The sequence below is a fragment of the Lentzea alba genome (genome assembly GCF_011067745.1).
Classification (GTDB): domain Bacteria; phylum Actinomycetota; class Actinomycetes; order Mycobacteriales; family Pseudonocardiaceae; genus Lentzea; species Lentzea alba.
On the sequence record NZ_JAAMPJ010000001.1, the window covers coordinates 482829 to 713514 of the forward strand.

General features: G+C 68.4%; 225 protein-coding genes, 2 tRNA genes, 1 pseudogene and 1 riboswitch (1 of these 229 running past the window's edge). Of the genes and pseudogenes, 92 read left to right on the plus strand and 136 right to left on the minus strand.

The window, feature by feature from the left end:
• The first annotated feature begins 153 nt into the window (after window positions 1-153).
• The 3 genes from cofC to G7043_RS02340 all read left to right on the plus strand — a co-directional run bounded on the left by cofC (window position 154) and on the right by G7043_RS02340 (window position 3149).
• Window positions 154-777 carry a 2-phospho-L-lactate guanylyltransferase gene (cofC, locus tag G7043_RS02330; RefSeq protein ID WP_313887669.1) on the plus strand — a complete coding sequence of 208 codons (624 nt, stop codon included), beginning with the start codon at window positions 154-156 and terminating at the stop codon, window positions 775-777.
• A 53-nt stretch (window positions 778-830) separates the two neighbouring features.
• Window positions 831-1805, plus strand: a complete 975-nt coding sequence (locus tag G7043_RS02335; protein ID WP_166043353.1) for a hypothetical protein — start codon at window positions 831-833, stop codon at window positions 1803-1805.
• 162 nt (window positions 1806-1967) lie between these two features.
• Window positions 1968-3149 carry an acyltransferase family protein gene (locus G7043_RS02340; protein ID WP_166043356.1) on the plus strand — a complete coding sequence of 394 codons (1182 nt, stop codon included), beginning with the start codon at window positions 1968-1970 and terminating at the stop codon, window positions 3147-3149.
• Here G7043_RS02340 and G7043_RS02345 read toward each other — a convergent pair.
• Window positions 3071-4603: a hypothetical protein gene (locus G7043_RS02345; protein WP_166043360.1), complete on the minus strand. Its 1533-nt coding sequence runs from the start codon at window positions 4601-4603 to the stop codon at window positions 3071-3073. The genes G7043_RS02340 and G7043_RS02345 overlap by 79 nt on opposite strands.
• A gap of 313 nt (window positions 4604-4916) precedes the next feature.
• Between G7043_RS02345 and G7043_RS02355 the strand changes: the two genes are divergently transcribed.
• Complete coding sequence (locus tag G7043_RS02355) at window positions 4917-7196, plus strand: RNA degradosome polyphosphate kinase (RefSeq protein ID WP_166043365.1); 2280 nt, start codon at window positions 4917-4919, stop codon at window positions 7194-7196.
• A complete protein-coding gene (locus G7043_RS02360; protein ID WP_313887752.1) occupies window positions 7196-8113 on the plus strand; it encodes an NUDIX hydrolase in 918 nt (305 codons plus the stop codon). Before G7043_RS02355 ends, G7043_RS02360 begins: the two co-directional genes overlap by 1 nt.
• 894 nt (window positions 8114-9007) lie before the next feature.
• On the opposite strand, the gene G7043_RS02365 is transcribed toward G7043_RS02360, so the two are convergent.
• The 3 genes from G7043_RS02365 to leuC form a co-directional block, all read right to left on the minus strand.
• Entirely contained in the window at window positions 9008-9658 is a 651-nt protein-coding gene (locus G7043_RS02365; protein WP_166043369.1) for an HU family DNA-binding protein, read from the minus strand.
• 186 nt (window positions 9659-9844) lie between these two features.
• Window positions 9845-10447: a 3-isopropylmalate dehydratase small subunit gene (gene leuD, locus G7043_RS02370; RefSeq protein ID WP_166043371.1), complete on the minus strand. Its 603-nt coding sequence runs from the start codon at window positions 10445-10447 to the stop codon at window positions 9845-9847.
• Window positions 10448-10449: 2 nt separating this feature from the next.
• Entirely contained in the window at window positions 10450-11856 is a 1407-nt protein-coding gene (gene leuC / locus G7043_RS02375) for a 3-isopropylmalate dehydratase large subunit (RefSeq protein ID WP_166043373.1), read from the minus strand.
• Between the two features lie 73 nt (window positions 11857-11929).
• Here leuC and G7043_RS02380 point away from each other — a divergent pair, with 73 nt between their 5' ends.
• On the plus strand, window positions 11930-12631 hold the full coding sequence (locus G7043_RS02380) for an IclR family transcriptional regulator (RefSeq protein WP_166043375.1): 702 nt from the start codon (window positions 11930-11932) through the stop codon (window positions 12629-12631).
• Window positions 12632-13045: 414 nt separating this feature from the next.
• On the opposite strand, the gene G7043_RS02385 is transcribed toward G7043_RS02380, so the two are convergent.
• The 3 genes from G7043_RS02385 to G7043_RS02395 form a co-directional block, all read right to left on the minus strand.
• Window positions 13046-13118 (minus strand) — tRNA-Glu (locus G7043_RS02385).
• A 136-nt stretch (window positions 13119-13254) separates the two neighbouring features.
• Window positions 13255-13326 (minus strand) — tRNA-Gln (locus tag G7043_RS02390).
• A 150-nt stretch (window positions 13327-13476) separates the two neighbouring features.
• Window positions 13477-14214: an HAD family hydrolase gene (locus G7043_RS02395; protein WP_313887670.1), complete on the minus strand. Its 738-nt coding sequence runs from the start codon at window positions 14212-14214 to the stop codon at window positions 13477-13479.
• A gap of 381 nt (window positions 14215-14595) precedes the next feature.
• On the opposite strand from G7043_RS02395, the gene G7043_RS02400 reads away from it, so the two are divergent.
• On the plus strand, window positions 14596-15852 hold the full coding sequence (locus G7043_RS02400; RefSeq protein WP_166043377.1) for an FAD-dependent oxidoreductase: 1257 nt from the start codon (window positions 14596-14598) through the stop codon (window positions 15850-15852).
• Window positions 15853-15858: 6 nt separating this feature from the next.
• Here G7043_RS02400 and G7043_RS02405 read toward each other — a convergent pair whose 3' ends face one another.
• The 10 genes from G7043_RS02405 to G7043_RS02450 form a co-directional block, all read right to left on the minus strand.
• Window positions 15859-16518 carry a response regulator transcription factor gene (locus G7043_RS02405; RefSeq protein WP_166043379.1) on the minus strand — a complete coding sequence of 220 codons (660 nt, stop codon included), beginning with the start codon at window positions 16516-16518 and terminating at the stop codon, window positions 15859-15861.
• Window positions 16519-16585: 67 nt separating this feature from the next.
• Window positions 16586-17344 carry a fumarylacetoacetate hydrolase family protein gene (locus tag G7043_RS02410; protein WP_166043381.1) on the minus strand — a complete coding sequence of 253 codons (759 nt, stop codon included), beginning with the start codon at window positions 17342-17344 and terminating at the stop codon, window positions 16586-16588.
• A gap of 81 nt (window positions 17345-17425) precedes the next feature.
• Window positions 17426-19015 (minus strand): citramalate synthase, encoded by a 1590-nt coding sequence (cimA, locus tag G7043_RS02415; RefSeq protein WP_242641824.1) that lies wholly within the window; start codon window positions 19013-19015, stop codon window positions 17426-17428.
• A 217-nt stretch (window positions 19016-19232) separates the two neighbouring features.
• Window positions 19233-20216, minus strand: coding sequence for an ABC transporter substrate-binding protein (locus tag G7043_RS02420; RefSeq protein WP_166043385.1), 984 nt, complete (start codon window positions 20214-20216; stop codon window positions 19233-19235).
• The gene (locus tag G7043_RS02425) at window positions 20213-20953 is read right to left on the minus strand and encodes an ABC transporter ATP-binding protein (protein WP_166043388.1); all 741 of its coding nucleotides are present in this window, start codon (window positions 20951-20953) and stop codon (window positions 20213-20215) included. Before G7043_RS02425 ends, G7043_RS02420 begins: the two co-directional genes overlap by 4 nt.
• The gene (locus G7043_RS02430; protein WP_313887671.1) at window positions 20953-21975 is read right to left on the minus strand and encodes a FecCD family ABC transporter permease; all 1023 of its coding nucleotides are present in this window, start codon (window positions 21973-21975) and stop codon (window positions 20953-20955) included. Before G7043_RS02430 ends, G7043_RS02425 begins: the two co-directional genes overlap by 1 nt.
• Window positions 21976-22013: 38 nt before the next feature.
• Window positions 22014-22142, minus strand: a riboswitch (cobalamin riboswitch).
• A complete protein-coding gene (locus G7043_RS02435) occupies window positions 22139-22645 on the minus strand; it encodes a hypothetical protein (RefSeq protein WP_166043390.1) in 507 nt (168 codons plus the stop codon). (Overlaps the previous riboswitch by 4 nt.)
• Before the next feature lie 170 nt (window positions 22646-22815).
• Window positions 22816-24219, minus strand: a complete 1404-nt coding sequence (locus G7043_RS02440; protein WP_166043392.1) for a putative T7SS-secreted protein — start codon at window positions 24217-24219, stop codon at window positions 22816-22818.
• Entirely contained in the window at window positions 24216-24731 is a 516-nt protein-coding gene (locus tag G7043_RS02445; protein ID WP_166043394.1) for a hypothetical protein, read from the minus strand. The genes G7043_RS02440 and G7043_RS02445 overlap by 4 nt, the downstream gene beginning before the upstream one ends.
• The gene (locus G7043_RS02450; RefSeq protein WP_166043396.1) at window positions 24728-25111 is read right to left on the minus strand and encodes an SseB family protein; all 384 of its coding nucleotides are present in this window, start codon (window positions 25109-25111) and stop codon (window positions 24728-24730) included. The genes G7043_RS02445 and G7043_RS02450 overlap by 4 nt, the downstream gene beginning before the upstream one ends.
• A 225-nt stretch (window positions 25112-25336) precedes the next feature.
• Here G7043_RS02450 and G7043_RS02455 point away from each other — a divergent pair, with 225 nt between their 5' ends.
• Window positions 25337-25756: a YciI family protein gene (locus G7043_RS02455; RefSeq protein ID WP_166043398.1), complete on the plus strand. Its 420-nt coding sequence runs from the start codon at window positions 25337-25339 to the stop codon at window positions 25754-25756.
• 65 nt (window positions 25757-25821) lie between these two features.
• Here the strand turns inward: G7043_RS02455 and G7043_RS02460 are convergent, their stop codons facing one another.
• From G7043_RS02460 to serA, 3 genes are all read right to left on the minus strand, one after another.
• Entirely contained in the window at window positions 25822-26859 is a 1038-nt protein-coding gene (locus tag G7043_RS02460) for a 3-isopropylmalate dehydrogenase (protein WP_166043400.1), read from the minus strand.
• Between the two features lie 288 nt (window positions 26860-27147).
• A complete protein-coding gene (locus tag G7043_RS02465) occupies window positions 27148-30417 on the minus strand; it encodes a S8 family serine peptidase (RefSeq protein ID WP_207310700.1) in 3270 nt (1089 codons plus the stop codon).
• Between the two features lie 242 nt (window positions 30418-30659).
• Window positions 30660-32249, minus strand: a complete 1590-nt coding sequence (gene serA / locus G7043_RS02470) for a phosphoglycerate dehydrogenase (protein ID WP_166043404.1) — start codon at window positions 32247-32249, stop codon at window positions 30660-30662.
• Window positions 32250-32774: 525 nt separating this feature from the next.
• On the opposite strand from serA, the gene G7043_RS02475 reads away from it, so the two are divergent.
• On the plus strand, window positions 32775-33974 hold the full coding sequence (locus G7043_RS02475) for an HNH endonuclease signature motif containing protein (protein WP_166043406.1): 1200 nt from the start codon (window positions 32775-32777) through the stop codon (window positions 33972-33974).
• 602 nt (window positions 33975-34576) lie between these two features.
• Here the strand turns inward: G7043_RS02475 and G7043_RS02480 are convergent.
• The 4 genes from G7043_RS02480 to G7043_RS02495 form a co-directional block, all read right to left on the minus strand.
• Entirely contained in the window at window positions 34577-34840 is a 264-nt protein-coding gene (locus tag G7043_RS02480; RefSeq protein ID WP_166043408.1) for a DUF397 domain-containing protein, read from the minus strand.
• An 83-nt stretch (window positions 34841-34923) separates the two neighbouring features.
• Window positions 34924-35937, minus strand: a complete 1014-nt coding sequence (gene ilvC, locus G7043_RS02485) for a ketol-acid reductoisomerase (protein WP_166043410.1) — start codon at window positions 35935-35937, stop codon at window positions 34924-34926.
• A gap of 22 nt (window positions 35938-35959) precedes the next feature.
• The gene (gene ilvN / locus G7043_RS02490) at window positions 35960-36466 is read right to left on the minus strand and encodes an acetolactate synthase small subunit (protein ID WP_030467896.1); all 507 of its coding nucleotides are present in this window, start codon (window positions 36464-36466) and stop codon (window positions 35960-35962) included.
• Window positions 36466-38298: an acetolactate synthase large subunit gene (locus G7043_RS02495; protein ID WP_166043412.1), complete on the minus strand. Its 1833-nt coding sequence runs from the start codon at window positions 38296-38298 to the stop codon at window positions 36466-36468. The genes ilvN and G7043_RS02495 overlap by 1 nt, the downstream gene beginning before the upstream one ends.
• 230 nt (window positions 38299-38528) lie before the next feature.
• Between G7043_RS02495 and G7043_RS02500 the strand changes: the two genes are divergently transcribed.
• The 3 genes from G7043_RS02500 (at window position 38529) to ilvD (ending at window position 41294) form a co-directional block, all read left to right on the plus strand.
• Window positions 38529-38951, plus strand: a complete 423-nt coding sequence (locus G7043_RS02500; protein WP_166043414.1) for a PH domain-containing protein — start codon at window positions 38529-38531, stop codon at window positions 38949-38951.
• Window positions 38948-39373, plus strand: a complete 426-nt coding sequence (locus G7043_RS02505; protein ID WP_166043416.1) for a vitamin K epoxide reductase family protein — start codon at window positions 38948-38950, stop codon at window positions 39371-39373. Before G7043_RS02500 ends, G7043_RS02505 begins: the two co-directional genes overlap by 4 nt.
• Before the next feature lie 76 nt (window positions 39374-39449).
• A complete protein-coding gene (ilvD, locus tag G7043_RS02510) occupies window positions 39450-41294 on the plus strand; it encodes a dihydroxy-acid dehydratase (RefSeq protein WP_166043417.1) in 1845 nt (614 codons plus the stop codon).
• On the opposite strand, the gene G7043_RS02515 is transcribed toward ilvD, so the two are convergent.
• The 3 genes from G7043_RS02515 to G7043_RS02525 form a co-directional block, all read right to left on the minus strand.
• Window positions 41291-41533: a hypothetical protein gene (locus G7043_RS02515; RefSeq protein WP_166043419.1), complete on the minus strand. Its 243-nt coding sequence runs from the start codon at window positions 41531-41533 to the stop codon at window positions 41291-41293. The genes ilvD and G7043_RS02515 overlap by 4 nt on opposite strands.
• Window positions 41534-41542: 9 nt before the next feature.
• Complete coding sequence (locus G7043_RS49750; RefSeq protein WP_166043421.1) at window positions 41543-42280, minus strand: DoxX family protein; 738 nt, start codon at window positions 42278-42280, stop codon at window positions 41543-41545.
• Between the two features lie 69 nt (window positions 42281-42349).
• Complete coding sequence (locus tag G7043_RS02525) at window positions 42350-43264, minus strand: 2-hydroxyacid dehydrogenase (protein WP_313887672.1); 915 nt, start codon at window positions 43262-43264, stop codon at window positions 42350-42352.
• Between the two features lie 28 nt (window positions 43265-43292).
• On the opposite strand from G7043_RS02525, the gene G7043_RS02530 reads away from it, so the two are divergent.
• Window positions 43293-44195: an alpha/beta fold hydrolase gene (locus tag G7043_RS02530; protein ID WP_242641825.1), complete on the plus strand. Its 903-nt coding sequence runs from the start codon at window positions 43293-43295 to the stop codon at window positions 44193-44195.
• Between the two features lie 10 nt (window positions 44196-44205).
• On the plus strand, window positions 44206-45369 hold the full coding sequence (locus G7043_RS02535) for a PQQ-dependent sugar dehydrogenase (RefSeq protein ID WP_313887673.1): 1164 nt from the start codon (window positions 44206-44208) through the stop codon (window positions 45367-45369).
• On the opposite strand, the gene G7043_RS02540 is transcribed toward G7043_RS02535, so the two are convergent.
• Window positions 45366-46307 carry a LysR family transcriptional regulator gene (locus G7043_RS02540; protein ID WP_166043427.1) on the minus strand — a complete coding sequence of 314 codons (942 nt, stop codon included), beginning with the start codon at window positions 46305-46307 and terminating at the stop codon, window positions 45366-45368. The genes G7043_RS02535 and G7043_RS02540 overlap by 4 nt on opposite strands.
• Before the next feature lie 86 nt (window positions 46308-46393).
• Here G7043_RS02540 and G7043_RS02545 point away from each other — a divergent pair, with 86 nt between their 5' ends.
• The 3 genes from G7043_RS02545 to G7043_RS02555 are packed head-to-tail and all read left to right on the plus strand — an operon-like array spanning window position 46394 to window position 47702.
• Window positions 46394-46978: a hypothetical protein gene (locus tag G7043_RS02545; RefSeq protein WP_207310529.1), complete on the plus strand. Its 585-nt coding sequence runs from the start codon at window positions 46394-46396 to the stop codon at window positions 46976-46978.
• Complete coding sequence (locus G7043_RS02550) at window positions 46975-47343, plus strand: SgcJ/EcaC family oxidoreductase (protein ID WP_166043429.1); 369 nt, start codon at window positions 46975-46977, stop codon at window positions 47341-47343. The genes G7043_RS02545 and G7043_RS02550 overlap by 4 nt, the downstream gene beginning before the upstream one ends.
• Window positions 47340-47702: a VOC family protein gene (locus G7043_RS02555; RefSeq protein ID WP_166043431.1), complete on the plus strand. Its 363-nt coding sequence runs from the start codon at window positions 47340-47342 to the stop codon at window positions 47700-47702. The genes G7043_RS02550 and G7043_RS02555 overlap by 4 nt, the downstream gene beginning before the upstream one ends.
• 57 nt (window positions 47703-47759) lie before the next feature.
• Here G7043_RS02555 and G7043_RS02560 read toward each other — a convergent pair whose 3' ends face one another.
• From G7043_RS02560 to gatC, 7 genes are all read right to left on the minus strand, one after another.
• Window positions 47760-50102 carry a M14 family zinc carboxypeptidase gene (locus tag G7043_RS02560; protein WP_313887674.1) on the minus strand — a complete coding sequence of 781 codons (2343 nt, stop codon included), beginning with the start codon at window positions 50100-50102 and terminating at the stop codon, window positions 47760-47762.
• 366 nt (window positions 50103-50468) lie between these two features.
• Entirely contained in the window at window positions 50469-53042 is a 2574-nt protein-coding gene (locus tag G7043_RS02565; RefSeq protein WP_166043435.1) for a CHAT domain-containing protein, read from the minus strand.
• A gap of 82 nt (window positions 53043-53124) precedes the next feature.
• The gene (locus G7043_RS02570; protein ID WP_166043438.1) at window positions 53125-53355 is read right to left on the minus strand and encodes a hypothetical protein; all 231 of its coding nucleotides are present in this window, start codon (window positions 53353-53355) and stop codon (window positions 53125-53127) included.
• 184 nt (window positions 53356-53539) lie between these two features.
• Window positions 53540-55042 carry an Asp-tRNA(Asn)/Glu-tRNA(Gln) amidotransferase subunit GatB gene (gene gatB / locus G7043_RS02575; RefSeq protein ID WP_166043440.1) on the minus strand — a complete coding sequence of 501 codons (1503 nt, stop codon included), beginning with the start codon at window positions 55040-55042 and terminating at the stop codon, window positions 53540-53542.
• Window positions 55039-55236, minus strand: coding sequence for a hypothetical protein (locus G7043_RS02580; RefSeq protein WP_207310891.1), 198 nt, complete (start codon window positions 55234-55236; stop codon window positions 55039-55041). The genes gatB and G7043_RS02580 overlap by 4 nt, the downstream gene beginning before the upstream one ends.
• Window positions 55233-56717, minus strand: coding sequence for an Asp-tRNA(Asn)/Glu-tRNA(Gln) amidotransferase subunit GatA (gene gatA / locus G7043_RS02585; RefSeq protein ID WP_166043442.1), 1485 nt, complete (start codon window positions 56715-56717; stop codon window positions 55233-55235). Before gatA ends, G7043_RS02580 begins: the two co-directional genes overlap by 4 nt.
• Window positions 56714-57013, minus strand: coding sequence for an Asp-tRNA(Asn)/Glu-tRNA(Gln) amidotransferase subunit GatC (gatC, locus tag G7043_RS02590; protein WP_086660690.1), 300 nt, complete (start codon window positions 57011-57013; stop codon window positions 56714-56716). Before gatC ends, gatA begins: the two co-directional genes overlap by 4 nt.
• A gap of 218 nt (window positions 57014-57231) precedes the next feature.
• Here gatC and G7043_RS02595 point away from each other — a divergent pair, with 218 nt between their 5' ends.
• A complete protein-coding gene (locus tag G7043_RS02595) occupies window positions 57232-57885 on the plus strand; it encodes an ACT domain-containing protein (RefSeq protein ID WP_166044900.1) in 654 nt (217 codons plus the stop codon).
• Here G7043_RS02595 and G7043_RS02600 read toward each other — a convergent pair.
• A complete protein-coding gene (locus G7043_RS02600) occupies window positions 57882-58562 on the minus strand; it encodes a 3-keto-5-aminohexanoate cleavage protein (protein ID WP_166043444.1) in 681 nt (226 codons plus the stop codon). The two genes, G7043_RS02595 and G7043_RS02600, sit on opposite strands and share 4 nt — an antisense overlap.
• A gap of 60 nt (window positions 58563-58622) precedes the next feature.
• On the opposite strand from G7043_RS02600, the gene G7043_RS49220 reads away from it, so the two are divergent.
• Window positions 58623-58745 (plus strand): hypothetical protein, encoded by a 123-nt coding sequence (locus G7043_RS49220; protein ID WP_278185668.1) that lies wholly within the window; start codon window positions 58623-58625, stop codon window positions 58743-58745.
• Between the two features lie 11 nt (window positions 58746-58756).
• Here the strand turns inward: G7043_RS49220 and G7043_RS02605 are convergent, their stop codons facing one another.
• Entirely contained in the window at window positions 58757-59191 is a 435-nt protein-coding gene (locus tag G7043_RS02605) for a GNAT family N-acetyltransferase (RefSeq protein WP_166043446.1), read from the minus strand.
• A gap of 38 nt (window positions 59192-59229) precedes the next feature.
• On the opposite strand from G7043_RS02605, the gene G7043_RS02610 reads away from it, so the two are divergent.
• Entirely contained in the window at window positions 59230-59646 is a 417-nt protein-coding gene (locus G7043_RS02610) for an SWIM zinc finger family protein (protein ID WP_166043448.1), read from the plus strand.
• A gap of 16 nt (window positions 59647-59662) precedes the next feature.
• Here the strand turns inward: G7043_RS02610 and G7043_RS02615 are convergent, their stop codons facing one another.
• Genes G7043_RS02615 through G7043_RS02635 form a run of 5 tightly spaced genes read right to left on the minus strand, consistent with a single transcriptional unit; the run spans window position 59663 to window position 64035 of the window.
• A complete protein-coding gene (locus tag G7043_RS02615; protein ID WP_166043450.1) occupies window positions 59663-60166 on the minus strand; it encodes a GNAT family N-acetyltransferase in 504 nt (167 codons plus the stop codon).
• Window positions 60159-62267, minus strand: a complete 2109-nt coding sequence (gene ligA, locus G7043_RS02620) for an NAD-dependent DNA ligase LigA (protein WP_313887675.1) — start codon at window positions 62265-62267, stop codon at window positions 60159-60161. The genes G7043_RS02615 and ligA overlap by 8 nt, the downstream gene beginning before the upstream one ends.
• 33 nt (window positions 62268-62300) lie before the next feature.
• Window positions 62301-62954, minus strand: a complete 654-nt coding sequence (locus tag G7043_RS02625; protein WP_166043452.1) for a hypothetical protein — start codon at window positions 62952-62954, stop codon at window positions 62301-62303.
• 5 nt (window positions 62955-62959) lie between these two features.
• Window positions 62960-63517 carry a YdeI/OmpD-associated family protein gene (locus G7043_RS02630; RefSeq protein ID WP_242641826.1) on the minus strand — a complete coding sequence of 186 codons (558 nt, stop codon included), beginning with the start codon at window positions 63515-63517 and terminating at the stop codon, window positions 62960-62962.
• A complete protein-coding gene (locus tag G7043_RS02635; protein ID WP_166043454.1) occupies window positions 63514-64035 on the minus strand; it encodes an LppU/SCO3897 family protein in 522 nt (173 codons plus the stop codon). Before G7043_RS02635 ends, G7043_RS02630 begins: the two co-directional genes overlap by 4 nt.
• A 64-nt stretch (window positions 64036-64099) precedes the next feature.
• On the opposite strand from G7043_RS02635, the gene G7043_RS02640 reads away from it, so the two are divergent.
• On the plus strand, window positions 64100-64582 hold the full coding sequence (locus G7043_RS02640) for a GNAT family N-acetyltransferase (protein ID WP_166043455.1): 483 nt from the start codon (window positions 64100-64102) through the stop codon (window positions 64580-64582).
• Here G7043_RS02640 and G7043_RS02645 read toward each other — a convergent pair.
• The 3 genes from G7043_RS02645 to G7043_RS02655 form a co-directional block, all read right to left on the minus strand.
• Window positions 64569-65720 (minus strand): hypothetical protein, encoded by a 1152-nt coding sequence (locus G7043_RS02645; protein WP_166043457.1) that lies wholly within the window; start codon window positions 65718-65720, stop codon window positions 64569-64571. The two genes, G7043_RS02640 and G7043_RS02645, sit on opposite strands and share 14 nt — an antisense overlap.
• A 38-nt stretch (window positions 65721-65758) precedes the next feature.
• Complete coding sequence (locus tag G7043_RS02650) at window positions 65759-67612, minus strand: glycoside hydrolase family 9 protein (RefSeq protein ID WP_166043460.1); 1854 nt, start codon at window positions 67610-67612, stop codon at window positions 65759-65761.
• A 90-nt stretch (window positions 67613-67702) separates the two neighbouring features.
• Window positions 67703-68704 carry a methionine synthase gene (locus G7043_RS02655; RefSeq protein ID WP_313887676.1) on the minus strand — a complete coding sequence of 334 codons (1002 nt, stop codon included), beginning with the start codon at window positions 68702-68704 and terminating at the stop codon, window positions 67703-67705.
• Between the two features lie 280 nt (window positions 68705-68984).
• Between G7043_RS02655 and G7043_RS02660 the strand changes: the two genes are divergently transcribed.
• Window positions 68985-69344 carry a hypothetical protein gene (locus G7043_RS02660; RefSeq protein ID WP_166043464.1) on the plus strand — a complete coding sequence of 120 codons (360 nt, stop codon included), beginning with the start codon at window positions 68985-68987 and terminating at the stop codon, window positions 69342-69344.
• Between the two features lie 228 nt (window positions 69345-69572).
• Window positions 69573-69959, plus strand: coding sequence for a hydroxyphenylacetyl-CoA thioesterase PaaI (gene paaI / locus G7043_RS02665; RefSeq protein ID WP_166043466.1), 387 nt, complete (start codon window positions 69573-69575; stop codon window positions 69957-69959).
• Here paaI and G7043_RS02670 read toward each other — a convergent pair.
• Window positions 69898-70296, minus strand: a complete 399-nt coding sequence (locus G7043_RS02670; RefSeq protein WP_166043468.1) for a hypothetical protein — start codon at window positions 70294-70296, stop codon at window positions 69898-69900. The two genes, paaI and G7043_RS02670, sit on opposite strands and share 62 nt — an antisense overlap.
• A 38-nt stretch (window positions 70297-70334) precedes the next feature.
• Window positions 70335-71477, minus strand: a complete 1143-nt coding sequence (locus G7043_RS02675; protein WP_166043470.1) for a hypothetical protein — start codon at window positions 71475-71477, stop codon at window positions 70335-70337.
• Between the two features lie 36 nt (window positions 71478-71513).
• Between G7043_RS02675 and G7043_RS02680 the strand changes: the two genes are divergently transcribed.
• Complete coding sequence (locus tag G7043_RS02680; protein WP_166043471.1) at window positions 71514-72017, plus strand: DUF6584 family protein; 504 nt, start codon at window positions 71514-71516, stop codon at window positions 72015-72017.
• Window positions 72014-72865: a serine/threonine dehydratase gene (locus tag G7043_RS02685; RefSeq protein ID WP_166043473.1), complete on the plus strand. Its 852-nt coding sequence runs from the start codon at window positions 72014-72016 to the stop codon at window positions 72863-72865. The genes G7043_RS02680 and G7043_RS02685 overlap by 4 nt, the downstream gene beginning before the upstream one ends.
• Before the next feature lies 1 nt (window position 72866).
• Here the strand turns inward: G7043_RS02685 and mnmA are convergent, their stop codons facing one another.
• From mnmA to G7043_RS02720, 7 genes are all read right to left on the minus strand, one after another.
• A complete protein-coding gene (mnmA, locus tag G7043_RS02690; protein WP_166043475.1) occupies window positions 72867-73949 on the minus strand; it encodes a tRNA 2-thiouridine(34) synthase MnmA in 1083 nt (360 codons plus the stop codon).
• The gene (locus G7043_RS02695) at window positions 73946-75115 is read right to left on the minus strand and encodes a cysteine desulfurase family protein (RefSeq protein WP_166043477.1); all 1170 of its coding nucleotides are present in this window, start codon (window positions 75113-75115) and stop codon (window positions 73946-73948) included. The genes mnmA and G7043_RS02695 overlap by 4 nt, the downstream gene beginning before the upstream one ends.
• Window positions 75115-76458, minus strand: a complete 1344-nt coding sequence (locus tag G7043_RS02700; protein WP_166043479.1) for an MFS transporter — start codon at window positions 76456-76458, stop codon at window positions 75115-75117. Before G7043_RS02700 ends, G7043_RS02695 begins: the two co-directional genes overlap by 1 nt.
• Window positions 76415-77287, minus strand: a complete 873-nt coding sequence (locus G7043_RS02705; RefSeq protein WP_166043481.1) for a lysophospholipid acyltransferase family protein — start codon at window positions 77285-77287, stop codon at window positions 76415-76417. Before G7043_RS02705 ends, G7043_RS02700 begins: the two co-directional genes overlap by 44 nt.
• Window positions 77284-78057, minus strand: a complete 774-nt coding sequence (locus G7043_RS02710; protein WP_166043483.1) for a GNAT family N-acetyltransferase — start codon at window positions 78055-78057, stop codon at window positions 77284-77286. The genes G7043_RS02705 and G7043_RS02710 overlap by 4 nt, the downstream gene beginning before the upstream one ends.
• Window positions 78058-78222: 165 nt before the next feature.
• The gene (locus G7043_RS02715; protein WP_166043485.1) at window positions 78223-79176 is read right to left on the minus strand and encodes an electron transfer flavoprotein subunit alpha/FixB family protein; all 954 of its coding nucleotides are present in this window, start codon (window positions 79174-79176) and stop codon (window positions 78223-78225) included.
• 23 nt (window positions 79177-79199) lie between these two features.
• On the minus strand, window positions 79200-79982 hold the full coding sequence (locus G7043_RS02720; RefSeq protein ID WP_166043487.1) for an electron transfer flavoprotein subunit beta/FixA family protein: 783 nt from the start codon (window positions 79980-79982) through the stop codon (window positions 79200-79202).
• Between the two features lie 215 nt (window positions 79983-80197).
• Between G7043_RS02720 and G7043_RS02725 the strand changes: the two genes are divergently transcribed.
• The gene (locus G7043_RS02725) at window positions 80198-81040 is read left to right on the plus strand and encodes a DegV family protein (protein WP_166043489.1); all 843 of its coding nucleotides are present in this window, start codon (window positions 80198-80200) and stop codon (window positions 81038-81040) included.
• Between the two features lie 65 nt (window positions 81041-81105).
• Window positions 81106-81255, plus strand: a complete 150-nt coding sequence (locus G7043_RS02730) for a hypothetical protein (protein ID WP_166043491.1) — start codon at window positions 81106-81108, stop codon at window positions 81253-81255.
• On the opposite strand, the gene G7043_RS02735 is transcribed toward G7043_RS02730, so the two are convergent.
• The 4 genes from G7043_RS02735 to G7043_RS02750 all read right to left on the minus strand — a co-directional run bounded on the left by G7043_RS02735 (window position 81252) and on the right by G7043_RS02750 (window position 84619).
• Window positions 81252-82058 carry an isocitrate lyase/PEP mutase family protein gene (locus tag G7043_RS02735; protein WP_166043493.1) on the minus strand — a complete coding sequence of 269 codons (807 nt, stop codon included), beginning with the start codon at window positions 82056-82058 and terminating at the stop codon, window positions 81252-81254. The genes G7043_RS02730 and G7043_RS02735 overlap by 4 nt on opposite strands.
• A 134-nt stretch (window positions 82059-82192) precedes the next feature.
• The gene (locus G7043_RS02740; RefSeq protein ID WP_166043495.1) at window positions 82193-83104 is read right to left on the minus strand and encodes a hypothetical protein; all 912 of its coding nucleotides are present in this window, start codon (window positions 83102-83104) and stop codon (window positions 82193-82195) included.
• Window positions 83105-83114: 10 nt separating this feature from the next.
• The gene (locus G7043_RS02745; protein ID WP_166043497.1) at window positions 83115-83672 is read right to left on the minus strand and encodes a hypothetical protein; all 558 of its coding nucleotides are present in this window, start codon (window positions 83670-83672) and stop codon (window positions 83115-83117) included.
• Window positions 83669-84619: a hypothetical protein gene (locus G7043_RS02750; protein WP_166043499.1), complete on the minus strand. Its 951-nt coding sequence runs from the start codon at window positions 84617-84619 to the stop codon at window positions 83669-83671. The genes G7043_RS02745 and G7043_RS02750 overlap by 4 nt, the downstream gene beginning before the upstream one ends.
• A gap of 315 nt (window positions 84620-84934) precedes the next feature.
• On the opposite strand from G7043_RS02750, the gene G7043_RS02755 reads away from it, so the two are divergent.
• On the plus strand, window positions 84935-85780 hold the full coding sequence (locus tag G7043_RS02755) for a DegV family protein (RefSeq protein ID WP_166043501.1): 846 nt from the start codon (window positions 84935-84937) through the stop codon (window positions 85778-85780).
• 14 nt (window positions 85781-85794) lie between these two features.
• Here G7043_RS02755 and G7043_RS02760 read toward each other — a convergent pair whose 3' ends face one another.
• The gene (locus G7043_RS02760; RefSeq protein ID WP_166043503.1) at window positions 85795-86427 is read right to left on the minus strand and encodes a TetR/AcrR family transcriptional regulator; all 633 of its coding nucleotides are present in this window, start codon (window positions 86425-86427) and stop codon (window positions 85795-85797) included.
• Window positions 86428-86547: 120 nt separating this feature from the next.
• On the opposite strand from G7043_RS02760, the gene G7043_RS02765 reads away from it, so the two are divergent.
• Genes G7043_RS02765 through G7043_RS02785 form a run of 5 tightly spaced genes read left to right on the plus strand, consistent with a single transcriptional unit; the run spans window position 86548 to window position 91144 of the window.
• On the plus strand, window positions 86548-86895 hold the full coding sequence (locus tag G7043_RS02765) for a hypothetical protein (protein ID WP_166043504.1): 348 nt from the start codon (window positions 86548-86550) through the stop codon (window positions 86893-86895).
• Between the two features lie 10 nt (window positions 86896-86905).
• Window positions 86906-87634 carry a class I SAM-dependent methyltransferase gene (locus G7043_RS02770; protein WP_313887677.1) on the plus strand — a complete coding sequence of 243 codons (729 nt, stop codon included), beginning with the start codon at window positions 86906-86908 and terminating at the stop codon, window positions 87632-87634.
• Complete coding sequence (locus tag G7043_RS02775; protein WP_166043506.1) at window positions 87631-89088, plus strand: 1,4-alpha-glucan branching protein domain-containing protein; 1458 nt, start codon at window positions 87631-87633, stop codon at window positions 89086-89088. Before G7043_RS02770 ends, G7043_RS02775 begins: the two co-directional genes overlap by 4 nt.
• Before the next feature lie 4 nt (window positions 89089-89092).
• The gene (locus G7043_RS02780) at window positions 89093-90340 is read left to right on the plus strand and encodes a glycosyltransferase family 4 protein (protein ID WP_166043508.1); all 1248 of its coding nucleotides are present in this window, start codon (window positions 89093-89095) and stop codon (window positions 90338-90340) included.
• Between the two features lie 48 nt (window positions 90341-90388).
• Window positions 90389-91144 (plus strand): SGNH/GDSL hydrolase family protein, encoded by a 756-nt coding sequence (locus G7043_RS02785; RefSeq protein ID WP_166043510.1) that lies wholly within the window; start codon window positions 90389-90391, stop codon window positions 91142-91144.
• On the opposite strand, the gene G7043_RS02790 is transcribed toward G7043_RS02785, so the two are convergent.
• Window positions 91107-91868, minus strand: a complete 762-nt coding sequence (locus G7043_RS02790) for an acyltransferase (RefSeq protein WP_166043512.1) — start codon at window positions 91866-91868, stop codon at window positions 91107-91109. The genes G7043_RS02785 and G7043_RS02790 overlap by 38 nt on opposite strands.
• A 55-nt stretch (window positions 91869-91923) precedes the next feature.
• On the opposite strand from G7043_RS02790, the gene G7043_RS02795 reads away from it, so the two are divergent.
• The 7 genes from G7043_RS02795 to G7043_RS02825 all read left to right on the plus strand — a co-directional run bounded on the left by G7043_RS02795 (window position 91924) and on the right by G7043_RS02825 (window position 101585).
• Complete coding sequence (locus G7043_RS02795) at window positions 91924-92199, plus strand: hypothetical protein (RefSeq protein WP_166043514.1); 276 nt, start codon at window positions 91924-91926, stop codon at window positions 92197-92199.
• A 14-nt stretch (window positions 92200-92213) separates the two neighbouring features.
• On the plus strand, window positions 92214-93068 hold the full coding sequence (locus tag G7043_RS02800; protein ID WP_166043516.1) for a nucleoside hydrolase: 855 nt from the start codon (window positions 92214-92216) through the stop codon (window positions 93066-93068).
• A gap of 58 nt (window positions 93069-93126) precedes the next feature.
• Window positions 93127-96384: a GH92 family glycosyl hydrolase gene (locus G7043_RS02805; protein WP_166043518.1), complete on the plus strand. Its 3258-nt coding sequence runs from the start codon at window positions 93127-93129 to the stop codon at window positions 96382-96384.
• 102 nt (window positions 96385-96486) lie between these two features.
• On the plus strand, window positions 96487-97209 hold the full coding sequence (locus G7043_RS02810) for a response regulator transcription factor (RefSeq protein WP_166043520.1): 723 nt from the start codon (window positions 96487-96489) through the stop codon (window positions 97207-97209).
• Between the two features lie 26 nt (window positions 97210-97235).
• The gene (locus tag G7043_RS02815) at window positions 97236-99245 is read left to right on the plus strand and encodes a hypothetical protein (RefSeq protein WP_166043522.1); all 2010 of its coding nucleotides are present in this window, start codon (window positions 97236-97238) and stop codon (window positions 99243-99245) included.
• A gap of 87 nt (window positions 99246-99332) precedes the next feature.
• The gene (locus G7043_RS02820) at window positions 99333-100850 is read left to right on the plus strand and encodes a peroxidase family protein (RefSeq protein WP_166043524.1); all 1518 of its coding nucleotides are present in this window, start codon (window positions 99333-99335) and stop codon (window positions 100848-100850) included.
• 9 nt (window positions 100851-100859) lie between these two features.
• Entirely contained in the window at window positions 100860-101585 is a 726-nt protein-coding gene (locus G7043_RS02825; RefSeq protein ID WP_166043526.1) for a nucleotidyltransferase domain-containing protein, read from the plus strand.
• On the opposite strand, the gene G7043_RS02830 is transcribed toward G7043_RS02825, so the two are convergent.
• Window positions 101512-101910, minus strand: a complete 399-nt coding sequence (locus G7043_RS02830; protein ID WP_166043528.1) for a DUF4267 domain-containing protein — start codon at window positions 101908-101910, stop codon at window positions 101512-101514. The genes G7043_RS02825 and G7043_RS02830 overlap by 74 nt on opposite strands.
• 94 nt (window positions 101911-102004) lie before the next feature.
• Here G7043_RS02830 and G7043_RS02835 point away from each other — a divergent pair, with 94 nt between their 5' ends.
• Window positions 102005-102583, plus strand: a complete 579-nt coding sequence (locus tag G7043_RS02835) for a TetR/AcrR family transcriptional regulator (RefSeq protein WP_166043530.1) — start codon at window positions 102005-102007, stop codon at window positions 102581-102583.
• Here G7043_RS02835 and G7043_RS02840 read toward each other — a convergent pair.
• From G7043_RS02840 to G7043_RS02855, 4 genes are read right to left on the minus strand one after another with little or no spacing between them, the layout of a single operon-like run.
• The gene (locus tag G7043_RS02840; protein ID WP_166043531.1) at window positions 102552-103712 is read right to left on the minus strand and encodes a THUMP-like domain-containing protein; all 1161 of its coding nucleotides are present in this window, start codon (window positions 103710-103712) and stop codon (window positions 102552-102554) included. The genes G7043_RS02835 and G7043_RS02840 overlap by 32 nt on opposite strands.
• A gap of 1 nt (window position 103713) precedes the next feature.
• Window positions 103714-104670: a class I SAM-dependent methyltransferase gene (locus G7043_RS02845; protein WP_166043534.1), complete on the minus strand. Its 957-nt coding sequence runs from the start codon at window positions 104668-104670 to the stop codon at window positions 103714-103716.
• A complete protein-coding gene (locus G7043_RS02850; RefSeq protein WP_166043536.1) occupies window positions 104660-105439 on the minus strand; it encodes an enoyl-CoA hydratase/isomerase family protein in 780 nt (259 codons plus the stop codon). Before G7043_RS02850 ends, G7043_RS02845 begins: the two co-directional genes overlap by 11 nt.
• A 55-nt stretch (window positions 105440-105494) precedes the next feature.
• Window positions 105495-106337 carry an ABC transporter ATP-binding protein gene (locus tag G7043_RS02855; RefSeq protein WP_166043538.1) on the minus strand — a complete coding sequence of 281 codons (843 nt, stop codon included), beginning with the start codon at window positions 106335-106337 and terminating at the stop codon, window positions 105495-105497.
• Between the two features lie 89 nt (window positions 106338-106426).
• Here G7043_RS02855 and glgX point away from each other — a divergent pair, with 89 nt between their 5' ends.
• From glgX to G7043_RS02875, 4 genes are all read left to right on the plus strand, one after another.
• On the plus strand, window positions 106427-108541 hold the full coding sequence (glgX, locus tag G7043_RS02860) for a glycogen debranching protein GlgX (RefSeq protein WP_166043540.1): 2115 nt from the start codon (window positions 106427-106429) through the stop codon (window positions 108539-108541).
• 214 nt (window positions 108542-108755) lie between these two features.
• On the plus strand, window positions 108756-109355 hold the full coding sequence (locus G7043_RS02865) for a cysteine dioxygenase (protein WP_313887678.1): 600 nt from the start codon (window positions 108756-108758) through the stop codon (window positions 109353-109355).
• Entirely contained in the window at window positions 109352-109741 is a 390-nt protein-coding gene (locus tag G7043_RS02870) for a rhodanese-like domain-containing protein (protein ID WP_166043542.1), read from the plus strand. The genes G7043_RS02865 and G7043_RS02870 overlap by 4 nt, the downstream gene beginning before the upstream one ends.
• Window positions 109742-109780: 39 nt before the next feature.
• Window positions 109781-110902: a hypothetical protein gene (locus G7043_RS02875; RefSeq protein ID WP_166043543.1), complete on the plus strand. Its 1122-nt coding sequence runs from the start codon at window positions 109781-109783 to the stop codon at window positions 110900-110902.
• Window positions 110903-110983: 81 nt separating this feature from the next.
• Here the strand turns inward: G7043_RS02875 and G7043_RS02880 are convergent, their stop codons facing one another.
• From G7043_RS02880 to G7043_RS47490, 6 genes and pseudogenes are all read right to left on the minus strand, one after another.
• The gene (locus G7043_RS02880; RefSeq protein ID WP_166042683.1) at window positions 110984-111307 is read right to left on the minus strand and encodes a hypothetical protein; all 324 of its coding nucleotides are present in this window, start codon (window positions 111305-111307) and stop codon (window positions 110984-110986) included.
• A gap of 241 nt (window positions 111308-111548) precedes the next feature.
• Window positions 111549-112094: a hypothetical protein gene (locus tag G7043_RS02885; RefSeq protein ID WP_166043545.1), complete on the minus strand. Its 546-nt coding sequence runs from the start codon at window positions 112092-112094 to the stop codon at window positions 111549-111551.
• A gap of 299 nt (window positions 112095-112393) precedes the next feature.
• On the minus strand, window positions 112394-114979 hold the full coding sequence (glgP, locus tag G7043_RS02890; RefSeq protein WP_166043547.1) for an alpha-glucan family phosphorylase: 2586 nt from the start codon (window positions 114977-114979) through the stop codon (window positions 112394-112396).
• Window positions 114980-115050: 71 nt separating this feature from the next.
• On the minus strand, window positions 115051-115245 hold the full coding sequence (locus G7043_RS47995) for a hypothetical protein (protein ID WP_242642068.1): 195 nt from the start codon (window positions 115243-115245) through the stop codon (window positions 115051-115053).
• A 145-nt stretch (window positions 115246-115390) separates the two neighbouring features.
• Window positions 115391-115573, minus strand: a pseudogene (locus G7043_RS50320) (serine/threonine-protein kinase); the annotation flags it as partial.
• A 58-nt stretch (window positions 115574-115631) separates the two neighbouring features.
• Window positions 115632-117194 (minus strand): serine/threonine-protein kinase, encoded by a 1563-nt coding sequence (locus tag G7043_RS47490; RefSeq protein ID WP_313887679.1) that lies wholly within the window; start codon window positions 117192-117194, stop codon window positions 115632-115634.
• Between the two features lie 240 nt (window positions 117195-117434).
• Between G7043_RS47490 and G7043_RS02905 the strand changes: the two genes are divergently transcribed.
• The 4 genes from G7043_RS02905 (at window position 117435) to glgB (ending at window position 124801) form a co-directional block, all read left to right on the plus strand.
• Window positions 117435-119411, plus strand: coding sequence for an alpha-1,4-glucan--maltose-1-phosphate maltosyltransferase (locus G7043_RS02905; RefSeq protein WP_166043548.1), 1977 nt, complete (start codon window positions 117435-117437; stop codon window positions 119409-119411).
• Window positions 119412-119496: 85 nt separating this feature from the next.
• Complete coding sequence (gene treS, locus G7043_RS02910; protein ID WP_166043550.1) at window positions 119497-121305, plus strand: maltose alpha-D-glucosyltransferase; 1809 nt, start codon at window positions 119497-119499, stop codon at window positions 121303-121305.
• 7 nt (window positions 121306-121312) lie between these two features.
• On the plus strand, window positions 121313-122623 hold the full coding sequence (locus G7043_RS02915; protein ID WP_166043552.1) for a maltokinase N-terminal cap-like domain-containing protein: 1311 nt from the start codon (window positions 121313-121315) through the stop codon (window positions 122621-122623).
• Window positions 122624-122626: 3 nt separating this feature from the next.
• Window positions 122627-124801, plus strand: a complete 2175-nt coding sequence (gene glgB, locus G7043_RS02920; RefSeq protein WP_166043554.1) for a 1,4-alpha-glucan branching protein GlgB — start codon at window positions 122627-122629, stop codon at window positions 124799-124801.
• On the opposite strand, the gene G7043_RS02925 is transcribed toward glgB, so the two are convergent.
• Window positions 124739-125428, minus strand: coding sequence for a DUF7850 domain-containing protein (locus tag G7043_RS02925; protein WP_166043557.1), 690 nt, complete (start codon window positions 125426-125428; stop codon window positions 124739-124741). The two genes, glgB and G7043_RS02925, sit on opposite strands and share 63 nt — an antisense overlap.
• A 133-nt stretch (window positions 125429-125561) precedes the next feature.
• On the opposite strand from G7043_RS02925, the gene G7043_RS02930 reads away from it, so the two are divergent.
• The gene (locus tag G7043_RS02930; protein WP_166043560.1) at window positions 125562-126932 is read left to right on the plus strand and encodes a neutral zinc metallopeptidase; all 1371 of its coding nucleotides are present in this window, start codon (window positions 125562-125564) and stop codon (window positions 126930-126932) included.
• Between the two features lie 63 nt (window positions 126933-126995).
• On the opposite strand, the gene G7043_RS02935 is transcribed toward G7043_RS02930, so the two are convergent.
• Genes G7043_RS02935 through G7043_RS02945 form a run of 3 tightly spaced genes read right to left on the minus strand, consistent with a single transcriptional unit; the run spans window position 126996 to window position 128781 of the window.
• Window positions 126996-127730, minus strand: coding sequence for a hypothetical protein (locus tag G7043_RS02935; RefSeq protein WP_166043561.1), 735 nt, complete (start codon window positions 127728-127730; stop codon window positions 126996-126998).
• Window positions 127727-128197, minus strand: coding sequence for a DUF6114 domain-containing protein (locus G7043_RS02940; protein WP_166043564.1), 471 nt, complete (start codon window positions 128195-128197; stop codon window positions 127727-127729). Before G7043_RS02940 ends, G7043_RS02935 begins: the two co-directional genes overlap by 4 nt.
• Window positions 128188-128781, minus strand: a complete 594-nt coding sequence (locus G7043_RS02945; protein ID WP_166043566.1) for a DUF6230 family protein — start codon at window positions 128779-128781, stop codon at window positions 128188-128190. The genes G7043_RS02940 and G7043_RS02945 overlap by 10 nt, the downstream gene beginning before the upstream one ends.
• A 183-nt stretch (window positions 128782-128964) precedes the next feature.
• On the opposite strand from G7043_RS02945, the gene G7043_RS02950 reads away from it, so the two are divergent.
• The gene (locus G7043_RS02950; RefSeq protein ID WP_166043568.1) at window positions 128965-130407 is read left to right on the plus strand and encodes a neutral zinc metallopeptidase; all 1443 of its coding nucleotides are present in this window, start codon (window positions 128965-128967) and stop codon (window positions 130405-130407) included.
• A 31-nt stretch (window positions 130408-130438) separates the two neighbouring features.
• Window positions 130439-131233, plus strand: coding sequence for a helix-turn-helix domain-containing GNAT family N-acetyltransferase (locus G7043_RS02955; RefSeq protein ID WP_313887680.1), 795 nt, complete (start codon window positions 130439-130441; stop codon window positions 131231-131233).
• 13 nt (window positions 131234-131246) lie between these two features.
• On the opposite strand, the gene G7043_RS02960 is transcribed toward G7043_RS02955, so the two are convergent.
• The 3 genes from G7043_RS02960 to G7043_RS02970 are packed head-to-tail and all read right to left on the minus strand — an operon-like array spanning window position 131247 to window position 132978.
• On the minus strand, window positions 131247-131726 hold the full coding sequence (locus G7043_RS02960) for a YbaB/EbfC family nucleoid-associated protein (RefSeq protein ID WP_166043570.1): 480 nt from the start codon (window positions 131724-131726) through the stop codon (window positions 131247-131249).
• On the minus strand, window positions 131723-132661 hold the full coding sequence (locus tag G7043_RS02965) for a hypothetical protein (protein ID WP_166043572.1): 939 nt from the start codon (window positions 132659-132661) through the stop codon (window positions 131723-131725). Before G7043_RS02965 ends, G7043_RS02960 begins: the two co-directional genes overlap by 4 nt.
• Window positions 132658-132978 carry a hypothetical protein gene (locus G7043_RS02970; protein WP_166043574.1) on the minus strand — a complete coding sequence of 107 codons (321 nt, stop codon included), beginning with the start codon at window positions 132976-132978 and terminating at the stop codon, window positions 132658-132660. The genes G7043_RS02965 and G7043_RS02970 overlap by 4 nt, the downstream gene beginning before the upstream one ends.
• Before the next feature lie 128 nt (window positions 132979-133106).
• On the opposite strand from G7043_RS02970, the gene G7043_RS02975 reads away from it, so the two are divergent.
• A complete protein-coding gene (locus G7043_RS02975) occupies window positions 133107-133649 on the plus strand; it encodes a hypothetical protein (RefSeq protein ID WP_207310531.1) in 543 nt (180 codons plus the stop codon).
• Window positions 133650-133660: 11 nt separating this feature from the next.
• Window positions 133661-134260: a hypothetical protein gene (locus tag G7043_RS02980; RefSeq protein ID WP_166043576.1), complete on the plus strand. Its 600-nt coding sequence runs from the start codon at window positions 133661-133663 to the stop codon at window positions 134258-134260.
• Between the two features lie 152 nt (window positions 134261-134412).
• Here G7043_RS02980 and G7043_RS02985 read toward each other — a convergent pair whose 3' ends face one another.
• Genes G7043_RS02985 through G7043_RS03000 form a run of 4 tightly spaced genes read right to left on the minus strand, consistent with a single transcriptional unit; the run spans window position 134413 to window position 138369 of the window.
• A complete protein-coding gene (locus tag G7043_RS02985; protein WP_313887681.1) occupies window positions 134413-135381 on the minus strand; it encodes a tetratricopeptide repeat protein in 969 nt (322 codons plus the stop codon).
• Entirely contained in the window at window positions 135378-136202 is an 825-nt protein-coding gene (locus G7043_RS02990) for an SCO6745 family protein (protein ID WP_166043580.1), read from the minus strand. Before G7043_RS02990 ends, G7043_RS02985 begins: the two co-directional genes overlap by 4 nt.
• Before the next feature lie 10 nt (window positions 136203-136212).
• On the minus strand, window positions 136213-138015 hold the full coding sequence (locus G7043_RS02995) for a sialidase family protein (protein WP_166043582.1): 1803 nt from the start codon (window positions 138013-138015) through the stop codon (window positions 136213-136215).
• Window positions 138016-138063: 48 nt separating this feature from the next.
• Window positions 138064-138369 carry an MTH1187 family thiamine-binding protein gene (locus tag G7043_RS03000; protein ID WP_086663772.1) on the minus strand — a complete coding sequence of 102 codons (306 nt, stop codon included), beginning with the start codon at window positions 138367-138369 and terminating at the stop codon, window positions 138064-138066.
• A gap of 50 nt (window positions 138370-138419) precedes the next feature.
• On the opposite strand from G7043_RS03000, the gene G7043_RS03005 reads away from it, so the two are divergent.
• From G7043_RS03005 to G7043_RS03015, 3 genes are read left to right on the plus strand one after another with little or no spacing between them, the layout of a single operon-like run.
• Window positions 138420-138917 carry a MarR family winged helix-turn-helix transcriptional regulator gene (locus G7043_RS03005; protein ID WP_166043584.1) on the plus strand — a complete coding sequence of 166 codons (498 nt, stop codon included), beginning with the start codon at window positions 138420-138422 and terminating at the stop codon, window positions 138915-138917.
• Window positions 138918-138949: 32 nt separating this feature from the next.
• The gene (locus G7043_RS49755) at window positions 138950-139999 is read left to right on the plus strand and encodes a phosphotransferase family protein (RefSeq protein WP_166043585.1); all 1050 of its coding nucleotides are present in this window, start codon (window positions 138950-138952) and stop codon (window positions 139997-139999) included.
• The gene (locus G7043_RS03015) at window positions 139996-141048 is read left to right on the plus strand and encodes a phosphotransferase (RefSeq protein WP_166043587.1); all 1053 of its coding nucleotides are present in this window, start codon (window positions 139996-139998) and stop codon (window positions 141046-141048) included. The genes G7043_RS49755 and G7043_RS03015 overlap by 4 nt, the downstream gene beginning before the upstream one ends.
• Here G7043_RS03015 and G7043_RS03020 read toward each other — a convergent pair.
• The 6 genes from G7043_RS03020 to G7043_RS03045 form a co-directional block, all read right to left on the minus strand.
• Window positions 141020-141355 (minus strand): DUF3817 domain-containing protein, encoded by a 336-nt coding sequence (locus G7043_RS03020; RefSeq protein ID WP_166043589.1) that lies wholly within the window; start codon window positions 141353-141355, stop codon window positions 141020-141022. The two genes, G7043_RS03015 and G7043_RS03020, sit on opposite strands and share 29 nt — an antisense overlap.
• A 70-nt stretch (window positions 141356-141425) precedes the next feature.
• On the minus strand, window positions 141426-142469 hold the full coding sequence (locus G7043_RS03025) for an ABC transporter permease (RefSeq protein ID WP_166043591.1): 1044 nt from the start codon (window positions 142467-142469) through the stop codon (window positions 141426-141428).
• A complete protein-coding gene (locus G7043_RS03030) occupies window positions 142466-143377 on the minus strand; it encodes an ABC transporter ATP-binding protein (protein ID WP_166043593.1) in 912 nt (303 codons plus the stop codon). The genes G7043_RS03025 and G7043_RS03030 overlap by 4 nt, the downstream gene beginning before the upstream one ends.
• A 78-nt stretch (window positions 143378-143455) precedes the next feature.
• Window positions 143456-144247: a hypothetical protein gene (locus G7043_RS03035; RefSeq protein ID WP_166043596.1), complete on the minus strand. Its 792-nt coding sequence runs from the start codon at window positions 144245-144247 to the stop codon at window positions 143456-143458.
• 77 nt (window positions 144248-144324) lie between these two features.
• Entirely contained in the window at window positions 144325-146583 is a 2259-nt protein-coding gene (locus tag G7043_RS03040) for a helix-turn-helix transcriptional regulator (protein WP_166043598.1), read from the minus strand.
• Window positions 146584-146611: 28 nt separating this feature from the next.
• Entirely contained in the window at window positions 146612-148819 is a 2208-nt protein-coding gene (locus tag G7043_RS03045; protein WP_166043600.1) for a GH92 family glycosyl hydrolase, read from the minus strand.
• A gap of 117 nt (window positions 148820-148936) precedes the next feature.
• Between G7043_RS03045 and G7043_RS03050 the strand changes: the two genes are divergently transcribed.
• From G7043_RS03050 to G7043_RS03060, 3 genes are all read left to right on the plus strand, one after another.
• A complete protein-coding gene (locus tag G7043_RS03050; protein WP_166043602.1) occupies window positions 148937-149356 on the plus strand; it encodes a hypothetical protein in 420 nt (139 codons plus the stop codon).
• Window positions 149357-149392: 36 nt separating this feature from the next.
• Window positions 149393-149566 carry a hypothetical protein gene (locus G7043_RS03055; protein ID WP_166043604.1) on the plus strand — a complete coding sequence of 58 codons (174 nt, stop codon included), beginning with the start codon at window positions 149393-149395 and terminating at the stop codon, window positions 149564-149566.
• A gap of 414 nt (window positions 149567-149980) precedes the next feature.
• Window positions 149981-151180: an HNH endonuclease signature motif containing protein gene (locus G7043_RS03060; RefSeq protein ID WP_166043606.1), complete on the plus strand. Its 1200-nt coding sequence runs from the start codon at window positions 149981-149983 to the stop codon at window positions 151178-151180.
• 197 nt (window positions 151181-151377) lie between these two features.
• Here G7043_RS03060 and G7043_RS03065 read toward each other — a convergent pair whose 3' ends face one another.
• Window positions 151378-151527, minus strand: coding sequence for a hypothetical protein (locus tag G7043_RS03065; RefSeq protein ID WP_166043608.1), 150 nt, complete (start codon window positions 151525-151527; stop codon window positions 151378-151380).
• 237 nt (window positions 151528-151764) lie between these two features.
• Between G7043_RS03065 and G7043_RS03070 the strand changes: the two genes are divergently transcribed.
• The 7 genes from G7043_RS03070 to G7043_RS03100 all read left to right on the plus strand — a co-directional run bounded on the left by G7043_RS03070 (window position 151765) and on the right by G7043_RS03100 (window position 159864).
• Window positions 151765-152748, plus strand: coding sequence for a LacI family DNA-binding transcriptional regulator (locus G7043_RS03070; RefSeq protein ID WP_166043610.1), 984 nt, complete (start codon window positions 151765-151767; stop codon window positions 152746-152748).
• Window positions 152749-152777: 29 nt separating this feature from the next.
• Window positions 152778-153776 carry a class I mannose-6-phosphate isomerase gene (locus G7043_RS03075; RefSeq protein WP_207310532.1) on the plus strand — a complete coding sequence of 333 codons (999 nt, stop codon included), beginning with the start codon at window positions 152778-152780 and terminating at the stop codon, window positions 153774-153776.
• Window positions 153773-154537 (plus strand): ATP-binding cassette domain-containing protein, encoded by a 765-nt coding sequence (locus G7043_RS03080; RefSeq protein ID WP_166043612.1) that lies wholly within the window; start codon window positions 153773-153775, stop codon window positions 154535-154537. The genes G7043_RS03075 and G7043_RS03080 overlap by 4 nt, the downstream gene beginning before the upstream one ends.
• Window positions 154537-155571: an ABC transporter permease gene (locus tag G7043_RS03085; protein ID WP_166043614.1), complete on the plus strand. Its 1035-nt coding sequence runs from the start codon at window positions 154537-154539 to the stop codon at window positions 155569-155571. Before G7043_RS03080 ends, G7043_RS03085 begins: the two co-directional genes overlap by 1 nt.
• Window positions 155572-155586: 15 nt before the next feature.
• Window positions 155587-156561: an ABC transporter substrate-binding protein gene (locus G7043_RS03090; RefSeq protein ID WP_166043616.1), complete on the plus strand. Its 975-nt coding sequence runs from the start codon at window positions 155587-155589 to the stop codon at window positions 156559-156561.
• 218 nt (window positions 156562-156779) lie between these two features.
• Complete coding sequence (locus G7043_RS03095) at window positions 156780-158315, plus strand: alpha/beta hydrolase (RefSeq protein ID WP_166043618.1); 1536 nt, start codon at window positions 156780-156782, stop codon at window positions 158313-158315.
• Window positions 158316-158328: 13 nt separating this feature from the next.
• A complete protein-coding gene (locus G7043_RS03100) occupies window positions 158329-159864 on the plus strand; it encodes an alpha/beta hydrolase (protein WP_166043620.1) in 1536 nt (511 codons plus the stop codon).
• Here G7043_RS03100 and G7043_RS03105 read toward each other — a convergent pair.
• From G7043_RS03105 to wecB, 4 genes are read right to left on the minus strand one after another with little or no spacing between them, the layout of a single operon-like run.
• Entirely contained in the window at window positions 159849-160532 is a 684-nt protein-coding gene (locus G7043_RS03105) for a hypothetical protein (protein ID WP_166043622.1), read from the minus strand. The two genes, G7043_RS03100 and G7043_RS03105, sit on opposite strands and share 16 nt — an antisense overlap.
• Before the next feature lie 13 nt (window positions 160533-160545).
• On the minus strand, window positions 160546-161160 hold the full coding sequence (locus G7043_RS03110; protein WP_313887682.1) for a hypothetical protein: 615 nt from the start codon (window positions 161158-161160) through the stop codon (window positions 160546-160548).
• 11 nt (window positions 161161-161171) lie between these two features.
• On the minus strand, window positions 161172-162950 hold the full coding sequence (locus tag G7043_RS03115; protein WP_207310533.1) for a DUF2334 domain-containing protein: 1779 nt from the start codon (window positions 162948-162950) through the stop codon (window positions 161172-161174).
• Window positions 162947-164203, minus strand: coding sequence for a non-hydrolyzing UDP-N-acetylglucosamine 2-epimerase (gene wecB / locus G7043_RS03120; protein WP_166043624.1), 1257 nt, complete (start codon window positions 164201-164203; stop codon window positions 162947-162949). The genes G7043_RS03115 and wecB overlap by 4 nt, the downstream gene beginning before the upstream one ends.
• A 347-nt stretch (window positions 164204-164550) precedes the next feature.
• Here wecB and G7043_RS03125 point away from each other — a divergent pair, with 347 nt between their 5' ends.
• Window positions 164551-165873: a glycosyltransferase family 2 protein gene (locus tag G7043_RS03125; RefSeq protein WP_166043626.1), complete on the plus strand. Its 1323-nt coding sequence runs from the start codon at window positions 164551-164553 to the stop codon at window positions 165871-165873.
• Here the strand turns inward: G7043_RS03125 and G7043_RS03130 are convergent, their stop codons facing one another.
• From G7043_RS03130 to G7043_RS03150, 5 genes are all read right to left on the minus strand, one after another.
• Window positions 165874-166527, minus strand: a complete 654-nt coding sequence (locus G7043_RS03130; RefSeq protein ID WP_166043628.1) for a response regulator — start codon at window positions 166525-166527, stop codon at window positions 165874-165876. It lies immediately after the preceding gene.
• A complete protein-coding gene (locus tag G7043_RS03135; RefSeq protein ID WP_166043630.1) occupies window positions 166518-168026 on the minus strand; it encodes a GAF domain-containing sensor histidine kinase in 1509 nt (502 codons plus the stop codon). Before G7043_RS03135 ends, G7043_RS03130 begins: the two co-directional genes overlap by 10 nt.
• Before the next feature lie 196 nt (window positions 168027-168222).
• A complete protein-coding gene (locus G7043_RS03140) occupies window positions 168223-168831 on the minus strand; it encodes a hypothetical protein (protein WP_166043632.1) in 609 nt (202 codons plus the stop codon).
• A complete protein-coding gene (gene meaB / locus G7043_RS03145; RefSeq protein WP_166043633.1) occupies window positions 168828-169778 on the minus strand; it encodes a methylmalonyl Co-A mutase-associated GTPase MeaB in 951 nt (316 codons plus the stop codon). Before meaB ends, G7043_RS03140 begins: the two co-directional genes overlap by 4 nt.
• Before the next feature lie 11 nt (window positions 169779-169789).
• Window positions 169790-170980 (minus strand): acetyl-CoA C-acetyltransferase, encoded by a 1191-nt coding sequence (locus G7043_RS03150; RefSeq protein WP_166043636.1) that lies wholly within the window; start codon window positions 170978-170980, stop codon window positions 169790-169792.
• Window positions 170981-171105: 125 nt separating this feature from the next.
• On the opposite strand from G7043_RS03150, the gene mce reads away from it, so the two are divergent.
• Complete coding sequence (gene mce / locus G7043_RS03155; protein WP_166043638.1) at window positions 171106-171555, plus strand: methylmalonyl-CoA epimerase; 450 nt, start codon at window positions 171106-171108, stop codon at window positions 171553-171555.
• Here mce and G7043_RS03160 read toward each other — a convergent pair.
• Window positions 171515-172096, minus strand: a complete 582-nt coding sequence (locus tag G7043_RS03160; protein WP_166043640.1) for a TetR/AcrR family transcriptional regulator — start codon at window positions 172094-172096, stop codon at window positions 171515-171517. The two genes, mce and G7043_RS03160, sit on opposite strands and share 41 nt — an antisense overlap.
• Before the next feature lie 55 nt (window positions 172097-172151).
• Window positions 172152-172511, minus strand: a complete 360-nt coding sequence (locus tag G7043_RS03165) for an SPW repeat protein (RefSeq protein WP_166044911.1) — start codon at window positions 172509-172511, stop codon at window positions 172152-172154.
• 163 nt (window positions 172512-172674) lie between these two features.
• Here G7043_RS03165 and ccrA point away from each other — a divergent pair, with 163 nt between their 5' ends.
• Together ccrA and G7043_RS03175 are read left to right on the plus strand one after the other, a co-directional pair.
• Window positions 172675-173988: a crotonyl-CoA carboxylase/reductase gene (ccrA, locus tag G7043_RS03170; RefSeq protein WP_166043642.1), complete on the plus strand. Its 1314-nt coding sequence runs from the start codon at window positions 172675-172677 to the stop codon at window positions 173986-173988.
• A 36-nt stretch (window positions 173989-174024) separates the two neighbouring features.
• The gene (locus tag G7043_RS03175) at window positions 174025-175275 is read left to right on the plus strand and encodes a chromosome segregation protein (protein ID WP_166043644.1); all 1251 of its coding nucleotides are present in this window, start codon (window positions 174025-174027) and stop codon (window positions 175273-175275) included.
• Between the two features lie 90 nt (window positions 175276-175365).
• Here the strand turns inward: G7043_RS03175 and G7043_RS03180 are convergent, their stop codons facing one another.
• Window positions 175366-175893 carry a histidine phosphatase family protein gene (locus G7043_RS03180; RefSeq protein WP_166043648.1) on the minus strand — a complete coding sequence of 176 codons (528 nt, stop codon included), beginning with the start codon at window positions 175891-175893 and terminating at the stop codon, window positions 175366-175368.
• A gap of 19 nt (window positions 175894-175912) precedes the next feature.
• Between G7043_RS03180 and G7043_RS03185 the strand changes: the two genes are divergently transcribed.
• Both G7043_RS03185 and G7043_RS03190 read left to right on the plus strand, forming a co-directional pair.
• The gene (locus G7043_RS03185) at window positions 175913-176461 is read left to right on the plus strand and encodes a GNAT family N-acetyltransferase (RefSeq protein WP_242641828.1); all 549 of its coding nucleotides are present in this window, start codon (window positions 175913-175915) and stop codon (window positions 176459-176461) included.
• Window positions 176458-177150, plus strand: a complete 693-nt coding sequence (locus G7043_RS03190) for an alpha/beta fold hydrolase (protein WP_166043650.1) — start codon at window positions 176458-176460, stop codon at window positions 177148-177150. The genes G7043_RS03185 and G7043_RS03190 overlap by 4 nt, the downstream gene beginning before the upstream one ends.
• 1 nt (window position 177151) lies before the next feature.
• Here G7043_RS03190 and G7043_RS03195 read toward each other — a convergent pair whose 3' ends face one another.
• On the minus strand, window positions 177152-177445 hold the full coding sequence (locus G7043_RS03195; protein ID WP_166043652.1) for a hypothetical protein: 294 nt from the start codon (window positions 177443-177445) through the stop codon (window positions 177152-177154).
• Window positions 177446-177477: 32 nt separating this feature from the next.
• Here G7043_RS03195 and G7043_RS03200 point away from each other — a divergent pair, with 32 nt between their 5' ends.
• Window positions 177478-177681, plus strand: coding sequence for an FmdB family zinc ribbon protein (locus G7043_RS03200; RefSeq protein WP_166043653.1), 204 nt, complete (start codon window positions 177478-177480; stop codon window positions 177679-177681).
• Here G7043_RS03200 and G7043_RS03205 read toward each other — a convergent pair.
• Window positions 177634-178020: a hypothetical protein gene (locus tag G7043_RS03205; RefSeq protein ID WP_166043656.1), complete on the minus strand. Its 387-nt coding sequence runs from the start codon at window positions 178018-178020 to the stop codon at window positions 177634-177636. The two genes, G7043_RS03200 and G7043_RS03205, sit on opposite strands and share 48 nt — an antisense overlap.
• Between G7043_RS03205 and sigJ the strand changes: the two genes are divergently transcribed.
• Window positions 178019-178954, plus strand: coding sequence for an RNA polymerase sigma factor SigJ (gene sigJ, locus G7043_RS03210; protein WP_166043658.1), 936 nt, complete (start codon window positions 178019-178021; stop codon window positions 178952-178954). The genes G7043_RS03205 and sigJ overlap by 2 nt on opposite strands.
• 3 nt (window positions 178955-178957) lie before the next feature.
• On the opposite strand, the gene G7043_RS03215 is transcribed toward sigJ, so the two are convergent.
• The 5 genes from G7043_RS03215 to dhaK all read right to left on the minus strand — a co-directional run bounded on the left by G7043_RS03215 (window position 178958) and on the right by dhaK (window position 184455).
• On the minus strand, window positions 178958-179545 hold the full coding sequence (locus tag G7043_RS03215; RefSeq protein WP_166043660.1) for a DUF3558 domain-containing protein: 588 nt from the start codon (window positions 179543-179545) through the stop codon (window positions 178958-178960).
• Between the two features lie 43 nt (window positions 179546-179588).
• Window positions 179589-181364: a 3-hydroxyacyl-CoA dehydrogenase family protein gene (locus G7043_RS03220; RefSeq protein WP_166043662.1), complete on the minus strand. Its 1776-nt coding sequence runs from the start codon at window positions 181362-181364 to the stop codon at window positions 179589-179591.
• Between the two features lie 584 nt (window positions 181365-181948).
• Complete coding sequence (gene dhaM / locus G7043_RS03225; RefSeq protein WP_166043664.1) at window positions 181949-182656, minus strand: dihydroxyacetone kinase phosphoryl donor subunit DhaM; 708 nt, start codon at window positions 182654-182656, stop codon at window positions 181949-181951.
• Between the two features lie 178 nt (window positions 182657-182834).
• Complete coding sequence (gene dhaL / locus G7043_RS03230; RefSeq protein WP_166043666.1) at window positions 182835-183461, minus strand: dihydroxyacetone kinase subunit DhaL; 627 nt, start codon at window positions 183459-183461, stop codon at window positions 182835-182837.
• Between the two features lies 1 nt (window position 183462).
• Complete coding sequence (gene dhaK, locus G7043_RS03235; protein ID WP_166043668.1) at window positions 183463-184455, minus strand: dihydroxyacetone kinase subunit DhaK; 993 nt, start codon at window positions 184453-184455, stop codon at window positions 183463-183465.
• 144 nt (window positions 184456-184599) lie between these two features.
• Between dhaK and G7043_RS03240 the strand changes: the two genes are divergently transcribed.
• Complete coding sequence (locus G7043_RS03240; RefSeq protein ID WP_166043670.1) at window positions 184600-185592, plus strand: ABC transporter substrate-binding protein; 993 nt, start codon at window positions 184600-184602, stop codon at window positions 185590-185592.
• Between the two features lie 58 nt (window positions 185593-185650).
• Here G7043_RS03240 and G7043_RS03245 read toward each other — a convergent pair whose 3' ends face one another.
• The 4 genes from G7043_RS03245 to G7043_RS03260 all read right to left on the minus strand — a co-directional run bounded on the left by G7043_RS03245 (window position 185651) and on the right by G7043_RS03260 (window position 190407).
• Window positions 185651-187156 (minus strand): aldehyde dehydrogenase family protein, encoded by a 1506-nt coding sequence (locus tag G7043_RS03245; RefSeq protein WP_166043672.1) that lies wholly within the window; start codon window positions 187154-187156, stop codon window positions 185651-185653.
• Between the two features lie 75 nt (window positions 187157-187231).
• Window positions 187232-188239 carry a hypothetical protein gene (locus tag G7043_RS03250; protein ID WP_166043674.1) on the minus strand — a complete coding sequence of 336 codons (1008 nt, stop codon included), beginning with the start codon at window positions 188237-188239 and terminating at the stop codon, window positions 187232-187234.
• Window positions 188240-188467: 228 nt separating this feature from the next.
• Window positions 188468-188704 (minus strand): hypothetical protein, encoded by a 237-nt coding sequence (locus tag G7043_RS03255; protein ID WP_166043676.1) that lies wholly within the window; start codon window positions 188702-188704, stop codon window positions 188468-188470.
• A gap of 11 nt (window positions 188705-188715) precedes the next feature.
• Complete coding sequence (locus G7043_RS03260; protein ID WP_166044913.1) at window positions 188716-190407, minus strand: sodium:solute symporter family protein; 1692 nt, start codon at window positions 190405-190407, stop codon at window positions 188716-188718.
• Between the two features lie 272 nt (window positions 190408-190679).
• On the opposite strand from G7043_RS03260, the gene G7043_RS03265 reads away from it, so the two are divergent.
• The 3 genes from G7043_RS03265 to fxsT all read left to right on the plus strand — a co-directional run bounded on the left by G7043_RS03265 (window position 190680) and on the right by fxsT (window position 197570).
• The gene (locus tag G7043_RS03265; RefSeq protein ID WP_166043678.1) at window positions 190680-192209 is read left to right on the plus strand and encodes a VMAP-C domain-containing protein; all 1530 of its coding nucleotides are present in this window, start codon (window positions 190680-190682) and stop codon (window positions 192207-192209) included.
• Window positions 192209-193267: an AAA family ATPase gene (locus G7043_RS03270; protein WP_166043680.1), complete on the plus strand. Its 1059-nt coding sequence runs from the start codon at window positions 192209-192211 to the stop codon at window positions 193265-193267. The genes G7043_RS03265 and G7043_RS03270 overlap by 1 nt, the downstream gene beginning before the upstream one ends.
• Before the next feature lie 157 nt (window positions 193268-193424).
• The gene (gene fxsT / locus G7043_RS03275; protein ID WP_166043682.1) at window positions 193425-197570 is read left to right on the plus strand and encodes an FxSxx-COOH system tetratricopeptide repeat protein; all 4146 of its coding nucleotides are present in this window, start codon (window positions 193425-193427) and stop codon (window positions 197568-197570) included.
• Here the strand turns inward: fxsT and G7043_RS03280 are convergent.
• From G7043_RS03280 to nucS, 4 genes are all read right to left on the minus strand, one after another.
• Window positions 197567-199324 carry an HEXXH motif domain-containing protein gene (locus G7043_RS03280; RefSeq protein WP_166043684.1) on the minus strand — a complete coding sequence of 586 codons (1758 nt, stop codon included), beginning with the start codon at window positions 199322-199324 and terminating at the stop codon, window positions 197567-197569. The genes fxsT and G7043_RS03280 overlap by 4 nt on opposite strands.
• Window positions 199325-199356: 32 nt before the next feature.
• Complete coding sequence (locus tag G7043_RS03285) at window positions 199357-199521, minus strand: hypothetical protein (RefSeq protein ID WP_166043686.1); 165 nt, start codon at window positions 199519-199521, stop codon at window positions 199357-199359.
• Between the two features lie 127 nt (window positions 199522-199648).
• The gene (locus tag G7043_RS03290; RefSeq protein WP_166043688.1) at window positions 199649-200569 is read right to left on the minus strand and encodes an adenylate/guanylate cyclase domain-containing protein; all 921 of its coding nucleotides are present in this window, start codon (window positions 200567-200569) and stop codon (window positions 199649-199651) included.
• Between the two features lie 91 nt (window positions 200570-200660).
• Window positions 200661-201320 carry an endonuclease NucS gene (gene nucS, locus G7043_RS03295; RefSeq protein ID WP_166043690.1) on the minus strand — a complete coding sequence of 220 codons (660 nt, stop codon included), beginning with the start codon at window positions 201318-201320 and terminating at the stop codon, window positions 200661-200663.
• Between the two features lie 54 nt (window positions 201321-201374).
• Here nucS and G7043_RS03300 point away from each other — a divergent pair, with 54 nt between their 5' ends.
• Window positions 201375-201911, plus strand: coding sequence for an NUDIX domain-containing protein (locus G7043_RS03300; RefSeq protein WP_166043693.1), 537 nt, complete (start codon window positions 201375-201377; stop codon window positions 201909-201911).
• On the opposite strand, the gene G7043_RS03305 is transcribed toward G7043_RS03300, so the two are convergent.
• Entirely contained in the window at window positions 201908-202834 is a 927-nt protein-coding gene (locus G7043_RS03305) for a GlxA family transcriptional regulator (RefSeq protein ID WP_166043694.1), read from the minus strand. The genes G7043_RS03300 and G7043_RS03305 overlap by 4 nt on opposite strands.
• A gap of 108 nt (window positions 202835-202942) precedes the next feature.
• On the opposite strand from G7043_RS03305, the gene G7043_RS03310 reads away from it, so the two are divergent.
• Window positions 202943-203521, plus strand: a complete 579-nt coding sequence (locus G7043_RS03310) for a DJ-1/PfpI family protein (protein WP_166043696.1) — start codon at window positions 202943-202945, stop codon at window positions 203519-203521.
• Window positions 203518-203925, plus strand: a complete 408-nt coding sequence (locus tag G7043_RS03315) for a hypothetical protein (protein WP_166043698.1) — start codon at window positions 203518-203520, stop codon at window positions 203923-203925. The genes G7043_RS03310 and G7043_RS03315 overlap by 4 nt, the downstream gene beginning before the upstream one ends.
• Here G7043_RS03315 and G7043_RS03320 read toward each other — a convergent pair.
• The gene (locus G7043_RS03320) at window positions 203922-204620 is read right to left on the minus strand and encodes an SDR family oxidoreductase (protein WP_166043700.1); all 699 of its coding nucleotides are present in this window, start codon (window positions 204618-204620) and stop codon (window positions 203922-203924) included. The two genes, G7043_RS03315 and G7043_RS03320, sit on opposite strands and share 4 nt — an antisense overlap.
• Before the next feature lie 101 nt (window positions 204621-204721).
• Here G7043_RS03320 and G7043_RS03325 point away from each other — a divergent pair, with 101 nt between their 5' ends.
• Entirely contained in the window at window positions 204722-205576 is an 855-nt protein-coding gene (locus G7043_RS03325; RefSeq protein WP_166043702.1) for a helix-turn-helix transcriptional regulator, read from the plus strand.
• Here the strand turns inward: G7043_RS03325 and G7043_RS03330 are convergent.
• Window positions 205491-206249: an enoyl-CoA hydratase-related protein gene (locus tag G7043_RS03330; RefSeq protein WP_166043704.1), complete on the minus strand. Its 759-nt coding sequence runs from the start codon at window positions 206247-206249 to the stop codon at window positions 205491-205493. The genes G7043_RS03325 and G7043_RS03330 overlap by 86 nt on opposite strands.
• Window positions 206250-206269: 20 nt before the next feature.
• Window positions 206270-208261, minus strand: a complete 1992-nt coding sequence (locus G7043_RS03335; protein WP_166043706.1) for a protein meaA — start codon at window positions 208259-208261, stop codon at window positions 206270-206272.
• Window positions 208262-208363: 102 nt separating this feature from the next.
• Between G7043_RS03335 and G7043_RS03340 the strand changes: the two genes are divergently transcribed.
• Window positions 208364-208651 (plus strand): hypothetical protein, encoded by a 288-nt coding sequence (locus G7043_RS03340; protein WP_166043708.1) that lies wholly within the window; start codon window positions 208364-208366, stop codon window positions 208649-208651.
• Here the strand turns inward: G7043_RS03340 and murA are convergent.
• Window positions 208641-209906, minus strand: coding sequence for a UDP-N-acetylglucosamine 1-carboxyvinyltransferase (murA, locus tag G7043_RS03345; protein ID WP_166043710.1), 1266 nt, complete (start codon window positions 209904-209906; stop codon window positions 208641-208643). The genes G7043_RS03340 and murA overlap by 11 nt on opposite strands.
• Before the next feature lie 35 nt (window positions 209907-209941).
• Between murA and G7043_RS03350 the strand changes: the two genes are divergently transcribed.
• Window positions 209942-210514, plus strand: coding sequence for a cob(I)yrinic acid a,c-diamide adenosyltransferase (locus G7043_RS03350; protein WP_166043712.1), 573 nt, complete (start codon window positions 209942-209944; stop codon window positions 210512-210514).
• 59 nt (window positions 210515-210573) lie between these two features.
• Here the strand turns inward: G7043_RS03350 and G7043_RS03355 are convergent, their stop codons facing one another.
• Entirely contained in the window at window positions 210574-211005 is a 432-nt protein-coding gene (locus G7043_RS03355) for a DUF2550 domain-containing protein (RefSeq protein WP_166043714.1), read from the minus strand.
• A 22-nt stretch (window positions 211006-211027) separates the two neighbouring features.
• On the minus strand, window positions 211028-211393 hold the full coding sequence (locus G7043_RS03360) for a F0F1 ATP synthase subunit epsilon (protein ID WP_089921576.1): 366 nt from the start codon (window positions 211391-211393) through the stop codon (window positions 211028-211030).
• Between the two features lie 105 nt (window positions 211394-211498).
• Here G7043_RS03360 and G7043_RS03365 point away from each other — a divergent pair, with 105 nt between their 5' ends.
• On the plus strand, window positions 211499-211987 hold the full coding sequence (locus G7043_RS03365; RefSeq protein ID WP_166043716.1) for a SigE family RNA polymerase sigma factor: 489 nt from the start codon (window positions 211499-211501) through the stop codon (window positions 211985-211987).
• On the plus strand, window positions 211978-213210 hold the full coding sequence (locus tag G7043_RS03370; RefSeq protein WP_166043718.1) for a hypothetical protein: 1233 nt from the start codon (window positions 211978-211980) through the stop codon (window positions 213208-213210). The genes G7043_RS03365 and G7043_RS03370 overlap by 10 nt, the downstream gene beginning before the upstream one ends.
• Here the strand turns inward: G7043_RS03370 and G7043_RS03375 are convergent.
• From G7043_RS03375 to G7043_RS03435, 13 genes are all read right to left on the minus strand, one after another.
• Entirely contained in the window at window positions 213207-214937 is a 1731-nt protein-coding gene (locus G7043_RS03375) for an ABC transporter ATP-binding protein (RefSeq protein ID WP_166043720.1), read from the minus strand. The genes G7043_RS03370 and G7043_RS03375 overlap by 4 nt on opposite strands.
• A complete protein-coding gene (locus tag G7043_RS03380) occupies window positions 214934-216445 on the minus strand; it encodes an ABC transporter transmembrane domain-containing protein (protein ID WP_166043722.1) in 1512 nt (503 codons plus the stop codon). The genes G7043_RS03375 and G7043_RS03380 overlap by 4 nt, the downstream gene beginning before the upstream one ends.
• 18 nt (window positions 216446-216463) lie before the next feature.
• Window positions 216464-217615, minus strand: a complete 1152-nt coding sequence (locus G7043_RS03385; protein WP_166044915.1) for an MFS transporter — start codon at window positions 217613-217615, stop codon at window positions 216464-216466.
• A 304-nt stretch (window positions 217616-217919) separates the two neighbouring features.
• Window positions 217920-219356: a F0F1 ATP synthase subunit beta gene (gene atpD, locus G7043_RS03390; RefSeq protein ID WP_207310540.1), complete on the minus strand. Its 1437-nt coding sequence runs from the start codon at window positions 219354-219356 to the stop codon at window positions 217920-217922.
• The gene (locus G7043_RS03395; RefSeq protein WP_166043723.1) at window positions 219349-220263 is read right to left on the minus strand and encodes a F0F1 ATP synthase subunit gamma; all 915 of its coding nucleotides are present in this window, start codon (window positions 220261-220263) and stop codon (window positions 219349-219351) included. Before G7043_RS03395 ends, atpD begins: the two co-directional genes overlap by 8 nt.
• An 8-nt stretch (window positions 220264-220271) precedes the next feature.
• A complete protein-coding gene (gene atpA / locus G7043_RS03400) occupies window positions 220272-221918 on the minus strand; it encodes a F0F1 ATP synthase subunit alpha (RefSeq protein WP_166043725.1) in 1647 nt (548 codons plus the stop codon).
• Window positions 221919-221964: 46 nt separating this feature from the next.
• Window positions 221965-222798 carry a F0F1 ATP synthase subunit delta gene (locus G7043_RS03405; RefSeq protein ID WP_207310731.1) on the minus strand — a complete coding sequence of 278 codons (834 nt, stop codon included), beginning with the start codon at window positions 222796-222798 and terminating at the stop codon, window positions 221965-221967.
• A 3-nt stretch (window positions 222799-222801) separates the two neighbouring features.
• Window positions 222802-223338 (minus strand): F0F1 ATP synthase subunit B, encoded by a 537-nt coding sequence (locus tag G7043_RS03410; protein WP_207310732.1) that lies wholly within the window; start codon window positions 223336-223338, stop codon window positions 222802-222804.
• A gap of 47 nt (window positions 223339-223385) precedes the next feature.
• Complete coding sequence (locus tag G7043_RS48010) at window positions 223386-223643, minus strand: ATP F0F1 synthase subunit C (RefSeq protein WP_166043729.1); 258 nt, start codon at window positions 223641-223643, stop codon at window positions 223386-223388.
• A 64-nt stretch (window positions 223644-223707) separates the two neighbouring features.
• The gene (gene atpB, locus G7043_RS03420) at window positions 223708-224484 is read right to left on the minus strand and encodes a F0F1 ATP synthase subunit A (protein WP_166043731.1); all 777 of its coding nucleotides are present in this window, start codon (window positions 224482-224484) and stop codon (window positions 223708-223710) included.
• Between the two features lie 150 nt (window positions 224485-224634).
• The gene (locus tag G7043_RS03425) at window positions 224635-225081 is read right to left on the minus strand and encodes a hypothetical protein (protein ID WP_166043733.1); all 447 of its coding nucleotides are present in this window, start codon (window positions 225079-225081) and stop codon (window positions 224635-224637) included.
• 111 nt (window positions 225082-225192) lie between these two features.
• The gene (locus tag G7043_RS03430) at window positions 225193-226332 is read right to left on the minus strand and encodes a glycosyltransferase family 4 protein (RefSeq protein ID WP_166043735.1); all 1140 of its coding nucleotides are present in this window, start codon (window positions 226330-226332) and stop codon (window positions 225193-225195) included.
• Between the two features lie 84 nt (window positions 226333-226416).
• Window positions 226417-227067, minus strand: a complete 651-nt coding sequence (locus G7043_RS03435) for an L-threonylcarbamoyladenylate synthase (protein ID WP_166043737.1) — start codon at window positions 227065-227067, stop codon at window positions 226417-226419.
• Window positions 227068-227315: 248 nt separating this feature from the next.
• Between G7043_RS03435 and G7043_RS49230 the strand changes: the two genes are divergently transcribed.
• The 5 genes from G7043_RS49230 to G7043_RS03460 all read left to right on the plus strand — a co-directional run.
• Window positions 227316-227723, plus strand: a complete 408-nt coding sequence (locus G7043_RS49230) for a type VII secretion target (RefSeq protein WP_166043739.1) — start codon at window positions 227316-227318, stop codon at window positions 227721-227723.
• Window positions 227720-228259, plus strand: a complete 540-nt coding sequence (locus tag G7043_RS03445; RefSeq protein WP_166043741.1) for a DUF3558 family protein — start codon at window positions 227720-227722, stop codon at window positions 228257-228259. Before G7043_RS49230 ends, G7043_RS03445 begins: the two co-directional genes overlap by 4 nt.
• Window positions 228260-228345: 86 nt before the next feature.
• On the plus strand, window positions 228346-229494 hold the full coding sequence (locus G7043_RS03450) for a hypothetical protein (protein ID WP_166043743.1): 1149 nt from the start codon (window positions 228346-228348) through the stop codon (window positions 229492-229494).
• On the plus strand, window positions 229491-230243 hold the full coding sequence (locus G7043_RS03455) for an ESX secretion-associated protein EspG (protein ID WP_166043745.1): 753 nt from the start codon (window positions 229491-229493) through the stop codon (window positions 230241-230243). Before G7043_RS03450 ends, G7043_RS03455 begins: the two co-directional genes overlap by 4 nt.
• 401 nt (window positions 230244-230644) lie before the next feature.
• A protein-coding gene (locus G7043_RS03460; protein WP_166043747.1) for a hypothetical protein crosses the window boundary here: on the plus strand, window positions 230645-230686 show its 5' portion. The gene runs 345 nt beyond the window's last position; 42 of the gene's 387 nt are visible here — the first part of the coding sequence; its start codon is at window positions 230645-230647; the stop codon falls past the right edge of the window.

Below are 230686 nucleotides of genomic sequence, written 5' to 3' on the forward strand. Positions count from 1 at the left end.
CCGCCGCCCCCCGGCCCCGCCCCCCCCCCCCCCCCCCCCCGACCTGGGGGGGGGGGGGGGCCCCCCACGACGATGCACCCGTCTGAACGGCGAAATCGAACGATGAGGGTTAGTGGTCGACCGACTGGTCGTCAGATCGTGGACTATGGCGAGGTGCGGGATGAAGTTGACCTAGTGGTTCCGGTCAAAACGCTCGACCGGGCCAAGACCAGGCTGACCAGCGCGACAGGCGGAGATCCGGTGTCGCACGCGGCACTGGCGCTCGCGCTCGCCATGGACACGGTGAGCGCCGCTCTGGCCACTCCCGGCGTCCGCCGCGTGGTGACCATCACATCGGACCCGGCGGTGGCGTCCGAAATGGCCGCGTTGGGCGTCGATTCGCTTCCGGAGCCACCGGTGCCCGGGCTCAACGAGGCGTTGTTGCACGGCGCGCAGACTTTGCGGTCGCCCCGCATCGGCGCGCTCCAAGCCGACCTGCCGGCGCTCAAGCCCGGCGAGCTCCAGGCCGCGCTCGAAACCGCGGCCGGTCGGCGCGCGTTCGTCCCGGACCGCCAGGGCACCGGCACGACGTTGCTCCTCGCGGCACCCGGCGGAGAGCTCGACCCGAGGTTCGGCGTCGGGTCCGCCGGGCACCACCGGATCTCCGGCGCGGTCGCGCTGTTCGGACCGTGGCCGTCGCTGCGCTGTGACGTGGACACGGAAGAAGATTTGCGGCTCGCTCTCACGCTGGGCCTCGGCGTGCACACCGCGAACGCCTTGCCCGCCTGGACAACCTGAGCAGTCCCCGCGCGTCTTCCGGGTCACTGGGGTGATCACGACTTGGGAGACTGATGCGAGCGCTCATCGCGCTGGCGGCGATCACGGCCATCGCGGGCTGTGTCGCCGTTGTACCTATTGACCGGCCGTCCGACTACACCGCGCCGAGCAAGCTGACCTCGTGCCGCGTGGAGCTGCCCCAGGAGTGGAAGGACCAGCTGTCCCGCGACAGAACGGAAGCGGGCTCGCACGAGCAGGTCACCGTGGTCGGCGCCAACGAGAACGGCGACACGACACTGGTGAAGACCACACGCAACAGAACCACCGAACTGGTGCTGCGCGACAGCAAGAAACGTCAGCAGGTCATGGCGGTGCAGGACGACGCGCAGCTGTTCGACGTCGAGTTCGACGGGCGCTGGGTGACGTTCTCCACGACTCCCAGCCCGTCCGACCGCACCACGACCACCTACGCCTGGGACGCCCGCAACGACGGCGCGCCCGTGCGGATCGGCGACGCCGGTGCCGTGGTCCACAACGGCAAGGCCGCCTGGTCCGACAGCCTGGGCGTGCACGTCTACGACCTCGTGAAGAAGAAGGACAAGGTCGTCGGCCAAGGTTCGTCGCCGGCCTTCCTGGGTGACGCGGTCATCTGGCGGCAGGACGGGAGGTTCCGCGCTGTCGACGCGTTACCGGAGCAGCTGCGGAACGCCGAGCCCGACGCGAGCGTGGCGTCGGACGGCAGGACCGTGGTGTGGGCACAGGGTGACGCGTTGCGCGGCTGGCGTGCGGACTGGACCGAGCCGCGCGAGCTCGCGGAGATCAAGGCCGCGCCCAAGGCGGAAGGCATCGTGTTCCCGCGGGTCAGCGGCGACTTCGTGTCCTGGCAGTCGGAGTCCTCGTACGTGACGGACATGCGCAGCGGCGCGACCATGCACACGACCGAAGACTCCTACTGGCTGGAGGTCCACGGCGGAGCACTGACGCAGAAGGGCTGGCGCGTCGCCTCGTCCGCTCCGCTGTCTTCACTCTCGCCGTTGCCCAGGTGTTAACACCGTGACGAACAACACGAAAATGTTGGTTCGAGCAACGTGACGGGGAACCCCGGCACCTTTACGTCCGTATCCCCCGATGACATCCCCCGATGATCTCCGATGTTGACGGCGTAACCCCCAGCGCCGTTTCCCCGACGCATTGCCCTGAGGTGTTCCTGCATGAAGTTGTTGACGCACGCCGACTACCTGGCGTTGCGCCGCTTTCCCGCTCTTGACGGCCTGCGCGCCATTGCCGCCGTGCTGGTGGTGTTCTTCCACTACGGAGGCCCTGATTGGCTGCAGGGCTGGGCCGGCGTCCAGATGTTCTTCGTCCTCAGCGGATTCCTGATCACCACGCTGATGCTGCGCGAGGAGCGGCGCACCGGCGAGATTTCGCTCAAGGAGTTCTACCTGCGGCGGGCGTTCCGAATTCTGCCCGTCTACTTCGTGATCCTGCTGGTGACAGCGGTCGGCTCGGCGCTGTTCGGCACGTTCGTCAGCAACGGGATCGGCCCGGCGCTCAAGTACTTCCTGACGTTCACCAACGAGTTCGCCGGCGCCAGCCCGTACGGACAGTCCTGGTCGCTGGGCATCGAGCAGAAGTTCTACCTGGTCTGGCCGTTGGTGGCGATCGCGCTCGGCACCGTCGTGCTCAAGCGCCGCGCCGGCGCCGCCGCCCTCGGCATGCTGCTCGCGCTCGTGATCGTCAACTTCACCACGTCGCACAGCAACCCCGGCTGGCCGCTGCACTACTTCTCGATCCTGACCGGTGTTCTGCTCGCCGTCGCGCTGCACAGCCGGCGCGGATTCGCGCTGGTGCGGCCGCTCACGAATCCGGTCGCGCAGGTGATCGTCTCAATCGGATTCATCGGCGTGCACCTGAGCGTGAAGCCGATGGCCGGATTCGTCGACGGGATCAACGGAATTCCTGGTCACGTGCTGGTCATTCCGGTGTACGCCCTCGCGACGGCCGTGCTGCTCACCGCTCTGATCGCGCCCGGACCGGCCACGACTTTCCTGTCCACGAAGCCGATGCAGTTCGTCGGTGAGCGCTCGTACTCGCTTTACCTGGTGCAGACGATCGCCGCGACGGTCCTCTGGTTCTTCTGGCCCGCAATGTCGGGTCTCGGACAGTCCGTGTTGGTCACGGCACTGGGATTGGCGCTGGCGAGCGTTCTCTACGTGACCGTGGAGATCCCGATGATCAACCTCGGTCGCCGCGTGATCACCCGCCAGCGCGCTCAGGCCGCGGTCAAGGCAGCCCTCGCCCAGCAGCAGGCGACTCAGCAGGGTGCGCCGCAGGCTCCCACGCCGCAGTCCGAGTCGTCGCGGTTCGCGACCATCGGGCAGGCCCAGCCGTAGAACGGGTTCGGGGCGAGCGGCACGGGTTCCCGGTCGCTCTCCCTGGCCAGTTCCTTCGCGTGGTGCGCGGTGAGCGTCACGGGCGTGCCGCTCGCCTGGGCGTCGAAAGCGCCCTTCTCCAGCTGGAGGATCTCGACGCCGCGCGAGATGTCGGCGACGAAAACCGTGTCGCGGTGCCAGTACGGCGCCCACGAGGTCGCGGTGTCCGGTCGCCAGTACCCGATCTGGATCGGCTTGGCCGGGTTCGAGATGTCCAGGAACCGGGTGCCCTGGTTGTACCAGGAGTAGGCCACGATCCTCTTCTGCACGTCGAAGTAGTGCGCGGAGCACGTGACGTTGCCGGGGATCGTGCCCTCCTGGTCGTCCGGGCTCCAGATGCCGACCGTCTTCATCTCCTTGGGCTTCTCGCCCCAGCCCTCACCGTTGTGCGTGCCCTGCAGCGAGGAGATGACGAACCGGCCCTCGGTCTTGCAGGTGGGCGAACCGAACGCCTCCTCGGTGTGCAGCAGCAGGCTTCCGGCCGGGTTCTCCCGCGTGGGCTGCGGGCCGTCGGCGAGCGTGCGGCCGACCGGGCGGAACGAGTTGTGCGTGAACGAGGTCGGCATGTCGGCCTTCGGCACGGTGCCGCCCGCGTACGGGACCGGGTCCCACGCCTTCGCCTCGCGGTACTTGCCGCTCAACGGGTCGCGGTGCCAGCCCTGCGTGTAGTAGCCGCGGGTGCCGTCGTCGCCGGCGACCCACGCGATGCCGTGGGCGTCCACCTGGACGTCGTGCGTGATCTTCCCTTCGCCCGCCTTGCCGCGGACGTCGACCGAGACCGGAAGTTCTTTCGGGGTCTTCGGATCGCGGATGTCGGTCACGAAGATTCGCCCGGTCTTGGCGTCGGACCTGTCCAGCCCGGCCGTCCACAGGTATGAACAGTCGTTGATGCAGGTGCTGGTGTGACCGGTGTTCTGCCGGTGGAAGCTCAGGATCTTGAGGTCGGCCGGGTCCACAGCGGACACGATGTAGTTGCCGGTCGGCCGGTCACCCGGAAGCGCGCGGCCGAACGAGTTGACCTCGCGCGCCAGGAACGCGAGCTTGCGCAACGGGTCGACGTTGATGTCCTCGTTCTCCCAGAAGCGCTTCGTCGGGTCGTCGCCCGGCAGCGCCATCTCCTCCTTGGTGAGGTGGTCGAGGAGCTTGGGCTGGTCCAGATCGGTGACGTCGAACGTCTTGAGCCCGGTCTCCATGCTCACGAACGCCACGTCGCGAGGCCCGTACTGGGCGAACGCGATCGAGATGGCCCGTTCGGTACCGGGAAGAGATGCCTTCAGGCGAACGTTCTTGGCCGCCGCCTGCAGTCGTGGTTTGTCCACCTTCGGAGTCGTGGGTTCGGCACCCGCTGCCGAAGCCAGTCCTGCCGTGGTGAAGGCCAACAGGGTCGCCGCAGTGATCGTGGCTATAACCTTCATGGATCGACCCTGGCAGCGCGGTGAATGAGACGAGTACCGACGAACGGCTAGGGTTCTGCTCCGTGCAGGCAACCGTGTCTACGTTTAACAGTGACGGTTCCGCGACCGTCCTTCGAGATGACGGCGTTCTTGTCGACGTGAGTGCGGCCGCGGTCACTGAGGGTGGTTGGCGGATGCTGCGTCCGGGTCAGCGAGTGACCCTCGAACGTAGTCCTGACGGAGTGGTCACCGCCCTGCGCATGCCCGTTCTGTGACGAGGAGTTCACCAGTCAGACGTTCACGGCGGGGGCGCTCGCGGCGATAGTGCGGAACAATGCGGGGCGTGAGCACGGAGAACTCTGACGGCAAGGCGACCCCATCCCGACGCCGCGCGCGGGACGTGAAGGCGGAGGCGGCAACCCCGCGCAAGCAGCCTCGCGCGGCGACCCGGCGAGTTTCGACGACGCGAGCGAAGGTCGAGCGAGGCGCCGCGGCGGCCGCTCCGTTGCGCGGTGTGCCCTCGGCACCGCCCGCGGTGACGTCGAGCGTCCTGCCCACCGACCTCCCGGACGACCGGTACTTCAACCGTGAACTGTCCTGGTTGGACTTCAACTCCCGCGTGCTCGCGCTGGCCGAGGACTCCTCGCAGCCGCTGCTGGAGCGCGCGAAGTTCCTCGCGATCTTCGCCTCGAACCTGGACGAGTTCTACATGGTCCGGGTCGCGGGCCTGAAGCGGCGCGCGGAGACCGGTCTCACGGTGCGCAGCGCGGACGGGCTCACGCCGCTCGAGCAGCTCGTGGCGATCTCCAAGCGCTCGCAGGAACTCGTCGAGCAGCACGCCCGCGCGTTCCTCGACCACATCAGGCCCGGCCTGGAAGAGCACCGGATCAGCATCGTGACGTGGGGCGACCTCACGGACTACGACCGGTTGCGGCTCTCCAACTACTTCAGCGAGCAGGTCTTCCCGGTCCTCACGCCACTCGCGGTCGACCCGGCGCACCCGTTCCCGTACATCTCCGGTCTCTCGCTGAACCTCGCGGTGACCGTGCGCGACCCCGAGGGTGGCGGCGAGCGGTTCGCCCGCGTGAAGGTGCCGGACAACGTGCCGCGGCTGGTGCGCGTGGAGGCGGACCGTTCGTCTTCCTCGGCGACCTTCCTGCCGCTGGAGGAACTCATCGCCGCGCACCTGGGCGAGTTGTTCACCGGCATGGAGGTCATCGAGTGCCACGCGTTCCGGGTGACGCGCAACGCGGACCTCGAGGTCGAGGAGGACCGCGACGAGGACCTGTTGCAGGCGCTGGAACGAGAGCTCGCGCGGCGCCGGTTCGGCCCGCCGGTGCGTCTCGAGGTCGCCGACGACATGACCGAGCACATGCTCGAGTTGCTGCTGCGGGAGATGGACGTCGACCCGCACGACGTCGTCACGGTGCCGGGACTGCTCGATCTGTCGTGCCTGTGGCAGCTGTACGGCATCGACCGCAAGACGTTGAAGGACCCGGCGTTCGTGCCGGCCACGCACCCGGCGTTCGGTGAGCGCGAGACGCCCAAGAGCGTGTTCGCGACGCTGCGCGAGGGTGACGTGCTGGTCCACCACCCGTACGACTCGTTCTCCACGTCGGTGCAGCGCTTCATCGAACAGGCCGCCGCCGACCCGCACGTGCTCGCCATCAAGCAGACGCTGTACCGGACTTCCGGTGACTCGCCCATCGTGGACGCGCTGATCGACGCGGCCGAGGCGGGCAAGCAGGTCGTGGCGCTGGTGGAGCTGAAGGCGCGCTTCGACGAGCAGGCGAACATCAAGTGGGCGCGAGCGCTGGAAAAGGCGGGCGTGCACGTCGTCTACGGCCTGGTGGGCCTGAAGACCCACTGCAAGACCTCGTTGGTCGTGCGCCAGGAGGGTTCGACGATCCGCCGCTACTGCCACATCGGCACCGGCAACTACAACCCGAAGACCGCGCGGTTGTACGAGGACGTCGGCATCCTGACGGCCGAGCCGACGATCGGCGCGGACCTCACGGACCTCTTCAACGTGCTGACCGGCTACGCGCGTCAGGACGAGTACCGCTCGCTGCTGGTCGCGCCGTACGGCGTCCGCAAGGGCATCGTGGACCGGATCAACCTGGAGATCGAGCGTGCCCAGTCGGGCGAGGTCTCCGGCGTGCGCATCAAGGTGAACTCGCTCGTCGACGAGCAGGTGATCGACGCGCTGTACCGCGCATCACAGGCGGGCGTGCCCGTCGACGTCGTCGTGCGCGGCATCTGCGGTCTGAAGCCCGGGGTGAAGGGCATGTCGGAGAACATCCGGGTGCGGTCGATCCTGGGCCGGTTCCTGGAGCACTCGCGGATCTTCCACTTCGCCGGCTGCGACGAGTACTGGATCGGCAGCGCGGACATGATGCACCGCAACCTGGACCGCCGCGTCGAGGTGGCCGTGCGCGTCATCAACCCGCGCCTGGCCGCGCAACTCGCGGACGTCTTCACCTCCGCGCTCGACCCGCAGACGCGCTGCTGGGTGCTGCGCGCCGACGGAGAATGGGAAGCGTCGCCGTCCGACGGTTCGTCGGTCCGCGATCATCAGATGGAACTGCTGCACAGGCACGGAGCTCTTGGGTGATCAAAGCTGCTGGGGCGGTGCTCTGGCGCGAGGCCGACGGCGACGTCGAAATCGCGGTGGTGCACCGCCTGCGTTATGACGACTGGTCCCTGCCGAAGGGAAAGCTGGATCGGGGCGAGACGATCCCCGCCTGCGCGGTGCGCGAGATCCTGGAGGAAACCGGGTACTCGTGCGTGCTGGGACGGTTCCTGCGGCAGGTCTCGTACGCGGTCGGAGGGGACGCCAAGACCGTCGACTACTTCGCCGCCGAGGCCGTCTCGGGTTCGTTCGTGGCCAACGACGAGGTCGACTCGTTGCGCTGGCTGCCCGTGGACGAGGCCGCCGCTCTGCTGACCTACGCGCCGGACCGCGAGGTGCTGGCGGAGTTCGGCCGGCTGCCCGCGGACCTGTTGCTGGTGTTGCTGGTGCGGCACGCGAAGGCGGGCAAGCGGTCCGAGTGGGACGACGATGACGACCTCCGCCCCCTCTCCGGCTCCGGCTGGAAGCAGGCGGAGGCGCTGCAGTCGTTGTTGCCTCTGTGGGCACCCACGCGCGTCCACTCGGCGCCCAGGGTGCGTTGCGTGGACACCGTGCGAGGCGTGGCGGAGGACCTCTCGGTCGAGATGGTCGAGGAGGCGCGGCTGTCCGAGGAGGGCTACTGGCCCGACCCGGACGCCGGTCTGGTGCGCCTGCTGGAGATCGCCGCCCAGGAGGGCCGCGCCGTCGTGTCCTCGCAGGGCGGGGTGATCCCGTCGGTGGTGCAGACGCTGGCCGAACTGGGCGGGCTGCGGATCGACGAGGTCCCGTGCAAGAAGGGCAGTGTGTGGGTGCTGGCCTTCACCCGGCCGTTCGGCACCTGGTCCACTTCGGACTCCCCTTCGCGCTGGCCAACCCTGGTGTCGGCGCACTACCTGGCCTCGGCGCTACCGCGTCCCTGAGCCCCGCTGCAGACGTTTTCAGCCGCCGTCTCCACGGTTCGACGAAAGTTCGCCTCTGGCAACCAAGTCGATCGAGGAGGCGGCGGTTTCGCTTGCGAGGGAAGTGTTCGCAGGCGTGGAGGCGTTATTTCTATTGGCGGGCAGCGCGTTCCGCGGGCCGGTCTCGGGTGTTCGCGCGTTATACGTATTGGGTGCCTGAGACCGCCGTGCCAAACATCTCGGCCGGGGTCGGCAATTCCGGGCGCCCGGCGCGGGTGATGCGGCCGGGACGGTTCTCGGGTGGCGCCGGGTGTTTGTCCGAGCGGGTTCGCTGGTTCACATTCGTGGACGCGACTTCTGTCTCACATGCGCACCCGCGAATGGTTGCCGGCGCCTCACCTGTGCTGCTTGGACCTTCCCGGACAGTGCCGGCCACTTTCCAGAGGCACCAGGGCCTTCGTGACGACCTCGGCGCAGTGTCTTGTCTTGGCTGGTCAGAGGCCTCTCGCCGGATCTACTGCCGCTTTCCCAGGCATATCAGCGACTTCCGCCGAGCCCCTCCACGGATCATCGAACGCATCGAACGACGGCGGTCACCAGGCGTGCGACGCCTCCCCTGCGCCCCATGACCTTCCCCAGGCCGTCCCGGCCGCTTCCCAGGCGTGTCAGCGCCTTCCCAGGCCCTCTCGCGGCCTCCCGCCGGCCGCCGCGCAGCCATCCGCAGGCGCGCCGGCCGTCACCACCTGGCCGCGCCGGTCGCCTTCCCCAGGCGCACCAGCGCCTTCCCCACGACCGCGCCGCCCTCCCCAGCAGCGCGAACACCCCTTCCCCAGGCACGCGGAAGGCCCCGGTGTGCGCACACCGGGGCCTTCCGCGTGGTTCTGAAGTGACGCAGCCTCCCTCAGGAGGCCCGTCTCACTTCTTCTTGGCAGCCGTCTTGCGAGCCGCGGGTGCCTTGGCAGCCGTGGCCTTCGCGGCGGGCTTCGCCGCAGCCGTCGTCTTGGCGGCAGCGGTCTTGCGGGCCGCGGGGGCCTTCGCAGCCGGCTTGGCGGCGGCGGCCTTGGTGGCGGTCGCCTTCGCGGGCGCCTTGGCAGCAGCGGGCTTCGCAGCGGCCGTGGTGGTGCGACGGGTCGTGGGCGCCTTGGTGGCGGCCGCGGCCGTGCGGGTGCGCGTGGTGGTCGCGCGGGTCGTCGCAGCCTTGGTGGCAGGCGCCTTCGTCGCAGCTGCGGGCTTCGCAGCGGCAGCAGCCGGCTTGGCAGCAGCCTTGGCGGCAACGGCCTTCGGCAGCTTCTTCGCACCGCTGATGACGTCCTTGAACGTCGAGCCGGGGCGGAACGCGGGCACGTTGGTCTTCTTGACCTTCACGGTCTCGCCCGTGCGCGGGTTGCGCGCGGTGCGAGCCGCACGGGCGCGCTTCTCGAAGACGCCGAAGCCCGTGATGTTGACCTTCTCGCCCTTGTTGACGCTGCGGACGATCACGTCCACGAGGCCGTCAACAGCTGCGCCGGCGGTCTTCTTGTCTCCAAGGCGCTCGGCGAGCGCCTCGATGAGCTGGGCCTTATTCACCGTCAGTCCCTCCCAGGACGCTCACGGCCCTAAGAGACGGGCCGACTAGAACGCAACGGTAGGCCCAAAACGCGAGAAATACCAATCGCCACGCCAGATTTTTCGTTGTGGCGTGGCTAATTGCGCCCCTTCGAGGGACAGGAGGCGCCGGATTCGCCCCTCTGGAGGGGAGAATCCGGCCCCCTCTCAGACCGCCGGAAGCGGATCCGTTGTGGGCAACCAAGTCTGACGATCGGCCTCGAATCCGCTGATCTCGGCCTCGTGGCGGAGCGTCAAAGCGATGTCGTCGAGGCCCTCCAGAAGGCGCCAGCGGGTGTAGTCGTCGATCTCGAACGGGGCAACCAAGTCCTTGGCGCGAACGGTCTTGTCGGTGAGGTCCACGGTGACCGGCGTGCCGGGCTCGGACTCGAGCAACTTCCACAGCAGCTCGACATCGGACTGGCTGCACTGCGCCGCCACGAGCCCCTGCTTGCCCGAGTTGCCCCGGAAGATGTCGGCGAAGCGGGACGACACGACGACCCGGAAGCCGTAGTCCATCAACGCCCAGACGGCGTGTTCCCGAGAGGACCCGGTGCCGAAGTCAGGGCCCGCAACGAGGACGCTGCCCGCCTTGAACGGCTCCTGGTTGAGGATGAACTGCTCGTCGGAGCGCCAGGCGGCGAAGAGCCCGTCCTCGAACCCGCTGCGGGTCACGCGCTTGAGGTAGACGGCCGGGATGATCTGGTCGGTGTCCACGTTGGACCTGCGCAGCGGCACACCGACGCCCGTGTGGGTGGTGAAGGCATCCATGGTCAGTTCTCCAGGTCTGCGGGGGCCGAGAGGGTGCCGCGCACGGCCGTGGCGGCGGCGACGAGCGGCGAGACGAGGTGCGTCCGCCCGCCCTTGCCCTGCCTGCCCTCGAAGTTGCGGTTGGAGGTCGAGGCGCTGCGCTCACCCGGCGCGAGCTGATCCGGGTTCATGCCAAGGCACATCGAGCAGCCGGCCTGCCGCCACTCGGCGCCCGCGTCGAGGAACACCTTGTCCAGGCCCTCTTCCTCGGCCTGTTTGCGCACCCGCATCGAACCGGGCACGACCAGCATCCGTACTCCTGAAGCGACGTGCTTCCCCTTGATGACGTCCGCGGCGGCCCGCAGGTCCTCGATGCGCCCGTTCGTGCAGGAGCCGAGGAACACCGTGTCCACGTGGATGTCGCGCAGCGGCGTGCCGGGTTCCAGGCCCATGTACGCCAGCGCCTTCTCCGCGGCCACGCGCTCGTTCTCGTCCGCGATCGCCTCGGGGTCGGGAATGCTCGCGCCCAGCGGCAGACCCTGCCCCGGGTTCGTACCCCACGTGACGAACGGAGTGAGCTCGCTCGCGTCGATGTGGACCTCGGCGTCGAAAGTCGCGTCGTCGTCGGTGCGCAGCGTCTTCCAGTACGCGACGGCCGCGTCCCAGTCCGCGCCGGACGGTGCGTGCGGACGACCCGAGATGTAGTCGAAAGTCGTCTCGTCCGGTGCGATCATGCCGGCGCGCGCGCCCGCTTCGATCGACATGTTGCACACCGTCATGCGCGCTTCCATCGAGAGGTTCTCGATCGCACGGCCGCGGTACTCGAGCACATAGCCCTGTCCGCCACCGGTTCCGATCTTCGCGATGACCGCGAGGATGATGTCCTTCGCCGTGACGCCGGGACCGAGCTCGCCGTCGACGGTGATCGCCATCGTCTTGAACGGACGCAACGGCAACGTCTGCGTCGCCATCACGTGTTCGACCTCGGACGTGCCGATGCCGAACGCCAGCGCGCCGAACGCGCCGTGCGTGGACGTGTGACTGTCACCGCACACAACGGTCATGCCGGGCTGCGTGAGGCCGAGCTGCGGGCCCACCACGTGGACGATGCCCTGCTCCGCGTCCCCCATCGGATGCAGGCGCACGCCGAACTCCGCGCAGTTGCGGCGAAGCGTCTCGACCTGCGTGCGCGACACGAGGTCCGCGATCGGCTTGTCGATGTCGACGGTCGGGACGTTGTGGTCCTCGGTGGCGATCGTCAGATCGGCCCTGCGCAGCTTGCGGTTGGCAAGGCGCAGCCCGTCGAACGCCTGGGGGCTGGTGACTTCGTGGAGCAAATGGAGGTCGATGTAAAGCAGGTCCGGCTCCGCACCACTGCCGTGGCGCACAACGTGTGCCTCCCACACCTTCTCCGCGAGCGTGCGGCTCATTGCGACATCTCCCACATCATGGACGCGCCGACGGATCTGGACTTCTCACTGTCTGGGAAGTTAGTATCGGCTTGTGGGACAGCATAGCGGGATCGGCGTGCTGGACAAGGCAGTGGCCGTGTTGAACGCCGTGGCAAAAGATCCGTGTGGCTTGGCCGAGTTGTGCAATCGCACCGGCCTTCCACGAGCGACCGCGCACCGCCTGGCCGTGGGCCTGGAGGTGCACCGGTTGCTGCGCAGGGGCTCCGACGGCCGCTGGCGTCCTGGCGCGGCACTCGCCGAACTGGCGGGCGGCGCGACGGACCCGTTGCTGGACGCGGCTTCCTCGGTGCTGCCGCGCCTGCGCGACATCACCGGCGAGAGCGTGCAGTTGTACCGCCGTGACGGCATGCAGCGCGTCTGCGTCTCCTCCGCGGAGCCGCCTTCCGGCTTGCGCGACACGGTTCCCATCGGCGCCAGGCTCCCCATGACGGCCGGCTCGGGTGCCAAGGTCCTGGCCGCCTGGGCGGATCCCGGCACCCAACGCGCCGTGCTGGCTGACGCCGTCTACGGCGAACGCACGCTCCTGGAAGTCCGCCGCCGCGGCTGGGCGCAAAGCGTGGCTGAACGGGAGCCAGGCGTGGCCTCGGTCTCAGCCCCGGTGCGGGACTCCTCCGGCGCGGTGGTGGCCGCCGTGTCCGTCTCCGGCCCGATTGACCGCATGGGCCGCCGTCCGGGCGCCCGCTGGGCCGCCGACCTGCTGGCCGCAGCCGAAGCCCTCCAAAGCCGCCTCTAAAGCACCAACGCCGACTGTGGCCGTTCTCCCCTCGGGAGGGCGGCCACAGCCGTCCAGGCGCTACGACACGCCGTGGCATACCTCACGACACGCGGTTTCGACACATCTCACCCCGCACCGCCTCAGCATCCGCCAAAAGCCGCAACCAAGACCGTTCCACCCAGCCAGCCAACGAGCCCCAGACCGCCCAGAAGCCCATTCAACAAACGGCGCCAAGAATTCTCTCTATAGGCAGGCGAAGCCCTTGCCACTTTCGGCGAGCAAAGCGACGCCCCTCCCGCTCCCCGATGGGAAACCTACGGGGGGTCCGGGGGGCGAAGCCCCGCCGGCTGGGGGTCTGGGGGCTCGGCCCCCAGAGGACAATGCGAAAGAGGCCTGTCAGCGCTTTCCGCTGACAGGCCTCTCCCACCTCTGTAGCCCCGAAGGGATTCGAACCCTCGCTACCGCCTTGAGAGGGCGGCGTCCTAGGCCGCTAGACGACGGGGCCCTAGAACTTCTTGCTGGTTTGAACCTTATCAGATCAATCTGTCCGGTCCAAATCCGGCTATTCAGTTCATTTTCTTGCGGTCTTGCCTTGCTTCGAAACTCTCCCGAGCTTATCACTCGGTTTTGCTTCTCAGCAGCTGGGGTACCAGGACTCGAACCTAGACTAACTGAACCAGAATCAGTCGTGCTGCCAATTACACCATACCCCATTGGCTTTCACGATCGACTTCGGTTCTCTCCTGGAGTTCCGAGGCCCTCGTTGCTGCCGTGAGAAATACTAGACCACGCCCCCACCAGAAGTGAAATCGGCCCCCACCCGCAGGCAAACACGCAGGTAGAGGCCGGTCTCAGAGGCAATCTCAGGCGGTGGCCGCCGACAGCTCGCACACGAGGAGCTCGGGCAGTTCCGCCAGCGACGTGATCGAGGACAGCCCGGCGGGCAGCGTGCCGCCGGTCGGACCCGTCCGGTTGATCCAGACGCCGTGCATCCCGGCGTCGCGCGCACCGATCGCGTCGGCGTGCAGGCGGTCTCCCACGTGGACGATGTCGCCCGGCGGGACCCCCAGGGCGAGGCTGGCGGTGTGAAAGATCACGCGGTCCGGCTTGGCGCAGCCGACCTCGCCGGCGATCAACACGGCGTCGAAGTACGACGAGAGGCCCAGCTGGGCGATCTTCACGCGCTGGTGGCGACCGGAGGCGTTGCTGATCGCGGCGATCGGGAGGCCCGTGGCGCGCAGCCAGTCGAGCATCGGGATCACGTCGGGGAACAGGCACCAGCCGGCCGAGAGGACTTCCTGGCGGGCCAGCTCGCGACGGGTGGCCTCCTCCAGCGTCAGCTCCTCGCCCAGGGCGGCGAAGAAGGCCTGCGTGCGGATGTTGCGCATCGACTCGTACTGGAGTTCACCGGCGAGCTGGCGGGTCACGTGGTCGTCGGTGATTCGCTGCCACAACGACCAGGCGTCGGCGCTACCGACCATCGATGCCAGCGCGGCGCGCGAAGAAGTGCTGTAGTCGACAAGTGTGTCGTCGACGTCCAGGCACACAGCGCGGATCTCGCCGGTTCTCTTACGCGTGAAAGTCGGGGACGCAGTTGTCACCCCGGAAGGTTAGGTGCGAGGGGCCCTCGTCCGATTCGGCTAACGAGGTGATTCCTATAGGTCCTTGCACGATCAAGCGGACCTTGAGGCCCCGAACGAACCAGTGACGCTCGTCCGGGCGCCGATTGCAATCGCCCGGTCGAGTGTTGTTCGGCCACTTGACCGTCACTGCCCGAACGGGCGGGTTCCGCGAGCGCGACACCCTAGCTCGCGCAACGAGATCGTGCACCGGCCGCAATCGTTTTGCGGCCTGGTTTCCCAGACCGTCCACAGAGGACTTTGGTGGCGAGAGAGCCGCGCCACACGGAACTCGGCTTGACGCAAACGGCGATCAGGAGCATGCTGAGTTTATTCAACAGCGGTTGAAATGAGAGGATCGACATGGAGAGGACGACCTGCCTCGTCGTCGGAGGCGGACCTGCGGGAATGGTGCTGGGGCTGCTGCTGGCCCGCGGTGGCGTCGAGGTCACGGTGCTGGAGAAGCACGGCGACTTCCTGCGCGACTTCCGCGGCGACACGGTGCACGCGTCGACGCTGACGCTGATGGACGAGCTGGGGCTGGGGCCCGCGTTCGAGCAGGTGCCGCACCAGGACGTCGACAAGATCGAGGCGCTGCTCGACGGCGGCGCCAAGGCCACGATCGCCGACCTGAAGCGGCTTCCTGGTGCGAACAAGCGCATCGCGATGGTGCCGCAGTGGGACTTCCTGGACCTGCTGGCGGACGCGGGCAAGCTGGAGCCGACGTTCACGTTGCGGATGAACACCGAGGTCACCGGGATCACCAAGAGCGGCAGCAGGGTCACGGGCGTGCGGTACCGCGACCGCGTCGACGGGCACGAGGGCGAGATCGCCGCGGACCTCGTCGTCGCGGCGGACGGGCGCGGTTCGATCCTGCGCGACGCCGTGGAACTTCCGGTCTACCGCTTCGGCGCGCCGATGGACGTGTGGTGGTTCCGCTTGCCGCGCAACGAGAGCGACCCGGTCAAGGGCGGCGCCGGCCGGTTCAGCGCGGGCAGCGCGATGGTGCTCATTCCACGCGGCGAGTACTTCCAGTGCGCCTTCCTGATCCGGAAGGGAACGGACCAGAAGCTGCGCGCCGAGGGCGTCGAGAAGTTCCGGGAACGCGTCGTCACGCTCATCCCGTGGCTCGCGGACCGGGTGGACCACGTCAAGAGCCTCGACGACGCGAAGCTGCTCGACGTGAAGCTGGACCGGTTGCGGCGCTGGCACGTCGACGGACTGCTGTGCATCGGTGACGCGGCGCACGCGATGTCACCCGTGGGCGGCGTGGGCATCAACCTGGCCGTGCAGGACGCGGTCGCCACGGCCAGACTGCTCGCGCGGCCGTTGCGGGAGGGCAGGGTCACGAGCGCGACGCTCGCGAAGGTGCGCGGGCGCAGGCTGTTCCCGACCGTGGTGATCCAGACGTTCCAGCGGGTGATCCACCGGCTGTTCCTCGGCCGCAAGCTCAACAGCACCGAGACGGTCTCCAGCTCGGGCACGCCGGTCATGCTCAAGATCGCGCAGAAGCTGCCGTTCCTGCAGGCGGTGCCCGCCTACGTGATCGCGATCGGGCCACGCCCGGAGCACGCGCCCGACTTCGCACGCAGGGCGCCGCAGACCATCGCGAGGTCGTAACAGCCCTCACGTCGCGGCGAGAACCTCGGATGACTCGCCGAGCACCATCGCCACGGCGTGGGCGCGGTCACGAGCGCCCAGCTTGCGCAGGATCGCCTTCACGTGGGTCTTCACGGTGTCGTTGCTGATGAAGAGCCGCTGGGCGATCCGAGCGTTGTCCATCCCCTTCGCCATCTCGGCCAGCACGTCGAACTCGCGTGCCGACAGCCTGCCGAGCGAGGCGGGCGGAGGCATCCGCGCCGGTAGCCGAGCCAACGACCCCACCCGTGCGTCGATCGCGGCGGGAGCACCCCGCACGGCGGCCGCGATCAGCGGCAGCAGCTCGGCCACGGGTGAGGTTTTCAGCAGGTAGGCGACGGCGCCGGCGTCCAGCGCGGCGCGGGCCCAGCTCGGACTGTCCGCATTGGACAGCACGACGACCCGGGCGGTCGGCCGGAACTGCGCCGTGTCCCGCACGGTGCGCAGCGGACCGGCGCCCGGCACGTCGAAGTCGGTGACGACCAGGTCCACCTGGACGCCGCGCAGCACGCGCGCAGCATCGGCCACGGTGTGGGCGATGCCCACAACGCGGAAGCAATGTGTGCGATGCAGCGAGATCCGCAGCCCTTCGGTGATGAGCTGCGATCCGTCGACGAGCAACACACGGGTGGACGCCAGGTCCGTCATGACACCGGGAAGTTACTAGCGGGTACCCGAGTGCGTAACCTGCCGAGCGCCGGATTGCTCCGTACGGCTACCTATTTGCGACCGGATTGGTGAGCGTGCCGAGGCCGTCCACAGTCACGGAGACCGTCTGTCCGGCCCTCATCGGCCCCACGCCCGCCGGCGTCCCGGTGAGGATCACGTCGCCGGGAAGCAGCGTCATGACGGCCGAGACGTACTCGATGAGCGACGGAATGTCGTGCACCATCAACGAAGTACGTCCGTCTTGCTTGACTTCCCCGTCAACTTCCGTGACAACGCGGACATCCGAGGGGTCGAACTCCGTTTCGATGAACGGACCCATCGGACAGAACGTGTCAAAACCCTTGGCACGCGTGAACTGCACGTCCTTCTTCTGCAGGTCGCGCGCAGTGACATCGTTGGCGATGGTGTAACCCATGACAACGCCGGCAGCTTTCGCCTTGGGCACGTCGCGGCACGGCTGGCCGATGATGACGGCCAGTTCGCCCTCGAAGTCGACGCGCTCGGACGCCGGCGGGATCTTGATCTCGACGTTCGGGCCGATCACCGAGGTGTTGGGCTTGAGAAAGACCAACGGCTCCGCGGGGACCTCGTTGCCGAGCTCGGCGGCGTGGTCCGCGTAGTTGCGGCCGATGCCGATGATCTTGGTCGGCAGGATCGGCGCCAGCAACCTGACGTCGGCCAACGGCCACTTCCGGCCGGTGAACGTGGGCGTGCCGAAGGGGTGTTCGGCGATCTCCGCAGCCTCTTCGCCGTGAACAGCGACAAAAGCTACGCCTTGCGGGTGAGCTATCCGAGCGATTCGCACAGTGCCAGTTTACGAGTAACCGGACCAGCGGGGCCGTGCGCCTGGAGGTGAGCGCTTCGCGCGATGTGTACGTATACCTCTCTAGACGTGTCCCGCACGCATCGCCTTGTGGACCAGTGCGTCGCACAGCGCGAGCCAGGAGGCCTCGACGATGTTTCCGTGCACACCCACAGTGGTCCACTCGCGTTCGCCGTCGGTCGACTCCACCAGTACGCGCGTCACGGCGTCCGTGCCGGGGTGCTCGGTGAGGATGCGCACCTTGTAGTCGGCCAACTCCACGGTGTCCAACCAGGACAGGTGCGGCAGCAACGCCTTGCGCAGGGCCGCGTCCAGAGCGTGCACGGGACCGTTGCCCTCGGCGGTCGCGATGACTCGCTCCCCCGCCACGTGCACCTTGACCGTGGCCTCGGACACGATCTCGCCGTCCGAGCGGTGGTCCAGCACCACCCGGTAGGACTCCAGCGTGAACGGAGGAGTGTCCAGTTGGGACAGCTCGCCACGCAGGAGCAGTTCCATCGACGCGTCGGCGGCCTCGAACGACCAGCCCTTCGCCTCGAGTTCCTTCACCCGCTTGAGAGCGCTCCCGACCTCGGCTGACCGGCCGGTCAGGTCGAGCCCGAACTCACGTCCCTTGAGTTCGATGCTCGCCCGACCGGCCATCTCGGTGACCAGCACCCGCATGTCGTTGCCGACGATGTCCGGATCGATGTGGTTGTACAGCTCCGGATCCACCTTGATCGCGCTCGCGTGCAGACCCGCCTTGTGAGCGAATGCTGACGACCCGACATAAGCCTGGTGGGTGTCGGGTGCGATGTTCGCGATCTCGGCCAACGCATGGGAGACACGGGTGAGCTCGGCCAGTGCCCCGATCGGGAGCACGTCCATGCCGAACTTGGTCACGAGGTTTCCCACGACGGCGAACAGGTCCGCGTTGCCTGCTCGCTCGCCATAACCATTGGCGGTGCACTGAACGTGCGTCGCGCCCGCCTGAACGGCCGCGAGGGTGTTCGCCACGGCACAGGACGTGTCGTCCTGGCAGTGGATTCCCACGCGGAAACCGGTCTTCTCGATGACCTCCGCGACCGTCTCGGCGAGACCCAACGGCAGCTGCCCGCCGTTGGTGTCGCACAGCACAACGACGTCCGCGCCACCCTCCACAGCGGACTCCAGCACGCGCAGGCTGGTGTCCGGTGAGAACGCATACCCGTCGAAGAAGTGCTCGGCGTCGAGGAAGACGCGCCTTCCGTGATCCTTGAGGAACCTCACGGTGTCGCGCACCATCCTGAGGTTCTCGTCGGCGTCCGTCCGCAATGCGCGTTCGATGTGCCTGAGGTCCGACTTCGCCACCAGCGTGACGACCGGCGCCTGGGCGTCCAGAAGTGCCTTGACCTGCGGGTCTTCCTCGACCTTGACCCCGGCCTTGCGGGTGGCGCCGAACGCGACCAGCTTGGCGTGCTTGAGATCCAGGTCACCGGCCGCCGCCCGTGCGAAGAACTCCGTGTCCTTCGGCATCGCGCCGGGCCAGCCGCCCTCGATGAACCCGACGCCCAGCCCGTCCAGCAGGCGCGCGACCGCGAGCTTGTCCGTGACGGAGTACGAAATGCCCTCACGTTGTGCGCCATCGCGCAACGTCGTGTCGTAGACGTGGAAGTCGTCGGTCGGGCCGGCCATCGGGGTCATCTCCTCATCCGGACAAACAAAAAGACCCCCCGCGGGATGCGAGAGGTCTGCGCGTCGGGTGCCAGGGGCGGCAACTACCCGACGCGCTCGTCAATAATCGTGGCGATGTGCTGAGCCATGACCGGGATGCTGCCACAGCTCAGCACGACGTACCAAGCGACGGGAGGAAATCTCCCACTATCTGGTCACCCATTCACGCTTGTGACAGTCACGCCTGGGACAGGTACTTCGCGAACGCCTCGACCGACGCCGGGTTGCGCGGCCCCTCGACCAGTGCCGCGTACGGCAGCGCGTAGAACCGCTTGTTCTTGATCGCCGGTGAGTTGGCCAGGGGCGCGAACCCCTCCAGGAACGCCTGCTTCTGCGCGGGCGTGTTCGCCTCGCCGTCGGCGTAGTCCACGATGAGCACGACGTCCGGGCCGCGCTCCACGACCGTCTCCCAGTTGACCGTGGTCCAGCTGTCGTTGAGGTCGCCGAAGATGTTGTCCCCGCCTGCCTTGCTGATCACGTCCTGCGGCGCCGCGTTCTTGCCGGAGGTGAACGGCTGGTCCTGGCCGCTGTCGTAGAGGAACACCTTCGGCCGCGGCTTGCCGGCCATCAGCTTGCCCGCGTCCTCGATCTGCTTCTGGTAGCCGCTGATCAGCTCCTCGGCCTTGGCGTCGACGCGGAAGATCTTCCCGAGGTTGCGCAGGTCCGTGTAGAGCGCGTCCAGCGCGGGCATGATGCCGCGCTGCTTGCCGACGCCGTTGCGGCACGCCTCGGTGAGCTGGTAGGTGCCGATCCCCAGCTGTTTCAAGGCATCGGGCGTGAACCCGGTGCTCTCGCTGAACCCGTAGTTCCAGCCGGCGAACACGAGGTCGGCGTTGGCGCCCTGCACGACCTCCTTGGAGATCTTGTCGGCGAGCTTGCGCGTGCTGTCGAAGTCCGCCTTCCACGGCGAGGTCTGGAGGTCGACGGTGTTGTTGCCGTCCACCACGTACCCGGCCATGCGGTCCTCGAGGCCCAGCGCGAACATCAACTCGGTGATGCCGGTGTCGTTGGTGACCACTTTGGACGGCACCTTGTCGAACGTGACCTGCTGACCGCAGTTCGTGATGGTCACCGGGTCGGACTTCGAGGTCTCCTGCGCGACCGTGGCGCCGCAGCCGGAAACGAGGAGCGCGGCGGCGGCGCACAGAGCGGCGGTTCTCAAGGGGTGACCTCCTGGTCGAACAGGAGCTGGGGAACTCCCGTGGTGGGGTGTCGGACGACGTGCGCCGTGACGTGGAAAACCTTGGCGATCAGCTCGGGGACCAGGACCTCTTCCGGGGTGCCGGACGCGACGAGGCGGCCTTCGTCGAGCACGTACAACCTGTCGCAGTAGGACGCGGCCAGGTTCAGGTCGTGCAGGACGGTCAGCACGGTGACGCCCAGCCCGCGGGCGAGGGCCAGCACGTCGAGCTGGTGACGGATGTCGAGGTGGTTGGTCGGCTCGTCCAGCACGAGCACGCGCGGTTCCTGGGCGATGGCGCGGGCGATCAGCACGCGCTGGCGTTCGCCGCCTGACAAACTCAGGAAGCTGCGCGAGGCCAGACCCGACAGGTCCACTGTGGCCAGTGCGTCGCCAACGATCCGACGGTCGCGAGCCGAGTCGCGTTCGTGTGGCAGGCGGCCCATCTCCACGACCTCGGCCACCGTGAAGTCGAACTCGACCTGCGACTCCTGGGTGAGCGCGGCGAGGTCACGCGCCAGCTGCTGTCTCTTGTGGACGTTCACGCCGTCGATCAGCACGGCTCCGGCGTCCGGCTTCATGGCGCGGTAGACGCAGCGCAGCGTCGTCGACTTGCCGCTGCCGTTCGGGCCGACGATGCCGACGACCTCGTCGCAGGCCGCCAGCGTGATGTCGGTGATGATGCCCTGGACGGTGAGCCCGTCCGCCTCGACCCGCATCAGCGTCCTCCGAACACGTAGGCCCTGCGGCGCATGAGGAAGATGAAGCACGGCACGCCGATCGCGGCCGTGATGACGCCGAGCGGCAGCTCTTCCGGCGCCGCGAGCATGCGGGCGGCGACGTCTACCCACACCAGGAACGAAGCTCCGGCGAGGGGTGCGAGCGGCAGCACCTTGCGATGGTCCGCGCCCACGACCATGCGGGTGAGGTGCGGCAGCATCAGCCCGACGAAACCCACCGCGCCGCTGACCGCCACCAGCACACCGGTGATGCCGGCGGTGACGACGAACAGGTGCGTGCGGAACCGGTTGACCTCGACGCCGAGCGTGGTCGCGGTCTCGTCCCCCATCGCCAGCGCGTTCAACGGCCGCGCCTTGGCCAGCAGGTAGACGATCCCGAGCGCGGTCACGACGGTGGCGACGGGCAACGACTGCCAGTTCGCCCCGCCGAGACTTCCGAGCAACCAGAACATGGCCGCGCGCGCCGCGTCACCGCGCGGTGCCTGGAACACCAGCAGCATCGCCACGGCGGAGAACCCGTACGCCAGCGCGGTTCCGGTCAGCACGAGCCGCAACGGTGTGAGCCCTCGGCTCGTGCGCGCGGTGAGGTAGACCAGCGCGGTGGCGCCGAGGCCGGTGAGGAAGGCACCGACCGACAACGCGTAGACGCCCAGGCCGGACAACACCCCCAGCGTCGCGACGGCCGTGGCGCCGACGCTCGCACCGGACGAGATGCCGAGCACATAGGGGTCCGCCAGCGCGTTGCGGACCATCGCCTGGATGGCCACGCCGACCGTGCTGAGCCCGGCGCCCACCACCGCCGCGAGCAGGACGCGGGGAAGCCGGATGTCCCAGACGATGTGGTACTGACCGGCGAGGTCGGCTGGCACGGTGCCGCCGGTCAGGGCCGCCCACAGCAAGTCGAGGGTGACGCCGAACGGAACGGAGACGGGGCCGAGCGCCACGCCCGCGACGATGCTGACGGCGAGCACGCCGACGAGCGCGCTGATCTTCGCGATCACAAGGTCCCTTCCCGCAGTCCACGGCAGGAGTCGGAGAAAAATCTCTGTGGCCGTGTGCGGGTATTCGGGCTCGTCCCACCGGGATGGGACCTACCGTTGCGGGTCAGCGCCGGACTTCGACCGGACTTCCCCCGTGCACGACGTCTGCACTCTAACCCACGTTCTACAGGGCGCCTCCCGCGCCGAAGTCCGGTTCGAAGCGCCGGAAGTACTCCATGCAGTTCGCCATCTGGTGCTCGACGAGGCCGAACTTCGGGGTGTCGTGCGGTTCCAGCATCGCGAGCACGTCGACGGACTCGGTCGCCTTCTCGCCGGGCACGAGGACCTCGGCCCGGTCACCGGGGAAGATGGACACCTTGTGCCCGACGTGCCACACGTCCCGCCGGGAGCCCTTGACCAGCACCTTCCACGGCGGGTTGTGCTGCTCGGGGTCCTCGAGCTGGCCGCGGATCTTGAGCAGGGCGTCGAACACGGACTCCCCCGTGGCCATCTTGCGGCCGAACGGGCCGTAGACGGCCATTGTGATCTCTTTCATGGTCCGCGCCTGCCACACGACGCGGCCGACCCAGAGCTGCTCCTTGCCCGACGCCGGATCCTTGCCGTAAAGCGGGAGGTCGCGCGAGACAGCCGGGAACTCTCCGTCCTTCGTCCACTCCGGCAGCTCCTCCACCGGCGCGGGTCGCGAGGGTGGTGCCGGTGGGGCAGGTGGCCTCATCGCGCGCGGCGGTTGTGGCGGTGGCGGTGGCGGCAGTTGGCGGTGCGGCGGACGCGTCGGGTGTTGGGGACGCATCGGCGGTTGTTGCGGGTGCATAGGTGCAGGCTCCTGGAGATCGCCGGGCGTCAGGCGTGCTTGGCCATGATGTCGCGCATCATCTGCCGCTGTTCGTTCATCGCGCGCTGCATCGCTTGTTGTTCGTGTTGAGGCAGGCTCGGCAGCACGTCCTGCATCCGGGCGACCGAGGCCTGCAGCTGGAAGTACTCGCCGCGAGCGGGTTGCGGCAGGTCTTCGGGCTCCCTGACCTTGGGCTGTTCGTCCGGCTCGCGCTTCGGTTCCTCGGCAGGCGGGTCGGGCTCGCGCTGCTCGGGTTCCCGGTCGTGCGACGGGAGGTCGTCCGGGTCTGTCTTCTGTGGACCGAACGGCTCGTCGGGGTGCGGGTTGTCGAAGTCCGGGGTGTGCGAAGGCGGCTCGTAGTCGGCGCGGTGCCACGGCGGCAGGCCGTCGTCGACGTGCTTGCCGAGCTGGGTGGCCGCCTGCTCGGTCGCCTCGCGCGCGGTCGCTTCCATCGCCTCACGGGCGATCGCCTTCTCCGCCGTGCCGGCCAGGCCGGCGCCGTCGGTCGCGATGGCGATGGCGATGTCGCCCACCAGCTGGCCCGCCGCGCCGAACGGGTCCTTCTTCCACTCCTCGAAGTTGAGGATGCCTTTGACGGCCTCGGTGGGGTGCGTGACCATGTGCACCATGCCGGCGGCCTGCTTCATCATGTTCGCCGCGTACTCGCCGGGGTGCATCATGTTGTACGGGTCGAGCGGGTTTCCCGCCCGGACCAGCTGCACCAGGCTGGTCACAGACCTGCCCAGGCCGTCGCCGAACTTCTCCATCTGCTCGGAGGTCTTCTCGAACGTGTCCTCGAGCGTGGCGGCGAACTTGGAGAGGAAGCCCGGTTCCGCGGGCGCCTTGTCCTTCGCCTTGTCGATCACCGACGCGGCCTGTGCGCCCGCGTCCTTCAACGCCTTGCGCGCGTCGGCGAGGATCCGCTCGGCCTGTTCCCGCTTGGCCTTGCCGGGATCGCTGAACGGCGCGAGCGGGGCCGGTGCGGCGTCACCGTTGAACACGGCGTCCAGCGCGGCCTTCTCGTGCTGCGACGACGCGGCGTCGTACTGCTTTTCCGCCGCCTCCGTCTCCGCCTTCGACTCGTTGTAGAGGCGGATCGCCTCGGCGGCGTCCTGCTGGGCGCGTTCGACCGCGCCCTTGTAGGTCGTGAGCGCGTCCACCGCCGGCCCGAACGCCTCCGCGGCGTCGCGCCACTTCGGCGTCTCCTTGGAGAAGTAGCCGCCGAACTTCTCGGCCGCCTCTCCCGTCCAGTGGCCGACGTCCAGTTTGGACACTCCGGCGTACGCCTCCTGGCAGGCGACCGAGAGCTTGCGCAACCCGTTCGCCGTCTCTTCGAGGGTCGCGACGTCGCCGGGTACGAGCTCCTTGGGGTTGTCGGTGTCACCGAGCTCGCTGCGTCCGAAGAAGCTCACGACCGATCACCGGCCTTCTTGAACGAGGTCTCGGTGCCGGTGAGGTCGTTGACGGACGAGTCCCACGCGTTCTCGAAGCCTTTGGTGACGTGGTCCCACTGCTCGCCGGCCGTGCTCTGGTTCAGGCCGGACTTGCCCAGGTCCTCCCACGACTGCTTGGTCGGGTCGGTGTGGGAGTGCGGGTTTCCGAGCAGGAGCTGGAACGCCTCCTTGGCCTTGTCCTCCGCCTTCTCGTACACGCTCTTGGTGTCGGTCAGCGCGGACACCATCTCCGTGCCTTCCTTCACCAGGTGCCGCAGCCCCCACCGCCACCGTTCGAAGAACTCCTCCAACGCGTCGGCGAGCACCTCGTCACCGCACTCGTCCTGGTCCGGGCAGAGGATCCCGAACGTGGACGTGGTGGACGCGAGATGGCCACCGTCCGGCGCGATCTCCTTCAGCGCGGCGACCGTGTCGTTGATGCCCTTGATCGCCTGCCCCATGGCGCCGAGGTCGACGCCGAACCCGGTCACGCGTCCACCGCCAGCTCGTCGGAGACGATGCCGCGCACCGGCGGCAGGCTCATCATGTGCTCGGCCCCGTTGTCGAACACGACACCGGTGGGCCTCGGCAACGCGGGCAGGTAGTGGTCGAGCAACCTCTCCCCGGTGACCGCGAGGTAGTCGGCCTCCGTGCTCTCGCCTCTGGCGGCGAGATGCCGTTGCAGCAGTTCGGGACTGGAGAACGCGGCCAGCCAGTTCAGTCCCTCGATCGTGACGACCGGCAGGGACAGCGGATCGATCCGCTGCAGGTAGACCGTGCTCTCCCGGAACGCCCTCACGAACGCTTCCGGGTCTCCCCCGCCTTCGCGGTAGCGCCGTGCGTGCGCGACCGCCTCGTTTTCGTTGTGCATGCCTCTCCCGTTTCACCAATCCCCCCAGATCGGCAGCGCCGTACGTTACCGGCGGCTCACAGTCCGTGTTGGCCCAGTTGGACAACTGAGGTCGGCGTCACCATCTGAACTGGACAAACAGGAACTTTGAAAAAAGTTCGAGGCTCGTGTCGATCCGGCGCCGAGTCCGTTCGACCTGTGGATGCCAAGGCCCCGAGGGCCGACGAGACACGAGGGAGACACACCGTGAAGTTCATGATGATCTGGCGCGCCACCGACGAGGCCTTCGCGAACATGGGCGAGTTCGACTTCGACAAGATGCTGGAGACGGTCGGCCGCTTCAACGAGGAGATGATCCGCGCCGGTGTGCTGCTGGCCGCGGAGGGTCTGGCCGACCCGTCCGAGGGTGTCGTCGTCGACTACTCCACCGAGCCGCCGGTCGTGACGGACGGCCCGTACGGCGAGACCAAGGAGCTGTTCAACGGCTTCTACATCATCAACGTCGCGTCGAAGGAAGAGGCGATCGAGTGGGCCAAGCGCGCCCCGATGACCGGCCCCGGCTTCAAGACCGAGATCCGCCGGGTGCCCACGATCGACGAGTTCCCGCAGGACAACGAGTGGATCCAGAAGGAGCGCGCGTGGCGTGAGGCCAACGGCCAGCTCTGACCGAGCGGAGAACGCCGAAGCCCCGGCCGGAACATCCCGGCCGGGGCTTCAAAACGTCTGAGAACTCAGCCCGTGCGCACGTTCGACGACACGAGCGCCGCGAGCCGGTCACCGATCGCGTAGGTCGCGCCCGGCGACTGGTGGTCGCGCGTCGCCAGGTCGAACGCCACGGAGGCCTCGATCCGGCGCGCCGCCTCGTGCTCGCCCAGGTGGTCGAGCAGCAGCGCCACGGACAGCACGGCCGCGGTCGGGTCCGCGATGCCCTGGCCCGCGATGTCCGGTGCCGAGCCGTGCACCGGCTCGAACATCGACGGGTTGCGCCTCGTCACGTCCATGTTTCCCGACGCGGCCAGGCCGATGCCACCCGTGACGGCGGCGGCGAGGTCGGTCAGGATGTCACCGAACAGGTTGTCCGTCACGATCACGTCGTAGCGGCCGGGGTCGGTGACCAGGTGGATCGTCGCCGCGTCGACGTGCTGGTACGCCACGGTGACGTCCGGGTGCTGCAGCGAGACCTCCTCGACCACGCGCGACCACAACGAGCCGGCGTGCGTGAGGACGTTCGTCTTGTGCACCAGCGTCAGGTGGCGACGCGGACGGTTCGACGCGCGGGCGAAGGCGTCGCGGACGACGCGCTCCACGCCGAACGACGTGTTGAGCGAGACCTCGGTCGCGATCTCGTGCGGGGTGTCCTTGCGCAGCAGACCACCGTTGCCCGCGTACGGGCCCTCGGTGCCCTCGCGGACCACCACCATGTCGATCTCCGGCGGGTCCGCGAGCGGGCTGCGGACTCCGGGGTAGAGACGGGCGGGGCGGAGGTTCACGTGGTGGTCGAGCTCGAACCGGAGGCGCAGCAGCAAACCGCGCTCCAGGATTCCGCTCGGCACCGACGGGTCGCCCACCGCGCCGAGCAGGATCGCGTCGTGCTGGCGAAGCTCTCCCAGCACCGACTCGGGCAACAACTCTCCCGTGGCGTGCCAGCGCGCCGCGCCGAGGTCGTAGCGAGTGATCTCGGCCGCCGGAACGACCTCGTTGAGGACCTTCAGGGCCTCAGCGATGACCTCGGGCCCGATCCCGTCTCCTGGGATCACTGCGAGCCGCATCCACACACCTCCCAGGTGTTCCGTCCCCAATTAGTGGGACTACTTTCCTTCGCGAAAGGCTACCGGCATCACGGCCACTCGCCGCATGCCGGACACCCCTTCGGGGTGTTCTCTCCCGTACTGCGGGACACCCACACGGCCCATTCCGCACTTTCGGGTGTCACTCGATCGCAGGAACGGGGTCGCGTCAAGGGGTGACGGCTGCCAGTCCCACCCTGTGACCGGCCCGAAAACGGACAGAAGCCCGGTCCCCGCGAAGGGACCGGGCTTCCGGCTCGAACATCGGACCTAGTAGGACCCGCGTCCGCTCGACTTCACCAGGACGACCGACGCGCGGTCACCGTTGGCGTTGTGGTGGTTGAGCACCAGCAGGCCGTCGGACTTGTCGGCCTTCAGCGCGGCCTCGTCCTTGTTCACCACGAGCGCGGTGCCCGGCTTGGCGAGGTACGAGAGCGCCGCGTCGCCGCCGCCCTGCACCCACAGGCCCGGCTTGAGCGGGTCGTAGGACAGGTTGCGGTCGATGACGTCGATCAGCTTGTTCGCGTTGCCCGGCGCCGGGTAGTAGCCGCCGACACCCGCGACGTACGAGATCCGCGACGTGTCCTTCGTCGGGTCGATGCCCAGCGCCGTCAGCAGCACCGGCAGGACGACGACGTTGGTGTCCTGGACGTTCGAGTCGACGTCGCCGAACAGGCCGTTGACGCCCTGGATGTCGACCGTCTCGCCCGTCTTCAGGTTCGTCGTGGACGCGACCAGCACGTCGGTGTCGGTCATGCGGGTCGCGAACGTCTCGAAGTCCGCGGTGCCGTCACCGTCGACGTCGATGTCGATGAACGGGACGGTGTTGACGCCGAGGTTGTACCAGTTGCCCCACGTCGCGACACCGAACGCGAGCAGCGCCTCCTCGGGCTTGCCCTGCGCCTTGGCCAGCGGGGCCGTGGAGGCCGCACCGACGTAACGCAGGTCGCCGCCCTTGGCGGTCTCGTTGAGCGCGCACTTCTCGGTGACGTTGCGCTTGCAGTCGCGCAGCTTCGGCGACTGGGCCTGCAGCTCGAGCACGCTGATCAGCGAGCGGTAGGCCTGCGCACCGGTGCCCTGGTCGACGCCCTTGCCGGTCAGGTTCAGGATCGACTGCGTGTCCTTGCCCCGGAACTTGAGGCTGGAAGCGGTCTTGATGTCCGCCACCGGCTTCGGCGCCGAGTAGACCGACAGACGCAGCGGCACCGTGGCACCGGCGGTCGGCGTGAGCGTCACGCGCCCCGAAGCGTCCGCGAGGAACTGACGCGGCACGCCGAGCTGGTCGGCCTGGACGGTCGAGTCGACCGTCTTGCGCAGCGCCTTCGGGTCGTCGATCTTCAGGGTGACCTTGACCTTCGCGACGCCGCGCGGGCTCAGCTTCACCTTGTCCTGCGAGAGCACGTAGCTCACGCCGGGGATCGACGTGGCGGCCGTGTAGCCGAGCTTGTACTCGACGGCCTTCGTGGACTTGTTGACGATCTTGATCGTCTTGCTCTTCGAGACCGGCTTGGCGACCTCGACGACGCCGAAGTTCGCGCTCACGTAGCCGGGGTCGTCCTCGACGTAGGCCAGGACCTGGTTGTCGATCGCGGACTTGCCGTCCACGCGGCCGGTGCCGACGCGGTTGGGGGCGTAGGTCTTGCCGTCCTGCTGCACGTCCGCACCCGCGGTGTTCATGATCGCGGCCTTGACCTCTTCCAGCGTCCACTCCGGGTGCGTCTGGCGCACCAGGGCGGCGATGCCGGCGACGTGCGGGGACGCCATCGACGTACCCGAGATCACCGAGCGGTCGTTGCCGGAACCGACGGCGGTCGACGAGATCGTGTCACCGGGCGCCGCGACGTCCGGCTTGATCGACTGACCACGGGTGCCGCGGCTGGTGAACGAGCTCGGCGTGTCCGAAATGGACTGGTCGTAGGTCGGCACCGTGGTGCGCAGGACGCCCGCCATGCGGACGTTCAGCGTGCCCGCGTCCAGCAGCGGACGCACCTGGTTGGTGGCGTCGCCGGTGAACTGGAACACCGGGATGGTCGCGTTGCCCGCGATGCCCGCGTTGAAGTTGTTCAGAGTGGACGAGAGCACCACGCCCTCGGCACCCGCGGCCTGCGCGTTGTTGGTACGGCCACCGGAACCACAACGGCGCGACGCGTCGTTGTCGTCCCACTCCAGCCACACGAACTTGCCGGCGAGGTTCTCGGTGATCGGCTGGCAGCCGTCGAGGTTGCCCGCCTGGGTCAGCTTCACGACCGGCCGGGTCTTGTCGTAGCCCAGGTAGCCGGTGAAGTTCTGGCTGTACTGGCCGGGCTGCGCCTTGTCGTTGGCCACGGCACCGTCCCGCAGCACGAACGAGTCGCGCACGGACGCCACGGTCAGCGCCTCGGGCGTGTTGCCCGGCGAGCCGCCGATGTCGTAGAGGTCGCCGCCGTTGCCCGCGGAGAAGACCGGCATGACGCCGACCTTGTACAGCTTCTTGACGAAGAGGCTGTCGGGGTCGTCCGGGGCGCCGTAGTCGGAGCCGAGCGACAGGTTGACCACGTCGAGGTGGTCGGAGAAGTCGCCGTCGCCGTCGGGGTCGAGCGACCAGTCGAGCGCCTGCGAGGTGACGTTGGTCGAACCGTCGCAGCCGAAGACCTTCAGCGCGTAGATGAGGGCCTTCGGCGCGGTGCCGGGGCCGATCTTCATCGCGTTGAGCTTGTCGGCGTCGAGCTTGGTGTAGTCGCCCTTGAACGTGCTGCCGTCGGCGTTCTCACCGAAACCGGCCGTCGTGCCCGCGACGTGCGAGCCGTGGCCGTTGCAGTCGATCGGGTTCGGGTCCGGCTTCGGCGTGTTGACCGCCGGGTCGGTGCTCGCCCCGTCGTACTCCTCGCCCACGAAGTCGTAACCACCGACGACCTTCGCGGTCGGGAAGTTCGGGTCCGCCGCGCGCGGGTTGACCGCGCGGAACGCGTCGACCGTGCCCGGACCGCCGAAGTTCGCGTGGGTGTAGTCCACGCCGGTGTCGATGATGCCGACCCGGACGTCGTCACCGAGCTTGCCGTACTGCTGCCAGACGTTGAGCGTCCTGGTGAGCTGGACGGCGTTCGAGTTCTGGCGCTTCTTCGGCACGACCGGGTAGACGGCGAGAACGTCCTGGCGCTGCGCCAGTTCGCGAATCTTCTGCGCGTCCGCCTTCACGACGACACCGGGAACACCGTTGGAGGTGCGGTAGACCTCCTTGGTGGAGGTGTCCGCGGCCTTGAGCTGGCCGACGACCTGGTCGACCGTGGCCGCCACGTCGGTCTTCGCCTGCTTGGCGGCCTGCTTCGCGACCTCCTTGCCCTGGCTCTTCTTCTCGTCGAACGCGTCGACGGCCGGCTTGCGGTCCAGCGCGACGAACGCGGTGACCTTGCCGACGGAGTTCAGCCTGGGAGAAACCTTGAGCTGCAACGCTTTCGCGTCCAGCCCGTGTGCACCCTTGACCGGCTGCGCGAGCGTCTCGCCCTGCGCCTGTGCCGTGGCGGGTGCGATCAGCAGTGTGGTGATGGCAGAGAACACCACCAGACTCGATCGTCTCTTCACAACGTTGCCCCAACCGAGGTGTGTGCTTCCGACCCGAATGCAAACGTGCCGCGCCCTCTACGGCACCGGGTCAACCTCGTGGGGACGCTAATCCCTGATCGCGTGTCTGCGACTGCCCCGAAAGTATGAATATGTTCTACAGATAGTTGCCTGTTACGACTTCGTTGTGAACGACGATAGCCACGGGAAGGGGACTTTGCCGTCCCCTTCCCGGTTTGTCGTGACTATCCGAAGTCGACAGAGCGGACCGTGCGGGCGCCGACAGCGGCCCCGATCGGGTCGAGCACGGCGGTGTCCACCGGGCGGTCCACGCGCAGCACCATCACGGCGTCCGCGCCGGTCTGGCTGATCTGCGCGGCCTCGATGTTCACGCCGGCCTCGCCGAGCAGCGTGCCGACCGTGCCCATGACACCCGGACGATCCGGGTACTCCAGCAGCAGCACGGTGCCTTCGGCCCGGAGGTCGAAGTTGCGGCCGTTGATGTTCACCAGCTTCTCGACCTGCGCGATGCCGCTGACCGTGCCGGAGACGCTGAACGTGCCACCGTCCGCGTGCACGGCCTTGACCGTGACGAGGCTGCGGTGGTTCGGGCTCTCGGTCTCCTTGACCAGCTCGACGTTCACGCCCAGGTCCGCGGCGAGGCTCGGCGCGTTCACGAACGTCACCTGCGACTCGACGACCTTGGAGAACACCCCGCGCAGCGCGGCCAGCGGCAGGATCTCGACGTCCTCATTGGACAGTTCGCCGCGGACCTCGACGGTGACGCTGGTCGGGGCCTTCGGCGACAGTGCACTGAGGACGGTGCCGAGCTTCTGCACCAGCGGCAGGTAGGGACGCACCTCTTCGCCGACCGCGCCGCCCTGGACGTTCACGGCGTCCGGCACGAACTCGCCGGCGAGCGCGAGGATGGTGCTCTTCGCGACGTCCGTGCCCGCGCGGTCCTGCGCCTCGGCCGTGGACGCGCCGAGGTGCGGCGTGACGACGATGCCCGGCACGTTGAACAGCGGGCTCTCGGTGGTCGGCTCGGTGGAGAAGACGTCGATGCCGGCGCCGCCGACCTGGCCTTCCTTCACGGCCTCGGCGAGGGCTTCCTCGTCGATGAGCCCACCGCGGGCGGCGTTGACGATGATGACGCCGCGCTTGGCCTTGGCCAGCTGCTCGGCGCCGATCAGGCCCTTGGTCTCCGGCGTCTTCGGGAGGTGGATGCTGATGGCGTCCGCGCGCTCGAGAAGCTCCTCGAGGGTGACGAGCTCGATGCCGAGCTGGGCGGCGCGCTGGGCGGACACGTACGGGTCGTACGCGATGAGCTCGACGCCGAACGCGGCGATGCGCTGCGCGAACAGCTGGCCGATCTTGCCGAGGCCGACCACGCCGACCGTCTTGCCGTTGAGCTCGACGCCGTTGAACTTGCTGCGCTTCCACTCGTGGTTCTGCAGCGTCTCGTGCGCGGCCGGGATCTGCCGCGCGACGCTGAGCAGGAGGGCGACCGCGTGCTCGGCGGCACTGACGATGTTGGACGTGGGCGCGTTGACGACCATCACGCCGTTCGCCGTGGCCGCCGGGACCTCGACGTTGTCCAGGCCGACACCCGCGCGGGCGACGACCTTGAGCTTGCGGGTGGCGGCGAACACCTCGGCGTTGACCTGGGTGGCGGACCTGACGAGCAGGGCGTCCGCGTCCGCGACGGCTTCGAGGAGGGCCGGGCGGTCGGTGCCGTCTACGTGGCGCACTTCCACGCCGTCGCCGAGAGCGTCCAGAACGGACGGTGCGAGTTTCTCGGCGATGAGGACAACAGGTCGGCTCGTGTTGGTCACGGACATCGCTCCCAGAACGGTTGGATCGTGGGGCGCGGGCGTGGTCGAGGCGGCTGACCCGCGCCGACCGGGCACCGCAATGTGTCCGGACTGTTAACGAGCATAGACAGGGGGCTTGCCAGGGCCTTTGGCGGGTGGCTCAGGTCACTCGCGGTGTCTTGGGGGGTGGGACGCGGTGTGCGCTGGTTGCCGTTGGGGGCGGATTGAGCGGGTGGACACCTGGCTTGCGTCGGGTCGCCTTGCGTGGGCGGTTGCGTGCGCGGGTTGACGGCCGGGTCATTTCATCGCCGCTTCGCGACGATTGCGATTGGGGCTTGACTTCGGGGCCCTTGCGAGGCGCACATCGGCCTGTAAAAGCCGGGCTGATAGAGCGCCCGGCCGATCCGAACACGGTAGCACCTCGCACCCAAAGTCAAGCCCCAATCGCGCAGTGGTTGCGTCATGACCGCTTGGCCAGCGCGGTTCACCCTATTGTGGTCGCCTTTGGGCGTTATCTTGTCGTGATCTTGCGGTAAAGTAGAACACGTGATCGAAACCCGACTCCTCCCCACCGGCGAGCTGCTGCGCAGTCTCGTCGACGAGGTGAAGGAAATCCGGGTTCGTGAGAATGCTGTCTTGCAGATGATTGCCGAGTTGGATCGGCGTGGGGCTGCGAGCGAGATCGGGTACAAGAATTTGCCGCAGGTGTTGCGGCACGCGGTCCGCTGGGATCTCACCACGGCCAAGAAATGGGTCGCGAACGCCGGAATGCTGAGTAGCGAGATCACGCCGACCGGCAGTGAGCTCGCTCCTGAACTTCCGGTGACTGCTTCTGCTGCGGCCGAGGGTGTGCTGTCGGTCGAGCATGTCGCGGTGGTCGCCGAGGTCACGAAGGCGCTGCCTGCCGAGGCCGAAGACTCCGTGGTGGGCTTCGCTCGGGAGCATGAGCCCAGTGCGGTGCGCGCGTTCGGCAAGGAACTGGCCTACCGGCTCTACCAGGACGACCCCGAGCCTCGCGATCCTGAACCCGCGCCGCAGGTCAACCAGCATGTGATGAGCTGGAAGAACGGCATGCTGGAGATCAAGGCACTGCTGGACACGGTCACCGGTGCCAAGTACCAGGCGCTGCTCGATCCCCTGGCGAAGCCACACCCCGAGACCATCCAGGACGGCCCCAACCTGCGGCCACGGGCCGAACGCGAGGGCGATGCGCTGGCCGAGCTGGTCGATCTGATGCTGCGTGCTGACCAGCTGCCCGAACATGGTGGCGAGCCGGTCACGCTCACGGTGACCATGCGCTACGACGACCTGGCCGGGCAGGTCGGTCAGGCGACGCTGGACAACGGCGAGCGCCTCCCGGCCGAGCAGGTCCGTCAGCTGGCGTGCAGCGCGGGCATCATCCCGCTGCTGTTGGGGGCGAAGTCGCAGCCGATGGACATCGGCCGCAAGACCCGCACCTTCACCGCTGGAATCCGCCGGACCCTCGTCGCCAGAGATCGCGGCTGCGCTTTCCCTGGCTGCGGCATACCACCCAGACAATGCGACGGCCACCACGTACGTCATTGGTCGGACGGCGGCGACACGTCAGTCGACAATGCCGTCCTACTGTGCCGCCACCATCACACGCTCATCCACCAAAGTGAATGGGACGTGACAATGGAGCATGGCATCCCCACGTTCTATCCTCCCCGCTGGCTCGACGAAGATCGCAAGCCTCGGAGAAATCTTCTCCATGCCGCCGTCTGATCGCCACGGGTAATGTCGTGGCGAAGCGAAGCGAGCCGTCTTCCTCTTTGTCGCGCTGGGCAAGCGGTCATAAGGTGACCATCGCGCGATTGGGGCTTGACTTTGGGTGCGAGGTGCTACCGTGTTCGGATCGGCCGGGCTCTCTATGCCCGGCTTTTGAAGGCCGATAAGCGCCACGCGAGGGCCCCGAAGTCAGCCCCAATCACAATCGTCGCGAAGCGGCGATAAATGGATCCGGCCCGTCAACCCGCCCACGCAACCACCCACGCAAGGCGACCCGACGCAAGCCAGGCGACCCCTCCGCTGGAACCCTCGCCAGCCCACCCCGCGCGAAAACCGGCTGACCAGGCCCTCGGCGCCTTGCTAGCTTCCGCTCATGACGCGCCTGACAGAACTCAGGACCGGATTCCGCGAGGACCTCCGCGGGACGTCCGTCCGGCACTTCTCCACGGTCGAGGAGCTCCGGACCGGCGTGCTCGTGACGGCAGAAGAGTTGATCGCGGCCACCGGCGCACGTCGCCGCGCGGATCGTGTCGTCGGGAGTGACGTGCGGGCCGGTCGGGGGCCGCGGTCGCGCGATCGGTTCGCAGGGTTGGGGCTGCTCACCAGGGCTCGTCGAACTCCCCGTCTTTGGCGCCCGCTACGAAAGCGTCCCACTCGGCCATCGTGAAGACGAGGACCGGTTCCAGCTGCTTGGAGTTGCGCATGGCCACGTAGGTGGCGCCGTCGGTGTGCGGCACGAAGGCGATCTCGACGTGGCCGTCCTCCGGTTCGGGCTCCGGCGGGCGCTTCCACTCCGCGGCGCGGAGGTCGAGGTTGCCTCGCACGTGAGCCTTGTCGTCGTAGATCGGCGCACTTTCGGTCATGGGACAGAAGTTAGCGCATCCAAAAGAGCGGAAACGCCCGCGGCGCGTCACACGCGCGCCGCGGGCCTCCCATGAGGAAAGACTCAGGCGGTCTCGGTGATCGGGCGGTCGACCCACGACATCATGTCGCGGAGCTTCTTGCCGGTCGCCTCGATCGGGTGGTTCTCGCCCTCCTGCTGCAGCTTCTTGTAGTTGGCGCGGCCGTTGTCGTCCTCGCCGACCCACTCGGAGGCGAAGGTGCCGTCCTGGATCTCGCCCAGGATCTTCTTCATCTCCTCCTTGACCGAGGCGGTGATGACGCGCGGGCCGCGGGTCAGGTCGCCGTACTCGGCCGTGTCGGAGATCGAGTAGCGCATGCGGGCGATGCCGCCCTCGTACATGAGGTCGACGATCAGCTTGAGCTCGTGGAGGCACTCGAAGTAGGCGACCTCGGGGGCGTAGCCCGCCTCGGTCAGCACCTCGAAGCCGGCCTGGACGAGCGCCGAGGCACCGCCGCACAGGACGGCCTGCTCGCCGAAGAGGTCCGTCTCGGTCTCTTCCTTGAACGTCGTCTTGATGACGCCGGCGCGGGTGCCGCCGATGCCCTTGGCGTAGGACAGCGCCAGGGCCTGCGCGCCACCGGACGCGTCCTGCTCGACGGCGATGAGAGCGGGCACGCCCTTGCCGTCCACGAACTGGCGGCGGACCAGGTGGCCCGGGCCCTTCGGGGCGACCATGGCGACGTCCACACCGGACGGTGCGGTGATGAGGCCGTAGCGGATGTTGAAGCCGTGGCCGAAGAAGATCGCGTCGCCCTCCTTGAGGTTCGCGGCGATCTCGTTGGCGTAGATGTGGCGCTGGGCGGTGTCCGGCGCCAGGATCATGATCACGTCAGCCCACGCGGAGACCTCGGCCGGGGTGCCGACCTCCAGGCCCTCTTCCTCGGCCTTGGCGCGGGACTTGGAGCCCTCCTGCAGGCCGATGCGGACCTCGACGCCCGAGTCGCGCAGGGACAGCGCGTGGGCGTGGCCCTGGCTGCCGTAGCCGATCACGGCCACCTTGCGGCCCTGGATGATGCTCAGGTCGGCATCGTCGTCGTAGAAGATCTCGACGCTCACGGTATTTCCTCTCTAGAACTTCTTATCGCACCGCGGTGGCGGTGATGGAACGAGCGCCACGGCCGATGGCGACCATGCCGGACTGGACGATCTCGCGAAGCCCGTAGGGCTCCAGCATGCGCAGCAAGGCGTCGAGCTTCTCAGAAGTGCCCGTGGCCTCGATCGTGACGGCCTCGGGCGAGACGTCGACGACCTTCGCGCGGAAGAGCTGAACGGTTTCGAGGACCTGCGACCGCACCGTCGCGTCCGCACGAACCTTAATCAACACCAGTTGCCGCTGAACGGAAGCGGTGGGCTCCAGCTCGACGATCTTGATGACGTTGATGAGTTTGTTGAGCTGCTTGGTCACCTGCTCCAGCGGCAGCTCGTCGACCGACACCACGATCGTCATGCGGGAGATGTCGGGGTACTCGGTGCGGCCGACCGCGAGCGACTCGATGTTGAAGCCGCGGCGGGAGAACAGGCCGGCGACGCGTGCGAGCACACCGGGCTTGTCCTCGACCAAAACGCTCAGCGTGTGCCTGGTCATCACAGATCCTCGTCGAACAGGGGGCGGATGCCGCGGGCGGCCATGATCTCGGAGTTGCCGGTGCCCGCCGCGACCATCGGCCACACCTGGGCGTCCTTGCCGACGACGAAGTCGACCACGACCGGCCGGTCGTTGATCTCCAGCGCCTTCGCGATCACCTCGTCCACCTCCTCGCGCGACTCGGCGCGCAGACCGGCACACCCGAGTGCCTCCGCCAGGAGCTTGAAGTCTGGGATGCGGTGCTTGTGCGTCCCCAGATCCGTGTTGGAGTACCGCTCGCCGTAGAACAGCGTCTGCCACTGCCGGACCATGCCGAGGTTGCCGTTGTTGATCACGGCGATCTTCACCGGCAGGCCCTCGATGGCGCAGGTGGCGAGCTCCTGGTTGGTCATCTGGAAGCAGCCGTCACCGTCGATCGCCCACACGGTGCGCGAGGGCTCGCCCGCCTTGATGCCCATCGCGGCCGGGACGGCGAAGCCCATCGTGCCGAGGCCGCCGGAGTTGATCCACGTGCGCGGGTGCTCGTACTTCACGAACTGCGCGGCCCACATCTGGTGCTGGCCGACGCCCGCGGTGTAGATCGTGTCCGCCGGGGACAGCTGACCGATCCGCTCGATGACGTACTGCGGGGACAGCGTGCCGTCCTCCGGCCAGTCGTAGCCGAGCGGGAACGTCTCGCGCAGCGAGTTCAGCGTGTCCCACCACGGCGTGAGGTCGACGGCCTTGACCGCGTCGCGCTCGGTGCGGACCGCGTCGATCAGCTCGGTGATGATCTCCTTGCAGTCGCCCACGATCGGGACGTCCGCACGGCGGTTCTTGGAGATCTCGGCCGGGTCGATGTCGGCGTGGATGATCTGCGCGTCCGGCGCGAACGAGCCCAGCTGGCCGGTGACGCGGTCGTCGAACCGGGCGCCCAGGGCGATCAGCAGGTCCGACTTCTGCATCGCCGCGACGGCCGCGACGGTGCCGTGCATGCCGGGCATGCCGAGGTGCTGCTCGTGCGAGTCGGGGAACGCGCCGCGCGCCATCAGCGTGGTGACGACCGGGATGCCGGTGTCCTCCGCCAGGCGCAACAGCTCGGCGTGGGCGTCGGATTTGATCACACCGCCACCGACGTACAGCACCGGCTTGCGGGCGTTGACGATCAGCTTGGCGGCTTCGCGGACCTGCTTGCCGTGCGGCCGGGTCGTCGGCCGGTAACCGGGCAGGCGCAGCTCGGGCGGCCACGAGAAGCTGGTCTGCTCCTGCAGCACGTCCTTGGGGATGTCGACGAGGACCGGGCCGGGTCGGCCGGTCGCCGCGATGTGGAACGCCTCCGCGATCGCCCGCGGGATCTCCGCGGCGTCGGTCACGAGGACGTTGTGCTTGGTGATCGGCATCGTGATGCCGCAGATGTCCGCCTCCTGGAAGGCGTCCGTGCCGATCAGCGGCCGCGACTGCTGGCCGGTGATCGCGACGACGGGCACGGAGTCCATGTTCGCGTCCGCGAGCGGGGTGACGAGGTTGGTCGCACCCGGTCCCGAGGTCGCCATGCAGACCCCGACCTTGCCGGTGGCCTGCGCGTATCCGGTCGCCGCGTGTCCCGCGCCCTGCTCGTGGCGGACGAGGATGTGCCGGACCTTCGTGGAGTCCAGCAGCGGGTCGTACGCGGGAAGGATCGTCCCGCCGGGAATGCCGAAGACCACTTCGCAGCCGACCGCTTCAAGGGACCGGACGAGCGACTGAGCACCGGTTACACGAATCGGTGCGCCCGTCGGCGGGGCCGGTTTGGGCCGCGGACCTGGACGTGGCGACGTGGGCTCGGAAGCCTGTCGCGATGGTGCGCTGGTCATCATTGCCTCGTGGGTATCGGGGTCCGGACACGAAAAAACCCTCGACAACCCGAAGTTGGGTCGTGCGAGGGTCGCGCGTCGACGCAGGCTGTTCGGCTCAGGCGTCGACGCGCCTGAGAAGTACGAGAACGAGCGTGCGCTGCATGAAGCGGACGTTATCCCCTCTGGCAAGAGGGCGTCAACTCTGCGGGACGGAATTCCCGGATCGTGGACGTGGAACAATCCTTCGAGTGAAGAAGCTGGTCTTTCGCATCCCGGCGACGGCGCTGCTCGCGGCGGGTCTGATCGCCATCTGCGTGACGCCTGTGGCGTGGCTCGCTCCGGGGCTGCAAGCGCTCTACGTTCTGCCGCTCGGCTACGCGTACTGGGTCGTCCGCAACCGCACGACGGTCACGGAGGAGGAACTCGTCGCGCGAGGTGTGTTCAGCACCACGACGCTGAAGTGGTCCGAGGTGAAGTCCATCCGCCTGGTCCAGAAGGGCTGGCTCAAGGCGGTCAAGGAGGACGACACCGAGGTGACGCTGCCCGCGGTGCGGTTCATGCACCTGCCGGCGTTGTCGTTGGTCAGTGGCGGCCGCGTGCCCGACCCGACGATCGTTGAAGAAGAGGTTGCGGAGTCCGCGGAGGAAGAGTCCGTAGAGTCGGAGAAGTGATCGAACGAGTTCCGCTGCTGAGCCTGCTGCTGTCCATCGCAGGCCTGCTGACCTCGGCTTATCTGACGTACACGCACTTCGACGCGAACGCGCTGCTGTGCTCGGCGGACGCGGTGATCGACTGCGAAACCGTCACCACGAGCGACCAGTCGGAGCTCCTCGGCATCCCCGTCGCGTTCCTCGGGCTGGCGTTCTTCGCGTTCCTCACCGTGATCTGCCTCCCGTTCGCGTGGCGGATCGACGCGCTGAAGTGGGTGCGGCTGGGCGCGATCGGCGTCGGCGTGCTCATGGTCGTGTACCTGGTCGCGGCCGAGATCCTGATCATCGGCAAGATCTGTCTGTGGTGCACGGTTGTGCACGTCATCACGCTCGCGCTGGCCTGTCTGCTGGTCTCGGCGAGTCTGCGCACGAGTAACCTTTGAGGCACCGCTCCCAGACTGGTGACGCCTAACCCGGCCGTCCCGCGCGCATTCTTCTTGAACTGAATCTGGAGGAGCAGTGCCTCAGCTCCGCTCTCGCACCACCACGCACGGCCGCAACGCAGCCGGTGCTCGCGCGCTCTGGCGTGCGACCGGCATGACGGACAGCGACTTCGGCAAGCCCATCATCGCGATCGCCAACTCCTACACGCAGTTCGTGCCGGGTCACGTGCACCTGCGGGACCTCGGCGACATCGTGGCCGAGGCCGTGCGCGAGGCGGGTGGCGTGCCGCGCGAGTTCCACACCATCGCGGTCGACGACGGCATCGCCATGGGCCACAGCGGGATGCTCTACTCGCTGCCCAGCCGCGAGATCATCGCCGACTCCGTCGAGTACATGGTCAACGCGCACCAGGCCGACGCGATCGTCTGCATCTCGAACTGCGACAAGATCACCCCCGGCATGCTGAACGCGGCGATGCGGCTCAACATCCCCGTCGTGTTCGTGTCCGGCGGGCCGATGGAGGCCGGCAAGGCCGTCGTCGTCGAGGGCGTCGCCGTCGCGCCGACCGACCTGATCACCGCGATCTCCGCGTCGGCCTCTCCCGCCGTGAACGAGGAGGGGCTGAGCGAGGTCGAGCGCTCCGCGTGCCCGACGTGCGGTTCCTGCTCCGGCATGTTCACCGCGAACTCGATGAACTGCCTGACCGAGGCTCTCGGTTTGTCGTTGCCGGGCAACGGTTCGACGCTGGCCACCCACGCCGCGCGCCGCGAGCTGTTCTCCGATGCCGGTCGCGTGGTCGTGGAGCTGTGCCGGCGCTGGTACGGCGAGGACGACGAGTCGGCGCTGCCGCGGTCGATCGCGAACCGCAAGGCGTTCGAGAACGCGATGGCGCTCGACATGGCCATGGGCGGCTCGACGAACACCGTGCTGCACATCCTCGCCGCCGCGCAGGAAGGCGAGATCGACTTCACGCTGCAGGACATCGACGACCTGTCCCGCCGCGTGCCGTGCCTGTCCAAGGTGTCGCCGAACTCCGACTACCACATGGAGGACGTGCACCGGGCCGGCGGAATCCCCGCGCTGCTGGGCGAGCTCTACCGCGCCGGTCTGCTCAACGACGACGTGACGTCGGTGCACACGCCGACCCTCGCGGAGTGGCTCGGCAAGTGGGACATCAGGGCGGAGAACCCGTCGCCGGAGGCTGTCGAGCTCTTCCACGCCGCTCCCGGTGGTGTGCGCACGACTGAAGCGTTCTCGACGTCGAACCGCTGGTCCTCTTTGGACACCGACGCGGCCGGCGGTTGCATCCGCGACAACGAGCACGCCTACACGCGTGACGGCGGCCTGGCCGTGCTGCGCGGCAACCTGGCCGAGCGCGGCGCGATCATCAAGGCCGCGGGCATCGACGAGGAGCTGTGGCACTTCGAGGGCCCGGCGCGCGTCGTCGAGTCCCAGGAGCAGGCCGTGTCGGCGATCCTGAACAAGGAGATCCAGGCGGGCGAGGTGCTCGTGGTGCGCTACGAGGGCCCGTCCGGCGGCCCCGGCATGCAGGAGATGCTGCACCCGACGGCGTTCCTCAAGGGTTCCGGCCTCGGCAAGAAGTGCGCGCTGATCACGGACGGCCGGTTCTCCGGCGGTTCGTCGGGCCTGTCGATCGGCCACATCTCGCCGGAGGCGGCGGGCGGCGGCACGATCGGTCTCGTCGAGAACGGCGACCGGATCCTGATCGACGTGCACGAGCGGCGTCTCGAGCTGCTGGTGGACGACGAGGTGCTGGCCGAGCGCCGCGCCAAGATGGAGGCCTCCGAGCGGCCGTGGCAGCCGGTGGACCGGATCCGTCCGGTCACGGGTGCGCTGCGGGCGTACGCGCGGATGGCGACGGATGCGTCCACGGGCGCGGTGCGCGACCCGAGCCGCTAAAGAACAAGCGCAAGCGCCAGACAGGCGCCGAACACGAGCCAGCCCGTCAGCGGTCCGCTGACGGGCTGGCTCGTTCTTTTGACCATGATGCCGCTCACCACGAGGCCTGCGAGCAAGCCGAGCGGCGGGAGCAGGGACTTCGCGGTGAGACCGAACGGGAACGCCACCAGGTAGACGACCGGAATCCCGATCACCAGCAGAGCGAGCTGGAGCAGCGCTCCCGTCAGGTTCTTCCGCACAGGGGTTTCCTACCGGAACACGAAGTACGTCACCGCCGCACCGCCCGCTCCGAGCAGGAGTGCGATGAAACCGGCCGCCAGCGGGTGGCGGAACCAGCTGCGGTTGTAGTCCAGCGCGGCCCGGCCGGGTCCGGCGAACAGCGCCGCGAACGCCATGCCCGCGAGCGCCAGCTCCAGCTCCACGCCGTTGGGGCCGAAGAAGCCGCCCTTGTACTGCAGCGCGATGACGTTGGCCATGATCGCGAGCAGGCCCGCCGCGGCCAGGGGCGTGAAGAGGCCGAGCACGAGCAGGCTGCCGCCCGCGAGCTCGGTGATGCCGGTGACCCAGGCGAGGACGACCGACTCGCGGTAGCCCATCTTCTCCAGCGACTGCGCGAAGCCGTTGATGCCGGGACCGCCGAAGAGCCCGAAGACCTTCTGCAGGCCGTGCAGCACGAAGATGCCGCCCAGCACGGCGCGCAACCCGAGCAGGCCGATGTCCGGCCCGGCGGTCCAGCCGAACTTCTTGCGGTCGTCGTCGAACGGGTCCTCGTCCGCGAACGCGGGCTTGTCCACAGTGGACTTGTCCAGCGGCGTGTAAGCCGTCGTGTCGAACGCGCTCGTCGTCGAGTCGTAGGGCGACCCGGCGCCTTCGCCGACTCTGGTCGTGCTGTCGTCGAAGTGGTGCACTCCCCCTCCGCTGCTCGAGTAGAACGAGTCGTCGGAGAAAGCGCTCGATGTGGTCGAGCCTTTGTCGTGAGTAGCCACGCCCGCACGCTAGGGGGCCTCGCGCGGGCGCGCGAGGGCCGAACGGCAGCCCGAGTTGCCCCAGATGGACTAGTAGCTCCCACTCACGAGATTGCGCGGCCGTTCACCCGCAACATAGCGCGCGATCTCCGACGCCACGATGGCGTAGGCGCGCTGCACATGCCCCGTGCAGGATCCGGCCACGTGCGGGGTGAGGAACAACCCCGGCGCGGTCCACAGTGGATGATCGGCGGGAAGTGGTTCGGGATCGGTCACGTCGAGGGCCGCGCGCAGTCGCCCGGAATTCAGCTCCGCGAGCAGCGCACCGGTGTCGACCACGGGGCCGCGGGCGCCGTTGACCAGGATCGCGTTGTCCTTCATCGCGGCCAGGAACTCGGCGTCGACCAGGTGCCTGGTCTCCTCGGTCATCGGCGTGAAGATCACCACCACGTCGAACTCCGGCAGCAGCGCCGGCAGCTCGTCCACGCCGCGCACGCCGTCACGGGCGGTGCGGCCGACCAGCACGGCCGACGCGTCGAACGGTTCGAGGCGCCGCTGCAACTGCTCGCCGAGGTCGCCCGCGCCGACGATCAGAACCTTCTTGCCCTGCAAGGTGTCCGTGAGGTGGTAGTCCCAGCGGCCCTCGACGCGGGACTTTTCGAAAACGAGGAAGTCTCGGTATATAGCCAGCAACGCGCCGACGGCCCACTCCGCGGTGCTGCCGCCGTGAGCTCCGCGACAAGTGGAAAGCATCACACCGTCCGGCACCTTGCCGACGAAGTTCTCCGCGCCCGCGCTCAGCAGCTGCACGAGTTTGAGGTTCGGCAGCTGCGCGAACACGTCGCGCGGATCGGTCCCTGCGAGGAACTTCGGCACCAGGACCACGGCGTCCGTCCCTTCCGGCGGGAGCGGCTCCCCCGGCGTGTAGCGGACCGGCCGGGCACCGTCCACCTGAGACAGCGCCTGAACTCCGAAATCATCTGGCACGAGCACGGTGAGCGTCACGACGCCAAAGTACGTCAGAATGTCCGTCATGCGGGAGCACGACGTCATCTCGTGGGATGGCACGAAGATCCGGACGTGGCAGGCGTCGGGCGAAGGTCCGCCGGTGCTGCTGTGTCCCGGCGTGGGTTCCGGACCGGAGTCGTGGCCGTCGCTGACCGACCGCGGCGGCCTGCTCAGCTGGTACATGCGCGGCACGATGGGGTCGGACCGGCCAGTCGACGAGCGCAACATCTCGTTGGACGACCACGTTTCGGACGCGCTCGCCGTGCTGGACGACGCGGGCGTCGAACGGTGCGTCGTCATGGGCTGGTCGATGGGCGTCACGATCGCGGCCGAACTCGCGTTGCGTCATCCGGAACGGGTGGCGGGTCTGCTGCTCGTCGCGGGCGCGCCGGGCGACTCGTTCGACGCGATGCTGCCGGTGATCCCCAAGAACGTCCGCCGGCTCGTCGGCACCCTGGGCACGCGGATGCTCAAGCAGGCCGGTCCGCTGCTGGACAGCGTGCTGCACCGCGTCCCGGTGACGGACCTGACGACGTTCCTGCTGCGGCACACCGGCGTGATCAAGCCGAGCAGCGACCCGGAGGCCGTGACGCAGGCGGTCAGCCGGTTCCTGCAGCACGACTGGCGCTGGTACTTCACGCTGGCGCTCGCGCTGGGCGAGACGCGGCGCCAGGACCTCAGCCCGATCGTGTGCCCCGTCACACTGCTCGCCGGTCGCGACGACGTGCTGGCGACGACGGAGAGCATGTCCGGTCCCGTCGGCAAGCTGCCCCAGGCACGGCTGAGGGTGTTGCCGTGCAGCCACTACCTGCCGTTGGAGGCACCGGAAACCGTCTCGGCCGAGCTCGACCTGCTGCTGGACCGGGTGCGTGCCGTCGACTTCGCGACTTCGGAGGCGTTCACCCCGGGTTCACGGTCGCACACATAGCCTGGGAGTCGTGGTTCGTTCCATCGCGTTGTTGGCCGCCGCCTGTCTACTGGCAGGGGGCTGTGCGAGCTTTCCCGACGAGCCGGCACCGACGAGCTGGAGCGCGCAACCACAGCTGACCCCGCAGGCGGGCCCGAAGCCCGAGCTGCCCGGCGAGTTCCGGCCGTCGCCGGGCGAGCAGGGCCGCAACCAGCCGCAGACGAGCGTGCCGCCGCCGCAGGGGTGCAAGGACTACCACCCGCTGGTGATCGCCACCTGTCTCAACACCGTCACCGGCGTCGCCCCGATCGGCGCGGACGCCAAGGGTGGCGTCGCGGCCTACGCGACGGAACGCGGCGGGCGCCTGGTCAAGGTCACCAAGGACGTCGACCCGGTCGTGATCGCCCAGTTCGAGGTGGACGCGTCGACCGACGGTGGGCTCACCGGCCTCGCGCTGTCGGCCACGTTCGCCGAGGACCAGCTCGCGTACGTCTACGTGACGACCGCGACGGACAACCGAGTGCTGCGCATCGCGCCCGGTGACACCCCCAAGCCCATCCTCACCGGCATCCCCAAGGGACCGTCCGGCAACCGCGGCGCGCTGGCGAGCGACCGCAAGGGCGCGCTCCTCGTCGCCACCGGTGACGCGGGCAACCCGGCGCTGGCCGCCGACCCGACCTCGCTCGCGGGCAAGGTGCTGCGCATCGACGGCTCCGGCCAGCCCGCCCAGGGCAACCCGACGGCCGGCAGCGCCGTCGTCACGTCGGGACTGCGCCAGCCCGGCGGCCTGTGCGTGTCGGCGGACACCCAGAAGATCTGGGTGACGGACTGGTCGGCGAACTACGACGCCGTCTACCGGGTCAACCCGGGCAAGCTCGGTGACGCCGCGTGGACCTGGCCGGACCGGCCGGGCGTGATGGGCTGCGCGTCGTTGTCGAACGTGCTGTGGGTCGCCACGGCCAAGACGCCGAGCGTCCAGAACCTGCCGATGAACGAATCCGGTGCGTTCACCGGCAAGCCGACCCCCACCCAGGAGGACGGCACCGGGTTCGGCCGGATCGGGCCGATGGAGCAGATCAACGACTCGGCCGTGCTCGTCGGCACCGTCAACAAGGCCGGTGGCCAGCCCGTGTCGTCGGACGACAGGGTCGCGATCATCGTGCGTTCGGACAGCGAGATCCCCGGTAAAGACTAAGTGGCGAAGGCTTCGCCACCTGTGCGCCACCAGCGCGCGTAGACCTCGCTCTCGTCCACCAGCTTCAGGTACCCGGCCGCGACCTGGTCGCACAGGTCGTCGATCTCCTCCGCGACCGGTGCGTCGAGCCGCCAGGCCAGCACGACCTCGCGGACCAGCGGGTTCCCGGTGATCGGCAGCCTGGCGACGCCCGGTGGGGTGCCGCCGACCGGGTAGAGCGGGCACACCGCGCCGGACTCCCTGATCAACGTCAGCGCGACGTGCGGCTCGCTGCTGAAGTGCGCGATCCGCTGTTCGAACCCGGCCGCCGCGCACTCGCGGGCGAAGTGGGCGTTCATGCCGCTGTCGTCCGGCTCGGGCATGACCCACTTGTCGTCGGCGAGGGCTTCGAGCGGGATCTCGGGCTCGTTCGCGTACGGGTGGTGGTCGGGCACGCCGACGAACAGCGGTTCGCGGGTGAGCAGGCGATGTCCCACGTTCGGCGGTAGCGAAAGCGGAGTTCCCGGAAATCGGCGCAGCACGGCTATGTCGAGTTCGCCGGTGGTGAGCAACGCGGTGAGCGTCCCGGTCTCCTTGATGGTGCGACTCGTCACGTTGTCTTTCAACGCCCCGACGAGTAGTCCGAAGTGATAGGCGGGGATTCCGGCGAGCCTGGTAGGAGCGCCGGAACTGTGCGCGTTACGGCGCGTTACGCGTTCCAGCGTGACCAGTTGCGTGAGCATCGACCGTGCCTCCTGCACGAAATCCGCTCCGGTCGGCGTGAGTCGCACACCGTCGGCCGAGCGCACGAACAACGCGCCGCCCAGGTGGTCCTCGATGCGTTTGAGCTGCGTCGTCACCGCGGGCTGGGTGAGGTGCAGGCGTGCGGCCGCCTTGCGCAGACTGCCGCAGTCGGCGATCGCCACGACCAGTTCGAGATGCCGCACTTCGAGACGCATGCGCCTGATGTTATCGCTGAATGTAATAGCCCCAACACCCTCCGGATTCTCGCGTGAGACTCGGGCGTATCGATACGTTCGCTCACGTGATGGAATTGGCCGAGCGCCCGACGCGCACCGAGGCGGTGCTGTTTTCGGACCGCGCTGTGAAAACGTTTCTGGAGGCCGCGTCCGCCGAATACTCGTTCATCACCGAGGATGAACCGAGGCCGTGTTTCGCGGTGCTGCTCGGCCTCAACGCGGGTCCGGAGGCGGTGGTCCAGGAGGTCGCGTTCGGTCGCAACGCGCGCCTGACCGACCCTTCGGCACGCGAGGAGTTCTCGTCGACGATCGTGCCGCGGTTCGGCACGGCGTACGAGAACCCGGTGCGGGCGTGGTGGCTCGATCCCGCCGACCTGCTGACGATCACGCGCACGGCCGATGCGGCCGGTCTGGACGTTCTCGGCTCGATCCACCTGCACCCGGACTGGCACCGGCTCGGTCCCGAGTGCGAGCGCGACCGGCCGTTGAGCGACAGCCCGACGCCGATGGACGAGCACATGTTCCGCAACAGCGGATGGCCCGTGAACGTCGTCTGTTACCTCGAACGCCGCCACGGCGGCCTCTACTACTCGCTTGCCGCGTGGGACGCCGAGTGCCTGCGCCTGCCGTTGAGGATGAACCACTCATGACCGAACAGATCTACTCGCTGTGGCAACGCATGGAGCAGGGCTGGGCCCTTGGTGACGGCGAGACGTTCGCTTCAGTTTTCGCCGAGGACGTCGACTTCGTGACCGTGCGCGGCGAGGAGCTCTTCGGGCGGCGAGCCGTGGCGCAGGGGCACGGCCAGCTGTTCGCCGGGCCGTACCGCGACACCAAGCTGACCACCGAGATCAGCCTGATCAGGCCGCTGACCGACGACGTCTCGGTCGTGCACGTCACGTCGTCCATCGCCCCGGCGGGGATCACCACTCACGCACAGGCCGTCGTCGTGCGGCGCGCGGACGGGTGGGAGATCGCCGCGTTCCACAACATGATCCCGAAGGGAAAGTCATGACCAGGCCCCGGTTGCGGCACATCGCGTTCGTCGTGCAGGACGCGAAGGAGATGGCCGACTTCTACACCTCGCGGTTCGGGATGGAGCTGTTCCACACCGACCCGGACGGCAGTCACTTCGTCACCGACGGGTACGTCAACCTGGCTCTCATCCAGCAACGCCTCGACGGGGACGTCCCCACCGGCTTCAACCACTTCGGCTTCCACGTCGACTCCGTCGAGCCCTACCTGGAAACCCTCGAACCTCGCCCCGCCCTACGCGGCGGCGACCGCCCGTTCGCCGAGTACCGCGCCATCGACCCGGAGGGCAACTGGTTCGACCTGTCCGCCCACGGCTTCCTGCCACCCCCAGCTCACTGACCATGGGGGGCACATTCATGGACGTCAGGTCCATGAATGTGCCCCCCATGGTTTCAACTAGCGGGTGCCGGACCAGAAAATGGCTCGCGCGACCTGGGCGTAGAGGCCCTTCGGGTGGTTGCGGAACATCGGTTCGGTGCCGAAGAGGACGACCTTGGCGCCGTTGGTGGTGGTGCCGGAGACGACCGCCGCCTGACCTGCGGCAGCGTCCTGGCCGCCGGTGCCGTCGTCACGGGGACGCCAGTGACCTGCGGCGATCACCGTGCTGCCATAGCGCTGTTCGACCGTCACGCCCGTGCCGAGGTTCGTGAACCACTGCGGGGAGTAGACGAACGAGTGCGGCAGGGCACCGGTGCCGATCGGACCGTTGCCGTTGACCACGTTCACGACACCGTTGGCGTCCTCCCAGCCCGCGACCGGCGTGGCCTGGAGCAGGTTGGCGTCGACGTTGAACTTGCTGCCCGTCGCGCCGCGAGAGACCACGCCGCCGCGCTTCAGGAACTCGTCGAGCGCCGTTTTGGCCGTCGCGTTGAGCTGCGCGTAGTTCAGGCCGGACGACACGAACAGCACGTCGATCCGCGACCAGTCGAAGCCGGCGTTAAGCACGTTCGTGGAGATCGTGCGGACGTCGAACCCGGACTCCCGCAGGGCCTGCAGTTCGTCCGGGCCGACCGCGGCCGCGATCACCTTGCGCTGCAACGCCGTTCCGCCCGGCTTGGCGGAGGTGAACCGGACGCCGTAGCGGTCGGAGACCTCCTTCGCGGCGAGCCTTTCCGCGGCCGGGACCACGACGGTGCCGTCGTCCTGGCGGCGCAGCGTGATGCCGCGGCCGAGGAGGTCGTTGACGGCGTTGGCGTCCTTGGCGTCGTTCAGCGTCAGCGCGAGGTCTGCGCCGGGAGCGGCGTCGACGCTGCCGGTCGGGGCCGCCGCGACGACGTTCTTGCCGTTGAAGTTGAACGCGCCGTTCTTGTAGATGTCGATCGACGCACCCCAGAGCAGGCGGTGGCTCCAGCCGGAGATGTCGTACATCACCGGGACCTTGGCGCTGATGTCGCTGCCCTGCTCCAGCATCACGTTCGCGAGCGCGCGCTTCGGCTGGTGCATGTCGACCACGTACGCCCCGGCCGGATAACGCTTACCACCCAGTGTGAAGGGCTTCTCCGCACGTTCGACCCGGACGTCGTGGGCGACCAGGAGGTCGACGAGCCGGGCCGCAGCGGGCGCCGAGCGGTCGTTCGTGATCACGTAGGCGCGCGGGAACTCCGTGCGGTAGCGGTCTTCCGGCCCGAAGCCCGGGACGAACCCGTCCGGGATCTCGCGCTGCGGCTCGCCCGCCTTGCCGCGGCGGAACATCTCGACCTGGTTGGAGATCAGGTCGCCGCGGTGGTCGTCCACGTAGTCGAGCGTGGTCTTGATGGTGGACTCGACGACGTCGGTGTTGATCTTCGCCCGGCGCTGCAACTCGGCCGCCGGCAGCGTGTCGTACGCCTGCCGGTTGACCTGCTGCGGGATCTCGATCGTGTACGAGATGGCGCCGTGGTACATCGAGTACTGCGCGGTGTAGATCGGCGCCCAGCCGTCCCACACGCCGGGGTCGTAGTCGCGGAACGGGATCTCCGGCTTCGCCGCCTCCGGGTGCCCCAGCCCCTGCACGCCCTTCTCCATCGCGAGGCCGTTGGCCAGGCCGTGCTTGATGTAGAGGTCGAAGTCGTAGTTCTGGCCGTGTGGCGGGGTGGTCGGCTCGATGAGCGTGTTCTCCACGTACCCGTGCTCGTCCAGCATCATCAACGGCTGGGTGTTCTCGACCATCTCGCGCATCGCCCGGTTCTCCGGCTGCGAGCTCGTGACGAAGTCGCGGTTGAGGTCGAAGCCCGCGTTGTTCTGCCGGGTGCCCGCGACGCGACCGTCCGGGTTAGCTGTGAGGTTGAAGTAGATCCTGCTGCGCCGCAACAGGTTCTGCGTCTCGCGGTCGTTCGAGGTGGCGAGGTGCTCGATGACCCGCAGCGCGCCGTCGGTGCCCTCCCACTCGTCGCCGTGGATGTTGTTGTTGATCCAGATCGGCGCCTTGTACAGGCCGGCCGGAACCTTGCGTCCCTCTTCGATGTTCGCCCGGAACTGTTCCTGCAGGCGGGTTTCCGCCGGGCTCTCGGGCGCGGTCAGCGTGACCAGGTACAGGTCGCGGCCGAGCCCGGACTGGCCGGCGACCTCCACCGAGATCCGGTTGCTCTTCTGCTGCAACGCGTTCAGCTTCGGCGCGAGCGAGTGGTACGGCGCCAGGTTGAGCTTGATGGTCTTGTCAGCCGGGTTCTCGGGGTAGGTCCGCAGCTTCGTCCGGCGCGGATAGCCCTGGTAGCGGTCGGCCTGGTTCTCCCCCTGAGCCAGGACGAGGTTAGCGTTCACCGTGTCGACGGCGGCGATTTCGTTGCGCTCGGGCCCGTTTCCGGGCTCTCGGTCAGCGACCGGAGATGTGGGTGCTGTCGGTTGCGCTGTTCCGTTGACGGGCGCCGCCACCACAGCGGTGACCGCCAGAAGAACAGCGAGCAGAGTTCTGCGCATGCAGACGTTTCTCGCACAACGGCCCGCGCATCGACTAGAGCCGATAGGCGGGCCGTTGTTTCCCCTCGGTCAAGACCTGAACGACGAGAGTGACACAGAAACTCGCGGCCGAGCGAGAAAAGTTCACCAACCGACGCCACAATCAGGGGTACAAATCACCACTGACCAGCGCGTTCATTTCACCGCACTTCGTACAACCACTCGAACGGCCTAGCCAGACCCCAGACAGAGGAACGGCCGCCGGAACGGGTCCTTCGCCATCGCCTCCGCGAGCGCGACCGCCGGCGCGGCCCCCGCAACGAGAGCCCGGTGGTAGTCCGCCATCGCCGCCGCACTCGCCTCGTCGCCCACCTTGCTGGCCGCCGCGACCACGGTCCTGGTGCCACCCGCCAGCATCGCGCCGGCGAACCCGAGCGCCTCGTCCCCAGGCCTGATGCGGTTGAGAGCCAGCGAACAGGCCGCCAGCACCACATGCGCCGGCGGGTTGCGCAGCCTGCCGAGCTCGTGCGCGAACAACGGCCCGTCAACCAACTCCAGCCGTGAGAACAACGCGTTCTCGTTCTCGTGCTCCCCGTGCGCCGCAACGTGCACGAGGTCCGCCCCGTCGAGGTGAGCGAGCACCTCCGCGGCCGTCGCGTCCTCACCCGACAGGACCTTGGCCTTCTCGTGGTAGGCGGCCAACCGGTCCAACTCGCCATCCCCGAACTGCAGACTCGGGCCCCTGACCAGCAGCACCCGGTCGGCCTTCGGCTTGTCGGCCTGAGTCGCCGCAAGCCAAGCGGTGGCGCTCGGCGCCGTAACAACCGGACGGCCGTGCAGGCTGGGGAGAACACCCCAGGGCACCGCGTAGAGGGGGCCGGTCGGGACGACAACCAACTCCCGCTCGCCGATGAGATGAGTCAGGGGCTTGATCAGCAACGTGTCGAGCGCGTCTGCCTGTTTGCGCGCGGACGCTCCGATGACCTGCACCAACGGTGGCTGCAGATAGTCGGGAGCCAGCGCGTTGAGGTCGAAGTGGAGCTTCTGTGCCCCTTCGAGCGCCTCGTGCGCGGCACCGAGCCGCACCATCCGCACCTGGCCACCCGCGAGCACGACGGCCACCATGGCGCCACCGGACACCACAAAACTGACCATCGCCCGTTCACCTAGTTCAGCGAGGACCTCGCTGATGGACGCCATCGGCCGCGTCCGCCCCCACCGCTGGGCGTGCCAACCCAGTCGGTTGGCCTCGCGCTGCGCTTTCACCAGCTCGCCTCGCAACTCGGCGGTCGGCCTGCCGTCCAAACCCGCTCGCATCAGCTCCCGGCCTAGTCCACGCACCTCGGCGATGCGCTCGGCCAGTTCGCTGTTCTCCATGTGTTCCAGCGGTTCGTAGCGATAGGCCTGTGCTCTGGTGCGCTCCAGCCACACGAACACCTGGCGCGCGTTGTTGCTCTCCAGTGCCAGACGGATCGCCAACTCACGCAGTTCACGGCCGTGCACCGCGGTCGCGGACACCAGTTCCAGCCCGCCCAGCTGATCACGCACCAGACCGAGCTCGTCGAGGCCCTTGCGCGCGTGCAGCAACGCGGTGCGGCGATCTCCCTTGGCAACAGCGAGCTCTGCGAGCACCAGCCTGCGTTGCATGCGGTGGTCGAGCGGGGTGACCGCACGAGGCCCAGGCAGCTGCTTCAGCAGAGCCTCCCCCTCGGCAAGCCTGCCTCTGCGAACCTCGAGTCGTGCGGCGAGCACCTTGGCGAGCGAGGCCTCATCGAGCAGGTGGTTGGCCGCCAGGTGCGCGGAGAGAGTCAACGCCTTGTGCACCAACGCGTTGGTCACGCGCTTCGCCTGCATGGCATGGGCCCAGAGTTCGATCAGCGCGGCCATCATCCACCAGGTACTGGCACGCTTCTCCAGCTTGCGCATCGAGGCTTTCGCCATCCGGCGGGCCAGGGCGAACTGGTCGTCGAGAAGGGCCGCCGACGCGCGGTACATCTCGACCTCCGCGATGTCCTGGCTGACCTTTTCCCGACGCAGCAACGGCAACGCTTCGTCGAGCATTCTGCCGACGTCGTCGGACATCCCGACCATCAGCAGGGCCTCGGCGTGCAGAAGCTGGACGCCGGCGAGCACCGACGGCTGCTGGGTCGCGCGGAAAACCCGTTCGGCTTTCTCATAGTGCCGCAGGGCCTCGACGAGGTTGCCGCTCTGCTTGTAGTTGTTGGCGAGTGCCACGACCGAGTAGGGATAGATGTCGTCCAGACTGTATTCGCGGCTGAGGACGGCCACCCGCTCCAAGTCAGCGATGGCGAGCTCACTCCTGCGAATGGCGGCGTTCGAGTAGGCCCTGCCGGTCAAACACACGGCGAGCCGCTGGGCCCACTCCAAATCGATCCGCTCAGGCGACGTCCGAATCGCGTCCTCGGCGAACGTGATGAACGGGCTGAACCACTGGACCGCCTGCTCCGGCTGACCCATGCGCATGATCACGCCGCCGTGGTTGCAGTCGGCATTACCCTGCAGCAACACGCGAAGCCACGGATCGGTGATCAGGTCGATCTCACGCCGTGCCTGGTCGAACAGCTCGACGGCGGCGTCCAAACCGCTCGTCTCGCCGAGACACCGCCCCAGGGTGTACAGAATGCGGGCCCGCAGCTCCGTCCGTTCCGGTCTGTCCGGGGCGCGGTCAGCGTGCACGAGTGCACGCTTGAGAAGGCGGATGGCGGGCGGAAAGCGGTACTTCGCCTGCTCCGCCCATCCCTTCTGGTACAACTCGCGCGCTGTGTCCAAGGCACGAGCGGGCATGTGATCATCACACCACATGCGTCCGAATGGCGCTGTCCGCCAACCAGGCGCAGACCTGGTCGACGGACACCGCAGAGTGTGACTAGCTGGCCTTCTCGTCGTCGGCCAGATTGTCCGGGTGGTTCGGGCAGTTCGCGTCGTGCTCGACCGGCAAGCCGACCAACGGGTGGCCAGGAGGCATCGGGCCGCAGCACTGCGGAACCAGAATCGGGTCGTCTTCCTTCGGCTTCGGGTCCCTGGGCTCGTCGTCCGTGACCAGGTCCTTGACCTTGTCCAGGATGTCGCCGATGAAGCCTTCACGCTGGCCGGTCATGAGGTTCCCCCCTCGTTTGGACTATTTACTTCCCATCCCCCCAGATGGGTGCGTCAGAAAGAGTCGCACACACGGCTACGGGTATACGTCTCATTTAGCTAACAGCCACTCGGTCGGCCTAAGATCACAAAGGGTCACCTGCACAAACAGGTGACCCTTTGTGATTTTTGCTTCGATTATGTATCTACGAGCAGCGTGCGACCACGATCTCGCGAACGCGGGCCGCGTCGGCCTGACCCTTGGTGGCCTTCATGACCGCGCCGACGATGGCGCCGGCCGCCTGGATCTTGCCGTCGCGGATCTTCTGGGCGACGTCCGGCTGGGCCGCGAGGGCCTCGTCGACGGCCTTTTCCAGGGCCGAGTCGTCCGAGACGACCTTGAGGCCGCGCTTCTCGACGACCTCGTCCGGGGAGCCTTCGCCTTCGAGCACGCCGTTGACGGCCTCGCGGGCGAGCTTGTTGGTCAACGCGCCCGTGTTGACCAGCTCGATCACGCGCGCCACCTGGGCGGGCGTGATGGGCAGGCCGGACAGCTCGACGCCGCGGGTGTTGGCCTGCTGGGCGAGGTACGACACCCACCAGGAGCGGGCCTCGTCCGGCTTCGCGCCGGCCACGACGGTGGCCTCGATGAGGTCCAGCGCACCGGCGTTGACCAGGTCGCGGAGCACCTCGTCGGTGAGGTTCCAGTCCTTCTGGATGCGCGCGCGGCGCTCCCAGGGGAGTTCGGGCAGGGTGCCGCGCAGCTCCTCGACCCACTCGCGCGACGGCGCGATCGGGACCAGGTCGGGCTCCGGGAAGTAGCGGTAGTCCTCCGCCGTCTCCTTCTTGCGGCCCGAGGACGTGCTGCCAGAGGACTCGTCGAAGTGACGGGTCTCCTGGATGACCTCGCCGCCGGAGGAGAGCACCGCGGCCTGGCGCGTCATCTCGAAGCGGACAGCGCGTTCGACGCTGCGCAGCGAGTTGACGTTCTTGGTCTCGGTGCGGGTGCCCAGCGCGCCGGTGGTCTTCGGCGAGAGCGAGACGTTCGCGTCGCAGCGCAGCGAGCCCTGGTCCATGCGGACGTCGGACACGTCGAGCGCCTTGAGCAGGTCGCGCAGTGCCGTGACGTACGCGCGGGCGACCTCGGGAGCGCGCTCCTTGGTGCCCGGGATCATCTTCGTGACAATCTCGATCAGCGGCACGCCGGCGCGGTTGTAGTCGAGCAGCGAGTGCTCGGCGCCGTGGATGCGACCGGTGGCGCCACCGACGTGCAGCGACTTGCCGGTGTCCTCCTCCATGTGCGCGCGCTCGATCTCGACCCGGATGACCTCGCCGTCGTCCAGCGTCACGTCGAGCCAGCCGTTGAAGGCGATCGGCTCGTCGTACTGCGACGTCTGGAAGTTCTTCGGCATGTCCGGGTAGAAGTAGTTCTTCCGGGCGAACCGGCACCACTCGGCGATCTCGCAGTTCAGCGCGAGGCCGATGCGGATCGCGGACTCGACGGCCTTGCCGTTCACCACCGGCAGCGAGCCCGGCAGGCCGAGGCACGTGGGGCAGGTGTTGGTGTTCGGCTCGCCGCCGAAGACGTTGGCGCAGCCGCAGAACATCTTCGTGTTGGTGTGCAGCTCGACGTGCACCTCGAGGCCCAGGACGGGGTCGTACTTCTCGATGACCTCGTCGTAGTCCATCAGCTCAACCAGAGAGGTCATGCCAACTCGTCCTTCCGCAGAGCACGAACGGCCAGCGCCGCACCGGTGACCGCCACGGCGATGCTGGCGATCGCGTTCGCCAAGAGCAGCTTGTCATTCTTCGCACGGGCGTTCCGGAAGCCGGAGAACGCTCCCACGGCTCCCGCGACGGCACCGGCCAGACCGAGGAGACCCCGCGCCTTCTTGATGTTCACAGCGACGGACCTCCGAACGCGCCACGCGCCGCCTCGTAGGCCGCGGCGACCCGGTACATGCGGTGGTCCTGCAGCGCCGGAGCCATGATCTGCAGACCGACCGGCAAACCGTCCTCATCGGACAGACCGCTCGGCACGCTCATGGCCGGGGTGCCCGCGAGGTTCGCGGGAATCGTGCAGAGGTCGGCCTGGTACATGGCCATCGGGTCGTTCGTGCGCTCACCGATCTTGAACGCCGTGGTCGGCGTGGTCGGCGAGATGAGCACGTCGAAGTTCTCGAACGCCTTCGCGAAGTCCTGCGTGATCAGCGTGCGGACCTTCTGCGCCGAGCCGTAGTACGCGTCGTAGTAGCCGGACGACAGCGCGTACGTGCCGATCATGATGCGGCGCTTGACCTCCGGGCCGAAACCGGCCTCGCGGGTCAGCGACATGACCTCCTCGGTGCTGCGCGTGCCGTCGTCGCCGACGCGCAGGCCGTAGCGCATGGCGTCGAACCGGGCGAGGTTCGACGAGCACTCGCTCGGCGCGATGAGGTAGTACGCGGGCAGCGCGTAGTCGAAGCTCGGGCACGACACGTCCGCGACCTCCGCGCCGAGCTCCTTGAGCTGTGACACGGCGGCCTGGAAGCTGCGCAGCACGCCCTGCTGGTAGCCCTCACCGGCGAACTGCGTGACGACACCGACGCGCAGGCCGGACAGGTCGCCGGTCAGACCCTCGCGGGCAGCGGCGACGACCGGCGGCACCGGGGCGTTGATGGACGTGGAGTCCATGTGGTCGTAGCCCGCGATGACCTCGTGCAGCAGCGCGGCGTCGAGCACCGTGCGGGCACACGGACCGGCCTGGTCCAACGAGCTGGAGAAAGCCACCAGGCCGTAGCGGGAGACACCGCCGTAAGTCGGCTTCACGCCGACGGTGCCGGTGACCGCGCCGGGCTGGCGGATCGAGCCGCCGGTGTCGGTGCCGATCGCGAGCGGCGCCTGCAGGGCGGCCAGCGCGGCGGACGAGCCACCGCCGGAGCCGCCGGGGATGCGCTCGAGGTCCCACGGGTTGTGCGTGGGGCCGTACGCCGAGTTCTCGGTCGACGAACCCATGGCGAACTCGTCCATGTTCGTCTTGCCGAGGATGACGACGCCGGCTTCCTTGAGCTTGCGGGTCACCGTCGCGTCGTACGGCGGCAGCCAGCCCTCGAGGATCTTGGAACCGACCGTCGTGGGCACGCCCTCGGTCGTCATGACGTCCTTGAGCGCGAGCGGCACACCGGCGAGCGGTGACACGGCCTTGCCGGCCAAGACGGCATCGTCGACCTTGCGGGCCTGCGCGAGCGCGCCCTCGGCGTCGACGTGCAGGAAGGCGCGGACCTTGCCGTCGGTCTCGGCGATGCGGTCCAGGTGGGCCTGCGTGACCTCGACGGACGAGACCTCACCGCTGTGGATCTTCGCGGCGAGCTCGGCCGCGGTGGTGTGGATCAGGTCGTTGGTCATGCTTCCTCACCCAGAATGCGGGGCACGCGGAACCGGCCGTCCTCGGCTTCAGGAGCGCCTGAGAGCGCCTGCTGCTGACCGAGGCTCGGACGGACCACGTCCTCGCGGAAGACGTTGGTCAGCGGAACGGCGTGCGACGTCGGCGGGATGTCGGCCGTGGCGATGTCGCCAACGGTGGCCACCGACTGGAGGATCACGTCGAGCTGTCCGGCGAACAAGTCGAGCTCGTCCTCGGTAACAGCCAGCCTGGCGAGCTTCGCCAGGTGCGCGACCTCGTCGCGGGAGATGCTGGGCACTCCTGTCAACCCCCGTAGGGTCGGGATTCGAATCGGGAACCCCGTGAGTCTATGGGCTGGTCAGCAGCGTCTTCGAACGGGTTACCGACCGACCGCTCAACTTAACCGTTCCGCAACGCGGACAGCAGGTCATGCGTTGAGGATGCGTCTGCGAGAATCACCGACCGGCAACGGCGCGAGACGCGGGGTCTCGCGCACGAGCTATGGAGGCGTTCACCTTGTCGTTCCTGATCCGGGTCCAGCTCCCGGACCGTCCCGGCACCCTCGGCGCGGTCGCAACGGCTTTGGGCGAGATCGGGGCGGACATACTCAGCGTCGACGTGGTGGAACGCGGTTCCGGCGTGGCCATCGACGACCTCGTCGTGGAGCTGCCGTCCGGCCGCCTGCCCGACACGTTGATCACCGCGGCCGAGTCCGTCGACGGCGTCGAGGTCGACGCGGTGCGCCCCTACGCCGGCATCCTGGACACCCATCGCGAGCTCGAACTGGTCGAGGAGATCGCCGACGAGCCGCAGAAGGGCCTCGAGGTCTTCACCGAGGGCGTCCCGAAGATCATCCGCGCCGGCTGGGCCGTCGTCGTCGGCCCCGAGGGCACCGGCATCAACCGGCTGACCTCGTCGTCCGCCGCCCCGGAGACCCGGATGGCGGACGTGCCGTGGTTCCCGCTGGAGCGCGCGACCGTGCTCGACGGCGAGGAGGAGTGGGTGCCGGAGACCTGGCGCGAGCTGGGCACCGAACTCGCCGCCACGCCGCTGGGCAAGCCGGACCGGGTGCTGGTCGTCGGACGTCCCGGCGGGCCGATGTTCCGCGCCGCCGAGGTGGCACGGCTGGCGCACCTGGCCGGGATCGTCGCGGTCGTACTGCCGGACTAGCTCGGCGCCTTGGCCTTCTGGTTTCGCCTGGCCATCGCGATCAGCTCGGCGTTGTTCCTGGCCTGGCGGCCGTCGGGCATCAGCAGCGTGTCTTCCAGCCCCATGCGCACGTGGTGTTCGAGCGTCGCGGCGTAACCGAAGACCGGCCAGGCCTCGTCGTCCTTGCCGTGCAACAGGATCGGCAGGCCGAGCGGTTCGACCCGCTGCAGCAGCGTTTCCGCCGTCTGCCGGGTCGCGGTGACGGTGATCCGGCTGGTGCCCGGTGGCAGTTCGCCGAGGTCCGCCAGGTCCCGCACGACCAGCTCGACGCCGACGTTGACCTGGTGCAGGGCCTGGGCGAGCACGCGCCAGCCCGGCTGCCCGACGTGGACGCTGGCGATGTCCGGACGCCCCGCCGCCAGCGGTGCCCAGCTGGCGATCATCGAGGCGTTGCCGGAAACGTGCGCCGACACGCTGATCTCGATGCCCGGCACCGCCGCCCGGACCGTGGCGATCGTGGTGGCGATCTCCGGACCGGCCAGCGTGAGCGCGCCGATGACGTCCCTCGGGTGGAGGTGCACCGAGGTGACGCCGAGCGCGGCGACGTCAGCCGCGTCCTCCGCGAGACGTTCGGGGGACAACGGCAGGGCCGGGTGCTCCTCGGCTGTGCGGGAGCCGTTCAAACAGGCTTGCAGCACACTTCATACGGTCCCACACAATTCTCGCCGCCGCGTTGCTCCAACGGTTAGCTTGGGGACATGCGACTGGCGTGGACGTTGGCCCAATCCGGCCCCGCGATCGGCGATCTGGCTCTGGGAGTGGCCGGGGTGATCGCGGTGGCGGCGGTGATCGTGGCGGCCGTGCTGCGCCGGAAGCGGTGAGCTACAACTCGCTAGAACAGGATGCGGTACTGGACGAACGGCGTCTTCTCGGCGACCTGGTCGTAGAGCCTGCGAGCGGTGTCGTTCCACTCGCTGGTGTGCCAGTAGACGCGGCCGCAGTCCTGTAGCCGGGCCCACTGCGTCACCGCCTCGATGAGCGCGCGCCCGACACCCCGGCCGCGTGCGGTCGGTGCGGTGAAGAGGTCCTGCAGGTAGCAGACGTCCGGGCCGGACGTGCTGGGGTGCTTGAAGAAGTGCGTGATGCCGACGACCTGACCGCCGTCGCGGGCGCATAGGGCGTGGATGCTTTCGTCCGCTTGGAACGCTTTCCACTTCTCGTCGTACGTTTCCGCTGGCAGCGTGCGTTCGTAGAAGGTGTTGTAGCCCTCGAAGAGCTCCTGCCAGGCGGCGCGGTCGCCGGGTTCCAGTGGGCCGATCGCGATCATGTTGATCCTTTCTGCGGTCACCCGGTTGGATGACGTCCGTGTCGACGACCCTCACCACCGAACTGCTGCTGCACCGCGCGGGCACCAAGTCGTACTGGCGCGGGCTCACCTACCGCGACTCCGTGCAGTCCCTGCGGGTGCACAGCAGGCACGTGGCGGCTCGGGTGCGGGGCAGTGACGACGCGGCCTACGTGGTGCAGCTGTCGTGGTCGGGCACGCATCTGGTGGGGGCGTGCAGTTGCCCGCACGGGTCGGAGGGGTTCTTTTGCAAGCACTGCGTGGCGGTCGGGCTGGTGTTGCTGGACCGGGGCGAGACGGTGCCGCCGCCGGACGCGGAGGACGTGGAGCTGAAGGACGTGCTGAGAGCCCTGCCCGCGGACGTGTTGCGCGACCTGCTGTACGAGCAGGCGGCCGGGGACGTCAAGCTGCGAGCGCGGATCATCTCGGCGCTCTGACGCGCGACCGCAGGCCTCAGAGCGGCAACCCGTAGGCGTAGGCGACCAGGTTGATCCCGGGGACCGGCGCCCAGTCACGTTCCGGCAGGCGCGTGAACCCGATCCGTTCGTACAACCGGTGCGCCGCCAGCATCTTCTCCGACGACGACAGCACGACCTGACCGATGCCCGCGGCCCGCGCCCGGTCGATCACCGTGCGCACCAGGGCCTCGCCCACGCCCCGGCCACGCGCAGCCGACGCGACCGAGAGCATGCGGAACTCCAGTTCGCCCGGTTGCGAGATCTCCGCGTAGCGCGTGGCGGGGAGCACGACCGTGACGGAGCCGAGGACTTCACCGGAGGCGCTGTCCGCGGCGACCAGCAGTTCGGCCTCGCGGAAGCGGGACGCGGCGTCGGCGAGGATCCGGGCGTAGTCGTCGTGGGCGTCCACGAAGCCGTCGACGCGGTACGCCTCGACCGTGATCGCGCCGATCACCGGCAGGTCGGCCTCGCGGGCCGGGCGGATGATCAGGTCAGCCATCTGAGCCTTCTTCCCCGGTGAGGGCCACCTCCCTCGCCGCGTCCGGGCCCTGTTCCAGCAGGACGCGGAAGCCCGCCTCGTCGAGGACCGGGACCTTCAGGGAGATGGCCTTGTCGTACTTGGATCCTGGCGAGTCGCCGACGACCACGAAAGCGGTTTTCTTGGAGACCGAGCCGGCCGCCTTGCCACCGCGGGCCAGGATGGACTCCTTGGCCGAGTCGCGCGAGTACTCGGTCAGCGAGCCGGTGACCACGATGGACAGGCCCTCGAGGTTGCGGGTGATGGACTCGTCGCGCTCGTCCTCCATGCGCACGCCCGCGGCCCGCCAGCGTTCGACGACTCCTTGGCGCCACTGGGTTTCCCGCCACTCGACCACCGCCGTCGCGATGGTCGGGCCGACGCCCTCGGCGCTGGCCAGCACGTCCTCGGGCGCCTCGATGATCGCGTCCATCGAACCGAACTGGAGCGCCAGCGCGCGGGCGGCGGTCGGGCCGACGTGGCGGATCGACAGCGCGACCAGCACCCTCCACAGAGGACGTGACTTGGCGTCCTCCAGGTTGTCCAGCAGCTTCAGCGCGTTCGCCGACAGCGCGCCGTTCTTGGTGGTGAAGCGCTCGATCTGCTGCAGGGCGTCGGCGTCGAGGTCGAACAGGTCGGCCTCGTTCGTGTACACGGTGGACTCGGTGATCGCCGCGGCAGCCTCGTAGCCGAGCACCTCGATGTCGAGCGCGGCGCGGGAAGCCAGGTACGCCAGGCGTTCGCGCAACTGGCCTGGGCACGTCTCCGCGTTGGGGCAGCGGATGTCGACGTCGCCCTCCTTCATGGGACGCAGCTCGGCGTTGCACTCCGGGCACCGGGTCGGCATCACGAACTCGCGCGCGTCGTCCGGCCGGGCGGCCAGCACCGGGCCGAGCACCTCGGGGATCACGTCGCCCGCCTTGCGGATGACGATGCGGTCGCCGATCAGCACACCCTTGCGCTTCACCTCCGAGCCGTTGTGCAGGGTGGCGCGCGCGACCGTCGAACCGGCCACCTTCACCGGTTCCATCAGGGCGAACGGCGTGACGCGGCCCGTGCGGCCGACCTGGACCTGGATGTCCAGCAACGTCGTGGTGGCCTCTTCCGGCGGGTACTTGTAGGCGATGGCCCACCGCGGCGCACGTGACGTGGTGCCGAGCCGGCGTTGCAGCGACACCTCGTCGACCTTGACGACCAGGCCGTCGATCTCGTGGACCGCGTCGTGCCGGTGCTCGCCCCAGTACTCGACCTTCTTGCGGATCTCCACCGGATCGGTCAGCACGGCGGTGTGCGGCGAGGTGGGCAGCCCCCAGGACTTCAGCGCCTCGTACGCGAGCGACTGACGCGCGACCTCGAAGCCCTCGGTCTTGCCGATGCCGTGGCAGATCATCCGCAGCTTGCGCGCCGCGGTGACCTTCGGGTCCTTCTGCCGCAACGAGCCCGCGGCGGTGTTGCGCGGGTTCGCGAACGGCGGCTTGCCCTGCTCGACCAGCGAGGCGTTGAGCGCCAGGAAGTCCTCGACCGCGAAGAAGACCTCGCCGCGCACCTCGACCAGGTCCGGCACCGGGTACTCGGCTGACCCCTTCAGCACCTGCGGCACGTCCGCGATCGTGCGGACGTTCAGCGTCACGTCCTCACCGGTGCGGCCGTCGCCGCGGGTCAGCGCCCGCGTGAGCCTGCCCTTCTCGTACAGCAGGTTGATCGCGAGGCCGTCGATCTTCAGCTCGCACAGGAAGTGCGTGCCCTCGCCGATGTCCTTGCGGACGCGGTCGAACCAGGCCGTGAGCTCGTCCTGGGCGAAGACGTTGTCCAGGCTGAGCATGCGCTCCAGGTGGTCGACCGCCTTGAACTCGGTCGAGAACGTGCCGCCGACGAGCTGCGTCGGCGAGTCCGGTGTGGCCAGACCCGGATGCTCGGCCTCGAGCGCCTCCAGCGACTTGAGCAGCGCGTCGAACTCACCATCGGTGACGATCGGATCGTCCAGCACGTAGTAGCGGAACTGGTGCGAGCGCAGCTCTTCCGCGAGCACGGCATGCCGCTCGCGGACCTCTGCGGGGACGTCTTCAAGGCTCTCGCTGGTCACGGTGCACAGCTTAGTGACCAGGTCCGACAGTTTTCAGCCGTCCGAAACCCCGGCGAGTTCCCGGACGAGTGAACGCAGCTCCAGCAGGCTGATCGTGCCCTCGGGCTCCAGCTGCGCGGTCTCCACCCGCCGCAACCGCTCCCCCGCCAGCCGCTCGCCGAGAGTGACGTCCAGCGGCAGGAACGTCATCGTCTGCCGCTGCTGGTCGGTGAGATCGGCCAACGCCGGGTGGTAGACCGCGACGTCCACCACGTCACCGTCCACCTGGGCCACCACCCGGTAGTCGCCGAGCCGCATCTTCACCTCGCCGAGGTTCACGATCACCTCGGTCGGGTCCGGCACCGGCGGCACCGAGTCGTGGAACTCCCACACCATGTCCGACGGCGGCGCGGCCTTGATCCACGCGTCCGTGTACGGCCGCAGCCGCGGGTCCTCCTGGCCGGTGATCACCAGCGCGTACATCGCCATGTGGCCCTGTTCGAGCGAGAACACCAGGTCCGGGTGCAAGGCGTTGACGAGCTCCTTCAGCTCGTCCTCGACCCGGTGCGGTTCGCCGTCGCCCAGCGCCGCGCTCACCACCGGCACCAGCTCGAACCACCGCTCCCAGAAGCGTTGCGCGGCCTCCTCGGCGTTCGGCAGGTGGGCGGGCGTGACGTCTTCGGCTTTGCGGCGGCGGAACCACTTCATGATGCTCAAGCGTAGAGCTTTCGTCCGTCTGCCAGCATTTCGACGAACTGGGCGATCCTGCGCTGACGTGTTTCCGCGCGCTTGGCGTCGTGGATGCGCAACAGGACGGCATACCTGTTCTGGCTGTTCAGCGCCTCGAATGCCTTGGCGGCCTTGGGGTTGGCCTTGAGCGCCTCGATCAGGTCATCGGGCACCTCGATCGTCGCCGGTCCCGCGTACGCCGCGTCCCAGCGCCCGTCCGCCTTGGCCTTCTCGATCTCCTTGAGGCCCGCCGGCAGCATCTTGCCGGCCGCGATCAGCTCCTCGACCTTGCCGCAGTTGCGCTTGGACCACCGGCTGCGCGCCTTTCGCGGCGTCCACCGCTGCGAGTAGTAGGTGTCGTCGATCGACCGCACCAGCCCGTCGATCCACCCGTGGCACAACGCGATGTCCAGCGCCTCGTCGTAAGTGATCGTCTTGAGCCCGGAGCCCTTCTTGGCGTACTTGATCCACAGCTCAGTCTCTTGCGCGCCGTTCTCGTGCAGCCAGGCGTCGAACTCCGCGGGATCCTCGAAGAAGATCAACGCACCCTCCTCAGGCAGAGCGTCATCTCCTCATAGGGAACACCGAGTTCGGCCTCTTCGGGGCAACTTTCTTCCGTTATGCCCACGACCTGCACGTTCGCCCGTGGCGCCGCGCAGTCGAACTTGGCCACGACCGATCTCTGGAGATCCTCGGTGTCGAGCTCGAAGCAGTCGCCCTCGGTGGCGTTGGGCAGCAGGCACAGCGCCGCGTTGTGCCTGGTGTCGCGCAACACCTTGTACTCACCGCGCGGGCACTCGCCGTTGGTGTTGGTCAGCACCGTCCCGACCTTCAAGGCGGCTTTGGCGCCCTTGCAGTCGATGACGGTGAGCCCCAGGTCGTCCTCGCCGGGGCCGGTGAACTTCACGCAGCTGCCTTTCGCCGCCTTCGAGTAGTCCGTGAGGAACAGGGATTCCGGTGCCGCTGGCGTCGGTTCGTCCGCCTCGCTGAACGCCCACCACACTCCGAGGTAGGCCGGCACGGCGAGTACGCACACCATCACGGTCTGTCTGACGACCACGCCGCGGATTATGGCGGCGAAAACTGAGTGGCGCGCGACGACGGCTTTGGCCACAGTGCGCGTCATGCTGATCCGGCGGGAGACGCCCGCAGACATCGACGCCATCCGCGCTGTCACCAACCTCGCGTTCAAGAACGGCCCAGAGGCTCCGCTGATCGACTGGCTGCGTGCGGACGAGGGCTGGATCCCGGAGTTCTCGCTGGTCGCGGACGGCGTGATCGGGCACGTGGTGGGCACTCGCGGGTACATCGGCGACGACTTCCCGGCGATCGGGATCGGGCCGGTCAGCGTGCATCCCGACCACCAGCGAAGTGGTGTCGGCAAGGCGCTGATGCACGCCCTTCTCGGCGCGGCGGAGGCGCGTGGCGAGCGCGCGGTCATCCTGTTGGGCAGTCCCGCGTACTACTCGCGGTTCGGCTTCCGGCTGGCTTCGGAGTTCGGGATCACGCCGCCGGATCCGGAGTGGGCGCCGCACTTCCAGGCCCGGTTGTTCGGTGAGGTGCCGGCGGGGCCGTTCCGGTACGCGGAGCCGTTCAACCGACTTTGAGGACCTCGCCGTCGGCTTTGCGCGCGTGGACCGTGCCGTCGGGCTGGGCTGACACCGTGTCGATGAAACGTGTCTCGCTCAACGGTTCCCAGCCCGCACCGAGGCGGTGCACACGTCCGCCGATCAACGAGTAGACGCTGACCGTCCCATCAGGACGGAGCACCGCCTCGGGCGAGGCTTCGAGGCCTTGGGCGATCTCGCGCCACGCACCTGCCCCACCGGCGATCAGCGCGCTGCCGGAACGGAGGTACAGGGCGATCGACCCGTCCGGGAAGGTGATCGCGGACGGCTTGCCGACGGCGAACCCCGGCGGGCTGAGCGGAATCGAACCGGACTGGATCGATCCGGGCTGGCGGGCCCCCTCGGGGGAGCCACCCCCCATCCCAATCGTCTCAGAGGGGTCTGACAATTTCGCCACGCTGCCGTCGGCCAGCACGGCGTACACCACGACCGTCCCATCAGGACGCAACACCGCCTCGGGGTCGCCACCCACGCCCGACGCCACCAGCCGCCACGCCCCGTCGGCCAGCACCATGATCTCGCCGTGAACCGTCCGCGCGTACACGAACCGCCCGGCCACGGAAGGACGTCCGACGAAGGAACCGATCGTGCTCAGCCGCGTGCGATCAACCCAGACATCGCCGTCCTCCACGACGTACACGCCACCGCCGACGACCTCGGGCCCACCCTGCCAAGCCTGCCGGAGCATCGACTGAGCCCGCCCAACCGCCTGGTCGTAACGCTCCGGGCAACACGACCGCTGCACCGCGTCGGCGAGCAACCCCGGCGTCAGATCCGGCCGGTCGACTCGAACCGCGTACTCGAAGAACCGGCGCGCGGCATAGGAGACGTCCATGATCTCGGCTGGCGTGCCCCACCCCATCGACGGCCGCTGCTGGAACACGCCCAGCGAGTCCGCGTCGCCGCAGGCCAGGTTGTTCATGTGCGACTCGACCCACCCGGCCTCGAACCCGGCGAGCATCACCTTGTCGCTGACCTTCAAGGAAAGACCAACGGCGTGCACAACGCGGATCACGTCCGCGTCGTGCACGCCGGGGACCTCGCACGAGACCTTCAGCGGCAGGGCGTGCGCCGAAGCCGGCAGAAACAGCACGATGACCAGCGCGAGCCTGAGCACAAGTCCGAATTGGACACCCAGGCCCGCGCCGGCGCCACTCAGGAGTTGGCGATCAGCGAGAAGCCCAGCACGCCCGTCGCCGTGAAGTCGATGGCCGGCTCGGAGCTCGGCCAGGACCGCAGGTCGTCGGCGAACACGGACTTCGCGGAGTTGAACTCGAGCGTGTACGGCTTGGTGCAGTCGACGGAACCCGGCGGCATCTCACCGAGGTCACCGAACAGGGAGGCGTCGTTCGGGCCGTTGATCACGGCACCGACCAGCACCTTCGAGCCGCCGGACGAAGATCCGGACAGGTTCGCGGCCTGGTGGTGCGGGCACTCGGGGAACTTCGCGCCGACACCGACGATCAACGAGGTGCCCCACGCGTTGGTGCCCAGCGCGAAGCCGCGCTGCTGCGTGCCGAACGTCGCGTACTCCTTCGAGCCGGTCAGCTTCTGGTACAGCGCCGCGGTCGTGATGAAGCCGAACGTGCGCGAGCCGACGTCCCAGGTCTCGACGTTGGCCGCGGTGCGGAACGGCGAGTTCTGCGCGGCAACCGCGCCTTGCCGGAGCTGGCGCTGGATGTCGCCGACGACCTGTGCCTCGGTCACCTCGGCGCCGGGAACGCCCTTGCGCAGCAACGGAGCGAGGTCGGCGTGGCCGAGCGCGGAGATGTTGTAGACGTTCAACGTGTCCGGGTCGCCGGTGGCCAGGAACTCCTTGGCCCAGTGGGCAGCGGCGCGCGCGAACTGGCCGTAACGGTTGTCGTTCAACGCCTTCGCGGCCAGCGCGAGCTGGGTCGCGCCGAACTCCAGGTCGTCGGTCCAGGAGCCCTCGGGGTAGTAGGCGTGCGGGAACGCCGTGACGAGCTCACCGACGTCCGACGTCTTGGCCAGCGCGAACAGCGAAGCAGCCTTGTTCAGGTACTCGCACGCGAGCCGCGGGTTGCGGCGAGCCTCGATCTGCGCGGCCAGCGCGAACGAGCCGGCGACGCGGCCGACCAGGTTCGGGCTGATCTTCTCGCCGGCCTTGTTCGCGCGGAACACCGGCCGGTACTTGATGTAGTACTGGCTGTCGCCGGGCTTCACGTCGAGCTTGTCGTCGGCCTCGGGCAGGCGCCACACGTCGTGGTCGCCGACGAAGCCGAACTCCTCGGAGCCGGTGCCGATGCCGACCTGGGCGTACAGCACGCCGGTCTTCTCGTCCCACGCCTTGTCGAGCCACTTGAGCCCGAACTTGGCCTCCTCGTACAGCGCGTCGTTGTGCTTGTTGCGCAACGCCAGCAGCATCGAGGCGGTCGAGTAGGACGAGGCGTGGGTGAACTTCACGAAGTCACCCGCGTCGAACCAACCGCCCTCGAGGTCGACCTGAACGCCCGTGGGCTTCAGCGGCGCCGCGATCTCGTCGCCGCCCTCGCCCTTGAACACCGGCTCCTCGTAGACCATCGCGCTGCGGTCGGTGAGGTGCGCGGGTTTGCGGTTCAACCGGCCAGGGATGACGTGAGCGCCGTCCCGCTGGGCCTGGAAGAACTCGACGGTGTTGTTCGCGACCGGCTGGAACAGCCTGTTCAGCGAGTCGATCTTGAACGCGGTCGACGTCGCCGAACCGACCTTGATCCGGTACGTGCCCGGCGTCTTCACCTTCGAGAAGTCGATCGGGTGCACCGAGGGGAACTTGTCGCTCCACGAGCCCGTCGAGGCGCCCGTCTTGCCGGTCAGCACGGTCCTGCCCCTGCTGTCGACCACCGTGAACTTGGTGTCCGCGGCACCGCCGAGCACGTACGCGTGCTTCGCCTCGGTGGTGCCGAAACCGATCTGGTCCAGCCTGATGTGTCCGGCGGGGGCCGCCTGGGCAGGCGTCGCGACCACCCCGGAAAGCACTGCGGCAACGAGAACCGCACGTCTGATGCGCATGAGAGGAACTCCCGATCCAGGCCCGGCGGAAGCCTACGGTTAAGAAAGTTTCCTAATAGTTCGCAGCAGACTAGCCGTCCAAACCGGGCATCACCAGCCCTCGGGCGGTTCCAAAAAGGCGGAGGAGAGATCACGGGTCAGCGACAGCGAGCGCTTCACCCAACTGGACGTCGCCCCCGCCAGACCGCACGTCGGGGTGACCAACGCCTTCTCGGCGAGCATCGTCCGGGGGAAGCCCAGCCGGTCGACCAGCGTGAACGCCCGCAACCCGACGTCCTTCAACGTCACGGGCGTGCCGGGATCGGTGCTCGGCACCAGCCCCAGCGCCAGCGTCGTCCCCGCCTCCCACGTCTCGCCGATCTCGTCGAGAACCTCCGCGCCCTTGATCAAGGTCGCGTCGAACGCGATCGCCGTCGCGCCCGCCTCCCTGAGCAGCGTCAGCGGCGGATGCGGCGCGCAGCAGTGGACGATCACCTCGTGGTCCGCGAGAGCCTCGATCACGGTGGCCAGCACCCCGCGGGCGTCCGGTTCCGGCACGGCGGGCACGGTGCCGAGCTTCGACGGCGTCGGCAGCAGGCCCTGCAGCACGGCGGGCAGGCCCGGTTCGTCGAGCTGCACCACGACCTTCGCCTTGGTGCGCTTGGCGATCTCCGCGGCGTGCAACCGCAGCCCCTCGGCGAGCGACTCGGAGAACTCCTTGACGGCACCGCGGTCCGTGAGCACCCGATGGCCGCGCATCAGCTCGATGTTCGACATCAACGTCCACGGCCCGGCGGCCTGCACCTTCACCACCGAAGGCTGCGCACCCGCACGTTCCAACGCCTCGTCGAACGCGTCCAGGTCGCCGCGCAGGAGGTCGACCGCCCGGCGGTGGTCCCGGCCGGGACGCGGGTTCACCCGGTAGCCGGACGTGATGACCTCTATCGCGAGGTCGACGAGCAGGCCGGCGGTGCGGCCGATCATGTCCGCGCCGACGCCCCGCGCAGGCAGCTCCGGCACGTGCGGCAGCTCGGGCAGCTCGCCGACGACGATCCTCGCCGCCTCGTCGATGTCGGTTCCGGGCAGCGATCCGATTCCAGTTGCTCCACGCACCCGCCGAATTGTTCCACTGTCCTGCGGACAAGAGAGGTCTAGACCCATTGACGCCGTGGTCTAGGCCACTTACCGTGATTGAGCAGGTGCTGAGCGTAGGAGCACCTCCCTGTCCGTGGTGCAGGACCGCGACGCGCCCCGTGGTCCTGCACCACTCCCTTCCTCTCTCGCCGGTAGCTGAACCGGGTGAATGCGGGAGGAGCCGCTAACAGCGCGCCCCAGCTCACCGACCACCTGAGCGGACGTGGACTTTCACCGTGACCCACTACAGGAGAGTCCCGTGATCAGATTCGCTCGAAGGTCCATCGCCGTCGTCTGCGTCATCCTGTCCGCAAGTCTCTGGGCGGCTCCGGCCGCACAGGCCGCACCGCACTGGACGGTCCAGCCGTGCCACTTCGGCCTGCACGCGTACTGGCTGCCGAAGCAGGTGATGTCCGGCATCTTCATCAGCTGCACCACGACCGGGGACCGCAACCAGCAGATCACCGACGGGCTGGCGAGCGGCGACCCGATCCGGATGGCCAACGCGCTGCAGGCGGCCCTCCGGCAGAACGCGGACACGTTCCTGACGCCGGAATCGCCGTGCGAACCCGGCCAGGAAGCGGCGATGGGTGACGCCTACGCGAAGTGCGTGGGCTGATCCACTTTGCCGGACAAAGGCCGGCGCGGAATCTTCGCGCCGGCCTTCGCTCTGTCGTCCAGGCCTTTAACAGCTGCTGCAGCACCCGCAGCCAGGACCCGTGCAACCGCCGCAGCAAGAACATCCACCCACGATGACCACCTCCGGTGTTGAGCGATCAAGCAGTCGGACAGTAAGACGGCTCCAACTCCGCGTGACACCACCGCCAGAGTGATTACCCTTCCACGAATGAATGGTCCTGCTGAGATGTTGGCCGCCGACAAGGCTTCGGCCGCCCTCGGCATCGCGTTGGTCGAAGTGCGGGACGGCTACGCGTTGCTGAGCATGACGGTCGCCGAAAACATGATCAACGGCCACGGCATCGCGCACGGCGGCTACGTCTTCCTGCTGGCGGACTCGGCGTTCGCCTACGCCTGCAACAGGACCGGGTCCGTCACCGTCGCCGCCTCGGCCGACATCGACTTCATCAAGCCCGTGCGCGAGGGCGACGAGCTGGTGGCGGAGGCGGTGGAACGGACCCGGTTCGGCCGCAGCGGGATCTACGACGTCACAGTCAGGCGAGGGACCGAGATCGTGGCTGAGTTCCGCGGTCGCTCACGGACCCTGCGCGCTTGAGGCCGATGAACTGCAGCACCGCGAAGCCGATCACGGCGAGCCCCTGCGCCAGGACCATCGCGACGCCGGCGTCGGTGAGCGGGAACCAGCCCAGTTCGGCCGTGAGAATGCTGTCCAGGCCCCACACCAGATTGCCGATGACGACCAGCAGCACGATTCGGCGGTCCGGGGTGGCGCGAGTGCCCAAGGTGAAGACACCCACGCCGTAAACCACGCAGAAAAGACCGAGTCCGAGCTGCCAGCCCGTCGGCATGCCGACCTCCGGGCGAATCAGCACGGTCAGCAGACCGAGAGCGAACGAAGCGACACCGTCGAGTTTCAAGGCGAATTTCAACATGGCCCGACGATCGCCCGGTCAACGCTGCCAGAACCACGTCAAGCGCTGCCAACTCCTGCCATCAGGTCCGTCGCGACCAGCCGTGCGGCGGCGTTCTGCCAGTTGTGCAGGGTCCGCTCCGGCACCTGTGTCACGAACCACTGCAGCGCGCGACGGTCCTCGGCGTCCAGATCCTCGCGCTTGGTCCGGACCGAATACGGCCGGATTCCTTTGACGTAGTAGAAGTACACGGCGTTGTAATAACGCCATTCATCACTCGTGCCGAATTCGCCGTCCGCGGGCTTGAGCCGTTGAATGCTGGCCAGCAACATGCTTTTCAACTGCGCCGCGCGATCCAGCGGCGGTCCGTCGTCGGTCAACGCGATCAACGGGCTCGCGACGAGCTTCCCCAGATCGCCGTAGTGGCTCAACGCCTTCCGCGTCAGCCGCGCGAACTCGGCCTCGTCCTCGGTGATCAACGGACGGCGCTTGGGCAGCGACTCGGCGGCCTCACGCAGTTCGGCGCGTTCGGCGGCCACGGCCGGCACCGCGAGCCGGTCGACCACGGACGCCAGCGGGTTCGCGAGCACCTGGACCGCGATCGCCGCCGCGACGGTCGTGCAGGCGAGCAGTTGCGGACCGCCGAAGAGGATCACCTGCGATCCGAACAGCACCGCTGTGAAGCCGGCGATCACCAACGAGCGCAGCATGTCCGCGCGGATCGCCTCGCCCTCCTCCACCGCGTCGGTGACGGCGACGAGCACGCCGAACACCACCAGGTCGAAACCGATCGACGGCAGCGTCACGACGTCTGGCAGAAGTTGCAGGAGGAAGGCGGCAGCGGACAGCCCGAACATCACTCCGACGAGTGAAAAGTAAACGCGTTTCCTTATGGCTAGGACTGTCGACACGGCCAAAGGGAGCAACACGAGCCACGGCAGCCAGAACAAGGCGGCGAAGAACGGCACCATGGCGACCAGCCACCACTTGATCAACTCGGGCCGGGCGAGCAACAAGATCACACCCGTCCAGGCCAGCGCCGGTACCCCGAGCAGCACAGGATGCGGCACGACGACCGCCGCCGAATAGCCGATCATGCCCACGCCCGCGAACCACATCAGCGGCTTGCGCGGATCGCGGGCGAGCAGGTACAGCCCGAGCCACCAAGCGAGGCCGGAGACCAGCAGCGATAGGCCAAACACGGGTCAAAGCTAGCCCTACCTGCGAAACTAATCTTCATGCCGGTAGAGCTGACGCTCCACAAAGCGGCCGAGGAGTTGCGCCGGGGCGACCTCGCGAGCGTGCTTCGCGCACGTCAACGCGTCGCCGGGCTCGTCGGCACCTACCCGCACCGGCTCGATCTCCGCGAACGGCTGGCCGAGGTCTACCGCACTCTCGGCCAACCGGCCCAAGCCGGAAGATGGACCTATCTCTCCGAAGAACGCGACCCGGAAGAGACCCTGGCCTTCGAGCGCGCCTACCGCCGGGCCGAGTCCCGTCTGGTGGCGCTGAACTGGCAGGGCCGCGTGGACGAGGCTCCCACCGAGACCGCGCGAACCCGCCTGGCGTCGTTGTACCTGGAAGCCCGCATAGAGCTCCAGCACGATCTGGAGGCCACGCCGCACGAGGAGACTTCCTGGGGTGCCTGCCTGATCGTCATGGTCGGCGGCGGCTTCGTCCTGGTGTGTTTCCTGCTGGGCATCGTGACTCTGGTCCAGTTCTTGTGGAAGCTGGTCACATGAGAACGCTGTCGCAGTACGTCCGCCGCACCCCGACCATGCACGCCACCGTCGACGGCCGACCTCTGGTGTTCAAGCTGGAGCACCTCCAGCTGACCGGCTCGTTCAAGATCCGCGGCGCGGTCAACAAACTGTTGTCCCTCACCGTCTCCGAGGTCGTCACGGCCTCCGGCGGCAACCACGGCATCGCCGTGGCCCAGGCCGCCCAGCTGCTCGGCGCCCACGCCACCGTGTTCGTCCCGGTGACCGCGCCCGAGACCAAGACGCGGCGCATCGAAGCGTTGGGCGCCAAGCTGATCCGCCACGGTTCCACCTACGCCGAGGCCGCTCTCGCCGCCCGTGACTTCGGTCTGCCGTACATCGAGGCCTACAACGACCTCAAGGTGATCGAGGGCCAGTCCACGGTCACCCAGGAGATCGTCGAGGACGTGCCCGAAGTGGACACGATCTTCGTCGCCGTCGGTGGCGGCGGCCTGATCGCCGGTGCCGCACTGGCTTCCGGCGGCCGCCACGTCGTCGCCGTCGAACCCGAGCACTGCTGCGCCATGCACAACGCGCTCAAGGCCGGTGAACCCGTCGATTCCGAGGTGAAGTCCATCGCCGCGGACGCGCTCGGTGCGACCCGAGCAGGTGGGCTGTCGCTGGAAATCCTGAAGCAGCACCACGTTTCGTCGGTCCTGGTGTCCGACGAGGAGATCCTCGCGGCCCGCGACCGGCTGTGGGCGGACTTCCGGCTGGCCGTGGAACCCGCGGGCGCCGCCGCGTTCGCGTCGTTCCTCAACGGCGATGTTCCGGGCGAGCTGCCGTGCGTGATCCTCTGTGGGGCTAATTCGGAGTGGCAGGCCCGCTAGATCAGCTGGTCGCGTCGATCGTGGCGCTCGCCAGGACCAGGTCGCCCGCCGCGTCCTCGCGGTAGATCGCGACCGCCTGACCGGGCGCCACGCCCTTCAACGGCTCACGCAACGAAACCTGCAACACGCCGTCGACCAGTTCGGCGACAGCAGGAGCAGTGCCACCGTGCGCACGCACCTGCGCAACGCACTCGACCGGCCCGTCCAGCACCACGTGCGTGATCGGATCGGAAGCGGAGATCCCGCTCACCGCGAGCTTTTCGACCGAGCCCACCCGGACGTTGCCCGAGACCGGCTCCAACGCCAACACGTACCGGGGGCGGCCGTCGGGTGCCGGTCCGTCGATGCCGAGACCCTTGCGCTGCCCCACGGTGAACTCGTGCACGCCCGCGTGCCGGCCGAGCACCGCGCCGGTCGCGTCGTCGATCAACAGCCCCGGCTTGGTCTCCATGCGGCCGGCCAGGAACTTCTGCGTGTCCCCGTCCGGGATGAAGCAGATGTCGTGGCTGTCCGGCTTCTTCGCCACCGACAACCCGCGCTCGGCGGCCTCGACCCGGACGAGCTCCTTCGTGGTGTCCCCCAACGGGAACATCGCGTGCGAAAGCTGCTCGGCGGTCAGCGACGCCAGCACGTAGGACTGGTCCTTGCCCAGGTCCACCGCCCGGCGCAGTTCGGGACGGCCATCGACCATCTCCAGCCGCGCGTAGTGCCCGGTGCACACCGCGTCGAAGCCGAGTGCGATCGCCTTGTCCAGCAACGCCTCGAACTTGATCCGCTCGTTGCACCGCAGGCAGGGGTTGGGAGTCCGGCCCGCCGCGTACTCCGCGACGAAGTCCTCCACGACCTCCTCGGTGAACCGCTCGGCGAAGTCCCAGACGTAGAACGGGATCCCCATCAGGTCCGCCGCCCGGCGGGCGTCGTGGGAGTCCTCGATGGTGCAGCAGCCACGGGCGCCGGTGCGCAACGTGCCGGGCTTCGCCGACAACGCGAGGTGCACGCCCGTCACGTCGTGTCCCGCTTCGACGGCACGTGCCGCCGCCACCGCGGAGTCGACACCACCGCTCATCGCCGCGAGGACCTTCACTGCTTGACCACCTTCCGGGAACGCCTCATGCCTGCCAGACCTGCCGTACGCGCGCGCTCGACCACCGGGCCGATCACCGATGCCAACTCTGCAACGTCCGCGCGCGTCGACGTATGCCCGAGTGAGAACCGCAGAGATCCGCGGGCCAGCGCCGGTTCGACGCCCATCGCCAGCAGGACGTGTGAAGGCTGCGCGACGCCCGCCGTGCACGCGGAGCCCGTCGAGCACTCGATGCCGCGCGCGTCGAGCAGCATCAGCAGGCTGTCGCCCTCGCAACCGGGGAACGTCAGGTGCGCGTTGCCGGGCAGGCGGTCGGCCGGGTCGCCGTTCACGATCACGTCCGGCACCACCGCGCGCACTGCGGCGATCAGCTCGTCCCGCAGCGCGGCCAGCTCCGCGGCCCGGGAAGCCTGTTCCTCGACCGAGATCCGCACCGCACGCGCCAGACCGACGATCGACGGCACGTCCAGGGTGCCGGACCGCACGTCCCGCTCCTGGCCGCCGCCGTGCAGCAGCGGCGTGCACTTCACGTCCCGTGCGAGCAGCAGCACACCGATGCCGTACGGGCCGCCGACCTTGTGGCCGGTCATGGTCAACGCGGACGCACCGGAATCAGCGAAGTGCACCGGCACGGCACCCACGGCCTGCACGGCGTCCGTGTGGAACGGCACACCGCGGGCGGCGCACACGCGTGCGATGTCGTGCACCGGGTTGATGGTGCCGACCTCGTTGTTCGCCCACATCGTCGTGACGAGCGCGACGTCGTCGTCCAGCGCCTCGGCGACGGACTCCGCCGAGACACGGCCGCAGGAGTCGGTCTCGAGCCACGTGACGTCCGCACCCTGCTGCTCCAGCCACTCGACGGCGTCCAGCACGGCGTGGTGCTCGACGGCCGAGGCCAGCACGCGGCGCTTCCCGCTCGCCCAGTAGATGCCCTTGACCGCGAGGTTGTCGCTCTCCGTGCCGCCGCCGGTGAACAGCACCTCGGACGGCCGGGCGCCCAGGGCGTCGGCGATGTTCTCGCGGGCCTCCTCGATCGCCCGCCGCGCCCGCCTGCCGGAGGTGTGCAGCGACGAGGCGTTGCCCGTGGTGGACAACGCCTCGGTCATCGCCGCGACCGCCTGCGGGTGCATGGGGGTCGTGGCGGCGTGGTCGAGATAAGCCATCAGGTCTCAAGGGTAGCCCGCATGCGGGGCCCGGTCAGAATCGCTCCCACCACGGCCAACGCCGCCATCGACAGGTTCAGCACCACCACGCCCGCGGTCGGTGCGGTCGCCACCACGAGCACGCCGCCGATCCCGATCATGGTCGCGGAGAAGAGCATGTCGGAGATCTGCAGCGCGGCCGAGTTGAAACCGCGGTCCTCCTCGGGTGACGCGGCCATCATCAGCACGCCGACGCTGGAGGTCGCCATGCCCATGCCCGCGCCCGCCACCGCCCACAGCAGCGGCGTCAGGAACGCCGGACCCCACGTGGGTGCGATGAGCGTCACGGCCGAGATGCCGGTCGCGGTGAACAGGAAGCCGGTCCGCACGAGCGTGTAGCGCTGGATCTCCGGGTGCCGCGACGCCCACATCGACGCGCCCGCCCAGCCCAGTGCGCTCAACGTCAGCGGGATCCCCGCCTCCAGGGGCGAGTAGCCGTGCACGACGGTCAGCGTCAGCGGGATGAAGCCCTCGACCGCGAAGAACGTGCCGGCGAGCAGGCCGCGCGCCAGGATCGTGACGGGAAGACCGCGACGGGCGATGAGCGTGCCCTTCGGCAGCAGGATCCGCAGCGCGGGGGCCAGCAGCAGCAACGCCACCGCGAGCAGCCACCACGTGCGGTGCTGCAACGCCCAGCTCAGGCTCGCCACGCCGACACCGACCGCCAGCGCCGCGAGCGGCAGGTACCTGCGCAGCGGCGGCGTCTCGCTGTGCGGAGGCAGTTTCCTGAGCACCGGGACGAGCAGCACGCTGCCGAAGAGAACCAGCGGCACGATCGCGAGGAACACCAGCCGCCAGCTCAGGTGCTCGGTCGCCCAGCCCGCGACCGCCGGGCCGACCAGCGACGGCACCACCCACGCCGCGGACAGCGCGCCGAACACCGCGGGCCGGTCGCTCTCCGGGTACACGAGCGCGATCAGGACGTAGATCGCGACGATCAGGAACCCGGCGCCGAAGCCCTGCAGCACCCGTCCGACGAGCAGCACGGTCATGGTCTCCGCGACGCCCGCGACGACCAGTCCGGCGAGGAACAGCACCACGCCGATCAGCACCGCGGGCTTCGGGCCGCGCCGGTCGGAGAGCCGTCCGGAGAAGACCGTCGCGATGACGCTCGCCGCGAGGTTCGCGAGGAACGGCCACGCGTACAGCGCCTCGCCCTTGAGCTCGTGGACCATGGTGGGCATCGCCGTGCCGACACCCATCGCCTCGAAGGCGAGGAGCGTGACCAGCAGGAGGATGCCCGTCGTGGGCCAGCGGCGGTCAGGCGACCAGAGGCGTGATGGGGCGGGCGCGGTGAGAGTCACCCGTTGATGGTGCTATCTCCAGTTCGGTCGAGGTCAAGCGGTTTGATTGCTCTTCGGCAAGTTTCGCCAGTTCCCTGCGGGTCGCCGCGCGGCCGGGAGCGATCTCGTCGAGCACGTGCACCTCGACGACCAGGTCCCTGACCTTCAGCACCCGCCGGATCGAGTCGACGAGCGTGTCGCTGCCCACGAACGCCGGCTGCGTCGTGACGTGGTCGCCGATCCGGTAGCGCAGCACGATCGGCCGCACCGGCACACCGGCGTCGAGCGCGGCCTGGAACAGCGCCGGCTTGTAGCGCCCGGACGCGAGCCCGCACCACGTCGTGCCCTCGGCGTGGATGCCGACCGCGCTGCCGTTGCGCAGGCTCGTGGCCAGCTCGTGCACGGTCCGCGGCAGTTCGCGCAGCTTCTCGCGGTCGAGGTAGACCGTGCCGGCCGCCGTGATGATCCGGCCGAGCACCGGCCAGCTCTTGATGTCCTTCTTGGCCACCAGCCGGATCGGCTGCACCGAGTCGATCGCGAGCTCGTCGAGCCAGGACACGTGGTTGCTCACCACGAGCACGCCGCGTTTGGGGATCTCCTGGAACTTCCTGGCGCCGTGGACCCGCAGCCTCACCCCGAACGCGCGGAGAACGGCGTGGAACCACAGTCGGATGGCGCTCTCGCGCTGTTTGCTCGGCAGCAGGAGCGCGAGTGCGATCGTGACGCCGCACAGGAGCGCGGTGACGGCCGTGACCGCCCGCCAGACCTGCCGGAGCTTGCCGACCTCGGCCGGCGTGCCACCGACACACCCGTCACCGCAGGGCGAGGCGGGCATCCAGGCGTGACTCATGGTGTCTCCCCCAGGAAGAACTTGAGGTAGCGCTGGTCGATGTGATCCATGCCGAGCAGGATGAAGAGGTCGGCGACGCGGAAGTCCGGGTCGAGCGCGGGCCGTCCGCAGATCCACGCGCCGAGCCGCAGGTAGCCCTTCAGCAGCGGCGGCATCACGGTCCGGTCCGGCCGCGCGACCGAGTCGACGTCCCACGGGTTGTGCGGCGTGACGCGGTACTGCTCGGGCGCGTAGTGCTTGGCCTGCACCGTGTCCCACACACCGGCCGCGAGACCGCCACCGTCGTGCAGCGGGATGGAAGCGCACCCGATGAGCCACTTGTGGCCGCTCAGCAACATGTACCGCGCGATGCCCGCCCACACGAGGCTGACGACGGCGCCGTTGCGGTGGTCGGGGTGCACGCAGGAGCGTCCCGTCTCGACCGTGGTGTGCCGGATGTCTTTCAGGTTCGAGAGGTCGAACTCGCCGTCGCTGTAGAGCCGACCGGCTTCGCCGGCACGTTCGGGCGGCAGCATGCGGTAGCCGCCGACGATCTGGCCGGTGCGGTCGTCGCGCACCACGAGGTGGTCGCAGTGCTGGTCGAACTCGTCAACGTCGTGGCCGGGCACGCTGGTGTGCAGCGTCGCCCCCATCTCACCGGCGAACACCTCGTAGCGCAGTCTCTGCGCGGCGACGACCTCTTCGCTGTCCCTGGCGACGAGGAGGGAGTAGCGGGGAGCGTCCGCGTCCTGCTGGACGGGGGTGCTGACAAGCAGTTCCGGCTGCGTCATGCGAACCAGGGTGAAGCCGGGTCGGCGAATGACAGCAGGTCAAACCGATGACGCGTCAGTGGCAGTCGGGTTAACCCTCGGTACCCCGCCGCACGCTCAACGCACGCGGGGCCCTTTCGTACTGTGTGACAGTACGAAAGGGCCCCGCGTGTAGTCGGCTGAGGCTCAGCCCTTGCGCTTCTTGACCTCGTCGGTCAGCTGCGGCGCGACGTTGAACAGGTCGCCCACGACACCGAAGTCGGCGATCTCGAAGATCGGGGCCTCGGCGTCCTTGTTGACCGCGACGATCGTCTTCGAGGTCTGCATGCCCGCGCGGTGCTGGATCGCACCGGAGATGCCCAGCGCCACGTACAGCTGCGGCGAGACCGTCTTACCGGTCTGGCCGACCTGGAACTGGTGCGGGTAGTAGCCGGAGTCGACCGCGGCGCGCGAGGCACCGACGGCGGCACCCAGCGAGTCCGCGAGCTCCTCGACGACCGAGAACTTCTCGGCCGAGCCGACGCCGCGGCCACCGGAGACGACGACCGACGCCTCGGTGAGCTCCGGGCGGTCGCCGCCGACGACGGCCTCGCGCGAGGTCACGCGGGCGGCCTTGGCGGTGTCCACGGAGATGGAGACCGACTCGTCCAGCACGGCGTCCGCCGCGGACTCCTCGGCCTCGACGCCGCCGGGGCGGACGGTGATGACCGGGGTGCCCTTGCTGACCTTCGACTTGACGACGAACGCGCCACCGAAGATGGACTGCACGCCGGTGCCGTCGGCCTCGACGTCCACGACGTCGACGAGCCAGCCGGAGTCGAGGCGCACGGCGAGCCGGCCCGCGACCTCCTTGCCGTCGACGGTCGCGGAGACGAGCACCGCGGACGCGTTCGGGGCCAGGGCGGCCAGAGCGTCGACCTTCGGAGTCGTCAGGAAGTTGACGGCGTCGTCGGACTCGACGGCGTAGACCTTCGCGGCGCCGTAGCGGCCGAGCGACTCGCGGATCTTCGACGCGGTGCCGGGCGCGCCCACGACCACGGCGGCCGGGGTGCCCAGGCGACGCGCGGCCGTCAGCAGCTCGTAGCTGACCTTCTTGACCTCGCCGTCGACGTGGTCGACCAGGACCAGGACTTCAGACATTTTCTCTTCCCTCCCAATCCTTCTCAGATGAGCTTCTGGCCGACGAGGAACTCGGCGATCTTCGCGCCGCCGTCGCCACCGTCCTCGACGCGCTGACCCGCGCTGCGCGGCGGCTTCGGGGCCGCCTCGAGCACCTGGGTGTACGCGCCGGACAGGCCGACCTCGGACGCGTCGATGCCCAGGTCCGCCACGGTGAGCGTGGAGACGGGCTTCTTCTTCGCGGCCATGATGCCCTTGAAGGACGGGTAACGCGGCTCGTTGATCTTCTCGGTCACGGAGACCACGGCCGGGAGCGACGCCTCGAGGAACGCGACGCCCTCGTCGGTCTCGCGCTCGCCCTTGATCGTGGAGCCCTCGACGGTGACCTTGCGCAGCTGGGTGACCTGCGGCAGGCCGAGCAGCTCGGCGACGATGGCCGGGACAGCGCCCGCGCGACCGTCGGTCGCCTCGTTGCCCGCGATGACCAGGTCGACGTTCTCGACCGTGCCGATCGCCTTCGCGAGGACCTTCGCCGTGGCCAGCACGTCCGAACCGTGCAGCGCTTCGTCGCTCACGTGGATCGCCTTGTCGGCACCCATCGACAGCGCCTTGCGAATCGCGTCGGTGGCGCGGTCGGGACCCATCGCGATCACGGTGACCTCACCGCCGTGGGCTTCCTGCAGCAGCAGGGCCTCTTCGACGGCGCGCTCGTTGATCTCGTCGAGCACGGCATCCGCGGACTCGCGGTCAAGGGTGTGGTCGGCGTCGGTGAGCTTGCGCTCGGACCAGGTGTCAGGCACCTGCTTGACCAGGACAACAATGTTCATAGGTCCTCTTCGACCTCCTGCGGACGGGCGGCGACGCTTACGCAGAGGACTTTAGAACTGCGTCGCCGGGTGTTCACGACCCTGCCATCACCCGGATGTTACCCGCCAGTAGCAGCGGTGCAAACGGCAGCAAGCACCCCGCTAGCGTGACAGTTGTCACCCGTTGACGACACCTTTTGAGACTTAACCCATTCGGGCGACTACGCTGCCCCGACATGTACCGGCGAGTAGCAGTTGTGACCGACTCCACGGCCTGTCTCCCGGCGCAACTGACTGATCAACTCGGCATCGAGGTGGTCCAGATCCAGGTGCGGATCGGCGACCACACCGACGACGAGTCCCGCATCCCGGTCCCCGACCTGGTCTCGGCGATGCGTTCGAACGTGCCCGTGGCGACCATCCCGCCCGATCCCGGCGCGTTCTTCTGGACGTACAACGAACTGGCCGCACAAGGCGTCCGCTCGATCGTGTCCGTGCACGTGTCGGGCCGCCAGTCCGCGACCGTCGAGGCGGCACGCACCGCCGCCGCCCAGGTCCGCGTGCCCGTGCACGTCATCGACACCCACACCTGCGGGATGAGCATCGGCTACGCCGTCCAGGCCGCCGCGAAGGTGGCCGAAGCGGGCGGCAACGTGGAGAAGGTGCTCGCGACCGCCCAGCGCCGCTTCGAAGGCTCCACCGAACTGATCTACGTGGACACGCTCGAGTACCTGCGCCGCGGCGGGCGCATCGGTGCCGCGTCGGCGTTGGTCGGCGGCATGCTGTCGATGAAGCCCCTGCTGACCATGGCCGACGGCCAGATCACCCCGCTGGACAAGGTGATCGGCGCCGACCGCGCGCTCAACCGGATGCTGGACATCGCGATCAAGCGCGCGGGCACCGACACCGTCGACGTGGCCGTCGAGCACTTCGACGCCGCCGAGAAGGCGTCCCGGCTGCTGCGCAACCTCCGGCGCCGCGTGCCCAACGTCCGCCAGTTCATGTTGACGCAGGTCAGCTCAGCCATCGGAGCCCACGTCGGCCCCGGTGCGCTGGGCATCACAGTGTCGCCGGTCTGATTTTTGGGAACTCCAGGAGCAGTTCCGTGCGTTGAACGGGACGTAACGGACCACCTGGAGGACCGATGGCCTCGTTCATGGACAAGATCAACAAGTTCCTGCGCAGTCCGCAGGGCCACAAGCTGCAGGCCAAGGCGCGGCAGATGGCACAGGACCCGCGCAAGCGCGCACAGGCCGAGCAGCTGCTGCGCAAGTTCCGCGGCAAGAAGCACTAACCCTTGAACAGTGCGTTGAGCTCGCCGTACGCGACGCCGTTCTCGACGCTGACGTACGTGCCCTGGGTGAGCAGTTCTTCCGCTGCCTTCCTGGCGACGGCGTAGGCGGCCTCGGCCACCGCGGAGCCGAGGCTGATCCGCGCCACGCCCGCCTTCGCCAGCTCGTCGACGGCGGGCGCGCCAGGCCCCACCAGAACGTTGAGCGGCGCGGCAATGCCCTTGGCCAGCTCCGTGACGATCCCGAGGTCGGTCACTCCCGGCACGAAGATGCCGCTGGCCCCGGCCTCGAGGTAGGCCGCGGCGCGGTCGAGGGTGTGCCGCAGCCGGTCTTCCGGCTCACCGATCCCCCGCAGGTACACGTCGATCCTGGCGTTGATGTACAGCTCCGGCGCGGCTTCGCGCGCCGCCGCAAGACGTTCCTCCTGCTCCTGCACGTCCCGCAGCGCGCCGTCGAGCCCGTCCTCGATGTTGACCCCGGACGCGCCCGCCTCGACGATCGCCTTTGCCGTGGCGCCAACCGCTTGCGCGTCCTCGCCGAAACCCGACTCGATGTCCGCCGTCACCGGAACGCTGACCACCTTCGCGATCCGGGCGACCAGATCGATCACCCGATCGCGGTCCACCCTGTTGCCGTCCGGAGCACCGAGGGTCCACGCCACACCGGCGCTCGTGGTGGCGACCGCCTTGGCGCCGGCCGCCTCGACGATGAGGGCGGAGGCGACGTCCCAGGCGTTGGGGAGGGCGAGCGGGCCGGGCTGGTGGAGCGCGTGGAAGAGCCGGGTGCGGTCAGCGGTGGAAGTCATGATCAAGTGATATCAGCAGCCACCGGCAGAAGTCCGGCGAGTTTCGGACGGCAACCGAAGACTTTCGGACACCCGCCATGGGTGACCACGGTCAGCAATTGCCGCCGCCGGTCTGCCGCCTCCAGTTGGCGAGGTCAGTTGCTGCCTGCCTTGCGGCGCACCTCTTCGAACGTCCGCAGGTAGCGCTGGCGGAAGTCCTCCCGCTCCACCCACGTCGTGTGCTCGACGCGCTGGGGCGCGGCAGGCGGCGGCAACGCGGGAGCCACCACGGGTTCCGCCACAGGCTCGGCATCGGCTTCGGCGTCCTGCTCGGCCTCGGCGTTCCGCTCGGCGTCGGCGACCGGCTCACCCTCTGCGACCGGTTCGGTCTCTGCAGCCGGATGGGCCTCGGCAACCGATTCGGCATTGGCGACCGGCTTGGCATTGGCGACCGACTCGGCCGCGGCAACCGGCTGGGCGCTGGCAACCGACTGTGCTTCAGCGATCGACTGTGCTTCAGCGATCGACTCGGCTCCGGCGACCGGCTGGGCTCCAGCGGCCGGCTGAGCCTCGGCGACCGACCGTGCTTTGGTGAACGACCGTGCTTTGGCAACCAGCTGGGCTTTGGCGATCGGCTGGGCCTCAGCGACCGGCTCGACGACCTCAGGACTGTCGGTGCTCGGCGCTACGGTTGATTCGGGGGCTTCGAGCTCCCCCAAGGGGGGATCGAGGTCCCCATCCCGATCGTATCGAGCGGCACCGACAGTTTTCTGCGCCGCGACGGCAGGCTCCGCCATCTGCTCGGCCAGCGCCGCCAGCGCCGGTTCCAGCTGCGGCAGCCCCATCACCGGATTGCGGTGGATCGGCCGCGAGTCGTAGTCCTCGTCGACCGGCTCGACCGCCGCGGGCTTCTCCACCCACAAGCGCTCGACCGGCTCGTCCGACAGCGACGGCGGCGACGCCCCTGCCGCGTCCTCGCGACGGCGGAGCACCACGTACATGAGCGCTGCCCCCAAGGTGAAGGACAGCACGCACAACCCGAAGACGATCCCGATCGCCCCTGCCATGCGAAGGCTCCTAGCTGACGAGGACGTCGACCTGGGGGCCGAAGTCCGAGGGCGGGCCCCAGACGGGGTCCACGATCACCCGAGTGGTGATGACGCTCTCCACCCCTTGCTCGGCCAGGTACTGCCGCACCAGACCGGCCCGTTCCATCGCGAGCACGTCACAGCGGTGCGACGCCGTCTCGCCGTTCCAGGCGTGTGCCACCAACGTCACCGCGCCGCCCGTCACGTTGCGCAGCACGCTGGCCAAGCCCCGTCGCACGTCCTCGCCGCGGCCCACCAACGACGACGTGCCCGGCGCGAACGTGACGCCCTTGACCGCGTGCGACGTGAACAACTCGCGCACGTTCTGCTGCGCCACGAAAGGCGAAACCACCGCTGGCGCCGCGGGCTCCATCCGCAGCGGCGACACGAAGTCCGACACCGGCACCGGGCCTGCGTGCGACGCGGGCACGGCGGGCGAGGACGACAGCGCCGTCTCCAGTTCCTCGCCGTACACGGAGAAGCCGAACGCCGTCACGGACGCCGGCACCATCAACGCCCCCACGACCAACGGCACCCAGCGCTTCACGACGCGGCCACCTGTTCCGGGATGTGCACCGGGGCGACCCGGTCAGCGGCCACCGACAGGGCCGCGCGGGCCGCGGACAGTTGCGAGTGGACGACTCGGCGCAGCTCGTGCAGTTCGTCGGTCCGGTCGGCGACCTCGGCCAGCCGGCGGTTCGCCTCGCGGCACGCCATCTTCACCACGAACTCCGAGCGCGCCCTGGCCAGCGCCTCCTGCTCCTGCAGGTGTTGCGCGGCCTCGTTGCGGCGGCGGGTCATGGTGAGCTCGAAGAACTGCTGGGCCTTCTCGCGCTTGCGTTCGGAGTCGGCTTCCAGCGAGTTGCACTGCAGCGCGGTCTCGCGCAGCAACCGGTCGGCGTCGGTCTGGGCCTGGGCGACCGCCTCGGTGCACTCGCGCTCCACCTCGTCGGCGCGCTGGCGGTGCTGGGCCTCGAGATCGGCGCAGCGGCGCTCCATCTCCACCTCGCGGCGCTCCATGGCGGCGGCGCGGGTGGCGCAGTCCTGGCGGGACGCGTAGAGCTCGGACTCGGCCTCCGAACGCAGTGCCGCGGCCTCGCGTTCGGCGTCGGCGCGCAGAGCGGCGACCTCGACGTCGGTGCGGGCGCGCAGGGCAGAGCACTCGCGCTCGGCCTGCAGGTGCATCTCCGCCGCTTCGTCCTCGGCGAGGCGGAGCATGCGGTGCATTCGCTCGGTGGCGCCGGCGTGTGAACCGGAGGCGGATTCCAGGCGTTCGATCCTGGCGCGCGCTTCCTCCAGGTCCTGGCGCGTCATTTCCAGCAGCTTGCGCAAATCAGCGGCCTGCGCCAGAGCTTCGGCCCGATCCAGGCTCGTGAAGCGCAGCTGCTCCTCGAGATTCTCGATGTGGTCGATGACCTGACGTCGATGAAAACCTCGGTAGACAACGTCGAAAGCGGCGTGCAGCGGAACTAGTTCCTGCTCTTTTGCACCCATGGTCACCTACTCACTGAACCAGACCGAAGATTGTGCGAGCTTACCCACGCCAGGTGACCCCAACCAGCGTCGACAGTGGACAGAAGGGGCGCGTGTAACACGTGGAATAACGCAGGCTTGCTGGGCAAATGAGACGCTCGTAGATCAACTTTAAAGAACAGGCAGTCACCCGATTGTGTCAAGCAGGACGCCTTTCCGAGGGGTTCACTCCGCGCGTTCGCCGTGTACGGAAAGCAACCACCCAGGCGTAGATCACACGAATTGCCATCGATCGTTGGTGGCTAGCGCGATCACCCTTCGTTAACGTACTCGTTCGTGCCCACACGAGTAGCCGTCGTCACCGACTCGACAGCGTCACTTCCGACCCGTCTGGCGGAGCGGTTCAACATCATCACGGTCCCGATGCAGCTGAAGATCGGATCGGAGCTGATCGACGAGGCCCAGCTGCCGACGGACAGACTGCTGGAGGCGATGGAGGCGCAGATCCCGATCACGACCGAGCCGCCGGCACCGGACGCGTTCTTCTGGGCCTACCAGGACGCGTGGGCCAAGGGTGCGGAGACGATCGTGTCGGTGCACGTGACGCCGAAGCTGTCACCCACCACCACGGACGCGGCGAAGGTGGCCGCGGCCAAGTCCCGCGCACCGGTGTTCATCGTCGACTCGAACTCGTCCGGCATGACGCTCGGGTTCGCCGCCCTCGCGGCCGCGCGGATCGTGCAGACCGGCGGCGACGTCCAGCAGGCGCGCAGCGTCGCCGAGCGTCGCGGCCGCAACGCGCACATGCTGATCTACGTCGACACGCTGCACTACCTGCGCCAGACGGGCCGGATCAGCGCGGTGGCGAAGCTCTTCGGCGACGCGCTTTCGGTCAAACCGCTGCTCACCGTCATCGACGGCGAGGTCACGCCGTTCGACAAGGTCGTCGGCAGAGACCGCGCCCTGGGCAAACTCGTCGACAAGGCCGTGGCACTCGCTTACGGACGCGACGTGGACCTCGCGGTCGAGCACTTCGCCGCCGAGAAGGAGGGCCACCAGCTCCTGCAGTTGCTGCAGCAGCGGATCCCGCACGCGCGCGACGTCGTCCTGACGCAGGTCAGTCCGGCCGTCGGCGCCAACGTGGGCCCCGGCACGCTGGCCGTCACGGTCTCGCCGTACTGATCAGAGCCCGCTGGTCACAGGCTCGCCACTTCCTCGGCGAGCAGCAGGCCCGGATCGAAGCCCATCGGCGCGAAGTGGCCGGCGAGCTCCAGCGAGAGCACGCCCTGCAGCCGGGTCCAGAACGACAGCGCGCGGTGCACCGTCGGCGACGACGCGGGAAGAGCGGCCGCCCACGCGCGATTCGTGCTCAGCAGGGCGTCGAACGGGGTCTTCGGCTGATCCCCCGCCGGGTCGGCGCACACCTCCAGCAGCACCGCCAGGATCTCGTTCGAGATCGCGGTGATCTCGTCCGGCGCGTGATAGCCCGGCACCGGCGTGCCGTAGATGAGCAGGTACCGGTGCGGGTCGCTCAGGGCCCACTTCCTGATGACCGCGGCGAGCGCCACGACGGTGGTGCCGGCCTCGAACGCGGCGCGGACGGTGTCGGCGAGGCTGCGGTACGCGTCCCGGATGAGCGCGGTGATCAACTCGTCGCGGCCGGCGAAGTACCGGTACAGGGCCGGCCCGCTCATGCCCATCTCCTTGGCGATGGCGTTGAGCGACAGCGCGGACACCCCGGCCGACGCGATCTGCTCCCACGCGTGCCGCTTGACCTCCGCGCGCACCTGCGCCCGGTAGCGCTCTCGCGGGCTCTTCACCGTCTCCATGGTTAGACCCTCTCACGTTCGTTATTGACAGTCACCACGGCCTCACTCTAGCTTCAAGATGTCACCACAGTTAGAGCCTCTAACTACCGCGACGAACCTTAACGAACGAAGGAGCTCGTCATGTCTGTGAACACCCGCACCGCCGCTCACCCGTCGACGTCCGCGCTGGTCGCGGCCTGGGCAGCGCCCGTCATGGTGATCGGCCAGTTCGGTCTGCTGTCCGGAATTCCGATCGCCGTCGTGCTCGTCGCGAGCCTGCGCGACCGTCGCTCGCGGGCCCTGCGCTGGTGGACAGGAGCGCTCGCCCTCGCCTACGCCACCCCGCTGACGCTTTGGCTCACCGGACCGAGCGAGGCACCCAGCCTGTCGAAGTACATGAGCCCCGCGATGACCGCGTTCCTCGCGGCGACCGGTGTCGCCGTCGCCATCGCGCACCAGGTAGTTCGCAGGCGCACTACTGACAAGTAACCTGGCGGGCGTGACCCTCCCCCTGACCGGCGAACGCACGGTGCCCGGTATCGCGGAAGAGAACTACTGGTTCAGGCGGCACGAGGCCGCGTATCTGCACCTCATCGGCCACTGCGCGGATGCGGTCGTGCTGGAGGCGGGTTGTGGCGAGGGCTACGGCGCCCAGCTGATCCGCACGGTCGCGCGGCGGGTGATCGCCCTCGACTACGACGAGCTGACCTCGCAGCACGTCGCCCGCGCATACCCGCAACTGGACGTGCTGCGCGGCAACCTCGCAACGCTGCCGCTGCGCGACGGCAGCGTCGACGTCGTGGCGAACCTGCAGGTCATCGAGCACCTGTGGGACCAGGAGGGGTTCCTGGCGGAGTGCCGGCGGGTGCTGCGTCCCGGCGGGACGCTCATCGTGACCACGCCGAACCGGCTGACCTTCTCACCCGGCCAGGACACGCCGCTGAACCCGTTCCACACCAGGGAACTCGCTCCGTCCGAACTGGACGAGATGGTGCGCGAGGCTGGTTTCCGCGTTGACGAACTGACGGGGCTGCGTCACGGAAAGAGGCTTGACAGTCTCCTGAACGGACAGATCATCAACGCACAGGTCGAAGTCGCCCTGTCGGGTGCGCCGTGGCCCGCCGAGCTGAAGGAGGCGGTCGAGTCGGTGACGGTGCAGGACTTCGACATCACCTCCGAGGACATGGACAGCTGCCTCGACCTGGTGGCCGTGGCGGTGCGCCCGTGAGTCGTTCTGAGGGAACGTTCTGCCTGGTCCTGCACAGCCATCTGCCGTGGCTCGCGCATCACGGCGCGTGGCCGGTCGGCGAGGAGTGGCTCTACCAGGCGTGGGCGCACTCGTACCTGCCCGTCGTGGACATGCTCCGCAGGTTCGCCGACGAAGGCCGTGAGGACGTCCTGACGCTCGGCATCACGCCGATCCTGGCCGCGCAGCTCGACGACCCGTACTGCTTACGCGGCGCGCACGACTGGCTCGGCAACTGGCACCTGCGCTCGCACTACGCCGGGGAACGGCTGCGCGAGCTGTCCGCGTACGAGCACCGCGCGTCCTCGTGGGCGTTGGACCAGTTCGAAACGCATTGGCGGCACGGGTTTTCCCCGGTTCTGAGGTCCCTTGTGGACTCGTCGACGATCGAGCTGATCGGCGGGCCGGCGACGCATCCCTTTCAGCCGTTGCTGGATCCGCGGGTGCGTTCCTTCGCGTTGCGGACCGGTTTGGACGACACGGCGCTGCGCATCGGCCGGGCTCCGGAAGGGATCTGGGCGCCGGAATGCGGTTACTCGCCCGGCATGGAGGCGGGGTACGCGGCGGCGGGCGTGCGGCGGTTCATGGTCGACGGTCCCGCGCTGCACGGCGACACCTCCACGGCACACCCGGTCGGATCTTCGGACGTGCTGGCGTTCGGGCGTGATCTCGAGGTCTCGTACCGCGTCTGGTCGCCGAAGGTCGGCTATCCGGGCGATGCCGCGTACCGGGATTTTCACACCTTCGATCACCCGACGGGCCTGAAGCCGTCACGGGTGACCGGCAAGAACGTGGCGCCGGAGGACAAACGGCCGTACGACCCGTCGCTGGCGCGAGAGGCCATTTCACGCCATGTCGACGACTTCGTTGAGACAGTCGTGCGGCGGTTGCGGGCGATCGACGGCGGATTGGTCGTCGCCGCCTACGACACCGAGCTTTACGGACACTGGTGGCACGAAGGTCCCTTGTGGCTGGAGGCCGTGCTGCGCGCGTTGCCGGAAGCGGGCGTGCGCGTGACGACGTTGCGGGGCGCGGTCGAGGCCGGGCACGTGGGCGCGCCGGTCGAGCTGCCGGCGTCGTCGTGGGGCAGCGGCAAGGACTGGCGGGTGTGGGACGGCGCGCAGGTGTCGGACATCGTGTCGTTGAACGAGTCGGTGCAGAAAGAACTGCTGGACCTGGACTTCTCGTCCGACGTGCGGGATCCGGTGCTGGACCAGGCGGTACGCGAGGCGTTGCTGGCGTTGTCGAGCGACTGGGCCTTCATGGTCACCAAGGACTCGGCGGCCGACTACGCCCGCTATCGCGCGAAGATTCACAGCGATCGTTTCAGCGAGCTGGCGGCGTTGGCCCGCGGCGGTCGTGGTCAGGCTCGGGCGGCGGAGCTCCGCGCGGCAGACGGCCCCTTCGGGCATCTGGACGCGCGAGGAATGAGGTAACGGGATGCGCGTGCTGATGTTGTCGTGGGAGTACCCGCCGGTGGTCGTCGGCGGACTGGGCAGGCACGTCCACGCGCTCGCGACACAGCTGGCCGCGCAGGGGCACGACGTCGTCGTGCTCTGCCGACAACCCTCCGGCACCGACGCGATCACCCACCCCACCGTGGACCTGGTGAGCGAGGGCGTGCGACTGGTCCGGGTCGCCGAGGACCCCGCGCACTTCGTGTTCGAGAAGGACCTCCTGGCGTGGACGCTCGCGATGGGTCACGCGATGACGCGCGCCGGTTTGGCGCTGGACTCGTGGCGTCCGGACGTCGTGCACGCGCACGACTGGCTGGTCGCGCACCCGGCGGTGGCGCTGGCGGAAGCGTTCGGCGTGCCGTTGGTGGCGACGATCCACGCGACCGAGGCCGGCCGGCACTCGGGCTGGCTGTCGCACCCGTTGAACCAGCAGGTGCACTCGGTGGAGTGGTGGCTGGCGAACCGGGCCGACTCGCTGATCACCTGCTCGTCGGCGATGCGCCGCGAGGTGGCACATCTGTTCGACGTGGACCCCGACGTGGTTTCCGTGCTGCACAACGGCATCGAGCCGGGCGGCTGGAAGGTGCGGGCGAAGGACGTCGGCGCGGCCCGGCGCGCGTACTCGCCGCACGGTGATCCGCTGCTGCTCTTCTTCGGCCGCATCGAGTGGGAGAAGGGCATCCAGGACCTGATCGCGGCGCTCCCCCGGATCCGCCGTTTTCACCGGGGCACGCGGGTTGTCGTGGCCGGTGGCGGTTCGCAGACCGAGTGGCTGCAGGAACAGGCGCGCAAGCACCGCGTGCTGCGGGCCGTCGAGTTCGTCGGGCATCTTTCCGACAGGTCTTTGGCGGCGTTGCTCACCGCGGCGAACGCCGTCGTGCTGCCCTCCCGGTACGAGCCGTTCGGCATCGTGGCCCTGGAAGCGGCTGCTGCGGGGACTCCGCTGGTCGCCTCCACCGCCGGCGGGCTCGGCGAGGTGGTTCTCGACGGGGTGACCGGACTGTCGTTCACCCCCGGTGACGTGGACGGACTCACCCGCGCCGTGCGTGCCGTGCTGTCCGATCCGGCGTCGGCCGCCGTGCGCGCGCGTGCCGCCAAGGAACGTCTGGGCACCGACTTCAACTGGGCCACGATCGCGTCGGACACGGCTTCCGTCTACGCGTCCGCCGTTGTGCGCGAACCGAGCGTCCTGGGACGCCCCAAGATCGCTACGGGCAATCTGTTCACCTAGCTCGGCTACAGTCGCCGGTCCCGTTAACAAGTGGTGACCGAGGACTGAATGAAATACCAACGCTTTGTGGCGCTCGGGGACAGTTGCACCGAGGGCCTGGACGACCTGCTGCCCGACGGCCGTTACCGGGGCTGGGCGGACCGCGTCGCGTCAGTGCTGGACGCGCCGGGCTTCCGCTACGCCAACCTGGGCGTGCGCGGCCGTCGCCTGGACCAGATGCTGGTGGAGCAGGTCCCGTCCGCGGCGGCGTTGGAGCCTGACCTCGTCGCGTTGTTCGGCGGCGGCAACGACGTGATGTCCGGCGCGTCGTGCGCGCAGATCCGGCACCGGGTCGACGCGATGGTGCGCGCCGTGACGTCGTTCGCGCCCACGGTAGCCGTCTTCACGTTGAGCGATGTCTCGCAACGCATGCCGTTCGGCTGGCGCATGCGTCCACGCATCGAGGCCCTCAACGACGCCGTACGCGTCGCCGCCGTGCGTTATGGCGCGGTTCTGGTCGACGTGTGGGACGACACGTGCGTGCAGGACTCACGCTACTTCGGCCCCGACCGCCTGCATCTGTCGTCGCTGGGACACCGGCGGTTGGCCGGACACCTGCTGTCGGCGCTCGACGTTCCGTTCGACGACTCGTGGATGGCACCGCTGGACGGAGTCGCCGCACCGTCGTCGATGTGGGACCACTGGCGATGGCTGCGCGACCAGGTGCTGCCGGTCGCGTACACGCGCTCGCGCAACAAGTTGATCGGCCGGCAGCCGGGCGACGGCTTCAGGCCGAAGCGTCCGACGCTTCTTCCGCTCGTTTAGCCAGCGCCTCCTTGGCCTTGCGGGCCATGTCCGCGATGTCCGCCCGCCGCTGCGCATCCGCCTCGTAGTCGGCGCGCCGATCCCGCACCACCCGCGCCGGCGCGCCCACCGCGATCTTGTAGTCCGGGAAGTCGCCGCGCACCACGGCGTGCGCGCCCAGCACGCAGCCGCGGCCGACCCTCGTGCCGCGCAGCACCGTCACCTTGGCGCCGAGCCAGCAGTCCGGGCCGATGCGCACGGGTGACTTCACGATGCCCTGGTCCTTGATCGGCAGGGTGATGTCCTCGGTCTTGTGGTCGAAGTCGCAGATGTAGACCCAGTCCGCGACGAGCGAGGACGCGCCGATCTCGATGTCGAGGTAGCAGTTGACCGTGTTGTCCTTGCCGAACACGACCTTGTCGCCGATGCGCAGCGAGCCCTCGTGGCACCTCAGCGCGTTGCCGTCGCCGATGTGCACCCAGCGGCCGATCTCCAGGCGGCCGTAGCCGGGGCGGGCCATGACGTCGACGCGCTTGCCGAAGAAGACCATGCCGCGCAGCACCACGTGAGGGTTGAGCAGGCGGAACTTCAGCAGCCGCCAGTAGCGGACGAGATACCAGGGGGTGTAGGCGCGGTGGCGCAGGACCCAGCGCAGGGAGGCGAGCGTGAGGAAGCGGGCCTGGGCCGGGTCTCGGCGCGACCTGGCCCATCTGGTCCAGACGGGTGCACCCCACATCGAAGTCATGGGCTGAGACTCTAAATCGCGTGCGCCATGCGGCATCATGCGGACCGTGCGAGAGGTGAGCGGCTTGATCCACGAGGGCAACCTGCAGCAGGTCGTCCTGTATGTCTCCTTGCTCGTGGGCTATGAGTGGGGCTATTTCGACACCGGGCCGATCGAGGCGGGCGCCGCGGCCTCGAACGCGCACGCTCCATCGTGGTTCGCGTATGCGATCGAAGGCATCACGCTGTCGGTCGCTCGTGATCACAGCAACGGGACGCTGCAGGTCGTCTTGAGCGGCGAGTTCGACGACGTGATCGAGGCACGCCTGGACACGATGCTGTTCTTCAACTGAGGCACCCTAGACACATGGCGATTCCTCTCATCATCGACACCGACCCCGGCGTCGACGACGCGTTCGCGATCGCGCTCGCGGCCCGCAGCGCCGAGGTCGATCTGGTAGGCCTCACCACGGTGTTCGGCAACGTCGGCCTCGACCTCACCACGCGCAACGCGTTGGGCCTGCTCGCCCACCTCGGCCGCACCGACGTGCCCGTGGTCCGGGGCTTCGAGGGGCCGGCCGGGGCGGCGGACGTGCACGGGGAGGACGGGTTCGGCGGGCAGGCGCACACGTTGCCCGAGAACCCGCGCACGATCTACGGCGACGATCCTGTGCGGTTCTTCGCGGACAACCTCACGCCGGACACCGTGGTCGCCGCCATCGGGCCGTTGACCAACATCGCCGCCGCGCTCGACGCGGGCATCACGTTCCCGCGGCTGATCGTCATGGGCGGCGGGCTCGGGCTGGGCAACACGACCGAGCGGGCCGAGTTCAACTTCTGGGCCGACGCGGAGGCGGCGCGGACGGTGATCCGCCGGGGCAACCCGATCATCGTGCCGCTCAACCTCACCCAGCGGTGCATCGCCGACACCGAGTTCCTCGCGAACGTCGACCCGGTGCTGAGCAACCTCACCGGCACCTACCGCGCGTACCTCGCCCGGCATTCCGAGCAGAACCTGTCCCAGCGGGAGGAGGGCATCCTCGTCCACGACGCGGTCGCGGTGGCCGAGGCGATCGTCCCCGGCACGCTGCGCACGAAGGTCCACAGCCTCGACGTCGACGACGAGGGCGCGCTCGTCGAAGGAAAGCACCAGGTAGAGGTCGCGGAGGACACCGATTGGCCCGCGTTGAGGGCCTTCATGGAGCAGCGCTTGTCCGTTTGACGACAGGTTCGTGTCGCTCTCTGGGGTTGGGCGGGCACGGTAAGTAGGGTCCGCGACCATGCAGCGAAGAGTCCTCACGACGGCTGCGGTGGCGGTGGCCATGACGTTCGGAGTGGTCCCTGCCTCCGCTCAACCTCAGATTCAGGTGGTGCCGGATCCGGCGGCGCACGTGAACCCGTTCATCGGCACGACCAACCTCGGGAACACCTTCCCCGGCGCGGTCGTGCCGTTCGGCATGTTCTCCTTCAGCCCCGAGGCGTCCCGCGGCAACACCCTGCGCGCCGCGGCTCCCGGTGGCTACCGCTACGACGCGACCAAGATCCGCGGTTTCAGCCTCACCCACATGTCCGGGACGGGGTGCGCGGGCGGAAGTGGTGACATCCCGATCTTCCCGCACGTCGGGACCGTCACCACCAGCCCGACGACCGACGCGACGGACGCGGTCTACGCCAGTGAGTTCGCGCACGCGGACGAGGTGGCCAAGCCCGGCCGCTACGACGTGACGCTCAAGTCCGGCGCGAAGGCCGAGCTGTCCGCCACCGAACGCACCGGTGCCGCGCGGTTCAGCTTCCCCGCCGACAAGCCGGCGACGGTGCTGATCAACACGTCCAAGTCGCAGGTCGGCAGCAGTGCCGCGCAGACCGTGGTCGACAAGGACAAGCGGACCATCACCGGCAGCGTGACCAGCGGAAACTTCTGCGGATACATCAACCAGGTCGGCCGCCGCAGCTACTACACGCTGCACTTCGTGGCGGAGTTCGACCAGGACTTCACCGAGGTCGGCACGTATCAAGACAACGTTGTCACGCCCGGAAGCGTCACTTCCCAGGGCGGCACGACGTACGGGACGAACGGCTGGCCGGTGCTGGGCAAGGGTTCCGGTGCCTACCTCGGGTTCGCGCCCGGCAGCCAGGTCGGTGTCAAGGTCGGCATCTCCTACGTGAGCCTCGACAACGCGCGGGCGAACCTCAAAGCCGAGAACAAGGGTCAGTCCATTGAGGACATGAGGGACAACGCGTACATCGCGTGGCAGAAGCAGCTCAAGCGCATCGAGGTCGGCGGCGGCTCCGATGACGAGCGCACCAAGTTCTACACCGCGCTGTACCACTCGTTGTTGCACCCCAACCTGTTCAGCGACGTCAACGGCGAGTACGCCGGGTTCGACGGCAAGACTCACAAGATCGACAAGCGTCGGCAGAAGGCCCAGTACGGCACGTTCTCCGGCTGGGACATCTACCGCTCGCAGCTGCAGCTCGTGACGCTGCTCGAACCGCAGATCGGTTCGGACATCGCGCAGTCGCTGCTCAACCAGGCCGACCAGAACAACGGCGTGTGGGACCGCTGGACGCACAACGGCGGCGGCACGCACGTGATGAACGGCGACCCCGCGCCCATCGCGCTGGCCGCGATCTCGGCGTTCGGCGGCGACAGGTACGACATCAAGTCGTCGCTTCGGAGCCTGGTCAAGGCTGCCACCGTGCCGACGGCGCTGGACCTGAGCAAGGACGGCTGGGCCGTGATGTCGGTCGGGCAGCGGCCGTCGCTCGACAAGTACCTGAAGCACAAGTACATGCCGTCCGTGTCGAACGCTTGGGGTGGCGCGGCGGAGACCCTGGAGATCTCCGCGGCGGACTTCGCGATCAGCCAGCTGGCCGCACGCACCGGTGACAAGTCGATCCAACGCACGTTCGCCGAGCGCGCGCAGTGGTGGCAGAACAACTTCGACCCGGTCGCGGACAGGACGGGCGGCTACATCCGCAACCGCAACGCCGACGGCACGTGGGTCAAGGACTTCACGCCGGACACCGGCAACGGGTTCGTCGAGGGCAGCAGCGCCCAGTACACGTGGATGGTGACGCACAACGTCGCCGGGCTCGTCGAGTCGCTCGGTGGCCGCGAGCGTGCCACCAAGCGGCTGGACGACTTCTTCCACAACGCCGACGGCAGCTGGGCCCTCACGGGTCGCGGCGGCGCGAAGTCCGAATTGGACAACGAACCGTCGGTGAACGTGCCGTGGCTGTACAACTACACGGGCCAGCCGGCGAAGACGCAGGAGACGCTGCGCGAGACGATCAGCTCGCTGTGGAAGAACGCGCCCGGCGGCATTCCCGGCAACGACGACCTCGGCGCGATGTCGTCGTGGTTCGTCTTCACCTCGATGGGCATCTACCCGCAGGTGCCGTCACGCGCCGAGCTGGTGCTGAGCAGCCCGCTGTTCACGTCGGTGAAGATCAACCGCGGTGGCGGCAAGGACATCACGATCAACGCGCCGCAAGCCAACACCGCCACGAAGTACGTGCAGTCGCTGAAGGTCAACGGCCGTGCGACCACGAAGACCTGGCTGCCAGAGTCGTTCGTCGAGCGCGGCGGCAAGCTCGACTTCGTGCTGGGCAAGGCGCCTTCCTCGTGGGGGACGGGCGCAGCCGATGCCCCGCCGTCGTTCCGCGACGGGGAACAGCCGATCAGGCACGACCAGCCCTACTACCTCACCGTCGAACCGCGTCAGCTCGTCGTCGAGCCCGGGAAGTCGGTCACGGCGAAGGTCGACGCGGTCAAGCTGTACGACGGCGACCCGAAGGCGACGTACACGATCACCGGCCCGGAGGCGCTGAAGTTCACGCCCACGACCGGTGCCGTGCCGGCGGAGTTCACGGTCTCGGCGGAAGCCGGTACGGCGCAAGGCTTCTACGACTTCACCGTCACGGTGACCGTCGAGGGCGCCCCGAAGCCGGTCGTGTTGCCGCAGACGGTGAAGGTCGCGCCGGCGGGCAGCATGCTCGCCGCCGTGAACAACGTCGGCGCCTCCGCCGACGCCGACGGTGAGGGCGACTTCGACGGCGGCGGCTACAGCTACTCGCGGGAAGCGCTGGCCACGGCCGGTCTTCCGCCGGGCGGCACCGGCACCGTCGACGGGCTGACGTTCACCTGGCCGTCGTCGCCTCCCGGTCGTCCCGACAACGCGACCGCTGCCAAGCAAACGCTTGCACTGTCCGGAACGCGGCTCGCTTTCGTCGGTTCCGCAGCCAATGGCGCACGCGCGAAGGCCGCCACCGTGACGTTCACGGACGGCACGACGGCCCAGGTCGAGATCGGCTTCAGCGACTGGACGCTAGGCGGCGGCGGGGCGACCCCGAGCTACGGCAACGTGATCATCGCGAACACGCCGTACCGCAACCAGTCGGGCGGCGGCAACGAAAAGGTCGCCACGCACATCTTCGCGACGAAGACGTACGTGGCCCCGGAAGGCAAGACGCTGGCTTCCGTGGTGCTGCCGGACGATGTGAACATGCACATTTTCGCTGTGGCAGTCGGCTAGTTCGTCAATCGTGGGTGGTTCTCGTCGTGCTGGCGACGGGAACCACCCACGTCCTATCTTGTGAGTGAGCCCAGAGCGCCGCCGCTGTGAGCGTGAGGCGCCATGCCCAACTGCGTGCGGTCGACGAGGATCGCAGTGCACTCGTGGGAACGGCTGACCGCGGACGCCGTCGCGACCTGGCTGGACGCCCTGCCCGGCTGGCTCGTCGTGGGCACCGCCAGCACGCTCGAAGACCTGTTGCTGCTGTGTCGTTTGCGCCCGCCGGACGTCGTGGTGGGGCAGCTGGAACCGGCCTTCGTACCGGGTTTTCCACTCGTCGTCCTCAGCCCGACCTGCGGCCTCGCCTCGCTGCGGGCTTCGCTGGAACAAGTGCCGCTGGTTTCGCTGCGCCGGGTCGCTCCGGGCGCGCTGACCGACCGTGAGATGGAAGTCCTGGCGTATGTCTGCTCCGGACAGTCGGCCGTCTCGGTCGCGTCCGCCCTGCAGCTCTCGCCGCACACCGTGGTCAACTACAAGCGGCGGATCTTCGCGAAGCTCGGCGTCCAGAGCCGGGTGCAGGCGGCCGCACTGGTCGCCCGGCTCGGACTGGTCCGGACTCCCTGCCGTGGGGCTGTGTTGCACGACGACGTTCCGTCACTGACTCACCGGGAGCACGACATCCTGGCGTCGATCGCCCGGGGCGACTCGGTGCGGCAGACCGCGCACGCACTCGGCATCGCGGTGAAGACCGTCGAGTCGGAACAGCGGCAGCTGTTCTTCAAGCTCCGGGTGCACAACCGGGCCCAGGCGCTTTCGGAAGCACAGCGGCTCGGGTTGCTAACGTAACGCCCTCACCTGGGGATTTCCCGGTTGTGACCGAGTTCGAGAAGCGGCTGGTCGAGGCAGCCCAGCGCGGCGAGCTGCTGGTATGCCCGAAGTCGGCTCCGGCGGTGCGCGCCGAGCTGATCAGGGAGCTGCTGCTCGGCCGGCACGGGGAGCTGGACCCGCGCGGCGTGCAGATCAAGGACGCACGGATCAAAGGCACGCTCGACCTCGACAACGTGACCGCCCCCGTCGGCCTTTATCTGACCGGCTGCACCATCGACGAACCGATCGACGCCCGCGACGCGCGGCTGCGGGATCTGGTGCTCAGGGGCGGCCGGTGCGCCGGGCTTCAGGCCGACGGCGTCCACATCGACAGAGATCTCCACCTGGAGGATGGCCTGCAGGTCGACGGCGATCAGCAGGACGCACTGATCAGCCTGATCGGCAGCCACATCGTCGGAGACCTGTCGCTGGGGAAGGTCGCGCTCACCAACTCAGCCGGCCCCGCCATCGACGCCAACCGGGCCCGCATCGGCGGCTGCGTCTTCGCCCGGAGCCTGGTCCGGATCACCGGAAACGACAGATCAGGCGCGTTCGTCCTGCTCAGCGCCCACATCGCCGGAAGCCTTCAGTTGGACGAGGACGTGACGATCACGAACCTCAAGGGGCCCGCTCTGGACGCCGACGACATCCGCGTCCAGGGTTCGGTGTTGCTGACGAACGGCTTCCGCGCCATCGGACACGGCCGAACCGGCGCGGTCTCTCTCGAGAACGCCAACGTGGTCCTGAACGTCACGCTGGAAGACGCGGAGATCACCAACGACACCGGTCCCTGCCTCGACGCCACGAACGCTCGTGTCGGCGGTGACGTGCTGCTGGCGGACGGCGTACGACTCACCGCGAGCGGGCCGACCGGCGCGATCGTCCTGGCCGGCGGTCACATCGGCGGAATCGTCACGGTGCAGGACACGGTCGTCACCAACGACCTCGGCGCGGCGTTGAACGCGAACGGCGTCGACATCAACGGCAGCCTCTTCCTGCACAAGGGAACCCAGCTGACCGGGCGCCGGCCCGGCGGCACGGTCGACCTGATCAGCGGCCACCTCGCGGGAGACCTCGACATCGCGAACGCGGTCATCACCAACTCGCTGGGTCCGGCGGTGTCCGCCGACCAGGTCCACATCGACGGGCGCCTGTTCCTCATGGGACAGACCTCGCTGTCCGGTGCCGGCGGGCATGGCGCGGTGACCTTGCACGGGGCGCGCGTCGACGGCCAGTTCCACAGCGAAGGCCGGATCTCGATCAAGGTGCAGGGCGGGCTCGGTCCGGTGCTGAACCTCCAGGAACTGGTGGTCGGGACCACCGTGACGCTGCCACCCGCCCTGTTGTGCCACCGCCGCGGGAGCGACTGGACGTGCGCGCACCGGAGCTGGGTGCGGCTGGACGGGCTCTCCTACGTCTCGCTCGGCGAGGGGTGGGACTGGCAGCAGTGGCTGCACCTGATCCGCCGCCACACCCCCGCGTACCACGCGTCGGCCTACCAGCGTCTCGCCGCCGTCGAACGGGCCGCCGGGCACGACGGCACGGTGCGCCGGATCCTCATGGCGCAGCAGACCGATCTCCGGCGCCGCAACCCGGAGGCCCTGGGCGGTCCCCTGACCCAGTGGTTCCACTGGTTGTGGGGCGTGCTGGCCGGGTACGGCTACCGCGCTCGGCGGACCGCCGCGGCACTGTTGCTGGTCCTGGCGATGGCGGGACTCCTCGGCTGGTCAGCCGGCCAGGTCGAGACCCGCCCCGGACATCTCGCCGCCGAGCGCGTGGCCAGCGCGACCGCCGCGGTCGGAGTTCCTTGCTCCACAGTGGAACTCGTGGGTCTCGGGCTCGATCGCGGGTTGCCGCTGGGGATGACCGGAATGCGAACGCGGTGCGATCTGGACACCGCGGCGCGCGCGGGGCAGGCGTTCACGGCGGCGATCTGGCTGGTGCAGCTGGCCGTGTGGGGGCTGGCGACGCTGGCGCTGGCCGGGTACACGAACCTGGTGCGCAAACCCGGCTGAGGTGGAAATCGGCGTAAGGGATTGGCGTCCCCTGCATGGTTCTTCGTCCGTGCGGCGGCGAGTGATCTTGCAGAACACTGCGCTGACATGGGCAATCTCACCAGACGTGGATTTCTGGGAGGCGTCGCGGGCGCCAGCGCCGTCACGCTGGCTCCCTCCCCTGCCGCCGCGCGGGTGGCCGCTGTCGACGCCGCGGCCACCTCGCCCCGGTTCTTCGGACGGATGTTCCCCGGGCTGCCGCCGTTCGCCGAGAACACGCCGCGCGTGCAGGACGCGTTGCGTGCGATGGGCGCGCCGGGCGGGCCGCTGGACGCCGAGGATCCGTTGCACGAAGGGCCGATTCGACTCATCACCAACCCGGAGCTGAGTCCGGGCAACCTCGACAACCCCTTCAACACCGCGGGAACGACGTTCCTCGGGCAGTTCGTCGATCACGACCTCACCTTCGACCTCCACTCGCGGCTCGCGGTGCCGGCCGTGCCCGAGCAGAGTCCGAACACGCGCAATCCCACGCTGTCACTGGATTCCGTGTACGGCGGCGGCCCTGTCCTGTCGCCGCAGCTGTACGACTCCGGCGACCGGGCCAAGTTCCGGGTGGAGAACGGCGGGCTGTTCGAGGACCTGCCCCGGCGCGCCGACGGCGTGGCGATCATCGGGGACCCGCGCAACGACGAGAACCTGATGATCGCCGGGCTGCACGCGGCGTTCCTGTTGTTCCACAACCGGGTCGTGGACCGGCTGCGCGCCGCGGGTGTGCCCGGCGACCGGGTTTTCGCTGACGCGCAGAGAACCGTGGTGTGGCACTACCAGTGGATCGTGGTGCACGAGTTCCTGCCGCAGATCATCGGTTTCGGTCTCACGCAGGACGTCCTCGCGCACGGGCGGCGTTTCTACCGGCCGGCGCAGGGCCAGCACTACATGCCGGTGGAGTTCCAGGGCGCGTGCTACCGGTTCGGGCACAGCCAGGTGCGGCCGTCGTACCGCGCGAACCTGAAGGGGGACAACGGTCAGCCGTTCTTCGGTTTCGTCTTCGACCCGGCGGCAGAGGGGCAGAGCGATCCGGTGGACCTGCGCGGCGGGCGTCGGGCGCGCCGGAGGTTCATCGGGTGGCAGACGTTCTTCGACTTCGGCGACGGCCAGGTGCGGCCCAACAAGCGGATCGACACGCACATCTCGACGCCGCTGTTCCGCTTGCCGCTCGGGGCGATCGCGGACGGTTCGCCGCCGGTAGCGCTGCCGCAGCGCAACCTTCTCCGTCACCTCACGTGGTCGTTGCCGTCCGGGCAGGCGGTTGCGCGGGCCATGGGCATTCCGGTGCTGGACTCGGTGCCGGAGCTGCGGGAGTTCGGCTTCGACCGCTCGACGCCGCTCTGGTACTACACGCTGCGCGAAGCCGAGACGCTCGGTGACGGCATCTCGCTCGCGGGCGCCGGCGCCCGGCTGGTCGGCGAGGTCTTCATCGGCCTGCTGCAGCTCGATCCCGAGTCCTACCTGACGCAGCAACCTGGCTGGAAGCCTGTTCTGCCGTCACGTGTCGCCGGCCAGTTCGGGATGGTCGACCTGCTCCGGTTCGCCCGCGTCGATCCGTCGAGCCGCGGTCAATAGTGTTGGGTGGTGTTCACCGTTTCCGAACGAGACCAGCTGCGTCGCGACCTGGTCGACGCCGCCGACACCGACCCCCGCGTGATCGGGGCGGCGTTGACCGGATCCGCCGCCGTGGGCAAGGAAGACCGCTGGTCCGACATCGACCTCGCGCTGTCGATCGACGGCGACCTCGACGCGGTGGTGGCCGACTGGACCGCACTGATGTACACGTGCGGTGCGGTCGGCCACCTCGACGTGCGGCGCGGGGCGGTCCTGTTCCGCGTGTTCCTGCTGAGCTCGACGCTGCAGGTCGACATCGCGTTCTGGCCCTCGTCCGAGTTCGGCGCGACCGGGCCGACGTTCCGGCTGCTGTTCGGCGAGGCGAACACGCTGCCGCAGTCCGGCCAGCCCGACCGCGCCGAGCTCATCGGGCTCGCCTGGTTGTACGGGCTGCACGCGCGGTCGTCCATCGCACGTGGGCGGGTGTGGCAGGCGCTCTACATGGTGAACGGCATGCGCGACCAGGTGATGGCGCTCCGGTGCCTGCGCGAGGGGGTCAACGCGGTGCAGGGGCGAGGGCTCGACGACCTGGCCGATGCCGATGCCTTCGCCGGGACGCTCGTGCTGTCGACTCATCCTGATGAGCTGCGACGGGCGTTCCACGTGCTGACCGGGTTGTTGCTCAACGAGATTGACGAACCGGCTCTGGCAGTGGCCGTGCAGGCGCTGTCTCCCGCAGCAGCAACGCGGCCGTGAACAGCACCAGCACGGCCGCTGAGCCGTGCACCGCGAGCGCGTAACCGACTGTGCCGCCGTGGGTGATCACGGCCAGGCAGTCGCCGATCGGGATGATCGAGTCGGCGAGGACCACCCAGCCCAGGGCTCGGCGTTGGTTCATGAGCAACAGGATCAGCGCTGTCAGGGCGTAGGCGAGGTCGCGCACGCCCTTCACGACGTAGTAGCCGTCGGGGTCGACGATGCCGAAGCCCGCGGCCGCGCCGTCGCCGTTGAGCAGGTAGTTCAGGCCGAAGCAGAAGCCCGCCAGCACGACGAGCCAACCCATGATCGTGGTCAAACGCATGACAACCCCCACTTGAGAATCTAGCACTGCTAGCGACTAGAGCGACGCTAACACTAGAGGCGCTCGGATGTCTAGCAGTGCTAGATTCAGCGGTGTGAGCATTCAGAACCGGCGTGAGCGCGAACGCGCGGAGCGGCATCAGCTGATCATCGACGCGGCTCGCGAGTTGGCCGAGCAGGAGGGCTGGGACGCGGTCACCACGCGCCGGCTCGCGGAGAAGGTCGAGTACAGCCAGCCGGTGCTCTACAGCCACTTCAAGGGCAAGGACGCGATCGTGCGCGCGGTCGCGATCGAAGGGTGCGGCGTACTGGCCAGGGAGTTGCGCAAAGCACGCTCGTCACAAGGGAAGTCACGGCTGCAAGCCGCGGCCGAGGCGTACTTGGAGTTCGCGGAGAAGAGGCCCGCGCTGTACGACGCGATGTTCGTGCAGCAGGTCGACATCCCGTGGGGCACGGACGAGGTGCCACAGGAGCTGCGGGACGCGTTCGGCGAGCTGGTGGCGGCGGTGGAACCCGTTGCGGGCGAACGGGATCTGGAGACGTTGACCGAGGTCTTCTGGAGCGCGTTGCACGGTATCGCCACGCTCACGCACGGGAAGCGGCTGCGGCCCGATCACCACCAGGCCCGGATCGACCTGCTGGTCAGGTCCGTTCAGCTCGGCACAGCACCATGACCGGCTTGGCGCCGACCCGCGTCAGCACCACCGAGGCCTCGGCGGAACCGGAGAGCTTCAGCCGCTTGCGCAACGTGTTCGGGTCGACGTCGAGGCCACGCACCAGGATCTCCAGCCGGCCGATGCCACGCGTCCGGAGCAACGACTTGAGGGCCTTCTCCGTGTAGTGGCCGTGTTCGAGCACGCGGAACGCACGGATGCCCGGAGGAGGCACGGATCCGCTCAGGTACGCGATGCGCTCGTCGAGCTGCCACAGGCCGTGCCGGGCCGCGTAGTGCCGCACCAGACCGGCACGCACGACGGCGCCGTCCGGGTCGATGATCCACTCACCTGGGGCGGCAACAGGGCAGTCGTCGGGCTCGGCGTCGGTGATGGTCCACGACTCCGAACCGTGCAGCACCGAAGCGCGGCGCGTAACCCCTGCGGTGGCGAGGCCTCGCGTCCACAGACAGGCTTCCCGCACCGCCCCGTCCAACGACACGACCTCGATCTCGTCCGCCCACGGCGCGACCGCGAAGTCGATGCCGGGAGCGCACTTCACCGCGAGGTCGACACCCGCGTAGACCGCGGACAGCTCGTCCAGCGGCGGTACGAAGTCCGCCGGGTTCCACTTGCGGCGACCGGCGGAGTCCCGGCGAGCGGGGTCCGCGGTGACGGCACCGGCCCGGGACACCGGCCGCAGAGCGTCAGCCCTGACGACGAGCCGGCCCGGAACGTTGTTGCGCGCCATGGCGAGCCGCACCGGATCGAGGTCCGAACCCACGCAGACCGAAGCGACCTCGCTCAACGCGAAGAGGTCCGCCCCGATCGAGCACGTCACGTCGTGGACGACCCGATCGGCGAACCGCGACGCGCGATGCCGGGCGACGGCGGAAGCGGTGGCCTGCTGCAAGGCGTCGTCGGTGAAGAGCCACGACGCCGCTGAGTCCAGTTTGGACGAAGCACGACGGCGCAGCAGCACGGTTTCCACGACCGGGGCGAAGGACTCACCCAACAGCTTGCGCGCGACACCGACGTCCTGGAGGTGCGACGCGGCGGAGAAGGGCAACGCGTCCACCTCGGCCAGCGCCGCGATCCCCGCGGCGGAGCGCAGGAACTCCACGTCGGCAGAGGTGAACGCGTAACCCAACTCAGGCAGGCTTCTTGCCGGTGATCGACACGTTGTAGAACACCTCGCGCGGCAGGACCTTCGACAGCACGTTCTGGTCCACCCACGAGAGGTTCTGCCAGGTGCGGTAGGCGAACATCGCCCAGCCGAAGCCCAGCTTCTCGCGCGGCACAGCGGCCTCGAACGTGCGCACCGGCCAGCCGAACAGCGCCGCGGACAGCTCGTCGGTCACCGCGTGAACGCCCACAGCACCGGCACGCCTGGCCGTGGCCTCCAGCTGGTCCGGGTCGAACGTGTGCAGGTCGACGACAGCTTCCAGGGCCGCGGCGCGGGAGGACTCGTCGAGCTCCTCCTGCGGACGGCGCCACTCCCCGAGCACGGGCACGGCCTTGGTGATGTTGGTGGTCAGCCACCACGTCGCCTGGCCGAGCTTGCGCGCGTAGAAGTTGCCGATGTTCGTCGGGTCGCCCGCGAACACGAACTTGCCGCCCGGCTTCAGCACCCGCAGCACCTCGCGCATCGCACCCTCGACGTCGGGGATGTGGTGCAGCACCGCGTGGCCGACGACGAGGTCGAACGTGTTGTCGTCGTACGGAATCCGCTCGGCGTCGGCGACCCGGCCGTCCACGTCCAGCCCGAGGTGCTGGGCGTTGCGCAGCGCCACCTCGACCATGCCGGGCGACAGGTCGGTGACCGAGCCCTTCTTGATCACGTCGCCCTGCATGAGGTTCAGCAGGAAGAAACCCGTGCCGCAGCCCAGTTCCAGCGCGTGCTCGTACGGTCCGACGTCACCGGCGGCGGCGCGGAAGCGGTCCGTCGCGTAAGTGATGCAGCGGTCGTCGTAGGAGATCGACCACTTCTCGTCGTACGTGCCTGCTTCCCAGTCGTGGTAGAGCACCTGCGCGAGCTTGGTGTCCTTGTAGGCCGCCTCGACCTCTTCCGCGGAGGCGTGCGGATTGGGTGCCGGATCAGTTGCCACTGAACTTCGCCTTTCCGGGCCCGTTCTCGATGAACGACTCCACGCCCGCCTTCTTGTCCTCCGTCGCGAACAGGGCCGCGAAGAGGTGGCTTTCGAGTTTCAGGCCCGACTCCAGGTCGGTGTCGAGGCCGCCGTCCACGGCCGCCTTGGTCGCGGCCAGCGCCAGCACGGGCCCGTTGACGAACTGCTCGGCCCAGCGCACCGCGGCCGCGTACACGTCGTCCGGTGCCACGACCTCGTCGACCATGCCGATCTCCAACGCCTCCTGGGCGCCGACGAACCGGCCGGTGTACAGCAGGTCCTTGGTCTTCGACGGGCCGATCAACCGCGCGAGGCGCTGCGTGCCGCCACCGCCGGGGATCAGGCCGAGCAGGATCTCGGGCTGGCCGAGTTTCGCGTTGTCACCGGCGATCCGGCGGTCGCAACCCAGCGCGACCTCGAAGCCGCCGCCCAGCGCGTAACCCGTGATCGCGGCAACGGTCGGCTTCGGGATCGTGCTGATCGCGCCGAGAGCGTCCGACAGGCTCTTGGCCCGCAGCGTCATCTCGGCGTGGGAGATCTTCGCGAACTCCTTGACGTCCGCACCGGCGGCGAAGACCTTCTCGCCGCCGTACACGACGACCGCGTAGACGTCCGAACGCTCGGAGGCCTCCTTGGCGGCGGCCTGGAGCTCGGTCTGCACCTGCCGGTTCAGGGCGTTCATCGGCGGCCGCTCCAGGCGGATCGTGCCGATCCCGTCCTCGACTTCCAGCCTCACGAACTCAGCCAACGCCAGCCTCCATTGTCGTCGCGACGGCAGTGTCACGTTACCCGCCGGTAGCTTCTCAGACTTTCCTGCGGGCGAAGAACCGCTCCCCCGACTTTTGCAGTTCGAGGTCCTGGCCGAACGTCTTTGAGAGGTTTTCCTCAGTGAGCACGTCGTCGAGCAGGCCCTGCGCGACGATCGAGCCCTCGCGCAGCAACAGCGCGTGGGTGAAGCCCGGCGGGATCTCCTCGACGTGGTGCGTGACCAGCACCATCGCCGGCGCGTCCGGGTCCAGCGCCAGCTCGGACAGCTTCGCGACCAGGTCCTCGCGGCCGCCCAGGTCGAGGCCCGCGGCGGGCTCGTCGAGCAGCAGCATCTCGGGGTCGGTCATCAACGCGCGGGCGATCAGCGTGCGCTTGCGCTCGCCCTCGCTCAGCGTCCCGTACAGGCGGTCGGCCAGGTGCTCGATGCCGAGCGTGCCGAGCAGCTCGCGGGCGCGGTCGGTGTCTTCCTTGCCGTACTGCTCGCGCCACCTGCCCAGCACCGCGTAGCCGGCTGACACCACGAGGTCCACGACCGTCTCGTCGCCGGGGACGCGGCCGTTCAGCGCCGCGGAGCACAGACCGATCCGAGGCTTGAGCTCCTGGACGTCGGTCTTGCCCAGGCGTTCACCCAACAGGTGGACCTTGCCCTTGGTCGGGTGCAGCTCGGCGCTGGAGAGCCTCAGCAGGGTCGTCTTGCCGGCTCCGTTCGGGCCGAGGACCACCCAGCGCTCATCCAGTTCCACGCTCCAGTCGATGTTGCCGACCAGCACGTTCTTCCCCCGACGGACCGACACGCCCGCCATGTGCACGACCAGATCTGTCACGTCGACGTCCGCCACGAGCCCATTGTTCCGAACGGCCTCGCACCGACCACTCATCGGGGTGGTCCTCGTGGTGGGCGCGCCCACTGCGCCGCCCGCGTGAACTCTCAAGTTTTTTGTCGGTCCCGGATGCCAAGATCGGAGGTATGGCTACGCGACCCGAGTCCGAGGTGCTGGCAGGCCGACCGTTCCCACTGGGGGCACACGCCGAAGCAGGCGGTGTCCGGTTCGCGGTGACGTCCCACGTCGCTGACGCGGTCGAGGTCTGTCTCATCGACGACGACGGGGCGGAAAAACGGGTCGAGCTGACCGAACGGACGTTCGGTGTGTGGCACGGCCTGGTCCCCGGCGTGACGCCCGGCCAGCGGTACGGGTTCCGGGTGCACGGGCCGTACGACGCGGGGCGCGGCCTGCGGTGCAACCCGGCGAAACTGCTGGTCGACCCGTACACGCGGCAGATCAGCGGGCGGATCACGAACCTGGAGGCCTCGCTCGGGTACGTCGGCGACCCGATGCACGGCCCGCCGTCGGCCGTCGACTCGCTGGGGTCGGTCCCGCTGTCCGTCGTCAGCTCGCCCGGCGGCGCGGACACCGGCGTGAAGCCCGAGGTGCCGTTCGAAGAGGCCGTCATCTACGAGATGCACGTCAAGGGCTTCACGAAGCAGCACCCGGACATCCCGGAGAAGCTGCGCGGCACGTACCTCGGCCTCGCGCACCCGGCGGCGATCGAGCACCTCACCCGGCTCGGCGTCACCAGCGTGGAGCTCCTGCCGGTGCAGGCGTTCCAGGACGAACCGTCGCTGCTCAGCCGGAACTCGGTGAACTACTGGGGATACTCGCCGCTCGGGTACTTCGCCCCGCACTCGGCGTACGCGAGCGAGCCGGGCAACGAGATCCAGGAGTTCCGGACGATGGTCGCGGCACTGCACGCGGCGAACATCGAGGTGCTGATCGACGTCGTCTACAACCACACCTGCGAGGGCGGTCCGGGCGGGCCGACGATCTGCTTCCGCGGCTACGACGCGCCGGGCTACTACCTGCACGCGGGCGGTGGCAGCACGGTCGACATCACCGGCTGCGGCAACACCCTCGACGCCGGATCGCCGCAGGTCGTGAGGCTGGTCACGGACTCGCTGCGGTACTGGGCGGACGAGATGGGCGTGGACGGGTTCCGGTTCGACCTCGCGTCCACGATGGGGCGGCCGGGCGGCGGGTTCTTCGACCGCGACAGCGCCCTGCTGACCGCCATCACCACGGATCCGGTGCTGTGCCGGTCGAAGCTGATCGCCGAGCCGTGGGACGCCACCGGCGACGGCTACCGCGTCGGCGACTTCGGCGTGCAGTGGGCCGAGTGGAACGGCCGTTATCGCGACACGGTCCGTGATTTCTGGCGCGGCCACACGTCGGTGCGCGACCTCGCGTACCGGCTGTCCGGGTCGTCCGACCTGTACGCGGACGACCTGCGCAGGCCGTGGCAGTCGATCAACTTCATCACCGCGCACGACGGGTTCACGCTGCGCGACCTGGTGTCGTACAACGACAAGCACAACGAGGAGAACGGCGAGGAGAACCGCGACGGCACGAACGACAACCGCTCGTGGAACTGCGGCGTCGAGGGCGAGACGACCGATCCCGTGATCCTCCGGCTGCGGGCCAAGCAGGCGCGGAACCTGCTCTCGACGCTCGTGCTGTCCACCGGCACGCCGATGCTGGTCGCGGGCGACGAGATGTGGCGCGGCCAGGGCGGCAACAACAACCCGTACTGCCTGGACAACGCGGTGTCGTGGGTCGACTGGACCCGGACCGACGCAGGCGAGGCGCTGCTCGGGTTCACCCAGCGGCTGATCGACCTGCGGGCGTCGTCCCCGGCCCTGCGGCAGCCCGAGTTCTTCGAGGGCCGCACCACGCCCAGCGGCAACCCTGACCTGGTGTGGTTCCGGCCGGACGGGCTGGAGATGGCCGAGACCGACTGGTTCGACGAGGGCCGCCGCACGCTCGGGATGTTCATCGACGGCTCGAACTGCCTGTCGCGCACGCGAGAGGGCGAGCTGGTGTCGGACGACTCGTGGCTGTTGCTGATGCACGCCGGTGCGGAGGCCATCACGGTGACGCTGCCACCCGAGCGGTACGGGCCGTCGTACGAGCCGTACCTGGACACGACGACGGCGGACGGCTCCCCGGCGGCTCCTGGCGCGTTCGGCCCGCGGGAGAAACTGACGATCGAACCGCGCTCGCTGCTGTTGCTGCGAGTACCTCGGTAACCGAGGTTAGATCACCCAGTGGACGCTCTGGTCGCCCTCTGAGAGCTTCTGGCACCATCACGGTCGTGGTCGTCTACTGCTGGACCGACCGCACGATCGACCTCGTGCTCGTGGCGTCGTGCGGGTGTAGCTCGACGCGACGCATGCGCTGACAGCGCCCCGCGTCGCGTCTTGATCGCTACTCCCGTACCGACGTGGCATCAGGAGCGAGTGCGTGACTTCGACATACGCCGGAACCATCTCCGGACAAGATCAGTTCGACCTGCACCCGGCGCTGGACAGTCAGCTGCTGCGTGACGTGATCCACCCGTCCCGGTCGCTGTGGACGCCGCGCGAGCTGCGCGATCTGACCTCGTTCGTGGCGAGCGAGCTGACCACCGGGCTGCTGCGGATCCTCGACTACTCGACCGAACGTCGCTGGTGGGCGCGGCTGGGGCTGACCGAGGGCGTGGAGCTGTGGCTGCTGTCGTGGCTGCCCGGTCAGGGCACCGAGCCGCACGACCACGGCGGTTCGGCCGGGTCGTTCACCGTGCTGAAGGGCGCCCTCCAGGAGGACTACCGCTACCCCGCCGGGCCGATCCGGTCCGCCGTCCGCGGCACCGGGGACGCGCTGGGCTTCGGTTCCGGGCGGGCGCACCAGGTGACGAACCCGTTCGAGGCGCCGGCCGCGACCGTGCACGCCTACTCGCCGCCGCTCGTGCCGACCCGCGAGTACGCGTCGCTGCTCGACATCCCCGAGGAGATCCCGCCGCTGCCCGCGCAGCGGCTCCCCCTGTCCGAACTGCGTCAGCTGGCCGACCAGGAGGGCCCGTGAGCTCCGTCGACACCATCCTCGAAGAGGCCCGGTCCCACCTGTTGCGGCTCGAACCGCACGAGCTGCACGCGCTGAAGGACGCGCTGGTCGTCGACATCCGGCCGATCCACAACCGGCTCGCCGAGGGCGAGATCGAGAACTCCGTGGTGGTCGAGCGGATCGTGTTGGAGTGGCGGCTCGACCCGACCGGCGACTGGCGGCTGCCCGGCTTCACCGCCGACACCACCGTCGTCGTGGTGTGCAACGAGGGGTGGGCGTCGTCGCTCGCCGCTCGTGACCTGCAGCGGATCGGGCTCGCGAACGCGACCGACCTCGTCGGCGGGTACCGGGGCTGGCGCGCGGCCGGGCTGCCGATCAGGGAAGGCGGCTCCCAGTCGGTGGTGTGACCGTGGAACCGCTGTCCCGCCGGTAGCGTCAGGGGAGAAGTGACAGTTGTGCGCTGGGTCGCGACGGCTCTCGTGGTGGCCGGAACGATCGCCTGGACCCTTTCGGAGTGGTACCTCGGACTGGCGGGAGCCCTGGTCGGTCTGCTGCTGGAGCTGACGGCGCCCCAGGCGGGTCTGGCGCTCGGCGCGGTCCTCTTCGGACTCCGCGTCGACCACGTGATCATCGGCGTCGGTGGCGAGCTCAAGTCGTGGACCACGGCGAACCGGCGGATCGTGCTGCGCACCATCCCGGTGCTCGCCTCGATCGGCATCTCCGGACTCAAGCCAGGGGTGCGCCGGCGGACCGTCCTGACCGGAGCGTTCGCGATCGTGTTCTGCGCGGCGATCGTGGCGGCCACCTGGTTCGCGACCGGGTCGGCGTTCGGCAAGGGCCTGGCGCTGGCCGCGACGGCGTGTTTCCTCGTGCAGCTCGTACCGGTCGAGAAGGCCGCCTACACCAGCCTGGGCTGGTTCGTGTTCTCGCTGCCGAAGCTGACCGGGCGGCCGCTCGAAGAACTGGAAGCGCGGCCGCGGGTCGCCGCCGGCATGGACGCCTACTACCGCGGTGACCTCGACGAGGCCGAGCGGATCTGCGCGCGGCTGGCGACGGACCACCCGGACCTGCTCAGCGTGGTCGGACTCAAGGTCGTGACCACCTGCGCTCGCGCCAAGTACCTCGAAGCGCTGCAGGCCGTGGTCGGCCTGACCGGGCGGTCCGACCTGGCCCCGCGCGAGCTGTCCCTCGTCATGGCCACCACGGCCGGGGTCGCGGCGTTCGCGGTGGAGGCCGGGCAGTTCCCCGCCGAGGTCGGCCTGGACACGGCTCGCACCATGCTCGGCAACGCCTACGAGATCGGCTATCCGAAGCACCGCGCGAACGGCACGCTGGCGATCATCGCGTTGCTCGAGGGCGACACGGCGACGGCCAAGCAGCTCGCCGGGTTCGCCGCCGAGTCGAGCGAGAGCGGGGTCGACCGGGCCGACGACCTGATCACCATCGCCAGGGCGTGGATGGCGGACGGCGACAACGCGAAGGCCCGCGAGCTCGCGGCAGAAGCGCACGAGCTCGCGGGCTGGAGTCCGCGGGTGGCGGCGACCCGCGCCCGTCTGGAGATCGCCTAGCCCCCGCTGGACGGGAACGCGGGGGCCCCGCGTTTCCCTCAGCGGCACACGGGGCCCCCGCGTTCCGCCGGAAGGCAGGGGTCAGCCGGGGAATGCGGGCGAATTGTTGCCGTTGCCGCCGGTGTTGCCCGCACCGACGTTGTTGCCGCCGCCACCGTTGCTGTTGCCGTTACCGCCGTTGTTGTTGTTTCCGACGTTGTTGCCATTTCCTCCGATGTTGCCCGATCCGGTGACGTTGCCGTTGCCGGGTGCCCACGGGTTGTGCGACAGCGCGGTGATCGTGATGGGACCCACCAGCTGCGTGTCCAGCACATCCCGGCTCTGGTTGGGAGCGGCCTGTGCGGTCGACGCGAACAGGCCCATGCCTGCGAGTGCGACACCGAGGACGATTGCTTTCTTGATCATCTGCGGTTTTCCGTTCTCCGAGCAGCGGATCGAGCAATCGCAGGCTAACCACACCTTCTCGCCGAAAACGAATCGGTCGCACCATTGTGTGCATTCCCGAAAAACACTTGGACTGCGGCAAACGGGTGACCACGCAGGTCGAATCAACTATTCTTTCCTGCACGGAATACTACGCACCGCGCACAAGGAAAGGGCCCGTCACCGAGATCGGTGACGGGCCCTTTCCCACCCCGCGTCGAGATCAGCTGTGCTCGACCGGCAGCGGCAGACCGGGCAGCGCGGGCAGGCCACCGGGCGGAGCCGGCAGGCCGCACTTGCTCAGCAGCTCGGTGACGGTCTTCAGCAGCGTCGTCAGGATCCCGGTGATCTTTCCGACGTCCGGCAGGCCACCACCGGCGGCGCCGAGGATCGTGCCGCCGAGACCCGCGATGGTCGAGATCAGGTTCAGCACCACCGGCAGACACTGGTCGACCGGGCCGGCGTATTCGACGCCCTTCACCGGAACCGGCACCGGCAGTCCGCTGGTCGGCAACGCCGGCAGACAGCCGGAACTCTGCAGTGCGGACACCAGGCCGAGCAGGTCACCGACCAACGGTGTCACCGCGCCGACGTTCGGAAGTGGCAACAAGCTGCTGACGACTTTCGTGAGCTTCCCGGCGAGGTCGGTCACGATCGCGGCGCAGGCGGCTGGAAGTTCTGGCGCGGCGGGCGTCGCACTGGCAGCCGGGGCCGACGAAGCGGTGAACAGAGCTGCGACGAGCGAGAGTGCGGTAATCGTTTTCTTCACGGCTACCTTCTTCCTCAATGCGCAATTCATTGGAGCCGCGCCGGAAATGCCAGGTAGGAATTCTGGTGCGGTTCATTCCATGCCAAGGAGCGTAAGCCCGCACACCGGCCCCTACCAGCGGAGATCGTGAATTCACCCACTCGAAAAAGGCATCATTCGTTTGAGGGAAGGTCGGCATCGAGCACACGCGTGACGCAGGTCACAAGCAGTGAACAGGAAACAAGGAAGACGAACACATCAGGGCATCCAGCCCGCCGTTTGAAGGCGAACCGGATGCCCTGTGTGGATCTGGTGAACGATCAACTAGCCAGAACGACCCTGCCAAGTTCCGCAGGGGTGGCCAACAGACCGTGCCGCGGCAGCACGCGCACGGTGTAGCCGAGCGCACCGGCGTGCGGCAGTGGCACCTCGGCCTCGTAGTTGCCGTTGCCCGCGTAGTTCATCGGCGAGCTGACGATGTCCTTCAACTCGTCGGAGTCGTTGGACACCTTGCCGAGCACGACCTGAACGTCCACTTCGGACGGCTCCAGCCCGGCCAGCTCGACCCGTGCCCGCACGATGACCGGCGAACCGAGCACCGGCACCGAGGAACCTCCGAGCACCAGGTCGCTGTCGAGCACCCGCACCCGCGTCCACGACGCCCGCAGCCGGTGCCGGTACCCGGACAGCTCCTTCGCGCCGCGGTAGCCGTCGCCGACGACGTTCTGGGCGGACGCGGCGGCCGGCGCGTAGTAGGTCTCGACGTACTCGCGGACCATCCGGGAGGCCTGCACGACCGGCCCGAGCGAGGCCAGCGTGTGCCGGACCATCGACATCCAGCGGGTCGGCACGCCGTCCTCGCCGCGGTCGTAGAACAGCGGCGCGACCTGCGAACCGAGCAGGTCGTACAGGGCGTTGGCCTCCAGGTCGTCCCGGCGGACCGGGTCGTTGACGCCGTCCGCGGTCGGGATGGCCCAGCCGTTGGACCCGTCGTAGAGCTCGTCCCACCAACCGTCGCGAATGGACAGGTTGAGCCCGCCGTTCAACGCGGCCTTCATGCCGGACGTGCCACACGCCTCGAGGGGACGCATCGGGTTGTTCAGCCACACGTCGCAGCCCCAGTACAGATACCGGGCCATGGACATGTCGTAGTCCGGCAGGAACACGATCCGGTGGCGCACGCCCGCGTCGTCGGCGTAGCGCACGATCTGCTGGATCAACGCCTTGCCGCCGTCGTCCGCCGGGTGCGACTTGCCCGCGACCACGAGCTGCACGGGCCGTTCGGGGTGCAGGAGGAGGGACCGCAGCCTCTCCGGGTCGCGCAGCATCAGCGTGAGGCGCTTGTACGTCGGCACGCGCCGGGCAAAGCCGACGGTCAGCACGTTCGGGTCGAACACCGAGTCGGTCCAGCCCAGCTCCAGCGCCGACGCGCCGCGCTGCAGCCACGACTCGCGCAACCGCCTGCGGACCTCGTCGACCAACCGGCCGCGCAGGGTGCTGCGCAGCTCCCACAGGCCCGCGTCGGTGACCGGCTCGAACGCGCCGATGCCGAGCCCGGAGCTCTGGTTGTCCGCTTCGGAGCCACCGAGCAGCTTGCTCATCTCGGTCGCGGCCCACGTCGGCCCGTGCACGCCGTTGGTGACCGACCCGATCGGCACCTCGGTGGTGTCGAAGCCCGGCCAGAGGCCGCGGAACATGTCCCGGCTGACCTCACCGTGCAGTTTGGACACGCCGTTCGCGCGCTGGGCGAGCCGCAGGCCCATGTGGGCCATGTTGAACATGCCGGGGTTGTCCTCGGCACCGAGCGCGAGGATGCGCTGCGTGTTGACGCCGGGCACGAGGTTCTCCGCGCCGAAGTAGTGCTGGACCAGGTCGACCGGGAACCTGTCGATGCCGGCGGGCACCGGCGTGTGCGTGGTGAACACCGCACCAGCCCGCGCGGCCGTCAGAGCCTGGTCGAAGTCGAGGCCGTCGTTGGTGATGTACTCGCGGATCCGCTCGAGGCCGAGGAAGCCCGCGTGGCCCTCGTTGGTGTGAAAGACCTCGGGCTGCGCGTGCCCGGTAAGTTCGCAAAAGGTGCGAACCGCCCTCACGCCACCGATTCCGGCGAGGATCTCCTGGCGGATGCGGTGGTTCTGGTCGCCGCCGTAGAGCCGGTCGGTGACGCCGCGCAGGTCCTCGTCGTTCTGCTCCACATCGGAGTCGAGCAGCAACAACGGGATGCGCCCGACCTGCGCCTTCCAGATCTTGGCGCGCAACATCCGGTCGCCCGGCATGGCCACGTGCACCAGCAACGGCAGCCCGGACGGCTCGGTCAGCAGCTCCAGCGGCAGGCCGCGCGGGTCGAGCACCGGGTAGTGCTCGATCTGCCAGCCGTCGAGCGACAGCGACTGCCGGAAGTACCCGGACCGGTAGAGCAGCCCGACCGCGATCAACGGCACGCCGAGGTCCGACGCCGCCTTCAGGTGGTCGCCGGCGAGGATGCCGAGGCCGCCCGAGTAGTTCGGCAGCGCCTCGTGCACGCCGAACTCCATCGAGAAGTACGCGACGCTCGTGGGCAACGGCGTGTCCGGTGCCCCGTGCTCCCGGCGCTGGGTGATCTCGTCCTGCCTGCGCTGGTACCAGCGCGGCCCTCCGACGTAGCGCTCCAGGTCACTCGCGAGCGCGTGGAGCCTGAGCAGGAACTGCTCGTCTCTCGCGAGTGACTCCAGTTTCCCTGCGTCCACGACGGAGAGCAGGCGCAACGGGTCGCCACCCACCTCGGACCAGACGCGCGGGTCGATCGAGGCGAAGAGGTCCTGCGTGGGCGGATGCCACGTCCAGCGCAGGTTGGTGGCGAGCGTGCTCAGCGCGGACAGGGGCTCCGGCAGGCTGGCTCGGACGGTGAACCGGCGAAGTGCTCGCATGACGAGCGAACTTACCTGCCACCCCACGGGGCCTGACAACGTTCCCGGTCACACCTGCAACGACTTGCAGCTCATTGGCCCGCTTCGCGCGAGTTGGCGATGAGCAGCCTGCCGTCGCGGACCACGAGATCCATCCGGAAACCCTCGATCGAGACGTCGTGTTCGCGGGCGCCCTGCTCGCGCAGCGTGAGGTCGAACTCGACGGCGTACCTCTGGTCGTCCTGCGCGGTGCTGCTGATCCGGGGCTCGCCGTAGACCGCCACCACCTCGTACTGCTTCCAGTACTGGTCGTCCGTCTGCTCGGCGGGCCGGAACTCGGGAACCCAGTCCTGGCGCGTGGCGCGCGCCCGCCGTGTCCGACAGGCTGCGGGACGGCAGGTACTCCGTCACCAGACACGGTTTGCCGTCCTCGATCACGACGTCGAAGACCCCGATGGCGTTCGGGTGCTGCAGCCGGGCGGCGATCCTGCCCTCCCGCATCGCCCGCCGGCAGGCCTCCTCGACCTGGCTCGGCTGCAGGTCGGGCAGCAGGAGCTGCTTGATCGCCACCTCACGGTGCAGCAGCTCGTCGCGTGCGCGCCACACGACGCCCATCGCGCCGTTGCCGAGGCGCTCGAGCAGGACGTACCGGTCGGCAAGTGTCTGCACGGCGTCAGCCCCGCTCCTCCGCCACGATGAGCAGCTTCTCGCCCTTGCCGGAGATCTTGAGCACGTGCTCCTCGGTGGTGGTCTTGTCGGTCTCCGCCTCGGTCAGCTGCAGGGCCGTCGTGACCGTGAAGGTGCCGTCGTCGGACGCCACCACCAGCGGGGCTCCCTGGATCGCGACCTTGGTGTAGCCGCTCCAGTACTCCTTTTCCGAGTTCGGGCTGGGGACGGCGTTCGGATCCCAGTCGCCGAGGGCCCCCTCGACGTCCTTCGGCAGCTTCGCGTAGTGCCGCTGCACGAACTGGGTGACCTGGGCCTTCGAGAACCTGGTGGCGGGCGGTGCGGACGACGGGGGCTGGCTCGGCTTGGTCTGCGGCGGCTTGGTCTGCGTCTGAGGCGCGGGGGTGTTGGTGGCCGGCTTCTCGGAGGTCGTCACCGCCGTCTCGGACGGGGTGATCGGGGTCGACGAGGGGCCGTCCGCGGTGGTTCCGGCCTTGCCGCTCTGGACGATCGCGTAGGCGATGCCGGCGATCAGCAGCACGCCGAGCACCGCGGCGGCGATCGCGAGCCCCCGGTTGCTCTTGCGCTCGGGCTCGGGTTCGTACTCGGGCTCCGGCAACGGTGCGGGCGGGCGAGTGCGCGGTGGCGGGCCCTGCGGCGGCAGCGAGCGCGGGCCCTGGGTGCCGGGTCCGGTGGACGGCATCACGGCGGTGCCGGAGCGGGGCGGCGGGCCGGGCGGGATCACCCGCGTCGCCGTGGAGACGGCGCCGGACGCGATCGCCTTCAGCTCCTGCGCCGCCTGCACGGCGGTGGGGCGTTGCGACGGCTCGTTGGAGAGCATCCGCACCAACAATCCGGTCAACGGGCCCGAGCGCGTCGGCGGGCGGGTCTCGCCGCGGGCGACCTTGTAGAGCAGACCCAGGTCGTTGGTGCTCTTGCCGAACGGCGGTTCGCCCTCGGTCAGCGCGTAGATCGTCGCGCCGAGCGAGAACACGTCCGAGGGCGGCGCGGGGTCGGCGCCGCGGGCCAGTTCGGGCGCGAGGTAGGCGGGGGTGCCGGCGAGCATGCCGGTCTTGGTCACCGCGACGTCGCCGAGAGCGCGCGAGATGCCGAAGTCGGTGATCTTGACGGCGCCGTCACGTCCAATGAGGACGTTGGCCGGCTTGATGTCGCGGTGCACGATGCCCGCCTCGTGCGCGGCGGCCAGCGCGCCTGCCGCCAAAGAGCCGATCCGGGCTGCTTCCTGGGGAGGCATCGGGCCGCGTTCGCTCAAGATCGCGGAGAGGTTCTTGGACGGCAGGTACTCCATGACCAGACAAGGCTTGCCGTTGTCGAGCACGACGTCGTACACGGCGATCGCGTTCGGGTGCTGCAGGCGCGCGGCGATGCGCCCTTCCCTCATCGCGCGCTGAACGGCCTCGTGGGCCTCGTGCGGCTGCACGTCGTTCAGCAACATCTGCTTGACCGCGACGTCCCGGTGCAGGAGCTCGTCGCGTGCACGCCACACGACGCCCATCGCACCGGCACCGAGCTGGTCGAGCAGGACGTAGCGGTCGCCAAGCTTGTTCACGCGCGGGAGGCTACCTGTAGCCCCTTCGTAACGATGTGAGTTACCTGGGAACGGTCCACTGGAGAGAGGACGCGTGGTCAAGGTGATGTCGAGTTGCTCTGGACACAAGAGCGGCTCAAGGTGTGCGATCGACAACGGATGGGTACGGATCCAGATGGGGTAACCCGCTGTAGGACGGCTTGATCGAGCAAGGCAGGATTGCGAGCGACGCGGAGCGACACGGCGGAAGGGCGCTGCCGGATGAGTGGACGACTCGGTATCGACGACGTATCCCCGGTGGTGTCGGCTGGTAGGTATCCAGCCAAAGCCGTTGTGGGAGAACACATTCCGGTGGAAGCGACGGTGTGGCGCGAGGGGCACGACAAACTCGCGGCGACAGTCACGTGGCGCGGACCGGACGACCGAGTCGCCAGGCAGACGAGAATGCACGAGGTCGGCATCGGCCTCGATCGCTGGGGCGCGACCATCGTTCCGGACGCGGAAGGCTCGTGGACTTTCCGGATCGACGCGTGGAGTGACCCCTGGGGCACCTGGAACCACGCCGTTGAGGTGAAGATCGCGGCCGGGCAGGGTCCCGGCGATCTCGCAAACGATCTCGAACTCGGCGCACTGCTACTCGATCGGGTGGCAAGGCGACCCGATCGAAGGCAAGAGCGAGCACTCCTCACGTCTGCGGCGGAAGCACTTCGCGACGAAGACCGGCCGTTGCACGAACGCGTCGCGCCGGCACTCGCCGACGACGTCCAGAAGATCATGTTCGAACACCCGGTGCGCGAGCTGATCACCAAGGGCAAGACGCACAAGATCTGGTGCGACCGCAAGAAGGCCGCGTTCGGTTCCTGGTACGAGTTCTTCCCGCGCAGCACCGGCGGGATCGACGAGACCGGCCAGGCGGTGCACGGCACGTTCGCCACGGCGGCCAAGGAGCTCGACCGGGTCGCGGCGATGGGCTTCGACGTCGTCTACTTCCCGCCGATCCACCCGGTCGGACGGGTGAACCGGAAGGGCCCCAACAACACTCTCGTCGCGGGCCCCGAGGACTGCGGTTCGCCGTGGGCCATCGGCGCGGACGAGGGCGGGCACGACGCCATCGCGCCGGAGCTCGGCACGATCGAGGACTTCGACGCGCTCGTCGAGCGGGCCCACGAGCTCGGCCTCGAAGTTGCGCTCGACTTCGCCCTGCAGTGCGCGCCGGATCACCCGTGGGTGCTCAAGCACCCGGAGTGGTTCACCACCCGGCCCGACGGCACGATCGCGTACGCGGAGAACCCGCCCAAGAAGTACCAGGACATCTACCCGATCAACTTCGACCTCGACCCGCAGGGCCTCTACCACGAGGTGCTGCGCGTGGTCCTGCACTGGGCCGAACACGGGGTCCGGATCTTCCGGGTCGACAACCCGCACACCAAGCCGCCGGACTTCTGGCAGTGGCTGATCTGGAAGGTCAAGGAGGTCTACCCGGACACGCTGTTCCTGTCCGAGGCCTTCACCCGCCCGGCCCGGCTCTACGGCCTGGCCAAGCTCGGCTTCACCCAGTCCTACACGTACTTCACGTGGCGGACCGGCAAGCAGGAGCTGATCGAGTTCGGTGAGGACCTCCGCGACCACTGGAACGAGGCGCGGCCGAACCTCTTCGTGAACACGCCGGACATCCTGCACGAGTCGCTGCAGCACGGCGGTCCCGGCATGTTCGGGCTCCGCGCGGCACTCGCGGCGACGCTGTCCCCCACGTGGGGCGTGTACAGCGGCTACGAGCTGTTCGAGCACGAAGCCGTGAAGCCCGGCAGCGAGGAGTACCTCAACTCCGAGAAGTACCAGCTGCGGCCCCGCGACTACGCCCGCGCTCTCGCGGACGGACGGTCGTTGGAACCGTGGCTGCGCAAGCTGAACCACATCCGCAAGGCGCATCCCGCGCTCCAGCAGATGCGCACGCTGAAGTTCCAGCACATCGAGAACGACGCGTTGGTCGCCTTCTCCAAACGCGACCCGGAGACGGGCGACACCGTAGTGGTGGTCGTCAGCCTCGACCCGCACAACGCGCAGGAGGGGACGCTGTACCTCGACCTGCCCGCGCTCGGGTTCGACTGGCACGAGCGCGTGATCGCGCACGACGAGGTCACCGGCGAGACCTGGGACTGGGGTCAAGCCAACTACGTCCGCCTCGAGCCCTGGCGTGCCACCGCGCACGTCGTGAGCCTGCAACGCCGCTTCAGCTGATCCATGGGGGGCACATTCATGGACGTGAGGTCCATGAATGTGCCCCCCATGGACAACCACGACACCCCCGACGAGGTGGGAGATCATGAACGAAGACACCCGTCCGGACGCGGCGCTAGGGCTGGAAGGCGTCCCGCACACCGGTGAGGCCATCGACGCCCAAGGCATGCTCGTCGAACCCCAGGCCGAGGACTTCAAGTCAGCCAAACCGGCGTCGGCGAACCCGAGCTGGTTCAAAGGCGCTGTCTTCTACGAGGTCCTGGTCCGCGCGTTCAGCGACTCCAACGGCGACGGCACGGGTGACCTCAGAGGACTCGCCTCCCGCCTCGACTACCTGGAGTGGCTCGGCGTCGACTGCCTCTGGCTGCCGCCGTTCTACGCCTCGCCGCTGCGCGACGGCGGGTACGACATCAGCGACTTCCGCGCCGTGCTGCCGGAGTTCGGCACCGTCGAGGACTTCGTGTACCTGCTGGAGGAGGCGCACCGGCGCGGGATCCGCGTGATCACCGACCTGGTGCTCAACCACACCAGCGACGCGCACCCGTGGTTCCAGCAGTCCCGACAGGACCCGACGGGCCCGTACGGCGACTACTACGTCTGGAGCGACGACGACTCGCGCTACAGCGACGCGCGGATCATCTTCGTCGACACGGAGTCGTCGAACTGGACGTACGACCCGGTGCGCGGACAGTTCTTCTGGCACCGCTTCTTCTCGCACCAGCCGGACCTCAACTACGAGAACCCGGAAGTGCAGGAGGCGATGCTCGACATCCTGCGGTTCTGGCTCGACCTCGGCATCGACGGGTTCCGCCTCGACGCCGTGCCGTACCTCTTCGAAGAGGAAGGCACGATCTGCGAGAACCTGCCGCGCACGCACGAGTTCCTGAAGAAGTGCCGCAAGGTCGTCGACGACGAGTTCCCCGGCCGCGTGCTGCTCGCTGAGGCGAACCAGTGGCCGTCGGACGTGGTCGAGTACTTCGGCGACCCGGCCGTCGGCGGCGACGAGTGCCACATGGCGTTCCACTTCCCGCTGATGCCGCGCATCTTCATGGCGGTGCGGCGCGAGTCGCGGTTCCCGATCTCGGAGATCCTGGCGCAGACGCCGGCGATCCCGGAGAACGCCCAGTGGGGCATCTTCCTGCGCAACCACGACGAGCTGACGCTCGAGATGGTCAGCGACGAAGAGCGCGACTACATGTACGCGGAGTACGCCAAGGACCCGCGGATGAAGGCGAACATCGGCATCCGCCGACGGCTCGCCCCACTGCTCGAGAACGACCGCAACCAGCACGAGCTGTTCACCGCGCTGCTGCTGTCGCTGCCCGGTTCGCCCGTCCTGTACTACGGCGACGAGATCGGCATGGGCGACAACATCTGGCTCGCCGACCGCGACGCCGTGCGCACGCCGATGCAGTGGACCCCGGACCGCAACGCGGGCTTCAGCAGCTGTGATCCCGGCCGGATCTACCTGCCCGTGATCATGGACCCGGTGTACGGCTACCAGGGCCTGAACGTCGAGGCGCAGCTCAACAGCTCGTCGTCGCTGCTCAACTGGACCAGGCACATGATCGAGGTGCGCAAGCAGCACCACGCGTTCGCCGAGGGCGACTTCAGCGAACTGGGCGGCTCGAACCCCAGCGTGCTCGCGTACAAGCGGATGTGGAAGCGGCCGGACGGGCGCGAGGACATCGTGCTCTGCGTGAACAACCTGTCCCGCTTCCCGCAACCCGTCGAGCTGGACCTCTCCGAGCACCGCGACTACACGCCGCTGGAACTCACCGGAGGTGTCAAATTCCCCGCGATCGGGGAACTCCCCTACCTGTTGACCCTTCCCGGTCACGGTTTCTACTGGTTCCAGCTGGTAGAGGCGGGCGACGACAGCGAGATGAGGTGAATCGCGCGTGATCGACCCCGACGAGCTCACCGACAAGCTGGTCACCACCCTGCCCGACGTGCTGCCCACGCTGCGCTGGTTCGGCGGCAAGGACCGCCCGATCAACGCCGTCCGTCCACTGCGGACGACACCGCTGGCCGACGACCTGGTGCACGTGATCGTCGAAGTCGAGCAGCCCGGCCGCACCGAGGAGTACCAGTTGCTCCTCAGCGAACACTCCGAGGGCTTCGACGCCACGGCCGATCCGGAGCGCAACGGCGCGCTGCTGGCCAAGATCGCCACCGGCGAACGCGTCAACGGCATCACGTTCGCGCACGAGCAGGGGGTCGAGCTGCGCACGTCGTTGCGCGGCAGGCCGATCGGCGTCGAGCAGTCCAACACGTCGCTGATCTACGGCCAGCAGTACATCCTGAAGATCTTCCGCAAGCTCGCCCGCGGCGAGAACCGCGACCTGGTGATGCACCGGGGGTTGCGGTCCGTCGGCTGCGAGCACATCGCGCTGCCGCTCGGGTCGATCTCGACCGAGCTCGACGGCGACCAGGTCACGCTCGCGATGCTGCAGGAGTTCCTGCCGGACGCGGTCGAGGGCTGGGACATGGCCAAGACCTCGGTGCGCGACCTGATGGCCGAGGCCGACCTGCACGCGTTCGAGGTCGGTGGCGACTTCGCCGGTGAGGCGCAACGGCTCGGCCACGCCGTGGCGAAGGTGCACGCGGATCTCGCCGAGGCGTTCGGGACGCGGATGGCCGACGACGACGCGATCGAGCACGCCATCGCGGGCATGCAACGCCGCCTGGACACCGTGCTGGAGGCGGTGCCGGAGCTGACCCGCTACGAGACGCCGTTGCGCGCCACGTTCGAGGAGGCCAGGCAGCACATCGGGAAGATCCCGATCCAGCACATCCACGGCGACCTGCACCTCGGTCAGGTGCTGCGGACCGTGCACGGCTGGCTGCTGATCGACTTCGAGGGCGAGCCGGCTGCGGGCGTCGCCGAGCGCAACGCGCAGCGGTCGCCGTTGCGCGACGTGGCGGGGATGCTGAGGTCGTTCGACTACGCGGCGCGGCAGTTGCTCGTCGGGCAGCCCGACGACGACCAGCTCGCCTACCGCGCGATGGAGTGGACGAAGCGCAACCGGGCGGCGTTCTGCGACGGGTACGCCGAGGTGGCGGCCGATCCGCGGGACAACGCGCACCTGCTGCGCGCGTTCGAGCTGGACAAGGCGGTCTACGAGGTCGCTTACGAGCACGCCAACAGGCCGGAGTGGTTGACGGTTCCGCTGTCGTCGATCGCCCGGATGACCAGCGGAGGCGAGTAGAACGTGAAGGCCGATCTGGACCGGCTTCTGTCAGGTGCGCACCACGACCCGCACTCGGTGCTGGGTGTGCACACCGTCGGCGACCAGGTGATCGCGCGGGCGCTGCGGCCCGGCGCGACCTCGGTCGCCGTGGCGTGGGGTGACAAGCAGGTCGAGCTGCCACGCATCGCCGACGCGCTCTTCGAGGGCGAGCTGCCCGAGGTGCCCGGCGACTACCGGTTGCTGGTCAAGTACAACGGCGGGCCGGCGGTCGAGGTCGACGACCCGTACCGGTGGCTGCCGACCGTGGGCGAGCTGGACCTTCACCTCATCGGTGAGGGCAGGCACGAACGGCTGTGGGACGTGCTGGGCGCGCATGTCCGAAGCTATGAAACGGCTTCCGGTGACGTCACCGGTGTCTCGTTCGCGGTGTGGGCACCGAACGCGCGCGGCGTGCGCGTGACGGGTGACTTCGACGGCTGGGACGGACGCGCGAACCCGTTGCGCTCCATGGGCTCCAGCGGTGTGTGGGAAGTGTTCCTGCCGAACGTCGTGGTGGGGTCGCGGTACAAGTTCCGCATTCTCGGCCAGGACGGCGTGTGGCACGAGAAGGCCGACCCGATGGCGTTCGCGACGGAGGTCCCGCCGCAGACCGCCTCGGTCGTCACGCGGTCCGAGTACCAGTGGCAGGACGCGGAGTGGGAGGCGCGGCGCGAGGCCACGCAGTGGGCGAACGCGCCGATGTCGATCTACGAGGTGCATCTCGGCTCGTGGAAGCCCGGTCTCGGCTACCGGGAGCTCGCGACCGAGCTCGCGGACTACTGCGAGGACATGGGTTTCACGCACGTCGAGATGCTGCCCGTCGCCGAGCACCCGTTCGGCGGTTCGTGGGGTTATCAGGTCACCTCGTACTACGCGCCGACCTCGCGGTTCGGGTCGCCGGACGACTTCCGGTTCTTCGTGGACACGTTGCACCAGCGCGGCATCGGCGTGCTGGTCGACTGGGTGCCGGCGCACTTCCCGAAGGACGCCTGGGCGCTCGCGAAGTTCGACGGCACGCCGCTGTACGAGCACGCCGACCCGCGGCGCGGTGAGCAGCTCGACTGGGGCACGTACGTCTTCGACTTCGGGCGCAACGAGGTCCGCAACTTCCTGGTGGCGAACGCGCTGTACTGGATCGAGGAGTTCCACCTCGACGGTCTGCGCGTGGACGCCGTGGCGTCGATGCTCTACCTCGACTACTCACGTCCTGAGGGCCAGTGGCTGCCGAACGAGTACGGCGGCCGGGAGAACCTGGACGCGGTGCGGTTCCTGCAGGAGCTGAACGCGACGGTGTACCGGCGGCACCCCGGTGTCGTGATGATCGCCGAGGAGTCCACCGCGTGGCCGGGCGTGACGCGGCCGACGCACCTGGGCGGGCTCGGGTTCGGGTTCAAGTGGAACATGGGCTGGATGCACGACACGCTGCACTACCTGTCACGTGAGCCGATCCACCGGTCGTTCCACCACAACGAGATGACGTTCTCGCTGGTGTACGCGTGGAGTGAGAACTTCGTGCTGCCGCTCTCGCACGACGAGGTGGTGCACGGCAAGGGCTCGCTGTGGGGCCGGATGCCGGGCGACGACTGGAACAAGGCCGCGGGCGTGCGGTCGCTGCTGGCGTTCATGTGGGCGCATCCGGGCAAGCAGCTGCTGTTCATGGGTGGCGAGTTCGGGCAGCGGCAGGAGTGGTCGGAGTCCCGTTCGCTCGACTGGCACCTGGTCGAGCAGGAGCCGTTGCACCAGGGCATCCAGTCGCTGATGCGCGACCTGAACTCGGTGTACAGGTCGGCGGCGGCGTTGTTCTCGCACGACGTGACGCCCGAGGGCTTCCAGTGGATCGACGCGAACGACTCCGGTGGCAACGTGCTGTCGTTCCTGCGGGTCGGTGAGGACGGGGCGCAGCTGGTCTGCGTGGCGAACTTCGCCGGGATGCCGCACCACGACTACCGCGTCGGGCTGCCGACGGCCGGTCGGTGGAAGGAGCTCGTGAACACCGACGCCTCGCATTACGGCGGTTCGGGCGTGGGCAACCTCGGCGGGGTGGAGACCGAGGCCAAGCCGTGGCACGGGCGTCCGCACTCCGCGTTGTTGCAGCTACCGCCGGCCGGTGTGCTGTGGCTGGTGCCCGATCCCGTGACCGAGGTCGAGACTCTCTGACCTGTCCGGCAGCGCTCCGTTCCAGTAGAGCGCGCCGGACACCGTCGCGGTGGCCGGCGGGCTTCCCGCACAGGTGCGCACGACCTGGTCCTCCAGGGCGAACGGCGGGAAGTCCGCGCACCCGGTGACGGTGAGCTTCAGGCTGGTCAGCGGTTCGCTGCCGGTGTTGGTGACGGTGACCTTCAGGGTGTCCTCGGCCGCTTCGAGGTCGACCTCGTAGGCGGACACCCTGAGGAACACGCAGTCCCAGTGGATCTCCGTGGTCGTGGTCGCGAAGAACTGCGCCGCGGTGGCGTCCGGCGGCGCGATCATGCCGTAGCTGTTGTAGCGCTTCGGCTGGTTCTGCAGTGGCCGGCGGGCGTAGGTCCGTCCGGTCTGAACGCCGTCGCCGTCGACGAACCGCAGCCCGGTCGCGGTCGTCGGCCCCGGCTTCCTGCTGCCCGCCCAGACGGACAGGTCGTAGACGCCGCCGGGGACCGCCTCGACGTTGGTGTGCACGGTGCCGGGACCGGTGATCACGCTGCCCCGCGGGTCCGGCGCGATGCCTCCGGTGCAACCGGGCATCGTCGGATCGGCCCCGCTGGGAGGACCGAGAAGGAGCACCGCCGCGAACAGCAATTCGCGCACACGTGGAAATGTAAGTCGATCGGCGGACTCCGGCCCGGTGAACCTGATCAGCCCGCCGCACGTTGGCTTCTGTATGCGCTTGAGTTCGACGAGTAGGACGCCCCTCAAGCCGACCGGCAGGCACAATGGGTCCATGCGGCACCGGAGCATCGCGCTGATCGTCGCCACGGCCCTGCTGGCGGTGGGCTGCACCGCCGAGATCCCAGGGCGCCCGCGTGCCGCCAAGGTGGTGAAGAAGGAGGCCTCCACCCAGACCGTCCAGGTGCGCGGCTCGGACAACGGCCCGATCGACAAGCTGGCCGCGACCGCTCTGACGGACATCGACGAGTTCTGGCAGGAGTCGTTCCAGCAGACGTTCAACAAGCCGTGGAAGCAGCTGAGCGGCGGCTACTACTCCGTCGACACCGCGGACGCCACGGCGAAGCCCCCACCGTGCACGCAGAAGGCCGCGGACGTGGAGGGCAACGCGTTCTACTGCCCGGCCGCCGACGCGATCGCCTGGGACCGCGCGTCGCTGCTGCCGGTGCTGCAGGACCGCTTCGGCGAGGCCGCGGTGGTCGTGGTGCTGGCGCACGAGATCGGCCACGCGGTGCAGAACCGGATGGGCATCACGCCGGAGGCCGAGCGCCGCGAGCCGGAGAAGTACCCGACGATCCTCACCGAGGCCCAGGCCGACTGCTTCGCGGGCTCGTTCGTCCGCAACGTCACCGACGGCAAGTCCGGGCGCCTCGACATCGGCACGGACGCCCTGGACAAGGCCCTGGGCGCGCTGATCTCGTTCCGCGACCCGGTCGGCACCTCCCCGGAGGACGAGCAGGCGCACGGCAGCGCGTTCGACCGCGTGGCGGCGTTCCAGGACGGTTACGAGCAGGGTGCCAAGTTCTGCGCCGCGATGACGGTCCAGAACCGCCAGTTCACGCAGCGCGCGTTCACCACGGTCAAGGACCGTGCGAGCGGCGGCAACCTGGAGTTCGCGGTGATGCTCGAGTCGGTGACGCCGGATCTCGACGGTTACTTCAAGGGCCTGGCCACGGCGTCCGGCAAGACCTGGCCGTCGCCCAAGGCCGAGGGCTCGCCGTCCGAACCGAACTGCTCCGGCGACCAGGGTCCCGTCGCGTACTGCCCGGCGGACAAGACGATCAAGATCGACACCAGGGACGAGCTACCGGCCCTGCACAAGGAACTCGGCGACTACGCGACCGGCACGTTGATCGCGACCAGGTACGCGATGGCCGAGCTCGCCGCGCAGGGCAAGCCGACCGAGGGTGAGCAGGCCTCCGCCGCCGCGCTGTGCCTGGCCGGCGCCTACACGGGCGCGGTGTTCCAGCGCCAGGACGGGTTCGGGCTCTCGCCGGGTGACTTCGACGAGGCCGTGACCGTGCTGCTGCGCTTCGACTACGCGGCCCGTGACGCGAAGGGCGAGGACGCGGTGGATCCGGGGTTCGAGCGGGTGGCCCGGTTCCGCGAGGGCGTGTTCGAGGGCCCGAAGAAGTGCGGGCTCTGACCCGCAGCCAGACGTTGATGAGGGGAGCTTTCCCAAACCTGAGGTTTGGGAAAGCTCCCCTCATCAACGTCGGTCGACCGGTGCCTGGTCGGACACGACGGAGATGCGCGCGCCCGGAATGGTCAGGTTGCCACCGATCAGATCCGTGTTGCGCACCGTGACGTCGGTGAACGTCGCGAACGGCACGTCCAGGGGCGGAGGGTGCGCGGCCGTGTAGTCGACCGGGATCTTGATGCCGAGGATGTCCAGGTTGCCCTTGAGCTGCACCGTGAACAGCTGGATCAGCGGCGGCGGTTCCGGCTGGCCGGGGAGCCTCGTCCGGTTCACCGTGGAGGTGCTGCCCGCACGCGCCGCAGTGACGATCTTGTACCCCGGCGAGGCGTCGGCCGACTGCACCAGGTCCCTGATCTTCATGTCGCTCGTCGTGAACTTCAGGACCTTGATGACCTGGCCGTTCACCACCGAGTCGACGACCCCGACGTAGTTCAGCCCGCCGAGCTCCAGCCGGGACGCCGTCAGGGTCCACTCCCGCCCTCCCGCCGCCACCGGGGCAGGGGCCGGTGGCGGGGGCGCCGGCGTCGTCGAAGGCGGCACCGTGCTCGACGGAGGAGTCGGCACGGATGAGGACACCGGCGGCGGAGTGGCGCTCGTGCTCGAAACAGGTGGTGGCTCGGAGCTCGTCGTCGTCGGAGCCGGTGAGCTGCTGCTCGCCGGGGGCTCCGGCTCGGAGCTCGACGGCGGTTGCAGCGCCAGTACCGCGACCATGGCGACCGCGGCCATCGGCTGTGTTCGCATCATGTGGGTTGAACCCTCTGGGTCTGCTCAGGGCCCGGCTCGGATTCAGAACCGGATTCCGGTTCGAGCTCCGCGCTGTGCTCGCGCTTCGCCTTCTTCGGTTCCTTGGGCTCGTTCGTCCACGCCACCGCGAGCGCCCCGCCGAGGAGGCTCAGGATGGTGCCGACGAGGAACCCGCCGAGGTTGGTCACGACGAGCGCGACCAGCGACAGCAGCACCGTGACGATGCCCGCCGCGAGCCGGAACTTGGGCGCCACCCACAACGACACCGCGCAGATCGCCAGCAACGAGCCGATCAGCAGCGCGGACACGCCGCCGAGCGTCTGGATCGAGACGACCATGTCGCCGAGCTTCAGGTTGGCGTACGGCGGAACCAGGATGATGAATGCGCCTCCAGCCACGAACAGGCCGGCCCAGAAGGGCCGGCCACGTCGCCACGCGGTGAAGGCTCGCCAGAACCTCAGAAGCACTCTTGCTTCCCCTGGCGAATGGTCAGGCTCATGCCCGTGAACCTGATCGTCTGAGCCGTGGTGGACCAGGCCGTCTGCTGCAGGTTGGCGATCGTCGCCGAGTCAGCCTGCAGACCGAACGAACCCGGCAGACCCCTGAGGTTCGGCGGCCCCTTGGTCACCTTGCTCGCGTCGATGCCGATCTCGGGGTTGGCGAGCACCAGGTCACCGTTGAGGTCGGTCAGACCGACGACCAGGTTGTCCGCCGACATACCGCCGACGTCAGCCGCGGTGATGCGCATCGTCACGTCACCGACGATCGGCATGGCGGGCACGAACACCGACTGGCAGAACTTGTCGAGCGTGGCGGACTTGAAGCCGCTGACCGCGACGACGTGCGCCTGCCCGTTCGCGCTCGCGTCAATACCGCCGAACTGGACGAAACCCTGGCCCTTCAAGTTGGACGCGCCCACCTTGAAGCTCGTGCCGGACACCGCGAACGAGGCGGCCAGCGCTCCCTGGGACATGCCGAAGAGGAGGACACCAGCACCCACGGCACCCATACCGAGCACCCCGACGAACCGTGCCCAGCGCGTTCTACCCATACCGCCAAACTCCTTCCACACCGAAGGCTTGCAGGGACGGACTGTGCGCTCCGAAACATCGGTGATACAACGAAAACGAGTCCCCGCAGTCTTGAAATCACCCCTGGGGGTGAGACATTTTCACGTTTGGCCCCTGGTACTTGGCGAACGGCCCAGAACCACCACTTAGTAGGGTTCGCCCTCATGGGGATCGGACGAATCGCCGTCGCACTGGCCGCGACCGCAGCGCTGACCGCCTGCGCCTCCGTGGTCGAAGGCTCACCGAAGGGCGAGCGCCCGGACCCGACGAAGGTCGCGGGCCTGGAGATCTCCAACGGCCCGTCCGGCCCCAAGGCAGGTGTGCCGCACGCGGATTTGAGCGTGGAGAACGGTGACGGCGGCGAGATGGACCAGTTGGCCATCAACACCCTCGCCGACGTCCAGGAGTTCTGGAAGAACGAGATCCCCGCGTCGTTCGCCGGCAAGACCTTCGAGCCGGTCAAGCGATTCATCTCCTACGACTCCAACGGCAAGGGCGTCGAGGTCTGCAAGCTCAACACCACCGGCGTCGCCAACGCGTTCTACTGCGCCCTCGACGACAGCATCACCTGGGACCGCGGCGAGCTCCTCCCGATGCTCAAGGACTCCTTCGGCCCGATGGCCGTCGTGACCGTCCTCGCCCACGAGATGGGCCACGCCGTGCAGTACAAGCTCGGCCCGGCCTCGAACATCGGCGCCAACACCCCGTCGATCGTCAAGGAACAGCAGGCCGACTGCTACACCGGCGTCTTCATGCGCTGGATCGCCGAGAACAAGTCGAAGCACTTCGAGCTCTCCACCGGCGAGGGCCTCAACCAGGTCCTGCAGACGATGTTCTTCATCCGTGACTCGGCGGGCACGTCGTTCGAGAAGCAAGGCGCCCACGGCAGCGCGTTCGACCGCGTCTCGGCCTTCCAGTTCGGCTTCACCCGTGGTGCCGCCCGGTGCGCCGAGATCAACGAGGCCGAGATCGAGAAGCGCATCACCGAACGTACCTTCGACCTCTCGGACAAGGACCAGGGGCAGGGTCGCGGCAACGCCAAGATCAGTGAGGACAAGTACCTCAAGGCCCTCGAGGAGTCGCTGCGCGACGCCTACAAGTCGAGCGGCGCCGCGTTCCCTGCCTTCGACAAGGGCGGCATCACCCCCTGCGCCGACGCCCAGACCACGTCGCCCGCCTCCTACTGCCCGGCGGTCAACCAGGTCCAGCTGGACCTGGAGAACCTGGTCAAGATCGGCACGCCCCCGAAGAAGGGCTCCAAGGGCGGCATCGGCGACTTCGCGGCGTTCGCCGTGATCGCCTCCCGCTTCTCCCTCTCCATCCAGCAGGCGACCGGCTTCGACCTGGACGACGAGGCGGCGGGCCAGCGCACCGCCTGCCTGACGGGCGCCTGGGCGGGCCTCACCAACCGCCCGGACCCCGCCGCGGGCCTGCGCCTGTCCCCTGGCGATCTGGACGAGGCCGTGGCGGAGTTGCTGGCCGACGACAGCCTCATCGCCGCCGACGTGAACGGCAAGGCGGTCCCCTCCGGCTTCGCCCGCGTGGAGGCGTTCGGCGACGGCTTCTTCCGCGGCTCCTCGCTCTGCGTGAAGAAGTACTCGATTTGATCCTCCATCGACCAGCATCGATACTTGCCTCGTGCTAACCGATGAAGCCGCGACCTACGCCAGTTGGTTCGCGACCCTGTCCGACCCGACCCGCGTCCGCCTGCTCCACCACGTGGCCTCGGCGCCGGGCGCGGTGACCGTCGGCGAGTTGACGACGCTGCTCGGCGTGAGCCAGTCCACCTGCTCGCACCACGTCCGCAAACTGGCGGAAGTCGGCTTCGTCCACGTCCAGCGCGAGGGCACCGCCACCCTCGTCACGGTCAACCCCGCCTGCTGCACGGGCCTCCCGCACGCCGCTGACGCGGTGATGGGCGCCCTGACCACCGGCACGGTCCGCCCGGTCCCCGGCGTGACGATGCGCCCGATGACCGCCGCCGACTGGCCGGACGTCCGCCGCATCTACGGCGAGGGCATCGCCTCGGGCAACGCCACCTTCGAGACCGAGGTCCCGTCCCGCCGCACGCTCGAGTCCAAGTGGCTGCCGGACCACCGCTGGATCGCCGAGGTGGACGGCAGCACGGCGGGCTGGGCCGCGGCCACCCCGGTCTCGGCTCGCGAGTGCTACGCCGGGGTGGTCGAGACCTCGATCTACGTCAGCGCGTCGCACCAGGGCCGGGGGGTCGGCAAAACCCTGCTGCACCACCAGGTTTCGGCCGCCGACGCGGACGGCCTGTGGACCCTGCAGGCGGTGATCTTCCCGGAGAACCGGGCGAGCATCGCGCTGCACCACAAAGCGGGGTTCCGGACGGTGGGCGTGCGCGAGCGGATCGCCCAGCACCACGGCGAATGGCGCGACACCGTCCTTTTGGAACGGCGCCGCGCCTAGCTTTCCCGGCGGTTCACCAGGGTTCTTCCTTGAGCCAGCTGTCCGGTGGTCCCTCTTCGGCGTGGTCACCGGCCCGCTTCGACGGCGAGTTGCCGCGCACGGGCAACGCCAGCGTCACCGCTCCCGTCTCGGGTGCAGGCAGCAGGAACGGCGGCAGCGCCCTGATCACGCCTTCGTTCTGCAGCCGCACGTACACCTCGCGCACCTGGTTTCGCGCGTCGGCCGTCGCCTGGCGCACGACCGCGGTGATCGCGTGCGCCAGGTCGTCCTGCTTGGCCTGCTTGGTGAGGGGCGACAGTTCGAGCCGCAGGAGCAGGCCGGAGTGGTCCACGGTGGCGCGCACGTCACCGTGCTCGGACGCCGCCGTACCGCGCACCGCGGCGACCTGCTTCTCGGCCCACTCCCGCGCGTTCTGACGGCGGTCGGCCGTCGCGATGCCCTCCTCGGCCTGAGCGCGCAGCCGAGCCGCGCGCGCCTGCGCGTCCTCCGTCACAGGCCCGGCCGAGCGGGACCGCTGTCCGCTTCCTTCGGCTCCTTCACCAGGTCGTCGTGACTGATCTTGCCCGAAGGCTTGCGGCCGTCCTGGCGGAAGTCGTCGGGGTTGAACTTGTCGTCGGTGACGATGCGCGGCCGCGGCGGGTTGACCTCGGGCACACCGGAACCCGCCATGCTCTCCGCCACCGCGCGGAATCCCATGCGGACCTTCTCCATCTGCCGGCGACCGGTCTCCAGGATGGGCTCGCCCTGCCACGGCAGCGTGCCGATGACCTCCTCCGTGCTGCTCGCGTCGAGCACGGTCGAGTTCACGCCGGCCGCACCGGTCTGCAGCGCGTCACCGACCGCGAGCGTGGCGATGAACGCCGCCCCGGTACCGGCGGTAGCCGCCGCGACCCCGATCGACACCGCCGCCGACGCGAGCGTGATCATGATCTTGGCGTCCCTGATCTCACCGGCCTCGACACCCTTGTACCCGGCCTCGACGAGGGACAGCACGTCGTCGCGGAAGCTCGTGATCGCCTTCTCGTAGGCCTGCATCGCGTACTTCGCGGCCCGGACGACGTCCCGCTTGCGGGCGAGCGCGCCCTCGATGCTCGGCTGGCCGCGCAGGTACGAGCGGAAGCCGTCGGCGGCGTCGCCTTCCCAGTTCTCCAGGTAGAGGTCGATGTCGTTGAGCACGCCCTCGCAGAAGTCCTGGTCGATGTCGTCCGCGGCCTTGGACAGCAACGAGATCTCCTCGCGCACGCCCTCCAGCGCCACCTCGACGTCGATGAACCGGCCGAACTTGGCGAAGATGAGCTGGATGTCCTCCTTCGCCGTCGGGTAGCCCGCGTTCTTCTCCAGGTGGTCCGGGAAGAACCAGTCCTCCTGCTCGTCGAACTTCTTGCAGAAGTAGTCGGCGTGCTTCTGCATGTCTTCGGCCCAGCTCACGGCAGGATCCCTCCGAACGCGTTCCGGTTCTCGGTGTCCGCGGCGATGTACCGGTCAGCGACCTCGATGAGGGCCTTCTGCGCCAGTTCGAGGTTCTCCTCGTTCCGGGCGAACACGTTCAGGAGCATCGACCGCGTGCCGGCCCACTCGCCGTGCGCCTCGTAGACCTCGACGTCCCCGGCGAACGCCCGGCCGTCCAGCTGCTCGGTCTGGGCGATCTTGCCTCTGGCGGTGTGCGTGTGATCGATGAGCTTGCCGATGTCGTGCTTCGCCGTGTGCTTCAAACCCTCTGGTTCGGCGTGGAATCCCGTGCCCATCGTTCCCTTGTCCGTCTCAACTGATCTGCCGGCGCCAGGCTATGTCACCCTTTCGGGCGAAGATCGTCCGGTGCCGAAGTAACGCTCGGTGTCACCAATCTGTCAGCGGCCACTGACAACCTGGTGACATGGGGACACAGCGAACGTTCGCCGTGCTGATCTCCGCTCTGGTTTTGCTGGTAGCAGCGCCACTGACGGCAGCCGCCAACAGCTTCAGCCCGCACGCGGACAACAAGGCACACAGCTTCTTCTTCGACGACGACCTGAGCTCGGCACAGAAGTCCGGCGTCGACTGGGCGCGCAAGAACTCGCTCGCACCAACCGACATGACGACGAGCGTGAGCGCCAGATACACCACCAAGGTCGACGTGTGGGTGTACTCCACCTGGAACCCACCGGCAGACCTGAAGAACGCCTACGCGTGGGCAGGCTGCATCAAGCGCATCAACGCGGCCAAGTGCGAGCAGCACGAGCTCGTGATCAACAACAAGGTGCCGCACAGCAACTACAAGTCGCTCGGCTGCCACGAGATCGGCCACACCGTCGGCCTGGGCCACGCGTCGGGCAAGAACAGCTCGTACACCACGCCGAACCGCTCGTGCATGCGCGGAAACCCTGACCACAACTACTACTCCACGCACGACAAGAACCACATCAACGGCGCCTACTGATGAGGATTCACATGCGCACCATGTTGTTGGTGGGCGCCGCCGCACTGGCGCTCACCGCATGTTCGTCGACACCGGCCGCCAGCCCTGATTTCTGGAACGCCCACACCGTCGAAGGCTCGATGCCGGACGAACCGGAAACCGTCGAGCAGCTGGCCTCGCAGTCGCAGCTGGTGGTGCTAGGCACCATCAACGGCGTCGCGGAGGGCAAGGAGTACACCGACCCAGGCAAGCCGGCCCACCGCACGTCGAACGTGGCGATCCAGGTGGACAAGTCGAGCAAGCCCGGCGTCGCCAAGGCCGTCGTGGAGTTCTCCCGGCAGCCCGAGACGACCCTCTCGGACGTGGCCTCGGGCCTGCCGAAGGGCAAGTACGTCTTCTACCTGCAGCACTGGTACGACGGCCCGGACGGCCCCGTGTACGCCTGCACGTCCGTCGGCATGTGCGTAGTGGGCATCGACAACGGCACCATCGCGACGCCACGTGATCCCGGTCTGTCCGAGGACATGCGCTCGGAGGGACGCGTGCCCATGAAGAACCAGGCACCGTCGCCGAACGGCCTGACGGTGGACCAGATCTTCACCGACAGCGCGGCCGCGGTCCCCGCCGCCTGACAACGCGACGGCGTAGCCGAGCAGTCCACCCCTTCGCTGAGCAAGCGAGCCCGGCGGTGGGGCCCCGTCACGAGTGACGGGCCCCACCGCCGGCGCAACTACGAAACAGGCGGCCGCCCAACGCAAGGCGACCAGCCACCAAGCCGCGACCGTCAGTACAACGCGGAAGCCAGGTTCCGCCGAGCCGCGGCCACCCGAGGATCATCGGCGGGGAACAGCTCGAACAACCCGACCAAGTGCTGCCGCACCTTGTCCCGGTCATCCCCGTAAACCCGCCGAACGGTGTCGACAAGCCGCCGGAATGCTTCCTCGACCTGCTGCAACGCCACCTGAGCATCAGCAGCCGCGAGCTGAGCCTCAACGTCCTCCGGAGCAGCATCAGCCTTGGCGATCACCGCGGGGTCGACCCCCTCGGCCCGCTCAGCGAACCGAGCCTGCGCCAGCCCTTCCTTGGCCAGCTCGTTCCCAGGCTCAGAGGCCAGAATCTCCGAGTAGTACCCCTGAGCGGCAACGTAGTCACCACGCTCGAAGGCCTCCTCGGCGGCAACGATCCGAGGATCCTCGATCGGCTCCTCTTCAACAGCCCCAGGGACCTCCCCCGCCCGAGCCTCGCCGGCCCGAATCCCCGGCAGCCGGTCCCGCAACGCGTCCAGCAACCGGGCGATCCACGCCGACAGCTCGGCGTCGGCGAGCGGCCCGGCGAAAGCGTCGATGGGCTGACCAGCGGCGACGGCCACCACAGTCGGCACGGACTGGACGCCGAACGCCTGGCCGATCCGGGGCGCGGCCTCCAGGTCGACCCGCGCGAGGATCCACGCGCCGCCGGAAGCCGAGGCGAAACGGGTCAGCGAAGCGGCCAGCTGCTGCGACTCGGGGCTGTACGAGGCGCCCAGCAGCACCACCACGGGCACCTGCAGGGACTGCTCGACGACAGCCTGGAACGACGCCTCCGTGACATCCACGATCCAAGGCGCGGTGCCGTTGTCGGCACCAGGAGAAGCAGGAGGCGCGACGGCGGCCTGACGGGCGGCGTCGGCGCGCGCCTTCAGGGCACCGAGATCGACGGCGCCCGAGAGCGCGGCGGACAGTGCGGCGGTCTTGCGAGGATCAGGCCTTGTCACGTGTTCCATCCTGGCACGGCTAGTTCCCGGACCGGGTCCAGGGCCATCGGGTTGACGCGCATCGCCTCGTTGGCCGAAGCGATGCGTAGAGCGAGCGGTGTCATCAAGTCGATGAACCGCGACGTCGGACCGGCGCCCAACGCCTCCCAAGGTGCGGCGGCGGCCATGTCGGTCGCGCGCTCCACCGCGGCGAGGTCACCGGGCAGGTCCGCAACGGCGTCCCACTCCTCGACAGTCCAACCACGCGCGGCACGCATGTATGCCGGATCGAGGGAATGCTCACGCGCGTAGAGCGCAAGCGCTTGGCACGGTCCCACACCATGGGTCACGAGCGCAGCTACATGGCCGTCTCCGCGGGCCTCACGCAAGATCGTGCACGCATGCCACAACGCCAAATGCGGCTCAACGGGCCATGGCAACGCACGGTTCGCGGCCGCCAACGGACGTCCCGCAACGGGAGCGGCCAACGCAGCCTCACGGGCCAAGGAAGCAGCCTCGTGTATTTCAGGCGTGTCGACGTCGCCCAACAAACGACGCAACGCCCCGTCCACGCCCTCAAGTCGTACGCGCAAGTACGAGGAAGGTGAGGCGACCGCCCACGCGTCTGGCAGAGCGCGCGCGACCATGCGTGGCGCGAAGTTGTAGAAAACGGCCGTCACGAGCTCCGGCGACGCGGCGCCCAAAGGTGCCGCGCGCATGCCGAAGTACCCCATCCACCCGCCCTTGCAGCCCAGCGCGTCGGTCGCCGCGCGGGATTCGGGCGTGAAGTACGTGACGTCGTGGTAAGGCTCGAACCTCAACCACAGTTGCCTCGCGTCCACGCCCGACACGCTAACCCAGCGAACGTCTGTGCACGGATCCGCTCACCGTGCCGGCGTAGAGCGTTCGGCCATCCGAGGAGACGAGCAGCGACTCCACGCCACGTTCGACGTCCGGGCCGCCGAACACCGTCCACGAACGGCCTCCGTCCGACGACCGCAGCACGCCCTTGCTGGAGCCCTCGAACGAGATCGAGCCCAGGTACAGCACTCCGGACGGCGACATCGCGATCGCGGACAGCTGTTCAGCGGAAACGCCAGGTACCTCCACGAAAGAAGTCCCGTCGAACGACACGAACACCGAGTTCTGCCCGACCGCCACGACGTGCCGGGAATCGCGCGGATCCACCAGCACCGAGTTCATCCGTCCTGGCAACACCTGCTTCACCGTCAGCCCGGCGTCGGTGGACCGGTACAGGCCACCGGCGTCCGCGAGCCAGATGCCACCAGCGTCCGCCGCAATCGTCTTGATCCCACGCAAAGGCGAATGCACCCGTTGCACAAAGGACAGCCCACCGTCCAAAGACACGTAAAACGCGTTGACCAGGTAAGCACCCAGATAAACCCGACCAGGCACAACAGGGTCGAACACCAGAGAACGCGTGTTGCCCGGCATCTCGGCGTTGGTCACCCACGAACGACCACCGTCCAACGACCGTTCGACGAAAATCGTGTCCTGCGACCCGCGATACCCGTTCCGGCCGCGCAACACGACCCCGTCACGCGCCGCCAACGCCCCGATCCGGTTCCCGATGGCCGGCGGCGCGGACCCGTCGAAGTCCCACTCCTGCGCGACCACGGGCAGATCGGTCCGGTAGGACCCCTGCATCGTCCCGGCGATGATCGACCGCCCGGACACCGCCAGCGCCAACACGTGCGCCCCCGGCACTCCCACCCGCTTGAAGTGCTCGTGATCAGCGGTCGCGTAGACACCGCCGGACCCGTAGACCCACTGCCAGTCCGGCATGTCCGGGAAGCTGCCGATCTCGGTGTAGACGTCGACGCGCTCCACCGCGTCGGTCCGCTTCCAGGTCGCACCCAGGTCCGCGCTGATGAAGTGCCCGTCCAACGTCTGCACCTGGATCCAGCCGTTCGCGGTGATCCCGCCGTACAAGATCCACGACGACGTCCACGGCCCGGACACAGCACGCCAGGAAGCCCCGCGGTCGACGGACAGGTGCACCCCGCCGCTGAACTTGCGCGCCACCACGACGTCGCCGCGCGAGCTGATCTTGTCCGCCGGCACGTCGACCGAAGACCACTTCCCCGCCCGCAGCACGTGCACGACCCCGCCCGCGGCCACGACGAGGTCCGAGCCCACCACCTGCACGTCCTCGGCGGAAGCAGGCGAGCCGGGCAGCAACGACCACGTCAGCCCGCCGACCCCGCGATAGACGCCTTCCGCGGAGGCCGCGTACGAGAACGCTCCCCCGAAAGCGACGTCCTGCACCTCGGAAGGCGTCCGCAGAGCCACCGAGAACGACAGACCGCCGTCCACGGACCGCAGCACGGTCCCGGCACCGCCACCGCCCTCGTACCCGGCCACGAGCACGGTGTCCGGCCGCGCCGGATCAGCCGCCAGCGCGGCCCCGCGCATCTCCGGGAACGGCCGGCCCTGCCGCCAGCTGCGGCCCCGGTCGCCGGACCGGAACACCTGCTGGCCCGCGCCGGGCAACACGTAGGCGACGTCCTTGGCGAACGCCAGGTATCCGCCCGCTCCGTTCGGGCCGATGTTGTCCCACCTGGTGGACGGTCCGGCGTGCGCGGACGGAACGACCGCCAGCACCGCGGCCAGCAGAGCGATCATGAATCTCACGGGTGCGCCTCCGCTCGTCGATCGGGACGAAAAGCGGCGGCCCGGAGATCATGGCGTGTCGGAGAGGTGCTCCTCAACCCGTTGCACCTTGGCCGTCAGCTGACCGGTGTAGCCGGGCCGGATGTCCGCCTTGAGCACGAGGGACACCCGCGGGGCGCTGGCCTGCACGACCTCCGTCGCGCGCTTGACCACGGCCATCACCTCGTCCCACTCCCCCTCGATCAAGGTGAACATCGCGTTCGTCTCGTTGGGCAGGCCGGACTCCCGCACGACCCGGATCGCCTCGGCGACCGCCTTCGCCACGCTTCCCGAGGAGTCCGAACCGGACGGAGCGACGCTGAACGCGACAAGCACACGAACCTCCTGATGATCCTCTGGCGTACTGACTGGTAGCTTCGGTCCCCATGACACCGCTGCCGTTCGATCCGATCGCCCGCGCGGCCGACCTGTGGGACGAGCGCGTCGGTTCGGCGACGTCGATGGCCGCCGTCACGAGCGTCATGCGTGTCCAGCAAATCATCCAGTCCGCCGTGGACGCAGCCCTCAAACCGCACGGGCTCACGTTCGCGCGCTACGAGGCGTTGGTGCTGCTCTACTTCTCCCGCAAGGGCGCGCTGCCGATGCGCGTCATGGGCGAGCGCCTGCAGCTGCACCCCACGAGCGTCACGAACATCGTCGACCGGCTGGAGAGCGACGGCCTGGTCCGCCGCACGCCGCACCCGACCGACCGCCGCACCACGCTGGTGGAGATCACCGACGCCGGCCTGAAGCGCCGCGAGGACGCGACCGCGGCCGTCGTCGAGGTCAACCTGGGGCTCAAGGGCCTGACGGACCGGCAGACCGAGCAGCTCACCGATCTGCTCGCCAAGGTCCGCCGGGCGAGCGGCGACTTCGAGGACTGAAATCCGGTTGAGCGCGCCGCGATGATGGTCCCGTGACGGAACGGTCGATCATCGCGTTGGTCAGCGCCCCCAGCGCCCCCAGCGGGTTCGCGGGCCGCACCGACGCCATCGGGGTCTCCTCACCGTTCTGGAACCAGGTCCACGAGGTCAACGAGAAGCTCGAACAGCTTCTCGGCGTGCCCACGAGCGTCCTGCGGCTGGTCTCCGTCGAGAACGGCAGGTCGCCCGCCGGCGGCCTGGTCACCTACCACGTCGAAGCACACGGCGAACCCGACCGCACGCACCTGCACCCAGCCGACGAACCCGAGCCCGACGCCGAACACCGCCAGGAGTGGGCACGCAGGGGCGGCCCGGCCGAACTGGTCGCCTGGGCCGACACCCAGGTCGAACGCACCGGCCCACCCGTCCAGATGCGCACGTGGAACCTGTCGAGCGTGCACCAGCTGCCCACCGCGAACGGACCGGTGTGGCTCAAGGCGGTACCGCCGTTCTTCGCCGACGAGGGCATGCTGATCAAGACGGTCGCCGCGCACGACCCGGCACTCGTCCCCGGCCTGATCGCGTCCGCACCGCACCGCGTGCTGCTGCGCGACGAACCGGGCGGGTCCGGCTGGCCGCTCGAACCCGAGTACGTCGAGGACGTCGTGCCGCGCTGGGTAGCCGTGCAGCACGCACTGGCCGGCGAGCCCCTGGTGCGCCCGACTCCGGTGCCGATGCCGGACTTCGGCCTGCCCGACACGCTGCTGCACGGCGACTTCCACCCCGGCAACTGGCGAGCCAACGGCAAGATCATCGACTGGTCCGACGCCTCCTGGGGCCACCCGGCGCTCGACGTCTGCCGGCTGCTCGAAGTCGCACGGCCCGAGCACCACGAGCTGATCAGTCGCGTGTGGACGGAGGCCTGGCTGCGCCACCGTCCGCAAAGCCGTCCGCGCGAGGCACTGGAGGTCGCCCAGCGTGCCTACCTGCTGCACAGCGCGGTGAAGATCCAGGAGTTCCTGGACAACATCGAGGAATCAGAGCGGATCTACCACCTCGGTGGCGTGGAGATCGAGCTCAGGACCATCAGGGAGCTCCGATGATCGTCGACCGCCCGGACCGCTCGGTCATCGCCCTCGTCAGCACGCCCAGCGGTTTCGCCGGGCGCACCGACGTCATCCCGGTCGAGACGCCGAACTGGAACCACGTCGAGCCGATCAACACCGCGCTGCGGGACCTCCTCGGCGTGCCGACCAGCGTGCTGCGCCTGGTGTCGGTCGAAGGCGGCCGCGTCCCGTTCGGCGGTGTCGTCACCTATCACGTGGAAGCGCACGGGGAACCGGACCGCTCGAAGCTGAAGCCCGCGACCGAGCCGGAGCCCGACGCCGAACACCGCCACCCGTGGGCACGCAAAGGCGGGCCGGCCGAGCTCGTCGAGTGGGCCGACACGGTGATCACCCGCACCGGACCGGCCGAGCAGATCAGGACCTGGAACCTGTCCAGCGTGCACCGGCTGCCCACCACGAACGGACCGGTGTGGCTGAAGGCCATCCCGCCGTTCTTCGCCGACGAGGGCGAGGTGATCAAGATGGTCGCCGCGCACGACCCGACGCTGGTGCCCGAGGTGCTCGCCAGCGCGCCCGGCCGGGTGCTGCTCAGCCAGGCCGACGGCGGCAACTGCTGGCACCTGACCGAGGAGATGATCGAGCGGGTCGTGCCGCGCTGGGTCGCGGTGCAGCACGCGCTCGCGGGTGAACCGCAGCTCACGCCGACCACGGTGCCGATGCCGTCGTTCGGCCTGCCGGACACGCTCACCCACGGCGACTTCCACGCGGGCAACTGGCGCGACAGCGGCGTGGTGATCGACTGGTCCGACGCGTGCTGGGGGCACCCGGCGCTGGACGCGTGCCGGCTCATCGAGTTCTTCCCGGACCAGCGCGACGTGATCAGCCGGGTGTGGAGCGAAGCCTGGCTCGCCCACCGCCCGGACAGCCGGCCGGTGCAGGCGCTCGAAGTCGGCCACCGCGCGTCACGCCTGCACAACGCCGTGAAGTACCAGGAGTTCCTGGACAACATCGAGCAGTCCGAGCGGATCTACCACGAAGGCGACCCGCAGGGAGAGCTCAGAGCTGTTCGGCGGCTGGTGCGGTAGAGGTCTCGGCGAGGCGGCCGGTCTTCGTGGCCCAGCGCTCGAAGATCACCGTGCCGAACGGCGGGATGCTCGACACCAGGCCGAGCACCAGCGTGCGGACGTCCCACTTCAGCGGGTCCTTCGCCATCAGCGTGACGAGCACGAAGCCCACGAAGATCAGGCCGTGGATCGGGCCGAAGATCTTGACGCCGATCTCGTTCTGCACGACCACGTACTTGAAGAACATCCCGAGCAGCAGCCCCGCCCAGGAGATCGCCTCGGCGAGGGCGAAGATGCGGAACCGTCCAGCCGCTGTGGAGAACGTCATGGCTCCCCATCATGAACCGTGACGGGGAGCACACGACCACCGGGCCTGTCCGGGTATGTCTTGGTATGTCCTATTCCTCCCACTTGAAGACGCGCGAGGCGAGGAACCCGACCACCAGCGAGAAGCCGACCAGGATCGCCGCCGGCATCGCGAGCGCCTCGATCCCCTTGCCCCGCACCAGCACGTCGAGCATGCCGTCGTTCATGTGCCGCAACGGGAAGATCTTCGACACGGTCTGCAGCCACGCGGGCGCCTGGTCGACGGGGAAGAACGTGCCGGACAGGAACGCCATCGGCAGCACCACGATGTTCGCCGCCGCGGAGGCCGCCTCCTCGGTCTTGGCGAACGCGCCGACCAGCATGCCGAGCGCGAAGAACGCGATGGTTCCCAGCAGCAGCAACGGAATCGCGAGCCACCACGACCCGGACAGCCGCAACCCGAACACCGGCAGCGACGCGATGCCGATGAAGATCGCGCCCTGCACCAGCGCGACGCCCGTGCTGACCAGGATCCGCGACGACAGCACGGAAGCAGCGGAAACCGGTGCCAGCCGGATCCGCCGCAGCACCTGCTTGCGCCGCCACGACACCAGCGTCAGCGCCGACCCGAACACCGCGGACACCGCCACACCCCAGGACAGGATGCCGGGCGTCAGGAACTGGATGGGCTTGAGGGAGGCGTCCTCGACCTTCTCCGCGGCGAACGTGAACTTCGGCGGCTGACCGGTCGCGGCGAGGTTCGCCTTGTCCACGAACCCGTTGACGATCCCGAGCACGGTCGCGGACTTGACCTGGTCGCTCTGCGCGAACCGCACGTCGAGCTGCTGGCCGCGAATGATCAACGCCGCGGGCAGGTCGCCGTCCTTCACCTTCTGCACGGCGGCGTCGACGTCGTTGTACGACTCCAGTTCCAGCGCACCGCTGTCGCGCAGCGCCGAGACGATCGGGCCGTCGCCGACCACCGCGATCCTGGTCTTGTCCGCGCCGACGTCGCGCAGGATCAGGCCGAAGATGATGAGGAACATCAACGGGAACAGGAAGGTGAAGAACAGCGTCACCTTGTCCCTGATGAACCCCTTGAGCATCGCCACCGAGAGCGTCTTGAACGCGGTCATGCGCGGTACTCCCGACCGGTCAGGTTGAGGAACACGTCTTCGAGGGTGGCCGTGCGGACCTGCAGGCCGTCCAGCGCGCCGCGGTCGGCGAGCGCGGACAGCACGGGAGCCGGGCGGCGGGTGGAGATGGTCAGCGACACCTCGTTCTCGTGCGCTTCATCGACACCGTCGAGCGAGGAGGCGTCCACGACGGACAGCACGCCCTTCTGCAGCGTCACGTGGGTCGGCGCGTCCAGACCGCGCACCAGCACCGCGGGCGGATCGAGCGCGAGGATCTTGCCGTTGTCCATGATGGCCACGCGGTCGCAGAGGATCTCGGCCTCGTCGAGGTAGTGCGTGGTGTAGACGATGGTCTTGCCGCGTTCCTGGATCGCGCGCAGCACGTCCCAGAGGTTGCGGCGGGCCTGCGGGTCGAGCGCCGCGGTCGGTTCGTCCAGGAACACGATGTCCGGGTCGTGCACCAGCGCGCACGCGATCGAGAGCCGCTGGCGCTGGCCGCCGGAGAGCTTGTTCTCCTGCTCGTTCGCCTTGTCCGCCAGCCCGACCAGCTCCAGCATGTCGGCCGCGGTTGCGCGGCTCACGCCGTAGAGCGAGCCGAACGTCTGCAGCTGTTCCTTGGCGGTCAGCTTGTCGAAGAACGACGTCGCTTGCAGCTGCACGCCGATGCGGGGCAGCAGCTTCACGTTGCGCGGCCAGGGGCTCTCCCCGAACAGCCGCACCTCGCCGCTGTCGGGCTCGCGCAGACCCTCGATGATCTCCAGCGTGGTGGTCTTGCCGGCGCCGTTGGGACCCAGGATGCCGAAGAACTCGCCCTCGGCCACGGTGAACGAGACCCCGTCCACCGCTTTCAGCTCGCCGTAGCTCTTGCGGTCGTCCCGCACCACGACCGCCGACCGTTCCTCTGTCATGGCGCGGACGTTAGGTCACCGCGAGCTCGTTCGCGGGGCGGAACGACGAAAGTCGGCGCGAAGTCGAGACGTTCGAAGTCAGCTGCCCACAACGAGGAGCGGACTCGCGGTGTACACGTCGTTGAGCCTGCGCAGGGCCGCGGCGAACTGGTCGAAGCGGGCACGCGGCACGGCCGCGCGCACCTCGCTGATCATCTGCCACAGGAAGCGGTGCTCGGAGGTCTCCACGATCGGCAACGGCCGGCCGGCGCCGACGTCGCGGGCGAACTCGAGCGCCACCGTCGCGGCGCGCAGGCACGCGGTCGCGAGCGTCACGCAGTCCTCGACCAGCGGGCTGTCGTCCTGGGCCCGCACGACGCCGCTGACGGCGAACCGGACGGCCTGCATCAGCGCGAGGTAGAGGCGCTGGCCGGACTGGGCGCGTTCGTGGGGCAGGTGTTCGGTGCCGGGGCCGGGAGTCACGACGGTCATGCCGACCTGAGGACGGCGCAGCACGTGGTCGAAGAGCGCGGTCGGCGCCCAGAGCAAGGTGCGCCAGGAGTCCTCGCTGACCGAGGTGCCCATCCTGGCGGCGTTCTCCAGCACGTCCAGGTAGGCGATCAGGATGCCGGACAGGAAGACGCCGCCGCGGTCGCCGCCCACCCGCACGATGCCGAACCGCTCGTCGTGACCGGTCTGGACCCCGTAGCCGGGCGTCCACTCGATCACGTCGCTGCTCGCGAGCACGACGCGAGCCAGTCGCTGGTGCACGGGCGGCGCCGAGAGCACCGTGTCGTCCAACCCCATCTGGACGAGCATGGACGCAGCGTGCCGCAACGACTCACGTCTGTGCGGCACGAGGTCGGGGTGCAGCAGACGGAACGGTTCCACGTCGCCCCCTCCCCTTCCGTTGGTTGTACCCACAATGAACGGCAGGGGGCGTGAAGTCATCCGGATGAACCGCAGCGTTACGTCTCAGTAGGACGTGATTGAGCCCATGCCACGAGCTGCGCGCGGGTCGAGAGGTCCAACGCGGTTTTCACGTTGTGCACGTGCGATTCCACGGTCCGGTGGGAGATCCCGAGCTTGGCGGCGACCTGCGCGTTCGTCATGCCCTGCGCCACCAGTTCGACCACCATCCGCTGCCGGTCGCTGAGCACCGGGTCCCCGACGATCTCCCCGTCCAGCGCGGTTTCCAGGGCGTGCCGGACGTCCATCGCCTGCCCCGCGTTGACGGCTCTGCCGAAAGCCGCGCGGGACAAGGATTCCCGCGCGAGGTCCAGTGCGGCGTCCATCTTCCGCTGCCACCACGACTCCGACGGAACAATCCACGTCGCGCGCATCTGCTGACACGCGGCCAACAGGCGCACACCGAGTTCGTGCCGTCCCGCCAGCATCGCGACCAGGCCACGACCCTCGACCGCCTCCAGCACCACGCGCGGCAGGCTCTCGGACTTCCGGGCGCTCTCGGCGAACCGCGTGCCGGCCGTCGTCAAGTCCCCGCGCTCCAACGCGATGCAGCCCGCCGTGTGGGCCGCGGCCGCCACGACGTCCGGCCGTGCCTGCGCTCTCAGCACCGGCAAGGCGCCTTCGACCAGGGTGCTCGCGGCGTCCACGTCGCCCTGGGCGAGCAGCAGCCAGCCGAGATTCTGACTCGACACCGCCACACTCACGTCGTTGCCGTTGCGTACGCCGTGCTGGATCGACTGGCGCAACGCCCAGGTCGTGTTCGGCGCATCACCCGCGCCGTCGTAGGCGCCCGCCAACGTGCGGAACAGCCGGCACATGATCAGTTCCTGCCCACTGGCCTCCGCGGTGTCGACCGCCTCCATCGCGTACTTCACGGCTTCGTCGTGGCGTTCTTCGTGGCTCGCCAACAGAGACGCGTACTCCAGCGCGAGGATCCGGTAGCGGGCGTCGGCGGAGGACTGGTGCAGCACCTGCATCAGCACCGCGCCGGCCTGGGTGAAGTAACCGCGGTCGAAACACACCCGCAGCAACATCGTGGCGAGCATCAGCCGTCGTTCGTCCTGCGGCGCAACCAGATGGGCGAACGCGTACGCCACGTTGTCGTACTCCTGGTGCTGCGCCTGCAACTGTTCCGGCGCCAAGATCGACGACGTGACAGCGGGTTCACCCTTTTCACACAGCCAGGCGATGATCCGTTCGGCGGCGACCTCGTGCTCGCCTTGCTCCCGCAGGCGTTCCTCCGCGTAGAGACGAACCGATTCGAGCATCCGGAAACGGCCGTCGTTCTCCCGCACCACCAACGACTTCGCCTGCAACGCCGTGAGCAGGCCGATCACCGGGCCGCCGTGCACGACCTGGGCGATCTCGAGCCCGAACCCCCCGGGCAGCAGCGCGAGCCGGCGGAACAGCTCCTTCTCCGGTGTGGTCAGCAGGTCGTGGCTCCACGCGATGGCCGCGCGCAGACTCTGGTGGCGCGCCTGCTCGTCGGCGTCGCTGAGCAGGTCGAGCCGGTGGTCGAGACGACTCGCGAGTTCGCCCAGCGGCACCGATCGGGAGAGCTTCGCGGCCAGTTCCACCGCGAGCGGCACACCGTCCAGCCGTGCGCAGATGGCGGCGATCGCCTCCTGACCGCCTGTCGTGCCGGCGCGTTCGGCGAAGAGCCGGACCGCGTCCTCGTCCATGCCGTGCAGCGGGTACACGGCCTCACCGACGGCTCGCAGGGCTTCCCGGCTCGTGGCGAGGACCTGCACGTTCGGGCAGCGCGACAGGAGCGCGTCCACGACGTCGCAGCACTCGTCGACGAGGTGCTCGCAGTTGTCGACCAGCAGCAGGGTTCTCCGGTTCGCGAGCTCGTGGAGCAGCGTGGTCCTGAGCGCGACCCCCGCGTGCTGGTACACCCCAACGGCTTCCGCGAACGCCTGCACCACCTGGCCGGGCCGGCTCAGCTTGCCGAGCTCGACCGTCCGCACCTCCGTCCGCTTGGCGCGCTTCGCGAGCTCGACCGCGAGCCGCGTCTTCCCGACCCCGGCCGAGCCGACGAGCGTGAGCATCCTGTGCTTGCGCAGCAACGGAAGCAGCTCGGCCAGCTGGGTTTCCCGGCCGACGAACGCGTCGCCGTACACGGGTACCTCCGCGACCACTGTGGACGTACCCGCGGAGCGTTGACGATAGGCACGCTGACGGCACGCGTTGGAGCAGTACCGCGCCCGCGACGGCAGGGGCGCGAAGTCGCCGCCACAGCTCGCGCAGGTGCCCATCCCCCGAGCCTACGACCGTTTTGGCGTCTCAATTGGAAAGTGTGTGGAGGTCGACCTCGAGCGTGGTCCCCGACCGCAGCTCCGCGAGCTCGATCCGATCCTTCGCCCGACCGAGCCACCCGCTCCGAACCCGCTCCACCACCTGCGTTTTCGTGACGTCCGCGGCCTCGGCCTTGATCACGATGTCCTTGCCGTTCTCCAGGTGGACCACAGCCCTTGCATACCTGGGAGCGTGTGACACGAACTCGCCAGTTCCCGGCACCGCCGGGTACATCCCGAGCGCGCTGAACACGTACCAGGCCGACATCGTGCCGAGGTCGTCGTTGCCCGTGACGCCTGCGGGTCCGTTGACGAACAACGTCTGCGCGGCCCTGACGACGACCGACGTCTTCTCCGGCTTGCCGATGAGCGCGTACATCCACGGCGCGTGCAGGTCCGGCTCGTTGTTCGGGTTGTACCTGAACTGGTTGTAGTAGTCGTAGGGCCCAACAACCCATTTCTCGCGAACGGTCCTCGCCGGGTCGATGAGCAGATCTGCGTAGGCGAAGAAGTCGTCGAGCCGCGCCTCGGCCGCCGCCTTGCCGCCGAGCGCCGTGATCAGCCCGGGCACGTCGTGCTGGACGAGCCACTGGTACTGCCAGGCCGTGCCCTCGTGGAACCCGTCCGGCCCCTGCGGGGTGAACGGCGTGAGCCAGGCACCGTTCTGCAGCTTGGGGCGCGGAAAGCCGGTGAAGCCGCGATCGGTGACGCTGTGGTCCCACAGGTTGCGGTGGTTGAGCCCGCGCTTCCTGAGTCGTTCCGCGTCTTCTTCGTGGCCGAGCGCGTCGGCCATGATCGCGAGCGTGGCGTCGGCCAGCGCGTACTCGAGGGTCGCGGACGCGCCGTGGTGCGGGTCGGTGTCCTGCCCCTTCTTCGGGAAGCGCTTGTCGTACTGGACGAAGCCGTTCTTGAGGTAGTGCGGGTTGCCGGACCGTCCCTGGAACCGGGAACTTTCCGGCGGGATGCCGTCGACGTTCTGGAGCAGGGCTTGGTAGGCCTGCTCTTCCCGGCCTTCGAGGTGACCGAACCGCCACAGGTCGACCAGGAACGGCGTCACCGGGTCGCCCGTCATGCAGTTGGTTTCCTGGTTCGCGTACGCCCAACGCGGCAGCCAGCCGCCCTGCTCGTGGATGGCGAGGACGCTCCTGGCGATGTCCTTGCTGCGCTGCGTGCGAATCAGGGCGAGAAGCTGGTTGTGGGCGCGGTAGGTGTCCCAAAGCGAGTAGTACTCGTAGTAAGTCCAGCCGTCCGCTTCGTGGATCCGGTTGTCGAAGCCGCGGTACCGGCCGTCGGCGTCGCTGCCGGTCAGCGGCTGGAGCAGCACGTGGTACAGCGCGGTGTAGAAGACCGCGCGCTCGTCCCAGTCGTCCGTCTCGATCTCGATGCAGCAGAGTTCTTTCCGCCACGCGTCCTGGGCTTCGTTGCGGAGCTCGTCGAAGTCCTTGCCGCTGGTCTCGGTGTCCAGGTTGGTGGTCGCGCCCTGCGCGTCCACTTGAGACAGAGCCGTGCACGCGGTGACCGGCCCCGGCTCGAACGTCACCCAGGCACCCCTGAGTCCGGCGCCGCCCGCTGATTCCCGTTGCCCCGGCTTGGGTCCGGCCGGCGTCCAGGTGCCGAACTCCCGGAACGGACGGTCGAACCTGGTGGTGAAGTAGGTGATGTACGGCCGACCACCGCAGAACGCCTGTGTCTCCACGGTTCCGGTGATCGTGCGGTCGTCGATCACTTTGATGCTGCTGGCGCTGACCGGCTCTTTGTCGTTGGCCTGGCCGACGTTGACCAGCAACGTGCCGTTGACACCCGCGGGGAACGTGTACCGCTCGACTCCGGCGCGCGTGGTCGCGGTGCACTCGACGGTGATGTCGCGGTCCAGCTTGACCTTGTAGTAGCCGGGTTTGCCGATCTCGCCGTCGTGCGAATAGCGGGTGGCGTAGCGCTTGTGGTCGAAGGTGCTCGGCAGTTGCGTGACCGGGAGGATCGGGACCAGGCCGCCCTGTTCCCAGCAGCCGGCGCCGGACAGGAAGAAGTGCCCGAAACCTCGGATCTGCTGGTCGTCGTAGCGATAGCCGGCGTAGTGGGAGCCGATCGGGCTGGAGTGCGCCTTGCCGAAGGGCATGGAGGCGCCGGGGAACGTGTTGCCCTCGTCCTTCGTGCCGATGAACGTGTTGACCGACTCGATGGCGTCCAGTGCGTCCACGCCTCCACCCTAGTTGGGAACTCGGGGAGGTGAAGTGTCCAGACGGGTGGCCACCTGAGCATCAGGAAGAAAACACCTGGAGGCTTCTGCACGCGTGGCCGCCGGTACCTTCACCGGATGACGGACGTCCACAACTTCCGGCGCGCCTGTTACGCAGCTGCCCGCCGCACTGGTGGCAAGGTCCTCGAGTTCCGCCTCGCCGACGACGTGATACCCAACTTCCACCAGGGGCTCATCGCCTACGACGAGCGCACTCTCGCCGTGGCCTGCACGCGCGACTCAGCGATGCTGGCTATCGCAGAGCCCCGAACCATCGACTTCGTCGGCGGTACCGGGGAGTCGGACCCGCTGACGTTTGCCGACGCCCCTGAACTGCTGGCCGCGCTGGCCACGCTGCTGCCGAGCTCTCGGGTGCTCATCCTGTCCGAATTGAACGGCCCGTTCGACGCCACAACTTGGCCCCACATCTCACCCGACGACATCAAATACTGGCGGCCTGGCACCCTCGGCGAAGCGCTCTTCAACTACTGGGACTGAGGAGCGCCGGAACATGGTTCGCGCAGGTGGTGGTGAGTGAGCGACGAGGAGGCGATCGCCCGCCAGGGCAGGAAGCGGTTTTCGAAGGTGTTCGTCTCCCTGGATGCAGCCATCCGCTCTGGAGCCGGCGGAGACTGGGAGTTCTCCGACCGCGCCGATCCGGAGTACGACGAGGTCTTGGCCGAGCTGACGGCGAACAAGGACGACTGATACGGGCAGGAGCTTTGACTCGTGTGGTTCGACCCGGACGAGGCGGAGCATGTCCGCCGATTCACATTCGGGTACGCCTGAGTCTCCGCGCCCGCCGATAACGCGGAGTGGCCCGGTTTGGCGGTTGCACTGCCGAACTGGTGTCGGTTGAACATTACCGGGCCGGGTCGTTTCATCGCCGCTTCGCGACGATTGCGATTGGGGCTTGACTTCGGGGCCCTTGCGAGGCGCATATCGGCCTATAAAAGCCGGGCTGATAGAGCGCCCGGCCGATCCGAACACGGTAGCACCTCGCACCCAAAGTCAAGCCCCAATCGCGCGATGGTCGCCTTATCGCCGCTTGCCCAGCGGTTCACCCTATCGTGGTCGCCTTTAGGCGTTATTCCGTCGTGATCTTGCGGTAAAGTAGAACACGTGATCGAAACCCGACTCCTCCCCACCGACGAGCTGCTGCGCAGCCTCGTTGATGAGGTGGTGGAGATTCGGGTTCGGGAGAATGCTGTCCTGCAGAAGATTGCCGAGTTGGATCGGCGTGGAGCTGCGGGTGAACTGGGTTACAAGAATTTGCCGCAGGTGTTGCGGCACGCGGTCCGCTGGGATCTTACGACGGCCAAGAAATGGGTCGCGAACGCCGGGCTCTTGGCGAATGAGATCACGCCGACCGGCAGTGAGCTCGCCCCCGCGCTTCCGGTGACCGCCGAGGCCGTGGCCGAGGGTGCGTTGTCGGTCGAGCACGTCGCGGTGGTCGCCGAGGTCATGAAGGCACTGCCCGCCGAAGTCGAAGACTCCATCGTCGGTTTTGCTCGGGAGCATGAGCCCAGTGCGGTGCGCGCGTTCGGCAAGGAACTGGCCTACCGGCTCTACCAGGACGACCCCGAACCCCGTGACTCCGAGCCCGCGCCGCAGGTCAACCAGCACGTGATGAACTGGAAGAACGGCATGCTGGAGATCAAGGCCCTGCTGGACACGGTCACCGGCGCCAAGTACCAGGCGCTGCTCGACCCGCTGGCAAAGCCACGCCCCGAGACCGCCGAGGACGGCCCCGACCTGCGGCCACGGGCCGTGCGTGAAGGCGACGCGCTGGCGGAGCTGGTCGACCTGATGCTGCGCGCCGACCAGCTGCCCGAACACGGCGGCGAACCCGTCACCCTCACCATGACCATGCGCTACGACGACCTCGCCAAGCAGGTCGGCCAGGCCACGCTGGACAACGGCGAACGCGTCCCGGCCGAGCAGGTCCGTCAGTTGGCGTGCAGCGCGGGCATCATCCCGCTCGTGCTGGGGGCGAAGTCCCAGCCGATGGACATCGGCCGCAAGACCCGCACCTTCACCGCCGGAATCCGCCGGACCCTCGTCGCCCGCGACCGAGGATGCGCTTTCCCCGGCTGCGGCAGACCACCCAGACAATGCGACGGCCACCATATTCGCCACTGGTCAGACGGCGGCGACACCTCCGTCGACAATGCCGTTCTACTGTGCCGCCATCACCACACGCTCATCCACCAGAGTGAATGGGACGTGACAATGGAGCACGGCATCCCCACGTTCTATGCTCCACGCTGGATGGACAAAAACCGCACGCCCCGGAGAAATCTTCTCCACGCCGCCGCCTGATCGCCCCGCCGATCTTGGCGAGGCAAAGGCGAAGGCGAGCCGTCAAGGCCTGATGCCACACCGGGCAAGCGGTCATAAGGTGACCACTGCGCGATTGGGGCTTGACTTTGGGTGCGAGGTGCTACCGTGTTCGGATCGGCCGGGCTCTCTATGCCCGGCTTTTGAAGGCCGATAAGCGCCTCGCAAGGGCCCCGAAGTCAAGCCCCAATCGCAATCGTCGCGAAGCGGCGATGAAATGACCCGGCCCGGCGATGCCCCTGTCCTACCTGCGGGTTGCCGAGGACGAAGAACTCCTCGGAACCGCCGGACACCGGCTCGATCTGATCGTGGCCGAACGCACGCTCCACATAGGACAGCTGACAACGGTGTCTGTCACCGGATCCCTTGCGGAGCGCACGCGGCCAAAGTCAAGACCACCGGCTTCACCTGTCCCGTTCCAGACAGCAAGTGCGGAGCCGAGAAGACCCTTGACCGGTTCCGGAACGGTTGACAAGGGCGTAAAGGCGAGGTGAGATACGGCCACTATGACAACGTTGTCCCCCAGCGGACCGATTGCCGGTCAGCGCAAGGTACGTCGCGCGACGATGAACGACGTCGCACGGCTGGCGGGCGTGAGCATCAAGACCGTCTCGCGCGTGGTCAACGACGAACCGGGCGTGCACCCGTCCACCGCCGAACGCGTGTTGGCAGCCATCGACCAGCTCGGGTTCCGGCGGAACCTGAGTGCCCGCAACCTGCGCCGCGGCTCGTCCACCGGCACGATCGGGCTGGTGCTGGAGGACGTCGGCAACCCGTTCTACTCCGGCGTGACGCGCGCTGTCGAGGAAATCGCCCGTTTGCGCGGCAGACAGGTGATCTCGGGGTCGTCGGACGAGGATCCCGGCCGGGAGCGCGAGCTGGCGCTGGAGTTCTGCTCACGCCGCGTCGACGGGCTGCTGATCGTCCCGGCGGGGCTGCAGCACAGCTATCTGGTGCCGGAGATGCGCGCGGGCACGCCCGTGGTGTTCCTGGACCGGCCCGCGGGCGACGTCGTGGCGGACACCGTGCTGGTGGACAACATCGGCGGCACCGTCGAGGCCGTCACCCATCTGGCCGCACACGGACACCGCCGCATCGCGTTCCTCGGCGACGCGCCGGACATCTTCACCGCCAACGAACGCCTGCGCGGTTACCGCGAGGGCTGTGTGCGTGCGGGCATCGGTTACCACGAAGAGCTCGTGGCGATGGGGCCGCACGACGAGAGCAGCGTGGCGACCACGTTGCAACGGCTGCAAAGCCTGCGCGAGCCCGCAACGGCGATCGTGGCCGGCAACAACCGCATCACCGTGCACATCCTGCGCTCGCTCGCAGGCACCACCGAACGCCCTGCCCTGGTGGGCTTCGACGACTTCGAGCTCGCCGACCTGTTGTCGCCTCCGGTGACCGTGATCGCGCACGACGCGAGCGCGCTCGGCAAGGCGGCCACGGATTTGTTGTTCGCCCGCCTGGACGGGGACAACTCACCACCGCGCCGCGTCGTGCTGCCGGTGCGCTTGGTGCCACGAGGATCCGGGGAGGTCCACGCGTGAGTTCGGGTGTGCTCCACCAGCCTGTCAACTTGCCCGCCAACCAGCCGAAGCAGTTCTACCGCGGTGGTGAGGCGATCGCCGCGCTGCGCGGTGGCACCAGCGGCGACTTCGGTCCCGAGGACTGGGTGGCGTCGACGACAACGCTGTACGGACGCAGTGACGCCGGATTGACCACGTTGCCGAACGGCGTGCTGTTGCGCGACGCGGTGCAGGCGGACCCGACCGGGTGGCTCGGCCCGGAGCACGCGGCGAAGTTCGGCGCGGACACCGCGTTGCTCGTGAAGCTGCTCGACGCGGGCCAGCGCCTGCCGGTGCACTGCCACCCGTCGAACGCCTTCGCGTCCTCGCACCTGAACTGCCGTCACGGCAAGACGGAGGCGTGGATCGTCGTCGGCACGACCGGCGCGGACCCCACTGTCTACATCGGATTCCGCGACGACGTGCCCGCGGAAACGGTCGCGGACTGGGTGGCCACGCAGAACACCACAGCGATGCTCAAAGCGCTGAACCCGGTGTGCGTGCGGCCCGGCGACACGGTCTTCGTGCCCGCCGGTGTGCCGCACGCGATCGGCGAGGGCGTCTTCATCGTCGAACTGCAGCAGCCCACGGACTTCTCGGTGACGCTGGAGTGGCAGGGCTTCCTCGCCAACGCCGACATCGGTCACCTCGGCCTGGGCTACGACGTCGCGCTGGACTGCGTCGACCGGCACGGCTGGAGCGGCCGGCTGGACAAGCTGGTGCACCAGACGTCCGAGAAGTGGGCGCCGTCGGTCGACCTGCTCGGGCGCGACGCGGACCCGTTCTTCCAGGCCGACCGCCTGCACGTGGAGGGTTCCTTCGCACTGGAGCCGTCGTTCGCCGTGCTGGTGGTGCTGGAGGGTGCGGGCCAGCTCGGCGAGATGGAGGTGCACAAGGGCAGCACCGTCGTCGTACCGCACGCGGCCGGCGAGATCGGCCTGACCGGTGACCTGGTGGCGATCCGCTGCCGACCGCCCGTTCTGTCCATAGTGGAGGATGTGTCGCCATGAGCGAGCCACTGCTCGAGGCTCGTGACCTGACCAAGAACTACGGCACCGTGGAAGCTCTCCGCGGTGCTTCGTTCACCGCCTATCCGGGCGAGGTCGTGTCGCTGATCGGCGACAACGGCGCGGGCAAGTCCACCCTGGTCAAGTGCCTGTCCGGGGTGGAGCAGCCCACCAGCGGCACCCTGCTGTTCGACGGCGAGCCGCTGATCCTGAACTCCCCCAACGACGCCCGCGGCCTGGGCATCGAGACGGTGTTCCAGGACCTCGCGGTCGCGCCGGACCTCGACCCGGCCGCGAACATGTTTCTGGGCCGGGAGATCCTCAAGCCCGGCGTCCTCGGGTTCCTGGGCGTGCTCGACAAGAAGGCCATGCGCAAGCAGGCGGCCGAGCACTTCACCCGCTTCGGCGCGACGCTGCAGAGCATCGACGTGCCGATCGCCGCGCTGTCCGGTGGTCAGCGCCAGTCCGTCGCGGTCGCGCGTTCGGTGGCGTGGGCGTCGAAGCTCGTGTTCATGGACGAGCCGACCGCCGCACTCGGTGTGATGCAACGGGAACGCGTGCTGGACGTGATCAAACGGGTGCGCGACGAGGGTATCGCGGTGGTGCTGATCTCGCACAACATGCCCGAGGTGCTGTCGGTCTCCGACCGCGTCGAGGTGCTGCGTCTCGGCCGCCGGGTGGCCCGTTTCAAAGCCGCGGACACCACCGTCGAAGAGCTGGTCGGCGCGATGACCGGCGCCTTGTCACAGGAGGACGCGGCGTGATGACGGACGAGAAGACAACGTTGTCATCTCCATCAGACGACCAGCGGACATCGTTGCTGAAGCGGCTGACCGGCGCGAACACCCTGTGGATCGGGCTGGTGTTGCTGGTCCTGGTCGCGGTGTTCGGCGCGATCCGCCCGGACGCGATCTTCCAGGTGACCACGCTGCAGTTCCTGCTCGCGGAAACCGCGGTGCTGCTGGTGCTGTCGGTCGGCATGACGTTCGTGATCATCACGTCCGGCATCGACCTGTCCGTCGGCTCGGTGCTGGTGTTCGCCTCCGTCAGCTCCGCGATGGCGATGAACTCGGTGTCCGGCGGTGACGCGACGAACGCCGGCTGGGGCGTGATCGCGTTCGGCCTGCTGGTCGCCGTGGTCAGCGGCGCGGTGTGGGGTCTGCTCAACGGCCTGTTGATCTCCCGCGCGAAGATCCCGCCGCTGATCGTGACCCTGGGTTCGTTCGGCGCGGCGCAGGGCGCGGCCCTGTTGCTGAACAACGGTTCCAACGTCTCCGGCATCCCGGACAAGCTGAACCGCACCTTCGGCTCCGGCACGTGGTTCGGCATCCCGAACATCGTGATCGTGGCCGCGATCGTCACCGCGCTCGGCGCGCTTCTCCTGTCCACGACCCGTTTCGGCCGCTACACCTACGCGGTCGGGTCGAACGAGGAGGCGGCCAGGCGCGTCGGCATCTCGGTGCGCGGCCATCTCACGAAGGTGTACCTGCTCGCGGGCGTCCTGGCGGGTCTCGCGGGTTTCATGGGCAACGCGTTCTTCCGGGTCGCGGTGGTCACCGGCCACGAGACGGACAACCTGAACGCGATCGCCGCCGTCGTCCTGGGTGGCACCAGCATCTTCGGTGGCCTGGGCTCGGTGCTGGGCACGGTGTTCGGCGTGTTCATCCCGGCGGTGCTGGAGAAGGGCCTCGTGATCATCGGGGTCGAGGAGTTCTGGCAGCCGATCGCCGTGGCGATCGTGCTGGTGGCTGCCGTGTGGCTGGACCAGACACGGCGGCGGGCGCGCAACCAACGTTAGGAAGGTGCTGGACCAATGAAGATCCGCTCCGCAGTGGCTGTCACCGCCGCGTTCCTGCTCACCGCCTGTGGTGGAGGCGGGCAGATCGGCGACTCGGGTTCGGGCAACACCGCCGCGAACAAGAAGCTGGTGCTGATCCCCGGCATCGCGGCGGAACCGTTCTACATCTCCATGCAGTGCGGCTTCGAGGAGGCCGCCAAGGCCGCGGGCTACGAGGCCAAGACCCAGGCGCCGGCGAAGTTCGACGCGGCCCAGCAGACCCCGATCGTCACCGGCATCCTGGCCGACAAGCCGGCGGCGGTGCTCATCGCGCCGACCGACGACAAGGCCATGGCCGGCCCGATGAAGCAGCTCAAGGACGCCGGCATCAAGGTCGTCGAGGTCGACACCAAGCTCCAGGACACCTCGATCGCCGCGTCCACCATCTCGTCCAACAACGAGCAGGGCGGCAAGCTCGCCGCCGAGACGCTGAACAAGCTCGCGGCCGGCAAGACGGGCTCGGTGCTGGTGCTGAACACCAAGGCCGGCACCTCCACGACCGACGCCCGTGCCAAGGGCTTCGAGGAGGCCATCAAGGCCTTCCCGAACCTCAAGTACATCGGCCAGCAGTACACCGACAACGAGCCCGCCACCGCGGCGTCGAAGGTGACCGCGACGCTGGCCGCGAACCCCGACCTGATCGGCGTGTTCGCGACCAACCTGAACACCGGTGAGGGTGCCGCGACGGGTCTGCGCAACGCGGGCAAGACCGGCACGGTCAACCTGGTCGGGTTCGACGCCTCGCCCAAGCAGGTGCAGGACCTGCAGGCCGGCACGGTTCAGGCGCTGATCGCGCAGGACCCCGGCACGATCGGCAAGCAGGGGGTCGAGCAGGCCCTCGCCGCGATCGACGGCAAGGAGACCAAGCGGAACATCGAGACGGACCTCGTCGCCATCACGAAGGCCGACGCGGAGGCCAACTCGAAGTACTTCTACAAGCAGTCCTGCTGACCCCAAGATCAGGTGCCATGGGGGGCACATTCATGGACGTGAGGTCCATGAATGTGCCCCCCATGGCTCTTCTGACGAATGTCATAGGGGTATGCCCGGGACGGCGTAAGACCAGAGTTGTACCCGGTTGGCACCCAAAGGCCGATGTTCCCGTCCCCGTAAAGCGATGAGCTTGGGGGTGCCGTCCGGTTTCGGGCGGTAGGAGGGGGAACAACCGAATGCACCGCAGAAAACTGGCGGCGGCACTGGCCGTCGCCACCTCGGCGAGCCTGCTGATCGCCCCGCAGGCCCACGCGCAGTCGCCGTTCGCGCAGCAGGAAATCAAGTGGCAGAAGTGTTTCGAGACACCGCCACCCGGACTTCCGCCCGGCGGCGAACGGCTGGAGTGCGGCCGCTTCACCGCGCCGATGGACTGGAACAACCAGAACAACGGCAAGACCATCACCATCGCGGTGAGCAGGCTGACGCCCAAGACCGGCACCGCGAAGACCACCGTCTTCACCAACCCCGGCGGCCCCGGCGGTCCCGGCCGCACGATGCCGCTGCTCTACCTCGACCGGCCCAAGCTCAGCGAGAACGCCGACATCATCGGCGTCGACGTGCGCGGAACCGGCGGCAGCAGCAACGTCACCTGCGGGAACGTCGACACCGTCGGCGTCACCGATCCGCGTGACCGCAGCAAGGCCAACCTCGACCTGCTCTACGGCGCCATCGAGCTGCAGGCCAAGTTCTGCCAGACCAAGTCCGGCGAGTTCGGCAAGTACGTCACCACCGACCAGACGGTCAAGGACCTCGACCTCCTGCGCCAGGTCCTCGGCAAGCAGAAGGTCAGCTGGCTCGGTTACTCCGGCGGCAGCTGGATGGGCGCCTACTACGCCACCTACTTCCCCAAGACGCTCGACCGGATCGTGCTCGACTCCAACGCCGACTTCTCCGGACCGTGGCAGCCGGTGTTCGACGACTGGGGCATGGGCTTCGAGCGCCGGTTCCGCGTCGACTTCCTGCCGTGGGTGGCCAAGTACGACAACGTGTACCACCTCGGCAAGACCGGCGAGGAGGTGCGGCAGGCCTACGAACGCACCCGCGCCAAGCTGGCCGAGCAGCCCGTCACGCGACCGGAAGGCGTCTACTACCCGGTGACGCTCGACTTCCTGCTGCGGGGCGCGCAGTACAGCAAGGACTCCTTCGCGGGCGCCGCGCAGACGCTCGCGGAGCTCGCCGGTGCGGTGCCCGCGCAGCTGACGGCACAGGCCAGCTATCCGGACGCCCAGGCCGGCACCGCCTACTCGATCGTCTGCAACGACACACCGTTCCGCGGTGGCCGCGAGTACCTCGAGCGGGACGCCGCCCGGGACGGCGCCAGGTGGCCGCTCGTCGGCTACTACCAGATCATGGCGCCCTGCGCGTTCTGGGACCGCCCGAACGTGAACCTCAAGCGTCCCACCGGAATCGGCGTCGCGCCGACGTTGATGGTGCAGTCGGTGCGCGACGCGGCGACGCCGCTCGAAGGCGCGCAGAGGGCACACCGGAACTTCAAGAACTCGGTGCTGCTCACCGTCGAGGACGAGGGCGACCACGGCATCTACGGGTTCGGCAACCCGTGCGTGAACGACATCGTCGAGCGCTACCTCGTCGACGGCGTCGCGCCCGCGAAGGACCTGTCGTGTCCTGGGCTTCCGCTGCCCGCTCCTGGCGAAGCCGCGCAGAAGTCGCTCACGACGGCACGGCAGTACGCCACCCAACTCGGTTGGTAGAAGGGGGAAACGCATGTATCGCAAGAGAATCGCGGCGACACTGGCCGCTGTGACGGCAACGTCCCTGCTGATCGCGCCACCGGCTCAGGCTCAGTCGGGGTTCGCCACGCAGGAGATCAAGTGGCAGAAGTGCTTCGACCCGGTACCGCCGGGCTTCCCGCCCGGCGCGGAACGCCTGGAGTGCGGCACCTTCACCGCGCCCATGGACTGGAACAACCCGAACAACGGCAAGACCATCACGATCGCCGTGAGCCGCACCAAGCCGGTGAACGGCAAGGCGAAGACCGCGGTCTTCACCAACCCCGGCGGCCCCGGCGGTGAAGGACGCACGCTGCCGCTGGTCTACCTGAACCGGCCGAAGCTGAGCGAGAACGCCGAGATCTACGGCATCGACGTGCGCGGCACGGGTGCCAGCAGCAACATCACCTGCGGCCTGTTCGACACGCTCGGCTCGACGGACCCGCGCGACCGCGGCAAGGCCAACCTCGACCTGCTCTACGGCGGCATGGAGCTGCAGGCCAAGTTCTGCCAGACCAAGTCCGGTGAGCTCGGCAGGTACGTCACCACCGACCAGACGGTGAAGGACCTCGACCTGCTGCGCCAGGTGCTCGGCCGCAAGAAGGTCGACTGGCTCGGTTACTCGGGCGGCAGCTGGATGGGCGCCTACTACGCCACGTACTTCCCGAAGACGCTGGACAAGATCGTGCTCGACTCCAACGTCGACTTCACCGGCACGTGGCAACCGGTGTTCGACAACTTCGGCATGGGCTTCGAGCGGCGCTTCCGCGTCGACTTCCTGCCCTGGGTGGCCAAGTACGACAACGTCTACCACCTCGGCAAGACCGCCGAAGAGGTGCGGCAGGCCTACGAGCGGACGCGCGCGAAGCTCGCGCAACAGCCCGTCACCCTGCCGGAGGGCACGTACTACCCGGTGACGCTCGACTTCGTGCTCATCCAGGGCCAGTACAGCAAGTACTCGTTCGACGGTGCCGCGCGGAAGCTGGCCGAACTGGCGGGTGCGGTGCCCGCGCAGCTGACGGCGCAGGCGAGCTACCCGGACGCGCAGACCGCCACGCTCAACTCGATCCTGTGCAACGACACGCCGTTCCGCGGTGACCGCAGGTACCTGGAACGCGACGCTGCCCGGGACGGGGCCAAGTGGCCGCTGATGGGGTACTACCAGATCATGGGCCCCTGTGCGTACTGGGACCGCCCGAACGTGAACCTCAAGCACCCCAACGGCATCGGCGTCACGCCGACGCTGATGGTGCAGTCCGAACGGGACGCGCCGACGCCGATCGAGGGCGCGCGCAGGTCGCACGCCGGGTTCGCCGGCTCGCGGATGCTGACCGTGAAGGACGAGGGTGACCACGGCATCTACGGGTTCGGCAACGACTGCGTCAACGACGTCGTCGAGCGCTACCTCGTCGACCGCGTGACTCCGTCGAAGGACCTGACCTGCCCCGGCGTGCCGCTGCCCGAACCGGGCCAGCAGCAGGCCGGTGTGCTGGAACAGGCACGGAAGCTGGCGGTTCAGCTCGGCTGGTGACAGTCGAACAGAGTTGCGGCGGCCGGGAACGACCGCCGCAGCTCGTTCGCCCGTTCCTCGGTGATCGGCCACGCGGAACCGTGGTGCGCCACCCCGAGCACGTGCACGCGGTGCCAGCCGGGTCCCATGGACCACTCGGCGCACCGCGTTCCGTCGTCGCCGCCCCACGTCCGCAGCACCCGCTGCAGCACGTGGTCGACGACCGCCCAGTAGCGGTAACGGCCGTCCGCCGGCGTGCGGTTGAGGTGCGTCACGGACTCCTCCAGCTCACGCGCTCGCTCCGCGCCGATCTCGACCCGCCGGTCCCCCTCGAACACGCAGGGGCCGACCACCCGCCAGCGGTCGCTGACGAACGTCCTCTCCGCGAGCACTCCGTTGGCGTCGTTCCACAGATGCGCGAGTCGCATGGGATCGCCTTCGTCGTCCAGGAACGCGTAGTACCGGTGCTCGATCCGCGACGGACGCGGTGTCCAGGACGTCAGCAGGCGGTCGAGCACCTCACCGCCGACCGGTTCGCCGAGACTCCACTGACGACCGGCGGGCACCCAGTCGCGGTTCTCGTCGTAGCGCTCGAACCTGCGGCTCCCGGCCGGCTCGCGCAGGAGCAGGAACGGGTCGGTGACCTCCGGGTGGAAGTGGTTCACCACCGCGAAGTAGCGGTCTCTCATGCGGCTCCCAGCCTCAGCCCGGCTGGCGAACCTCCAGCACGGCCTCGGAAAACGTCGTGTACCAAGGACTTTCGGTGAACTTCGGGCCGGTCTCCTCGCCCAGGTAGAGGTCGACGTGCCGCTGCCCGCCGAGCCCCGGCGTGAACTCGTCGGTGATCTCCCACGACGAGGACGCGAGCTTCTGGCAGACGGTGTGGTTGACGTTAGCGCCCTCCGGCGTCTGTCCACAGGAGACCAGCTTGATCCGCGACCCGGTCTTCAGCCCGTCAGCTGCCGCGGAGACGAAGGGCTGCAGGGGTTTGCCGAACGCGTCCCGCGGCTCGGAGTCGAGCCAGTACCCCTTGTCGTGCGACCAGTTGAGGTACCGGCCGGAGGCGGTCCGGCCGGTGCCTTCGTCCTTCACCGCCTTCGCGAAGGACTGCGGGAACGTACCGAGCAGGTCGTCGCCGTTCTCGCAGTCGATGACCGGGCACCCGCGCACGGGCACCGGCGGTCCACTGTGGAACGACTCGACCGCCGTGTAGTAGACGGTGACCTGCCAGCCCTCGTCCGTGCCGCCGGGTGCGGGCGGCCCGGCCTGACCGGCGGAACACCCGGCCAGCACCAGCACCGCCCACACCCAGCGCACAGAACCTCCTGTCAGCCCGCCATCAGCGTGCCGACCGAGACGAACGTGTAACCCGCCGCCTTCAGCCCGTTGACGGTCTGCCGCAAGTACCCGGTACCGAGGTACGGGTGGTAGAAGAAGCTCGCGACACCATCATCGACCACCTTGAGCTGTTGCGCCGTCTTGACCAGGTCGGCGGGCAGCCGGGCGGGGTGGTTGTTGAACGGCTCGGGCTCGACGTTGCCCACCGCTTCCGGCGCCACGACGGAGCCGTAGACGTCGCGGACCAGGTACGGGAAGTACTGGCCGTAGATCTTGTCGTACTGCGGGTTGCCGGTGCCGCACGCGCCACCGGGGCAGTACCCGCCGAAGTACAGGCCGCGGTCGTAGCGCTTGCCGAAGTTCTGCTGGATGACCCGGTAGTCCACGGCCGACGCAGCGTAGTGCGGCGGCTCGAAGATGGTCGGCTTGGGGAAGCCGGCCAGCGCGAACGCGGTCGACGCAGAATTGATCCGGCCCTGCATCCACGCCGCCGAGTCACCGGGCACCGGGCCGTCGTAGATCACGCTGTCGTTCTCGTTGACGTGAGCCAGGTAGAACTCGAAGTCGTTGCCGCTGCGGCCGTCGTACGGGTTGACCAGCTTCCCGAACTGGTGCGTGTAGCCGTGCATCAGGATCGTGCCGCCGCGCTGCGTCATGTACCGCAGTGCATTGATGACCTGCGGTTTCTGCGCCAGGTTCGCCGCCTCGGGTACGCCGTTGTTGTCGGCGCCCAGCGGGTTCTCGTAGCGCGGGTAGACCGCGATGCTGAACGGGATGTTCTGCGACTTCAGGTAGTCCGCGATCGCGCGCAGCTCGTTCGGGTCGGCGTCGGGGCCGACGTCCTCGATGCGCACCAGCGCCCGCTTGCGGTCCGCCATCGTGGGGTTCGAGATCTTGCTGATCAGGTCCGCCGCGGCCAGGTACCGGTCGCCGTGGTCGACGTAGCTGAACGGGATCTCGCCGATGTAGGTCAGGTTCTTGGCCTTGGTGGCCCAGTTGATCGGGCCGACGGCCGACCCGGTCGCGATGGCCGGTGCCGACGCGATCGCCGGGTTGGTGATCGAGGTGATCATCAGGCCGGACGGGACGGTGAGCGGGCTGCGGCCGAGGTCGGTGTTCTCGTACCGGACCGTGGTCGCGGCACCTGTGTCGTACTGGACCCAGTTCCAGCCGTACGTCGTCTGGAAGCTCGGCGCGCGGGCGGTGAGCTGCCAGATGTTGTGCGCCATCCACAACACCGGCCTGCTGCCCGCGAGCACGTCGTCGAGGAACGCCACCGGGATCGGCTCGTCGTAGGTCGAGCCGATGTAGATCACGCCGGTGTAGCCGGACATCTCACCGGCGGCGTACGAGCCGACCGGGTGCATGACGTACGAGCTGCCGTGCGAGGCGAGGTTGCCCGTCTGCACCGCGTACGCCTCGCCGAGCCACGCCCAGGGACCGGTGCTGTCGTAGAGGATCAGCGTCTTCTGCGTCGACTTCGCGCCTGGTGCGCCGCCACCGTTCGTACCGGTGGCGGCGGCTTGTGCGGAAGCCAGGCCGAGCGTCCCGAGCACCGTCGAGATCACGCCGGGCTGGGTGGTGCGCTTGGTGATGCGCGGGCTGGTGGTCGACGGCGTGGTGTCCGGCGTGGGCGGCGCGGGCAGCACGTTGTCGACGATCTCGCCGAGGTTGAGGTCGAGCGAGAGGTCCGCCGCCTGCGCGGGCGCGGGGACCGCGGAGACGGCCAGGGCGACCCCGACCGCCAGCTTGAACAGTCTGGCCTTCATGCCACATCCACCTCTCCGGACAGGCGCAGAGTCGCGCTGCCCGCGTAAGGAGCGAACTCAACGGGTCGTTGCTGCTGCAGGCCCAGCAGCCAGGCCAGGGCCTGTTCGGTGCGCACGGACGCGAGCCCGTCACCGAACGGGTTGCCGTCGGCGGTCATCGCCTCGCGCGCGGAAGGGTTGTCGAGCAGCCGCACGGTCAGCGACGTGATCCGCTCGCGGTCGGTGCCGACGAGCACGGCGCAGCCCGCGTTGACGGCCTCCATCCGCTCGGTCACGTCCCGCAGCACCAGCGCCGGCACGCCGAACGACGGCGCCTCCTCCTGGATGCCACCGGAGTCGGACAGCACCAACGTGCACTGCGCGAGCAGGCGGGCCAGCTGCGCGTACGGCAACGGGTCGGTGATCGTGACGCGGCCGACTCCGCCCAGCACGTCCAGCACCTGCCGGCGCACGGCCGGGTTCGGGTGGGCGGGGAGCACGACCTCGACGTCGGAGCGGGCCTCGACGACGTCGGCCACCGCGTGCAGCACGCGGTCGAGCGGCTCGCCCCACGACTCGCGGCGGTGCGTCGTGACCAGCACCAGGCGTGACTGTCCACCCTGGACCCGGTTCTCGATCTCCTGCAGCCGTGGGTCGCCGTAGGGGGCGCGGCGGGCGGCCACGTCGAGCACGGCGTCCACCACGGTGTTGCCGATGGTCAGGACGTTGTTGCCCTGCAACGACTCCGCGGCGAGGTGCGCGGCGGAGTCGGCGGTCGGCGCGAGGTGCAGCGAGGCGAGCTGGCCGACCATCTTGCGGTTCCCCTCCTCGGGGAAGGGCGAGGTCAGGTCGTACGAGCGCAGCCCGGCCTCCAAGTGCACGACCGGGATCTGTTGCCAGAACGCGGCCAGCGCCCCGGCGAGCGTGGTCGTCGTGTCGCCCTGCACGAGCACCGCGCTCGGCGAGCGTTCGGCGAAGAGCCGGTCGAGCTCCTCGATCAGCTGGCTGGTCAGCTCGGCCTGCCCGCCCGTGACGCGGTTCAGCTTCAGCCGGACGTCGGCCTCAAAGCCGAACGACTCCAGCGCCTGGTCGACCATCTCCGGGTGTTGCCCGGAGTTCACCAGCACGGGCCGGATGCGCCCGCCAGCGAACATGGCGGCGGCGACCGGTGCCATCTTCACTGCTTCCGGTCGCGTTCCCGCAACCAGAAAAACCTCGGGAACCTCGCCCCGGTCGAACTGCCGAGGGCCGGGCACCAGGGCACTTAGTCCCATCTTTTACCTCTTTGGACTACTCAGGCACGCGCGGCGAACGTGCGCCATCACTCGTAGCGACTCGACGGTCGCTCACAATCAATTGGTACCCGCCTCGCGCAGGTACCGCCATATCGGTGATTAGCTTGACGAACTGCGTGTAACGGCGGTGCATTCGTCCCCGATATGGCCGGTTGACGCTCTACTTCACCAGCCCTTAGTCTCGCCTCGAACACCAGCTCCCGGCCTTGCTGTCTGGTATCTCGTACCGGCCCAGCGCATCGTTACCAGGAGCAAGCAATGCCTCAACTTCATCTCCGGTGCGCTGTTGTTGCCAGCGCAACCGATTTTGTAGACAGGTTTGTGTCATGACCGACACGACACAATTCGCGACGTTCATGCTCGTCCTGCTCGTGTTTTGGCCCAGTTACAACCTGGTGCTCGCACTGTTCGTCTGGTGGCGGCCGAAACCGGGTGGACCAGAAGTTCCTTCGAGACATCCACTGCAGTACTGGATCATCATTCCGGCGTTGAACGAGGAACGCGTGGTAGCTAACACGGTGCGTTCCGCGCTCGCGTTGGACGGCGCGCGCACACCGGTTCAGGTCGTCGTCGTGGACGACGGCTCGGACGACCGCACGCCGCACGTGCTCGCCGAGATCGACGACCACCGGCTGCACGTGCTGCGCCGCAACCCGCCGGAGGCCCGGAAGGGCAAAGGTGAGGCGCTGAACCACGCGTTCCGGTACGTCCGGGGCCTCGCCGAGGAGGCCGGCACCGTGCACCGCACGATCGTCGGCGTGATCGACGGCGACGGCCGCGGCGAGCCCGGCATGTTGTCCGAGATCAGCGCGTACTTCGCGCAACGCGGTGTCGGCGCCGTGCAGTGCCGGGTCCGCATCCACAACCGCACGAACCTGCTGGCGTTCCTGCAGGACCTGGAGTTCAGCTGTGTCGTGGACGCCTCGCAGTCGCTGCGCGACGTCGTCGGCACGGTCGGGCTCGGCGGCAACGGCCAGTTCGTGCGGCTCAAGTCCTTGATGGACCTCGGCGACGCGCCCTGGTCCGCCTGTCTGGTCGAGGACCTGGAGTTGGGTCTGCGCGTGCACCTGACCGGCCAGCGCATCCGTTACGCCACGCACGCGACGATCACCCAGCAGGGCCTGACCGACGTGCAACGGCTGCTGCGCCAGCGCACCCGCTGGGGCCAGGGCAACCTGCAGTGCCTCGGGTACGTGCCGAAGCTGATCAGGACCAAGCACGTGGGGTCCGTCGCGCTGCTCGAGTTCCTGCAGTACCTGCTGACGCCGTGGCTGGTCGCGCCGATGACGTTGCTCATCACCGCGCTGGTGGGCGTCAACTTCTACGCGCAGTTCAGCGGCCAGACCATCGGGTCGTTCACCGCGAACGGCTCGAACACCTTGCTGGCACTGGGAATCTGGCTCGTGGCGCTGGTGCTGCCCGGCCTGATCTGGGCGGCGGTGCACCGGCTCAAGCACGGTGACGAGCCGCTGTGGCGGTGCCTCGCGGTCGGCCTGGCGTATCCGCTGTTCCTGATCCTGGGCTCGATCTCGACGTTGCGCGCGCTCTACCGGCACTTCGCCGGGCGCAACTCGTGGGCGAAGACGGAACGGCTGGCGGAGAAGGAAGTTCCAGCGGTCGGTGCGAAGCCGGTGCCGAAGATCGCTTAGCTAGAAGGCTCCTGGGTGGGTGCGTCTGCGTCTGGCCGCGTAGACGCCCGCCTCGGTGCGGCGGTCGAAGCCGAGCTTGTGCAGCAACGACGACACGTAGTTCTTGACGGTCTTCTCGGCGAGGAAGAGCCGGTTCGCGATCTGCCGGTTCGTCATGCCCTCGGCGATGAGGTCGAGGATGCGGCGTTCCTGCGGGCTCAACGCGGCATAGCGCGGATCCTCCTCTGGCCCGCCTCGCAGCCGTTGCAGAACGGTCGCCGTGACCCCGGCGTGCAGCAACGAGCCGCCAGAGGCGAGCGTGCGGACTGCGGCGACCAGATCGATGCCGGAGACCTCTTTCAGCATGTAGCCCGACGCGCCGGCCATGATCGCGCCGAACAGCGCCTCGTCGTCCGAATAGGACGTGAGCATCAGGCACGCGGGCGGCGGTTGCACGAGACTCCGGATCTCCCGGCACACCGTGACCCCGTCGCCGTCGGGCAACCGGACGTCGATGATCGCCACATCAGGTTTGAGATGCGGCGCCTGGGCCACCGCGGCGGTCGCGCTGTCCGCCTGCCCCACGACTTTGATGTCGTCCGCCTGCGCCAGGAGCTGCACCAGCCCGCGCCGCACGATCTCGTGGTCGTCCACCAACAGCACCGCTATCGCCATGACGCCTCCTGCAGCACCAGCGGGACGAACCAGGTGATGCCCACACCCGCACCGGGGATCGAGTCCACCGCGCACTCGCCGTGATGGCGCCGCGCCCGCGCCGCCATGTTCGCGAGTCCGCCCGCGTGATGGGGCGCGCCGCCGCGATCGTCAGCCAACGGCAAGCCTCTGCCGTCGTCGGAGACCGTGAGCTCCAGCCGGGTCATCGTGCGGTTCACGCTCACGGCGACAGCGACGTGCTTCGCCCTAGCGTGGCGCACGACGTTCGTGAGCGCCTCTCGAAGCGTGGCCAGCAGATCCGGCCTGAGCTGGTCCGGCACCACCGTGTCGAGCGGCCCTTCCAGCGACACGTCCGGCTCGAACCCCAGCAGCCGGGCGGACTCGTGCACAGCGTTGAGGATCTGCCCGCGCAGGCTCGTGCCCCCGGACGGCGGCTCCTGCAGGGAGAAGATGGTTCGGCGGATCTCGCGGATCGTGTGGTCGACCTCCTCCACGAACCCGCTGATCCGGTCGGTGAGCGCGGGCCGGGCGCTCATCCCGGTCAGTCCCTGCAGCCCGAGCCCGAGCCCGAACAGCCGCTGGATGACCAGGTCGTGCAGGTCCCGCGCGATGCGGTCGCGGTCCTCCAGCACCGCGATCCGCTCGGTGTCGCCCTGGGCCCTGGTGAATTCGAGCACGAGCGCGGCCTGCGCGGCGAAGGCCTCGATGAGCTCCGGGTCGTCGAAGCTCGGTTCGTCCTTGGGCCGTGCCACGATCAGCACGCCGATCGTCCGTTCCCCCACCGTCAACGGCACCACGGCGCACGGCCCCGGCACCATCGGCACGGTGCCCTCGTCGTGGCACTCGGCCTCGCCGGACTCGTAGACGCGGTAGCTGACCGTGCCGTCCTTCGGCACGCGCATGCCCTCGGCGTCGTAGGCGCCGCCGTCGGTCACCTCGATGACGAGGTCGCCGTTGTGGTCCGGGAGCACTACTGCTGCGAAGTCCGCATCGGCCGTGCGTCTGGCCGTCTTCGCGACGAGGTAAAGCGCGTCACGGCCGTTCGTGCCGGTCAGGAGGTTGGTGGTCACCTCGGCGGCGGCGCGCAGCCAGACCTCACGCTTGCGCGTCTGCTCGTAGCGGTCGAGGTGCTCCAGTGCCGAACCCGCGGCGGTGGCCAGCGCGGTCAGGATGTCCCGGTCCTGGTCCGTGAACTGCGGCTTACCGGCCAGGAAGAGGTTGCCGAAGGTCTCGCCGTGGATCTTGACGGGTGCGCCGAGGAAGTCGGCTACTCCGATCGAGCGCGGGTCACCGGTCGTGATCTGGGCCCGGCCGTCGCTCTGGTCGAACTCGAGGAGCTCCTTGTGGCCGTTGATCACGGCCAGGGCACCGTAGGGGGCGTCGATCAGGTCGCAGGCGGATTCGACGACGTGACGCAGGAGTTCGGGGAGGGTCTCGTCTTCGGCGAACGACAGCACAACGTCCAGCACCCGCTGTTCTGTGCTCACGTTGCCGCCCACGGCTTCACCCTCGGGGGGGATAGAAGTGACACCGCACGAACGACTGAGGGTAACTCCCCAGAGTAGTCAAGGGGGAGACCATCACTGCAAACAGTGAAAACCAAAACTACTGAGAGTATGCGCGCCGCTGCACGCGGGGACCTTTCGTACTACGTGACGGTACGCGGGGGCCCCGCGTACCGTCAGGAGCCACTCGTTAGTGGAGGCCGACCGTGAAGCCCTCGTCGATCACGCCGCGGTAGATCTGCGGGGCGAACGTGCGGAAGGCGTGGTCGAGCGGTGCGATGAAGCTGGCCGAGTCGCCTAGGGGTAGGCGGTAGCCGTTCTGCACTCGGTGGAACTCCCACAGGGGTTCCATGGTCGGGTGTGCTGGGCGGAACTGATGGGGGTCGCGTGGGTGTAGATCGATGCGGACCAAAGTGCGTTTGACCAGGGCGTCCGCTAGCTGAACGGCGCGTTCCTGGGTGCGGGAGAGCGAGATGGCGCCGAGCTCCTGCCAGCCGACGGCCCACGGCATGCCCTGCGGGTCGTCCAGGCGGATGCCCTGCGGGTCGATGATCAGTTTGCGCGGGCGGGAGATGGTCTTCCACTTCACGACGGCCATCACGCCGATGCCGGTGAACGCGACGCCGATGACCGCCGCGATGCCGCCGCCGACCGGTTCGCCGTCCACGAACGCGGTCACGGCGCCGACCAGGGCGAGGATCCCCAGGATTCCCGCGACCGAGCCGCCGAGCAGCACCTTGCGGGTGTCGCTCTTGCCGAGGTCGATGACAACAGGTGGAGGTGCTCCCCAAGCGGTCATGGCCGCAGGTTACCGCTGATCAACTGCTCCGCCGCGGCGAACGGGTCCAGCTCACCCTCGACCACGCGCTTGGCCAGCTGGTCGACGGGGCCGAAGCGGGTGCGCACCCGTTCCACGGCGATCGCCTCGATCTCGGCACCGGCGCGACGCAGCCGCCGCTCTGCCAGTTCCCCGTGTTCAGCCATCCACGACCGGTGTTCGGCGATCGCCTCGACCACGCGGTCCAGGCCCTCCATCCGGGCGGCGACGGTTTTGACGACCGGCACCCGCCACGACGGGCCTTCGCGGTCGCGGCGGCCCAGGGAGATCATGTACTTGAGGTCGCGCGCGGTCTGGTCGGCGCCGTCGCGGTCGGCCTTGTTGACCACGAAGACGTCCGCGATCTCCAGGATGCCCGCCTTCGCGGCCTGGATGCCGTCGCCCATGCCCGGTGCGAGCAGCACCAGGGTGGTGTCGGCCAGCGCCACGATCTCCACCTCGGACTGACCGACGCCGACCGTTTCCACGAGGATCACGTCGAAACCGGCTGCGTCGAGCACGCGCAACGCCTGAGGCGTGGCGGAGGACAGGCCGCCGAGGTGGCCGCGGGTGGCCATCGAGCGGATGAAGACGCCGGGATCGGTCGCGTGGTCGCCCATCCGCACGCGGTCGCCGAGCAGCGCGCCGCCGGAGAACGGGCTGGAGGGGTCGACCGCGATCACCGCGACCCGCTTGCCTTCGGCGCGGAAAGCACGCACCAGGGCGTTGGTGGAGGTCGACTTGCCGACACCGGGTGCGCCGGTGAGTCCGATGACCTGAGCGTTGCCGGTGAACGGGGCGAGAGCCGCAGCTACCAGCGGCAGCTGCGCGCTCCCCTGCTCCACCAGGGAGATCAGCCTGGCGACCGCGCGCGGCTCGCCGTCACGCGCGCGGTCGACCAGTCCTGCTACGTCAACAGCAGTCGCCACAAACGAAGACCCTAGGCCTTCGCGGGCACGCGGATGATCAGAGCGTCGCCCTGACCGCCACCGCCGCACAGCGCCGCGGCACCCACGCCGCCGCCCCGCCGCTGCAGCTCGAGTGCGAGGTGCAGGGCGATGCGGGCGCCGGACATGCCGATCGGGTGGCCGAGCGCGATGGCGCCGCCGTTGACGTTGACCTTGTCCTCGGACACGCCGAGCTGTCGGGCCGACACGATGCCGACCGCCGCGAACGCCTCGTTGATCTCGACCAGGTCGAGGTCGGCGGGCTCGATGCCCTCCTTGGCGCAGGCGGCCTTGATCGCGTTGGACGGCTGCTCGTGCAGCGAGGCGTCCGGACCGGCGACGACGCCGTGCGCGCCGATCTCCGCGATCCACTCCAGGCCCAGTTCCTCGGCCTTGGCCTTGCTCATCACGACCACGGCGGCCGCACCGTCGGAGATCTGCGACGCCGAACCCGCGGTGATGGTGCCGTCCGCGGCGAACGCCGGACGCAGCTTGCCGAGCGAGTCGGCCGTGGTGTCCGCGCGCACGCCCTCGTCCGTGCTGAAGAGGATCGGGTCGCCCTTGCGCTGCGGGATCGCGACCGGCGCGATCTCGGCCTCGAAGACGCCGTTCTCGGCGGCCTTCGCGGCGAGCTGGTGCGAACGCGCGGAGAACGCGTCCTGCTCCTCACGCGTGACGTTGTAACGGGCGTTGTACTTCTCCGTGGAGACGCCCATCGCGACCTGGTCGAACGCGCAGAACAGACCGTCGTGCGCCATGTGGTCCTGCAACTGCACGTCGCCGTACTTGAAGCCGCTGCGCGACTTCGGCAGCAGGTGCGGCGCCTGGGTCATCGACTCCTGGCCACCGGCCACCACGACGTCGAACTCACCCGCGCGGATGAGCTGGTCGGCCAGCGCGATCGCGTCGATGCCGGACAGGCACACCTTGTTGATGGTCAGCGCGGGAACGCTCATCGGAATGCCCGCGGCGACCGCGGCCTGGCGGGCGGGAATCTGACCCGCGCCGGCGGTGAGCACCTGACCCATGATCACGTACTGCACCTGCTCGGGAGCGACGCCCGCGCGTTCCAGTGCCGCCTTGATCGCGACGCCACCCAGCTGGGCGCCCGAGAAGTCCTTGAGCGATCCCAGCAGTCGGCCCATCGGGGTACGCGCCCCGGCGACGATCACGGAACCGGACACAACTGCCTCCATTGGAAGAGCGAACGGTCGTTAACTAGGCACCATACCTGGGGCTACTGGGCGGTAATCGTGTGAGACCCCGCACAGAGGCACCTGCACCGATCAGGTAGTTACCCTTCGCTCCCATGAACGCAGACCTCGCTCGATTCGTGACCGCGATCGACCACGTGGGCATCGCCGTGCCCGATCTCGACGTCGCCATCGCGTTCTACCGCGACAACTTCGGCCTTGAAGTCGCACACGTTGAGGTGAACGAGGAGCAGGGCGTGCGCGAGGCCATGCTGCACGCGCCCGGCGACCACGGTGGCACCGCGATCCAGCTGCTGGCTCCGCTGAACGAGGACTCGACGATCGCCAAGTTCATCGGCCGCTCCGGCCCCGGCCTGCAGCAGCTCGCCTACCGGGTGTCCGATGTGGACGTCGCGGCGGACGCGCTGCGGGCCAAGGGCCTGCGCCTGCTGTACGACAACGCCAAGCGCGGCACGTCAGACAGCCGCGTCAACTTCGTGCACCCCAAGGACGCCGGCGGCGTGCTCATTGAGCTGGTCGAACCTGCGGCTGACCCAAAGCACTAGCGACGAACTTGAGCTCCCGGTCGATCGGGTCCTCCTCGTCGCTGTGCCGCGCCACCGAGTGCCGGTAGCTCACGGCCAGCGCGAGGAGGGCCGCGGCCGCCTCGACGTCCTTGATCGCCACCGCCGCGCCGCCCGCGGCGAGGATGACCTGTTTGATCTGCGCCGCAACGTTGTCGTAGCGCGCCTGCATCGCGTCGCGGACCGCGGCATGCGTGTCCGCTTCGCGCCACAACAGGTGCGACAACAACGGTGAGGCGTTCAAGCGCGCGTCAAGAGCCGCGACGAGCCTTCTCAGCGACTCCGCGATGTCTCCCACGACGACGACCCTGCGGTGGTCAACCGTGCTGTCCGGGAGCCGTGCCACCAGTGCGGCCAGCAGGTCCCGCTTGCGGTTGAAGTAGTAGTGCACCAGGCCTTTGGGCACGCCGGCGCGTTCGGCGATGCGCGAGGTCGGGGTGGCGTCGAAGCCGGAGTCGGCGAACAGCTCCTCGGCCGCGGCCAGGATGCGCTCCTTGGCCGAATCCTCCACGCGTTCCTCCACGAAACATGAGTGTGTGGGCCCAAGACTCCTCCTGGGCCCACAGGTTTCCGACTGATCAGTGCGGTTGTGCCGCTGCCGAGTGTGCGGCGTTCGCGGCGGGCATCGCCAGCGCCCCCGCGGCCACGGTGAGCACACCACCGACCCAGGACGCCCACGAGGCGGCCATCATGTCGGTGTAGCCCATCACCCACGGCGAGATGAACAGCAGTGCTCCGAGCACCATCTGCACGTACTCCCCGTAGATCATCGCGGGCATGGCGAGGTCGACGAGTCCGTCGATCGCGATGAGCGCGCCGAGCACGATCATCGTCCACATGGCCGCGTTCGAGGTGTCCACGACGAGCGGAGACAGCAGCACCAGCACGCCGATAGCCACCTCGGCCCAGTCCTGCCACCTGGTCCACGCCTTGGTCATCTCCACCACCTCCTCCTTCTCGGACACTTCGATCGTCCTCCTTGGTTGGCCGCCCGGTCAACTCTTCCGAGTGGAATCCCTCACAAGCGCGATTCTGAATCGGTTACTCCTGAGTAACCTCCGGCAACCTGCGACTATCCCTCACTTGGGAAGGAATGCCGCCGTGCAGAAGATCCTTGACGCGATTCTGGCCGACGAGCTGGACGCGATCGGTTCCTTGGACGTTCCGGAGAGCTATCGGGGCGTGACCGTGCACGCGGACGAGGCCGACATGTTCTCAGGCCTTGAGACGCGGGACAAAGACCCGCGCAAGTCGCTGCACGTCGACGAGGTCGCCACGCCGGAGCTCGGTCCGGGTGAGGCGCTCGTGGCCGTCATGGCGTCCGCGATCAACTACAACACCGTGTGGACCTCGATCTTCGAGCCGGTGTCCACGTTCGGCTTCCTCAAGAAGCTGGGTGGCCGCCACAACCTGCCGTACCACGTCGTGGGCTCGGACCTGGCCGGCGTCGTCGTGCGCGTTGGCCCTGGCGTCACCGCGTGGAAGCCGGGCGACCGCGTCGTTGCGCACTGTCTGGACGTGCCGCTGGAGGCGCCGGACGGGCACAACGACACGATGCTCGACCCGCAGCAGCGGATCTGGGGTTTCGAGACGAACTTCGGTGGCCTCGCCGACCTCGCGCTGGTGAAGTCGAACCAGCTGATGCCGATGCCCAAGCACCTCACGTGGGAGGAGGCGGCGTCGCCGGGTCTGGTGAACTCCACCGCGTACCGGCAGCTGGTGTCCACCAACGGTGCCAACATGAAGCAGGGCGACACGGTCCTGATCTGGGGAGCGTCCGGCGGACTCGGTTCGTACGCCACGCAGTTCGCACTGAACGGTGGCGCGACGCCGATCTGCGTCGTCTCCTCGCCGGAGAAGGCGGAGATCGTTCGTTCCATGGGCGCCGAACTGATCATCGACCGCTCCGCGGAGGGCTACAAGTTCTGGAAGAACGAGCACGAGCAGGACCCGCGCGAGTGGAAGCGGTTCGGCGCGAAGATCCGCGAGCTGACCGGCGGTGAGGACCCGGACATCGTGTTCGAGCACCCCGGCCGCGAGACGTTCGGCGCTTCGGTGTTCGTGGCGCGCAAGGGCGGCAAGATCGTGACGTGCGCGTCGACCTCCGGGTACATGCACCAGTACGACAACCGCTACCTGTGGATGAACCTGAAGAGCATCATCTCCTCGCACTTCGCGAACTACCGCGAGGCGTGGGAGGCGAACCGGTTGATCGCAAAGGGAAAGATCCACCCGACGGTGTCCAAGGTGTACTCAATGGACGAAACGGGCCAGGCTGCTTTCGACGTGCACCGCAACGCGCACCAGGGCAAGGTCGGCGTGCTGTGCCTTGCTCCCGAAGAGGGTCTGGGTGTTCTCGATCACGAACTGCGCGCGCAACACCTCACGGCCATCAACCGATTCCGGGGTGTGTGACCTTCCGGGGTTACCCGAACGGGTAGCGTGAGGGGCATGGGCCCCCTCGCCGACGACCGTGACCTCGTCCCTCTGGGATCCGGCTTCGACATCGTCAAGCGCGGGTACGACCGCGCTCAGGTCGAGGATCATCTCGAACGCCTCGACTCGGACCTGCGGCTGCTCGCCGCGGACCGCGATGCCGCCGTGTCCCAGACGTCCGATCTGGCGCGCCAGCTGGAAGCCGCTCGCTCGGAGATGACCGAGCTGCGCAACCAGGTCGAGCGCCTGTCACTGCCGCCGACGACGCTGGAGGGGCTCTCCGAGCGCCTCCAGCGCATGCTGCGGCTGGCCCAGGACGAGGCGAACGAGATCAAAGCCCGCGCCGAGGCGGAAGGCGGGCACATCCGCGCCAAGGCGGAAGCCGACGCGACCGTGCTCCGCCAGCGCTACGAAAAGCTGATCGCCGAACTGGACGAGCGCCGTGCCGCCATGGAGGCCGAGCACAAGGGCGTCCTGGAAACGGCCCGCAACGAGGCCGAGAAGATCGTCTCCGAGGCGGAGTCCGCCGCCCGCAAGATCGCCGACGAGTCCGAGCAGCGCCGCGTGACCGTCGAAGAGGACTTCGAGATCGCGATGGCCGCCCGTCGTTCCGAGGCCATGGCCACCCTCGCCACCCAGGAGGCGACCTCCAAGGCCGAGGCCGAACGCAGGGTGCGCGAAGCCGCCGAGGAAGCCGCCCGCGTCCGCGCCGCGATCGCTACCGAGCAGTCCACCTCGAAGGCCGACGCCGAACGCCGCATCCGCGAGGCCACCGAAGAGGCCAACCGCCGCCGCCACGACTCGATCACCGAAGCCACCGCCCGCATCCAGGAAGCCACGGAAGAGTCGAACCGCCGCGTCCGCGAGGCCACCGAGGAAGCCAACCGCCGCACCACCGCCGCCACGCAACGCGTCGACCAGCTCCGCAACCTCCGCAACCGCCTCTCGCACCAGCTGCACAACGTGCGGACGGCGCTGCAGGAGGTCGTGCCGCTGCTCGACCCGGTGGAGGCGGAGAAGGAGTCGGCCGTGGGGCCGGCGGAGGACGCCTCGCAGGTTCCGGCTCAGCCCGTGCCCCAGGGGTCACAGGGGCAGGCTCAGGCGGCCCAGGCTTCCGCGCCACAGGCTCCCGCCGCTCCGGCACAGTCCGGGGCTCCGGCTCCCGCCCAGGCCACGCCTGCCGCGCCGAACAAGCCCGCGCAGGGGCAGCAGGTCGACGGGCCGACCGCACAGCTGACGCGTCCGAAGCCGGTCAAGAAGTACTGACCTCGCAAGCTCACGCAGGGGTCCCCCGCCCAGGGGGACCCCTGATTTCAATTATCCCAGGCGACCCTGACAATTTCGGGTCCGTGCAGGTCAGCACACGACCTCGTAGATAGCCGGCATCGGCATCGCGCGGCAGGACTCCCAGTCCGCGTGGCGCCCTGCCGCGACCAACGCGCGCGACAGGAACGTGCCGTGCGACCCCACGAGCACTGTCGCGTCCGGGTGCTCCGCGGCCATGCGCTCCAACGCTTTCCCCGCCCGCAAGGTCAGCGCGTCCAGGCTCTCACCCGACCCGTGCGCGAACTCCGGGTGAGCCCAGCTGTGCGTGTACAGCCGCTCCCAGTCCGCACTCGGCAGCAACCCCGACTCCCACTCCCGCAGCTCCGGCCACGTGGTGACCACCAGCCCCAGCGCGGTTGCCGTCGGCGCAACGGTTTGCACGGCGCGCAACTGCGGACTCGACAGCACCGCCTCCGGAGCGAACACCGAGAGGCGCGCGACCAGCGAGTCCGCCGCCTTCAACCCGGCGGAGGTCAGCGGCCGCTCGTCGTAGTCGGGCACGCCGAGCGATGGTCGGACGGACTCGGCGTGGCGCACAAATACGATGCGTGTGGGCACACCACTCATCATGGGGGAAATGATGTTCGTGAGGTCGTTGGGCGACGGCGCCGAGCTGCGTCCGCTGGAACCGTGGCAGGCCGAGGAGTTCTTCGCGCACATGGAGCGCGGCCGGGACTTCATCGGGGAGCACATCGGGTTCGCGGACGCCGCGAAGGACCTCGAGAGCGCGCGAAACCTCTTGCAGCGCTACGCCGACAACACGGCCAACGACACCCAGCGCATCCTCGGGATCTGGCTCGACGACAAGCTGGTCGGCGGCGTGCTGTTGCGCGACCTGAACGTGCCCCAGGGCCGGGCCGAGGTCGGCTGCTGGCTGGAACCGGCCGCGACCGGCAAGGGCCTGATCACGAAAGCCGCCACGCTGCTCATCGACTGGGCGATTCGCGAGCGCGGCGTGCATCGGGTTGAGTGGCTGGTGTCGTCGAAGAACGCGCCCAGCATCGCGGTCGCGCGGCGCCTCGGGATGACCAGAGACGGGGTGCTGCGCTCGTACCACCCGTACCGCGGGGTTCGGCAGGACCTGGAGGTGTGGTCGGTGCTGGCGCCGGAATGGGAGAACCGATGAACGATCTGGTGCTGCTGCACGCTTTTCCGCTCGACGCGCGGATGTGGGACGTGCCGGACGCGTTCACGCCGTCGTTGCGGGGCAGCGGAGAGCCTGACCTCGGCGCGGTCGCGACGCGGGTTCTCGCCGAACTCGACGCGCGCGGCCTCGACCAAGTGCTCTTGGGCGGCTGTTCAATGGGCGGCTACGTCGCGATGGCGTTGCTCAGGCGTGCGCCGGAACGCGTGAAGGGCCTGGTTTTCGTCGACACCAAGCACACCGCGGACGCACCGGAGGCCGTCGAGACGCGGCTCGCGATGGCGGAACGGGTGGAGCGCGAGGGTGTCGGTGAGTGGCTCCCGGACGCGCTGCTGCCGAACCTGCTCGGCCCGAACGCGTCGGACACCGCACGGGCGTTGGTGCGCACCATGATTCTGGAACAACAGGCCGAGGACGTCGCCTGGTGGCAACGCGCGATGGCGAAGCGGCCCGACTCCACGGACGTGCTGGAGAAGTTGGACGTGCCGTCGCTCGTGCTCGTGGGCGAACACGACAAGCTCACGCCTCCGGACGTCGCCGCGAAGCTCGCGGTGACGCTGCGGCACGCGACGAGCGAACGCGTCGAGGACTCCGGACACCTGTTGCCCGTGGAGCAGCCGGAGGAGTTCCGGGCCCGGCTGGAACGGTGGCGCGAGCAGGTCGGGCTTTAGCTCACCAGCGGCGCGAGGTCGGGCCGCGGCGGCCGCGCGAGTCCCAGCAGGCCTGGTGCCAGTGGCGGCGTTCCTCGACCGAACCGGTCTCCTCCGCGGGCCACGCCACGACGTGCGGCGTGCCTGGCCGGATCTCGTGGTCGCAGCCGGGACAGCGGTAGGTCTTCTGCGCCTGCGCACCCGAGATGGCGCGGACCAGGTAGTCGCCGTCCGGGCCCGACTCGGCACGCGCCCACCCGACGCCGCCACCTACGGGCCGGGGGTCTTCTGGCTTGGGGCTGTTACGACGTGGCACGGCGACACGGTAACCGCTCGTAGAATCGAGCCGTGCCGACCTACGAGTTCCGCTGCCGGACCTGTGACGACACCTTCGAGCTGCAGCGTCCGATGAGCGAGTCGTCCTCGCCGGCGAACTGCCCCGAGGGCCACCCCGACACGGTGAAGCTGCTGTCCATGGCCGGTATCGGCGGCACGCAGCAGCAGTCACCGGGTGGCGGCGGCGGTTGCTGCGGTGGCGGGTGCTGCGGCTAGCCGCCGGATCCGCACGAGGTACAGCAGGCTGGCGACGAGCAGGGCCGCGGCGAGAGGAACGTGCAGCGCCGTGACGTGGTAGACGCCGAGGAACACCTGGGCGGTGATCAGCGCCAGGAAGCCGGCCGCGGACCAGACGGGCTCGGGTGATCCGCCGCTGCGCCGCCACGCGAGCACCGCGACGACGACGTGGGCGACCGTCACGAACCACAACGTGTACGAGCCCGCGCTGTGCAGGACGTGGCCGTGCGGGAGCGCCATCATCAGTCCCGCCGTGATCGACTGAACGAAGACGAGCGCGGTCTGCAGGGTGACGGTGGCGTGCAGGAGTTTGACCATGACTGTCCGACGACACAGCGTTGGGGATTGTGAGGCGGGGACCGTGACCGACCCCGGCTTGCAGGTGATCGTGAGCGAACGGCGGCAGCTGCTGAACCTGGCCTACCGCCTGCTGGGATCACTGGCCGACGCCGAGGACGTGCTGCAGGAGACCTGCGCGCGCTGGTACGCCCTGTCATCGGAGCAGCGCGCAGCCGTCAAGTCGCCCGGCGGCTGGCTGACGAAGGTGGCCGGCCGGATCTGCCTGGACCTGCTGGGCTCGGCCAGGGTGCGGCGCGAGCGCTACGTGGGCGAGTGGGTGCCCGAGCCGTTGCCGGACCTCCACGAATGGGGTGGCGCGGCCGATCCGGCGGACCGGGTCACCCTGGACGAGTCGGTCACGATGGCGTTCCTGGTGGTGCTGGAGCAGATGACCCCGGCGGAGCGGGTGAGCTTCGTGCTGCACGAGGTCTTCCGGTACCCGTTCGCGGAGGTGGCGGACATCGTCGGCCGCAGCCCGGCCGCGTGCCGGCAGCTGGCCACGTCCGCGCGGCGGCGCATCCGCGCGGCACAGCTCGACGAGACCCCGGCCGCGCGGCAGGCGGAGGTGGTGCGGAACTTCAGGCAGGCCTGGGAAACAAAGAACATCGGGGCCTTGGTGGCCCTGCTGGACCCGGCGGCCACCATGATCGCCGACGGCGGCGGTCTGGCCGGCGCGGCGCTGAAGCCCGTGGAAGGTGCCGACCGCATCGCCCGCTACGTCGTGGGCATCGCGGAGATGGCGCCGGATCTCATGGTCCTCGACAGGACGGTCAACGGCAGGCTCGGCCTGGTGGCAACGCTGGACGGTGTCGCGGTGACGGTGGCGGCGTTCGAGGTCGCCGATGACCGGATCACCCGGATCTGGGCAGTGCGGAACCCGGAGAAGCTGAAGCTCTGGCGAACCGCGGGGTAGCTACTAGGACGTCTCGCGGTCGATCAGCACCTCGGCGACCTTGCGGCCCTGGTCGCAGACGGTGCCGAACTTACCGGACGAGTCGATGACGATGATGCCGAGCCCGCCGCCGTCGTACGGCACGACGAGCACGCACGTCGGTTCGACACCCTCTTCGCTGGAGCGGTCGAGGTAGCTGACCTTGTGACCCTTGACGTCCCAGTCACCGGTCGTGCGCTCGATCGTGATCTGCCGGCCTTCGCGGAACCGCAGGGAGACGCCGACCTCGACGTTCTCGATCTTCGTCGTCCACCGGCACGACTGGTCGAACGTCGAGTCGTAGTTGATCTGGGTGGGCGGCGTCTCGGCCTTCGCGCCGGGGTACGGCAGGTCCGTCCACTTGAGCTTCGCGCAGACGCCCTGCACCTCGCCGTCGATCGGCGCGGTCTCGGGATCAGGCTCCCCCGAGGCGCTCGGGTCCGTCGAGCTCTCCTTGTCGAACGGAGACTCGGCGTCGAGCGGCGCCTGCGCGGCCGGAGTGCCCTCGACGGTCGTCCGGGCACACCCGGAAGCGAGCACGAGGACAGCCAACAGGAGCACCAGTCGCCGCATGCCACCACCATGCCAGATGCGACATGGTGCCCCTGTTAGCACCTCACGAGTAGTCGCGGAACCCCTTGCCCGTCTTGCGGCCGAGGCGACCGGCCGTCACCAGGTGCTCCAGCAGCGGCGCCGGTGCGAAACCGGGCTCGCGGAACTCGTTGTAGAGCGTGCGCTGGATCGCCAGCGACACGTCCAGGCCCACGACGTCGAGCAGCGCGAACGGTCCCATCGGCAGACCACAGCCGACCTTCATGGCGTTGTCGATGTCGTCGGCCTCGGCGTAGTGCGCCTCCAGCATCTTCACCGCGTCGTTCAGGTACGGGAAGAGCAGCGCGTTCACGATGAAGCCGGCCACGTCGCCGCAGTGCACCGGGTGCTTGCCGAGGTCGAGGCAGATCTTGCGGGCCGTCGCGACCACGTCGGCGCCCGTGGAGATCGTCTCGACGATCTCGACCAGCTTCATGACCTGCGCCGGGTTGAAGAAGTGCAGCCCCACGACGTCCGCGGGCCGGCTCGTGGCCGCCGCGACCTCGATGACCGGCAGCGACGACGTGGTCGTCGCGAGCACCGCACCGGGCTTGCACACCTCGTCGAGCGCCGCGAAGACCTCCTTCTTGATCCCGATCTCCTCGGCGACGGCCTCGACGACCAGGTCGCAGTCGGCCAGTTCGACGAACTCCACCGCGGGAGCAATCCGGGCCAGCGTGGCGTCTCGATCTTGTTCGGAGAGCTTGCCCTTGCTCACCGCGCGGTCCAGCGACTTGCGCACCGCCCCGATCGCCGTCTCGGCCTTGTCGAGGCTGCGAGCGCGCAACACCACGTCGTACCCGCGCTTCGCGAACACCTCCGCGATGCCGGTCGCCATGGTCCCGGTGCCGATGACGCCGACCCGCTGAACCTCACGAGCCTGCGTACCGCTGTCCACTTCGGACGGTGTCTGCGCATCCTTGACGACGACCGGCGAGTCCGGCCCGTCGTAGGTGTAGAAACCGCGCCCGGTCTTCCTGCCGAGAAGTCCGGCCGTGATCATCTGCTTGAGCAGCGGCGCCGGCGCGTGCAGTCGGTTGCGCGACTGGTGGTACATCGTGTCGAGGATTTCGTACGCGGTGTCGAGACCGATGAGGTCCAACAGCGCCAACGGCCCCATCGGGTACCCACAGCCGTACCGCATGGCCGCGTCGAGGTCTTCGCGCGTCGCGTACCGCGACTCCAACATCTTCACCGCGTGGTTGAGATACGGGAACAACAGCGCGTTCGCGATGAACCCAGCCCGGTCACCGATCACGACCGGCGACTTGCCCAGCCGCTCGGCGAACGCGACCACGTCGGTGATCACGTCCGGCTCCGTGACGACCGTGCGCACGACCTCGACGAGCTTGAGGACCTGCGTGGGGTTGAAGAAGTGCAGGCCGACGACCTTGCCGGGCCTGCGGGTGACCACACCGATCTCGGTGATCGACAAGCTGGAGGTGTTCGACGCGATGATCGCCTCGGGCTGGAGAACCTGGTCGAGCTTCTTGAAGACCTCGGTCTTGAGCTCGATGCTCTCCGGCACCGCCTCGACGACCAGGTCGCAGTCAGCGAGGCTGGCCAGGTCGAGGCTGGTGGTGACCCTGCCGTGCAGCGCCACCTTCTCGTCCTCGGTGAGCTTCTCGCGCTTGACGGCCCGCTGCGTCGAGTGCTCCAGGTGCCCGAGCCCGCGCTCGATCCCGGCCGCGTCGACTTCCACCACCTTGACCGCGAGCCCGGTGCGCGCGAGTACCTCCACGATGCCCGCGCCCATGGTTCCGAAACCGACGACTCCGACGGTGTTGATTTCGCGCGCCACTGCAGACCTCCCTGCGGGGTAAAGCGTGGGCTACCAAGGAGTAACTTGCGGGCGACTATGCCACTCCCAGCGTGAACGGGCGCCGTGAGCTTCGCCATCGGGATCGAAACAGTTATCGGTCTAGCAAACGCCTGAACCCCGCGTTCCGCCTGCTCAACCCGTGCGGGCCAACGCGAAGTTGCGCCATCCGTGTCGCTGGCCGGGGTCGATGGCGGGTGCGGCATGACCGCTCCGGGGAGTCGCAGCGGTGAGGGTGGCGGGACGGTCGCGGTCTTGCGGACGGCGGCGGGTCGCCGCGCTGGCCACCGCCCAGAGGATCACCGCACGCCACACAGCGGGAGGGCCACGGCGCTGGACACCGCCAGAGAAACGCCGCACCCCACACGACCAGAGGACCACCGCACCCGACACAGCCGGGGTCAACGGCACGATGCCACGTCATGCCGGTCGTCGCCGCTGCGAGCAGAACAGCCCGACGGCCACACCCACGCGAAGCCGTTCCCGCGCCGATGGGGTCACGAATCTCGCCCGGCACGCTGGTAGCCACGCACTCTGCGGCTGCTTCACGACGCGGCGCCGGAGGCTCAGTCGTCGAACCCCCTCTCCGCCAGCTCCTCGATCCGCCGCACGGCCTCGCCGGCGTCCTTTCCCGTCGCTATGACGGTGATCGTCTTGCCGCCCGGCGCGCTCAGACCCATCAGCGCCAGCACGCTCGCCGCGTTCGCTTCCTCGTCGCCGTACCGGACGACGACGTCGGCGTCGAGCTCCGCAACAGTTCGTGCGAGCAGCGCGGCGGGGCGAGCGTGCAGGCCGACCTCGTTGGTCAGCAACACTTCCGCCGACACCGCGTCCGGCACGAGGTGCAACGCCGGCCTGCTCGGCGCGGCGACCGGCGTCTCGCCCGAGGCACCCTCGGCCGCGGCCGCGACATCGGCGAGCGACGCACCTCCTTGCGCGGCAACGGCAGCGGCCACGGCGCCCTCCACCAGCGGGGCGTCGACCACGGAGTAGCGGGACGGGTCGTCCGCTGACTCGACGGCCATCTCCGCGGTCATCTTGGCGCTACCGAGGTCGTACAGCACGACCACACCCGCGCCGGAGTCCGCGTCCGCGAGGGCTTCGACCACGGAGCCGTAGTCGGTGCCCAGGCCTCCCTCCTCCGTGCCGCCGACGGGCAGCACGGCGACCTCGGGTGCCATCTGGCCGGCCAGTTCGGCGACGCCGTTCGCCAGCATGTCGCTGTGCGAGACCACGACCAGCCCTACTCGACCGGTGTCCGACGCCGCCGTCATGCCGCTCCCCCTGCCACACCGTCATCCAGCACGCCCCGAGTCGGCTCGCCCGCAAGGGACGCAGCACTCGCCGCCGCGCCGCACCCCTGACCCAGCACGCCACGATCCCGCCCAGACGCGCGGAGTGCGTCGCGCGTCGCACGCCATGTCGCGGCCACAAGATGACCGATGCCCGCCGTCATGCCTTGGCCGCCGCATCCGCGAAGGCCCGCAACAGCAGGAAGGTCGACCGGGCGCCCGGGTCCAGGTGGCCGGCGCTGCGCTCGCCCAGGTACGAGGCGCGGCCCTTGCGCGCCACCATCGGCACCGTCGACTCGGCGCCTTCCGCGGCCGCATCGGCTGCCGCTGACAGCACCGCGGCCACCGAGCCGTTCACCGAGGCGGCGGCGGCCACGGCTGGGGTCAGGGCGTCGACCATGGTTTTGTCGCCCACCACGGCCTTGCCGCGCGCCACCACGCCGTCCAGCGCGGCTTGCAGGGCACGGCCCACCAGTTCGCAGTCCAGTTCCTCGGCGTCGCCCACGGCGGCCGAGGCGCGCAGGAAAGCGGTGCCGTACAGCGGGCCGGCCGCGCCGCCCACGGTCGAGATCAGGGTGGTGGCCACCAGCTTCAGCGCCTTGCCCGGTGTGGCGAGCTCCTCGGTGTCCAAACGGGACAGCAGTGCGGTGAAGCCGCGGCGCATGTTCTCGCCGTGGTCGGCGTCGCCGATCGCCTGGTCCAGGCGCACCAGTTCGTCGCGGTGCTCCTGGATCACGGCGGCGGCGGCGCGCAGGGCCGCTACTACGTCAGCTGCCGTGCACCCCACGTCAGACTCCCCACCGCAGTGCGGGCGTGTGCACCGGCGCGTCCCACAACGAGATCATCTCGTCGTCCAGCCGAAGCAGCGTCAGACTCATGCCCTGCATCTCCAGACTGGTGATGTACGGGCCGACGAGCCTGCGTTCCACCGTGATCCCCCGATCGGCCAACAGCTGCTCCGCGATGCCGTGCGCCAAGTACAGCTCGATCAACGGAGTTCCGCCCATCGAGTTCGTGAACAGCAGCACCCGGTCGCCGGAAGAGAACGGCAAATCCTCCAAAACAGGATCGAGCAGCGCGGAGACCATCTCCGACGCGGACCCGACCGGCACGCGCTGGCGGCCCGGCTCGCCGTGGATGCCGATGCCGATCTCCATCTCGTCGTCGGCCAGCTCGAACGAGGGCGAGCCGACGTGCGGCACCGTGCACGACGTCAGCGCCAGACCCATCGACCGCACCGACGCGATCACGCGTAACGCCAACGCCTCGCAGGCCGCCAGATCGTCGCCGCGCTCCGCCGCCGCGCCCACGATCTTCTCCAGCAGCACCGTGCCGCCGACGCCACGCCTACCGGCCGTGTACAGCGAGTCCTTCACCGCCACGTCGTCGTCGATCACGACGCTGCGCACCTCGGACTCCGCCATCTCCCCCGCGGTCTCGAAGTTCAGCACGTCACCGGTGTAGTTCTTCACGATCAGCAGCGCCCCCGCACCGCCGTCACAGCGGGAGACCGCGTCGAGCACCTGGTCCGGCGTGGGCGAGGTGAAGACCGCGCCAGGACAGGCCGCGTCGAGCATGCCGCGCCCGACGAACCCGCCGTGCAACGGCTCGTGGCCCGCGCCACCGCCCGAGATGATCGCGACCTTGCCCCGCACCGGGGCGTCCGCGCGCGTGACCACAGCGGGGTCGTAGTGCACGGAGAGCAGATCGGCGTGGGCAGCCTGCATGCCCCGCAGCGCGTCCTGCACCACGGTTTCCGGATCGTTGATGATCTTCTTCATCGAACTGCCCTCCCGATCGGCGGTGACCGTGTTCCTTCTTACTCCGGGGGTCTGACACTCGGAACGGGCAAACGACCCCGGTACCGTTAGCCTGCCCTAACAACCGCAGGTCAACATCACGTTCCGTAGTGGAGGAACAACGTCGTGTCGAAGAGTGCAGCGCTGCTCGTCGCAGTCGCCCTGACCCTGACCGCCTGTTCCAGCGCGCCGGACAAACCGACCGTCGCCCAAGGCGGAGAGGACTTCGGCAAGGCCTACGAACTGAGCAACGGGTTCGGCACGACGCAGAAGCCCGGCGAGTTCCCGCGCACCATCAAGCACGCGATGGGTGAGACCAAACTCGAGAAGAAACCCGAACGGGTGATCGTGCTCGACACCGGCGAGCTCGACAACGTCGTCGCCCTCGGCATCAAGCCGGTCGGCATCGCCTACACCGACGGCTCGCCGACGATGCCCTCCTACATCGGCGACAAGGGCGGCACGCCGGAGAACGTCGGCACGACCAACAACCTCAACCTCGAGGCCATCACCAAGCTCAACCCGGACCTGATCCTGGGCTCGCAGCTGCGCGCGGAAGCCCTCTACCCGAAGCTGAGCGCCATCGCCCCCACGGTCTTCTCGGTGCGCCCCGGCTACGTGTGGAAGGAGAACTTCCTCCTCAACGCGGCCGCGCTCGACCGCCAGGCCGACGCCGCCAAGATGCTCGAGGACTACACGAACAAGGCCACCGAGACCGGCACCGCCATCGAGAAGAAGCTCGGCGTGCGCCCGACCGTCACCGCACTGCGCTTCATGCCGGGCCGCATCCGCTTGTACGCCAAGAAGTCTTTCATCGGCACGATCCTGATCGACGCCAAGATCCCGCAGCCGTCCCCGTCCCAGGTCGACGACCTGGCCGCCGAGGTGAGCGCGGAGCAGATCGGCAAGGCCGACGGCGACTTCGTCCTCTACTCCACCTACGGCGACCCCGCCAAGACCGCGACGGCCTCGGTCGTCGGCGGTCCGTTGTGGAGCGGCCTGAACGCCGTCAAGGCCGGCAAGGCCAAGCCGGTGCTCGACGAGACCTACTTCCTCGGCCTCGGCGTGCTCGCCGCGAACGTGGTCCTCGACGACCTCAAGAAGCAGGTCGGCGCGTAGCAGCAGCCATGGGGGGCACATTCATGGACCTCACGTCCATGAATGTGCCCCCCATGGCTCAGCGGCCGAAGAGCATCCGCGCGAGCCGCAGCATCTGCTTGCCCGCCATCGACGACCTGTCGAACGTCGCCATGTCGATCAGCGACGCGAACTTCAGCTTCGTCACGGCCTTGGCGTAGACGAACTCGCGCAGCCCGTCCTCGCCGTGGATGCGCCCGAACCCGGAGTCGCCGACGCCACCGAACGGCAGTCCGGGGATCGCCGCGTAGGTCAGCACCGAGTTGATCGACACCATGCCGACCCGCAGCTCGGACGCCAGCTCCTCACCGCGCGCCTTCGAGAACACGGCGGCCCCCAGCCCGTACTTGGACCGGTTCGCGAGCCGCACGCCCTCCAGCGCGTTCGGCACCCGCTTGATCACCACGGTCGGCCCGAAGGTCTCCTCGGTGACCGCCAGCGAGTCCTCCGGCACGTCCGTCAGCACCACCGGCTCGACGTACGGCGGCCTGATCGACTCCGGCCCGCCCACCAGCGCCTTGCCGCCGCGATCCAGCGCGTCCTGCACGTGCTCGCGGATGATCTCCACCTGCGCCGGCATCGTGATCGGCCCGAGGTTCGCACTCGGCTCGCCGCCCGGCTTGAGCTTCTTCGCCCGCTTCACCACGATCTCGATGAACTCGTCGGCGACGTCCTCGGCCACGTAGATCCGCTCCACGCCCGCGCACGTCTGGCCGGCGTTCGACACCGCGCCCCAGATCGCGGCCTCGGCGGCGGCGGTCAGGTCGGCGTCAGAGTCGACGATCAGCGCGTCCTTGCCGCCGCACTCGACCAGCACCGGCGTCAGCGAGGCGGCGGCCGCGGCCATGACCTTCTTGCCGGTCCGGGTGGAGCCGGTGAACGCGATCTTGTCGACGCCCGCGGCGCACAACGCGGCGCCCGTCTCACCGAAGCCCGTGACGACCTGGAAGACCGGGTACTCCGGCACCGCCTCGGCGAACGTCGACGCGAGGAACGTGCCCACACCCGGCGTGAACTCGGACGGCTTGAACACCACGGCGTTGCCGGCGGCCAGCGCGTACGAGATCGAACCCATCGGCGTGTGCGCGGGGTAGTTCCACGGCCCGATGACGCCGATGACGCCCAACGGCCGGTACTCGAGCGTCGCGCCGTGGTTGATCATCAGCATGCCCGAGGACACCCGGCGCTTGCCCAGCACGCGCCCGGCGTGCCGCGCCGCCCAGTGCAGGTGGTCCATCACCAGAGCGATCTCCACGCGGGAGTCGTCGGCGGGTTTGCCGGTCTCCGCGCTGATCAGCGTGATGAACTCGTCGGCGCGCTTCGACAGGACTCTGCGCCACGCGTCGAGTTTCGTCTTGCGTCCTTCGAAGCCGAGGCCGGCCCACCACGCCGCGGCCTCGCGCGCCGAGGACACCGCGTCCTCGACCTCGGCCGCCGTGTGGATCGGGTGGTGCGCGACGACTTCGCCCGTACGCGGGTCCAGTGATGCGAACCGCCGCTGCTCGCCATCGGCCGACAGCGCGCTGTCCGAAGCGGTCTGCGTCATGGGGCCCTCCAGGTACTCGCCAGTAACCTCGACATTAACGCGTACTCGAAGAACTTTCAGCCCCCGCCTGGTCTGTCACGCCGCGGGGAGCTTGGGCAGCACGGCCTTGGCGAACGTCTGAGCAGCGGCGCAGCGGTCGAGATCCTTCTCCTTCGAGGCCGCCACCTGGAACTCGACGATCTCACCGGCGTCGCCGGCGTCCTTCGTGCGCACGACGACCAGCTCGCAGGTCGGGAACGGACCGTCCTTGAACGCCTGGTAGCCCTTGACCCCGTTGCCGAGGTCCACCTCGACGGACTGGCTGTCGAACTTGCCGTCCTTCGGGATGCGCGCCGTCTTGAACTCGATCTGCATCTGCGCGCTCTGCCCGGACCACGAGCACTGGTGCAGGCCGAACGCGAGCTGCCGCGGCGACGCGCCCAGCAGCGGCGCGAGCGTCGCCTTGTCCACGATCGTGCACGGGTCGACCTCGACCGGCGACCCCTTGGAGGGGTTGTACTTCTGCGGGTTGCCCTTGAGCTTGCGGACCGCGCCCTCGAGCACCTTGCGCGCCGGTTCGCACGCCTCGCCGCCGTCGTTGCCGGTGCTCACCGAGACCCTGGCGGCCTGCGCCGGGTTCTCCTGCGTCACGACCGTGATGGCACACGAGTTCGTCAGCTTCTGCTCGCCGCTCTTCAGCCCGGCGAGCTGCTTGGTCGCGTTCTTCACCTCACTGGAGGTCAGCGAGTAGCCGATGTCCAGCGTGATGTTGAGCGTCTTGCCCGCCTTGTCCTTCATGTAGTTCGAGCAACGCGTGTAGCTGCTGCTGGAGTACTTCGACGGCGTGCCGACCGTCTGCAGCACGTCCTTCTCGATCAGCGCGCACGGGTTGACCAGCCGCAGCCGTTCCGCGGCGAACGCCGGCTCGACCGGCTTGTTCGGCTGCGCGGTCGGCTTGGTCGACGGATCGGCCGGCGGCGCGTCCGCACCCGCCTGCACGGTGCGTCGCGGCGAGTTGGTCTTGGCGAGACCGGGACCGGTCGCGCAACCGGCCATCAGCAACGCGGCGGCGGCGACCACGGCGGTGGCACGAAAACGAGGCACGACGTGCACGGTAGCGACCTTTGCGCGCGTTCGTGGCCGGTACCCCGAGTTACCCCGTGGCACATGTCACGCAGGGCTACGGGAACGATTCAGAAGATCAACGCGATGTAGATGGTGAAGACCCCGACGAGAAGGAGAGACGTGTTCAACCGAATTCGCCGCGCATTCAACTGGCTCGACGCGTGGACGATCGAGGCCTTCAACCCCGTTTACCCAGGTCGTCCCCAGTCATAGCTCCTTGAGCGGCTCCTTGTCCGTGTCCGCGAACTGAGGCCGCAACGTCGCCCACGCGGCGAACGCCGCCGCCAGCACCACCATGGCGACGCCGGCCCACAGGTTGATGTTGACCCCTTCGGCCTTCTTCAGGTCGTCGTCCGTGGTGAACCCGAGCCCGATGACGACGAGTACGACGCCGTACAGGCCGAAGAGGAAAGCGATGATCAGTCGCAGGTCGAACAACCTCATGGCGGCCTCCCTCAGCCGAAGATGAAGTAGAGAACGGTCGTCAGCGCCAGCACTCCGCCACCGAGCAGGGCGGGCGAGCGGTACCAGCCCGCGTCCTCACCGGTGGTGGAGTGCGACCTGTCCTTCTTGGGCGTCAGGCTGTAGACCAGCCCGACGAGCTCGCTGTCCGGCTTCGGCCGCGTGACGAGGCTGACCCCGACGGACACGACGACGTCCACCACGAACGCGAGTCCCGCGCCCAGGAAGCTCGCGCCCTGCCCCGGCAGCTCCAGCCACTTGAGGCCGAACGACGGCTCCGAGATCGCGTAGATGAACATCGCGGTGAACGTGCCCGCGAGCAGACCCACCCAACCGGCCGTGGGCGTCATCCGCTTCCAGAACATGCCGACGATGAACGTCGCGAACAGCGGTGCGTTGAAGAACGAGAACAACGCCTGGATGTAGTCCATGATGTTGGATCCGCCGAGCGCCGCCGCGATGAACGCCGTGCCGATCGCGAGCACGCACGCACCGACCGTGGCCAGACGTCCCACCCGCAGGTAGTACTCGTCCGGCCGGTCCTTCTTGATGTAGTCCTGCCACAGGTCGTACGTGAAGACGGTGTTGAACGAGCTGACGTTCGCCGCGACACCGGCCATGAAGCTCGCCAGCAGACCGGTGATCGCGATGCCGAGGATGCCGTTGGGCAGCAGATCGCGCATCAGCAGCGGCAGCACGTTGTTGTAGGCCACGCCACTGCTCGTGTCGCCCGCCTTGAGCTGCGCCATCTCCGGCACGATCACCGCGGCGATGATGCCGGGGATGATGATGATCGCCGGGATCAACGCCTTCGGGTACGCGCCGATGATCGGCGTGCGCTTGGCCGCCGACATCGACTTCGCCGACATCGCCCGCTGCACCTCGGCGAAGTTCGTCGTCCAGTAACCGAACGACAGGACGAAACCAAGACCGAACACCAGCCCGATGACACTCCACACCGGGTTGTCGATGCCGGTGAGCTCCGTCGCGGGCCAGGCGCTCAGCTGCTCCTGGTCCGTCACCTTCTCGACGATCCCCTGCCAGCCACCGACCTTGATCAGGCCGACGATCGTGAGCGGCGCCAGCGCGGCCACGATGACGAAGAACTGCAGCACCTCGTTGTAGATCGCCGCACTCAGACCACCGAGCGTCGTGTACGCGAGCACCACCAGCGCCGCGACGACGATGGACACCGGCAACGGCCACCCGAGCAGCGCGTCGATGATCACCGCCAGCGCGAACAGGTTGATGCCCGCGATCAGGATCTGCGCGACGGCGAAGCTGATGGCGTTGACCAGGTGAGCCGGCTTGCCGAACCGGCGGAGCATGAACTCGGGAACGCTGCGCACCTTGGAGCCGTAGTAGAACGGCATCATCACCAGGCCGAGGAACACCATCGCGGGGATGGCGCCGATCCAGTAGTAGTGCACGGTCGCCATGCCGTACTGCGCGCCGTTCGCCGTCATGCCCATCAGCTCGAGCGCGCCGAGGTTCGCCGAGATGAACGCGAGCCCGGTGACCCACGCCGGCAACGACCGGCCGGACAGCAGGAAGTCGAGACTGGACGAGACGGATCGTCGCGCCATCACGCCGATGCCGAGCACCACCACGAAGTAGATGACGAGCAACGCGTAGTCGATCGGTCCCGCGTCAAGCCGCAGGTCCGCCTCGGCCAACACCGACACCGGCACGGCCCACCTCCCCGGACATCGAACAAAGTCGAACACAAGCGACCAGGAGAGGACGTTACTCCAGGTGCGCGACTTCTTACCCCAAGTGCTTGATCACCAAACCACGACCTGGGATTTGGTGCCTGCTGAAGCAGGACACGAGGACCGCGCGTGGTCGATCACGAACACTTGGATGGAAACGAAACCGTGCTGGCCCTAGATAGAGACGGTGTCAGGCGAGACAATCCGTAGTCCCGGAAGCTGGCCAACGAGGGGGGCTACGGCTCATGGGACTGATAGCGGGGGCTAGAGAAGCGCAACTGCGAATACAGCAAGAGCTCACCGATGCGCTGGAGCAGTGCCAGGTGTTGCGCAGTCAGGACGGCAGACAGTTGCTGACCGAGGTGCTCAGCAGTGCGCTGGACTCGCCGGTCTCCTTGCACGGCGATTCCCAGCCACGCCAGCAACTGGTGCACGTCGTGCTCGACTGCTGCGGGCAGACGGGTGGTCTGCACGGGCTGGTGGACTCCATCCGGCTGTTGGAGCCCCGGGCGCCCGCACTAGAGGAGCTGACTCTGCTGTGCGGCGAGTGGCACGCATTGCGCGCGCTGCCCACGAACGAATGGGCGCGCCTGCGCGAAACGTTGCTGACGCTGTGCCTCAGTGACGACGAGGCGACCGAGTTCGCCTTGTTGCGCAAGCTCGTGGGCATCGCCACGGAGCATCGGGTGCTCGAACTTCCCCGATCGCACCGCACCGTCTGGGCGGCTTTTCTGCACCTGGCCGGCGCCAACGCCGCGGCCAACTCACTGCCACCGGCCATGATCTTCCTGGACTGCGTCGCGGACCAGATCGACAACGACTCGATCGCGACCGATCTCCGCCGTCTCGTGCTCACCTGGGCCGAGCAGTTCGAGCTGACCGACCGGCTCGACCGCGTCAAGGGACTCGCCGTACCGCGACCCAAGACCAGCGAACCCGGCGAGCCGAACTCGGTCTACCTCGTGATCCAGCTCGATCCGGTGCCGGCGGATCCCGAGCGCTTCCTGTTGTCGCATTGGCGGCAGTGGGACGGCGAGCACTGGGGCGCCCACCATCAGGCCGACGCGCCGGTGCCGCGCGCCGCGCTGGAGAACGAGGTCGACCTGCTCGTCCGCGACGTGGAGATCGAACTGGGCGCCCACAAGATTCCCCCCGCGGGTGCCATCAACCTGGAGTTCGTCGTTCCCTGGGAGATGCTGAACACCCCGGTTGAGTTCTGGAAAAAGTCCTCGATGTCGCACGACACCGTTCCGCTCGCCATTGACCACCCCGTGGTGTTGCGCAGCCTGGAGCGAATGCGGTACCGACGGGACCATCTGGCGTGGAAGCAACGCTGGAAATCCCTCACCACGCAGTCCGCGGCCAACCGGCTGTACCAGGGCGCTCCGAGCGGCGACGACTACTTCACCATGCTCGCCACCCATCTCATGGACGACCAGATAGTGGGGTTCGTGTTGAGCGAACCGCCCAAGGATCGCGACGGAACGGCGTGGCGGGAAGCCAGCATGGCTTTCCGCGCCGGCATACCCGCGATCATCTGGGATCGCGAGGACTGCTCGTCGAAGCTCTTCCGCGAGGCGCTGGAAAGAATGCTCGACGGCGGGTCGGTGACGGACCTTCCCCAGCGCATCGCCGAACTGCGGCGCGACGCGCTGCGCCAGCACTTCAGCAAGGACATCGCACACGCGGGCACGAGCATGGCGATTCTGTGGGAGAACCCCGATCGCCTGCCGGACTCGGGACTCTGGTTCGACCCGGAGAAAGGAACCGGCTGATGTTGGGAGACGGCCGCAACGGAGATCAGGACGAATTACCCGGGATCCAGCGATCGCTCCCGCCCGACTGGTGGATCTACCGCGGCACGGGCCAGGTCATGTCAGCCGAGGAGCGGGACGCGAAATGGCCGGCGCCACCTCCGTGGCGAAGTTTCCGCGGCGCGCCGGACCTGGCGGCTCCCGAACTCGACGAGCACGAGGCGCAACGCCGCCTGGGTCGCGTGCACGCCGCCCGCAGCACCGATCAGGCCGTGCTCGACCGGGTGAACGCGGCCATCGCCCTCGCCCGGCCGATCCTCGTGACGGGCCGGCCGGGTTCCGGGAAGTCGAGTCTGGCCTACTCGATCAGCAGAGAACTGGGCCTCGGCCGCGTCCTGCGCTGGCCGATCACGAGCCGCACCACGCTGAAGTCGGGGCTGTGGGACTACGACTCGTTCGGCAGGGCGCAGGCGATCGGACTGAACGAGAACAGCTCGATCGGCAACTTCGTCCACCTCGGACCACTCGGCACGGCGTTGTTGCCCCACAAGTTGCCTCGCGTGCTCCTGATCGACGAAATCGACAAGAGCGACGTGGATCTGCCGAACGACCTCCTCAACGTGTTCGAGGAGGGCGAGTTCTCGATTCCCGAACTGATTCGCGTGCGCGACCGCGAAGCAGAAGTGGTCGTCCACACCGCCGATACCGGAAGAACGGCGCCGGTGACCGACGGAGTCGTCCAGTGCCACGCGTTTCCGCTGGTCGTCATCACCAGCAACGGCGAACGCGACTTTCCTCCTGCGTTCCTTCGCCGGTGCATCACGCTGAACATCCCCGACCCCAGCCCGAAGCGCCTTTCCGAAATGGTGCTCGCCCACTTCCCGAACAGCGACGCCGAACTGACGGAACAGCTGATCAGAATGTTCTCCGACCGAAGCAGGAAGAACGACGGGCTGGCGGCGGACCAACTGCTCAACGCCGTCCACCTGATCCGCCCCGCACTCAACGGACAGGTGGACGAGGCCACCTGGAGAGACCTGCTCGACTCCATCTGGCACCGGCTCAACTCGGGGTCGTGATCACCATGATCCGACCGCCGGTACGCTGCGCGCGCGGTGTCGAAATCCTAGGCCGGGACCGCCAGTGGACGAGTTAGGAAACAATGCGGTTCCAGATATTGCCCCCGCCTCCGCCGGAGACATCACGGCCAGAGACGTCGCCGACGCGATATGGCTGGTGCGCGCGCAAGGACTCGATGGTCAGCGCGCCTTCAGAACGGAAACCGGCGACACGGCGAGCAGAGAACCCCCGGCCTCGCGGCAGCCGGACGATCTCCGGTCGGCCGGCTCGAACTCCGCACGGCCGGCCGAGTTCGAGCCGAGAACGGTCCTGGGCCTGGCGAGCGAGCAGGCGGCCAGGATCGCGAGCCGGCGAGGTGTCACCTTCGGCGCGGCGGAACCACCCGCGCGTCTGGACCGCGCCATTCCGCGCGCCCTCCGACCGTTGAAACAGGTCGTTCCGTCCACCACCGCCAAGGAACTGGACGAGGACGCCACGGCGGCACGCGCGGTCGTCGACGCCAGGTGGCTGCCCGTCTACTCCTCGGCGGACGAACCGCGCTGGGACGTGCTGCTCATCGTCGACGACAGCGAGTCGATGCGCCTCTGGCAGGCCACCGCGCGGGAGCTCGCCGAGACGCTCAGGCGGCAGAACGCGTTCCGCAACGTGCACGTGCGGATGCTCGGCGCCCGCGACGGACAGCCCGCGCTGAGCGGGCCGGGCGGCCAGACGCAGGCGAGAAGCATCGGCGAGGCCATCGACCCGACGCAGCGCCGCCTCGTGCTGGTGCTCACCGACGGCATCGCCGACCTCTGGCGAACCGCCGCGATGATGTCCGCCCTGCGCCGCTGGGGATCGATGCACCCGCTGGCGCTGGTGCAGGTGCTGCCGTGGTTCATGTGGCACCGCGTCGGACTCGAAGTGCACCGGGTGCGGTTGCGGTCCCGCACGGCCGGCACCCCGAGCACCCGCCTCGACTGGGAACCACAGGTCGCGGCACCGGGTGTGTTCGACGGCCTCGAGGACGCGATGCCCGTCCCCGTCGTCGAACTCGACTCCGCCGGACTCGGCTCCTGGGTGCGACTGGCCGCGGGCGGCCGGCCGGACTGGACCGACCTCGGCGCGCTCCTCGTGCCGGTGGAACCAGCCGACCTCCCGCTGAAGCACGACCGGACCGCGTCACCCGCGCGGCTGGTCGCCGACTTCAAGGCGGCCGCCAGTCCCGCCACGACGGAGCTGGCGACGTTGCTCGCCGCGGCACCGCTCGAACTGGGGCTGATGACGCGGATCCGGGAGAAGCTCCTGCCCGCCTCCCAGCCGGCCCACCTGTCCGAGTTCCTGGGCAGCCCGCTCGTGTCGCCGAGGGCCGAAGAATCCTCCAAAGGCGTGAACTTCGAGTTCAGCACAGGAGTCAGGGAAGAACTGCTCGCGGGCGGCCGCCGGGTCAACACGGCCCGAGTGCGCGAGATCGCGCACGCCTACCTCGGTGAACGCTTCGAGAACGTGCGCCAGCTCAACCGGCCTGGACTGGATGACGAAAACATCCCCGCCGTGCGGGCGAATGACGTGACACCCTTGACGGAGTCCTTCTTCACCACCGATCTCGCGGCGCAGGAGGCGTTGTCGGGCATGCACATGAGCGGCGCTCGCGCGCTCCGAAACGCCCTCCGGATGCCTGCGGGAACCTCAGCGACCACGGCCCCCGTCGGCCATGCTGAACGCGAGACCGAGCACAGATCATCGCCAACTGGAGCGACCAACCGAAATGCAGGAGGGCCCGGGGTGACCACTACCGCCGATTCCAAGGAGGCCAGGAAATCTTCCACCAGGTCGCCTGCGATATTCGGCGGCGTGCCGCCTCGAAATCCCAACTTCACCGGTAGGGAGGATCTGCTGCTACAGCTCGACGAACGTCTGGAACCAGGCGCGACCGCGGCGGTGCTGCCGCAGACGATCCACGGGCTCGGCGGCGTCGGCAAATCCGCACTGGCGATCGAGTACGCGTATCGGCACCGGTCGAAGTTCGACATGATCTGGTGGGTTCCCGCGGAACGCGAGGTCCAGATCGTCAACTCGCTCGTGGAGCTCGGCGCCCGTCTGGACCTCGGTGTCGGCGCGGCCGCCAACGTCGCGGTCAAACCCGTGCTGGACGCGCTCAAGGGCGGCGGAAACCGCAAGATCCCGCCGAACTGGCTGCTCATCTTCGACAACGCGGACAACCCGGACCAGGTGAGCGAGTACCTGCCGACCGGTGGCCCCGGCCGCATTCTCGTCACCTCCCGCAACTCCCAGTGGCTGAGCATCGCCCGTCCCCTCGAGGTCAAGGTGTTCGAGCGCCAGGAAAGCGTGCAGCTGCTGAAACGCCGTGGACCCGACCTCACCGACGAGGACGCGAGCCGCCTCGCCGACGCGCTCGGCGATCTCCCGCTGGCGATCGCTCAAGCCGCGGCATGGCGCGCGGAGACCGGCATGCCCGCGAACGAATACCTCGAACTGCTGAAGGACAAACAGCTGGAACTGCTCGACGCGACGACGAGCCTCGACTATCCGACCTCGGTGGCCGCGGCGTGGAACCTGTCGCTGGACGAACTGCAGCAGAGAAACCCCGCGGCCCTCAGCATCCTGCAGACCTGTGCCTTCTTCGCACCCGAGCCGGTGCCCAGGTCGATGTTCACCAACGCCCGGCAGATCGACGTGAAACCCGAGCTGAAACGCGCTCTGCGGGACCGGCTTCGGTTCAACGAGGTGATCCGGGACATCAACCGCTTCGCGCTCGCGCGAGTCGACCACCGCTCGAACTCGATTGAAATGCACCGCCTGGTTCAGACGGTGTTGATCAACCAGATGTCGGAGAACGAACGCGACACCATGAGGCACGCGGCTCACCTGATTCTCGCTGCCAACGACCCGAACGCGCCGGACGACTCCGACTTCTGGTCGAAGTACGCCGAGCTGCACACGCACGTGATCAAGTCCAACGCGATCGAGTCCGAGGACCAGTCGGTCCGGGATCTCGTCTACAACCTCGTGCGATTCCTCTACTTCTGGGGTGAACACGAGCGCAGCGCCGAGTTGTCCCGCCAGATCTACGACATCTGGTCGGTCCGGCTCGGCCCCGACGACCTGGAGACGCTGAAGGTCGGCAGGTGGCTCGGCTTCATGCTGTGGCTGCTGGGTCAGTACCGGGAGGCGGCCGAGCTCAACGCCCGGATCCTGGAGGCCTGCCAGCGCACTGTCGGAGACAACCACGAGGACACGGTCGAGGCGGTCGGCTCGGTCGCGGCGGACAACCGCGCACGAGGTGACTTCGCCACCGCACTGGAGTTGTCCCGAGTCAACTACGAGCGCTGCATCCGCGCGTTCGGCGACGACGACCCGGTGACGCTGAACGCGGCGCACAACCTCGGTGTGAGTCTCCGGCTGGCCGGCAAGTTCGCGGAGGCGCAGCAGCTCGACGAGGACACCTGGGACCGGAAGGTCCAGATGTTCGGCCGGGACCACGCGCTGACCCTGATCACCGAGATCGGTCTGACGATCGACATGCGGGAGATGGGCGACTACCGAGGTGCCGCGGTGCGGCACGAGGACATCGTCGCCACTTACCGACGGCTGTACGAGGACCTCAACCCCGCGCTGCTGCGCGCTGTTCGTCAGCTGAGCGCGATGCGGCGCAAGGCGGGCGATCACGAACGTGCGCTGCTCGCGTCGGAGGAGGCGCTGAACGGCCTGACGATCCGCTACGGCGACAACCACGCGGACACTCTGGCCGCCGCACTGGGCAAGTCGATCGACCTCAGGCACCTCGGCAAGATCAGCATCGCCATGCAGGTGGGCACCGAGACGCTGAGGCGCTACCAGCGGTCGCTCGGTCCTGATCACCCGCACACGCTGTCTGCCGCGGTCAACGTCGCGGTGCTGCACCGTCTGCTCGGCAACCACGCCGCGGCACACGAGCTCAACCAGGAGACGCTCACGGCGTTCCGGGCACGGCTCGGCGACGAGCACCCGTCCACCCTGGTGACCGCGATCAACCTCGCGAGCGACCTGTACGCGCTGGGGGAGTTCCAGGCGGCGCACGATCTGGACGCCACCACGGCGAGCCAGGCGATCGCGGCTTTGGGCGCCGATCACCCGACCACCCTGGCGTGTCAGGCCAACCTGGCGCAGGACCTGCGTGCGGTCGGTCGCATCGAGGAGGGTGACCGGATGCGGGCGAGCGCCGTGCAGGCGTTGCGCACCAGGCTGGGCGACCACCCCGCCGTGACCCAGCTCGACGATCTCTCCACCAGGGCCAACTGCGACATCGACCCGATGCCGCTTTAGCCGGTCTGTTCGGCGAACCAGCCGGCGAGCGCCTCCGGATCGGGGGCCTCGCCGGTGGTCAGGGCCACCGCCGAGTGCGCGGCCCTGACCAGTTCCGGACGCTCGACGAGAACGCGCGAGGCAGGTCCGGGAGCGAGTTCGTCGAGAACCAGAGCCAGGCCCGCCCACGCCCCTGGCCGGTCGCACGGCCTGCTGAGCTCTGCGAGATAGAGGTCGCGAGCTTCCTCCAGCGCACCGGCGACGAAGGCGAAGTCGCCCTCGCCCGCGCCGTCGACCACCTGCGCCGTCGAGCCGAGCAGATCCCTGGTCGTCTTCAGGTCCGCCGGATCGGCCAGCAGGACCCTGGCGAGCACCGCCTTGACGTCGAGCCGGCGGTGGCGCACCGGGCTTCCGGTGGACGACCCGGCGCTTCCCGGCGCCCAGGCGGCGACGGCGGCGCGCACCAGTTCGGCGTCCGGACGCACGTGGCCGACCCGCCACCCGATCCGGTGGTCCGCGGCCGCGCGCTCCGCCGCGCGCAGGAGGTCATCGGGCACAACGGCGGAACTGTTCCGCGCGAACCTCGATTCGACACCGGCGACGAAACGGCGGCCTGTCTCCGTGAGCGATCGCCGGCCCTTCAGCTCATCGATCGCCGTCGCGGTCTGCTCGCGCAGCAGGGCGAACTCGAACTCGGCGAGGTCGCGATCCCGGTCCCGCAAGCGATGCCGTTCCTGTTCCCAGAACTCCATCACCGCGAGAAATGCGTAGACGCCCTGGAAAAGCCCGCCGGTGGGCCTCGGGTCGTCTCTCCACGGCGAGTAGGCGTCGAGCGTCGAGTCGTCGACGAAGAGAGGCTTGAGGTGTCCGATCGCGTTCAGCTTGCTGTGCTGGAACTCGTGGATGAGCGTGGCCGCGAGCTGGGCGGCGTCGTGCGGCGCCGAGACGATCGCACCGCCGAAACCGTCGCCCACCGAGGCGCTGTGGGGCCTGAAGCGGAACGTCGGCGGACGGGGAACGATCGAAGTCAGGCCCGCCGACAGCTCTCTCGCCCAGCTCTCGTGACCACGGGTCAGCAACTGCCACGCGTCGCTGAGCAGCCCGAGCCACCGCGCCGACTCGTCGGCGGTCAGCGGTTCGGGTGGCAGCAGGCCGGTGAGTCCGCGATGCGGCCCCGCGTCGTCGAGGCGCAGTTCCAGATCGATGGCGCGGAAATAGCGGAAAGCGTGCCAGTCGGTGTTGTTCGGCGCCACCGCGACAGTCGCACCGGCGCTTTCGACGCGCGGTCCATTCGCATCCGAGACGATTTCGGCCGTCCCCCACCCGGCACCGCCACCGACATGCGCGGACCCGAGGGTCGGCAACACCACATTTCCATCCCAGGCGGGAATGGTGAGCCGAAAGGGCACGGCAGCTCTGATCGCCGCGGCGCAGGCGAACGCGTGCAGTTGTCCGACGTGGAACCAAATCGGTGCTGGATCATTTTCGACGGTGTCGCGCAGTCGCCGCAGCGCGTGCGCCGTCCAGAGTCCGAGCTGCGGGTCCGAGAGCATTGCCGAGATCTCGGCCGGCGCCTCGCGTTGAGCTCGGATCAGCACGTTCCAGGCCTCGTCGACCGGCGCCAGCGGACCACGGGCAGCCGGTTGTTCCCTCGCCAGCCGGAGCACCAGCCGCAGCGCCAGCAGCCGCCTGCTGCGTTCGGCCAGGCCGAGTTCCCGCACCGCGACGTCGGCGGACGTGTGCGAGGCCAGCGCGTCCAGTTGCCCCCAGGTCATCCAGTGGCGATGAAAGGACCTCATGCCCACGGCTACGAGTTGTGCCCGCCGATGCTGCTGCTCGGATGGTCGATCTGCCGCAGGAATCGGGTCTCAGATGAAGTCAGCTCCGGCCCGTCCACAGAATCGAGTGCGTCAAAAGGAATGTCGGTCAGATCGACCAGGCCTGCGTCGATTCGTTTTGCGAACTCGTCCACCTGTGGGCCTCCCGAGTCGTGATGTTCCGCGGTAACGACCTCATCACCTGTGCCGTATACCGAGTGTAATACCGTCGTTACGCCTCGATGAGGTGCGGACGGACCTTTTCCCGCTGCGCTGAAGGTGCTACTGATCGCCTTCGAGCTCGAGGCGGTCCTGCGTCGCTTCCAGCTTCGTCACGGCATCGAAACCTCCCGCGAAGAATCGGATCACCTCGACCAGCCGCTCCCACGCGTCGCCGTGTCTCAGGCAGGTGCGGACGATGCTGACCAGGTCTGTCTTCGCCGTCATGTGCCGCGGGATCGAGGACCAGATGTCCGGATCGAGCTCCCGCAACACCTGATCGCGTCCTTCTTTCGTCTCCAGCACGGGAATCTCGAGCAGAACGTCGACGATCTCGCTCAGCTCTCTCAGCGTCGGTTCACGCCGAGCTGCCTGCCGCCGCTGGCCGTGCGTCCGCTCGGGTACTTCGCCGAACAGCCGAATCCACGCCTTGTCGTGGGTTTCCTTGACGTCGACCGGGATCGCCCGGAACGCCGCCGGATGTGCGGCGGGCTCGTGCGTGACAACGGACTGGAAGAACCAGTCGGACACGATGAGCACGAAACTCGCCGTCGACGCCGCCAGGGCGCGTTTCGCCTCCCGTGCCTCCAGGATGCGGAAGGTGAAGTTCACCGCGTCGGCGACAACGCCGTACCTGTCGTCGCGCACCTCACCCGCGTGCAGCGCGATCCGAAGGCGCATGCGTGCCTCGATCGAGTGGCGCGCGTTGTAGCGGCGCAGCTCGGCATCGATCCGCGGGGGCATGCGGTCGACGAGCACGGCTTTGGGGACGTCGGCCGAGAGCAGCACCAGTGCGCCATCGCCGCGATCCTCGATGGTGACCGACGCGCGCGACACACCGCTGTCGGCGAACGCGGCCTCCAGCAGCTCGTACATCCCCGCGCGAACGACCATCCGGTCCTGGTCGGTTCGCGCCTTGTCGCCGAAGCTCTCCACGTCGACGACGAGGATGGTGCGTGGTGTCGCCGCCGAGCCTTGCTCCATCCCGCCCTCCCCCTCGCCCCACGAGATTTGTAACGTGAGGCCAGGACTCAGGTCGAGAGCGTGCCGGAGAGGGCACTCGAATGAACCAGCGTCAGAACAGCCGGAACTCGTCCGGTTCGATCCCGCGCAGCGCGTCGTAGTCCAGCACCACGCACCGGATGCCGCGGTCCTCCGCCAGCACCCGTGCCTGCGGCTTGATCTGCTGCGCCGCGAACACGCCCTGCACCGGCGCCAGCAGCGGGTCGCGGTTCAGCAGCTCCAGGTAGCGGGTGAGCTGTTCGACGCCGTCGATCTCGCCGCGGCGCTTGATCTCCACCGCGACCGAGCCGCCGGCCGAGTCGCGGCACATCAGGTCGACCGGGCCGATGGCGGTCGGGAACTCACGGCGCACCAGCGTCCAGCCGTCGCCGAGGGTGGTGACGTGCTCGGCGAGCAGCTTCTGCAGGTCGGCTTCGACGCCGTCCTTCTGCAGGCCGGGCTCCGGGCCGAGTTCGTGCTTGGAGTCGTGCAGCACCTCGTCGAGGGTGATGATCAGCTTCTCCCCCGCCTTGTTCTGCACCGTCCAGATGTCCGGGTCCTCGATCAGCCAGCAGGGCGGGCTCATCCAGTTCAACGGCTTGTAGGCGCGGTCGTCGGAGTGGATCGACACCGAGCCGTCGGCCTTGATCAGCAGCAGTCTCTGAGCCATGGGCAGATGGGCGGTGAGTCGGCCTACGTAGTCGACCTGGCAGCGAGCGATGACGAGACGCACCGCGACAGGCTACGGGGTGCGTCCAGCATCCGGACGTTAGGTACGGTCCGTGGCGTGGAAAGCCTCGGCACCCGTCAGGTGTACGCAAACCAGTGGATGACCGTTCGCGAAGACCCGATCCGCCGCGCGGACGGGACGCAGGGCATCTACGGCGTCGTCGACAAGCCCGACTACGCACTGGTCATCCCGCTCGACGGCGAGCGTCTTCGCCTCGTCGAGCAGTTCCGCTACCCGCTCGGGTTGCGCCGCTGGGAGTTCCCCCAGGGCACCGCGCCCGACCGCGCCGACTCGGACCCGCTGGAGCTGGCCGGCCGCGAGCTCCGCGAGGAGACGGGGCTGCGCGCCGGCAAGATGATCGAGCTCGGTCTGCTCGACGTCGCGCCGGGCATGACGTCGCAGCGCGGCCGGGTGTTCCTCGCCACGCAGCTCACCGAGGGCTTCCACGAGCGGGAGCTGGAGGAGCAGGACATGCGCTCGGCGTGGTTCCCGCGCGCGGACTTCGAGACGATGATCGCCAAGGGCGAGATCACCGACGCCCAGTCGATCGCCGCCTACACGCTGCTGTTGCTGCACGAACACTCGCAGCCCTAATTTTGGCAGCCCTGAAACGCCGCCCGGTAGGCGTTGGGTGAGGTCCCGGCGATCCGCTTGAACCTGTCGCGGAACGCCGTGGCCGAGCCGAACCCGACCCTGCTCGCGATCAGCTCCACCGAGTCCCTGGTCGTCTCCAGCAGGTGCTGCGCCTGGCGCACCCGCGCCCGGTGCAGCCACTGCAACGGCGTCGTCCCGGTCTGCTCGCGGAACCGCCGGTTCAACGTCCGCGTGCTCATTCCCGCCTGCCGCGCCAGCTCCTCCAGCGTCAGGTCGCGCGCGGCGTTGGCCTCCATCCACCGCAGCACGGGTTCGAGTTCCGCGCCCTGAGGCGCCGCGGGCGGCGTCACGATGAACTGCGCCTGCCCGCCTTCTCGCTCGAGCGGCATCACGGCCAGCCGCGCCGCGTCGGCCGCCACCGCCGACCCGTGATCGCGGCGAATCATGTGCAGGCACAGGTCGAGGCCCGCCGCCGCGCCCGCGGACGTGAGGAACTGCCCGTTGTCGACGTACAGCACGTCCGGGTCCACCTCGACGGCCGGGAACCTCTCCGCCAACTCCTCCGCGGCCAGCCAGTGCGTGGTCGCTCGCAACCCGTCCAGCAACCCGGTCGCCGCGAACACGAACGCCCCCGAGCAGATCGACGCGATCCGGGCACCGCGCGCGGCGGCCTGCCGCAGCGCCTCGATCACCTGTCTCGGGACGACCAGCTCCGGATCGTGACCCGGCAGCACAATGGTGTCCACTTCGGACAGCAGCTCCAAGCCGTGCGGCACTTTCAGCTCGAACAACTCGGCCTTGACCGTCCTCTTCGGACCGCAGACCCGCACCCGGTACCGGCCGGTCCAGTTGAACGCGTCGACCGGCACGGCGAAGTCGAACGGGACCACGCTGTCCATCGCCAGTACAGCAACCTCGTGCACGTCCACCACCATAGCTGGCGAGAATCCGTTGGAACATGGCATTCCAGCCAGTTCTGCTCCTCGCCGTCCGGCCCTACCGTCGTGATCACCGACGAAGGAGCAAGCGAAGTGAAAGCTCAAGTGGTGTTGTTCGACGGCTTCGACCCGTTGGACGTGATCGGCCCGTACGAAACGCTGGCCGCCGCCGGCGTCCAGGCCGAACTGGTGACGGCAGAGGGAGCCCGCGAGGTCCCCGCGGGCTTGAACCTGTTGTCCCTCAAAGCGACCGCACAACTGGCCGCGGACGCCAACCTGATCGTGCTTCCCGGAGCGGCAGCCCTCGACGACACGACGACCTTGGCCCTGCTCAACGCGGCCGCCGCCACTCTCACACCCTTGTTGAAGGAGACGAACGCGATCATCGCGACCGTGTGTGGTGGATCGTTGGTGCTGGCCATGACCGGCCTGATCAAGGGCCGCAACGCCACCACCAACCACCTCGGCCTGCACGCGCTGGAATCCATGGGCGTGAACTCCGTCCGCGCCCGCATCGTCGACGACGGCGACCTGGTCACCGCCGCCGGCGTCACCTCCGGCGTCGACCTCGGCCTCTACCTGGTCGAACGCGAGATCGGCGCCCAGAAAGCACTCGAGGTGGAAACCCTGTTCGCGCACGAGCGCCGCGGCACCGTCTGGAGGGCCGCGTGAGCAAGCTCTTCCTCTCGCTGCACGTGCTGGCCGCGATCCTCGCCATCGGCCCGGTCACGGTCGCCGCGAGCATGTTCCCGAAAGCCGTCCGGGAAAACGGCAATCCCGCGCTCCTGCACCGGATCTGCCGCGTCTACGCCCTGATCGGCATCTCGGTGCCGGTCTTCGGGTTCGCGACGGCCGGCGTGATGGGCGTGACCGGCCACCCGTGGGTGATCGTCTCGATCGCGCTCACCACCGCCGCCGCGTTCCTGCTGGCCCTCAAGATCCTGCCCGGCCAGGAAAAAGCGCTGAAGACCAACGACATCAAGCACCTGGCCATGTACACCGGCATCTTCAACCTGTTGTGGGCCACCGTGACAGTGCTGATGATCCTCCGGCCGGGCTCGACCACCGGGGCCTAGCGCTGCGACACGGGCCGCACCACGATCTCGTTCACGTCGACCTCCGCGGGCTGCGAGATCGCGTACTTGATGGCCTCACCGATGGCGGAGGCCGGCAGCGCGATCTTGCGGAAGTCCTCCATCAACTCCGCCGCGAAGTCCTCCGTGATGGTGTCCGCCAGCTCGGACTCCGTTACACCGGGCGAAATCACGGTGACCCGCAGGTCGTCGCGCTCCTGCCGCAGCCCCTCGGACAACGCCCACACCGCGTACTTGGTCGCGCAGTACACGGCGGCCGTGGGCATGACCATGTGCGCACCGATCGAGGCGACGTTGACGATGTGACCCCCGTTCGAGAACTGCGGCAGCACGGCGGCGGTCCCGTAAAGCACGCCGCGCACGTTCACGTCCAGCATCCGGTCCCACTCGTCGACCTTCAGCGAGCTCATGAGCGACAACGGCATCACGCCCGCGTTGTTCACGAGCACGTCGACACGGCCGAAACGCTCGACTGCCGCGTCCACAAAGGACTGGAACGACTCACGTGAGGTGACGTCCAACGGCGCATACCCACCGCCGATCTCGGCGGCCAGCGCCGCCAGCTTGTCCTCGCGGCGCGCCCCGAGGAACACCTGATGCCCGGCCGCGGCCAGGACGCGGGCCGTGGCCTCGCCGATACCGCTGGAAGCTCCACTGATCAACACGACTTTGCTCATGCCACCACCATGACCAGCGAAAACAGCGCCAGCCAGGACACCTTCTCCCTAGGTGTGGCACACCCAGGCAAAGGGCAGGCCAACCGAATAACCTCGAAGACGTGCTCGGCGAGTTCCTCAAGGCCCACCGCGCCCGCGTCAATCCCGAGGACGCGGGTCTGCCCAGTCACACCCAGCGCAAGGTCAAGGGCCTGCGCAGGGAAGAGGTCGCCGTCCTGGCCGGCGTCAGCGCGGACTACTACGCCCGCCTGGAACAGGGCCGCGAGACCAACCCGTCCGCCCAGGTTCTCGACGCCCTGAGCCGCGCGCTCAGGCTCGACTCCGATGCACGAGCCCACCTGCACCGCCTGGCCGGTGTGGTCGCCGACGAAGGCCACGCGCCGGACGTGGTCAGCCCCGAACTGCGGCGACTCATGAGCGGCCTGCACGACATGCCGGCGTTCGTGATGAACTCGCTGCTCGACATCCTCGCCATGAACGCGCTGGCCGACGCGCTGTACGAGCCGTTCACGGCCAATGACAACGCCGCCAGGATGACGTTCCTCGACCCCGCCGCCGCGAGCTTCTACCCGCGCTGGAACTGGGTCGCCCAGAGCACCGTCGCGCATCTGCGGCAGACCGCGGACCCGAAGTCCCAGCGCCTCAAGCAGATGGTCGAGGCGCTGAACGAGAACCCGATGTTCAAACAGCTGTGGGAACAGCACGAGGTGCGCGGGAAAACCCAGGACGCCAAGGAGTTCGTGCATCCCGCGGTCGGCCCGCTCAAGCTGAACTACCACTCGTTCGACGTGCGCGAGGCTCCCGGCCAGTTCCTGGTGATCTACCAGGCCGAGCCGGGCCCGAACGCGGACGCGCTGAAGCTCCTCGCGGCTAGTCGGGCCACACGGGCGGCCGCTTCTCCAGGAACGACGCCCGTCCCTCTTTGGCTGACGGGGACTGCGAAGTCTCGGCCATGACGGCCAGCGCGATCTCGTAGGCGTCCGCCTCTGGCCGGTCCAGCTGCGCGTAGATCGTCCGCTTGCCCACAGCCTTCGACACCCGGCTGCCCCGCGTGGCGCGCACCAGCAGTTCGTCGACGGCGGCGTCCAGCTCGTCGGCGGCCACAGCGCGGTTGATCAGCCCCCACTCCACGGCCGTCGCGGCGTCCACGACATCCCCGGTGAGCACCATCTCCATCAACCGCTTGCGCCCGACGGACCGCGCGACCGGCACCGCGGGCGTGTGGCAGAACCACCCGGCTTTCCCACCGGGCAAGGCAAAACCGGCGTCCAGCGAGGCCACCGCCAAATCGCACGACGCCACCAGCTGACACCCGGCGGCCGTCGCCAGCCCGTGCACGCGCGCGATCACCACCTGTGGCACGGCCTGAATGGTCTTCATCAGCACCGTGCACAACTCCAGCAGCAGCCGCACACCCTCCTCGTCACGCGCGTGCACGTCCGCGAAGTCGTGCCCAGCGGAGAAAACCGGTCCCTCGGCGGCGAGCACGATGCCCGCCGCGTCCGAGTCACCCGCCTCCCGGAACGCCTCCAGCAACTCCGTGAGGTGCTCGGCGGACAGCGCGTTGCGCTTCGCCGCACGGTTCATCGTGATCCGGACTACCGAACCCTCACGCGCAACGTCGACCATCCGAAGACCCTAAGGCCCTGCTACAGAGAATGCACCTCACGGATCACGGTGACGATCTCGTCCATGATCTCGGTCAGCTCGTAGTCCTTCGGCGTGAACACCCGCGCCACACCCCGGTCGCGCAGCTTCTGAGCATCGTCCGGCGGGATGATGCCGCCGACGATCACCGGGATGTCCCCGGCGCCGGCCGCGCGCAGTCCGTCGACCACCGCGGGCACGACCTCCAGGTGCGAACCGGACAGGATCGACAGGCCGACGACGTGCACGTCCTCCTGCACGGCGGCGGCCACGATCTGCGACGGCGTGAGACGAATGCCCTGGTAGACGACCTCGAAGCCGACGTCGCGGGCACGCACGGCAACCTGTTCGGCGCCGTTGGAGTGGCCGTCCAGGCCCGGCTTGCCGACCAGCATGCGCAGCCGCTCGCCGATCTCCTCGCCGGTCCCGCGCACCCGCTCGCGCACGCGCGCGATCTCCGAACCGGCCTCGCCCGACGCCGAAGCACCGGAAACGCCGGTGGGCGCGCGGTATTCGCCGAACGTCTCACGCAACGCCTGCGACCACTCACCGGTCGTCACGCCTGCGCGCGCACACGCGAGCGTCACCTCGACGAGGTTCTGGTCGGTCTTGGCGGCCTCGCGCAACGCGTCCAGCGATGCCTCGACCGCGGCGTTGTCACGGTTGGCGCGCCACTGCTGGATCGCCTCCACCGCGTGCAGCTCGACGATCGGGTCGATGGTCTCGATCGCGTTCGCGCCCTCGGCCTGCAGCGGCGACGGCTCGGTGGTGTCGAACTTGTTGACGCCGACGACGATCTCCTCGCCGGACTCGACGCGACGACGGCGGTCCGCGAGCGACGACACCAGTTGCGACTTCATGTAGCCGGACTCGACGGCCGCGACGGCACCGCCCATCGCCTGCACGCGGTCGATCTCCTCACGCGCACCGGCGAGGATCTCGTTGACCTTCGCCTCGATCACCGGCGAGCCGTCGAAGATGTCGTCGTACTCCAGCAAGTCCGTCTCGTAGGCCAGGACCTGCTGCATGCGCAACGCCCACTGCTGGTCCCACGGACGTGGCAGGCCGAGCGCCTCGTTCCACGCCGGCAGCTGGATCGCGCGCGCACGGGCGTTGCGGGACAACGACACCGCGAGCATCTCAAGCACGATGCGCTGGACGTTGTTCTCAGGCTGCGCCTCGGTCAATCCCAAAGAATTGACCTGCACGCCGTAGCGGAACCGGCGGTGCTTCGGGTTCTCGACGCCGTAGCGCTCCAGCGTGATCTCGTCCCACAGCTGGGCGAACGCGCGCATCTTGCACATCTCCTCGATGAACCGCACACCGGCGTTCACGAAGAAGGAGATGCGAGCGACGACCTCGCCGAACTTCTCCTGCGGCACCTGACCGGAGTCGCGCACCGAGTCCAGGACGGCGATCGCCGTGCACATCGCGTACGCGACCTCCTGCGCCGGCGTCGCGCCGACCTCCTGGAGGTGGTAGCTGCAGATGTTGATCGGGTTCCACTTCGGCACGTTCGACACGGTCCACGCGACCATGTCGGTGATCAGCCGCAGCGACGGTCCCGGCGGGAACACGTAGGTGCCGCGGGACAGATACTCCTTGATGATGTCGTTCTGCGTCGTGCCGGCGAGCGCCGACGGGTCCGCGCCCTGCTCCTCGGCCACGGTGACGTACATCGCGAGCAGCCACATGGCCGTCGCGTTGATCGTCATCGACGTGTTGGCGCCGGCGAGCGGGATCTGGTCGAACAACTGCCGCATGTCGCCGATGTGGCTGATCGGCACGCCGACCTTGCCGACCTCGCCCTTCGCGAGCTCGTCGTCCGGGTCGTAGCCGGTCTGCGTCGGCAGGTCGAACGCCACTGAGAGACCGGTCTGCCCCTTGGCGAGGTTCCGGCGGTAGAGCGCGTTGGAAGCGGCGGCCGACGAGTGCCCCGCGTACGTGCGCATCACCCAAGGGCGGTCGCGTTCACGGTCAGCTGGGTACGGCACAGCAACCTCCCACAAGTCGTTCTCCGGAGCGTACTGGCCAGTAACCGTTGCCGCGCGTGCGATTGCTCACTGAATCGAGACCAGAAAGAGCATCATGAAGAGGTGACGGCGATCTACCAGACCGTGGTGGTTTTCGCAGTGCTCGGCTTGCTGGCGCTGGTGTTGCGGTACTTCGTGGGCAACGACAGGCGGCCCGTGCCGGATCCGGACGGCACGGACTTCGGATTGCTGAGCGAGGTGGCGGTCGTGCCCACCGAGGAGGCCGCGAACGTCCTCGTGCAGAAGCTGAAGCGCAACGGGGTGCGGGCCACACGCTCGCGAAACGCGCCCTACCAGGTGATGGTGTTCCCGGCGGACGTCGCGAACGCGCGGCTGGTGCTCAAGAGCTGACGCGCTCCACGTCCGCGCCGAGCTTGCGGAGGTTCTCCACGAACCCCGGGTAACCGCGCTCGATGTGGAAGATCTCGTAGACCTCGGTGGCGCCGTCCGCGCACAGACCGGCGAGCACGAGCCCCGCACCAGCGCGGATGTCGCTCGCCCAGACCGGCGCGCTGGACAGCTTCTCGACGCCGCGGATCACCGCGTGGTGACCGTCCGTGCGCGCGTCGGCCCCGAGCCTGATCATCTCGTCGATGAACCGGAACCGCGCCTCGAACAGGTTCTCGGTGATCATCGAGGTGCCCTCGGAGACCGCGGACAACGCGATCGCGAACGGCTGGTTGTCCGTGGCGAAACCGGGGTACGGCAGCGTCACGAAGTCGACCGCCTTGGGCCGGCCGTCCATGACGACCCGGAAGCCCTCGTCCTCGCCTTCGTAGACGGTGACCTCGGCGCCCGCCATCCGCAGCTTCTCCAGCACCAGGTCGAGGTGGTGCGGGTTGACGCCACGCACCCGCACGTCACCGCGCGTCATCGCGGCGGCGAAGCCCCAGGTGGCGCCGACGATCCGGTCGCCGATCACGCGGTGCTCGGTCGGCTTGAGCTCGGTCACGCCGTGGACGGTCAGCGTGGACGTGCCGGCGCCCTCGATCCGCGCGCCCATCTGCGTCAGCATCAGGCAGAGGTCGACGATCTCGGGCTCACGCGCGGCGTTGTCGATGACCGTCGTGCCGTTGGCCAGCACGGCCGCCATCAGGATGTTCTCGGTGGCGCCCATGCTCGGGAAGTCGAGCCAGATCTGCGCGCCGTGCAGGCCCTCGGCCTCGGCGACGATGCAGCCGTGCTCGATCCAGGTCTTGGCGCCGAGCTTCTCGAGGCCGCTCTGGTGCATGTCCAGCGGCCGCGAGCCGATCGCGTCGCCACCCGGCAACGCCACGACCGCGCGCTTGCACCGGCCCACGAGCGGGCCGAGCACGCAGATGGACGCCCGGAGCTTGCCCATCGCCTCGGAGTCGGCGTGGTAGCTGAGCTCGCGCGGGGTCGTGATCCTGGCCACGTCACCCTCGAGCTCGACCTCGCACCCGAGGCTGCGCAACGCGTCCGCCATCAGCGGCACGTCGAGGATGTCCGGGCAGTTGGTGAGGGTTGTTGTGCCCTCGGCGAGCAAAGCAGCGGCCATCAGCTTGAGGACGCTGTTCTTGGCGCCGACGACATCAACCTCGCCGACCAGACGTGCGCCACCGTGTACCCGGAAATGCTCGCTCACGCGGCAATCCTACGTACGGCCATAGAGTGCCGGTCATGGCGGTACATCTCACCAAGATCTACACGCGGGTCGGCGACGACGGCACGACCGGACTCGGCGACTTCTCACGCGTCCCCAAGACTTCACCCCGCATCGAGGCGTACGCGGACGTGGACGAGACCAACGCGTCGCTCGGCGTGGCGCTGGCTCTCGGGCAGCTCGCGGACGACGTGCACGAGGTCGTGCGCAAGGTGCAGAACGACCTGTTCGACGTCGGAGCTGACCTGTGCACGCCGATCGTGCCGGACCCCAAGTACCCGCCGTTGCGCATCACCCAGGCCTACGTGGACCGCCTGGAGGGGTACTGCGACACGTTCAACGAGCGGCTGGGCAAGCTCGACTCGTTCATCCTGAACGGCGGCACCCCCGGCGCGGCCCTGCTGCACCAGGCGCGCACGATCGCCCGGCGCGCGGAACGACGGGCGTGGTCGTTGATCGAGGCCGACGCGGAGCACACGAACGTGCTCACGGCCAAGTACCTGAACCGGCTCTCCGACCTGCTGTTCATCCTGGCCCGCGTGGCGAACCCGGACGGTGACGTGCTCTGGCAGCCCGGCGAGAACGCCTAGGTAAAACCATGGGGGGCACATTCATGGACCTGAGGTCCATGATTGTGCCCCCCATGGTTTCAGGATGCCCAGGGAATGGAGCGGCCCGGAGGCGCTGACTCGAGCCAGGACAAAAATCCTGTGAGCGCATCCGGGCCCATCGCGATCTCGACCTCGCCCGAGGCGGAACGGCACCGCAGCACCGTGGCACCGACCGGCATGGCGTACGCCTCCGGCCCTGTCGGCTCACGGCGCGCGTCGATCTCGAGCCCGTCTCTGGAGATCAGCTCGTTGGGGCCGGACCCGAGCGAGAGCACCCGGAACCACGCGAACGAGTCGCCCCGGTAGTGCCCCACACCCAGATGCCAGCCACGCCCGCGATCGTCGAACTGGCTGCGCAGCGCGACGTGCACGCCACCTTCGCGCAGCAGCCGGATGCGTCGCCAGGCGAAGCAGGCGATGACGATCGCCACGCCAAGCAGGATCAGTCCGGCAATCTCGGTGATCCCCACGGCTTGGCCCTCGCGCCCGGTCTCAGGCCGACTGTTCCACGGCCCGCACGCGCGCTGCCGCACGTGCGCGCTCTGCGTCGTCCGCGTCCTGCAGCGCCGTGCGCGCCGCGTCCACGTCGATCTCGCCCGCGAGCTCGGCGTCCTCGGCGAGAATCGACACGCCGGTACCGGTCACGGACAGGAAGCCACCGTGCACAGCGGCGGTGACCAGGCCACCGTCCGTCGTGCGCACGCGCACCACGCCACCCTCGACCAGCTGGCCGAGAACGGGCTCGTGACCGGGCAGGATGCCGATCTCGCCCTCGGTCGTCTGCGCCGAAACAGAGGTGGCCTTACCGGACCACAGGCGGCGTTCAACGGCGACCAGTTCAACGGTCATCTCGGCCACGCGTATCTCCCTCGTCGTCTGGAGTCGAACTGAGTCTAAACGGTCGCCCGACAACCTCGCCGCCCCGCCCGGTGTCAGTAGGTTCGACGACAGCCGGAGGGGGACATGCAGGACTTCGAGGACTTCGTGGCGCTGCGCTCACAGGCACTGTTGCGCACCGCCTACCTGCTGTGCGGCGGCGACAGAGGCGCCGCTGAGGACATTCTGCAGGACGTCCTGATGGGCATGTACGGCAAGTGGCGCCGGATCAGGACCTCTCCGGAGGCGTACGCGCGCACCGCGCTGGCCAACGCGGCCGCGAACCGCTGGCGGCGGCGTTCCCGCAAGCCGGAAGCGCCGCTCGAGCAAGGCGCGGCACCAGCCCAGAGAGGCCACGAACAGCAAGTGGTGGACGCGGACAGCGTGGTGCGCGCGTTGGCGCAGCTGCCGACGAAGATGCGCGCCGTGCTGGTGCTGCGGTTCTTCGAGGATCTCAGCGAGGCCGACACCGCCCGCACGCTCGGCTGCGGCATCGGCACGGTGAAGAGCCAGACCTCGCGCGGCCTCGCCCGCATGCGGGAACTGATGGGTGAGCAGGTGTTGACGTGGAACTGAAGCAGGCGATGGAGGCCGCGACGGCAGACCTGGACGTGCGGCCGGGATTCGTGGGGGACGTGATGGCCGGAGGACGGCGACGACACACGCGCAAGCTGCTGGCGCTGACCGCGGCGGTGGCACTGCTGGCAGGCGTGACGACGGGGGTGGTGCTGACCCGCTCGTCCACCAGCGAGCCCGACACGGGCGATCCGCGGCTGACCGCGGCGACGAGCGGTGACCTGGCGGGCGACGAGGACTTCATCGCACGCACGCTGGTCGCCTGGAAAAACGCCCGGAACGAATCGTGGATGAGCGGCCAGGACGTGACCGAGGTCTCAGGCACGCCGAACGTGTTCTGGGCGGCGAACACCGTCGACGGCCAGGCGGCACTCGTCGCCCAGGCCGTGCGGGTGCGCAACTCGAACGAGCCGCAGACGCTGGTCGGCCTCGTCGCCGCAGGAGCGGTGGAGGGCCGCGAGGTGGTCCACACCCGGTCCAGGGACCAAGAGACCGGCCTGTACCGCCTCGGGGCCCACAGCTCGACCTACGTGGTGCTGAGCCTCGGGCAACGGGTGTTCTGGTCGGTGAACCCGGTGCGAGGGCCCGACAACCGGCTGCGGCGTGACTGGCGGCAGGCGGACGATCCCGACGGCGTGGCCGTGGTGACCGCCCAGGCGTCCGAACGGCCGGTGATCCTGCGATCCACCACCGCACCCGCGCCCGACGACTTCACCAGGCAGCCGCTGCAGAACAGGGCCCGCACGGGCTTCACCTTCGGGCAGGCGTTCACGCCGCATCCCGGACTCGGCTGGAGCGGTCAGCGGTGCACCGACGAGAAACGGCCGGCGCTGAACCCGAAGTCGGAGTCGGCTGAGCGGGATCTCCAGGAACGCGGATTGCTCGACTACCAGATCGGCGACGACTCGAGCGCCAACTGGGCGGCCTGCGCGTGGACCCCGGATCTGCGCTTCGTGCGGGTCTTCGAGTCGTACGGCCAGCTCTACGGCGTTCTCTACGACGCGAACGGTGTGTTCAGCGCGGCCGTCCTCGGCGGCCCCGCGGTGAAGGGCGCTTCCCTGCCCGTGCGGCTCGTGCTGCCGGACGGCCAGGGCACGCTGGTCGCCGAGTTCGGCACGCTCCTCGGACCACAGGAGCGTCCGGACGTGTGGCTGGCACCGGCCGGCACGACTGCGGTGACCGTGCGGCGCGGGGACACGCCAGAGGTCGTTCCGCTGGGCTAACCGCCGTGCCAGGAGCGCCAGAGCGCGGCGTACGTGCCGTCCAGGGCGACCAGATCGTCGTGTGAGCCCAGTTCGACGACACGGCCGGCGTCGACGACCGCGATCCGGTCGGCGTCACGCGCGGTCTGCAGCCGGTGCGCGATCGCGATCACCGTGCGTTTCTCGCGCACGGCCGCGATCGCGCGCTCGGCATGCCGGGCCGTGGCCGGATCGAGGGAGGACGTCGCCTCGTCCAGCACCAACGTGTGCGGATCGGCGACCTCCACCCGTGCGAGCGCGAGTTGTTGTGCCTGCGCGGGATCCAGCTCCACGCCGCCCGCGCCGAGAGTGGTGTCCAGCCCTTCCGGCAGCTCGTCGAACCACCGTGCGTCAACGGTTCGCAGCGCTTCGAGGAGCCGTTCGTCCGGAGCGTCCGGGGCGGCCATCGCCAGGTTCTCCCGCAGCGTGCCGATGAACACGTGATGTTCTTGCGTCACCAGCACGATCCGTTGCTCGCCCGCCGCCGCGAGGTCCGCGACCGGCACCCCGCCCACGAGCACGGTCCCCTCCGCGGGCCGGTCGACGCCCGCGATCAGCCTGCCCAGCGTCGACTTGCCCGCGCCGGAGACGCCGACGATCGCCAGCCGTTCACCCTGCTGCACAACCAGGTCGACACCGTGCAGAACCTCGTGTCCGTCCACATAGGAGTAGCGAGCGCCGCGCACCTCGATGCGGTCGCCGTCGGGTTCACCGACCGCCGGCGCGGGTTCGACGTTCGCCGCGATCCCCTCGACGCGCGCGAACGACGCTCCGCCGCGCTGCAGGAACTCGACCCAGAACAGGATGCGGTCCATCGGTTCGACGATCCGCCAGACCCACAGCGCGCCCGTGACGACGACTTCGATGCCGACGCCGTCAGCCGCGTAGAACAGGCCGCCGGCCAGCAGCACCAACGCGGTCGGGATGGTGTTCACGAAGCTGGTGACCGGAAACAGCACGTTGCGCAGCCGCAACGTCCTCAGGCGCGCCCGATACGAACGCGCGATGGTGTTGTCCGCGGTGGCCACCATCCGGTCCCGCAGCCCGTACGTCTCGATCGTCCGGCTTCCTTCGCCGACCGCCGCGGAGATCTCCGCCACGTCGCCGTTGGCCTCGCTCTCGGTGAGATAGGCATCGCGCGCACGAGCCAGGTACCACCGCAGCACCCACACGATGAACGGCGACCCGACCAACGCGACCAGGCCCAGCACCGGGTCCAGCAGGAACATCGCCACGAACACCACGACGATGTGCACAACTCCCGTGAGCACCTCGGGCACGCTGTCCCGCAACGCCAGGCCCACCGTGCCGACGTCACTCGTCACGCGCGTGAGCAGATCGCCCGTGCTCAGCCGATCCACAACCCGTGCCGGCAACGCCAACGAGCGCGTCACGGCCTCCTCGCGCAACGAGGCCAGCAACCGTTCGCCGAGACGTGCCGCCAGCAAAGAGCTGTAGCGCACCAACAACAGGTGCACTACCGCCGCGCCGAGCACTCCCAGCGCAATCATGTCCACAGTGGACAGATCCAGGTCCTGCCGTTCGACCCCGCCCACGATCTTGCCGAGCAGGTAGGGTCCGACGAGCGCGGACAACGCCGTCAGCACGGTGAGCACGAGCACCACCGCGAGCGCCGTCCGTTCGACCCGCAGCAGGCGCACGGCCGCCCGCCGCACCTCGCGCCGGTCCGCGATCGGCAGCCGGGTCATCGGCCCTCCTCCAGGTACACCGTCTGATCGGCCTGCCCCACCCACAACGGCGACGACGACACGACCACCGTGGTGCGCCCGGCCCTCGCCTCCTTGACCCGCCGTGCGACCGCGGCCTCTGTCACGGCATCGAGCGCCGAAGTCGGCTCGACCAGCACGAGCACGTCCGGTTCACTGAGCAACGCCCTGACCAGCCTGAGCCGTTGCCGCTGCCCGCCGGAAACGTTGCGCCCCTGGGATTCCAGGTGAGAATCGAGCCCGTCCGGCAACGCCTCCACGACGTCCACCGCGTTGGCCGCCCACAGCGCCTGCTCCAGCGCTTCGTCGCCGTGCTCGGCCACGGACACCGCCTCCCGCACCGACCCGGCGAACAGGTAGTCGTCGTTGTCCGCCACCACGACCTGCCCGGGCAACCGTTCCACGCTCTCCCGCGCCAGCGCCGCGTTCGCCGAGACCACCACCGTCAACGCACCGTTCTTCACCTCCAGCGGCTCGGCGTCGCTGTCGTCGACGTCAGGCCGCAACCTCAGCAACTCCACCACCCGCCGCGCCGACACCAACGCCCGCGGAATCGCGTCCGCGCCCTCCATGAAGAAGCTGACCGGCACGATCAACGTCGTGACGTACAGGTAGACCGCCACCATCTCCTCGATCGAGACGGCACCGCTCACCGCCAGCCGCGCCACGATCCACGTGACCACCGCGAGAAACAGCGCGGGCAGCCCCCACGTCAACGCCTGCACCCAGCTCAACCAGGCGGAAACCCGATAGCCGTCCTTCAGCACCTCGCGGGACATCCCCCGGAAGCGCTCCTCGAACGCCGGCTTGCCCCCGATCCCGGACAACACCTTCAACCCGGCCACGATGTCCCCGGCCCGCGAGCTCAACTCCCCCTGGCTGCTCCGATAACGGCCTTCCACCGCGTGCAACCGGTGCAACACCGGCCCGGTCACCACCGCCAGCACCGGCACGCCCAACAACACGACCACCGCGACCAACGGCGAAATCCGCACGAGCAACACCGCGGTGACCGCATAGGCGATCACCGCCCCCACCCCGGGCCCAGTACTCGTCAACGCGTGCGCGATCCGAGCGGTGTCCCCGTTCTGCAGGTACGTCAACTCCCCAGTGGACAGCTTCCGCCGCACCACCCCACCAAGCCGAGTGACGAGCCGAACCACCACCTGCGCCGTCCGGAGCGAGGCATCGGTCCGCACCAACGTCATCGTGCGGTGCCGCGCGACCCCGGCAAGCGCCAGCAACCCCGCCACCACGACCAGCGAAACACTCCACCACACGAGCGCCACGCGATCGCCGTGCCGAAGTCCGTCCTCAATGGCCCGAGCGATGAGATAGGGCGGCACGATCAGCCCGCACATCCACAGCGACCCCCACCACGCCCCGGCAAGCACCCGCCAGCGCTGCATCAGCACCAGCCACCACAGGTACCGCCAGGGCGATCGGAGGTCAGGCGTCCCAGGATCGTCATAAGGCGCATGTCGGGCCATAACCCGACTGTGCCATTACTAAGAGTGCGACACGACCGTTTTAGACCGCAGCCCCACTACAGCAATCGCCACCGCCCCAAGCGCCGCCACCACGGCAAACGCGTAGAACCCCCACGGATGCGCCAACCCAGCAGTGAGCAACGCCCCACCGAGCAACGGCCCGCTGATAGCGCCCAACCGCCCCACACCGGCGGCCCATCCGATCCCCGTGGCCCGGTTCTCCTCGTAAACCCGCCCGGCATACGCGTACACCAGCACCTGCGCACTGAACACGAAGAACCCGGCCAGCAGCACGGCCACGTAAATCGTCTGCCCCGGCAACTTGATGCTCAACAAAGCCAAGAACAACACCGCACCCGCGAACCACCCGATGGCCGCGGGCCTGACCCCAACCCGGTCAGCAACGGTGCCGGCGATCAAAAGACCGACAACGGCACCGATGTTGAGCGTGAGCAACAGCGCCAACGCCGTCCCGAGCTCATACCCAGCACTGCGCATGATCTGCGGCAACCAGGTGTTGAGCCCGTATACGAGCAACAGCCCCATGAACGAAGCCACCCAAAAGGCCACAGTGGCCTTCCGCAGCCCAGGCTTGAACAGCGACCCAACGGCCTCCCGAGCGGGAGCCTTGCGCACCACCGTCTCGGGCAAGTACTTGACCATCAACGGAACCAACACCAACGCGGGCAATGCACCCGCCACGAACAACGCCTGCCACCCGAGCTCCGGAATGAGCACGATCCCGAGCAACGCCGTGATGACGGCCCCCACGTGATACCCGGTCATGATGAGCGTGGTGGCCCGCCCACCCCGCTGAGGCCGCGCCTCGTTCACCAACGCGATGGCCGTGGGCAAACACCCACCAAGCCCAAGCCCGGCAAGGAACCTGAGCACCCCGAACGTAGTCGCGTCCTGCGCGAACGCACAGGCCAACGTGAACACGGAGAACCCGGCCACCGCGTAAATCATCACCTTGCGCCGCCCGATGACATCGGTGATGGTCCCGATGATCAGCGCCCCCAGCATCATCCCGACCAGCCCAGCCGTGGACACCGCGCTCGCACTAGCCGTGGTGAGCAGCTTTTCCTGCAACAGCACCGGAATCACCGTGCCGAGCACAACGAGGTCAAATCCGTCGAGCAGGACGGCGGCCCAACACAGCGGCAACACCCATTTGTTCACGCGCTTCTCCTCCTCGCTGAGGACGGCCAGGTGATGCCGAGCATCCTGCGGCGAGGGCCACGCGAGGGGGAGGTCGATTTCCAGCCAATGGAAACCCAAGGCGATGCGAAGCGAGCCGTACAGGGCACGGCCGCGCTGGGATGGCAAGAGCGCATGCCCTGCTGGGTGACAATCGGCTGGGTAGCGATCAGCCCTCGCAAGGCGACCACCCACCCCACAAACGCCCGAAGGGCCGTCCCTCCACAATGGAGAAACGGCCCTTCGAAAACTCAGCTACGCGTAGAACCCAGCCTCAGTTGCCGGCCAGCTTCTTGGCGTTGGCCTCGACGTCGTCCAACCCGCCGCAGGAGAAGAACGCCTGCTCCGGGAAGTGGTCGAACTCGCCCTTGCACACGCGGTCGAACGCCTCGATCGTGTCCTTGATCGGCACGAACGACCCGGGCTGACCCGTGAACTTCTCGGCCACGATGAAGTTCTGGCCGAGGAAGCGCTCGAGACGACGCGCACGACCGACGAGGACCTTGTCCTCCTCGGAGAGCTCGTCCATACCGAGGATCGCGATGATGTCCTGCAGCTCCTTGTACTTCTGCAGGATCCGCTTCACCTCCTGGGCAACCCGGTAGTGCTCCTCGCCGACGATCGACGGCTCGAGGATTCGAGACGACGACGACAGCGGGTCGACAGCCGGGTAGATGCCCTTCTGGGAGATCGGACGGGAAAGCTCCGTCGTCGCGTCCAGGTGGGCGAAGGTGGTCGCCGGGGCGGGGTCGGTGTAGTCGTCCGCGGGCACGTAGATGGCCTGCAGCGAGGTGATCGACTTACCGCGCGTCGAGGTGATGCGCTCCTGGAGCTCACCCATCTCGTCGGCCAGCGTCGGCTGGTAACCCACGGCGGAAGGCATGCGGCCCAGCAGGGTCGACACCTCGGAGCCCGCCTGGGTGAAGCGGAAGATGTTGTCGATGAAGAGCAGCACGTCCTGGTTCTGCACGTCGCGGAAGTACTCCGCCATCGTGAGAGCGGACAGCGCGACGCGCATACGCGTGCCGGGCGGCTCGTCCATCTGACCGAAGACGAGAGCGGTGTCCCCGAGAACACCCATCTCTTCCATCTCCAACAACAGGTCCGTGCCCTCACGGGTGCGCTCACCGACGCCGGCGAACACCGACGTACCGGAGAACTCACGGGCAATACGCGTGATCATCTCCTGGATGAGCACGGTCTTGCCGACGCCCGCGCCGCCGAACAGGCCGATCTTGCCGCCCTTGACGTACGGGGTGAGCAGGTCGATGACCTTGATGCCGGTCTCGAGGATCTCGGTCTTGCCCTCGAGCTGGTCGAAGGCGGGCGCCTTGCGGTGGATGCCCCACTGCTCGCCGTCGCGGCCGAGGCCGGGCGAGTCGAGGCAGTCACCGAGGGCGTTGAAGACGTGGCCCTTGACGACGTCGCCGACCGGCACCGAGATCGCGGCACCGGAGTCGGTCACGGTGGCACCGCGGACGAGGCCGTCGGTCGGCTGCATCGAGATGCAGCGGACCAGGTTGTCGCCGAGGTGCTGCGCGACCTCGAGGGTCAGCGTCTTGGCGACCGCCTCGAAGGTGATCTCCGTGTGGCAAGCGTTGAACAGCTCCGGCACGGCGTCGCGCGGGAACTCCACGTCGACGACCGCACCAATCACCCGGACCACACGGCCGGTGCGGGTGGTGGTGGCAGTAGCACTCATGTCACTCATCACTTCCTGCGCCACCGGTAAGCGCGGAGGCGCCACCGACGATCTCGCTGATCTCCTGGGTGATCTGGGCCTGACGGGCCGAGTTCGCCGCCCGGCTGAGGTTCCGGACCAGCTCCGTCGCGTTGTCCGTCGCGGCCTTCATGGCCGTACGACGAGCCGCCGACTCCGAAGCCGCCGCCTCCAGCATGGCGGAGAACAGGCGAGTCTTCACGTACTTGGGCAGCATCGCACCGAGCAGCGCCTCGGCGCTGGGCTCGAAGTCGTACACCGCGCGGGGACCCTTGGGGGTCTCGCCGGTGTACTCGACCTCCATCGGCGCGATCCGCCTGGCGGTCGGCGTCTGGCTCAGCATGGACTTGAACTCCGTGTACACGACGTGGATCTCGTCCACGCCCTGCGCACCGTCCTCCGTGCCCTCCAGGAACGCCTCCACCAGCGCGTCGCCCGCCTCGACGGCGTTGACGTAGTGCGGGGTCTGCGAGAACCCGCTCCACGAGGCGGTGACCTCACGACGGCGGAACGTGTAGTACCCGATCGCCTTGCGGCCGGTCACGTACAGCACCGGCTCCTTGCCCTCGGACTTGAGCAGCTGGATCAGCTGCTCTGCGGCCTTGAGGACGTTGGCGTTGTAACCACCGCACATGCCCTTGTCGCTGGTCACGACGAGGACAGCGGCGCGCTTCGGGTTCGGACGTTCCGTCAGCAGCGGGTGGTCGAGGTTCGCCGAGGCCTCGGCCAACGCGGAGAGCACGTTAGTGATCTCGTCCGCGTAGGGACGCGAGGCCGCGACCCTGGTCTGCGCCTTGGCGAGGCGAGACGTGGCGATGAGCTCGTAGGCCTTCGTGATCTTCTTGGTCGAGTTGACCGTTCGGATCCGTTGGCGAAGCTCCCGAATCTGTGCGCCCATGGCTCAGATCACTTCTTGGTGGGCTCGGGCTTGTGGACCTTCACCGACTCCTGGCCGACCTTGTCGGCGTCGAGCGCCTTCTCGGGGGCCTCGTTGACGATCGTCGTGCCGTCCGAAGCGGTGAACTGCTTCTTGAACTCGGTCACGGCGGCGACAACGCGCTTCTGGGCGTCCTCGGGGAACTTCTTCGTCTCCACGATGCTGCCGAGCAGGTCAGCGTGGTTGCGACGGAGCGAGTCCTTGAAGTCCGCGACGAAGCGGCGGATGTCGGCGACGGGCACGTCGTCCAGGTGGCCCTTGGTCGCGGCGAAGATCTCGACGACCTGTTCCTCGACGGGGACCGGCGAGTACTGGCCCTGCTTGAGCAGCTCGACCAGACGGGCACCGCGGTCCAGCTGGGCGCGCGACGCGGCGTCGAGGTCGGACGCGAACGCGGAGAAGGCCTCCAGCTCGCGGAACTGCGACAGGTCGAGACGCAGCGAACCCGCGACGTCCTTCATCGCCTTGATCTGCGCGGCGCCACCGACGCGGGAGACGGAGATACCCACGTTGACGGCCGGGCGGACACCGGCGTTGAACAGGTCGGACTCGAGGAAGCACTGACCGTCGGTGATCGAGATGACGTTGGTCGGGATGTACGCCGACACGTCGTTCGCCTTGGTCTCGATGATCGGCAGACCCGTCATCGAACCGCCGCCGAGGTCGTCCGACAGCTTCGCGCAACGCTCGAGGAGACGCGAGTGCAAGTAGAAGACGTCGCCGGGGTAGGCCTCGCGGCCCGGCGGGCGGCGCAGCAGCAGCGAGATCGCGCGGTACGCCTCGGCCTGCTTGGTCAGGTCGTCGAAGATGATCAGGACGTGCTTGCCCTGGTACATCCAGTGCTGGCCGATGGCGGAGCCGGTGTACGGCGCCAGCCACTTGAAGCCGGCCGAGTCAGAAGCGGGGGCGGCGACGATCGTCGTGTACTCGAGTGCGCCCGCCTCCTCCAGCGCGGTCTTGACGCCCGCGATGGTGGAGCCCTTCTGGCCGATGGCGACGTAGACGCAGCGGACCTGCTGCTTCGGGTCGCCCGACTCCCAGGCCTTCTTCTGGTTGATGATCGTGTCGATGCAGACCGCGGTCTTGCCGGTCTTGCGGTCACCGATGATCAGCTGACGCTGACCGCGACCGATCGGGGTCATCGCGTCGATGGCCTTGATGCCGGTCTGCATCGGCTCGGACACCGGCTGACGCTGCAGCACGGACGCGGCCTGCAGCTCCAGGGCGCGGGTGTCGTCCGCGACGACGTCGCCGAGACCGTCGATCGGCTGACCCAGCGGGTTGACGACGCGACCGAGGAAGCCGTCGCCGACCGGCACGGACAGGACCTTGCCCGTCCGGCGGACCTCCTGGCCCTCTTCGATCTTGTCGAAGTCACCGAGGATGACCGCACCGATGTTGCGGACCTCGAGGTTCAGGGCGACGCCGAGGACGCCACCGGGGAACTCGAGCAGCTCGTTGGTCATCGTGCCCGGAAGGCCCTCGACGATGGCGATGCCGTCGTAGGTCTCGGAGACGGTACCGACCTCTTCCCGGCTGACCTCCGGGGAGTAGCTCGAGACGTACTTCTCGATCGCACTGCGGATCTCGTCCGACGAGATCGTCAGCTCCGCCATGTCGTTCCTGCTCTCACTTCTTCGTTCTTGGGAAAGGGCTCGGGGGCTAGCTGGCGAGATTGCGGCGCAGTGCCGCCAACCGGCCGGCGATGCTTCCGTCGATGATCTCGTCGCCGATCTTGATCTGGAGACCACCCGCGAGCGAGGCGTCCACCTCGACGTGCAGGGCGATCGGGCGCGAGTAGATCGTGGTCAGCGTCGCGGTCAAGCGGTCGACCTGCTCCGCGGTCAGCGCCACCGCGGACCGGACGTGCGCGACGGAACGCTGACGGCGCTTGGCCGCCAGGTCGGCGAGTTCGCCGAGACCGTTCGCGACGCGGAGACCGCGCGGGTGGCGGACCAGCTGGTCCACCAGCGTCTTGGTGACCGGGCTGACCTTTCCCTCGATGAGGGTGTCGACCAGCGCGACCTTGCCGTCGACAGCACCGGCGGGGTCACCCAGCAAGCGCTCGAGGTCGTGCGTACCCGCCACGATGCGGCCGAGCCGGAACAGCTCGTCCTCCACCGAGTCGAGCTGGCCGTCGCGCTCGGCACGCACCAGCAACGTGGTGCGGGCGAGCGACTCGATGCCGTCGACGAGCTCACGCGGGCTGGACCAGCGCGCGGTCACGACGGCGACCAGCACCTGCAGCGTCGCGTCGCTCACCTTGCCCTCGAACAGACCGCGGACGAGATGCTCGCGACCGGCGGGCTCCGACGAGGCGTCGGCGAGCGCGCGGCGCAGCGAAGGCTGCTCGATCACCAGACCCAGCACGGCGAAGAGCTCCTCGCCCAGCTTGGCGAGCTCGTCCGTCGACGTGGTGGCGTCGGCCAGCTCCAGCAGCCGCAGTTCCGCGGCTGCCAGAGCTTCACGACTAGCGGCATGCAACGTCATCGGCAGCCTCTACTTGCTCGCCGGCGCCGCGACGGCGTCCAGCTCGTTGAGGAAGCGGTCGACGGTGCCGCGGCGACGGGCCTCGTCCTCGAGGGACTCGCCCACGACCTTGCTCGCCAGTTCGACGGCGGTGCGACCGAGGTCGGCACGCAGCTCGGCGACGATCTGGGCGCGCTGCGCGTCCAGCTGGTGCTGGCCCTGCGCGACGATGCGGGCGGACTCGGCCTGCGCCTGCTCGCGCAGCTCCTCGATGATCTGCAGGCCCTCGGCCCGCGCGTCATCGCGGATGCGCGCGGCCTCGGCCCGAGCCTCGGCCAGCTGCTCCTTGTACTGCTCGAGCGTGCGCTGAGCCTCGGCCTGGGCCTGCTCCGCCTTCTCGATGCCACCCTCGATCTTGGCCGTCCGCTCCGCGTACAGCGCCTCGAATCGCGGCGACACGAACTTCTTGACGACGAAGAGCAGGAGCAGGAACGCGACCAGGCCGAGGATGATCTCCGCGGGGTGCGGAACGACCGGGTTGACCTTGGAGGGGTCCTCCGCGGCCATGATCAAGGCGTGGAACACGACGTCTCCTAACGCGTTGAAGGGTTAGGTCAGGCGCCGGTGCCGGCGGTGGCGATGAAGTAAACGACGAAGCCGATCAGCGCGAGAACCTCGACGATGGCGAAGGTGGTCCACGCGAGGCTGAGCAGGACGCCGCGGGCCTCGGGCTGGCGGGCGGTGCCGCTGATGACCGAGGAGAAGATCAGACCGACGCCGATGCCGGGGCCGATGGCGGCGAGGCCGTAACCGATGGCCGCAAGACCCGGGTTGATGTTGACGGCGTCCTGGGCGATCTGGAGAGCGCTCACTGTTGCTGTTCCCTTTCCAACTCGGTCCGCGAGAGTTCGCGGATCGGAGGCTTTGTGCTGTTTCTCAGTGCTCTTCTGCCAGCGCCATGCCGATGTAGCTGGCAGACAGCAGCGCGAAGATGTAGGCCTGCAGGCACATGATCAGTGCCTCCAGGAAGGTCAGCGCGATGGCGAAGGCGAAGGACACCGGCGCCACGATGACGGTCAGTCCGCCATTGAGCAGCAGGAACTCACCGGCCAGGGTGAACACCAGCAGCAGGAGGTGACCCGCGAACATGGCCGCGAAAACTCGGATCGCCAGCGTGAGCGGGTTCAGGATGAACTTCTGGAAGAACTCGATCGGAATCAGCAGCGGGAGCACGAACCACGGCGCGCCCGGCGGAATCGTCTGGTGCTTCAAGTAGCCCACGAAGCCGTGCCGCTTGAACCCGACGAAGTGGTACACCGGGTAAACGACGAGCAACGAAACGGCGAGCGGGAAGCCGATGTGCGACATCGTCGGGAACTGGATGACCGGGATGAGCCCGAACAGGTTGTTCACCAGGACGAACGTGAAGATCGTGAGGATCAGCGGGATGAAGGGCTTGAAGTCCTTCGCACCGATCTGCTCCCGGGCGATGTTGTTGCGCCCGAAGTCGTAAACCGACTCGGCGGCGAACTGGAACTTGCCGGGGATCAGCTTCATGTTGCGGGTGGCCGCGATGAAGAAGGCTCCGATGATCACGATCGACAGCACCAGCAGGACCATCGGCTTCGTGACCGAGCCGAAGATCGGCGGGAGGAAGAAGTCCTTCACACCGGGAGCGACGAACTCGCCCCCCGAAGCCAGCAACTTGGTCACTGTGTTCCTTCCGGTTCTCCCGGCCGGCGTTCACTCCGCCGGGGGAATCGTCACGATCTGGACTTAACGTACCTTACGGTTCGCAAGCGACTACCAGAGGCACCCCTGCGATCGGGTGTCCCTGGTCTGCGCGGACCATATCAGCAGGTCTCAGGTGCCTTCGGAGGCGGGGACCACCATCTGACTACGGCTGCGCTTGGAGGCTCTCGCCTCCAGGAACGAGGTCACGAGCACCGTAGCCACCAGGGTGATTCCCAGTGCCTTGGGTTCGAGCCACGACTGGTTGCGCAGCAAGATCACCGCGAGCAGCAGCACGAGCAACTTGCCGGTGAATCCACCAAGAGCGGCGACCATCACGAACATCGGATCAAGCGCCGCCGTCTTGCGCATCAACAACAGCGTGACGAGGCTCGAACCGATGGCGATCGCACCACCGATCAATGATCCGTTGAGACCAGCGGTCCCCCAGATCACGGTTGACACGACGACGCCGAGGACAAACGTGCCGAGCGCGGCCCACGCGGCCCCGCGGAACATTTCCCCGGCGAGTCGCTGGACGACCAGCTCGTGCGTGACGGCCTTGTCCGCGTCGCTCATGTCCCGAAGTGTAGGAAGTCGCATTGCGGCGCCTGCGGGCAGCCCTCGTTAACGACGGTTAAGCGGCCCCAAACAAGACGCCGCGCCAATTCCCGGCCGCAGCGCGTCTTCCTAGGACTTGCGCGCTTCCCTGAGCCGCGGGATCACCGACACCACGAACGTCACGATCAACCCGATGACGAAGCACGTGGCCACGATGACCGGGTCGAACAACGTGAGCGCCACGGCACCGAACGCCAGCACGCCGGCCCACAAGTAGATGAGCAGCACGGCGCGGCGCTGCGAGTGGCCGATCTCCAGCAACCGGTGGTGCAGGTGCATCTTGTCCGGTGAGAACGGGCTCTCGCCGCGGCGCGTGCGGCGGATGATGGCCATCAGCAGGTCGAGCAGCGGCACGAACAGCACCGCGGCGACGACGATCAGCGGGGAGAGCAGACCGAGCAGGTCGGCCGCGCTGCCGGTGGCCTGGTTGATCTTGCCCGACGCGCTGGTCGTGGCGGCGGCGAGCATGAGGCCGATCAGCATCGAGCCAGAGTCGCCCATGAAGATGCGCGCGGGGTTGAAGTTGTGCGGCAGGAAGCCCAGACACGCGCCGGCGAGTGCGGCGGCGATCAGCGCGGGCGGGTAGGCCTCGACCGCGCCCTGGCGTTCGACGAGCAGGCCGATCGAGAACGCGCAGGTGGCCGCGGCGGCGATGAGCCCGATGCCGGCGGCCAGGCCGTCGAGGCCGTCGACGAAGTTCATCGCGTTGATCATCGTGACCGCGAGCAGCACGGTCAGCAACGCGCCCTGGTTCTGGTCGAGCGAGATGGTCGCGCCGCCGTCCCACGGCACCCACGCGATCATCCACTGCAGACCGAACAGCACGAGGATGCCCGCCGCCGTGACCTGGCCCGCGAGCTTGGTGAGCGAGTCGAGCTCGAACCTGTCGTCGATCGCGCCCACGAGCACGATGACGCCGCCCGCGACGATGACGCCCCACGGGTCGTTGGAGAAGTCGAACGCCGTCCGCAGCACGGGCAACTGGTGCGCCACGAACATGCCGCACAGCACACCGCCGTAGATGGCAACGCCACCCATGCGCGGCATCGGCTGCACGTGCACGTCGCGTTGCCGCGGATAAGCCACCGCACCGAGCTTGAACGCCATCGCGCGCACCAGACCGACGAGCAGGAACGTCACGACGGCGGCGATCAACGCGACGAGCAGGTACTCGCGCACGGGAAGGACGAACGAGGATGCGGGCCCCACGGGCCTACCAATCAATCGGGAGCGATTCGGGGGTGCTCACCACGGTACGCCCGCGGCGACATGATCAATTCTGGCAGCCACGCGTCACCGCGCGACGTCGACCTCGATGCCGAGCACCTCGTTGACCTCTTCCTTGCTGACCGCGCCCTCACGCAGGATCAACGCGTCCGGCCCCGTGAGGTCGACGATGGTCGAGGCGATGTTCTCGCCGCTCAACCCACCGTCGAGGTACACCGGCACCGCGTCGCCGAGCTGGTCCCGCGCCTCCTGCGCACTGGACGCCGGCGCGTGCCCCGTCTTGTTCGCGCTGGACACGGCCATCGGACCGACATCGCGCAGGAGTTCAAGCGCCACCGGATGCAACGGCATGCGCAGCATCACCGTGCCGCGCGTCTGCCCCAGATCCCAGGCGAGGCTCGGCGCGTGCGGCAACACGATGCTCAGCCCACCGGGCCAGAACGCCTCGATGAGCGCCCGCGCCTGCCGGGGCACGCTCAGCACCAGTCCGTCGATGGTGGTCCAGGACCCGACCAGCACCGGCACCGGCATGTCCGGCCCGCGCCCCTTGGCGTCGAGCAGACTCCGGACGGCCTCCGCGTCGAACGCGTCGCAGCCGATCCCGTAAACCGTGTCGGTGGGCAGGACGACAAGCCGCCCGCTCCGCACCGCACCGGCCGCGGCGGCAAGTCCAGCCGCGCGGTTGCTCGGTTCGCTGCAGTCGTAAACCGTGCTCACCTCGGTGAGCCTAGCCAGCCACCCCGACGGGGTGACGCAAGGCCCGTGTTAGTCACTCAGCGTCTTCAGCAGCTGAGCTTTCGTTCTCACTTAGCGCGTTCATCGCTCGCCTGACCAGGCACTGTTTCGCCCCGAACAGGTTGAGTAGTTCAACTCATCCCCCAAATGGGCGCACCACGGTAAGGTCATGTGTCGACCACAGAGCGCAATCGGGGGAGGGTCGAACTTCTGTGTCAGAAGAAGCGCTGGTGACGAGCGGCAAGACCGGCGGCGCGTGGAACGACATCTTCGGGGGCGGCCTCGCCGCGATCGTCGAAGCGAGCAAGACTGTCGCCGCTGCGGTGGAGACGCAGGCGCTGTCCGTCGATCCACACCTGGTCGACACCATGATCAAGAAGCTGACCGCGATGAAGGACGTGCTCGACGAAGTCCAGCAGAGCGCCTTGGACCTCAGCGCGGACACCAAGCTCGGCGGCGGTTACGCCGAGCAGATCAGCCAGGGCAACCGGACTTTCGGCAGAGCGGCCCAGCAGACGCTCAAGGACGTTCACAAGGCGATCGACGATCTGAAGACGCAGATCGAGAAGAGCCGCGCCACCTACCAAAACACGGACCAGACCCACGCCGACGCACTCAAGAAACTCAACGGGACATGATGAAGCGCATCCTCATCGCCACGACGATCGGCCTCGCGGCCCTCACCGCCGGATGCACCGGCACCACGGGGACCGCCACTCCGACGCCGACGAACAGTGGTTCAACGCCCACCAGCGGCTCCGACTCGGCGTCGGGCCTCGAAGCGATCAAGCCGTGCGACCTGCTCACCGAAGCCGATGTCAAGACCCTGGGCCTCACATACCCCGGTAAAGCCTCGCAGGTCGGCACTTCGGACGGGTGCGCCTGGAACATCAGCGGCAACGGAGGCGTTCGCGCCGGCGTCCGCACGAAATCCGGTGTCAGTGATCTGAACCTCGACGGAGACAAGATCACGGACACCAAGGTCGGCAAGTTCGACGCGAAGAAGGTCGAGGCACAGGACGGCGCCAAAAACGCTTGCACCATCGCAATCGCAGTCAGCGAGTCGTCGTCCGTTCTGGTGATCTCAAACCTTTCGCTCAGCTCTGAGGACACTGCCGCCGCCTGCGATCGGGCCTCAAAGGCCGCCGACTTGATTGCGTCCAAACTGCCGTAGCGACGCCTGGGGGGATTCTTATGGCGCCCATCAAGCCCACCGTTCCGCATCCGAGTGCGAACTACCCGGGCCAACCGCATGAACAGATGCAGAAGCTGGTCACCGAGAAGTACGACCCGAACGCGGCGAACCAGGTGATCGACGCCTGGGGCCAGCTCGGTAACCGGTTCAAAGAGCTGGCCACCGACTTCAGCATCCTGGTGAACGGCTCACAAGCCGGGTGGACGGGCAAGGCCGCCGATGCGGTTCGGGTGGCGCTCGGCAAGGTGGGGACGTTCGCGGACAACACCGGTGAAGGCTTCACGCGTACCTCGAACGCCATCGCGCAGCAGCGGGACGCGGCGGTTCAAGCGAACAAGAGCATGCCTGCCCCGGTCGAGTTCAATCCGATGAAGATCGCCGGTGACTGGCTCACCAACAAGGGCGGCTTCGTCAGTCCTGTGATGATGGTGGGCGCTCCAGTCGAGATGATCTCCACCTACAACCGGCAGCAGGGCGCCAAAGAAGAAGCTGTCCAGGTCATGCAGACGCGGGACAACACGATGATGGCCGCGGCGATGTCCATGCCCGCCATGGAGTCCACGCCGCAGGTCACGCAGGACCAGGGCGTCACGCAGACCAGCAGCAGCACGAGCTCGCACAGCCTGAGCAACGTCAACGCCAACCAGCGGTTCTCCAACAACACCGGCATGCCGTCGACGCCGCCTGGCAGCAACAACGGCACGACCAACCCGGCGTGGGTGGCACCGCAGGCCAAGGACCCGAACCTGCCCGGCAACTTCGACCCGAACCGGCGCGGCGATCAGAACCGTCCGGGCTTTCCCGGCCCCGGCGGGTTCCCGCCGGGTCGACTGCCGGGCGGTAGTGGCCAGGGCAGGCCTCCCGGCGGCGGTGGCGGCATGCGCCAAGGCGGTCCTGGTGGGGGCGGCGGGCGCGGCATGGGCGCCGGCGGTATGGGCGGACCGGGCGCGGCTGGGCGTGGCATGGGCAGCTTCGGGCCGGCGACTCCGGGCGGCGGCGCGGGCGTCGCAACACCCGGCGGTGGGCCGGGCGCGGCGGGCGCGGGTGCCGGCGGTCGTCAGGGTGCGGCAGGCGCGGCGGGTGCCGGGGCAGGCGCCGGTGGCCAGGGTGGTCAGGGTGCGGAGGACAAGGAACACAAGTCGAACTACCTCGTGCCGACTGACGAGTTCTTCGACGACGATCGCATGGTCGCGCCGCCGGTGATCGGCGGATGAAGCAGATCGCCCAGCTCTCCCTGCCCGCGTTCGAGGTCCTCTGGGAGGACCTGCGGGCGGGGAGCGTTCCCTATCCCCTCGACGTCAGCCAGCACGGCGAGACGCTCGACGAACGCGCGCGCATCAAGGCTGCCGTGCACGCCGACCTCGAACGGAGGGGGCTGGCGCGGCGGGGCAGGCCGGAGCCGGACCTCGAGGACGCGCTGAACCTGTTGGCACGGCCCGAGTTGCGCGTCATCGCGATGTGCCTGCCGGACGTCAGTCAGGAGCGGGTCATCCGCGCCACCGTGGTCGCCCGCGGTGGATATGCGGTGCTGGTGACGCAGGAGGAAGCGAGCATCACGCTGAAGCTGGTGCAGGCCAACGAGATCGCCACCAGCATCGCCAACGTGATGCCACCGGGCCGCCCCGGTCCCGGCAAGCCGGTGACGGTGCCCGCGCAGGCCTTCGAGGCCCAGCCGCAGCAACAGGAAGGCTTCCGCCAGGCCGTCCGGACGACGCAGAACGACGACGTCCGCCTGGCCAGGCAGATGCTGACCGGGCCCGCCCTGGGCAACGGGCACTTCCTGGTCTCACTGGAGCGCGGACGGTCCAAAAAGGACTTCCCGCCGGTCACCTGGATCGACACCAGAGCGGGCCGCTACGCGAACGTGCCGACGCGCGCCGGTTGGTTCACCATCGGCCCGGCGGACAACACGGGGCTGGCACGGCACCTCGGCCAGGTGCTGGCGATGACGAGCGAGCGCTAGGACCTCGATACAGGCCCTAGGCACACACGCGGTCGCGCGCGAGGCGGCGGATCCTCGTAGCGCGCGACCGCGTGCCCTCCCCGCCTGGAAACTTACGACCGTTTGGCCCCAATGCGACGAAACGTCGTGTTATTGGCCAGGTTTTGTCAACTCCGCCCACGACTCCACGACTCGCAAGCCGCTGCGCAGCGCGGTGAGGCGCCGGGCGTCCGAGAAGGCCGTCAGCTGCCCTCGTTCGGCGCATTGACAATTCGCAATTCATCCACCTTTGTACTCGTTCTGAGCAGAACCGACTATTGTGCCAGCATCACCGGAAAATGCGTGTTGTTCGTTGTCTGATCACGTCCCTGACCAGCACAAACAAAGAGTGCTTGAATCAATGACAGAAAGTGGACAGGACAATGTCAACTCCCGCCGCGGCGACGGGAAGCGATTCTCCGAAG

Coding starts and splice junctions, on each gene's coding strand:
- G7043_RS02335 (WP_166043353.1), top strand. CDS start 831: ATGCGAGCGCTCATCGCGCTGGCGGCGATCACGGCCATCGCGGGCTGT.
- G7043_RS02340 (WP_166043356.1), top strand. CDS start 1,968: ATGAAGTTGTTGACGCACGCCGACTACCTGGCGTTGCGCCGCTTTCCC.
- G7043_RS02345 (WP_166043360.1), bottom strand. CDS start 4,603: ATGAAGGTTATAGCCACGATCACTGCGGCGACCCTGTTGGCCTTCACC.
- G7043_RS02355 (WP_166043365.1), top strand. CDS start 4,917: ATGCGGGGCGTGAGCACGGAGAACTCTGACGGCAAGGCGACCCCATCC.
- leuD (WP_166043371.1), bottom strand. CDS start 10,447: ATGGATGCCTTCACCACCCACACGGGCGTCGGTGTGCCGCTGCGCAGG.
- leuC (WP_166043373.1), bottom strand. CDS start 11,856: ATGAGCCGCACGCTCGCGGAGAAGGTGTGGGAGGCACACGTTGTGCGC.
- G7043_RS02400 (WP_166043377.1), top strand. CDS start 14,596: ATGGAGAGGACGACCTGCCTCGTCGTCGGAGGCGGACCTGCGGGAATG.
- G7043_RS02405 (WP_166043379.1), bottom strand. CDS start 16,518: ATGACGGACCTGGCGTCCACCCGTGTGTTGCTCGTCGACGGATCGCAG.
- cimA (WP_242641824.1), bottom strand. CDS start 19,015: ATGGCCGGCCCGACCGACGACTTCCACGTCTACGACACGACGTTGCGC.
- G7043_RS02425 (WP_166043388.1), bottom strand. CDS start 20,953: ATGCGGGTCGAGGCGGACGGGCTCACCGTCCAGGGCATCATCACCGAC.
- G7043_RS02450 (WP_166043396.1), bottom strand. CDS start 25,111: ATGCACAACGAAAACGAGGCGGTCGCGCACGCACGGCGCTACCGCGAA.
- G7043_RS02460 (WP_166043400.1), bottom strand. CDS start 26,859: ATGCGGCTCGCAGTGATCCCAGGAGACGGGATCGGGCCCGAGGTCATC.
- G7043_RS02480 (WP_166043408.1), bottom strand. CDS start 34,840: ATGACCGAAAGTGCGCCGATCTACGACGACAAGGCTCACGTGCGAGGC.
- ilvN (WP_030467896.1), bottom strand. CDS start 36,466: ATGACCAGGCACACGCTGAGCGTTTTGGTCGAGGACAAGCCCGGTGTG.
- G7043_RS02495 (WP_166043412.1), bottom strand. CDS start 38,298: ATGACCAGCGCACCATCGCGACAGGCTTCCGAGCCCACGTCGCCACGT.
- G7043_RS02530 (WP_242641825.1), top strand. CDS start 43,293: ATGCGGGAGCACGACGTCATCTCGTGGGATGGCACGAAGATCCGGACG.
- G7043_RS02540 (WP_166043427.1), bottom strand. CDS start 46,307: ATGCGTCTCGAAGTGCGGCATCTCGAACTGGTCGTGGCGATCGCCGAC.
- G7043_RS02550 (WP_166043429.1), top strand. CDS start 46,975: ATGACCGAACAGATCTACTCGCTGTGGCAACGCATGGAGCAGGGCTGG.
- G7043_RS02555 (WP_166043431.1), top strand. CDS start 47,340: ATGACCAGGCCCCGGTTGCGGCACATCGCGTTCGTCGTGCAGGACGCG.
- G7043_RS02565 (WP_166043435.1), bottom strand. CDS start 53,042: ATGCCCGCTCGTGCCTTGGACACAGCGCGCGAGTTGTACCAGAAGGGA.
- G7043_RS02570 (WP_166043438.1), bottom strand. CDS start 53,355: ATGACCGGCCAGCGTGAAGGCTTCATCGGCGACATCCTGGACAAGGTC.
- gatB (WP_166043440.1), bottom strand. CDS start 55,042: ATGACCTCTCTGGTTGAGCTGATGGACTACGACGAGGTCATCGAGAAG.
- gatA (WP_166043442.1), bottom strand. CDS start 56,717: ATGACCAACGACCTGATCCACACCACCGCGGCCGAGCTCGCCGCGAAG.
- G7043_RS49220 (WP_278185668.1), top strand. CDS start 58,623: ATGCGACTGGCGTGGACGTTGGCCCAATCCGGCCCCGCGATCGGCGAT.
- G7043_RS02605 (WP_166043446.1), bottom strand. CDS start 59,191: ATGATCGCGATCGGCCCACTGGAACCCGGCGACCGCGCCGCCTGGCAG.
- G7043_RS02615 (WP_166043450.1), bottom strand. CDS start 60,166: ATGGCTGACCTGATCATCCGCCCGGCCCGCGAGGCCGACCTGCCGGTG.
- G7043_RS02625 (WP_166043452.1), bottom strand. CDS start 62,954: ATGAAGTGGTTCCGCCGCCGCAAAGCCGAAGACGTCACGCCCGCCCAC.
- G7043_RS02640 (WP_166043455.1), top strand. CDS start 64,100: ATGCTGATCCGGCGGGAGACGCCCGCAGACATCGACGCCATCCGCGCT.
- G7043_RS02650 (WP_166043460.1), bottom strand. CDS start 67,612: ATGCGCATCAGACGTGCGGTTCTCGTTGCCGCAGTGCTTTCCGGGGTG.
- paaI (WP_166043466.1), top strand. CDS start 69,573: ATGAATGGTCCTGCTGAGATGTTGGCCGCCGACAAGGCTTCGGCCGCC.
- G7043_RS02670 (WP_166043468.1), bottom strand. CDS start 70,296: ATGTTGAAATTCGCCTTGAAACTCGACGGTGTCGCTTCGTTCGCTCTC.
- G7043_RS02680 (WP_166043471.1), top strand. CDS start 71,514: ATGCCGGTAGAGCTGACGCTCCACAAAGCGGCCGAGGAGTTGCGCCGG.
- G7043_RS02685 (WP_166043473.1), top strand. CDS start 72,014: ATGAGAACGCTGTCGCAGTACGTCCGCCGCACCCCGACCATGCACGCC.
- G7043_RS02695 (WP_166043477.1), bottom strand. CDS start 75,115: ATGGCTTATCTCGACCACGCCGCCACGACCCCCATGCACCCGCAGGCG.
- G7043_RS02705 (WP_166043481.1), bottom strand. CDS start 77,287: ATGAGTCACGCCTGGATGCCCGCCTCGCCCTGCGGTGACGGGTGTGTC.
- G7043_RS02710 (WP_166043483.1), bottom strand. CDS start 78,057: ATGACGCAGCCGGAACTGCTTGTCAGCACCCCCGTCCAGCAGGACGCG.
- G7043_RS02715 (WP_166043485.1), bottom strand. CDS start 79,176: ATGTCTGAAGTCCTGGTCCTGGTCGACCACGTCGACGGCGAGGTCAAG.
- G7043_RS02720 (WP_166043487.1), bottom strand. CDS start 79,982: ATGAACATTGTTGTCCTGGTCAAGCAGGTGCCTGACACCTGGTCCGAG.
- G7043_RS02725 (WP_166043489.1), top strand. CDS start 80,198: ATGTACCGGCGAGTAGCAGTTGTGACCGACTCCACGGCCTGTCTCCCG.
- G7043_RS02730 (WP_166043491.1), top strand. CDS start 81,106: ATGGCCTCGTTCATGGACAAGATCAACAAGTTCCTGCGCAGTCCGCAG.
- G7043_RS02735 (WP_166043493.1), bottom strand. CDS start 82,058: ATGACTTCCACCGCTGACCGCACCCGGCTCTTCCACGCGCTCCACCAG.
- G7043_RS02740 (WP_166043495.1), bottom strand. CDS start 83,104: ATGGCAGGGGCGATCGGGATCGTCTTCGGGTTGTGCGTGCTGTCCTTC.
- G7043_RS02750 (WP_166043499.1), bottom strand. CDS start 84,619: ATGGGTGCAAAAGAGCAGGAACTAGTTCCGCTGCACGCCGCTTTCGAC.
- G7043_RS02760 (WP_166043503.1), bottom strand. CDS start 86,427: ATGGAGACGGTGAAGAGCCCGCGAGAGCGCTACCGGGCGCAGGTGCGC.
- G7043_RS02765 (WP_166043504.1), top strand. CDS start 86,548: ATGTCTGTGAACACCCGCACCGCCGCTCACCCGTCGACGTCCGCGCTG.
- G7043_RS02780 (WP_166043508.1), top strand. CDS start 89,093: ATGCGCGTGCTGATGTTGTCGTGGGAGTACCCGCCGGTGGTCGTCGGC.
- G7043_RS02785 (WP_166043510.1), top strand. CDS start 90,389: ATGAAATACCAACGCTTTGTGGCGCTCGGGGACAGTTGCACCGAGGGC.
- G7043_RS02790 (WP_166043512.1), bottom strand. CDS start 91,868: ATGACTTCGATGTGGGGTGCACCCGTCTGGACCAGATGGGCCAGGTCG.
- G7043_RS02800 (WP_166043516.1), top strand. CDS start 92,214: ATGGCGATTCCTCTCATCATCGACACCGACCCCGGCGTCGACGACGCG.
- G7043_RS02805 (WP_166043518.1), top strand. CDS start 93,127: ATGCAGCGAAGAGTCCTCACGACGGCTGCGGTGGCGGTGGCCATGACG.
- G7043_RS02810 (WP_166043520.1), top strand. CDS start 96,487: ATGCCCAACTGCGTGCGGTCGACGAGGATCGCAGTGCACTCGTGGGAA.
- G7043_RS02820 (WP_166043524.1), top strand. CDS start 99,333: ATGGGCAATCTCACCAGACGTGGATTTCTGGGAGGCGTCGCGGGCGCC.
- G7043_RS02830 (WP_166043528.1), bottom strand. CDS start 101,910: ATGCGTTTGACCACGATCATGGGTTGGCTCGTCGTGCTGGCGGGCTTC.
- G7043_RS02855 (WP_166043538.1), bottom strand. CDS start 106,337: ATGAGTGGTCGGTGCGAGGCCGTTCGGAACAATGGGCTCGTGGCGGAC.
- glgX (WP_166043540.1), top strand. CDS start 106,427: ATGGCTACGCGACCCGAGTCCGAGGTGCTGGCAGGCCGACCGTTCCCA.
- G7043_RS02880 (WP_166042683.1), bottom strand. CDS start 111,307: ATGATCAAGAAAGCAATCGTCCTCGGTGTCGCACTCGCAGGCATGGGC.
- glgP (WP_166043547.1), bottom strand. CDS start 114,979: ATGCGAGCACTTCGCCGGTTCACCGTCCGAGCCAGCCTGCCGGAGCCC.
- G7043_RS02905 (WP_166043548.1), top strand. CDS start 117,435: ATGAGTGGACGACTCGGTATCGACGACGTATCCCCGGTGGTGTCGGCT.
- treS (WP_166043550.1), top strand. CDS start 119,497: ATGAACGAAGACACCCGTCCGGACGCGGCGCTAGGGCTGGAAGGCGTC.
- G7043_RS02930 (WP_166043560.1), top strand. CDS start 125,562: ATGCGGCACCGGAGCATCGCGCTGATCGTCGCCACGGCCCTGCTGGCG.
- G7043_RS02935 (WP_166043561.1), bottom strand. CDS start 127,730: ATGATGCGAACACAGCCGATGGCCGCGGTCGCCATGGTCGCGGTACTG.
- G7043_RS02945 (WP_166043566.1), bottom strand. CDS start 128,781: ATGGGTAGAACGCGCTGGGCACGGTTCGTCGGGGTGCTCGGTATGGGT.
- G7043_RS02950 (WP_166043568.1), top strand. CDS start 128,965: ATGGGGATCGGACGAATCGCCGTCGCACTGGCCGCGACCGCAGCGCTG.
- G7043_RS02970 (WP_166043574.1), bottom strand. CDS start 132,978: ATGGGCACGGGATTCCACGCCGAACCAGAGGGTTTGAAGCACACGGCG.
- G7043_RS02975 (WP_207310531.1), top strand. CDS start 133,107: ATGGGGACACAGCGAACGTTCGCCGTGCTGATCTCCGCTCTGGTTTTG.
- G7043_RS02980 (WP_166043576.1), top strand. CDS start 133,661: ATGCGCACCATGTTGTTGGTGGGCGCCGCCGCACTGGCGCTCACCGCA.
- G7043_RS03005 (WP_166043584.1), top strand. CDS start 138,420: ATGACACCGCTGCCGTTCGATCCGATCGCCCGCGCGGCCGACCTGTGG.
- G7043_RS03015 (WP_166043587.1), top strand. CDS start 139,996: ATGATCGTCGACCGCCCGGACCGCTCGGTCATCGCCCTCGTCAGCACG.
- G7043_RS03020 (WP_166043589.1), bottom strand. CDS start 141,355: ATGACGTTCTCCACAGCGGCTGGACGGTTCCGCATCTTCGCCCTCGCC.
- G7043_RS03025 (WP_166043591.1), bottom strand. CDS start 142,469: ATGACCGCGTTCAAGACGCTCTCGGTGGCGATGCTCAAGGGGTTCATC.
- G7043_RS03030 (WP_166043593.1), bottom strand. CDS start 143,377: ATGACAGAGGAACGGTCGGCGGTCGTGGTGCGGGACGACCGCAAGAGC.
- G7043_RS03040 (WP_166043598.1), bottom strand. CDS start 146,583: ATGGGCACCTGCGCGAGCTGTGGCGGCGACTTCGCGCCCCTGCCGTCG.
- G7043_RS03050 (WP_166043602.1), top strand. CDS start 148,937: ATGACGGACGTCCACAACTTCCGGCGCGCCTGTTACGCAGCTGCCCGC.
- G7043_RS03070 (WP_166043610.1), top strand. CDS start 151,765: ATGAACGACGTCGCACGGCTGGCGGGCGTGAGCATCAAGACCGTCTCG.
- G7043_RS03080 (WP_166043612.1), top strand. CDS start 153,773: ATGAGCGAGCCACTGCTCGAGGCTCGTGACCTGACCAAGAACTACGGC.
- G7043_RS03085 (WP_166043614.1), top strand. CDS start 154,537: ATGACGGACGAGAAGACAACGTTGTCATCTCCATCAGACGACCAGCGG.
- G7043_RS03090 (WP_166043616.1), top strand. CDS start 155,587: ATGAAGATCCGCTCCGCAGTGGCTGTCACCGCCGCGTTCCTGCTCACC.
- G7043_RS03095 (WP_166043618.1), top strand. CDS start 156,780: ATGCACCGCAGAAAACTGGCGGCGGCACTGGCCGTCGCCACCTCGGCG.
- G7043_RS03100 (WP_166043620.1), top strand. CDS start 158,329: ATGTATCGCAAGAGAATCGCGGCGACACTGGCCGCTGTGACGGCAACG.
- G7043_RS03105 (WP_166043622.1), bottom strand. CDS start 160,532: ATGAGAGACCGCTACTTCGCGGTGGTGAACCACTTCCACCCGGAGGTC.
- G7043_RS03115 (WP_207310533.1), bottom strand. CDS start 162,950: ATGAAGGCCAGACTGTTCAAGCTGGCGGTCGGGGTCGCCCTGGCCGTC.
- wecB (WP_166043624.1), bottom strand. CDS start 164,203: ATGGGACTAAGTGCCCTGGTGCCCGGCCCTCGGCAGTTCGACCGGGGC.
- G7043_RS03125 (WP_166043626.1), top strand. CDS start 164,551: ATGACCGACACGACACAATTCGCGACGTTCATGCTCGTCCTGCTCGTG.
- G7043_RS03130 (WP_166043628.1), bottom strand. CDS start 166,527: ATGGCGATAGCGGTGCTGTTGGTGGACGACCACGAGATCGTGCGGCGC.
- G7043_RS03140 (WP_166043632.1), bottom strand. CDS start 168,831: ATGACCGCTTGGGGAGCACCTCCACCTGTTGTCATCGACCTCGGCAAG.
- mce (WP_166043638.1), top strand. CDS start 171,106: ATGAACGCAGACCTCGCTCGATTCGTGACCGCGATCGACCACGTGGGC.
- G7043_RS03165 (WP_166044911.1), bottom strand. CDS start 172,511: ATGACCAAGGCGTGGACCAGGTGGCAGGACTGGGCCGAGGTGGCTATC.
- G7043_RS03175 (WP_166043644.1), top strand. CDS start 174,025: ATGGGCCCCCTCGCCGACGACCGTGACCTCGTCCCTCTGGGATCCGGC.
- G7043_RS03185 (WP_242641828.1), top strand. CDS start 175,913: ATGATGTTCGTGAGGTCGTTGGGCGACGGCGCCGAGCTGCGTCCGCTG.
- G7043_RS03190 (WP_166043650.1), top strand. CDS start 176,458: ATGAACGATCTGGTGCTGCTGCACGCTTTTCCGCTCGACGCGCGGATG.
- sigJ (WP_166043658.1), top strand. CDS start 178,019: ATGACTGTCCGACGACACAGCGTTGGGGATTGTGAGGCGGGGACCGTG.
- G7043_RS03205 (WP_166043656.1), bottom strand. CDS start 178,020: ATGGTCAAACTCCTGCACGCCACCGTCACCCTGCAGACCGCGCTCGTC.
- G7043_RS03215 (WP_166043660.1), bottom strand. CDS start 179,545: ATGCGGCGACTGGTGCTCCTGTTGGCTGTCCTCGTGCTCGCTTCCGGG.
- dhaM (WP_166043664.1), bottom strand. CDS start 182,656: ATGACGGCGGCGTCGGACACCGGTCGAGTAGGGCTGGTCGTGGTCTCG.
- dhaK (WP_166043668.1), bottom strand. CDS start 184,455: ATGAAGAAGATCATCAACGATCCGGAAACCGTGGTGCAGGACGCGCTG.
- G7043_RS03245 (WP_166043672.1), bottom strand. CDS start 187,156: ATGACGCAGACCGCTTCGGACAGCGCGCTGTCGGCCGATGGCGAGCAG.
- G7043_RS03255 (WP_166043676.1), bottom strand. CDS start 188,704: ATGAGGTTGTTCGACCTGCGACTGATCATCGCTTTCCTCTTCGGCCTG.
- G7043_RS03265 (WP_166043678.1), top strand. CDS start 190,680: ATGGGACTGATAGCGGGGGCTAGAGAAGCGCAACTGCGAATACAGCAA.
- G7043_RS03270 (WP_166043680.1), top strand. CDS start 192,209: ATGTTGGGAGACGGCCGCAACGGAGATCAGGACGAATTACCCGGGATC.
- G7043_RS03280 (WP_166043684.1), bottom strand. CDS start 199,324: ATGACCTGGGGGCAACTGGACGCGCTGGCCTCGCACACGTCCGCCGAC.
- G7043_RS03290 (WP_166043688.1), bottom strand. CDS start 200,569: ATGGAGCAAGGCTCGGCGGCGACACCACGCACCATCCTCGTCGTCGAC.
- G7043_RS03320 (WP_166043700.1), bottom strand. CDS start 204,620: ATGAGCAAAGTCGTGTTGATCAGTGGAGCTTCCAGCGGTATCGGCGAG.
- G7043_RS03330 (WP_166043704.1), bottom strand. CDS start 206,249: ATGGTCGACGTTGCGCGTGAGGGTTCGGTAGTCCGGATCACGATGAAC.
- G7043_RS03350 (WP_166043712.1), top strand. CDS start 209,942: ATGGCGGTACATCTCACCAAGATCTACACGCGGGTCGGCGACGACGGC.
- G7043_RS03365 (WP_166043716.1), top strand. CDS start 211,499: ATGCAGGACTTCGAGGACTTCGTGGCGCTGCGCTCACAGGCACTGTTG.
- G7043_RS03375 (WP_166043720.1), bottom strand. CDS start 214,937: ATGACCCGGCTGCCGATCGCGGACCGGCGCGAGGTGCGGCGGGCGGCC.
- G7043_RS03380 (WP_166043722.1), bottom strand. CDS start 216,445: ATGGCCCGACATGCGCCTTATGACGATCCTGGGACGCCTGACCTCCGA.
- atpD (WP_207310540.1), bottom strand. CDS start 219,356: ATGAGTGACATGAGTGCTACTGCCACCACCACCCGCACCGGCCGTGTG.
- G7043_RS03395 (WP_166043723.1), bottom strand. CDS start 220,263: ATGGGCGCACAGATTCGGGAGCTTCGCCAACGGATCCGAACGGTCAAC.
- atpA (WP_166043725.1), bottom strand. CDS start 221,918: ATGGCGGAGCTGACGATCTCGTCGGACGAGATCCGCAGTGCGATCGAG.
- G7043_RS03410 (WP_207310732.1), bottom strand. CDS start 223,338: ATGGCCGCGGAGGACCCCTCCAAGGTCAACCCGGTCGTTCCGCACCCC.
- G7043_RS03425 (WP_166043733.1), bottom strand. CDS start 225,081: ATGAGCGACGCGGACAAGGCCGTCACGCACGAGCTGGTCGTCCAGCGA.
- G7043_RS03445 (WP_166043741.1), top strand. CDS start 227,720: ATGATGAAGCGCATCCTCATCGCCACGACGATCGGCCTCGCGGCCCTC.
- G7043_RS03450 (WP_166043743.1), top strand. CDS start 228,346: ATGCAGAAGCTGGTCACCGAGAAGTACGACCCGAACGCGGCGAACCAG.
- G7043_RS03455 (WP_166043745.1), top strand. CDS start 229,491: ATGAAGCAGATCGCCCAGCTCTCCCTGCCCGCGTTCGAGGTCCTCTGG.